Source organism: Rhodopseudomonas sp. BR0G17 (assembly GCF_010907025.1).
Classification (GTDB): domain Bacteria; phylum Pseudomonadota; class Alphaproteobacteria; order Rhizobiales; family Xanthobacteraceae; genus Rhodopseudomonas; species Rhodopseudomonas palustris_H.
The window spans coordinates 1-162,052 of record NZ_QUML01000011.1; the positions used below are offsets into that span (position 1 = coordinate 1).

General features: G+C 65.1%; 138 protein-coding genes and 3 pseudogenes. 56 read left to right on the forward strand and 85 right to left on the reverse strand.

Annotation, left to right across the window (positions count from 1 at the left end; genetic code table 11):
- From DY467_RS10730 to urtA, 13 genes are all read right to left on the reverse strand, one after another.
- On the reverse strand, positions 1-437 hold a 437-nt coding region (locus tag DY467_RS10730), incomplete at its 3' end, for an urease accessory protein UreF (protein ID WP_283811790.1).
- Positions 427-1,083 (reverse strand): urease accessory protein UreE, encoded by a 657-nt coding sequence (locus DY467_RS10735; RefSeq protein WP_164635927.1) that lies wholly within the window; start codon positions 1,081-1,083, stop codon positions 427-429. The genes DY467_RS10735 and DY467_RS10730, both read right to left, overlap by 11 nt.
- Positions 1,084-1,091: 8 nt before the next feature.
- Complete coding sequence (locus tag DY467_RS10740; RefSeq protein WP_142883169.1) at positions 1,092-1,391, reverse strand: putative quinol monooxygenase; 300 nt, start codon at positions 1,389-1,391, stop codon at positions 1,092-1,094.
- A 293-nt stretch (positions 1,392-1,684) separates the two neighbouring features.
- Entirely contained in the window at positions 1,685-3,397 is a 1,713-nt protein-coding gene (gene ureC / locus DY467_RS10745; protein WP_164635929.1) for an urease subunit alpha, read from the reverse strand.
- On the reverse strand, positions 3,394-3,930 hold the full coding sequence (locus tag DY467_RS10750; RefSeq protein ID WP_164635931.1) for an HD domain-containing protein: 537 nt from the start codon (positions 3,928-3,930) through the stop codon (positions 3,394-3,396). The genes ureC and DY467_RS10750 overlap by 4 nt, the downstream gene beginning before the upstream one ends.
- The gene (locus DY467_RS10755; RefSeq protein ID WP_164635938.1) at positions 3,930-4,235 is read right to left on the reverse strand and encodes an urease subunit beta; all 306 of its coding nucleotides are present in this window, start codon (positions 4,233-4,235) and stop codon (positions 3,930-3,932) included. The genes DY467_RS10750 and DY467_RS10755 overlap by 1 nt, the downstream gene beginning before the upstream one ends.
- A gap of 159 nt (positions 4,236-4,394) precedes the next feature.
- Positions 4,395-4,697 (reverse strand): urease subunit gamma, encoded by a 303-nt coding sequence (locus tag DY467_RS10760; protein WP_011159202.1) that lies wholly within the window; start codon positions 4,695-4,697, stop codon positions 4,395-4,397.
- Between the two features lie 46 nt (positions 4,698-4,743).
- Positions 4,744-5,583: an urease accessory protein UreD gene (locus tag DY467_RS10765; protein WP_164635940.1), complete on the reverse strand. Its 840-nt coding sequence runs from the start codon at positions 5,581-5,583 to the stop codon at positions 4,744-4,746.
- Positions 5,584-5,836: 253 nt separating this feature from the next.
- On the reverse strand, positions 5,837-6,532 hold the full coding sequence (gene urtE, locus DY467_RS10770) for an urea ABC transporter ATP-binding subunit UrtE (RefSeq protein WP_164635941.1): 696 nt from the start codon (positions 6,530-6,532) through the stop codon (positions 5,837-5,839).
- Between the two features lie 219 nt (positions 6,533-6,751).
- Positions 6,752-7,516 carry an urea ABC transporter ATP-binding protein UrtD gene (gene urtD / locus DY467_RS10775; protein WP_107356443.1) on the reverse strand — a complete coding sequence of 255 codons (765 nt, stop codon included), beginning with the start codon at positions 7,514-7,516 and terminating at the stop codon, positions 6,752-6,754.
- A gap of 4 nt (positions 7,517-7,520) precedes the next feature.
- A complete protein-coding gene (gene urtC / locus DY467_RS10780; RefSeq protein ID WP_164635943.1) occupies positions 7,521-8,687 on the reverse strand; it encodes an urea ABC transporter permease subunit UrtC in 1,167 nt (388 codons plus the stop codon).
- 364 nt (positions 8,688-9,051) lie between these two features.
- The gene (gene urtB / locus DY467_RS10785) at positions 9,052-10,665 is read right to left on the reverse strand and encodes an urea ABC transporter permease subunit UrtB (RefSeq protein ID WP_164635945.1); all 1,614 of its coding nucleotides are present in this window, start codon (positions 10,663-10,665) and stop codon (positions 9,052-9,054) included.
- Positions 10,666-10,774: 109 nt separating this feature from the next.
- On the reverse strand, positions 10,775-12,097 hold the full coding sequence (gene urtA / locus DY467_RS10790) for an urea ABC transporter substrate-binding protein (protein ID WP_164635946.1): 1,323 nt from the start codon (positions 12,095-12,097) through the stop codon (positions 10,775-10,777).
- Between the two features lie 490 nt (positions 12,098-12,587).
- Between urtA and DY467_RS10795 the strand changes: the two genes are divergently transcribed.
- The 3 genes from DY467_RS10795 to DY467_RS10805 all read left to right on the forward strand — a co-directional run bounded on the left by DY467_RS10795 (position 12,588) and on the right by DY467_RS10805 (position 14,805).
- A complete protein-coding gene (locus DY467_RS10795; protein ID WP_205502278.1) occupies positions 12,588-14,009 on the forward strand; it encodes a DEAD/DEAH box helicase in 1,422 nt (473 codons plus the stop codon).
- A 24-nt stretch (positions 14,010-14,033) separates the two neighbouring features.
- Entirely contained in the window at positions 14,034-14,312 is a 279-nt protein-coding gene (gene infA / locus DY467_RS10800) for a translation initiation factor IF-1 (RefSeq protein ID WP_011159210.1), read from the forward strand.
- 280 nt (positions 14,313-14,592) lie between these two features.
- Positions 14,593-14,805, forward strand: coding sequence for a cold-shock protein (locus DY467_RS10805; RefSeq protein ID WP_011440687.1), 213 nt, complete (start codon positions 14,593-14,595; stop codon positions 14,803-14,805).
- Positions 14,806-14,914: 109 nt separating this feature from the next.
- Here the strand turns inward: DY467_RS10805 and DY467_RS10810 are convergent, their stop codons facing one another.
- Together DY467_RS10810 and DY467_RS10815 are read right to left on the reverse strand one after the other, a co-directional pair.
- Complete coding sequence (locus DY467_RS10810) at positions 14,915-15,541, reverse strand: TadE/TadG family type IV pilus assembly protein (RefSeq protein ID WP_164635948.1); 627 nt, start codon at positions 15,539-15,541, stop codon at positions 14,915-14,917.
- Positions 15,542-15,553: 12 nt separating this feature from the next.
- Positions 15,554-16,087 (reverse strand): TadE/TadG family type IV pilus assembly protein, encoded by a 534-nt coding sequence (locus tag DY467_RS10815; protein ID WP_164635949.1) that lies wholly within the window; start codon positions 16,085-16,087, stop codon positions 15,554-15,556.
- A gap of 205 nt (positions 16,088-16,292) precedes the next feature.
- Here DY467_RS10815 and DY467_RS10820 point away from each other — a divergent pair, with 205 nt between their 5' ends.
- The 10 genes from DY467_RS10820 (at position 16,293) to DY467_RS10865 (ending at position 25,470) form a co-directional block, all read left to right on the forward strand.
- A complete protein-coding gene (locus tag DY467_RS10820) occupies positions 16,293-16,529 on the forward strand; it encodes a hypothetical protein (protein ID WP_164635950.1) in 237 nt (78 codons plus the stop codon).
- 310 nt (positions 16,530-16,839) lie between these two features.
- The gene (locus DY467_RS10825; RefSeq protein ID WP_011159214.1) at positions 16,840-17,004 is read left to right on the forward strand and encodes a Flp family type IVb pilin; all 165 of its coding nucleotides are present in this window, start codon (positions 16,840-16,842) and stop codon (positions 17,002-17,004) included.
- A gap of 328 nt (positions 17,005-17,332) precedes the next feature.
- A complete protein-coding gene (locus tag DY467_RS10830; RefSeq protein WP_164572673.1) occupies positions 17,333-17,857 on the forward strand; it encodes an A24 family peptidase in 525 nt (174 codons plus the stop codon).
- Positions 17,858-17,981: 124 nt separating this feature from the next.
- The gene (cpaB, locus tag DY467_RS10835) at positions 17,982-18,551 is read left to right on the forward strand and encodes a Flp pilus assembly protein CpaB (protein ID WP_349627628.1); all 570 of its coding nucleotides are present in this window, start codon (positions 17,982-17,984) and stop codon (positions 18,549-18,551) included.
- Positions 18,552-18,565: 14 nt separating this feature from the next.
- On the forward strand, positions 18,566-20,008 hold the full coding sequence (locus DY467_RS10840; RefSeq protein WP_164635953.1) for a type II and III secretion system protein family protein: 1,443 nt from the start codon (positions 18,566-18,568) through the stop codon (positions 20,006-20,008).
- 19 nt (positions 20,009-20,027) lie between these two features.
- Positions 20,028-20,756, forward strand: coding sequence for a CpaD family pilus assembly protein (locus DY467_RS10845; RefSeq protein ID WP_107345433.1), 729 nt, complete (start codon positions 20,028-20,030; stop codon positions 20,754-20,756).
- Positions 20,753-22,024: a CpaE/TadZ family protein gene (locus DY467_RS10850; protein WP_107345434.1), complete on the forward strand. Its 1,272-nt coding sequence runs from the start codon at positions 20,753-20,755 to the stop codon at positions 22,022-22,024. Before DY467_RS10845 ends, DY467_RS10850 begins: the two co-directional genes overlap by 4 nt.
- Before the next feature lie 21 nt (positions 22,025-22,045).
- A complete protein-coding gene (locus DY467_RS10855) occupies positions 22,046-23,500 on the forward strand; it encodes a TadA family conjugal transfer-associated ATPase (protein ID WP_164635956.1) in 1,455 nt (484 codons plus the stop codon).
- A 12-nt stretch (positions 23,501-23,512) separates the two neighbouring features.
- The gene (locus DY467_RS10860; RefSeq protein ID WP_164636107.1) at positions 23,513-24,487 is read left to right on the forward strand and encodes a type II secretion system F family protein; all 975 of its coding nucleotides are present in this window, start codon (positions 23,513-23,515) and stop codon (positions 24,485-24,487) included.
- An 8-nt stretch (positions 24,488-24,495) separates the two neighbouring features.
- A complete protein-coding gene (locus DY467_RS10865; RefSeq protein WP_164573099.1) occupies positions 24,496-25,470 on the forward strand; it encodes a type II secretion system F family protein in 975 nt (324 codons plus the stop codon).
- 23 nt (positions 25,471-25,493) lie between these two features.
- Here DY467_RS10865 and DY467_RS10870 read toward each other — a convergent pair whose 3' ends face one another.
- A complete protein-coding gene (locus tag DY467_RS10870) occupies positions 25,494-26,288 on the reverse strand; it encodes a tetratricopeptide repeat protein (RefSeq protein ID WP_164635958.1) in 795 nt (264 codons plus the stop codon).
- 116 nt (positions 26,289-26,404) lie between these two features.
- Between DY467_RS10870 and DY467_RS10875 the strand changes: the two genes are divergently transcribed.
- Positions 26,405-27,787: a leucyl aminopeptidase family protein gene (locus tag DY467_RS10875; RefSeq protein ID WP_164635960.1), complete on the forward strand. Its 1,383-nt coding sequence runs from the start codon at positions 26,405-26,407 to the stop codon at positions 27,785-27,787.
- On the forward strand, positions 27,780-28,625 hold the full coding sequence (locus DY467_RS10880; RefSeq protein WP_164635962.1) for a C40 family peptidase: 846 nt from the start codon (positions 27,780-27,782) through the stop codon (positions 28,623-28,625). Before DY467_RS10875 ends, DY467_RS10880 begins: the two co-directional genes overlap by 8 nt.
- Here DY467_RS10880 and DY467_RS10885 read toward each other — a convergent pair.
- The 9 genes from DY467_RS10885 to DY467_RS10925 form a co-directional block, all read right to left on the reverse strand.
- A complete protein-coding gene (locus DY467_RS10885; protein ID WP_164635964.1) occupies positions 28,609-29,247 on the reverse strand; it encodes an NUDIX domain-containing protein in 639 nt (212 codons plus the stop codon). The two genes, DY467_RS10880 and DY467_RS10885, sit on opposite strands and share 17 nt — an antisense overlap.
- Before the next feature lie 7 nt (positions 29,248-29,254).
- A complete protein-coding gene (locus DY467_RS10890) occupies positions 29,255-30,892 on the reverse strand; it encodes an ABC transporter ATP-binding protein (protein ID WP_164635966.1) in 1,638 nt (545 codons plus the stop codon).
- Positions 30,892-31,332: a type II toxin-antitoxin system VapC family toxin gene (locus tag DY467_RS10895; RefSeq protein WP_164635968.1), complete on the reverse strand. Its 441-nt coding sequence runs from the start codon at positions 31,330-31,332 to the stop codon at positions 30,892-30,894. The genes DY467_RS10890 and DY467_RS10895 overlap by 1 nt, the downstream gene beginning before the upstream one ends.
- Positions 31,332-31,547 (reverse strand): hypothetical protein, encoded by a 216-nt coding sequence (locus DY467_RS10900; protein ID WP_164635970.1) that lies wholly within the window; start codon positions 31,545-31,547, stop codon positions 31,332-31,334. The genes DY467_RS10895 and DY467_RS10900 overlap by 1 nt, the downstream gene beginning before the upstream one ends.
- Positions 31,548-31,581: 34 nt before the next feature.
- Entirely contained in the window at positions 31,582-32,760 is a 1,179-nt protein-coding gene (locus tag DY467_RS10905) for an ABC transporter permease (protein WP_164635971.1), read from the reverse strand.
- Positions 32,760-33,869: a microcin C ABC transporter permease YejB gene (locus DY467_RS10910; RefSeq protein ID WP_107345446.1), complete on the reverse strand. Its 1,110-nt coding sequence runs from the start codon at positions 33,867-33,869 to the stop codon at positions 32,760-32,762. The genes DY467_RS10905 and DY467_RS10910 overlap by 1 nt, the downstream gene beginning before the upstream one ends.
- A gap of 1 nt (position 33,870) precedes the next feature.
- The gene (locus tag DY467_RS10915; RefSeq protein WP_164635973.1) at positions 33,871-35,739 is read right to left on the reverse strand and encodes an extracellular solute-binding protein; all 1,869 of its coding nucleotides are present in this window, start codon (positions 35,737-35,739) and stop codon (positions 33,871-33,873) included.
- 14 nt (positions 35,740-35,753) lie between these two features.
- A complete protein-coding gene (locus DY467_RS10920) occupies positions 35,754-37,649 on the reverse strand; it encodes an extracellular solute-binding protein (RefSeq protein WP_164635975.1) in 1,896 nt (631 codons plus the stop codon).
- A 212-nt stretch (positions 37,650-37,861) separates the two neighbouring features.
- Positions 37,862-38,416 (reverse strand): c-type cytochrome, encoded by a 555-nt coding sequence (locus DY467_RS10925; RefSeq protein ID WP_107356467.1) that lies wholly within the window; start codon positions 38,414-38,416, stop codon positions 37,862-37,864.
- A 199-nt stretch (positions 38,417-38,615) separates the two neighbouring features.
- Here DY467_RS10925 and DY467_RS10930 point away from each other — a divergent pair, with 199 nt between their 5' ends.
- Together DY467_RS10930 and DY467_RS10935 are read left to right on the forward strand one after the other, a co-directional pair.
- Positions 38,616-39,353: a 3-deoxy-manno-octulosonate cytidylyltransferase gene (locus DY467_RS10930; protein WP_164635977.1), complete on the forward strand. Its 738-nt coding sequence runs from the start codon at positions 38,616-38,618 to the stop codon at positions 39,351-39,353.
- Between the two features lie 70 nt (positions 39,354-39,423).
- Positions 39,424-40,266 carry a prephenate dehydratase gene (locus DY467_RS10935; protein WP_107345451.1) on the forward strand — a complete coding sequence of 281 codons (843 nt, stop codon included), beginning with the start codon at positions 39,424-39,426 and terminating at the stop codon, positions 40,264-40,266.
- 115 nt (positions 40,267-40,381) lie between these two features.
- On the opposite strand, the gene DY467_RS10940 is transcribed toward DY467_RS10935, so the two are convergent.
- Positions 40,382-41,398 carry an LLM class flavin-dependent oxidoreductase gene (locus tag DY467_RS10940; protein WP_164572511.1) on the reverse strand — a complete coding sequence of 339 codons (1,017 nt, stop codon included), beginning with the start codon at positions 41,396-41,398 and terminating at the stop codon, positions 40,382-40,384.
- Positions 41,399-41,807: 409 nt separating this feature from the next.
- Between DY467_RS10940 and metF the strand changes: the two genes are divergently transcribed.
- Both metF and metH read left to right on the forward strand, forming a co-directional pair.
- Positions 41,808-42,695 carry a methylenetetrahydrofolate reductase [NAD(P)H] gene (gene metF, locus DY467_RS10945; RefSeq protein ID WP_164635979.1) on the forward strand — a complete coding sequence of 296 codons (888 nt, stop codon included), beginning with the start codon at positions 41,808-41,810 and terminating at the stop codon, positions 42,693-42,695.
- Between the two features lie 12 nt (positions 42,696-42,707).
- On the forward strand, positions 42,708-46,589 hold the full coding sequence (gene metH, locus DY467_RS10950; RefSeq protein WP_164635981.1) for a methionine synthase: 3,882 nt from the start codon (positions 42,708-42,710) through the stop codon (positions 46,587-46,589).
- Between the two features lie 792 nt (positions 46,590-47,381).
- On the opposite strand, the pseudogene DY467_RS10955 reads toward metH, so the two are convergent.
- The 3 genes and pseudogenes from DY467_RS10955 to glpK all read right to left on the reverse strand — a co-directional run bounded on the left by DY467_RS10955 (position 47,382) and on the right by glpK (position 51,492).
- Positions 47,382-48,013: pseudogene (locus tag DY467_RS10955) on the reverse strand (glutathione S-transferase family protein).
- A 207-nt stretch (positions 48,014-48,220) separates the two neighbouring features.
- A complete protein-coding gene (locus tag DY467_RS10960) occupies positions 48,221-49,873 on the reverse strand; it encodes an RNA-directed DNA polymerase (RefSeq protein ID WP_164635983.1) in 1,653 nt (550 codons plus the stop codon).
- A gap of 107 nt (positions 49,874-49,980) precedes the next feature.
- A complete protein-coding gene (glpK, locus tag DY467_RS10965; RefSeq protein WP_164635985.1) occupies positions 49,981-51,492 on the reverse strand; it encodes a glycerol kinase GlpK in 1,512 nt (503 codons plus the stop codon).
- Positions 51,493-51,700: 208 nt separating this feature from the next.
- On the opposite strand from glpK, the gene DY467_RS10970 reads away from it, so the two are divergent.
- From DY467_RS10970 to DY467_RS10990, 5 genes are all read left to right on the forward strand, one after another.
- Positions 51,701-52,285, forward strand: coding sequence for an ANTAR domain-containing response regulator (locus DY467_RS10970; RefSeq protein ID WP_047310094.1), 585 nt, complete (start codon positions 51,701-51,703; stop codon positions 52,283-52,285).
- Positions 52,286-52,430: 145 nt separating this feature from the next.
- Complete coding sequence (locus DY467_RS10975) at positions 52,431-53,591, forward strand: CmpA/NrtA family ABC transporter substrate-binding protein (RefSeq protein WP_164635986.1); 1,161 nt, start codon at positions 52,431-52,433, stop codon at positions 53,589-53,591.
- A gap of 492 nt (positions 53,592-54,083) precedes the next feature.
- Complete coding sequence (locus DY467_RS10980) at positions 54,084-54,506, forward strand: globin family protein (RefSeq protein ID WP_164635988.1); 423 nt, start codon at positions 54,084-54,086, stop codon at positions 54,504-54,506.
- Between the two features lie 42 nt (positions 54,507-54,548).
- A complete protein-coding gene (locus DY467_RS10985) occupies positions 54,549-56,321 on the forward strand; it encodes a NirA family protein (protein WP_164635990.1) in 1,773 nt (590 codons plus the stop codon).
- Positions 56,318-57,937, forward strand: a complete 1,620-nt coding sequence (locus DY467_RS10990) for a sulfite reductase subunit alpha (RefSeq protein WP_164635992.1) — start codon at positions 56,318-56,320, stop codon at positions 57,935-57,937. Before DY467_RS10985 ends, DY467_RS10990 begins: the two co-directional genes overlap by 4 nt.
- A 132-nt stretch (positions 57,938-58,069) precedes the next feature.
- Here DY467_RS10990 and DY467_RS10995 read toward each other — a convergent pair whose 3' ends face one another.
- The 6 genes from DY467_RS10995 to DY467_RS11020 form a co-directional block, all read right to left on the reverse strand.
- On the reverse strand, positions 58,070-58,843 hold the full coding sequence (locus DY467_RS10995; RefSeq protein ID WP_164635994.1) for an SDR family NAD(P)-dependent oxidoreductase: 774 nt from the start codon (positions 58,841-58,843) through the stop codon (positions 58,070-58,072).
- Positions 58,844-59,154: 311 nt separating this feature from the next.
- Positions 59,155-60,297, reverse strand: coding sequence for a pimeloyl-CoA dehydrogenase small subunit (pimD, locus tag DY467_RS11000; RefSeq protein WP_164635996.1), 1,143 nt, complete (start codon positions 60,295-60,297; stop codon positions 59,155-59,157).
- A 132-nt stretch (positions 60,298-60,429) separates the two neighbouring features.
- Positions 60,430-61,620: a pimeloyl-CoA dehydrogenase large subunit gene (gene pimC, locus DY467_RS11005; protein ID WP_011159252.1), complete on the reverse strand. Its 1,191-nt coding sequence runs from the start codon at positions 61,618-61,620 to the stop codon at positions 60,430-60,432.
- A 94-nt stretch (positions 61,621-61,714) separates the two neighbouring features.
- A complete protein-coding gene (locus DY467_RS11010; protein WP_164635998.1) occupies positions 61,715-62,902 on the reverse strand; it encodes an acetyl-CoA C-acyltransferase in 1,188 nt (395 codons plus the stop codon).
- A gap of 31 nt (positions 62,903-62,933) precedes the next feature.
- Complete coding sequence (gene pimA, locus DY467_RS11015; protein ID WP_164636000.1) at positions 62,934-64,592, reverse strand: dicarboxylate--CoA ligase PimA; 1,659 nt, start codon at positions 64,590-64,592, stop codon at positions 62,934-62,936.
- A gap of 180 nt (positions 64,593-64,772) precedes the next feature.
- Positions 64,773-66,872, reverse strand: coding sequence for a 3-hydroxyacyl-CoA dehydrogenase NAD-binding domain-containing protein (locus tag DY467_RS11020; RefSeq protein WP_164636002.1), 2,100 nt, complete (start codon positions 66,870-66,872; stop codon positions 64,773-64,775).
- Between the two features lie 132 nt (positions 66,873-67,004).
- Between DY467_RS11020 and DY467_RS11025 the strand changes: the two genes are divergently transcribed.
- The 8 genes from DY467_RS11025 (at position 67,005) to DY467_RS11060 (ending at position 75,747) form a co-directional block, all read left to right on the forward strand.
- Positions 67,005-67,871 (forward strand): IclR family transcriptional regulator, encoded by an 867-nt coding sequence (locus DY467_RS11025; protein WP_011159256.1) that lies wholly within the window; start codon positions 67,005-67,007, stop codon positions 67,869-67,871.
- Positions 67,872-67,901: 30 nt separating this feature from the next.
- Positions 67,902-68,702, forward strand: coding sequence for an ABC transporter ATP-binding protein (locus DY467_RS11030; RefSeq protein WP_011159257.1), 801 nt, complete (start codon positions 67,902-67,904; stop codon positions 68,700-68,702).
- Complete coding sequence (locus tag DY467_RS11035) at positions 68,699-69,412, forward strand: ABC transporter ATP-binding protein (RefSeq protein WP_012497117.1); 714 nt, start codon at positions 68,699-68,701, stop codon at positions 69,410-69,412. The genes DY467_RS11030 and DY467_RS11035 overlap by 4 nt, the downstream gene beginning before the upstream one ends.
- A gap of 10 nt (positions 69,413-69,422) precedes the next feature.
- A complete protein-coding gene (locus DY467_RS11040) occupies positions 69,423-70,301 on the forward strand; it encodes a branched-chain amino acid ABC transporter permease (RefSeq protein WP_011159259.1) in 879 nt (292 codons plus the stop codon).
- A 2-nt stretch (positions 70,302-70,303) separates the two neighbouring features.
- Entirely contained in the window at positions 70,304-71,323 is a 1,020-nt protein-coding gene (locus DY467_RS11045) for a branched-chain amino acid ABC transporter permease (RefSeq protein WP_107345466.1), read from the forward strand.
- 201 nt (positions 71,324-71,524) lie between these two features.
- Positions 71,525-72,757, forward strand: coding sequence for an ABC transporter substrate-binding protein (locus DY467_RS11050; RefSeq protein ID WP_164636004.1), 1,233 nt, complete (start codon positions 71,525-71,527; stop codon positions 72,755-72,757).
- A 180-nt stretch (positions 72,758-72,937) separates the two neighbouring features.
- Entirely contained in the window at positions 72,938-74,173 is a 1,236-nt protein-coding gene (locus tag DY467_RS11055) for an ABC transporter substrate-binding protein (protein ID WP_164636006.1), read from the forward strand.
- A 344-nt stretch (positions 74,174-74,517) separates the two neighbouring features.
- Positions 74,518-75,747, forward strand: a complete 1,230-nt coding sequence (locus tag DY467_RS11060; protein WP_164574055.1) for an ABC transporter substrate-binding protein — start codon at positions 74,518-74,520, stop codon at positions 75,745-75,747.
- Between the two features lie 93 nt (positions 75,748-75,840).
- Here the strand turns inward: DY467_RS11060 and DY467_RS11065 are convergent, their stop codons facing one another.
- On the reverse strand, positions 75,841-76,341 hold the full coding sequence (locus tag DY467_RS11065) for a YciE/YciF ferroxidase family protein (protein ID WP_107345470.1): 501 nt from the start codon (positions 76,339-76,341) through the stop codon (positions 75,841-75,843).
- Positions 76,342-76,618: 277 nt separating this feature from the next.
- Between DY467_RS11065 and DY467_RS11070 the strand changes: the two genes are divergently transcribed.
- The 3 genes from DY467_RS11070 to DY467_RS11080 all read left to right on the forward strand — a co-directional run bounded on the left by DY467_RS11070 (position 76,619) and on the right by DY467_RS11080 (position 80,097).
- Positions 76,619-77,665, forward strand: coding sequence for a transporter (locus tag DY467_RS11070; protein WP_164636008.1), 1,047 nt, complete (start codon positions 76,619-76,621; stop codon positions 77,663-77,665).
- A gap of 188 nt (positions 77,666-77,853) precedes the next feature.
- Positions 77,854-79,866, forward strand: coding sequence for a carbohydrate porin (locus tag DY467_RS11075; RefSeq protein ID WP_164636010.1), 2,013 nt, complete (start codon positions 77,854-77,856; stop codon positions 79,864-79,866).
- Between the two features lie 21 nt (positions 79,867-79,887).
- The gene (locus DY467_RS11080) at positions 79,888-80,097 is read left to right on the forward strand and encodes a hypothetical protein (RefSeq protein ID WP_164636012.1); all 210 of its coding nucleotides are present in this window, start codon (positions 79,888-79,890) and stop codon (positions 80,095-80,097) included.
- A gap of 31 nt (positions 80,098-80,128) precedes the next feature.
- On the opposite strand, the gene DY467_RS11085 is transcribed toward DY467_RS11080, so the two are convergent.
- Positions 80,129-81,301: a M20 aminoacylase family protein gene (locus DY467_RS11085; protein ID WP_164636014.1), complete on the reverse strand. Its 1,173-nt coding sequence runs from the start codon at positions 81,299-81,301 to the stop codon at positions 80,129-80,131.
- Positions 81,302-81,425: 124 nt separating this feature from the next.
- Here DY467_RS11085 and DY467_RS11090 point away from each other — a divergent pair, with 124 nt between their 5' ends.
- Entirely contained in the window at positions 81,426-83,045 is a 1,620-nt protein-coding gene (locus tag DY467_RS11090; RefSeq protein WP_164636016.1) for a GMC family oxidoreductase, read from the forward strand.
- On the forward strand, positions 83,045-83,950 hold the full coding sequence (locus tag DY467_RS11095) for an alpha/beta fold hydrolase (RefSeq protein WP_164636018.1): 906 nt from the start codon (positions 83,045-83,047) through the stop codon (positions 83,948-83,950). The genes DY467_RS11090 and DY467_RS11095 overlap by 1 nt, the downstream gene beginning before the upstream one ends.
- Positions 83,951-83,974: 24 nt before the next feature.
- Here DY467_RS11095 and hpnO read toward each other — a convergent pair whose 3' ends face one another.
- Together hpnO and hpnN are read right to left on the reverse strand one after the other, a co-directional pair.
- Positions 83,975-85,366: an aminobacteriohopanetriol synthase HpnO gene (gene hpnO / locus DY467_RS11100; protein WP_164636020.1), complete on the reverse strand. Its 1,392-nt coding sequence runs from the start codon at positions 85,364-85,366 to the stop codon at positions 83,975-83,977.
- A 332-nt stretch (positions 85,367-85,698) separates the two neighbouring features.
- Positions 85,699-88,305, reverse strand: coding sequence for a hopanoid transporter HpnN (gene hpnN / locus DY467_RS11105; RefSeq protein ID WP_164636022.1), 2,607 nt, complete (start codon positions 88,303-88,305; stop codon positions 85,699-85,701).
- Between the two features lie 312 nt (positions 88,306-88,617).
- On the opposite strand from hpnN, the gene ispH reads away from it, so the two are divergent.
- Complete coding sequence (gene ispH, locus DY467_RS11110; RefSeq protein ID WP_107345477.1) at positions 88,618-89,562, forward strand: 4-hydroxy-3-methylbut-2-enyl diphosphate reductase; 945 nt, start codon at positions 88,618-88,620, stop codon at positions 89,560-89,562.
- A gap of 40 nt (positions 89,563-89,602) precedes the next feature.
- Complete coding sequence (gene hpnH / locus DY467_RS11115; protein WP_164636024.1) at positions 89,603-90,754, forward strand: adenosyl-hopene transferase HpnH; 1,152 nt, start codon at positions 89,603-89,605, stop codon at positions 90,752-90,754.
- Positions 90,755-90,829: 75 nt separating this feature from the next.
- Here the strand turns inward: hpnH and pstS are convergent, their stop codons facing one another.
- Together pstS and phnA are read right to left on the reverse strand one after the other, a co-directional pair.
- Positions 90,830-91,834 carry a phosphate ABC transporter substrate-binding protein PstS gene (gene pstS, locus DY467_RS11120; protein ID WP_164636026.1) on the reverse strand — a complete coding sequence of 335 codons (1,005 nt, stop codon included), beginning with the start codon at positions 91,832-91,834 and terminating at the stop codon, positions 90,830-90,832.
- A 33-nt stretch (positions 91,835-91,867) separates the two neighbouring features.
- Positions 91,868-93,112, reverse strand: coding sequence for a phosphonoacetate hydrolase (gene phnA, locus DY467_RS11125; protein WP_164636028.1), 1,245 nt, complete (start codon positions 93,110-93,112; stop codon positions 91,868-91,870).
- A 19-nt stretch (positions 93,113-93,131) separates the two neighbouring features.
- On the opposite strand from phnA, the gene DY467_RS11130 reads away from it, so the two are divergent.
- Positions 93,132-94,160, forward strand: a complete 1,029-nt coding sequence (locus tag DY467_RS11130) for a LysR substrate-binding domain-containing protein (protein ID WP_246701523.1) — start codon at positions 93,132-93,134, stop codon at positions 94,158-94,160.
- Between the two features lie 90 nt (positions 94,161-94,250).
- Here the strand turns inward: DY467_RS11130 and DY467_RS11135 are convergent, their stop codons facing one another.
- The 6 genes from DY467_RS11135 to DY467_RS11160 all read right to left on the reverse strand — a co-directional run bounded on the left by DY467_RS11135 (position 94,251) and on the right by DY467_RS11160 (position 100,408).
- Positions 94,251-94,994, reverse strand: coding sequence for a phosphorylase (locus tag DY467_RS11135; RefSeq protein WP_164636030.1), 744 nt, complete (start codon positions 94,992-94,994; stop codon positions 94,251-94,253).
- Positions 94,991-96,952 carry a squalene--hopene cyclase gene (shc, locus tag DY467_RS11140; RefSeq protein WP_107345483.1) on the reverse strand — a complete coding sequence of 654 codons (1,962 nt, stop codon included), beginning with the start codon at positions 96,950-96,952 and terminating at the stop codon, positions 94,991-94,993. The genes DY467_RS11135 and shc overlap by 4 nt, the downstream gene beginning before the upstream one ends.
- Positions 96,953-96,985: 33 nt before the next feature.
- Positions 96,986-98,242 (reverse strand): hydroxysqualene dehydroxylase HpnE, encoded by a 1,257-nt coding sequence (gene hpnE, locus DY467_RS11145; protein WP_164636032.1) that lies wholly within the window; start codon positions 98,240-98,242, stop codon positions 96,986-96,988.
- Positions 98,242-99,081 carry a presqualene diphosphate synthase HpnD gene (hpnD, locus tag DY467_RS11150; RefSeq protein ID WP_164636033.1) on the reverse strand — a complete coding sequence of 280 codons (840 nt, stop codon included), beginning with the start codon at positions 99,079-99,081 and terminating at the stop codon, positions 98,242-98,244. Before hpnD ends, hpnE begins: the two co-directional genes overlap by 1 nt.
- Positions 99,078-99,956 carry a squalene synthase HpnC gene (gene hpnC, locus DY467_RS11155; RefSeq protein ID WP_164636035.1) on the reverse strand — a complete coding sequence of 293 codons (879 nt, stop codon included), beginning with the start codon at positions 99,954-99,956 and terminating at the stop codon, positions 99,078-99,080. The genes hpnD and hpnC overlap by 4 nt, the downstream gene beginning before the upstream one ends.
- A gap of 212 nt (positions 99,957-100,168) precedes the next feature.
- Complete coding sequence (locus DY467_RS11160) at positions 100,169-100,408, reverse strand: hypothetical protein (protein ID WP_011159282.1); 240 nt, start codon at positions 100,406-100,408, stop codon at positions 100,169-100,171.
- A gap of 390 nt (positions 100,409-100,798) precedes the next feature.
- On the opposite strand from DY467_RS11160, the gene DY467_RS11165 reads away from it, so the two are divergent.
- Positions 100,799-101,302 (forward strand): hypothetical protein, encoded by a 504-nt coding sequence (locus DY467_RS11165; RefSeq protein ID WP_164636038.1) that lies wholly within the window; start codon positions 100,799-100,801, stop codon positions 101,300-101,302.
- A gap of 94 nt (positions 101,303-101,396) precedes the next feature.
- Here DY467_RS11165 and DY467_RS11170 read toward each other — a convergent pair whose 3' ends face one another.
- The 12 genes from DY467_RS11170 to hpaR form a co-directional block, all read right to left on the reverse strand.
- Positions 101,397-103,766 (reverse strand): efflux RND transporter permease subunit, encoded by a 2,370-nt coding sequence (locus DY467_RS11170; RefSeq protein WP_164636040.1) that lies wholly within the window; start codon positions 103,764-103,766, stop codon positions 101,397-101,399.
- 206 nt (positions 103,767-103,972) lie between these two features.
- The gene (gene eutC, locus DY467_RS11175) at positions 103,973-104,740 is read right to left on the reverse strand and encodes an ethanolamine ammonia-lyase subunit EutC (protein ID WP_164636042.1); all 768 of its coding nucleotides are present in this window, start codon (positions 104,738-104,740) and stop codon (positions 103,973-103,975) included.
- Positions 104,741-104,748: 8 nt separating this feature from the next.
- Positions 104,749-106,332 carry a hopanoid C-2 methylase gene (gene hpnP, locus DY467_RS11180; protein ID WP_164636044.1) on the reverse strand — a complete coding sequence of 528 codons (1,584 nt, stop codon included), beginning with the start codon at positions 106,330-106,332 and terminating at the stop codon, positions 104,749-104,751.
- Positions 106,333-106,558: 226 nt separating this feature from the next.
- Positions 106,559-107,941, reverse strand: a complete 1,383-nt coding sequence (locus tag DY467_RS11185) for an ethanolamine ammonia-lyase subunit EutB (protein ID WP_164636046.1) — start codon at positions 107,939-107,941, stop codon at positions 106,559-106,561.
- A 61-nt stretch (positions 107,942-108,002) separates the two neighbouring features.
- Positions 108,003-109,706 (reverse strand): methyl-accepting chemotaxis protein, encoded by a 1,704-nt coding sequence (locus DY467_RS11190; protein ID WP_107356510.1) that lies wholly within the window; start codon positions 109,704-109,706, stop codon positions 108,003-108,005.
- 53 nt (positions 109,707-109,759) lie between these two features.
- Complete coding sequence (locus tag DY467_RS11195) at positions 109,760-110,218, reverse strand: cache domain-containing protein (protein WP_107345493.1); 459 nt, start codon at positions 110,216-110,218, stop codon at positions 109,760-109,762.
- 197 nt (positions 110,219-110,415) lie between these two features.
- Positions 110,416-111,294 (reverse strand): transglutaminase family protein, encoded by an 879-nt coding sequence (locus DY467_RS11200; RefSeq protein ID WP_164636048.1) that lies wholly within the window; start codon positions 111,292-111,294, stop codon positions 110,416-110,418.
- Positions 111,291-113,792, reverse strand: coding sequence for a circularly permuted type 2 ATP-grasp protein (locus tag DY467_RS11205; RefSeq protein WP_164636050.1), 2,502 nt, complete (start codon positions 113,790-113,792; stop codon positions 111,291-111,293). Before DY467_RS11205 ends, DY467_RS11200 begins: the two co-directional genes overlap by 4 nt.
- Positions 113,793-113,817: 25 nt before the next feature.
- The gene (locus DY467_RS11210; protein ID WP_164636052.1) at positions 113,818-117,159 is read right to left on the reverse strand and encodes a transglutaminase family protein; all 3,342 of its coding nucleotides are present in this window, start codon (positions 117,157-117,159) and stop codon (positions 113,818-113,820) included.
- Between the two features lie 240 nt (positions 117,160-117,399).
- Entirely contained in the window at positions 117,400-118,176 is a 777-nt protein-coding gene (locus DY467_RS11215; protein ID WP_164571184.1) for an HpcH/HpaI aldolase family protein, read from the reverse strand.
- A gap of 137 nt (positions 118,177-118,313) precedes the next feature.
- Positions 118,314-119,399: a malate/lactate/ureidoglycolate dehydrogenase gene (locus tag DY467_RS11220; protein ID WP_164636053.1), complete on the reverse strand. Its 1,086-nt coding sequence runs from the start codon at positions 119,397-119,399 to the stop codon at positions 118,314-118,316.
- Between the two features lie 40 nt (positions 119,400-119,439).
- Complete coding sequence (gene hpaR, locus DY467_RS11225) at positions 119,440-119,979, reverse strand: homoprotocatechuate degradation operon regulator HpaR (protein ID WP_164636111.1); 540 nt, start codon at positions 119,977-119,979, stop codon at positions 119,440-119,442.
- 247 nt (positions 119,980-120,226) lie between these two features.
- Here hpaR and hpaH point away from each other — a divergent pair, with 247 nt between their 5' ends.
- The 6 genes from hpaH to DY467_RS11255 all read left to right on the forward strand — a co-directional run bounded on the left by hpaH (position 120,227) and on the right by DY467_RS11255 (position 126,812).
- Complete coding sequence (hpaH, locus tag DY467_RS11230; protein ID WP_107356516.1) at positions 120,227-121,033, forward strand: 2-oxo-hept-4-ene-1,7-dioate hydratase; 807 nt, start codon at positions 120,227-120,229, stop codon at positions 121,031-121,033.
- 21 nt (positions 121,034-121,054) lie between these two features.
- Positions 121,055-121,453 (forward strand): 5-carboxymethyl-2-hydroxymuconate Delta-isomerase, encoded by a 399-nt coding sequence (locus tag DY467_RS11235; RefSeq protein ID WP_164571183.1) that lies wholly within the window; start codon positions 121,055-121,057, stop codon positions 121,451-121,453.
- Positions 121,446-122,987, forward strand: coding sequence for a 5-carboxymethyl-2-hydroxymuconate semialdehyde dehydrogenase (gene hpaE, locus DY467_RS11240; protein WP_164636055.1), 1,542 nt, complete (start codon positions 121,446-121,448; stop codon positions 122,985-122,987). The genes DY467_RS11235 and hpaE overlap by 8 nt, the downstream gene beginning before the upstream one ends.
- Before the next feature lie 167 nt (positions 122,988-123,154).
- Positions 123,155-124,132: a 3,4-dihydroxyphenylacetate 2,3-dioxygenase gene (hpaD, locus tag DY467_RS11245; protein ID WP_164636057.1), complete on the forward strand. Its 978-nt coding sequence runs from the start codon at positions 123,155-123,157 to the stop codon at positions 124,130-124,132.
- Positions 124,133-124,286: 154 nt separating this feature from the next.
- Positions 124,287-125,159, forward strand: a complete 873-nt coding sequence (locus DY467_RS11250) for a fumarylacetoacetate hydrolase family protein (RefSeq protein WP_164636059.1) — start codon at positions 124,287-124,289, stop codon at positions 125,157-125,159.
- Positions 125,160-125,186: 27 nt separating this feature from the next.
- Positions 125,187-126,812 carry a thiamine pyrophosphate-dependent enzyme gene (locus DY467_RS11255; RefSeq protein ID WP_164636061.1) on the forward strand — a complete coding sequence of 542 codons (1,626 nt, stop codon included), beginning with the start codon at positions 125,187-125,189 and terminating at the stop codon, positions 126,810-126,812.
- A gap of 267 nt (positions 126,813-127,079) precedes the next feature.
- Here DY467_RS11255 and paaE read toward each other — a convergent pair whose 3' ends face one another.
- The 5 genes from paaE to paaA form a co-directional block, all read right to left on the reverse strand.
- Positions 127,080-128,168, reverse strand: a complete 1,089-nt coding sequence (gene paaE / locus DY467_RS11260; protein WP_164636063.1) for a 1,2-phenylacetyl-CoA epoxidase subunit PaaE — start codon at positions 128,166-128,168, stop codon at positions 127,080-127,082.
- An 8-nt stretch (positions 128,169-128,176) separates the two neighbouring features.
- Positions 128,177-128,680, reverse strand: a complete 504-nt coding sequence (gene paaD / locus DY467_RS11265) for a 1,2-phenylacetyl-CoA epoxidase subunit PaaD (protein ID WP_164636065.1) — start codon at positions 128,678-128,680, stop codon at positions 128,177-128,179.
- Positions 128,674-129,444, reverse strand: a complete 771-nt coding sequence (paaC, locus tag DY467_RS11270; protein ID WP_164636067.1) for a 1,2-phenylacetyl-CoA epoxidase subunit PaaC — start codon at positions 129,442-129,444, stop codon at positions 128,674-128,676. The genes paaD and paaC overlap by 7 nt, the downstream gene beginning before the upstream one ends.
- Positions 129,445-129,607: 163 nt before the next feature.
- Complete coding sequence (paaB, locus tag DY467_RS11275) at positions 129,608-129,895, reverse strand: 1,2-phenylacetyl-CoA epoxidase subunit PaaB (protein WP_107356524.1); 288 nt, start codon at positions 129,893-129,895, stop codon at positions 129,608-129,610.
- Between the two features lie 33 nt (positions 129,896-129,928).
- Complete coding sequence (paaA, locus tag DY467_RS11280; protein ID WP_164636069.1) at positions 129,929-130,912, reverse strand: 1,2-phenylacetyl-CoA epoxidase subunit PaaA; 984 nt, start codon at positions 130,910-130,912, stop codon at positions 129,929-129,931.
- A 122-nt stretch (positions 130,913-131,034) separates the two neighbouring features.
- Here paaA and DY467_RS11285 point away from each other — a divergent pair, with 122 nt between their 5' ends.
- On the forward strand, positions 131,035-131,712 hold the full coding sequence (locus DY467_RS11285; RefSeq protein ID WP_164636071.1) for a TetR/AcrR family transcriptional regulator: 678 nt from the start codon (positions 131,035-131,037) through the stop codon (positions 131,710-131,712).
- Between the two features lie 233 nt (positions 131,713-131,945).
- Here the strand turns inward: DY467_RS11285 and DY467_RS11290 are convergent, their stop codons facing one another.
- From DY467_RS11290 to DY467_RS11325, 8 genes and pseudogenes are all read right to left on the reverse strand, one after another.
- Complete coding sequence (locus DY467_RS11290; RefSeq protein WP_107345509.1) at positions 131,946-132,449, reverse strand: phasin; 504 nt, start codon at positions 132,447-132,449, stop codon at positions 131,946-131,948.
- Positions 132,450-132,661: 212 nt separating this feature from the next.
- Positions 132,662-132,976, reverse strand: coding sequence for a poly(R)-hydroxyalkanoic acid synthase subunit PhaE (locus tag DY467_RS11295; RefSeq protein ID WP_164636073.1), 315 nt, complete (start codon positions 132,974-132,976; stop codon positions 132,662-132,664).
- Positions 132,977-133,023: 47 nt separating this feature from the next.
- Complete coding sequence (locus DY467_RS11300; RefSeq protein WP_164636075.1) at positions 133,024-133,815, reverse strand: esterase/lipase family protein; 792 nt, start codon at positions 133,813-133,815, stop codon at positions 133,024-133,026.
- 18 nt (positions 133,816-133,833) lie between these two features.
- A complete protein-coding gene (locus tag DY467_RS11305) occupies positions 133,834-134,088 on the reverse strand; it encodes a DUF6489 family protein (RefSeq protein ID WP_011159311.1) in 255 nt (84 codons plus the stop codon).
- 90 nt (positions 134,089-134,178) lie between these two features.
- Positions 134,179-135,432 (reverse strand): FAD-dependent oxidoreductase, encoded by a 1,254-nt coding sequence (locus DY467_RS11310; RefSeq protein WP_164636077.1) that lies wholly within the window; start codon positions 135,430-135,432, stop codon positions 134,179-134,181.
- Between the two features lie 277 nt (positions 135,433-135,709).
- The gene (locus DY467_RS11315) at positions 135,710-138,814 is read right to left on the reverse strand and encodes a MexW/MexI family multidrug efflux RND transporter permease subunit (RefSeq protein ID WP_164636079.1); all 3,105 of its coding nucleotides are present in this window, start codon (positions 138,812-138,814) and stop codon (positions 135,710-135,712) included.
- 141 nt (positions 138,815-138,955) lie between these two features.
- Positions 138,956-140,149 carry an efflux RND transporter periplasmic adaptor subunit gene (locus DY467_RS11320; RefSeq protein WP_107345514.1) on the reverse strand — a complete coding sequence of 398 codons (1,194 nt, stop codon included), beginning with the start codon at positions 140,147-140,149 and terminating at the stop codon, positions 138,956-138,958.
- A gap of 1 nt (position 140,150) precedes the next feature.
- A pseudogene (locus DY467_RS11325) lies at positions 140,151-140,853 on the reverse strand (TetR/AcrR family transcriptional regulator).
- A 228-nt stretch (positions 140,854-141,081) separates the two neighbouring features.
- Here DY467_RS11325 and DY467_RS11330 point away from each other — a divergent pair.
- Entirely contained in the window at positions 141,082-142,302 is a 1,221-nt protein-coding gene (locus DY467_RS11330; RefSeq protein ID WP_164636081.1) for a cytochrome P450, read from the forward strand.
- Between the two features lie 171 nt (positions 142,303-142,473).
- Positions 142,474-144,033 carry a L,D-transpeptidase gene (locus DY467_RS11335; protein WP_164636083.1) on the forward strand — a complete coding sequence of 520 codons (1,560 nt, stop codon included), beginning with the start codon at positions 142,474-142,476 and terminating at the stop codon, positions 144,031-144,033.
- 11 nt (positions 144,034-144,044) lie between these two features.
- Here the strand turns inward: DY467_RS11335 and DY467_RS11340 are convergent, their stop codons facing one another.
- Positions 144,045-144,914: a VOC family protein gene (locus DY467_RS11340; RefSeq protein WP_164636085.1), complete on the reverse strand. Its 870-nt coding sequence runs from the start codon at positions 144,912-144,914 to the stop codon at positions 144,045-144,047.
- 344 nt (positions 144,915-145,258) lie between these two features.
- Here DY467_RS11340 and DY467_RS11345 point away from each other — a divergent pair, with 344 nt between their 5' ends.
- Complete coding sequence (locus DY467_RS11345) at positions 145,259-146,152, forward strand: sugar kinase (RefSeq protein WP_107345519.1); 894 nt, start codon at positions 145,259-145,261, stop codon at positions 146,150-146,152.
- Positions 146,153-146,253: 101 nt separating this feature from the next.
- Here the strand turns inward: DY467_RS11345 and DY467_RS11350 are convergent, their stop codons facing one another.
- The 3 genes from DY467_RS11350 to DY467_RS11360 form a co-directional block, all read right to left on the reverse strand.
- On the reverse strand, positions 146,254-147,471 hold the full coding sequence (locus DY467_RS11350) for an NAD(P)/FAD-dependent oxidoreductase (protein ID WP_164636087.1): 1,218 nt from the start codon (positions 147,469-147,471) through the stop codon (positions 146,254-146,256).
- Between the two features lie 119 nt (positions 147,472-147,590).
- A complete protein-coding gene (locus DY467_RS11355) occupies positions 147,591-149,087 on the reverse strand; it encodes a glycosyltransferase family 39 protein (protein ID WP_164636089.1) in 1,497 nt (498 codons plus the stop codon).
- A 7-nt stretch (positions 149,088-149,094) separates the two neighbouring features.
- Positions 149,095-150,231 carry a glycosyltransferase gene (locus DY467_RS11360; protein ID WP_164636113.1) on the reverse strand — a complete coding sequence of 379 codons (1,137 nt, stop codon included), beginning with the start codon at positions 150,229-150,231 and terminating at the stop codon, positions 149,095-149,097.
- Between the two features lie 252 nt (positions 150,232-150,483).
- On the opposite strand from DY467_RS11360, the gene DY467_RS11365 reads away from it, so the two are divergent.
- From DY467_RS11365 to bcsS, 3 genes are all read left to right on the forward strand, one after another.
- Positions 150,484-151,290: a DUF72 domain-containing protein gene (locus DY467_RS11365; protein WP_164636091.1), complete on the forward strand. Its 807-nt coding sequence runs from the start codon at positions 150,484-150,486 to the stop codon at positions 151,288-151,290.
- 145 nt (positions 151,291-151,435) lie between these two features.
- Positions 151,436-151,693 (forward strand): hypothetical protein, encoded by a 258-nt coding sequence (locus DY467_RS11370; protein ID WP_164572654.1) that lies wholly within the window; start codon positions 151,436-151,438, stop codon positions 151,691-151,693.
- Between the two features lie 97 nt (positions 151,694-151,790).
- Positions 151,791-152,693, forward strand: coding sequence for a cellulose biosynthesis protein BcsS (gene bcsS, locus DY467_RS11375; protein WP_164636093.1), 903 nt, complete (start codon positions 151,791-151,793; stop codon positions 152,691-152,693).
- Positions 152,694-152,726: 33 nt separating this feature from the next.
- Here the strand turns inward: bcsS and DY467_RS11380 are convergent, their stop codons facing one another.
- The 5 genes from DY467_RS11380 to DY467_RS11400 all read right to left on the reverse strand — a co-directional run bounded on the left by DY467_RS11380 (position 152,727) and on the right by DY467_RS11400 (position 157,571).
- Positions 152,727-153,899, reverse strand: coding sequence for an ABC transporter permease (locus tag DY467_RS11380; protein WP_107345525.1), 1,173 nt, complete (start codon positions 153,897-153,899; stop codon positions 152,727-152,729).
- The gene (locus tag DY467_RS11385; RefSeq protein WP_107356542.1) at positions 153,896-154,849 is read right to left on the reverse strand and encodes an ABC transporter ATP-binding protein; all 954 of its coding nucleotides are present in this window, start codon (positions 154,847-154,849) and stop codon (positions 153,896-153,898) included. The genes DY467_RS11380 and DY467_RS11385 overlap by 4 nt, the downstream gene beginning before the upstream one ends.
- Entirely contained in the window at positions 154,846-155,649 is an 804-nt protein-coding gene (locus DY467_RS11390) for an HlyD family secretion protein (protein ID WP_164636095.1), read from the reverse strand. Before DY467_RS11390 ends, DY467_RS11385 begins: the two co-directional genes overlap by 4 nt.
- A complete protein-coding gene (locus DY467_RS11395) occupies positions 155,646-156,362 on the reverse strand; it encodes a TetR/AcrR family transcriptional regulator (RefSeq protein WP_164636097.1) in 717 nt (238 codons plus the stop codon). Before DY467_RS11395 ends, DY467_RS11390 begins: the two co-directional genes overlap by 4 nt.
- Before the next feature lie 69 nt (positions 156,363-156,431).
- Complete coding sequence (locus DY467_RS11400) at positions 156,432-157,571, reverse strand: GGDEF domain-containing protein (RefSeq protein WP_164636099.1); 1,140 nt, start codon at positions 157,569-157,571, stop codon at positions 156,432-156,434.
- A 203-nt stretch (positions 157,572-157,774) separates the two neighbouring features.
- Between DY467_RS11400 and DY467_RS26210 the strand changes: the two genes are divergently transcribed.
- Positions 157,775-157,951 carry a hypothetical protein gene (locus DY467_RS26210; protein ID WP_205502272.1) on the forward strand — a complete coding sequence of 59 codons (177 nt, stop codon included), beginning with the start codon at positions 157,775-157,777 and terminating at the stop codon, positions 157,949-157,951.
- An 8-nt stretch (positions 157,952-157,959) separates the two neighbouring features.
- Here the strand turns inward: DY467_RS26210 and DY467_RS11405 are convergent, their stop codons facing one another.
- The 3 genes from DY467_RS11405 to DY467_RS11415 all read right to left on the reverse strand — a co-directional run bounded on the left by DY467_RS11405 (position 157,960) and on the right by DY467_RS11415 (position 159,667).
- Positions 157,960-158,370 carry a DUF2000 family protein gene (locus DY467_RS11405; RefSeq protein ID WP_164636101.1) on the reverse strand — a complete coding sequence of 137 codons (411 nt, stop codon included), beginning with the start codon at positions 158,368-158,370 and terminating at the stop codon, positions 157,960-157,962.
- Positions 158,371-158,431: 61 nt separating this feature from the next.
- Positions 158,432-158,776: a DUF4189 domain-containing protein gene (locus DY467_RS11410; RefSeq protein ID WP_107346686.1), complete on the reverse strand. Its 345-nt coding sequence runs from the start codon at positions 158,774-158,776 to the stop codon at positions 158,432-158,434.
- Between the two features lie 138 nt (positions 158,777-158,914).
- Entirely contained in the window at positions 158,915-159,667 is a 753-nt protein-coding gene (locus DY467_RS11415; protein ID WP_164636103.1) for an enoyl-CoA hydratase-related protein, read from the reverse strand.
- A 99-nt stretch (positions 159,668-159,766) separates the two neighbouring features.
- Here DY467_RS11415 and DY467_RS11420 point away from each other — a divergent pair, with 99 nt between their 5' ends.
- Complete coding sequence (locus tag DY467_RS11420; RefSeq protein ID WP_164636105.1) at positions 159,767-160,597, forward strand: LysR family transcriptional regulator; 831 nt, start codon at positions 159,767-159,769, stop codon at positions 160,595-160,597.
- Positions 160,598-160,825: 228 nt separating this feature from the next.
- Here the strand turns inward: DY467_RS11420 and DY467_RS11425 are convergent.
- Positions 160,826-162,034: pseudogene (locus DY467_RS11425) on the reverse strand (NTP transferase domain-containing protein); the annotation flags it as partial.
- Positions 162,035-162,052 lie beyond the last annotated feature (18 nt).

Sequence of the window (162,052 nt, forward strand, 5' to 3'; positions counted from 1 at the left end):
GGATAGGCGATCGCCTCGCCGCATGCCGCCACCGCACGGCCGAGGCCGTCGCTGTCCCAAGCCTTGCGGGCGATCTCGATGAAGGCGCGGCCCTGCGACAATGTCTCGAGCTGGCGTTCTGCCGAGGCGACGAACGCCGCGGCGAGTTCGGCGACGGCGGACAGGCCGGCGTCATCGCCGCGCTCGGTGGCGCGGTAAGCGTGGCTGAGCAGCACCGCGTCACAGAATCCGGCGCCATGCTGCAGCATCGCGTCGAGCCAATCGCGCAGCGTCGCAGCGTCTGTGACGTCGCCCGCCTCCACCGCCCATTCGATGCCGCTGGAATACGAGAACGCGCCGACCGGGAACGCCGGCGACAGCCAGGTCATCAGCCGGAACAGCGCGGCGCTCTGCTCCGCCGGCAGCGGCTGCGCCGACGCCTCCGGCTCAGTGCTCATGCTTGTGCGAATGGCCGCAGTGCTCGTCATGGACATGATGGTCGTGGCCATGATGATCATGCCCGCAGCAGCCGCCATCAGCGTGATCGTGGTCATGATGCGCGTGACCATGATGGCCATGATCGTGATGGCCGTGACCATGGTGGTGATCGTGGTGAGCGTGATCATGCTGGCCATGATCGTGGTGCGCGTGCGCCGCCTCGCCGCTGTCGTGCGGCGGTGCGTAGGCGCCGCCTTCTGGATCGAACGGCGCTTCGATCTCCACCACCTTGCCGCCGAGGCCGCGGACCATGTCGGCGATGACGTGGTCGCGGCGGATGCGCAGCGCTTTCGCCATCAGTTGCGTCGGCAGATGGCGGTTGCCGAGATGCCAGGCGAGCCGCACCAGGTGCTGCGGATCATGGCCGCGGATCTCGAGCAGCGGCTCCGGCGCCGCAACCACTTCCACCAGCCGCCCGTCTTCCAGCACCAGCGCGTCGCCGCCGCGCAGCGCTACCGCCTGCTCCAGATCGAGCAGGAACGACAGTCCCCGCGTCCCGGTCATCGCCATGCGGCGGCGATGCCGGTCGTCGAAATCGAGCACGACGGTGTCGGCCGGGGTGTCGGTCCAGCGATGCTGGCCGCGGACGGCGGTGGCGCGGATCATGGTGTCTCCTATCTGGTCACGACGTTCGCCGGCGTGATGATCTCGATTTTGGGCGGCGCGGCGAAGCAGGTGACGGCGACGCGACCGAACGTCTTCATGTGCTCGGCCTTGCGATGCGGCTCCAGCGCTTCGGCGTTCTCCCACTGCTCGACGAACACCATCTTGGAAGGTTCGGTGACGCTCTCGTGCAGGTCGTAGGCGATGTTGCCGGGCTCCTTGCGCGTCTCGGCGATGCAGGCTTTGGCAGCGGCGATCAGTTCGGCACGCATTTCGGGCTTCACGGTCAAAGTGGCGACGACATAGATCACGAATATTCCTCCCGGCGGTTTGTGTCTGCAAGGCCGGACATGCGCCGGCGCGCGGGACATTAGGCGGATGCGTCGGGGATGCAAAGGGGATGGCACAACGCTTGAGGCGCCAGTGAGCGCGCACCTCGCCACCCACACCACCGTCATCGCCCGGCTTGACCGGGCGACCCAGTATTCCAGGGCGTTCGCCGCGGAATCCAGCGCCAAAGGCGAGCGCTCTGGGATACTGGGTCCCCCGCTTTCGCGGGGGATGACGATTGTTGGTGTGGCGGCTGCTGTGCTTCGCCCCGCCCTCAGAACATGAAGTAGCGCTGCGCCAGCGGCAGCACGTCGGCCGGGGCACAGGTCAGGAGCTCGCCGTCGGCGCGGACTTCGTAGGTCTCGGGATCGACTTCGAGCTTCGGCGTGGCATCGTTGTGGATCATGCTCTTCTTGGAGATGCCGCCGCGGACGTTGCTGATCGGGACCAGCTTCTTGGCGATGCCGAGGTCACGGGCGAGATTGCCGGCGGCGGCGGCCTGCGAGGTGAACACCACCGACGACGCCGTCAGCGCCTTGCCGAAGGCGCCGAACATCGGCTGATAGTGCACCGGCTGCGGCGTCGGGATCGAGGCGTTGGGATCGCCCATCGGCGCCGCGACGATGCTGCCGCCCTTGATGATGCAGTCCGGCTTGACGCCGAAGAACGCCGGCGACCACAGCACCAGGTCGGCCATCTTGCCGGTCTCGACCGAGCCGATCAGCTTCGACACACCATGGGCGATCGCCGGATTGATCGTGTACTTGGCAATGTAGCGCTTAACGCGAAAATTATCATTCCGCGAGGAGTCCTGCGGCAGCGCGCCGCGCTGCTTCTTCATCTTGTCCGCGGTCTGCCAGGTGCGGATGATCACTTCGCCGAGCCGGCCCATCGCCTGACTGTCCGACGACATCATCGACAGCGCGCCGAGGTCGTGCAGGATGTCTTCCGCCGCGATCGTCTCCTTGCGGATACGGCTCTCGGCGAAGGCGAGATCCTCGGCGATCGACGGATCGAGATGGTGGCACACCATCAGCATGTCGAGATGCTCGTCGATGGTGTTCTTGGTGAACGGCCGCGTCGGATTGGTCGACGACGGCAGCACGTTTTCGAGGCTCGCGACCTTGATGATGTCCGGCGCGTGGCCGCCGCCGGCGCCTTCGGTATGGAAGGCGTGAATGGTGCGGCCCTTGAATGCCTTCACGGTGTCTTCAACGAAGCCCGACTCGTTGAGCGTGTCGGTGTGGATCATCACCTGGATGTCGTAGGCGTCGGCGACGGTGAGGCAATTGTCGATCGCCGCCGGTGTCGTGCCCCAGTCCTCGTGCAGCTTGAGCGCGCACGCCCCGCCTTCGATCATCTCCTTCAGCGGGTCGGGCAGCGCGGCGTTGCCCTTGCCGGAGATGCCGAGATTGACCGGGAAGGCATCGAACGACTGAATCATCCGGCCGATATGCCACGGTCCCGGCGTGCAAGTGGTCGCAAACGTGCCGTGAGACGGGCCGGTGCCGCCGCCCAGCATCGTGGTGACGCCGCTCATCAGCGCATGTTCGATCTGCTGCGGGCAGATGAAATGGATGTGGCTGTCGAAGCCGCCGGCGGTGAGGATCTTGCCTTCGCCGGCGATCACGTCGGTGCCGGGGCCGATGATGATATCGACATTGGGCTGAATGTCCGGATTGCCGGCCTTGCCGATCGCGGTGATCAGGCCGGCCGTGATGGCAACGTCGGCTTTGACAATGCCCCAATGGTCGACGATCAGCGCGTTGGTGATCACCGTATCGGCAGCGCCGCCCTTATTGGTCACCTGCGACTGGCCCATCCCGTCGCGGATCACCTTGCCGCCGCCGAATTTCACCTCCTCGCCATAAGTGGTGAGATCCTTCTCGACCTCGATGATCAGATCGGTGTCGGCGAGCCGGACGCGGTCGCCGGTGGTCGGGCCGAACATGTCGGCATAGACGGAACGTGCAATCTTGGTGCTCACAACACGGCCCTCCCGCGCGCGGCGGTTTCGTCGAACAAACGTTCGAGGTGATCGTCGACGCCGCGGCAGCCGGCCGCGACCTTTTCGGCCCAATCGAGATAGTCGAGCAGCCGGTCGCGCTCCCAATCGTCCGGCGGCGCCAGGATCAGCGAGCGAAGATTGCTGATCTTGTCGGCGAGCTTGATCATCTTGGCGCGCGGCGCCAGATGCGGCGCGTGCTCTATCTGCAGCCGCTTGCGCTCGGCCTTCGGCAGCGTCTTGTCGTCGGTGCAGGCGACGACCAGCTCGGCGACGTCTTCGCTGAACAGCTCGGCGAGATCGTCGCGGGTGACGCCGGTGTCCTCGATGGTGTCGTGCAGCCAGCCTGCGGCCACCAGCGGCGCATCGGCGCCGTCCGTCGCGACCGTCAGCAGCAGCGCAACCTCGGCGAGGTGATTGACGTAAGGCTCCTTGTCGGCGCCCTTGCGCCGCGTCCCGGCATGTTTTCGCGCGGCGAAGTCGGCAGCGCGAGACACCAGCACGAGATCCGTCATTACAGCTTGCCCATCACGTCGCCGCGGAAGCCGTAGATGGAGCGGCTGCCGGCGAGCGCGACCAGCTGGACGTCGCGGCTCTGGCCGGGCTCGAAGCGCACGGCGGTGCCGGCCGCGATGTCCAGCCGCATGCCGCGGGCCTTGTCGCGGTCGAATTGCAGCGCCGGGTTGGTTTCGAAGAAGTGATAGTGCGAGCCGACCTGGATCGGCCGGTCGCCGGTGTTGGCCACCGTCAGCGTCACCGTGGCGCGCCCGGCGTTGAGCTCGATCTCGCCGTCTTCGATGAACAGTTCACCGGGGATCATCGACTTTCTCCTACAAGCTCATGGTTCGAGACGCCCGACTACGCTCTTCGAGCGCCGCCGGGCTCCTCACCATGAGGGCTTCGACTCGCACGGCCCTCATCCTGAGGAGCGCCCGCAGGGCGCGTCTCGAAGGATGGGCGACAGGGAAACACACCGCCACTACCGGATCGGCTGGTGCACGGTGACGAGCTTGGTGCCGTCGGGGAATGTGGCTTCGACCTGGATGTCGTGAATCATTTCAGCAATGCCGTCCATGCACTGGTCGCGGGTGATCACCTGGGCGCCGGCGTGCATCAGTTCGGCGACGCTGCGGCCGTCGCGCGCACCCTCGACGATGAAATCGGTGATCAGCGCCACGGCCTCGGGATGGTTGAGCTTGACGCCGCGCTCGAGCCGGCGGCGGGCGACCATCGCTGCCATCGAGACCAGCAGCTTGTCCTTTTCGCGGGGGGAGAGGTTCATGAAGGCACTCGATCGAATGAGCCTGAAATTCGGACGCGACGCGGGATCAACTCAGCCACAGCCGCGGCAGCGCGCGGCCGGCGGCGCGGCCGAGAACGGTCATCATGTCGGCGCGCAGCTTTGCGGCATTTTGGGCGCAGAACCGGGCCATTGCAAACCCATTCCACGCCGAAATCCCAAGCTCGGCGCCGAACGTATCGGCCGCCTCGCGCAGCCGCTCGACCAGCGCCGCATCGCCCGGCACAATCAATGCGGTGCCGATCGCGACGCCGGCTTTGGCCACTGCAGGGCGTGCCAAGAGGGCACCGATCTCGCCATCGAGCCGCACGGTTTCGGCGAACACTAGTTTGCCGCCCCGCCGCATCCGCCAGCGGTCGACGAAGCTGCCGTGCTGCATGGTCTCGCCCATCGCCGAGCGGCCGAAGATCACCATCTCGGACAGCAGCAGCGAAGCATCGCCCGCAAGCTCGATATCGATCCGGCGCTCGGCGCGGGCCCGATCGAACAGGATGGTCTCCTGCGGCAGCCACGCCAGATGGCCGCCACTCGCGACCTTGAGGGTGATATCGAGCTGCGCGGCAGGACCATGCGAGCGATACACCTTCTCGGCCGCCGCCGTGGTCAGCGTCAGCCGCGCATCGGCCTGAACGTCGAGGCTGATGCTGAAGCGATCCCCACCGGCGACGCCGCCGGCGGTGTTCACCAGCACAGCCGACAGCCCCTGCTGCTCCGGCGATGGAAAGCGCACCCGGAGCGATCCGGCTTCGTGCACCGGTCCGCGCCGTGTGACGCCGCCATCCGCCCGCACCTCGACGGCCACTTCGCCGACCGCGCGATTGGCGGCGAAGGTCTGCGAGGTGATGAGGCTGGTATCGGTCGCGATCATGCCGAGTATCCGCGGCGCTGCCACGCCGGTCGCGCGCTCCCTCGTCCCGAGCACGGCGAGCTCCCTCGCCCCGCTGTTGCGGGGAGAGGGCTGGGGTGAGGGGCGACGCGGGTCGCAGGCTCTCGGCTCTGCGGAAGCGCCCCCTCACCCGATCGGCATCGCTGCGCGACGCAGATCGACCTCTCCGCGCGCGCGGGGAGAGGTGAAGAGAGGCGCGCGTGGTGATGCCGAAGCTGATGAGTCAAAAGTCGTCCTACAGCGCCATCTGCCGGCTGATCTCGGCGGGGTCGAGGGTGGCGCGGTCGCAGGTGTACTTCACCGCGCCGCGATCCATCACCGCGAAGCTGTCGCCGAGCTCGCAGGCGAAATCGAGATATTGTTCGACCAGCACAATGGCGATGTTGCCGAGATTGCGCAAATACGAAATCGCCCGGCCGATGTCCTTGATGATCGACGGTTGAATGCCCTCGGTCGGCTCGTCGAGCAGCAGCACCTTGGGCCGCATCACCAGCGCGCGGCCGATCGCGAGCTGCTGCTGCTGGCCGCCGGACAGGTCGCCGCCGCGCCGCTTCAGCATCGAATTGAGCACCGGAAACAGCGAGAACACATCGTCGGGGATCGACTTGTCGGCGCGCTTCAGCGGCGCGTAGCCAGTCTTGAGATTCTCTTCGACCGTGAGCAGCGGAAAGATCTCGCGGCCCTGCGGCACCAGCGAGATGCCGCGTCGCGCCCGCTCATACGGCTTCAGATGCGAGATGTCGGTGCCGTCGAAGGTGATCGCGCCGGACGAGATCGGCTGCTGTCCCACCAGCGCACGCAGCAGGCTGGTCTTGCCGACGCCGTTGCGGCCGAGCACGCAGGTGACCTTGCCGGGCTCCGCCGCGATCGACACACCCCGGAGCGCCTGCGCGGCGCCGTAGTACAGATTGATATTGTCGACGGTGAGCATGGGCTCGTCCTCAATATGTAACTTCAGCAAGAGCCGGCGTACTCGGCACGGCCGTCGTCCCGTCCACGGCCGTCATCCCCCGCGGATGCGTGGGATCCAGTACGCCGCAGCGCTGCGGTGAACACGCGGCTCCCTGGGATACTGGGTCGCCCGCCTGCGCGGGCGATGACGGTGCAGCGTGGGGAGACGGCGCGAGAAACAAGCCAGCAAGAATCATCCTCACCGCCCCAGATACACTTCCACGACCCGGTCGTTGGCCGAGACGTCGTCGATCGAGCCTTCGGCCAGCACGGTGCCTTCGTGCAGGCAGGTGACCTTGACGCCGAGTTCGCGCACGAAGGTCATGTCGTGCTCGACCACCATCACGGTCTTGTCGTGGCTGTTGATCTCGCGCAGCAGCTCCGCGGTCTGCTGGGTTTCGACGTCGGTCATGCCGGCGACCGGTTCGTCGACCAGCAGCACCTTGGGGTCCTGCGCCAGCAGCATGCCGATCTCCAGCCACTGCTTCTGGCCGTGCGACAGCGAGCCGGCCAGCCGGTCGCGCGCGTCGCGCAAGCGGATGATGTCGAGCACGCGCTCGATCCGCTCGCTCTCGTCCCTGCTCCGCCGCCAGAACAGCGTGCCGCGGACGCTGTGATCGACGTTGAGGGCCAGCAGAAGATTGTCCTCGATGGTCTGGCTTTCGAACACCGTCGGCTTCTGGAATTTGCGGCCGATGCCGAGCTTGGCGATCTCGGTCTCGTCGAGTTTGGTGAGGTCGACGGTGCCGTCGAACACCACCTCGCCTTTGTCCGGCTTGGTCTTGCCGGTGATGATATCCATCATCGTGGTCTTGCCGGCGCCGTTCGGGCCGATGATCGCCCGCATCTCGCCGGGTTCCAGCGTCAGCGACAGGTTGTTGATGGCGTGGAAGCCATCGAACGAGACGTGGACGCCGTCGAGATACAGCATCGCCGAGGTCGAGCGGGTTTCGAGCATGCTCATGACGTCACTCCGCCGGCTTCGGTTGGATCACGCCGTCTTCCCGCGCCGCGCTGTCCGCGGTGTCGGTCGGCGGCAGCTTGCGCGAGGCCAGCCACGCATTGACGGTGCCGACGATGCCTTTCGGCAGCAGCAGCGTCACCGCCACGAACAGGGCGCCGAGCATGAACAGCCAATACGGCGCCAGCGGCCCGGAGGTGAACACGGTCTTGGCGTAGTTGACGACGATCGCACCCAGCGCAGCACCCACCAGCGTGCCGCGGCCGCCGACCGCGACCCAGATCACCGCCTCGATCGAATTGCCGGGGGCGAATTCGCTCGGATTGATGATGCCGACCTGCGGCACGTACAGCGCGCCCGCGACGCCGGCCATACAGGCCGACAGCGTGAACACGAACAGCTTGTAGGACTCGACACGGTAGCCGAGGAAACGGGTGCGGCTTTCGGCATCGCGGATCGCGATCAGCACCTTGCCGAGCTTGGAGGTGACGACCGCCCGGCAGATGAAGAAGCCGATCGCCAGCGCCAGACAGCTCAGCATGAACAGCGCCGCGCGGGTGCCGTCGGCCTGGACGTTGAAGCCGAGAATGTCCTTGAAATCGGTCAGGCCGTTATTGCCGCCGAAACCGAAATCGTTGCGGAAGAACGCCAGCAGCAGCGCATAGGTCATCGCTTGCGTAATGATCGACAGATACACACCGGTGACGCGGGAGCGGAATGCCAGCCAGCCGAAGCCAAACGCGAGCAGGCCCGGCACCAGCAGCACCATCACGGCCGCAAACCAGAACATGTCGAAGCCGTACCAGTACCAGGGCAGCTCCTTCCAATTCAGGAACACCATGAAGTCCGGCAGGGTCGGATTGGCATAGACGCCGCGGGTGCCGATCTGACGCATCAGATACATGCCCATCGCGTAGCCGCCGAGCGCGAAGAACGCGCCGTGGCCGAGCGAGAGGATGCCGCAATAGCCCCAGATCAGGTCGATCGACAGCGCGAGCAGCGCATAGCAGACGTATTTGCCAAACAGCGAGATCAGATAGGTCGGCACGTGCAGCGCCGAAGACTCCGGCGTCAGCAGATTGAGCAGCGGCAGCAGGATTCCAATCGCGGCGAGCAGCACCAGAAAGATCGTCGCCCCGCGATCGAGCGAGCGGGTCAGGATGTGCGGGGTCATTGGCACAGCCCCCGCACCGCAACACCACGCACGTCCCTCACGCATACACTCAAAGCGATCGCATCGAGAGTTTCGAAAGCCATCGCACCGGAGCCTTCTTCACCCTCCCCTAGAGGGGGAGGGTCGGCGGGTAGCGCGCGAAGCGCGGTGCACGCCGGGGTGGGGTGAGCCGCGGGCACGGCGGATGAACTCTTCGCCACCCCACCCCGCTCGCTGCGCGAGCGACCCTCCCCCTCCAGGGGAGGGTGAACCGCAGCAGCGAGCACTGAGCCCGTGGCAAGTGTCCTCACCCCAGCCCTCTCCCGCAGGCGGGAGAGGGAGTCAGGCTGCGGCGCGGAGCGGAGGTGGTGCATTCCGATCATCCTCATGCCTCCACCGCACGGCCCTTGAGCGCGAACAGGCCGCGGGGGCGCTTTTGGATGAACAGGATGATCAGCACCAGGATGGCGATCTTGCCCAGCACGGCGCCGGCGACCGGCTCCAGGAACTTGTTGGCGATGCCGAGCGAGAACGCGCCGACCAGCGTGCCCCACAGGTTTCCGACGCCGCCGAACACCACCACCATGAAGCTGTCGATGATGTAGCTCTGGCCGAGGTTCGGCGAGACGTTGTCGATCTGCGACAGCGCCACGCCGGCAATGCCGGCGATGCCGGAGCCGAGCCCGAAGGTCAGCGCGTCGACCCGCGACGTGGCGATGCCCATCGACGCCGCCATCCGGCGGTTCTGCGTCACCGCCCGCATCTCGAGGCCGAGCGAGGTGTAGCGCAGCATCGCCAGCAGCAGGGCGAACACCGCCAGCGTGAAGCACAGAATCCACAGCCGGTTGTAGGTGATGGTCATCTCGCCGAGTTCGAATGCGCCGCTCATCCAGCTCGGATTGCCGACCTCGCGATTGGTCGGGCCGAACAGCGTGCGCACCGCCTGCTGCAGGATCAGCGACAGGCCCCAGGTGGCGAGCAGCGTTTCCAAAGGACGGCCGTAGAGGAAGCGGATCACGGTGCGCTCGATCAGAACGCCGATCGCGCCGGCGACCAGGAAGGCGAGCGGCACCGCGATCAGCAGCGAGTAGTCGAACAGCGCCGGATAGCGGGTGCGAATCGCTTCCTGCACCACGAAGGTGGTGTAGGCGCCGAGCATCACCATCTCGCCATGGGCCATGTTGATCACGCCCATCACGCCGAAGGTGATGGCGAGCCCGATCGCGGCGAGCAGCAGCACCGAGCCGAGCGACAGCCCGTACCAGGCATTTTGCACCATCGACCAGATCGCCAGATTGCGCTCGATCGATGCCTTGGCGCCGGCGATGCCGCTGGCGACAGCGGGGCTCTGGTTCGACGGCGCGCCGGTGAGCAGCGCCATCGCTTCCTGATCGCCGCGCGCCTTGATGGTGGCGATCGCGTCCAGCTTGTCGGCATCGGAGGCGCCCTGCTTGAACAGCAGGATCGAGGCCCGCGCCTCAGTGAAGGCGCGCTTGGCGGCGGCGTTCTTTTCCGCCTTCAGCGCCGCCTCGACGGTCGGCAGCATAGTCTCGTCGTGCGACTTGAACACCGACTGCGCCGCCTGGATCCGCTTGTCGAGATCCGGCGACAGCAGAGTCAGACCGGCCATCGCGCCGGCGACGACGCGGCGCAGCTTGTTGTTGAGCCGCACCGCGCTGGCCTTGGCCGGCAGCGCACCGACCGCCTCGCCGGTCGCCGCATTGGCGATCTTGCCGTCGTAGGTCTTGATGAAGGCCGCCTTGCTGTCCGGATCGGCGTAGAGCTTGCCGTCCTGCAGCGCGGTGATGATCACCGCAGCGCGCGGATTGCCGCTGGCGACCAGCTTGCCGATCGCGTCCTCGCTGTCGGAGAAGGAATCTTGGGCGAATTGCGCGATGGCGTCCTCATAGGGACCGGCCACTGCCGGCAAGCTCCCCAATGTGGCGAACGCGATCGCGACCGCGGCAAACAGAATGCGCGTCAGATGGATGAGAGGCACTGAAGTATCCCGGCAAGGATGAAGGTGCGTCGGAGGATGGAAAGGGCGGCGCGCACCGGCGTCGCCGCCCTTTCGCTTGTCGGACGTCAGCGGATGATCAGGAGAACCGTCAGGTGCCCTGGCCGCCGCACTTCTTGGTCACGGTGTTGTAGTTGCCGCACTTCAGCGTCACCCAGTCACCGATCAGGTCCTTCGAGCCTTCCAGCTCCTTCGACCAGGCGTCGCCCGGCACCAGGCCCGGAGTCTTCCACACCACGTCGAACTGGCCGTCGGCCTTGATCTCGCCGATGAACACCGGCTTGGTGATGTGGTGGTTCGGCAGCATTTCAGAGATGCCGCCGGTCAGGTTCGGAGCCTTGGTGCCCGGCAGCGCGTCGATCACCTTGTCCGGATCGACCGAGCCGGCCTTCTCGACCGCCTTCACCCACATGTTGAAGCCGATCACGTGCGCTTCCATCGGGTCGTTGGTCACGCGCTTCGGATTCTTGGTGTAGGCCTGCCAGTCCTTGATGAACTGCTCGTTCTCGGGGGTCTTGATCGACTGGAAGTAATTCCAGGCGGCGAGATGGCCGACCAGCGGCTTGGTGTCGATACCGGCGAGCTCTTCTTCGCCGACCGAGAACGCCACCACCGGAATGTCGGTGGCCTTGATGCCCTGGTTGCCGAGCTCCTTGTAGAACGGCACGTTGGCGTCGCCGTTGATGGTGGACACCACGGCGGTCTTCTTGCCGGCCGAGCCGAACTTCTTGATGTCGGCGACGATGGTCTGCCAGTCCGAGTGGCCGAACGGGGTGTAGTTGATCATGATGTCTTCGGACTTGACGCCCTTCGACTTCAGATAGGCTTCGAGGATCTTGTTGGTGGTGCGCGGATAGACGTAGTCGGTGCCCGCCAGCACCCAGCGCTCAACCTTTTCTTCCTTGGCGAGATAGTCGACCGCCGGGATCGCCTGCTGGTTCGGCGCGGCGCCGGTGTAGAACACGTTGCGCTCGCTCTCCTCGCCTTCGTACTGCACCGGATAGAACAGGATCGAATTCAGCTCCTTGAACACCGGCAGCACCGACTTGCGCGACACCGAGGTCCAGCAGCCGAACACCACCGAAACCTTGTCCTTGGTGATCAGCTCGCGGGCCTTCTCCGCAAACAGCGGCCAGTTCGACGCCGGATCTACTACCACCGCCTCGAGCTTCTTGCCGAGCACGCCACCCTTCTTGTTCTGCTCGTCGATCAGAAACAGCACCGTGTCTTTCAGCGTGGTCTCGCTGATCGCCATGGTGCCGGACAGCGAATGCAGCACGCCCACCTTGATGGTGTCGTCCGCCGCCTTGGCCGGCCCGAACGCCGACAGGCCCAGAGCCAGGCCGGCCGCCGCGGCCAGCCAGCTCCGGCGGCTGATCGGGCTCGCTCCGAGTCGCTTGGTTTCAATACGCATGAGGTGTCATCTCCCTGACGCAGACATGATGCGCGGCCCCAACGGCCGTCTGCGGCAAGGAAGATCGCAAGAAGTATGCCATGCCCTCGGATGCGCCTAAGGCGATGATCCTGCGGGACAATTCTTATTTGAGCAAAGTTCGGCGCGAGCCCTTCAGCCCAATGAATGGGCAGAAGCAATGACCGCACATTGGCCATTCAGCACAACAAATCATCAAATGTTCGCAAGCTGATTAATTATTGCACTTTCCTGCCGATCGCGAAGGAACAGCAATTCGACCTTGAAAGCAGTGCAGCGATGTTCCATATGACTGTGAGAGACCTAGAGAATCATCAGGTCGTTGCGAGCCGCGTGTTCTGATCCCGCGTTCTGTCCTGAACAGCGGTTTCTGGTTCGCCTTTCATCCGATAATAGCCGACGTTCCGGACACGCGAGCGTCTCAGAGTTTCCAAGCGCTCCCGACGGGCTCCGTCGGGCGTTTGCTTTCATGATGGAAAGAACCAACCTTTTGACCTCATTTCAGGAATTCGGCCTCGCCGATCCGATCGCTCGCGCTCTTCAGGAAGAAAACTACCACACCCCCACGCCGATCCAGGCGCAGACTATCCCCCTCGCCCTCGCCGGCCGCGACGTCGTCGGCATCGCCCAGACCGGCACCGGCAAGACCGCCTCATTCGCGCTGCCGATCCTGCACCGCCTGCTGCAGAACCGGATCAAGCCGGCCTCCAAGACCTGCCCCGTGCTGGTGCTGAGCCCGACCCGCGAGCTCTCCGGCCAGATCCTCGACAGCTTCAATGCCTATGGCCGCCACATCCATCTCAGCGCCGCGCTGGCGATCGGCGGCGTGCCGATGGGCCGCCAGGTTCGCAGCCTGATGGGCGGCGTCGACGTGCTGGTCGCCACTCCGGGCCGGTTGCTCGACCTCGTGCAAGGCAATGCGCTCAAGCTCGCGCATGTCGAATTCCTGGTGCTGGACGAAGCCGACCGCATGCTCGACATGGGGTTCATCAACGACATCCGGAAGATCGTCGCCAAGCTGCCGATCAAGCGGCAGACGCTGTTCTTCTCGGCCACCATGCCGAAGGATATCGCCGACCTCGCCGAGCAGATGCTGCGTGACCCCGCCCGCGTGGCGGTGACGCCGGTGTCCTCGACGGTGGAGCGGATCAACCAGCGGGTGATCCAGCTCGACCATTCCGCCAAGCCGGCCGCGCTCGCCCAGATCCTCAAGGACGACAAGGTCAATCAGGCGCTGGTCTTCACCCGCACCAAGCATGGTGCCGACAAGGTGGTGAAGGGCCTCGCGCGGGCAGGTATTACCGCCGACGCGATCCACGGTAACAAGTCGCAGAACTACCGCGAGCGCGTGCTGGCGGCATTCCGTACCGGCGAATTGCGCACCCTGGTAGCGACCGATATCGCCGCGCGCGGTATCGACGTCGACGGCGTGTCGCACGTGGTCAACTTCGACCTGCCGAATATCCCCGAGACTTACGTCCACCGCATCGGCCGCACCGCGCGCGCCGGAGCGGACGGCACTGCAATCTCGCTTTGCGCCGGCGAAGAGATGGCGTATCTGCGCGACATCGAAAAACTGATCAAGGTGTCGTTGCCGAAGGAAGATCGTCGCACCCCGGGCGCCCATGCCGCTCCCACCCCGCCGCCGCATCGCGGTCCCCGTCAAGCGCCTCACGGCCATTCTCCGCGCAGCGGCGATGCACCGACGCGGGGAAAGAATCGTCGGCGCCACGGTCCCGCAGCCGGGCCCGCCCGCCAGTCGGACGCCAGCCGCCACGAGGCGGCGCCGCGCTCCCAGCACGGTGGCAACGGTGAGGGTCTGCAGGGCGTCGCGTTTTTGCAGCGCAAAAACCGCCCCGCACCGACCGCTCATCAGCACCGCCCGCACCGCTAACGAACAGCCGATCTGGAGATACCGATGGCCAAAGAAGAGCTGATCCAGTTCGAAGGACTGGTGACCGAAATTCTCCCCGACGCGCGCTACCGCGTGCAGCTCGATACCGGACACGAAATCGTCGCCTATACCGCCGGCAAGATGAAGAAGAATCGCATCAAGACGCTGGCTGGCGACCGGGTCACGGTCGAGATGTCCCCGTACGATCTGGAAAAAGGTCGGCTGATCTTCCGTCATAAGGACGAGCGTCCGGGCGGCCCGCCGCGCAGCGGTCCGCCGCGCGGTCAGTTCCGCCGTCGCTAAGGCAGACTGCCTAACAACAAGGCGCTTTGCCGACCGGCAAAGCGCCCGACAGCCCCCTACTTCCGGAACCTCCGCGGCTCAAAAAATCGCGCATGCCAGGATTGTTTTGGGGACAGGCTTCGCATAATATCTGTTAATCGATTTTCGGCCGGACGACATTAGCTATCCACCGGTACAGCCGGTTCAGAACGCTGACGACCCTTCCAAAAATTCGATCTCACCAGCCCACCGAGACAAAGTGGGCATCGACCGTGTCTATATTGAGAAGGGACTACCACCCGTGAGCATGGGAACCGTGAAGTGGTTCAACGCGACCAAGGGCTACGGCTTCATCCAGCCGGATGATGGCGGCAACGACGTGTTCGTGCACATCAGCGCTGTCGAGCGTGCCGGTCTCGGCACCCTGCGCGAGGGCCAGAAGATCAGCTACGAAATCGTCGCCGATCGCCGCTCTGGCAAGTCGTCGGCCGACAATCTGCGCGCTGCAAGCTGAGCAGATTTAGGTTCTGAACCGAATGGGGCCGCGTTAACAGCGCGGCCTCTTTCATTTTGGGGACGCCTCTTTAGCAGATGTCGGCGTGTGAGCGCTAAAGAGGAAAGACTTAGTTCGTCGGACACACCGTTGTGCCGTACAAAACGCAGAGCGATTGTCGTGGCCGCGTGTAGGACTGGTCGGTCAGGCTAATACCAGCCTGGGGAATGAAGTACGCGACCGTCGGCTGATACTGATAGCTGACTTCGCTCAAGATCAGATAGGTATTGGCGACTTTGAGGCCGTCCGGAATCGTGATGGTGTCGCCCGTCTGCCGGGTCGAGTTCGTCACCGTCGCGGTAGCCGAGCTACCACTTTGCGTAACGGTCCCCGTCTTGCTCCACTGTACCGTGGCAACCTGGTTCTTGTTGACGAAGACCTCGGTGATGGTCGCTTTGACCGGCGTCGCCGAATACGGAGTCAACACGCCGTAGCTCGCGGCAAACACGTTCTTGAGGTCATTGTCAGTAACGCTGGTCGACTGCGACACCAGATCCGACAACGTCCGCGCCACCAGCGTCACCTTGCGGTCGATGGCGATACCGGACGTGACTTCAACGGTTGCGAGAAACATCACCAGCATCACCGGAACGATGATTGCGAACTCGATCGCGGCCACGCCGCGGCGATCGCGTTGCAGCCGTCGCAGCAACACGAGCGATCGAATAAGAACAAGGCGTTGGAAACTGGACCGCATCGCGCTGCTCGCTCAAGGCTCGTTGCGGAACGCGGCGGTTGCCGACAGAAGTCGCTTACCGCCGGCAAGATTTGAGGTGTCGAAGCCGAGACCGGTGACAAACAATGGCCATTGATAGAAGGCGCGAACCACGATGATATCGCCAGCCTTACCGATGTTATACTGCATGTTGTCGACGAAATTCTTGTTGGTATCAATCGGTGTGGTGATGTTCACGGTGCTGAAGTCACTGCCATAATTCTGCACGTCGACGCGGACGCCGTTGCAATCGAAAAGCGAGATGAGACGCTTGCAGATCTCGGTCTTGAACTGATCCTGCGTCATCGAGGAATTCTGAGCCTGCCGCGTAAAGATCAGCCGCGACGAATCCTGAACCGCGGTCTCCAGCACCTGGCTGGCGAAGAAGATCATCGCCACTTCGATGATCGCGAACAACAACGCGAAGAAAATCGGGGCAACGATCGCAAACTCGACTGCCGCAGAGCCATTCCGGTTACGACGAAATTTGCGAGCCATTGCTCGCGCCGGTGAAACGATGGACGGCATCGATCCGCAACCCTCTTCCGTCAGTCGACCTCTGTTCGAGGCAACCTAATCGCAACACATTGTGGAAGTGTTTCGCTGTATTGAAACGAAATGCGACGCGCTGTTAACCTCGCGTCAACCACAACGTTCTGGCCCCAAAGGTGTCGGCTGGCCGCCACACTTAGGAAGCTGGCGAGACACATCCGCAATGAGCGGATCCAGAACCATGCAGAGACAGCCTGATCAGCTTCGCCTGATCCGCGCCGTCAGCAATTACCCCTCAGCACCGGCACTGGCAGGCGCAGAAAGCACGTCCAACAACCCGAAGGAACAGAGCGTGGTCGCCGAATGGCGCATGAAATGGATCGACGGCGCTCTCAACTGTGGAAGGTTTACGAACCGACGGACGTGGTTCTTAGCGGCATCGGTACACGACAATGAAAAGGCGCCCGCCGATTTATGAATCAAGCTGAAATCGAAACAGAACAAGTTGATACAGTTTGTCCGATTTTGAAGCAGCTTGCGTCGCGCTGGTACGGACCACGGTATCGGCGTGCCGAGAACACGGACTTCGCCACTCAATTACTTCAAATTAACAGCACATTTACCCTCCCCCGGAAGTGCCAACGAAACACCTGATGCCCCCATGTTTACGCAATCGAATTAACTGCGCTGCAATTTCCCCCCCCTAGGGTTAGCTCCATGGTCACGGTGCTGAGAACGCCGGCAAGACCAAACAGAGTTCGACAGCCACGTGTACATGGAGCTACCCGATGAAGAACATCGTTGCGCGTTTCATCAAGGACGAATCCGGCGCCACCGCGATTGAATACGGCCTGATCGCCGCCGGCATCTCGCTCGCCATCATTGCCGCGGTGCAGGGCCTCGCCGGCAAGCTGAACTCGACCTTCACCAGCGTCCAGAACGCGCTGAAGTAATCGACGGGTCGGCCGAACAATCAAGGCCCCGGCACTCCGGGGCCTTTTTTGTTCACCCTCCGTCTCACGATCAGAACTGCAATGCACCGTTCCGATCATATCCAACCGATTCCGGCGCCTGATGGCGCAGTGGCGGCCTCACGCGACACGGCCGCGCGGCAGATGGTCTGCGCAGCCCTCGCGCTCGCAGTCGCAGCGGTTATTGTCCAGATCGCTGCGACGTTCTGGTGAGGACGGACCGCATTTCCCGATCATTCACTTCTGCCGTCTAGTTTGGCTTTCGAACCCGTGCTGGTTCGATTGTCCGCAGAGTTCCGACGAGGCCAAGATGATCGCCGACCTGCTTCGCATTTCGCTGTTTCCTGCGTTGATGGCCTTCGCCGCAACCAGCGACTTGCTGACGATGACGATCTCCAACCGGATTTCGCTGTTGCTCGTCGCCGGCTTCCTGCTCTTGGCGCCGCTCACCGGACTCGGCGCATACGACATCCTGCTGCACTTCGGGGCCGGCGCGCTGGTGCTTGCGGTCGCCTTTGGCTGCTTTGCGATGGGCTGGATCGGCGGCGGCGACGCCAAGGTGGTGGCCGCCGCGGCGCTATGGTTCGGCTTCGACCACCTGTTGGACTACCTGCTGTACGCTTCGCTGTTCGGCGGCGCGCTGACGCTGTTGCTGCTCGGCTTCCGGCAGTGGCCTCTGCCCTATCGCCTGGCTTGCCAGGGCTGGGTCCTGCGGCTGCACGACCAGCAAACTGGCATTCCTTACGGCATCGCGCTGGCGATGGGCGCGCTGGTGATCTATCCGCACACCGAATGGATCAAGGCGGTCGATATCGCCCGTCTCTCTCTGGGCTGATTGCCCGGGAACCTCCCGTTAACGCGATTTAGATACGCCTCATTAACCATGCTTTGACGAATAGCTGGTCAACTCGCCTCACTGCGGCGGGTGCGCCGCCCGAGTCATGTGGAAAGTGAAGCGTATGAATCCCGCGCGCATTGTCGTGCTGACCGTCGCTGTCGGTGCCGGCGGCGTCGCCGCTTATCTGGCCAGCAGCGCCGGTCCGCAGCCGGCTGCCGCTGCTGCGCCGGCTGCCCAGCTTCAGACGATCGAAGTCCTGGTCGCCAAGAACGACATTCCGCTCGGTCAAGTCGTGACGGCTGGCAATCTGCAATGGCAGACTTGGCACGCCGCAAGTGCCAGCTCGAACTTCATCCGCCGCGACACTCAACCCAGCGCCACCACCGATGTTGGCGGCTCGATCGCCCGCGCGCCCTTCATTGCCGGTGAGCCGATCCGCAAACAGAAGCTCGTCAAAGGCGATGGTTCCGGCCTCGTGCCCGCGATCCTGCCTGCCGGCATGCGCGCCATCTCGACCGAGATCTCCGTGGAGAGCGGCGCAGGCAGCGCACGACAAAAGGAAACGCTGTCGCCGGCACCGCACCTTGCCGATGCGCGGCAGACTGCCTCGAACGACACCACCGAAGCCAAGCGTGGCTCCGTCAAGGTGGCGCGCTACGAAATTACCACTCAGACATCGTTGCAGAGATGATCGGAGGACGGGATATGACTCGCAATACCGGCCCCCGATTGACCCACTTCTGGCGCGGCACGGCGTTCGCCCTATCCGCAGCCGTGGCGCTGACGCTGATCCCGAGCTGGACCGCGGTTCACGCCAGCGACTACCGTGCGGCACCTGTCCCACCGGCATCGTCCGGCCTGAATGCCCAATCGGTTTCGCTCGGCATCGGCAAGTCGATGGTGATCGACCTGCCGCGCGACATCAAAGACGTGCTGGTTGCGGATCCGAAGATCGCCAATGCGGTGGTCCGTTCGGCACAGCGCGCCTACATCATCGGCGCCGCCGTCGGCCAGACCAACATCGTGTTCTTCGATTCCGCCGGCCGGCAGATCGCCGCCTACGACATCGCAGTCACGCGCGACCTCAACGGTCTCCGGACTGCGCTCAAGCAGACCTTGCCCAACGCCGAAATCCAGGTCGAAGGCCTTGGCGATGGCGTGATGCTGAACGGCTGGGTGACCTCCCCGATCGACGCTCAGCAGGCTTACGACCTCGCCGTGCGGTTGGTGGGTGAAGACAAGAAGGTCGTCAACAACATCGCGGTCCGCGGCCGCGATCAGGTGATGCTGAAGATCACCGTTGCCGAAGTGCAGCGGGACATCGTCAAGCAGCTCGGCGTCGACCTCAGTGCCAACATGGCCTACGGCACCGCCGTGGTGAACTTCAACAACTCCAATCCATTCACCCAGTCGGGTGGTCCGCTGGTTTCGACCAATGCACTGACCACCAAATTCGGATCGCTGCCGTCGGTCACTGCAACGCTGCGCGCGATGGAAAGCGCCGGCGTCGTGCGTACCCTCGCCGAGCCGAATCTGACGGCGATCTCCGGCGAGCCGGCCACCTTCCTGGCCGGCGGTGAATTCCCGGTGCCAAGCGGCGTGACCTGCACCAACGGCGTCTGCACCCCGTCGGTGACATTCAAGAAGTTCGGTATCCTGCTCAACTTCACGCCGGTCGTGATGACCGCAGGCCGGATCAGCCTGAAGGTGATGACCGAAGTCTCCGAGGTGTCGAGCGACAACTCTGTCATCATCAGCAACATGTCGGTGCCGTCGATCAAGACCCGCCGCGTCGAGAGCACGGTGGAAATTCCCTCGGGCGGCTCGCTCGCGATGGCCGGCTTGATTCAGGAGCAGACCAAGCAGGCCATCAATGGCATGCCCGGTGCGGCGCAACTGCCGATCCTCGGCACGCTGTTCCGCAGCCGCGACTACATCAACCGCCAGACCGAGCTGATGGTGCTGGTGACGCCCTATGTGGTGCGCGCCGTGGCGCAAAAGGATCTGTCCCGGCCCGACGACGGCTTCGCCGACGCCTCGGATCCGCAATCCGACCTGCTCGGCAGCATCAACAAGCTCTACGGCGTTCCCGGCCGGACCGAGCCCGCCCGCACCTATCGCGGCCGGTTCGGCTTCATCACCGACTAGGCGGAGCGAGGACAGCACGATGACATCTCCTACCTCCGCCAAAGTGGCACGCGGCCTCGGTCTCGGGGCCGCTTTGATCGGTTTTTCGCTGTCGCTGGGGGCCTGCACCCACACCAGCCGGGAAGTCGAAGTCACCCAGAGCATCCCGACCGACTATCGGCAGCGCCATCCGATCGCGATCCGCGAGGCCGATCGCACGGTCGAAGTCTTCGTCGGCAACGGCCGGGGCGGTCTCACCCCCGTGCAGCGCGCGGAAGTCGCCGAGCTCGGGCAGACCTGGCTGCGTGAAGGCACTGGCGCGATCATCGCCGAAGTGCCCTCCGATACGCCCAACGCCCGCGCCGCCTCCGACACCATCCGAGAGATTCAGTCGGTGCTCGCGGCCAACGGCGTGCCGCCGCGCGGCGTGACGGTGAAGCACTATCGTCCGGCCGATCCGCGCACGTTTGCGACCATCCGCCTGATCTATCCGAGGGTGACCGCCGTGGCGGGGCCATGCGGGTTGTGGCCGGAGGATCTCGGTCCGAGCATCAAGAACAAGGGCTACTACGACAATCGTCCGTACTGGAATCTCGGCTGCGCCAACCAGCGCAATCTTGCTGCGATGGTCGAAAATCCCGCCGATCTGGTCCAGCCGCGCCCTGAAACGCCGCCTTACACCGCACGTCGCGCTGTGACCTACGACACCTATCGCACGACCAAACCGGACACGAGCGACAAGAGCAAGTTGAGCGGTGTCGGACAATGATCAGTTACTCGCGGCAAAATCAGGACGAACCGGCCACGGCGGCCCCGGATGCGGGGCCGGAGGATCACATCGCGCCGGCTCCCCGCGTCTCGGTTCAAGCATTCTGCGAGACCGTCGAGACTGCCGCCGCCGTGCAGGCTGCAGGCGAAGATCGTCGTCTCGCCAAGGCGCATCTGAAGATCCAGATGGGCGGCGTGGTCGCGGCGATCGAAGCCTATCGCTCCGCCCCGACGCCGAACGTCATCGTGCTAGAAACCGACGCGCGCAGCGACGTGCTGGCCGGTCTCGACCAGCTCGCGACGGTGTGCGATCCGGGCACGCGGGTGATCGTGATCGGCAAAGTCAACGACGTGACGCTGTATCGCGAGCTCGTCCGGCGCGGCGTCAGCGACTACGCGATCGCGCCGGTGCAGCCGATCGACGTCGTGCGCTCAATTTGCAATCTGTTCTCGGCCCCTGAAGCCAAAGCCGTCGGCCGCATTATCGCAGTGGTCGGAGCAAAAGGGGGCGTTGGCGCATCCACCGTCGCCCACAACGTCGCCTGGGCGATCGCCCGTGACCTGGCGCTGGACTCGGTCGTAGCCGATCTCGATCTCGCGTTCGGCACCGCCGGCCTCGACTACAATCAGGACCCGCCGCAAGGCATCGCCGAAGCGGTGTTTGCACCCGACCGCGTCGATACCGCCTTCGTCGATCGCCTGCTGTCGAAATGCACCGACCATCTAAGCCTGCTGGCTGCGCCGGCGACGCTGGACCGCGTCTACGATTTTGGCGCCGATGCTTTCGACTCGGTCTTCGACACGCTCCGTACCACGATGCCGTGCATCGTGCTCGACGTGCCGCATCAATGGACCGGATGGGCCAAGCGTTCCCTCATCACCGCCGATGACATTCTGATCGTCGCGACGCCCGATCTCGCCAATCTGCGCAACACCAAGAACCTGATCGACCTCTTGAAGGCGGGACGGCCGAACGATCGTCCCCCGCTCTACTGTCTCAATCAGGTCGGGGTGCCGAAGCGGCCCGAGATCTCTACGAGCGAGTTCGCCAAGGCGATTGAGAGCCCACCGATCGTCTCGATCCCGTTCGAGCCGCAGATCTTCGGCGCAGCCGCCAACAACGGCCAGATGATCGCGGAAATCGCGGCGAACCATAAGACGACGGAAATGTTCCTGCAGATCGCCCAGCGGCTGACGGGACGCGGAGAGGCCAAGAAGCCGAAGGGGTCGTTCCTCGGGCCGATTCTGGAGAAGTTGCGGGCCAAGTAAGCCTGGTGTTGGAGTATCGAGGTGTTTGGTAAGCGCGGACCGGAAAACGAAGTCAGGGCCCTGAAACCGGCGAGCTTCTCGCCGGAGCCGACGATGCGCGCCGTCGAACCCAAGCCGGTCGTGTCATCACCACCGCTGGCACCAGCGCGCCCCCCTTCAGCGCCGCCGGTGGCCGTCGAGACGCGCCGTTCCGAGAACTACTACCAAGTCAAGGCGACGATCTTCGGCGCGCTGATCGAAGCGATCGATCTGGCGCAGCTTGCCAAGCTCGACGGCGAATCCGCCCGTGAAGAAATCCGCGACATCGTCAACGAGATCATCGCGATCAAGAACATCGTGATGTCGATCGCCGAGCAGGAGGAACTGCTCGACGACATCTGCAACGACGTGCTCGGCTATGGTCCGCTAGAGCCGCTGCTGTCGCGCGACGACATTTCCGACATCATGGTCAACGGCGCCGGCACGGTTTACATCGAAGTCGCAGGCCGGATTCAACGCACCGGCATTCGGTTTCGCGACAATCAGCAGCTCCTCAACATCTGCCAGCGCATCGTCAGCCAAGTCGGTCGGCGCGTCGACGAATCCTCACCGATTTGCGACGCGCGCCTCGCCGACGGCTCCCGCGTCAACGCGATTGTGCCGCCGCTGGCGATCGACGGACCAGCCCTCACCATCCGCAAATTCAAGAAGGACAAGCTGACGCTCGACCAGTTGGTCAAATTCGGCGCGATCACGCCGGAGGGCGCTCAGATTCTGCAGATCATCGGCAGGGTCCGCTGCAACGTGCTGATCTCCGGCGGTACCGGCTCGGGTAAAACGACCCTCCTGAACTGCCTGACCAACTATATCGACGACGACGAGCGCATCATCACCTGCGAAGACGCGGCCGAACTGCAACTGCAGCAGCCGCACGTGGTGCGCCTTGAAACGCGGCCCCCGAACATCGAAGGCGAAGGCCAGATCACGATGCGAGATCTGGTCCGCAACTGTCTGCGTATGCGTCCTGAGCGGATCATCGTCGGCGAAGTCCGCGGACCAGAGGCGTTCGACCTGTTGCAGGCGATGAACACTGGCCACGACGGCTCGATGGGCACGCTGCACGCCAACAATCCGCGCGAAGCCCTGTCACGTTGTGAATCGATGATCACGATGGGCGGCTTCGCCCTGCCCTCGCGCACGATCCGCGAGATGATCTGCGCCTCGATCGACGTCATCATCCAGGCGGCGCGCCTGCGTGACGGCTCCCGCCGCATCACTCACGTCACCGAGGTGGTGGGGATGGAAGGCGACACCATCATCACCCAGGATATCTTCGTCTACGACCTGTTGGGCGAGGATGCCAACGGTCACATCGTCGGCCGCCACCGCGCCACCGGCATCGGTCGCCCGCGGTTCTGGGAACGCGCCCGCTATTACGGCGAAGAGCAACGACTCGCCGCGGCGCTGGATGCCGCGGAGGTCGTGGTCAACTCATAAGAGGCCGGAGCGATAGAAATGCAAACGCTCGCACTCGGCTTCTTCGCTGCCATCGCCGTCGGCGGTGTGGCATGGGTTTTCGTCTATCCGCTGCTGTCCGGAGAGAAGACTGTCGAACAGCGGCTGACCTCCGTCGCGCGCTCCACGCCCACCGTGCGTCAAGCCGATCGCACGCAGCGGTCACGGCGCGAGCAGATCGAAGGCTCTCTCAAAGAGATCGAGACCCGCAACGAAAAGCAGAAGAACGTCCCGCTGACCGCCAAGCTGTCGCAGGCTGGCCTCGATTGGACTCCCGGCAAATTCGGCGTGGTTTCGGCTTCGCTCGGCATCTTCGTGTTCGGTATCGCGATCATCTTGGGCGCCGGACTGCCGGCCGCGGCCGGTCTTGGTTTCGCCGCCGGCTTCGGACTGCCGCGCTGGACGCTCGGCTATCTCAAGCGCCGCCGCGAGAAGAAGTTTCTGGCTGCCCTTCCCGACGCGGTTGACGTTATCGTTCGCGGTATCAAGGCCGGCCTGCCATTGTTCGACTCGATCAAGATGGTGGCCGCCGATTCACCTGAGCCGCTGCGGGGCGAGTTCAATGCCATCATCGAGACCCAGGCGATCGGCATGCCGATCGGCGAGGCCTGCGCCCGGCTGTATGAGCGGATGCCGATTCCCGAAGCGAACTTCTTCGGCATCGTGATCTCGATCCAGCAAAAATCGGGCGGCAACCTTTCCGAAGCGCTCGGAAACCTCTCCAAGGTGCTCCGCGATCGTAAGAAGATGGCCGAAAAAATCCAGGCGATGTCGATGGAAGCCAAAGCGTCTGCGGCGATCATCGGTTCGCTGCCGATCATCGTGATGCTGCTGGTCTATGTGACGACCCCGGACTACATCTCGCTGCTGTGGACGCATCCGACCGGTCGCATCCTGCTCGCGGCTTCGGCGCTGTGGATGTCGGCGGGCATCTTCGTGATGAAGAAGATGATCAACTTCGACTTCTGAGGGCGGCCATGTTGGATTTTCTGATCGAGAAGTTCCACGACGCGCGGTTCATGGCGACGCTGCTCGCGGCCATCGCGGCGAGCGCGACGGTCTACACCCTCATCATTCCGTTCTTTGCAGGCGAGACGCTTGCCAAGCGAATGAAGGCAGTCGGCAGCGAACGCGAGCGCCTGCGTCAGCGCGAACGCGATCGTCTCGCCAAAGCCGAGAAGGTGTCACTGCGCCAAGCGCCGAAGAAATTCGTGGCGCGCGTGGTGGAAGACTTCAACCTCGCCAAATGGCTGGCGCAAGAATCCGCACGCGACAAGCTGGTGATGGCCGGCTACCGCGGCCAGGCACCCTACGTCACCTTCCTGTTCTTCCGTATGGTGATGCCGATCGCGTTCGGTATAGCTTCAGCACTGTACGTGTTTGTCATCGCGAATTTCGACCAGCCGCTGACGGTCAAGATCGGTATGTGCCTCGCCGCGATCTTCTTCGGCATGCAGGCGCCGATGCTGTTTCTGAAAAACGCGATCCAGAAACGGCAACTGTCGATCAAGCGGGCGTTTCCCGACGCGCTCGACCTGCTGCTGATCTGCATCGAATCCGGCATGTCGATCGAAACCGCGTTCCGTCGGGTCTCGATCGAGATCGGATCGCAGTCGATCCCGCTCGCCGAAGAATTCACTCTGACCACCGCCGAGCTGTCCTATCTGCAGGACCGCAAGCAAGCCTACGAGAATCTGGCGCTACGCACCGGCCTCGACGGCGTGAAGTCGGTCTGCCTGGCGCTGCAGCAGTCGGAGCGATACGGCACGCCGCTCGGTCAGAGCCTGCGGGTGATGGCGCAGGAAAACCGCGACATGCGCATGAACGAGGCCGAGAAGAAGGCGGCAGCACTGCCGCCCAAGCTCACCGTGCCGATGATCGTGTTCTTCCTGCCGGTGCTGTTCGTGGTGATCCTGGGCCCGACCGGCATTCGCATCGCGGCGATGCAGTAAGGTCGACCGCTTAAAGGATCAGCTTAGCGGCCGGCGGCTAGCACGCCACGGCCCGCCGCTCGGGCGGCATCATGGCCGCTCACCATCTCCTTGAGATAGGCGACGTTGGCGGCGGCCTCGTCCGGCGGCAGGTCGGCACGGACGATCGACTCGGCTTCGGCGTAGCGGCCCTGCAGGCCGATCACCAGCGCTAGGTTCTGACGCACGCGCGAGTCCGCCCGGCCACTGGCGTAGGCACGCCGCAGCGTGTCTTCGGCTTTCGGCAGCTCTTTGGTCAGCACGTAGGACATGCCGAGGTTCGACAGCACCGAGGGCTCGTCCGGCGCGAGCCGCAGCGCGCTGGCGTAGTAACGCCGCGCTTCCTCATTGCGTCCCATCTGGTCGAGGACGGTGCCTTGCACCGACAGGATTCGCCAATCGGGATTGTCGGGGCTGTGCGCCCGCGCCAGCGTGTCGAACGCCAACTGGAAGTTGCCGTTGTCGGCGAGCGCGCGGCCATACGCGGCCCGCACCGCTTTGTTGCTCGGATTGGCAAGCGAGGCCTTCTCCAGCACCGCAACGGCCTGGGCGCGCTGGCCGATCGCGCGCAGCGCGTTGCCGTAAGCGATTGCGGCGTCGGGATCGTTGGGGCGGGATCGGTAGCGATCGCCAGCGAGCTCGACCGCGCGGTTCGGATCGGCTGCGGCCTCGTTGCGGCTGCCGAGCGAGCCGGTGACATCGGCCATGCCCATGGACTTGCAACCTGCAAGCGACACCGCCAGGCTGACGGTCAGCGCCGCGGATGCGGCAACCCGGGCAAGACAAGGCAGGTCGCGCATGGCACCATACTCACAAAGCCGACGAATTCTGGCCCAGCAATAGAGCGTTAACCCTAATGTTGGGTTAATCCTTCCGGCCATCGGCGCCGCCTTAAGATTCGAAAGAGCCGCAACGCATGCACCCGATTTTCCAAACCGAGCCCACTCCGTCCGCAACGCCAATTCTGTTCGTCACCAAATCGAGCTGGGATGCGGTGCGAGTTGATCTGCCCGAAGCAGCTCAGCGCTTTGCAACGGCGAGCGGCTATAGCGGCAAGCCGGGTCAGTACCTGGCGCTACCGACGGCGGACGGCGAGATTGGACATGTGCTGTTCGGCCTCAACGAGCCGGGCGCGAAAAGCCACGACCCGTTCCGTCCCGGCGCCCTGCCCGGGCTGCTGCCCGCCGGCGTCTATCGTTTCGCCAACACGCCTCACGATGTGCGGCTCGCCGCTCTCGCCTTCGCGCTCGGCGCCTATAAGTTTGGCCGCTATCGCAAGGCCGAGCCGCCGGCCGTGCGTCTGGTTCCGCCCGATGGCGTCGATGCCGCCGCGATCAGCCGCGCCGCAGACGCCGCGGCGCTGGCGCGCGACCTCATCAACACGCCGTCGAACGACATGGGGCCGGCTGAACTCGCCGACGCTGCGGACGCACTGGCGACGCGCTTCGGCGCGAGCATCAGCGTCATCGTCGGTGACGAGCTCGCCACCCAGAACTTCCCGCTGATCCGCGCGGTCGGCATGGCGTCGACCCGCGCACCGCGGCTGATCGATCTGACCTGGGGTGATCCTTCCCATCCGAAGGTCACGCTGGTCGGCAAGGGCGTGTGCTTCGACACCGGCGGCCTCGATCTGAAGCCGTCGAGCGCTATGCTGATCATGAAGAAGGACATGGGCGGCGCCGCCAACGTCCTGGCGCTGGCTTCGATGATCATGGACGCCGGGTTGAAGCTGCGGCTGCGCGTGCTGATCCCTGCGGTCGAGAACTCCGTCGCCGGCAACGCAATGCGGCCGCTCGATATCTTCCCGTCTCGCAAGGGGCCGACCGTCGAGATCGGCAACACCGATGCCGAAGGCCGGCTGGTGCTGGCCGATGCGCTCGCTTATGCGGACGAGGAAGCGCCGGACCTGCTGATCGATCTCGGCACGCTGACCGGCGCAGCACGCGTCGCGCTCGGCCCCGATCTGCCGCCCTACTACACCAACGATGAAGCGCTGGCGCTCGACGTCGCGCGCCACGCGAGCGCGGAGAACGATCCGCTGTGGCGGATGCCGCTATGGGGCCCGTACGACTCGTGGCTCGACTCCAAGGTCGCAAACATCAACAACGCGCCGTCCGGCGGATTCGCCGGCTCGATTACGTGCGCGCTGTTCCTGCAGCGCTTCGTCGAAGCCGCCAAGAGCTGGCTACACGTCGACATCTACGGCTGGACGCCGAAGGGCAAACCCGGTCGTCCCGAAGGCGGCGAATGCCAGGCCGCGCGCGCGATCTTCGCGCTGTTGAGCGAGCGCTATGGCTGATCGAAGGCTAACGCCGGCGCGGCCCGACCTCGCCGCGAAACATCTCGAAGGCCAAGTCACCGCGGCGCGTTTCGTCGAAGGTGAAGTGTTCGAAGTCAGCTACGGCGTGGCGCCGGTGCGGCGCGAGCCGTTTTCCGGTGCGATGCTGGAGACCGAGGCGCTGAAAGGCGAGCGCGTCACCGTCTATGACCGGACCGAAGAAGGCTGGGCCTGGGGCCAGCTGATGACCGACGGCTATGTCGGCTGGCTTCCGGACCTCGCTCTATATAGACCCGCCGCTGAGCCGACCCACAAGGTGACGGCGCTACGCACTTTCGCGTTCCACGGTCCTTCGATCAAACTGCCGCCGGCGGAGACGCTGCCACTCGGCGCGCGGCTGGCGATCGTGCGCGAGGATGCGAGTTTCGCGGTGACGCAGGAAGGCTGGCACGTGCCGCGCCGGCACGTCGCACCGCTGGCTGACGTCGAAGCCGACTTCGTCGCGGTTGCCGAACGCTTCGTCGGCACGCCGTATCTGTGGGGCGGTCGTAGCAGTCTCGGCATCGACTGTTCGGGTCTGGTGCAAACCGCGCTGGCGGCCTGCGGGATCGCTGCGCCGCGTGACAGCGATATGCAGGAAGCCGCGCTCGGCACACCGGTGTCGCTCGACCAGCAAGCCGCGCTGAAGCGCGGGGACCTGTTGTTCTGGAAAGGCCACGTCGCAATCGCACGCGACGCCGCCAGCATCGTGCACGCCAATGCTTATCACATGGCAACGGCAATCGAACCGACGCAGCAGGCGATCGCGCGGATCGCAGCGGCCGGCAGCTCGCTGACGGCGATCAAGCGGCTCGGCTGAAACACTCGCGCAGCCGCGCACGATTGAGCGCCAGCCACTGCAAGGCGGTGACAAGCAGCGCGTTGTTGAACGCGCCGCGGCTGAGCGCCGCCAGCGCCTCGTCGATCGTCACGACGAACGGCTCGGTGTCCTCGTCTTCTTCGGCCAAGCCGGCGCGTTGCAGCACGGCGCTAGAATCGACGTGACCAACAAAGAAGATGACCTGTTCATCGGTGAGGCCGGGGGTCGGTAGCACGCGATAAAGTTCGGCAAGCTGCGTCGGCGCGACGCCGATCTCCTCGATGCATTCGCGCCGCGCCGCATCCGCATCACTCTCGTGCGGATCGACCCGGCCGGCGACGATTTCGACCATGTCGCCGCGCCCAGTGGCAAGATGCGCCGGAAGGCGAAACTGCCGGATCAGGACGACCGAATCCCGCGCCAGATCGATCGGGACCACGGCCGCAACGCGGCTGGCGCGCAGCACGTCCCGCCGCTGCAACAGCGGCGGCTCGCCGTCGCGCCGGATCGACACCTCGAAACGCTGATAGGACATGAACCCCTGCCCGATCAGCTCAGGCGCCGACACGGTGACATCCGCCGCGTGGTCCGCGAGCTGATTAGTTTGGTCGCTCTCGCTCATCAAACACCTATTGGGCCGCAGCGCCGCCGGGCGCGGTCTCGAGCCGGAACGCGGCGGCAAACAGCGCCCGCGTATAGTCGGTCTTCGGAGACTTGAACAGCTCGGCCGCAGGACCTTCCTCGACCACTTTGCCTTGTTTCATGACGATCAGATGACTGGCAAGCGAGGCCACGACGCGCAGATCGTGCGAAATGAACATATAGGTCAGATCGCGCTTGCGCTGCAGTTCGCGTAGCAGATCGACCATCTGCGCCTGAAACAGCATGTCGAGCGCGCTGGTCGGCTCGTCCAGCACGACGAAGTTCGGCTCGAGCACCACCGCGCGCGCGATCGAAATCCGCTGCCGCTGACCACCGGAGAACTCGTGCGGATAGCGGAAGCGGGTCGCCGGATCGAGGCCGACCTCCTTCAGCGCCTTGATCACCCGCGCTTCGCGCTCGGCCTCGCCGAGTTGCGGCTGATGCACGCTGAGCCCCTCGGCGATGATATCGCCGACCGACATGCGCGGGCTAAGCGCGCCGAACGGGTCCTGAAACACGATCTGCATATCGCGGCGGAACGGCCGCATCTGCTTGAACTTCAAGCCCTGGATGTCGTTGCCGAGAAACACGATCGGCCCGTCGGACGAGATCAGCCGCAGCATCGCCAATCCGAGCGTGGTCTTGCCCGAGCCGGACTCGCCGACCACGCCGAGCGTCTCACCTTTACGGATCGCCAGCGTCACACCATCGACCGCCTTGATGTGCCCGACCGTCTTGCGCATCAGGCCGCGACGGATCGGAAACCAGACCTTGAGATCGTCGGTGGAGATTACCACCGGCGCATCGGGACACGGCGGCGCCGGGTCGGGCTTCGGCTCGGCCGCCAGCAGCGCCTTGGTGTAGGGATGCTGCGGATCGGTGAACACTTGTTCGACCGGCCCCTGCTCGACGATCTTGCCGGTGTGCATCACGCACACCGTGTCGGCGATGCGACGGACGATGCCGAGATCGTGGGTGATGAACAGCATGCTCATCCCGAGCCGCGCGCGGATGTCCGCGAGCAGCGCCAGGATCTGCGCCTGAACGGTGACGTCGAGCGCCGTGGTCGGCTCGTCGGCGATCAAAAGATCCGGCTCGTTGGCGAGCGCCATCGCGATCATCACGCGCTGCCGCTGCCCGCCGGACAGTTGATGCGGATAGCTGGCGAGACGCGTCTCCGGCTCGGGAATGCCGACCTGAGTCAGCAGCTCGATGATCCGCGCCCGCGCCTTGGCGCCGCGCACACCGCCGTGCAATTGCAGGATCTCGCCGATCTGCGCCTCGATCGTGTGCAGCGGATTGAGCGAGGTCATCGGCTCCTGAAACACGATCGAGATCTCGTTGCCGCGAATGCCGCGGATCTCGCGCTCGGACATCCCCAGCAGTTCGCGCCCCTTGAACCGGATCTGGCCGGACGGATGCGACGCGCTCGGATACGGCAGCAGCTTCAGGATCGACAGCGCGCTGACCGACTTGCCCGAGCCGGACTCACCCACCAGCGCAACGCATTCGCCCCGCTTGATCCGGAACGACACATGATCGACCGCCGTCGTCGTCCCGCTGGGCTGATGGAAGGCGACGGACAGGTCGCTGACATCGAGCAGAGGCTGGTTGATCGCGTCCATCAGACAAGCTCGCTGAGTTGAAGCCATGTCGGCCCGCCGGCGATCGCACGGCCCAGCCGTTGGTCTTCGGTCAAGAAGTATTCACATCCCGCCGCTCGCGCGGTCGCCACGTGGATCGCGTCCATCGGTTTGATCCCCAGTTCAGCCTGGATATGACAGGAAGCTAGGAGGATATCTCGACTGACCGGCACCGTCAGAAGCGGACTAAGAGGTGAAAAGAACAACTCGTACTTTTCCAAATAGTCGGGGTTTTTGAGCGAGATCGGCTTTGGCATGACCTCGGCCATCGTCAATTCGGAGGTGACCACCCGCACGTCATCAGCATCGATCGCGCCTAAAAATGCGCGGATCGTCTCGGCCCATTGGCTCCCTTGCTCGATCGCATAGATGATGATGTTCGAGTCCAGGTAGATCGGCCGATCTTTGAAACGCGCCCACATCAGTGATCTTCGCGCAACTCGCGGATATGCCGAACGACGTCTTCGTCGCTGCCGTGGAGATTGGGAACGGAGCCTGCGAGCGGAGCGAGCATGATCCTCGCCTTGCGATCGGCCTTGGGCCTAAATTCGATCTCGACCCAGCCGTGCTGCGGCAAACCTTCCTGAAGGTCCGACGGCAGCTTATCGACCGGATACTCTCGAACAATCTTGTTCATCGCCTCTGCTCCGGAATGAGAATTTATCACACCTTCACCTGAACGTCTTGCGCGGGTCGAAGGCGTCGCGGACGGCTTCGCCGATGAAGATCAGCAGCGACAGCATGATGGCGACGGCGAAGAACCCGGTGAAGCCGAGCCATGGTGCCTGGACGTTGGCCTTGCCCTGCGCCAGCAATTCGCCCAGCGACGGCGAGCCAGGCGGCAAGCCGAAGCCGAGGAAGTCCAGCGCCGTCAAGGTCATCACCGAGGATGACACGATGAACGGCAGGAACGTCATGGTCGCCACCATCGCGTTCGGCAGCAGGTGACGGACCATGATCTTGGCGTTGGACACGCCGAGCGCTCGGGCCGCGGTGATGTACTCGAAGTTTCTGCCGCGCAGAAACTCGGCCCGCACCAAGCCGACCAGCGACACCCAGCTGAACAGCAACAGGATGCCGAGCAGCACGAAGAAACCCGGCACCAGCACCGACGACAGAATCAGCAGCAGGTACAGCGACGGGATTGCAGTCCACACTTCGATCAGCCGTTGGAAGGTGAGATCGACCCAGCCGCCGAAATAGCCCTGGATGCCGCCGGCCGCGACGCCGATGATCGACGAGATGATCGTCAGGCTGAGGCCGAACAGAATCGAGATCCGGAAGCCGTAGATCAGCCGTGCGACCACGTCGCGGCCCTGATCGTCAGTGCCGAGCCAGTTGTATTCGAGATCACGGCAGCTCTTGACGCCCTTCTTGGCGACCACCGCGGCGCATTCCTGCTCGGTCAGCAGCCAGGTCGGCTTCGACGGTGCCGGCGTCGGCAGGTCGAGATTGTGGGTGCCGTAGGAATAGCGGATCGGCGCCCAGATCACCGTGCCGCCGTTGTCGGCGATCAGCTTCTGCAGAAACGGATCACGATAATCCGCCGCCGTTTCGAAGTCGCCGCCGAAGGTGGTCTCGGAATAGGTTACGACCGCCGGGAAATAATAATGGCCGTCGAGCTTGATCAGCAGCGGCCGGTCGTTGGCGATGAATTCGGCGAACAGCGAGATGCCGAACAGCACCAGAAAGATCCAGAACGACCAGTAGCCGCGCCGGTTGGCTTTGAAATTCTGCCAGCGCCGCTTGTTCAGCGGCGACAGCGACAGCCGGTGGCGCGTCGGCGGCACCGCCTCGCCGAGCGGCGCCTGCGTGGTGGTTTCGATCGGCTCGCGTGCGATCAGCGTCATCAGACGTCCCGCGCCTCGAAGTCGATCCGGGGATCGATCCACATATAGGTGAGATCGGAAATCAGGTTCACCACCAGGCCGACCAGGGAAAAGATGAAGAGCGTGCCAAACACCACCGGATAGTCGCGGTTGAGTACGCTTTCGAAGCCGAGCAGGCCGAGCCCGTCGAGCGAGAAAATGGTCTCGATCAACAGCGAGCCCGAGAAGAACGCGTGGATGAAGGCGCTGGGAAAGCCGGCGATCACGATCAGCATGGCATTGCGGAACACGTGTCCGTATAGCACCTGGGTCTCGCTGCAGCCCTTGGCGCGCGCAGTCATGACATATTGCTTACGGATCTCGTCCAGGAACGAGTTTTTGGTCAGCAGCGTCATGGTGGCGAACGCACCGAGCGCCATCGAGATCAACGGCAGCGTCAGGTGCCAGAAATAGTCGAGGATCTTCCAGTACCAGGGAAACTGGCTCCACCCGTCGGAGGTCAGTCCGCGCAGCGGAAACCAACTGAAGAATGAGCCGCCGGCGAACAGGATGATCAACAGGATCGCGAACAGGAAGCCCGGGATCGCGAAGCCGACGATGATCACCGCGGAAGTCCAGGTGTCGAATTTCGAGCCGTCCTGCACCGCCTTGCGAATGCCGAGCGGAATCGAGATCAGATAGGTCAGCAGCGTCATCCAGATCCCGAGTGACATCGAAACCGGCAGCTTTTCCTTGATCAGCTGCAGCACGCTGACATCGCGGAAGTAGCTCTTACCGAAATCGAACCGCGCGAAATTCCACAGCATGATCGCGAAGCGCTCGGGCGCCGGCTTGTCGAAGCCGAACTGCTTTTCGAGGCTCTTGACGAATTCCGGATCAAGCCCCTGGGCGCCGCGATATTTCGAGTTCACCGCGTCCGCCGAACCGGCGACCTGCGGCCGTGCACCGAAGTCACCACCGGACGACCCCGAGATGCGCGACGAGGCGCCGGTGTCGGCGCCGGAAATCTGCGCGATCACTCGTTCGACCGGACCGCCGGGCGCGAACTGCACGACGACAAAAGAGACGAACAGAATCCCGAGCAGGGTCGGAAACATCAGCAGGACGCGGCGAGCGATATAGGCGGCCATGCTATTTCTTCCCCCGGTCGGCCGCAGCCGCCGTATCCTTCGCCCACCACAGTTCCGGCACGCCGACGCCGGCGTATTTTGGCAGATTGGGCGGATGGCCGAACACGTCCCAATAGGCGAGCCGGTGCGAGGCCGAATACCATTGCGGCACCCAATAGCGCCCGGCGCGGATCAGACGGTCGAGCGCCCGCGCCGCCACTACCAGCTTGATGCGGGTGTCGGCGGCGATCACCTGATCGATCATCGCATCGATCACCGGATCGGAAATGCCGGCGAGGTTGTTCGAACCCTTGGTGGCGGCCGCCTGCGACGAGAAGAAATTGCGCAGCGCGTCGCCCGGTACCGTCGAGAAGCTGTAGCGCTCGATCGCGAGATCGAAATCGAAATCATCGCGACGCGCCCGCTGCTGCACGGGATCGACCAGCCGCAAGGTTGCTTCGATGCCGAGCGTGCCGAGGTTCTTGATGAACGGCATATGGTGGGGCTGGAATGCCGGCTCTTCGAGCAGGAATTCAACGCGGAACGGCTCACCGGACGGCGTCAGGCGTTTGCCGTTCTTGATCGGGAAACCCGCGTCGTTGAGCAGCTGCGCGCCGTGCCGCAGCAGCGCGCGGTCTTGCCCGGAGCCGTCGGAGGCCGGCGGCACGAACGGCGCACCGAACACCTCGTCCGGCACCTTGCCGCGAAACGGCTCGAGCAGCGCCAATTCTTCCGGCGACGGCGCGCCCACCGCCATCATGTCCGAATTCTGGAACGGCGACACCGTGCGTGCATAGGTGCCGTACATGATGGTCTTGTTGGTCCACTCGAAATCGAACGCGCAGCCGAGCGCTTCGCGTACCCGCGGATCCTTGAATTTGTCGCGGCGGGTGTTGATGAACCAGCCCTGTGCCCCCGACGGCGTGTCGTCCGGCAGCATCTCGCGCTTGACGCGGCCGTCGTGGATCGCGGGAAAATCGTAGCGGGTGTTCCAGATCCGCGAGGTGAACTCCTCGCGAAACAGGTAGCTACGCCCGGTGAAGCCTTCGAAAGCGACGTCGCGATCGCGATAGAATTCGAACCGCACGGTATCGAAATTGTACGATCCGACATTCACCGGCAGCTTGGCGCCCCACCAATCCTTGACCCGATCGAATTCGATATAGCGGCCCGATTCCATCCGGCCGACCTTGTAGGGCCCACTGCCGAGCGGCACTTCCATGGTCGATTCATCGAACGGCTGATTGGCGTAGTAAGCTTCCGAAAATAGCGGCAGCGCGGCGACGAACAGCGGCACGTCCCGCGCGCGCTTCGGCTTGAAGGTGACGATCAGAGTCGCGTCGCCGTCGGCCTTCGCCTCAATGAAGTCGCGCAGTTGCTGCGTGATCAGCGGATGGCCTTTGGCCTTCAGAATATTGAGCGAGAACGCGGCGTCACGCGCGGTTAGCTTGCTGCCGTCGTGAAATCGCGCCTCGGGCCGCATCGTGAAGCTATAGGTCAGCCCATCGGCGGAGATCGCCACCTTGGACGCGGCAAAGCCGTACATCGCATCGGGCTCATCGCCCGCGCGGGCCATGAGCGTCGCAAAGGTCAGGCCCATCCCCTGCGCCCCGTCGCCCTTGAGGATGAAGGCGTTGAGCGAATTGAAGGTCTGGAACGACTGATTGAAGGCGCGGACCGATGGAATGGTCGAGAACAGCCCGCCCTTGGGAGCCTTCGCATCGACGTAGTCGAACTGCACGAAATCGGCCGGATACTTCAGGTCACCGAACGCCGAGATGCCGTGGGAGACCGTTTCACCGTCGGCCGCGACGGCGGTGCCCCGCAGCTGCGTGGCGGCGAGCGCGCCGACGCCGAGAGCGAGCACGTTGCGACGATTGAGCTGCGCCATACGCGAAGCAATCCTCAAGAGCGCTTGCCGAGGTTAGCGGCCTTGTCGGCGTCGTACCACCACAGCGCCGGTAGACCGGAGCGGGCGTATTTCGGCAGCGGCGCGTGCCCAAACCGATCCCAGCGCGCGTAGCGCATGAAACCGTAGGTGAATTGCGGCACGACGTAGAAGTTCCACAGCAGCACGCGGTCGAGCGCCCGTGTGGCGGCAACCAGCGTGGCCCGATCCTTGGCGTAGATCACCTTTTCGATCAGCTCATCGATGGCCGGATTCTTGATGCCAATGGTGTTGTGCGAGCCCTGTTCATTGGCCGCCTGCGATCCCCAATAGTCCCGCTGCTCGTTGCCCGGCGATAGCGACTGGCCCCACAGATCGGTGATGATGTCGAAATCGAACGCGCGAATTCGGTTCTGATACTGCGCGTCGTCGACCACACGGATCGAGACGGCAACGCCTAGCCGCTCCAGCGACGGCTTGTAGAACAACGCGATCCGTTCCGACGATGGGTCCTGCACCAGGATCTCGACCGTCACCGGCTTGCCGGACGGATCGACCAGCTTGCGATCCTTGATGTCGAAGCCGGCCTCTTTCACCAGCTTGATGGCCTCGCGCAAGTTGGCGCGCACCGCCTCCGGATTGCCGCCGACTGGATTGGTGTAGGGCTGCGTGAACAGCTCGGCCGGAACCTTGTCGCGCACGGTTTCGAGGAACGCCAGCTCCTGCCCTTCAGGCAGCCCGCTGGAGGCGAGCTCGGTCCCTTCGAAGAAGCTCGCGATCCGCTTGTACTGTCCGTAGAACAGTTGCTTGTTCATTTCCTCGAAGTCGAACGCGTAGTTGAAGGCACGCCGTACCCGCGGGTCCTTGAACATCTCGCGGCGCGTGTTCAGCACGAAGGCCTGCATCCGGCCGGAGTCGTTGATCGGGAATTCTTCTTTGACGACGCGCTTGTCATTCACCGCCGGGAAGTCGTAGGCGGTCGCCCACTGCTTGGCGGAGTTCTCCATGATCCAGTCGGCCTGATCGGCCTTGAAGGCTTCCAGCGCCACCGTGTTGTCGCGGAAGTACTCGAACCGCAGTTCGTCGAAATTGTTCTGGCCGATCCGCACCGGCAGCTTCTCGCCCCAATAGTCCTTCACCCGCTCCAGCACGACCGAGCGGCCGGCGACGAATTCCTTGATCTTATAGGGGGCGGAGCCGAGCGGCGGCTCCAGCGTCGTGGCCGAGATGTCGCGCTTGCGTCCCTGCGCGTCGGTGCCTTCCCACCAATGCTTCGGCAACACCATCAATTCTCCGACGATGGTCGGCAGTTCGCGATTGCCCGGCGCATCGAAGGTGAAACGGACGTCGCGCTCGCCGACCTTCTCGGCTTTGACGACATGCCGATAATACGAAGCGTAGCGCGGGCTGTATTTCTTCAGCGCGTCGAACGAGAACACCACGTCGTCAGCGGTGACCGGCTTGCCGTCGTTCCAGCGCGCTTCCTTGCGCAGTCGATAGATCACCCAGGAAAAATCGTCGGGATGCGCGGCGCCCTCGGCGAGCAGACCGTACTCGGTGCCGACCTCATCCTGCGACGGCGTCATCAGGGTTTCGTAAAGATACCCCGCAGGACCGGCGATGTTGCCCTTCACACCGGCGACCGCGAGATTGAAATTGTCGAAGGTGCCGAGCGCAATCTGCCGCGCGATACCGCCCTTCGGCGCTTTCGGATTCACATAATCGAACTGTGCGAAGCCGGCCGGATATTTGAGGTCCCCGAACAGCGACAGTCCGTGGCGCCAGGCCGCGCCATCGACCGCGGTTTCGGCGCGCGCCGCGCTCGCTCCAAACGGACCGGGGCTGAAGCTCAAAACTGGGGTCGCTGCGGCCAACAAGCCGCCCTGCAGAAGATGTCGTCGGGTCAACGTCACGATACTGAAATCCCTGTTCGCTGCGGTCTTCGCCCAGACCGGACTGTCCGAGGATTCGTCCGATTATGGCGATTTTGGCGGAGGATAACACCCCACGCACGGCCGACTTGCGGCGAAAGGTCCCGGTTACCGATGTTTAATCCGCCCCGGTTTCGCAAAACAAAACGGCCGGGATAATCCCGGCCGTTCAACATTCCAATCTTGGAAAATCGTTACTTCTCTGCCGTCGCCGGCAGTGCTTCGGGCTTGTCCGAATTCTTGTTGAGATAGGCGATCAGGTCGGCCCGTTCCTTGTCGTTCGGAATGCCGGCGAAGCTCATCGCGGTGCCGGGGATGTAGCCCTTCGGATTGGCGAGGAACTTGTTGAGCTCGTCGAACGTCCAGGCGCCGCCCTTCGCCTTCATCGCCGCCGAGAAGTTGAAACCGTTGCGGCCTTCGCCGCGGTGGTCGCCGACGATGCCGTAGAGGTTCGGGCCGACGCGGTTCGGGCCGTCCTTTTCGAAAGTGTGGCAGGCGGCGCATTTCTTCGCGACCTTGGAGCCCTGGTCGACCGAGGCGGTCTGCAGCAGCTTCTCGATCGGCTCGTCCGCCTTCGGCGCAGCATCCTTCGCCTGGGCCGGCTCGGCTTCCTTCACGGCGATGGCGTAGCCCTGCTTTTCGGGCTTGGTCGGGGAAAAGATCGCCTGCGCGGCGAAGTTGGATAGCAACAGGATCAGCAAGGTCCCGAAGATCGCGCCGACAATTTTGTTGAGTTCGAAAGTATCCATTTTCGCTCGCGTTTCCAAACCAGCCCGCGTCCGGACTTGTTCATCGGAGGCATTCTCAACTCGACTTTAGTCGGGATGAGATATCGGTTTGCCCCTGCGCTGGCAACCCGTATAAACGCCTCACACGCGTCGCTTCGGGCAGCCTGATACCAGTTCCGGCATTCGCTGCGGTGCATCATCCGCTGCAAGCGATCCTTCCATGACATCTCCTGCCACTCTGGTTCTGATCCCCGCCCGGATGGCCGCGACGCGGCTGCCGGGCAAACCGCTGCTCGACATCGCCGGGCTGCCGATGGTGGTGCAGGTGCTGCGCCGGGCGCAGGCGGCGGAGATCGGCCGGGTGGCGGTGGCGACCGATACGCCGGAGATCGCTGCCGCGGTGACCGCCCATGGCGGCGAGGTGGTGATGACCCGGTCCGATCATCCGTCCGGATCGGACCGCATCTTCGAGGCGCTGCAGACGCTGGATCCGGAGCGCAAGATCGAGACCGTGATCAACCTGCAGGGCGATTTCCCGACCATCCGCCCCGAGCAGATCGGCGCGGTGCTGGGGCCGCTCGCCGACCCGGCCGTCGACATCGCCACGCTGGCGGCCGAGATCCATACCGAGGAAGAGGCCACCAACCCGAACGTGGTCAAGGTGATCGGCTCACCGCTGGCCACGGACCGGCTGCGGGCGCTGTACTTCACCCGCGCCACCGCTCCCTGGGGAGACGGGCCGCGCTACCACCACATCGGCCTGTACGGCTACCGCCGCGCCGCCCTGGAGCGGTTCGTGGCGCTGCCCCCTTCCCCGCTCGAGTTGCGCGAAAAGCTCGAACAGCTCCGTGCGCTGGAGGCCGGCATGCGGATCGACGTCGGCATCGTGGATACCGTGCCGCGCGGGGTCGATACGGCGGCTGATCTCGAGACCGCACGGCGCGTGCTCGGCGGCTGACCCCGCCCACTAGCGAAAACCGCTACGGCTGCTAGAACGCGCGCCAGACACAGGACGCTAAGATCAGACCATGAAAATCGCATTCCAGGGCGAACCCGGCGCCAATTCCCACATCGCGATCAGCGACGCCTATCCCACCGCCGAGGCGATGCCTTGCGCCACCTTCGAGGACGCGCTGAGCGCGATCTCCTCGGGCGAAGCCGACCTCGGCATGATCCCGATCGAGAATTCAGTCGCCGGCCGCGTCGCCGACATCCACCATCTGCTGCCGACCTCCAAGCTGTTCATCGTCGGCGAGTGGTTCCTGCCGATCCGGCATCAGCTCGTCGCAGTGCCCGGCGCCAAGCTCGAAGACATCAAGACGGTCGAGAGCCACGTCCACGCGCTCGGCCAGTGCCGCCGCATCATCCGCAAATTCGGACTGAAGCCGATCGTCGCCGGCGACACTGCCGGCTCTGCACGGATCATCGCCGAGCGCGGCGACAAGACCTGCGCGGCGATCTCGTCTCGGCTGGCGGCGAAGATCTATGGTCTCGACATCCTGGCCGAGGACATCGAAGACGAAGCGCATAACACCACCCGCTTCGTCGTGCTGGCGCGCGAGCCGCGCTGGGCGGCGCAAGGCTCCGGCAAGCTCGTCACCACGTTTGTATTCCGGGTGCGCAACCTGCCGGCCGCGCTCTACAAGGCGCTCGGCGGCTTCGCCACCAACGGCGTCAACATGACCAAGCTGGAAAGCTACATGGTCGACGGCAATTTCTTCGCGACGCAGTTTTACGCCGACGTCGAAGGCCATCCCGAAGACCGCAACCTCGCCTTCGCGCTCGACGAACTGAAGTTCTTCTCCCGCGAATTCCGCATCGTCGGCGTCTACCCGGGCCACCCGTTCCGCGACACGTTCAGCGAGCGCTAGGCGAAAGCCCTGCCACGTCATTGCGAGCGAAGCGAAGCAATCCAGCTCGGTGCACTGAGCTTCTGGATTGCTTCGTCGCTGCGCTCCTCGCAATGACGAAAGCTGTTTTCTCGCACTACGCCGCCGCGCGCTGCAGCTCGAAGGCGTCGGCCAGCAGGCTATAGCTGCGCTTGCGCGCTTCGTGATCGTACACCGCGGTAATCACCATCAGCTCGTCGGCGTGGCTTGCGGAGATCAGCGGCTGCAACGCCTGCCGCACCGTCGCCGGACTGCCGACGAACAGCCGCGAGCGATTGCGCGCGATCGAGGCGCGGTCGGCGTCGGTGTAAGAATAAGACAGAGCTTCTTCGACACTCGGCAGCGGCACGTAGCGGCCGCGATCGCGTAGCAGGCGACTGAGATCCATCGAGCTTGCGAGCCGCTCCGCTTCCTCATCGGTGTCGGCGACAACGGCGGCGACGGCCAAAATGCCATGCGGCGTCGACCGCCAACGCGTCGGACGGAAGTTGCTGCGATAATGCGTCAGCGCCTCAACCGCATCGTGCGACGCGAAATGATGTGCGAAGGCGAAGCCCATGCCGACCTGCGCGGCGAGCTCGGAACTGTAGTCGCTGGAGCCGAGCAGCCAGATCGGCGGCAGTGGCGTATCGTCGGGCATCGCGACGACGTTGTTGTAGGGATGGCCGGGGGGAAAGCCGCGCGTCTCCCACAGCGTCAGCTCCTGCAGCCGCTCCAGAAAATCATCGCCCTCGCGGCCGTCGAGCCGCCGCCGGAGCGCGTGCATCGTCGCCTGATCGGTGCCCGGCGCGCGGCCGATGCCGAGATCGATCCGGCCGGGGAACAGCGCTTCGAGCATCTTGAAGCGCTCCGCCACAACCAGCGGCGCGTGGTTGGGCAGCATCACCCCACCGGAGCCGACATGGATGCGTTCGGTCACCGCCGCAATCTGCCCAATCATGATGTCCGGCGCCGGACTCGCGACTGAAGGAAGATTGTGATGCTCGGCCAGCCAATAGCGCACATAGCCCAGCGCATCCGCATGGCGCGCAAGGTCGATCGAGTTGCGCAACGCCGCAGCCGGCGGTGTGCCGGTGGTGACGACGGACAGATCGAGGATCGAGAGTGGCAGCATTTGCCTAACCTAGTGCGCGACCGAGGCGGGCGCAAAGGTATTGGGCTAGGCAATTCGACGATCCCCTGCCCGTTTCTTTCGGAGTGGGCAGAATGACCGTCTGCTTGGGAAGGTCTGGCTATCTGGTTCTGCCAGAATCGCTGCGTTGCACACAACCATCTGACAGATCGGTTGATTTTCGAAACAGTCGCGGGATACGCCTTGCCCACCCCGGGACAGACCCCAGCTTCATCCAACGCACAAAACGGACTATTTTGGGCAACTTCCCAAACTGATATCGCCCAAAGTGGGCTGGCCGCCGAAAGCAGTTCGGCCTAATTTAACGCGGTTCGTGGAGGTTCCTGACCGTTGGGCAGCCGCACGCGCCTGTGGACACCCGAACCGCCCTTTCAAACTGGATGACCATCAGATGAGCGACCTGCCGCAGGAGCTTCCGGCGATTTCCTTCGAGTTCTTCCCACCGAAGACCGAAGAGATGGAGCGCAACTTGTGGCAGGCGATCAGCCGGCTGGCGCCGCTGCATCCGAGCTTCGTCTCGGTCACCTATGGGGCCGGGGGCTCCACCCGGGAGCGGACCCACGCCACGATCGCGCGTATTCTCAAAGAAACCGATCTGACCCCGGCGGCGCATCTGACCTGCGTCGATGCCCCCTGTGCCGACGTCGACGACGTCGTGGCACGGTATCACGACATCGGCGTCCGCCACATCGTGGCGCTCCGCGGCGATCCGACCACCGGGCTCGGCGGCACCTACACGCCGCATCCGCAGGGCTATCGCAGCTCGGCCGATCTCGTCGCCTCGATCAAGCGCCGCTATCCGGACATCGACGTCACGGTGTCGGCCTATCCGGAGAAGCATCCGGAGAGCACCGGCTTCGATGCCGACCTCGATATCCTGAAGGCCAAGGTCGATGCCGGCGCGACGCGCGCCATCACCCAGTTCTTCTTCGATAACGACCTGTACTTCCGCTACCTCGACCGCGTCCGCGCCCGCGGCATCAATATCCCGATCGTGCCGGGCATCCTGCCCGTGCAGAACTTCAAGCAGGCCGCCGGCTTCGCGGCCCGCGCCGGCGCCAGCGTGCCGGACTGGCTGGCCAAGCAGTTCGAAGGCCTCGACGACGATCCCGACACCCGCAAACTGGTGGCCGCCACCGTCGCCGCCGGCCAGGTGCACAAGCTCGCCAAGCACGGCGTCAACAACTTCCACTTCTACACCATGAACCGCGCGGACCTGGTGTTCGCCATCAGCCATCTGCTGGGCTTCCGGCCGATCGCCAAGCAGAAGGCCGCGTAAGCAGTGTCCGATATGACCAAGCCCATTTCCGCAGCCCGCACCCAACTTCTGGCCCTCGCCGCGCAGCGGATCCTCGTGCTCGACGGCGCGATGGGGACGATGATCCAGCAGCTGCAGCTCGACGAAGCTGCGTTCCGCGGCGAGCGGTTCAAGGACTTCCACCGCGACCTGCGCGGCAACAACGACCTCCTCATCCTGACCCAGCCGCAGGCGATCGAGGACATCCACGCGCAGTACCTGCGCGCCGGTGCCGATATCGTCGCGACCAACACCTTCTCCTCGACCTCGATCGCGCAGGCCGACTACGACATGTCGGACCTCGCCTACGAGATGAGCCGCGACGGCGCCCGCCTCGCCCGTAACGCCGCCGCCAAGGTCGAAGCCGAAGACGGCAAGCCGCGCTTCGTCGCCGGCGCGATCGGCCCGACCAACCGCACCGCCTCGATTTCGCCGGACGTCGCCAATCCCGGCTACCGCGCGGTGACGTTCGATGATCTGCGCATCGCCTATAGCGAACAGATCAACGGCCTGCTCGACGGCGGCACCGACATCCTGCTGCTCGAAACCATCTTCGATACGCTGAACGCCAAGGCGGCGCTGTATGCGATCGCCGAGATCACCGAGGCCCGCGGCATCGACGTGCCGGTGATGATCTCCGGCACCATCACCGACAAATCGGGCCGCCTGCTGTCGGGCCAGATGCCGGAAGCGTTCTGGAATTCGGTGCGGCATGCGCGGCCGATCACCATCGGCTTCAACTGCGCGCTCGGTGCCAAGGATCTGCGCGCCCACATCGCCGATATCAGCCGCGTCGCCGATACGCTGGTCTGCGCCTATCCCAACGCCGGCCTGCCCAACGAATTCGGCCAGTACGACGAGAGCCCAGAATACATGGCTGGTCTCGTCGGCGAGTTCGCCGAAGCCGGCCTCGTCAACATCGTCGGCGGCTGCTGCGGCACCACGCCAGCCCACATCAAGGCGATCGCCGAAGCGGTCGCGCCACATAAGCCGCGTGTGATCCCGACCATCGAACCGCGGCTGCGGCTCTCCGGCCTCGAGCCATTCGAACTGACCAAGGACATTCCGTTCGTCAACGTCGGCGAACGCACCAACGTCACCGGCTCGGCGAAATTCCGCAAGCTGATCACCGCCGGAGACTACGCCGCCGCGCTGCAGGTGGCGCGCGACCAGGTCGAGAACGGTGCCCAGATCATCGACGTCAACATGGACGAAGGGCTGCTCGATTCCGAAGCCGCGATGGTCACCTTCCTCAACCTCGTCGCCGCCGAGCCGGACATCGCCAAGGTGCCGGTGATGGTCGACTCCTCGAAGTTCAATGTGATCGAGGCCGGGCTGAAGTGCCTGCAGGGCAAGCCGGTGGTGAACTCGATCTCGCTCAAAGAGGGTGAGGACAAGTTCGTTCACGAGGCGGGCATCGCCAAGCGTCACGGCGCCGCCGTGGTGGTGATGGCGTTCGACGAGACCGGCCAGGCCGACACCTACGCGCGCAAGACCGAGATCTGCGCCCGCGCTTACGACATTCTCGTCAACCGCATCGGCTTCCCGCCCGAAGACATCATCTTCGATCCGAACATCTTCGCGATCGCCACCGGCCTCGAAGAACACAACAATTACGGCGTCGACTTCATCGAGGCGACGCGCTGGATCCGGCAAAACCTGCCGCACGCCCACGTCTCCGGCGGCGTCTCCAACCTGTCGTTCTCGTTCCGCGGCAACGAGCCGGTGCGGGAGGCGATGCACTCGGTGTTCCTGTATCATGCCATCAAGGCCGGCATGGACATGGGCATCGTCAATGCCGGCCAGATGATCGTGTATGACGACATCGATCCCGAGCTGCGCCAGGTGTGCGAGGACGTCATCCTCAACCGTGATCCCGGCGCCTCCGAACGCCTGCTGGCGCTCGCCGACAAATATCGCGGCCAGGGCAAGCAGCAGAAGGAACAGGACCTCGCCTGGCGCTCCTGGCCGGTCGAGCAGCGGCTCAGCCACGCGCTGGTGCACGGCATCACCGAGTTCATCGAAGCCGACACCGAGGAAGCACGTGCCAAGGCCGAGCGGCCGCTGCACGTGATCGAAGGCCCGCTGATGGCCGGCATGAACGTGGTCGGCGACCTGTTCGGCGACGGCAAGATGTTCCTGCCGCAGGTGGTGAAGTCGGCCCGCGTGATGAAGCAGGCGGTCGCCTATCTGATGCCGTTCATGGAAGCCGAGAAGGCGGCCAACCTCGCCGCGGGCAAGGACTCCGGAGAGCGCTCCTCCGCCGGCAAGATCGTGCTCGCCACCGTCAAGGGCGACGTCCACGATATCGGCAAGAACATCGTCGGCATCGTGCTCCAGTGCAACAACTTCGAGGTGATCGACCTCGGCGTGATGGTGCCGGCCGCCAAGATCATCGAGACCGCGAAGGCCGAGAACGCCGATATTATCGGCCTGTCCGGGCTGATCACGCCGTCGCTCGACGAGATGAGCTTCCTCGCCGGCGAGCTGCAGCGGAGCGGCTTCGACGTTCCGCTGCTGATCGGCGGCGCGACGACGAGCCGTGTCCACACCGCGGTGAAGATCGACCCCGCCTACCCTGCCGGCAGCGTGGTGCACGTCAACGACGCCAGCCGTGCGGTCGGCGTCGCCTCTTCGCTGCTGTCGAAGGACAAGGGCGCCGCCTATGCGGCGGAGATTCGCGCCGACTACGCCAAGATCTCGGCGGCGCATCACCGCGCCCAGGCCGACAAGAAGCGGCTGACGCTCGCTGCCGCCCGCGCCAACGCCACCAAGATCGATTGGGCCGCGACCAAGCCGGTCAAGCCCTCCTTCATCGGCACGCGGAGCTTCAGCAGCTATTCGCTCGCCGAACTGGTCGACTACATCGACTGGACGCCGTTCTTCCAGGCCTGGGAACTCGCCGGACGCTTCCCCGCGATCCTCGACGATGGCGTGGTCGGCGAAGCGGCGCGGTCGCTGTATGTCGACGCCCGCAAGATGCTGGACCGCATCGTCACCGAGAACTGGTTCACCGCCAACGCGACGATCGGCTTCTGGCCGGCGAATGCGCAAGGCGACGACATCCTGGTCTATGCGGATGAAGCGCGCACCACGCCGATCGCCACGCTGCACAGCCTGCGCCAGCAGCTCGACAAGCGCGAAGGCCGCGCCAACGCCGCGCTCAGCGACTTCATCGCACCGGTTGCGAGCGGCGTCGCCGACTATATCGGCGGCTTCGTCGTCACCGCCGGCATCGGCGAGGACGTGATCGCCGACAAGTTCAAGGCCGAGCGCGACGACTACTCGTCGATCATGGTCAAGGCGCTGGCCGATCGTCTCGCCGAAGCCTTCGCCGAGCGGATGCACGCCCGCGTCCGCCGCGTGTTCTGGGGCTATGCGCCGGATGAGACCCTGTCGGCCGACGATCTGATCCTGGAGAAGTATCAGGGCATCCGCCCCGCGCCCGGCTATCCGGCCCAGCCCGACCACACCGAGAAGGCGACGCTGTTCGAGCTGCTCGACGCCGAAGCCTCCGCCAGCGTGACGCTGACCGAGAGCTTTGCGATGTGGCCGGGCTCGTCGGTGTCGGGACTGTATTTCAGCCATCCGCAGAGCGCCTATTTCGGCGTCGGCAAGATCGAACGCGACCAGGTCGAAGATTATGCCGCGCGCAAGGGCTGGGACGTCGCCACCGCCGAACGCTGGCTGGCACCGGTGCTGAATTACATCCCGTCGCGCAGCACGGGCGCCACGGATGAAACCGGTATGCCGCCGCTGGCGCCGCAAGCCGATGCTCCGCTATCGGCCGACGACGCCGCGCTGGCCTCGCACCCGCAGGGTTGCACCTGCGCGCTGCACCTCGCCTGGCGCAAGCAGAAGGTCGCGGCGAAATAGCTCGCCTTCCTATTCAGCGGGCGTGTACCACAATCGGCGCCCCCCGCGCAGGCGGGGGCCCCAGTATTGCAGAGCGTTGTTCGTAAGCGGACCGCAGAGCAAGCTGCGCTCTGGAATACTGGGTCGTCCGGTCAAGCCGGACGATGACAGCGGAAGGTGAAACGACCGCTCTGCTCGACCGCGCCCATCGCTTTCAAAATGTCAAACAGCCACGGCGTCGCGATCTCGCGGCTCTGCCGAGCCCGAGCTTTGCACCCGTCGTCATCACGACGAGGGGCGGGGGCGCGCCGCTTGGCGCAAAGTTGGTGGTTGGTCGCGATGGCTTGCGATCCATCGCGCGACGCCGTCACGGCGCGCCCACCAGCGGTGATCTTTTGGCATCGGGACCGTTCTTCCGGGCGCGGGAAGTACGGGGATTTCTCCCGTCTCGTTCCGTCCCGTCCAGCCGCGCAACGGGCAGCCGCTCATAGTAGCGGCGGACGGCGACCTTCTGCCTCCCGGACGAAGTGGGTGCGAACCACCGCGCGCAGGACGCCGCGTCAGGCTCGGCGCCGCTGCACCCTGCAGCTTCGCCAAACCCTCACCGGCCGGTCTCCCGGCCGACGATCTGTCCCGCTCAACGACGCCTCGCGAAGCGCCCCTCACGGACAGGACGATACGGACTATAATCCTTATAGGAATATTGTCAATACACGGTGCGAGTTCGCGTCGCCGAGGCTGATCCGACGATCAGCCTCATTGCCCCCGCGCGCGATCAGGCAAATGGACGTGCTATCGCCCTCCTCCCCCCGCCTATGCCGGCGTCGGCGGGATCAGCGGCTGTACGATCTCGCGAAACGCCGGCAGGGCTTCGCAGCGCGCCGCATGGGCCGCGAGCGCGGGATGGCGCGCGGCATCGAACAGATGCGGATGCGCCTCGCCGGTGAAGCGCAGCACGCAGGCGACCGCGATATCGGCGTGGCCGATGGTGTCGCCGAACCAAAACGGCGTCGCGATCGCGGCGCGTTGCGCCTCCAGCACGTCGAGCACACTGCCGATCTGCGCCTCGCAGCGCGCGACCCAGACGTCGGATTGCTGCTGGCGCAGCACCCGCTCGTAGACCAGGCTGACCGCCTTGTCGCCAAGCCCGGTCGCCAGCGCGCAGACTTTCAGCGCCTGCCGTCGCGCCGATCCGCTCTCCGCGATCATCGCCTTGGCAGGTCCGACCAGTTCGTCGAGTTAATCCAGGATCGCCGTGCTCTCAATCAGCACCTCACTATCGTCCAGCACCAGCGTCGGCACCCGGCGCAGCGGATTGTAAGGCGCAATGTTGTCGGCATCGCCGAACGTCGACCACGGCCAATGCTCGAACGGCAACTCATACAGCCGCAGCGCGAGCGCGACGCGGCGCACGAAGGGGAGTCGTATTGGCCGATCAGGATCATCGCGGGCACCGTGGGATCGAAAGCTTGGCAGCAATTGTCGCGTCGCGACATTTACGGCCAAGCGGAATGATCAGCCTTGTCCAGCGTGGATATCATGGCTCGCTCCCAGTGGGATCGCCAAATCAGCCGCCAGCCAAATGCGCGCGGTAACTCGTTGTTCGTTGCCAAAACGGCGGATCACACCCCTACCATCCGCACTACGCGTTACTAACTTCTATCATTCGCCATCGCTCTTTCAAACTGAGCGTCTAAATCATCCTCATCAAAATCCCAATCATCTTCATCAGAACCTTCGTCGTACCGGTTGTACCGGTCAGGAATTGCTCTAGAGGAGACCTCCAAATCGAAGTCATCCATAAAATCGTTTTTAATGAAGGAAATATTCTTTCCAACTACTTGATTGCGACGCTGCGAAATTCGAGCCCGCACTGAACTCGTTGACCAACCATTGGCCACGATCTCATTTGACAAAAGCCAATTTGAATTAACCTCAGAGTCAGGCACAACCTCTTCCAGGAAGCTACTCACTTCGAACGCAAGCCGACCCGAATCTAAACTCTGCAAGAGCAAGGTATTCACTATTTGCCGATTTGGATCAGGAACAAACGCAATCTTACCAAGATCAATTTCGGCACCAAGCACAGCCACGAGCAACCACGAAACCTCGTGATCATGAGAGAGAGCTAGATGCCGCCTCAGTTCCTGATCGATTACCCTCTTCCAAAGCTTCGAATTATCTCTTCCAAGTTTCTGCTGCTTCAAGAAAAGCAAAATGCAATAATCCAAACAATGCGGATAACTCACCATCGACCGCACAACGTTATGCTCAACCTCCCAGAACTCGATAACTCCTTCAGACGTCAGACGATCGACCGCCCTGATCAAATATTTCAAAGAGCTGTCGGAGGCTGACAACTCTGCCAACTTGAAAGCTCGATCGAAAGCCCTGTCAATTAACCTCGTCTTAATCGAACCGTATCCATCGAGGATATTGTCAACCTCATGAATCCACGTTTCATCGATTAGAGTACTCGATTCAGAGATACCTGTCTTTTCGTCATTGAGCTCAAGCTCGTAGGAGTGAAGCGCCTCTTGAAGAGCATGAAGAATCGCTTCCGCAGACGCAAGATCACTCGCCCCGACGCAAAAGTCGTCTATATTGCGTAAGTAACCGACATATCTTCCATCGATCTTCTCCAAAATCTCCCGATCTATGGCGGAACCAATCACTTCCCCAACTACACGGCTGAAATCTGGACCAATTGGAATCCCCTTCGTCTGATTTCCTTGCCCTAAGCGAATAGCCCAATCGAGATCATTCGCGAATATTTTGGCGGACGCAGTTTTTCTGTCGGCCTTGGCTAACTTCTTGGTGTGCAATGCCCATGGAATCGCATGGGTGTAGATCGAAGAATAGAATTTCGCGATATCCGCTCTTACGACATATCTGGCTCCGGCTAAGCGCCTTTTTGTCTCGTGCAAAACACGATCAAAAGAGCAAGTAGCAACAGCTCGATTATCTTCTTGTTGCAGAAGCGACAATTTGATTGGAGCAGCCTCTTTCTCATTGCAATAAGAGAGAATCTCACTCCAATGACGCGACATCCAAGCTGCCGTAGCGACGGCAGTCGCAGGATGTACAACATCGAAATAACGTCGGCCATAGCCGCGCTTAGTACAGCTGTAAGGAATTCGATTTAGGTCAGCATCAGGAAGAACCAACTCAATATTGGTCGGATCTACGCCCTCAGCCCAAGCCTTCGTCTGAAAGACTGGCGGCAAAACCTCGGGAAAGAACCCTCGATTTAGAAACGCCTCAAAGACAGCATTGTCTGAGACCTTTGGCTTAAATGAAGCCATTAATTCAACTCCAAGATCAAATCTTGTGCACCATCAACTTCTACTATGTCCATTTTGCAGAGCGCAACATCAACGGCTGATTTGAGCAACTGCAGAAAGCTACGACGTTACCTGCCCCCTTCCCCCTCATCCGTCGCCAGCAGCCCCTTCACGGCCCTTGCCCAGCCCGCCAGTTTGCGTTCGCGCGTCGATGCGCTCATTGCGGGGCGGAAGCGGTGGTCGAGGCGCCAGTTGTCGGCGAATTTTTGCGGTTCGGGGAACACGCCTGCACTGAGGCCAGCCAAGTACGCGGCGCCGAGCGCGGTGGTTTCCTGGATCACCGGGCGGTCGACCGGGGCGTCGAGCAGATCGGCGAGGCGCTGCATGGTCCAGTCCGACGCGGTCATGCCGCCGTCGACGCGGAGCACGGTGGTGGCAGCGTCGGCGTCCGGCCAATCGGCACGCATCGCCGCCCACAGGTCGAAGGTCTGGTAGCACACGCTCTCCAGCGCGGCGTGGGCGAGTTCGGCCGGGCCGGTGTTGCGCGTCAGGCCGAACAGCGCGCCGCGGACGCGCGGATTCCAATACGGCGCGCCCATGCCGACGAACGCCGGGACCAGATACACGCTCTGCGCCGAATCCGACTTGTCGGCGAGCGGCCCGGTCTCGGAGGCATGCTTGATCACGCCGAGGCCGTCGCGCAGCCACTGCACCGCGCTGCCGGCGACGAAGATCGAGCCTTCGAGCGCGTAGGTGCGCTTGCCGTCGAGCTGATAGGCGACGGTGGTGAGCAGCTTGTTGTTCGACTTCACCGGCGTCGCACCGGTGTTGAGCAGCGCGAAGCAGCCGGTGCCGTAGGTCGACTTGATCATGCCCGGGGTGAAGCAAGCCTGGCCGATGGTCGCCGCCTGCTGGTCGCCGGCGATGCCGCGGATGGTGATCGAACCGCCGAACAGCTCCGGCACGCTGTCGCCGAAATGCGCCGAGGAATCCCTCACCTCCGGCAGCATCGAGCGCGGCACGCCGAGCAGCTTGAGCAGTTCGTCGTCCCAGGCGCCGTCGTGGATGTTGAAAAGCAGCGTGCGCGACGCATTGGTAGCGTCGGTGGCGTGAACCTTGCCGCCGGTCAGCCGCCACAGCAGATAGCAGTCGACCGTGCCGAACTTCAGCTCACCGCGTTCGGCGCGAGCCCGCGCGCCGGGCACGTTGTCGAGCAGCCAGGCAACCTTGGTGCCGGAGAAATACGGATCGATGATCAGCCCGGTCTTGGCGGTGACCATCGGCTCCAGCCCCTCGGCCTTCAGCCGGGTGCAGAACTCCGCGGTGCGGCGGTCCTGCCAGACGATGGCGCGGTGGATCGCATGGCCTGAGACGGCATCCCACACCACCACGGTTTCGCGCTGGTTGGTGATGCCGATCGCGGCGATATCGGCGGCGGTGGCGCCGGCCTTGTCCATCGCAGCGCGGCAGGTGGCGATGGTCGTCGCCCAGATATCCTCGGGCTCGTGCTCGACCCAGCCGGACGCCGGGAAATGCTGCGGGAATTCCTGCTGCGCGGAGGCCGCGATCGAAATGTCGGAGCGGAACAGAATCGCCCGCGACGAGGTGGTGCCCTGATCGATGGCCATGACGAAAGGCATCAGCGTTCTTCCCGAAGATGATGACGGAACGGTTTTGCCCACCCCACCCGATCGCGGTTTCGCCGTCAATATCGGCTGAAAAGCCAGCCCGCGGCCGCTGCCGGGTTTGAACCTGGGAGCGCCGGCGGTGCACAATCAATCTGCTTCAATTGCCGACCGGGATGTGGTTTGTGCTGCCATCAACCCTCCATAGGTACCGCCTCGACTGATGGACCATTCGCTCAACATCGTCATCGTCGATGAGAACCCGGTGCGCGCCGCGATTCTCACCGAGGGCCTGCGCGAGGCCGGGATGACAGAAATCACCCATCTCGAAGGCACCACCAACCTGTTGGCACGGATCTACCAGATCGATCCGGACGTGATCCTGATCGACCTCGAGAACCCCAGCCGCGACATGCTGGAGCAGATGTTCCAGGTCTCGAGGATCGTGAAGCGGCCGATCGCGATGTTCGTCGACCAGAGCGACACCGCCTCGATCCAGGCCTCGGTCGATGCCGGCGTGTCCGCCTACATCGTCGACGGGCTGAAGAAGGAGCGGATGAAGCACATCCTCGATCTGTGCATCTCGCGCTTCAATGCCTTCGCCAAGCTCGAGACCGAGCTGAGCAACGCCCGCTCGGCGCTCGAAGACCGCAAGGTGATCGACCGCGCCAAGGGCATCCTGATGAAGGCCAAGGGCCTGACCGAGGAGCAGGCCTACGTGCTGCTGCGGACCACCGCGATGAACGAGAAGAAGAAGATCGCCGAGATCGCCCAGTCGGTGATCACGGCTTCGGAGATGCTGAAATGATGCGTCGCGCCATCAACACCATCCTCTCCGCGCGTCATGGCCGGGCTCGTCCCGGCCATCCACGCCTTTCTCGCGTTGCCGTCAGCAAGGCGTGGATGCCCGGCACAAGGCCGGGCATGACGAGTGGAAAGCTGGAGCGCGTGAAATGAGCGAGCGGCTGCGCATCGGATTCATCCCGCTGGTCGACGCCGCCGCGCTGATCGTCGCCGCCGACAAGGGCTTCTGCGCCGCCGAAGGGCTCGACGTCGAGCTGGTGCGTGAGATCTCCTGGGCCAACGTCCGCGACAAGTTCAACATCGGCCTGTTCGACGCCGCGCATCTGCTGGCGCCGCTGGCGGTCGCCTCCAGCCTGGGCATCGGCCACGTCAAGGTGCCGGTGATTTCTGGTTTCGGACTGGGCGTCAACGGCAACGCCATCACGGTGTCGCCGGACCTGCACGCCGCAATCGTCGCGATGGCCGACGGTGACGTTGCCGATCCGGTCGTATCGGCACGCGCGCTGGCTCGCGTCGTTGCCGAGCGCCGCGCCAAGGGCCAGGAGCCGCTGACCTTCGGCATGACCTTCCCGTTCTCAAGCCACAATTACGATCTGCGATTCTGGATGGGCGCCGGCGGCGTCGATCCGGACGAGGATGTGCGGCTGGTGGTGCTGCCGCCGCCATTCATGGTGGAGAGTCTCGCCAGCAAGCATCTCGACGGCTTCTGCGTCGGCGCGCCGTGGAATTCGGTGGCGATTGATCTCGGCATCGGCACCATCCTGCATTTCACCAGCGAGCTGTTTCAGCGCGCCGCCGAGAAGATGCTGACGGTGCGGGCGAACTGGGCCGCGCAGCACCCCGAGGTGCTGCAGGCGCTGATCCGCGCCCATGTCCGCGCCGCGGACTACATCGAGGACGTCGCCAACCGCGACGAGGTTTGCGCCCTGCTCGCGGCGCCGGGCCGAATCGAGGTGACGCCGGAGCTGATCCGGCGCACGCTCGACGGCCGGCTGAAGGTTGCGGCCGACGGCACGCTGCGCACCAGCGACCGCTATCTGTTGGTCGGGCGCGAGGCCGCGGCGCGGCCCGATCCGGTGCAAGGCGCGTGGAACTACGCCCAGATGGTGCGCTGGGGGCAGGCGCCGCTGTCGGCCGATCTGCTCGCCGCAGCCAAGGCGGTGTTCCGGCCGGACCTGTATGACGCAGCGGTCGGCACAGCTCCGGCTTTGCCGACGGCACCCGCCGACGGCATCGGCGAGTGCACCGGCGCGCCGTTCGATCCCGACGACATCGCCGGCTATCTGCAGAAGCTGCAGATCAAACGCTGATCAGGGACCAAGTTGGTCATTCCGGGGGCGCGCGCCAGTGCGGACCCGGAATCTTGCCGGTACATGACAATCTCTGGATTCCGGACTCGCTCGCTGCCGCGAGCGCTCCGGAATCACGACGCCCGGGAACGGTGTCTCACGTTGCGCTGCACATTTCATCGCCACGCTGCTCAGCCGGGCAGCGGCGGACGGCGGCTTCGAACACGCTCTGGCATTTGCTGCGAAAGTCTCTAACCGCCTGACAATCCAGCCAAATCCACCTCCTGCCAGCAACTGGCACGAAATTCGCTGAACTGTCTTTGCGGGATGCCGGTGGGGCGTCCTGGCGTCATCGAAACTCCGACAGCAACGCCGCTGTCCTGGCCTCGCTCCGCGAGCACCCAGGCAGCGGCTTTTTTTCGTCGGTTCGAGGCGCCCCGTGCAAAGGGGATTGGTCGATGCAGCGCTTCGTGTACGGATGTCGGCGAAACCACATCGCAAGCAAGGATCGTGATGACGCCGCAGGCGATCGCATTGGTGCAACAGAGCTTCGCGCAGTTGACGCCGATCTCGGACGAGACCGCGACGCTGTTCTACGAGCGGCTGTTCACGACCGCGCCGGAGCTGCGGGCACTGTTTCACGGCGACATGCGCCGGCAGGGCAAGAAGCTGATGAGCACGCTGAACGTGGTGGTGACCGGGCTGACCGCGCTCGACACCATCCTGCCGGCCACGGGGCGGCTGGCGCGGCTGCACATCGCCTACGGCGTCAGCGCTGCGCACTACACGCCGTTCGGCGCAGCACTGCTATGGACGCTGGAGCGCGAGCTCGGCGCCGACTGGACACCGGAGCTGGCCGCAGCCTGGCGGGACGCCTACGCGCTGCTGTCCGAGACGATGCTGGCGGCGGCTTACGACGACACCACGCCGAGCTGATCCGCGCCCTGCCCCTCCCCGTGCAAGCGGCGTGAGGCGGTGATGGGCAGCGAATTCTCGATCGATCAGAAGCGCTATCTCGAAGGCTTCGCCACCGGCGTCACCGCAGCGCGCGCCGCGCGTGGCAGCCTGCCGGCCGGCGGTGCCGCGGCGCCGAGCGGCCCGGACGCAATCCACCTCCAGGCGCAAGACCGTGTCACCGCGTCGGGCAAGAAGCTCAACGATCCGGAGAAATGGAAGCGCGAACAGCATCCGTTCGATGCCTTTGCCCGGCTGAAGCAGCAGGCGAAGGACAACGCCGCGCCGAAGCCGGCGGACAATTTCCGCTGGCGCTACTACGGGCTATTCTACGTCGCCCCGGCGCAGACCTCGTATATGTGCCGCCTGCGTATTCCCAATGGCATCCTGACATCGTGGCAGATGGCTGGCCTCGCCGATCTCGCCGATACCCTCGCCGGCGGCTACGCGCATGTCACGACGCGCGCCAATTTGCAGATGCGCGAGATCGCGCCGAAAAACGCCGTGCTGCTCCTGCAGGGCATCGAAAGCCTCGGGCTGTGGGCGCGCGGCTCCGGCGCCGACAACATCCGCAACGTCACCGGCTCGGCAACCGCCGGGATCGATCCGCAGGAGCTGATCGATACGCGGCCCTACGCCCGCGACTGGCACTTCCACATCCTCAATGAACGCGCGCTGTTCGGGTTGCCGCGCAAGTTCAACGTCGCATTCGACGGCGGCGGGCTGATCCCGACGCTGGAGGACACCAACGACATCGCATTCCAGGCGGTGCAGATCGCGAATGGTCACGGCGTCGCGCCCGGCGTGTGGTTTCGCCTCGCGCTCGGCGGCATCACCGGCCACAAGGACTTCGCCCGCGACACCGGCGTGATCTTGGCGCCGGACGAAGCGACCGAGGTCGCGGATGCGATCGTGCGGGTATTCATCGAGCACGGCGACCGCACCGACCGCAACAAGGCGCGGCTGAAATACGTGCTCGATGCGTTCGGCTTCGATAAGTACTTGGAGCTGGTCGAGGAGAAACTCGGCCGCACGCTGATCCGCGTGCCGGCCGAAGCTGCATCCCCGCGCCCGGCGCAAGATCGCGCCGCGCATCTCGGCGTGCACCCGCAACAGCAGGAAGGACTGAACTGGATCGGCGTCCGGCTCGCCACCGGTCATCTCACGTCCGCACAGATGCGCGGGCTCGCCGAGGTCGCACGCAGCTTCGGCGACGGCGATCTGCGGCTGACGGTGTGGCAGAACCTCTTGATCTCCGGCGTGGCGGACGCACGCGTGGCTGAGGCCACGGCAGCGATCGAGGCGCTGGGACTGGCGATAACCGCCTCGCCGCTACGAGCCGGACTGATCGCCTGCACCGGTGCCAGCGGCTGCCGCTTTGCCGCCGCGCATACCAAGGAAACCGCGGAAGCGATCGCGCAATATTGCGAGCCCCGCGTGCCGCTCAACACGCCGATCAGCATCCATCTCACCGGCTGTCATAACTCCTGCGCGCAGCACTTCATCAGCGACATCGGCCTGATCGGCGCCAAGGTCGCGATCTCGGACGAGGACAGCGTCGAGGGCTTTCACGTCCATGTCGGCGGCGGCTTTGGCCCGGACGCGGCGATCGGCACCGAGGTGCTGCGCGACGTCAAGCAGGACGATGCCCCACGCGTGATCGCGCGGATGCTGCAGACGTATCTCGCGCGCCGCACTTCACCTGCCGAAACCTTCCTCGCCTTCGCCCGCCGCCACGATGCGGCGACGCTGCGCCAACTGTTCGCCTATGAGCCATCACCGGAGACCGTGGCATGAGCCAGAACCTGCCGCCCCCGATCCCGCTCCTGGTGCCGGAGACCGCGCCGTTCTCCGAGGAGCAACGCGCTTGGCTCAACGGCTTCTTCGCCGGCCTGGTGTCGCTCGATGGGCAAGGCGTCACCGCGCTGTCGCCCGATCAAGCCGCAGCATTGCTCGCCGGCGGCCCGGCGCCTGCAGCCGAAGACGACGACGGCGGCGCGCCGTGGCACGATCAGAGCCTGCCGATCGGCGAACGGATGCAGCTTGCGGAGGGCAAGCCGCTGCGCTGGAAGCTGATGGCCGCGATGGCGCAGCAGGATTGCGGCCAATGCGGCTACGACTGCCGCAACTACTCGGGCGCGATCTTCGACGGCAAGGAGACGCGGCTGAACCTGTGCGCCCCCGGCGGCAAGGACACCGCACGGATGGTGAAGACGCTGGCCGAACAGATCGGCACCGCGCCGACGCTGGATAGCGCCCCCTCCCTTGCCGCCGATGCTGCCCCGGTCGCGGCGCTGCCGCCGCGCGGCACCTCGCGCGACAATCCGGCGACTGCCAAGGTGCTGTCACGGCGCCGGCTCAACAAGCCGGGCTCGGAGAAGGAGACCTGGCACGTCGAGTTCGAGCTGGAGGATTGCTTGAACTACGAGGCCGGCGATTCCTTCGGTCTGTTTCCGACCAATGATCCGGCGCTGGTCGACGCCGTGCTGCACGCGCTCGGCGCGCCGGCGGAGTTTCCGATTGCGCAATCGACGCTGCGGCAGACGCTGCTCGACAGCGTGTCGCTGTCCCCCGCGCCCGACATGCTGTTCCAGCTGATCAGCTACATCACCGGCGGCGACAAGCGGAAGAAGGCGCGCGCGCTCGCCAGCGGCGAGGATCCCGATGGCGACGCCGCGACGCTCGACGTGCTCGCCGCGCTGGAGAAATTCCCCGTCCTCCGTCCCGATCCGGAAGCCTTTATCGAAGCGCTCGATCCGCTGCAGCCGCGGCTGTACTCGATCTCGTCGTCGCCGAAGACCACGCCCGGCCGGCTGTCGCTGACGGTCGATTGCGTGCGCTACAAGATCGGCAAGCGGCAGCGGCTCGGTGTCTGCTCCACCGGCCTCGCCGAGCGGGTGCAGCCCGGCGACACGCTCCGTGCCTACATACAGAAGGCGCACAATTTCGCGCTGCCGCCCGATTCCAGCCAGCCGATCATCATGATCGGCCCCGGCACCGGCGTCGCGCCGTTCCGCGCCTTCCTGCACGAGCGCCAGGCGATCCAGGCGCCGGGCAAGAACTGGCTGTTCTTCGGCCATCAGCGCTCGGCCTCGGACTTCTTCTACGAGGACGAATTGAAGGCGATGAAAAATGCCGGCCTGCTGACGCGGCTGACGCTGGCGTGGTCGCGCGATAGCGGAGAGAAGATCTATGTCCAGGACCGGATGCGCGAAGTCGGCCGCGACCTGTGGAGCTGGCTCACCGAAGGCGCCAACCTCTACGTCTGCGGCGACGCCAAGCGCATGGCCAAGGACGTCGAACGCGCACTGGTCGACATCGTCGCCCAGCACGGCGCCCGTTCGGCGGCGGAGGCGACGGCGTTCGTGTCGGAGTTGAAGAAACAGGGACGCTATCAGCAGGATGTGTATTAGGCGTCCCGCCATCGTCCGTCATTCCGGGGCGCGCGCCTTGCGCGCGAACCCGGAATCCCGAGGTTGCTTCCAAGGAAGAGAGATTCCGGGCTCGCTCACTTCGTGAGCGCCCCGGAATGACGATGGAGAGGCCTACACCGACGCCGTCGTGACGCCGCCGTCGATCACGATGGTCTGGCCGGTCATGAAGGTCGAGGCGTCTGAGCCCAGATAGGCGACGGCGCCGGCGATTTCGTGCGGCTCGCCGATCCGGCGCAGCGGGGTGCCGGCGGTGCGGCGCTTCAGATTGGCTTCGTCTTCCCACAGCGCGCGGGCGAAGTCGGTCTTGACCAGGCCCGGCGCGATGGCGTTGACGCGGATGCCCTTCGGGCCCCATTCACCGGCGAGGCTCCGGCACAGCGCGAAGTCGGCGGCTTTCGAAATGCCGTAGGCGCCGATCACGGTGGAGCCGCGCAAGCCGCCGATCGACGAGATGATCACCACCGAGCCAGAGCCGCGCTCGGCCATCTGCGGAATCGCGCGGGCGCACAGCCAGATGTTGCTCTTGACGTTCGAGGCCATGATCTTGTCGAACGCTTCGTCGGCGATATCGAGCAGCGGGCCGTAATACGGGTTGACCGCGGCGTTGCAGACCAGAATGTCGACCTTGCCGTATTTGGCGTTGGCGCCGTCGATCAGACCCTCGACCTCGGCCTTGCGCGAGATGTTGCAGGCGATGACGTGCGCATCGCCGCCCTCCTTGCGGATGCCTTCGGCGACTTCCTCGCAGGCGTCCGCCTTGCGGCTCGAGATCACCACCTTGGCGCCGAGCTTAGCCAGCAGCTCCGCCGACGCCCGCCCGATCCCGCGCGACGAGCCGGTGACGACGGCAACCTTGCCGGTGAGATCGAACGGATTGGCGGTCATGGCGAGGCTCCCTGGGATTCGTTGTTGATTGTTACTTATGGCGGAACGCGGTAGCCCCCGCGTGACCACGTCATGCGCGGGCTTGACCCGCGCATCCATCGTCTTGGGATGGATTGCCGGGTCGAGCCCGGCAATGACGAGGATGCTGTCGTCATTCCGGGGCGCGAGCGGAAGCTCGCGAACCCGGAATCCAGAGGGTGTTTGTGCGGCCGAGATTCCGGGTTCGCGCTGCGCGCGCCCCGGAATGACGGAGGTGAGAAATTCCGGGTTCGCTCACTGTCGTGAGCGCCCCGGAATGACTCGTGGAGAGATCAGATCAACCCACCACCGGCGCTGACGCGGGCGAGGTGGTGATCGGTGTCGCCGAAGGTCTGCTCGATCATGGTCAGCCGCTTGAAGTAGTGGCCGATCTTCGCTTCCATCGTCATGCCGATGCCGCCATGCAGCTGGATCGACTGCTGGCCGACGAACTTGCCAGACTTGCCGATCTGCACCTTCGCGGCCGCGATCGCGCCGGCGCGTTCCTTGGCGTCGTCGAACTCGGCCGCCATGGTGGCGAACATCGCCATCGAGCGGGCCTGTTCGGTGGCGACGAACATGTCGGCGGCGCGATGCTGCAGCACCTGGAAAGAACCGATCGGCACGCCGAACTGCTTGCGGGTCTTGATATACTCGACCGTGGTGGTGAGCGATTCATCCATCAGGCCGACCGCTTCGGCGCACAGCGCGGTGCGGGCATCGTCGACCACCGCCTCGATCAATTCGAGCGCGTTCTCCGGATCGCCGATCGCCGCATCGGAGCCGACCTGGACGCCGGTGAAGGTGATGTCCGCGGCGTGCAGCCCGTCCTGGGTCGGATAGCCCTTGCGGGTGATGCCCTTGGCATCGGCCGGCACCAGGAACACGCCGACGCCGGCGCGGTCACGCTGGCCGCCCTTGGTGCGGGCGGTGACGATCAGGGTGTCGGCGGCTTCGCCATTCAGCACCACGAACTTTTCGCCGTCGATCACCCAGCCGTCGCCGGTCTTCTTGGCGGTGGTGGAGACGTCGCCGAGATCCCAGCGCGAGTTCTTCTCGAGCTGGGCGAACGCGAAGGTCTTGGAGCCGTCGATGATGCCGGGCAGATGCGCCGCCTTCTGCGCGGCCGAACCGGCGCGGCGCAGGAAGCCGCCGCCGATCACCACGGTCGGCAGATAGGGTTCGAGCACCAGCGCATGGCCGAGCGCTTCCATGACGATCATGGTCTCGACCGCGCCGGCGCCGAAGCCGCCGTCTTCCTCGGCGAACGGCAGGCCGAGCAGGCCCTGCTCGGCGAACTTGCCCCACACCCCGCGGCTCCAGCCGCCCTTCTCCTTGGCGTACTTCTTGCGGCTGTCGAAATCGTAAGAGCCCTTCAGCAGGCCTTCGACGCTTTCCTTGAGGAGGCGCTGCTCCTCCGACAAATCAAAATCCATCGTGATGCTTCCTTGAATAGCAAAATCGACCGGGCGTCATTGCGAGGAGCGAAGCGACGAAGCAATCCAGCTTCGAGCACGTGGCTCAGGATTGCTTCGCTTCGCTCGCAATGACGGAGAGAACTTCGCGCCTTACAGCCCGAGCACCGCCTTGCAGATGATGTTGCGCTGGATCTCGTTGGAGCCGCCGTAGATCGAGACCTTGCGGTTGTTGAAGTAACCGGGGGCGATCTGGGCGGTCCAATCCATCGTCTCGTTCGAATCGTCGTCGCCATGGACGTCGTAAGGCGCGGCGAACGGGCCGATGACTTCCATCAGGAGTTCGGTGGTCGCCTGCTGAATCTCGGAACCCTTGATCTTCAGCACTGAGGACGCTGGATTCGGCTTGCCCTTGCCGTGCTTGCCTTCATCGGCGACGACGCGGAGCTGGGTGAGCTCGAGCGCCTTCAGCTCGATCTCGACCGCGGCCAGCTTGTCGCGGAACTTCGGATCCTCGATCACCGGCTTGCCGCCGGACTCGACCTGCGCGGCGAGCTGCTTGATGCGGCGGATGCGTTCCTTCGACATGCCGACCCGGGCGATGCCGGTGCGCTCGTTGCCGAGCAGGAACTTGGCGTAGTCCCAGCCCTTGTTCTCCTGGCCGACCAGGTTCTCCAGCGGCACTTCGACGTCATCGAAGAACACTTCGTTGACTTCGTGGCCGCCGTCGATGGTCTGGATCGGACGGACGGTGATGCCCTTGGTCTTCATGTCGACCAAGATGAAGGAGATGCCTTCCTGCTTCTTGGCGGCCGGATCGGTGCGGCACAGGCAGAAGATCCAGTCGGCGTGCTGCGCCAGCGTGGTCCAGGTCTTCTGGCCGTTGATGATCCACTTGTCGCCCTTCTTCTCCGCCTTCGTCTTCAGCGAAGCGAGGTCGGAGCCCGAGCCCGGCTCGGAGAAGCCCTGGCACCACCAATCATCGACATTGGCGATGCGCGGCAGGAAGCGCTTCTTCTGCTCCTCGCTGCCGAAGGTGTAGATCACCGGGCCGACCATCGAAACACCGAAGGCGAGCGGCTGCGGCGCGGGCGCGGCCTGCAGCTCCTCATTGAAGATGTAGTGCTGCACGCTGCTCCAGCCGGTGCCACCGTATTCCTTCGGCCAGTGCGTCACCGCCCAGCCCTTCTTGTTGAGGATGCGGTACCACTCGACCATTTCTTCCTTGGTGTTGTGGCGGCCTTCGATCAGTTTCTGCCGCGTCTTAGCCGGCACATTGTCCTTGAAGAACTGCCGCACCTCGTCGCGGAACGCGATCTCTTCTTTGCTGAAATTCAGATCCATCGGATCCTCCTTGGGTCGAATTCGTCTACGAAACTATCTTCGTCATTCCGGGTTCGCGAGCTGCGCTCGCGCCCCGGAATGACTCCCGTGAGGCTTACTGCACGATCTCGAACAGGCCGGCGGAGCCCATGCCGCCGCCGACGCACATCGTCACCACCGCATACTTCACCTTGCGGCGGCGGCCTTCAATCAGCGCGTGGCCCGCGAGGCGCGCGCCCGACATACCGTAGGGATGGCCGACCGAGATCGCGCCGCCGTTGACGTTCAGCTTCTCCGGATCGATGCCGAGCTTGTCGCGGCAATACAGCACCTGCACCGCGAACGCTTCGTTCAGCTCCCACAGGCCGATGTCGTCGACGCTGAGGCCGTGGCGCTTCAGCAGGCGCGGCACCGCGAACACCGGGCCGATGCCCATCTCGTCCGGCTCGCAGCCGTAGGAGACCATGCCGCGGAAGATGCCGAGCGGCTTGAGGCCCTTCGCGGCCGCGGTCTTGTCGCTCATGATCACCGTGGCCGAGGCGCCGTCCGACAGCTGGCTGGCATTGCCGGCGGTGATGGTGAAGCCTTCGCCGCGCACGGCCTTCAATCCAGCCAGACCCTCAGCGGTAGTCTCCGGCCGCGGGCCCTCGTCCTGCGACAGGGTGATGTCCTTGAACGACACCTCGCCAGTCGCCTTGTCGACAACGCCCATCTTGGTCGCGATCGGCGCGATTTCGTCGTTGAACTTGCCGCCCTGCTGCGCCGCCGCGGTGCGACGCTGGCTCTCGAGCGAGTACTCGTCCTGGCGCTCGCGCGAGATGCCGTAGCGCTTCGCCACGGTTTCGGCGGTGTCGAGCATCGCCATGTAGACGTCGCCCTTGATCGCCTGCAGCGCCGGATCGACGGCATGGAAGCTGTTCATCTTGTCGTTCTGTACCAGCGAGATCGACTCGCCGCCGCCGCCGACCGCGATCTCGACGCCGTCGAACAGCACCGAGCGGGCGGCGAGCGCGATCGCCTGCAGGCCGGAGGCGCACTGGCGGTCGATGGTGGTGCCGGCGGTGGTCACCGGGAGGCCGGCGCGCAGCAGCGCCTTACGCGCGATGTTGCCGCCGGTGGCGCCCTGCTGCATCGCCGCGCCCATCACCACGTCCTCGACCTCCTTCGGGTCGATGCCGGCGCGCTTCACCGCGTGCTCGATGGCGTGGCCGAGCAGCGTGGCGCCCTCGGTGGCGTTGAGGGCGCCGCGATACGCCTTGCCGATCGGCGTGCGCGCGGTTGAAACGATAACGGCCTCGGTCATATGCAGGCTCCTGCGGGGTTGCTGTTACGAATTACTTGGTCTGTGTCTTGTTGGTGGTCTGCTGGCTGCGCAGTTCGTGGCGGGACAGTTTGCCCACCGTGGTGCGCGGCAGTTCGTCGAGAAACTCCACGGCGGTCGGCAGCTCGTGCTTGCCGAGCTTGCCGGTGAGGAAGGCACGCAGCTCGTCGATGCTGAACGGCTGCGCCCCGTCGCGCAGCTTGACGAAGGCCTTTGCCGCCTCGCCGCGGTAATCGTCCGGCACGCCGATCACGATCCCCTCCTGCACCGCGGGGTGTTCGTAGATCGCCTGTTCGATCATCTGCGGATAGACGTTGAAGCCGCCGGAGATGATCATGTCCTTCTTGCGGTCGACCAGGAAGAAGTAGCCATCCTGGTCCATATAGCCGATGTCGCCGGTGAGAAAACGGTCGCCGACGAAACTGTGAGCGGACTCCTCCGGCCGGTTCCAATAGCCCTTGGTGACGTTCGGGCCGCGGACGCGGAGCTCGCCGACTTCGCCCGGCGGCAGCACGCGCTTCGGATCGTCGAGCGCGACGACATCGAGTTCGATGCCCGGCAGCATCAGGCCGATCGAGCCCGGTTTGTCCGGCCCTTCGGGCGGGTGGCCGGTGCCGGGCGAGCAGGTCTCGGTCATGCCCCAGCCGCTCTTCAGCTTCAGATTGGTCTTGCGCTCGAACAGCCGCGCGACCTCGACCGGCAGCGGCGCGCCGCCGGAGCCGGCCATCGTCAGCGACGACAGATCGCGCTTCTCCAGTGACGGATCGTTGGCGAGCGCGATCCACATTGTCGGCACGCCCGGGAACACGGTGGCGCGCTTCTCCTCGATGTCGCGGAAAACCGCGGCAACGTCGAACCGCTGATGCAGCGAGATCAAATCGCCCTGCTTCAGGCAGCGCAACAGGATCACGGTGAGGGCGTAGATGTGGAACAGCGGCAGCACGCAGATCACGCGATGAATGCCGCCGCTATTGGCGCGCACCAGACCCCAGACGTCGTAGATCGACACCGCCGAGGTCAGGTTGGAATGGGTGAGCATCGCGCCCTTCGGCAGGCCGGTGGTGCCGCCGGTGTACTGCAACAGCGCGATATCGTCCGGCACAATCGCCGGCCAGGCCATGGGCTTGGAGGCGCCCTTGATGAAGTCGGCGTAAGTAATCACTCGCGGATCGCTGGGCAGCGGCGCCAGCGGCGTGGCGGACTCGCCCCAGCTCGCATCGCTGCACACGATCAGGCGGTCGAGCAGCCCCTTGGCGAGAAACCTCTCGGCCATCGGCAGCAGCGCGGCGGAATCGGTGGTGATCAGCACCCGTGCGCCGGAGTCGCTGAGCTTGTGCGACAGCGCCCGCTCGCCATCGAGCGGCGACAGATGCACCACGCGGGCGCCGGCCTTCAGCGCGCCGAAGAAATTGATCGGATGGTCCGGGGTGTTGCCGATATACAGCGCGACCGAGGAGTCGCGGCCATAGCCTGCGGCGAGCAGCGCGGCCGCCGCGGTCTCGGCCATCGCTTCGAGCTTGGTGTAGGTGATCTGCCGATCCCGAAACTCCAGCGCCGGCCGCGACGCATAGTCCTTCGCGGCCTGCGCCAGCAGATCCGGCAACGTCCCCCTCGCGATTGGCGCATCCCAGCGAACGCCAGGCGGATAGTACTGCTCACCGGGATGGGACATGCGGGGCCACTTCGCGATTTGAGGGTGAACTAACGGCTCTTCGTCTCTGGCAGGAATAGCATTACGTCATGGTCTCCCCTCCCCCTTGCGGGGAGGGGTCGGGGGTGGGGGCCCCAGGCACTGTGCCCGCGTCGCCCTCACCCCGGCCCTCTCCCGCAAGCGGGAGAGGGAGAAGAGCGATCACGCCGCGGCCTTGGACGGCTGCGTGAGCGAGGCGAAGGTCTTGCCTTCGGCGGCGAGGCGGGCGAGCAGCGGCGCGGGCTCCAGCGACGGATCGTTGGTGGCCTTGGCGTAGGCCGACAGCCGCTCGGCGATGTGCTTGAGGCCGACGCTGTCGGCGTAGTGCATCGGGCCGCCGCGATAGATCGGCCAGCCATAGCCGTACAGCCAGACCACGTCGATGTCGCTCGGACGCGCCGCGATCTTCTCTTCGAGGATGCGGGCACCCTCGTTGATCATCGGGTACACCATCCGCTCGAGGATCTCCTCGTCAGTGATGTCGCGGCGCTTGAGGCCGAGCTTGGCGAGCGTGTCGTTGATCAGCGTCTCGACTTCCGGATCGGGCATCGGGGCGCGCGAGCCGGCTTCGTACTTGTAGTAGCCCTTGCCGGTCTTCTGGCCGAAGCGGCCGGCTTCGCACAGCGCGTCGGCGATCTCCGACTTGATGCCGCGATCCTTGCGCGAGCGCCAGCCGATATCGAGGCCGGCGAGATCGCCCATCGCGAACGGGCCCATCGGCATGCCGAACTTGGTGACGACGGCGTCGACCTGCTGCGGCAGCGCGCCTTCGAACAACAGCTTCTCGGACTGCTTGGAGCGGGCGGCGAGCATGCGGTTGCCGACGAAGCCGTCGCAGACGCCGACCACGACCGGCACCTTGGCGATCTTCTTGGCGATCGACACCGCGGTGAGCAGCGCGTCCGGGGCGGTCTTGGCGCCGCGCACGATTTCGCACAGCTTCATCACGTTGGCCGGCGAGAAGAAGTGCATGCCGAGCACGTCCTGCGGACGCTTGGTGGTGGCGGCGATCTCGTCGATCGACAGATAGGAGGTGTTCGACGCCAGCACCGCGCCCGGCTTGGCGTGGGCGTCGATCGCGGTGAACACTTCCTTCTTCACCGCCATGGTTTCGAACACCGCCTCGATGATCAGGTCGGCATCCTTGACGTTCTCGAGGCCAACCACGCCGGTGATCAGGCCCATCCGCTTGGCGGGCGCGTCCGCCGGGATGCCGCCGCGCGCTGCGGTGGCTTCGTAGTTCTTCTGCATGATGCCCATGCCGCGCTTGAGCTGCTCCTCGCCGGTCTCGATCAGCGTCACCGGGATGCCGGCGTTGGCGAACGACATCGCGATGCCGCCACCCATGGTGCCGGCGCCGATGATCGCGACGCGCGACACCGGGCGCGGCTTGGTGCCGTCCGGCACGCCGTCGACCTTGGCGGCTTCACGCTCGGCGAAGAATGCATAGCGCTGCGCCTTCGACTGATCGGACACGACGAGCTTCATGAAGCCCTCGCGCTCCTTCTTCAGCCCCTCCTCGAACGGCAGATCGATCGCAGCACCGATCGCGTCGGCGCAGGCGAACGGCGCTTCGAGGCCGCGCGCCTTCTTGGTCATCGCCGCAACCGCATTGGTGAAGATCGAGCGATCGGCCTTGGCGGCGGCGAGCTTGGAATCATCGTCACGCAGCCGGCGCAGCGGGCGCTTCTCGGCCACCACCTTCTTGGCGAACGCCACCGCGCCCGCGACCAGATTCTCGACGATCTCTTCGACCAGACCATGCTTGAGCGCTTCAGCGGCGCCGATCGGGCTGCCGCCGACGATCATCTGCACGGCGAGCTCAGGACCGACAGCGCGCGGCAGGCGCTGCGTACCGCCGGCGCCCGGCAGCAGGCCGAGCTTAACTTCCGGCAGACCGAGCTTGGCTTCCTTGACGGCGACGCGGAAATGGCAGCCGAGCGCGACTTCGAGGCCACCGCCGAGCGCGGTGCCGTGGATCGCAGCGATCGTCGGCTTCGGCGAATTCTCCAGCGCGGCGATGACGTCGTTGAGCGCCGGCGGCTGCGCCGGCTTGCCGAATTCGGTGATGTCGGCGCCGGCAATGAAGGTGCGGCCCGCGCACACCAGCACGATCGCCTGCACGGCGGGATCGGCAACGGCGGCGTTGACGTTTTCCAGAATGCCGCGGCGAACAGCCGCACTGAGCGCATTGACCGGCGGACTGTCGACCGTGACGATCGCGACCTGATCCTGCGTTGCGCGTGTGACTACTTCGCTCATGCCGTTCTCCTTGGGTTTGCGTTTCTTAGTTTGTTTCGCACTGCGAAAATTAATTCCACATCTTGACAGCGAGGGTTATTTTGAAGAGCGTCGATTGTCAACGACGTCCATAAAACCAAAAGCCGTGCAGGGATGAAGCGTCCACCGAAGAAACCCGCAACCGACCGCAGTTTCGTGGTGGCTCTGTCCCGCGGCCTGGAAGTGCTTCGCGCATTCGGCCCCAATGACGGGCTGCTCGGCAACCAGGAATTGGCGGCGCGCACCAAATTGCCCAAGCCGACGATTTCGCGGCTGACCTATACCCTCACCAAGCTCGGCTATCTCACGCAGGTTCCGCGCTTCGAAAAGTATCAACTCGCGCCGGCCGCGATGTCGCTTGGCTATGCGGCGCTCGCCAATCTCGGCGTCCGGCATTTGTCACAGCCCTACCGCGACGAATTGATGCAGCAGACCGGCGGCGCAGTCGCGGTTGGCGCGCGCGACCGGATCAGCATGATCTATGTCGGCCAGGCGCGATCGAGCCTCACCGTCGGCGTGCAACTCGACGTCGGCTCGCGAATCCCGATCGCCACCACCGCGATGGGCCGCGCTTACTTGTGTGCGCTGCAAAGCGAAGAACGCGCGGTTTTAATGAAGGAAATGCGCGAATACTACGGCAGCCGCTGGCCGCGCATCAAAGAAGGCATCGAACGCTCCGAGGAGATGGTCGCCAAGCACGGCTTTGCGATCTCGGTCGGCGAGTGGCAGGACGATGTGCACGCCGCGGGCGTTGCACTCACACTCAACGATGGTACCGGCCCCTACGCGTTCAACTGTGGCGCGCCGGCTTTCCGTTTCACGGAAGAGCGGCTGATCAACGACATTGGACCTCGCCTTGTCGCGATGGTAAGGAAAATCGAAGCGGCGCTCGGGGGAGTAGCTGCGCCGCAACCAAGAAAATCCGATAACAAAAGAACAAAAGGAGGGAAAGTTGCGCGTGTCGTCGAGGGGATCAGGTAGCAAAACGCTGCCTCGACCGGGCCACTGCAAATGATGCAGGCTCAGTCTTCTTCTTCCGCGTCGCCGCTTCTCGCGGTGCGCGACGTCAGCGTCGTGTTCGGTGGCATCGTCGCCCTGAACGGCATTTCTTTCAACATGCAAAAGGGCCAGATCCTCGGACTGATCGGCCCGAACGGCGCCGGCAAGACCACGTTGTTCAACTGCCTGTCGCGGCTGTATCAGCCGAGCAAAGGCGACATCCTGCTCGAAGGTGAGAGCATTCTGACGCGGCCGCCGCACCGCATCGCGGAGATCGGCATCGGCCGCACCTTCCAGAACGTCGCGCTGTTCCCGAACATGTCGGTGATCGACAACGTGCGCGTCGGCGCGCATTGCCGCACCAACAGCGACATCGTTTCGGATTCGCTGCGCATGCCGTGGATCCGCAGCACCGAGAAAGCGCTCAACAAGAAGGTCGACGATATCCTCGGCTATCTCGACCTGCGCAGCGTCGGCCACACCACGGTGTCGGGCCTGCCGTTCGGCACTCAGAAGCGCGTCGAGCTGGCGCGTGCGCTCGCCGCAGAACCGAAGATCCTGCTGCTCGACGAACCAGCCGGCGGCCTCAATCACGAGGAAGTCTACATCCTCGGCGACCTGATCCGCCGCATTCGCGACGACCGCGGCATCACCGTGCTGCTGGTCGAACACCACATGGGCATGGTGATGTCCACAGCCGACTACGTGGTCGCGCTCAATTTCGGACGCAAGCTCGCAGAGGGGACGCCGACCCAGGTGCAGAACGACCCGGATGTGATCAAAGCCTATCTGGGGAGCAAAGACGAACAATGACCGCGATGCTCAACGTTCGCGACCTGCGCGCCTATTACGGCCAGGTCCAAGCGCTGCACGGGCTCGAATTCGACCTGCACGAAGGCAGCCTCACCACCCTGCTCGGCGCCAACGGCGCGGGCAAGACCACCACGCTGCGGGCGATCTGCAACATGGTGCGTTCGACCGGCACGATCGAGTTCGAAGGCAAGGCCATCAACCGAAGCTCGACGGAATCCATCGTCAAGCTCGGCATCGCCCATGTGCCTCAGGGCCGCGGCACCTTCACCACGATGACCGTGGAGGAGAACCTGCAGCTCGGCGCGATGACCCGCAAGGATACCAAGGCGATCGCCTCGGACATCGAGCGGATGTACGCGCACTTCCCGGTGCTCAAGCAGCGCCACACCCAGCAGGCCGGCACGTTGTCCGGCGGTGAGCAGCAGATGCTCGCGGTCGCCCGCGCGCTGATGCTGCGGCCGCGGCTGATGCTGCTGGACGAGCCCTCGTTCGGCCTCGCGCCGCTGATCGTCCGGGATCTGTTCAAGATCCTCGGCAAGATCAACCGCGAGGACAAGGTCACCATCCTGGTGGTCGAACAGAACGCCCAGCTCGCGCTCGAACTCGCCGACAAGGCGTATGTGATCGAGACCGGGCGGATCGTGATGTCTGGCAATGCGGCGGAAATCGCCAGCAACGAAGACGTCCGCAAATCTTATCTGGGCTACTGAGGAGACGGCCATGGATCTGTTTCTGAACCAAATCCTGGCTGGCATCGCCACCGGTGCGATCTATGCCTGTATGGCGCTCGCCGTGGTGATGATCTACCAGGCGATCGACCACCTCAACTTCGCCCAGGGCGAAATGGCGATGTTCTCGACCTTCGTCGCCTGGCAGCTGATGCAGTGGGGCGTGCCGTATTGGGGCGCGTTCGTGCTGACGCTGGCGTTCTCGTTCGCGGGCGGCGTGATCATCGAGCGGGCGCTGTTCAAGCCGCTCGGCAACGCGCCGGTGCTGACCCACGTCGCGGGCTTCATCGCCCTGTTCGCGATCATCAACTCGGTCGCGGGCCTGACCTGGGACTTCACCATCAAGCAGTTCCCGTCGCCGTTCGGCTCCTCGCCGTTCCTCGGCAGCCAGCTGATCTCGACCCACCAGGCCGGGATGATCGGCGTCACCATCGTGCTGCTGATCCTGCTGTTCCTGTTCTTCCAGTACACTAGGATCGGTCTGGCGATGCGGGCAGCGGCGTCGCAGCCTGAATCGGCGCGGCTGGTCGGCATCAACACCTCGTGGATGATCGCGCTCGGTTGGGGCATGGCGGCCGCGATCGGTTCGATCGCCGGCATGCTGATCGCTCCGGTGGTATTCCTCGAGCCCAACATGATGGGCGGCGTGCTGATCTACGGGTTTGCTGCAGCGGTGCTCGGCGGTCTGTCCAGTCCGTTCGGTGCAGTGGTCGGCGGCTTCCTGGTCGGCGTGTTCGAGAACCTCGCGGGCACCTACATCCCGGGTGTCGGCAACGAACTCAAACTGCCGATCGCCCTGGCGCTGATCGTCACCGTGCTCGTCGTGAAACCCACTGGCCTGTTCGGCCGCACCATCGTCAAGCGAGTCTGAACATGAGCGCACTCCAGGAAATCGTCAACGATACCCAACCGGTCGAGACCACGCCGAAGAAGTACATGGCGCTCGGCAACACCGCCTCGGTCGTGGTGGTGCTGCTGCTGTGTCTCGCCCCGCTGGTCGCCAAGAACTTCATCATCTTCCAGATGACGATGGTTCTGATCTACGCCATCGCCGTGTTGGCGCTGAACATCCTGACCGGCGGCTCCGGCCAGTTCTCGCTCGGCCAGAGCGCGTTCTACGCGGTCGGCGCCTACACCTCGGCCATCCTGATGGAGAACTTCGGCGTCAACTACGCGTTGACGCTGCCGATCTCCGGAGCGATCTGCTTCATCTGCGGCTATCTGTTCGGCCTGCCGGCTCTGCGATTGAGCGGCATCTATCTGGCGCTCGCGACCTTTGCGCTCGCCACCGCGATGCCGCAGCTGCTCAAGCTACACTACTTCGAGCACTGGACCGGTGGCGTCCAGGGCCTGGTCATCACCAAGCCCGACGCGCCGTTCGGCCTGCCGATGTCGCAAGACATGTGGCTGTACTACTTCGTGCTGGTGGTCTCGATGGCGATCTACGTCGCCTCGGTCAACCTGCTGAAGTCGCGCTCCGGCCGGGCCATGATGGCGATCCGCGACAACGAAATCGCGGCTTCGGCGATGGGCGTGGACGTGGCGCGCTACAAGACGCTGGCGTTCGGCATCAGCGCCGGCATCACCGGCGTCGCCGGCGGCCTCGGCGCCATCGCGGTGCAGTTCGTCGCGCCAGACAGCTACACCATCCAGCTCGCGATCGCGCTGTTCCTCGGCATGGTGGTCGGCGGCGTCGGCTGGCTGCCGGGCTCGATCGTCGGTGCGGCGTTCATCGTGTTCGTGCCGAACATCGCGGAAGGCTTCTCCAAGGGTCTGTCCGGCGCGGTGTTCGGCGTGATCCTCGTCCTGATCATCTTCCTGCTGCCGCACGGCTCGCGGCAGATCGCCTACACGGTGCAGAACTGGGTGCACAAACTCGGCCGGCGGGCATAACCCGCCCGCACCGACCACTGCCAGCCCCTCGCGACCCGTTCGCGAGGGGCTTTTTCTTTGCCCGCTCTATGGTCGTTGCGGGCCCTGCACCGTCAGCGGAGCTGTTGCCCGATCGGAGGGTGTCCCGAAGGGCATGGCGGGCGTATGCAGGACGCCAGCGAAGCGCGCCGCTGTCCGCGCGCGCCACGATCCGATCGAGCCATGTCGCCCTTGAGCTTTTGCCGTGCGCGCCGAGGCGCGCTGCTGGCGCTGTCCGCCGCCGTTCTCGCCCTCGCCTCTCCGGCCCGCGCCGAGAACCCTGCGGCGACAGGCGCCGCCGCGATCCGCATCGGCAATCTGATGCCGTACTCGGGACCGGCATCTGCCTATTCGATCGTCGGTCGGATCGAGCAAGCCTATTTCAAGATGATCAACGATCAGGGCGGCATCAACGGCCGGCAGATCGAGTTCATCTCGTATGATGACGGCTACAATCCCGCCAAGGCGGTCGAGCAGGTGCGCAAGCTGGTCGAACGCGACGAGGTGCTGCTGGTGTTCAGCGCAATGGGCACGCCGTCCAACGCCGCGATCCAAAAATATCTCAACCTCAAGCAAGTGCCGCAATTGTTCGCCGCCAGCGGCGCCACCCGGTTCGGCGATCCCAAGGCGTTTCCCTGGACGATGGGTTGGCAGCCGCCGTACCAGACCGAAGGCAGGGTCTATGCCAAGTACATCCTGGCCACCAAGCCGACCGCACGGATCGCGGTGCTGTACCAGAACGACGATCTCGGCCGCGATCTGCTCAAGGGACTCAAGGATGGGCTCGGCGATCGGGCGACGCCGATGATCGCCGCAGAAGAGAGCTACGAGGTCACCGAGCCGTCGGTCGATAACCATGTGGCGCGGATGAAGGCCTCGGGCGCCGACGTGTTCGTGTCGATCACCACGCCGAAGTTCGCCGCCCAGAGCATCCGCGCCGCCGCCACGCTGGAGTGGCACCCGCTGTATGTGCAGGCACTGGTGTCGGCCTCGATCGCCGCGGTGATCCGGCCCGCCGGCGTCGACGCCGCCCAGGGGCTGGTGTCGGCCGCCTACAACAAGGACGCGGCCGATCCGCAGTGGCGCGACGATCCGGGCATGAAGCGGTTCCACGCCTTCCTCGACGCCTATGCACCGGACGTCGACCGCGGCGACAATTCGGTGGCCTACGGCTATGGCGCGGCGCAGTGCCTCGTCGAAGTGCTCCGCCGCGCCGGCGACGATCTCAGCCGTGCCAACATCATGAAGCAGGCCGCCAGCCTTCAGGGCTACGCGCCCGACACCCTGCTGCCAGGCATCACGGTGACCACCGCCGCGGACGACTTCCATCCGATCGAGCAGCTTCGGATGATGCGGTTCTCCGGCGATCATTGGGAACTGTTCGGCCCGGTGATCGGCGGCGAACTTCGCAACTAAGCCGCGCCGCCGCCCCTCCCACGCAGCCTCTATATTTATCGCCCTGCGGCATTTGGCGGCCTGCCGCAGTGCGGTTGTAATTCCGCTTTTGGTTGCTGCATACGCGAGAAGCGTGTTCAATCGGCTCCGGACCTCGACGTCCACACAAGAAGAATCGAAAATCCCAAGGAGCCTGTATTGATGCCCACCTTCCGTTCGCGCGCGCTTGCCGCCTCGGCAGCCGTCGCCGTCAGTTTTGCCGCATTCACCGGCACCGCTTTCGCCCAGAAGAAATACGACACCGGCGCGTCCGACACCGAGATCAAGATCGGCAACATCATGCCCTATTCGGGCCCGGCGTCGGCTTACGGCACCATCGGCAAGACCGAGGAAGCCTACTTCCGGATGATCAACGAACAGGGCGGCATCAACGGCCGCAAGATCAACTTCATCAGCTACGACGACGCCTACTCGCCCCCGAAGGCGGTGGAGCAGGTGCGCAAGCTGGTCGAGGGCGATGAAGTGCTGGCGTTGTTCAATCCGCTCGGCACGCCCTCCAATACGGCGATCCAGAAGTATCTCAACGCCAAGAAGGTGCCGCAGCTGTTCGTCGCCACCGGCGCCAGCAAGTGGAACGATCCGAAGGCGTTCCCGTGGACGATCGGCTGGCAGCCGTCGTACCAGAGCGAGGCGCAGATCTACGTCAAGTACATCATGAAGGAGAAGCCGAACGCCAAGGTGGCGATCCTTTATCAGAACGACGATTTCGGCAAAGACTACCTGAAGGGCACCAAGGACGGTTTCGGCGAGAAAGGCGCCTCGATGATCATCGCCGAGGAAGCCTATGAAATCTCCGAGCCGACCATCGACAGCCACATCGTCAAGCTGAAGTCGCTCAATCCCGACGTGCTGCTGATCTACACCACGCCGAAGTTCGGCGCGCAGACCATCCGCAAGACCGCCGAGCTCGGCTGGAAGCCGATGCAGATCCTCACCAACGTGTCGGCCTCGGTCGGGAGCGTGATGCAGCCCGCCGGCTTCGACAACGCCCAGGGCGTGTTGTCGGCCAACTACGCCAAGGATCCGACCGACCCGCAGTGGGACAACGATCCGAGCTTCAAGAAGTGGCACGCCTTCGTCGACAAATACATGCCGGGCGCCAACAAGGCCGACGGCAATCTGGTGTACGGCTACGGCGCCGCCCAGACGCTGCACAAGGTGATCGAGATGTGCGGCGACAACCTGACCCGCGAAAACCTGATGAAGCAGGCCGCCAGCCTGAAGAACTTCGAGCCGGACACGCTGCTGCCGGGCGTCAAGATCAACACCTCGCCGACCGACTTCGCTCCGATCAGCCAGCTGCAGATGATGCGGTTCAAGGGCGACAAGTGGGAGCTGTTCGGCGACATCATCTCGGCGGAAGCGCCGACGAACTGATCGCCTCCCGATCACGACCTGATTCTCAATCGTCCCCCGGCAAGCGATTGCCGGGGGATTTTCTTTGCGCCGAAGCCACGCGGCACACAACGATTGGGCGGCTCCGCACAACCCGCGCGAGCGGGTGCAACGCACCAACGCCGAACCGGATCGATAATCTGGTAGTTATACTGACATATTAGTGCGCTTTCGGTTACTTCGCATCGCAACAATACGTAGTGCGACGACATAGCTATCGACGATGCTTGCTGGCCCATTCCGGAAGGTGTTGAATGTTTGTCGAAGGGCCACCAAGAGCCCGTACCCGACACAACAATCACACATCCAAGAAAAGGGAGTCAGAAATGCCTTCACTCCGTTCGCACGCGGCTGCGCTTTCCGCGGCAGTTCTCCTCAGTTTCGCAGCCTCGAACGGCGCGCTCGCGCAAAAGAAATACGATCCGGGCGCAAGCGATACCGAAATCAAGATCGGCAACATCATGCCTTACAGCGGCCCCGCTTCCGCCTATGGCGTGATCGGCCGCACCGAGGCCGCCTATTTCAAGATGATCAACGACAAGGGCGGCATCAACGGGCGCAAGATCAACTTCGTCAGCTATGACGATGCCTATTCGCCACCGAAGACCGTGGAACAGGCGCGCAAGCTGGTCGAGAGCGACGAGGTTCTGCTGATCTTTAACTCGCTCGGCACGCCGCCGAATTCGGCGATCCACAAATACATGAACAGCAAGAAGGTCCCGCAGCTGTTCGTCGCCACCGGCGCCAGCAAGTGGAACGACCCGAAGAATTATCCGTGGACGATGGGCTGGCAGCCGAACTACCAGAGCGAGACCCAGATCTACGCCAAGTACATTCTGAAGGAGATGCCGAACGCCAAGATCGCCGTGCTGTATCAGAACGACGACTACGGCAAGGACTATCTGAAGGGCTTCGAAGACGGTCTCGGCGCCAAGGGCCAGTCGATGATCGTGATGAAGGAGAGCTATGAGGTCTCCGAGCCGACGATCGACAACCACATCGTCAAGCTGAAATCCACCGGCGCCGACGTCTTCATCAACATCACCACGCCGAAATTCGCCGCCCAGGCGATCAAGAAGCTGGCCGAAGTCGGCTGGAAGCCGACCCACTTCCTCAACAACGTCTCGGCCTCGGTCGGCAGCGTGATCAAGCCGGCCGGCTATGAGAACGCCCAGGGCGTGATCTCTGCGGCCTATCTGAAGGACGTCTCCGACGACCAGTGGAAGGATGACGCCGGCATGAAGGAGTTCCTCGCCTTCATGGACAAGGAGTTCCCGGAAGGCAACAAGCTCGATGGCGGCACCGTGGTCGGCTATGGCGTGGCGCAGACCCTAGTCGAAGTGCTGAAGAAGTGCGGCGACAATCTCACCCGCGAGAACGTCATGAAGCAGGCCGCCAGCCTGAAGGACTATCGCACCGAAGTGCTGCTGCCGGGGATCAAGATCAACACCTCGGCGACCGACTTTGCGCCCGTTAGCCAGCTGCAGCTGATGCGCTTCAAGGGCGAGAAGTGGGAGCTGTTCGGCGACGTCATCAGCGCCGACGTCGGCGGCTGAGACGGACTAACAGGCGATCAAGCAAAAGCCCCGGGCGGCAACGCCCGGGGCTTCGTCGTTTCGATCCGCCGATAGCCTGCGAGACGCGGCCGCTTACGCCGCGGCCTCGTAATTGACTTCGCTCTCGGCCAGCTTGGAGAGGGTCATATCGGTGGTCTTCTCCTGCTGTAGCGTCTGGTCGATCAGCTTGACCGCATCCTTCATGCCAAGCAGCCCGGCCCAGGTCTTCAGCGTGCCGTAGCGGGAGATCTCGTAGTGCTCGACCGCCTGCGCGGCCGCGAGCAGGCCGGCATCGAGCGCCTCGGTGCCCTTGTACTCGTCCATGATCTCCTTGCCCTCGTCGAGGATGCCGAGGATGGCGTCGCAGGTCTTGCCGCGGGCCGGCTTCTCGAGCAGTTCGAACACCTGCTCCAGCCGCTCGATCTGGCCCTCGGTCTCAGCGAGATGCTTCTCGAACGCGGCGCGCAGCTTGTCCGAGGTGGCGGCCTTGGCCATCTTCGGCAGTGCCTTCAGGATCTGCTTCTCGGCGAAATAGATGTCCTTCAAGGTGTCGAGGAACAGGTCGTTGAGGTCCTTGTCTTTGGTGGCGGCCATACTGTGAACTCCGTCGTGAATGGGTGTGGCGCTGTCAGTCCACCCGCCCAACGCGACCTTCCGAGGATTGTTCCTGGTATTCGCTGCCGGCGCGGCGCTGTCATCCCACCGTCAAATCGCCGAGGCAAAATCGTCATTCGTTCGTACAGAGTGACGAGAATGATCCGCGACAGCCGCCCCACCTCTTCGGTCGCCATAGCTTGCGTCGCCAGATCTCGCGTGGCCACTGTGCTGGTCCGGCGCAGCGTCGCGCTGCGTTCGGTCTGATCGCATCCCGATGCCCACCGTGCTGCCGCTCGCGGGTGACATCCGCTTCAGCATCCCCGGGGCGGAAGCCGCCGGCGGCGAAGCTGCGCGTCCGCCGGTGCCGGGCCTGATCTGGGCGTTCCGGATCGGCCCCGACGGCGCGGCGCATAGCGGACCGGACGGCACCTTTACGCCTGAGCTGCATGACGGCTGGACCTGGCTGCACCTCGATCTCACCGACAGCCGCGCGCTGCAGTGGATCGGCGGCACCGCGTTGCCGCCGCCGGCCAAGACGCTGCTGCAGGCCGCGGACGTCTATCAGCAGATCCACAGCCTCGACGGCTGCGTATACGGCGCGATCGCCGACCTCGGACGCGACATCGACGAGATCACCGAGGACATCGGCCTTCTGCGCTTCGTCATGACCGAGCATCTGGTGATCACCGGTCGCCACCAGCCGCTCGGCGCGGTCGACGCCGCCCGGCGGGCGCTGGAAAGCGGCCACCGGGTCGAGAGCTGCGCCGGCCTGTTCGACCTGATCGTCCACAACGTCGCCGAGGCGATCGAAGCGATCGCCGACGACATGGTGCAGGCGCTCGACCAACTCGAGGAAAAGCTGCTCACCGACGATACCGACGAGCTGCGCCAGGGCCTCGGCCGGCTGCGCCGAAGCTGCGTCCGGCTGCACCGGCATCTGTCCGGCCTGCGGGTGCTGCTGCACCGGTTCGACCGTGACGGCACCGAGCTGGCGCCGCGGCTGCGGCCCTGCGCCGGCAAGCTGGCGCAGCGGCTCGACGGGCTCGACCATTCGGTGGTGGAGATGCGCGAGCGCAGCCGGCTGCTGCAGGAAGAGCTGCACCTGCAGATCGAGGAGCAGGGCAACAACAGCCTGCGGGTGCTCTCGGTGCTGACCGCGCTGCTGCTGCCCCCGACCCTCGTTACCGGCATGTTCGGCATGAACCTGCACGGCCTGCCGTTCTCCGAGGATGGCGGCGGCTTCCGCTGGGCGCTGGTGATCATGCTGCTGTCGTCGATCGTCGCCTATGTGGTGATGAAGCGTTTCGGCCTCATCAGGTAACCCAATCCCGTGTGCCCGCCGTTCCGACCCCAGCCGCCCGTCGCGGCACCCCACCGGCCTGCCCCGGTCCACGTTGTGGCCCGGCGGCTACGCCATTGTGAAATCTGTGGGCGTGGCCGATCGATGGCCGCGCCCCGCCGATCGCTGTGATACGGGACGCAGCATCGAATACCAGGACGATCCAGCGCGTGCGAAACACTCTGCTCTTTCCGATCCTCGCTGCCGCCACGGTCTGCGCCGCGCCCGCCGGCGCGGCCGATCTTGCGCGCAAGGCGCCGGAAGCCCCGCGCGCGGTGTTCGACTGGAGCGGGTTCTATATCGGCTCGCATTTCAGCGCGGTCGCCGGTCACTCCAACTGGAGCTCCACCCCCGCCGGCGGCAGCGGCTCGATCGACCTGTTCGACGCCTTTCAGCTGTTCAAAGGCACCGGCAGCTACGTGATCGGGCTGCAGGCCGGCTACAACTGGATGCTGCCGTCGCGCTGGCTGATCGGCATCGAGGCCGACCTCAATTCACCGAACACTCTCGGCGGCAATACCGGCAACACCCTGCCGTCGGGCACGGTCGGCGGCCACGACCATCAGGCGCTGCTCGGCGGCACCGTGCGCGGCCGGGTCGGCTACGCGTTTGGCGGCTGGCTGCCTTACGTCACCGCCGGCTTTGCCTGGAGCTACGATCGGCTACGCTGGCCGCCAGATCCCGCGCTCGCGCAGCAGGAGACCGCGCTGCTGTGGCGGCTCGGTTGGGCCGCCGGTGCCGGCGTGGACGTGCCGCTGTCACCGGCCTGGAGCGCGCGCGCCGAATATCTGACGACCGGGTTCGGCTCCGGCACCGTCTCCTTTCCGATCGCCGGCCAGAGCGTGTCGTCCGACGTGCTGACCCATGCGGTCCGGCTCGGCCTGAACTATCGGCTCGGCGAGGACCTGACCAAGTCCGACGTGTTCACCAAGGGCATCGATGCGCTGGAGCTGGAGCGCTTCGCGGTGCATGGCCAGAGCACCTTCACCTGGCAATACGCGCCCGGCTTCCGCTCGCCGTATAGCGGCGCCAACAGCCTCGCCCCCAACCAGGCGCGCGAGACCTTCGACGCCACACTCTACATCGGCGCCAAGCTGTGGGACGGCGCCGAGTTCTGGATCAATCCGGAGATCAATCAGGGCTTCGGCCTCAGCGGCACCTTCGGCATCGCGTCGTTCCCGAGCGCGGAGTCCTACAAGGTCGGCGCCAACTATCCGTATGCACGGGTGCCGCGCTATTTCGTCCGCCAGACGCTCGATCTCGGCGGCGCGGTCGAGACCGTGCAGGGCGGGCCGAACCAGTTCGCCGGCAAGCAATCCGCCGAGCGGATCGTGATCACCGCCGGCAAGTTCTCGGTCGGTGACATCTTCGACGTCAACAAATACGCCCATGACCCGCGGGTCGACTTCCTCAATTGGGGCCTCGCCGACGCGCTGACCTTCGACTATGCGGCCGATGCCTGGGCGTTCACCTACGGCACCGCGGTCGAGTGGTACACCGGCGCCTGGACGGTGCGCGGCGGCGTGTTCGATCTGCCGCAGACGCCGAACAGTACCGATCTCGATTCCAGCTTCGGCCAGTTCCAGCTGATCGGCGAACTCGAGCATCGCCACGAGCTGTGGGGCCTTGCCGGCAAGGTGCTGGTCACCGGCTTCCTCAACCGCGCCCGGCTCGGCAACTTCACCGATGCGGTCCGCGCCGCGCAGGCGAGCGGCACGACGCCGAGCATCGCCGACGTGCGCCGCTACACCTCCAAGACCGGTCTGTCCGCCAGCCTGGAGCAGCAGCTCACCGCCGACATCGGCATGTTCGCGCGCGCCGGCTTCAGCAGCCCGAACCTCGAGACCAACGCCTTCACCGATTCCGACCGCACCGTTTCGGCCGGCCTGTCGCTGTCAGGACGAATGTGGGGCCGCGCCGACGACACCATCGGCATCGGCGGCCTACTCAACCACATCTCGGCGTCGCGGATCGCGTATCTCGACGCCGGCGGCCTGACCGCGATCATCGGCGATGGCCGCCTGCCCAACCCGGGCGACGAGAAGGTGTTCGAAGCCTATTACAGCCTGCCGGTGTATTCGTGGCGGTTGACCGCGGACTATCAGTTCGTCGCCAACCCGGCCTTCAACCGCGACCGCGGCCCAGTCCACCTGATCGCCACACGACTGCGTACGCAGTTCTAGCTACAGGGATGAGATTCCGTCATGGCCGGGCTCGTCCCGGCCATCCACGTCTTTCATGCGGTGATGTCTCTCAAAGACGTGGATGCCCGGCACAAGGCCGGGCATGACGGAGGTTTTGCACAAAGGTCCACGAACGTTCTCTCCGCGTCATTGCGAGCCGAAGGCGAAGCAGTCCAGAAGCCCAATGCATGGGGTTCCTGGATTGCTTCGTCGCTGCGCTCCTCGCAATGACGATGCGGAAGGTGCGATGCAACGCTTAGCGTCACGCCGCCAGTTGAGTCTCCACCAGACGCACCCAGTACGAGGTGCCGTACACGATCGCCTCGTCGTTGAAGTCGTAGGCCGGGTGATGCAGCCCGGCGCTGTCGCCGTTGCCGATGAACACGAACGCACCCGGGCGCTTCTCCAGCATGTAGGCGAAGTCCTCGGCGCCCATCAGCGGCGGCAGCGGCACCACATTGGACTCGCCGGCAATGTCGCGCGCGACCTGGATCGCCACGTCGGTCTCCGCCATGTGATTGACCAGCACCGGATAGCCGCGATCGTAGGTGAGCTCGATCCTGGTGCCGGTCACCTGGGCGACACCAGCGACGACGTCGCGCACCCGCTGCTCGACCATGTCGCGCACCTCGGCCGTCATCGTCCGCACCGTGCCCTTCAGCTCGGCGTATTGCGGGATCACGTTGCGGGCGTTGCCAGCGTGGAATTCGCACATCGACAACACCGCGGCTTCGAACGGATCGACGTTGCGCGAGACGATGCCCTGCAGCGCGGTGATCAGTTGCGCGCCCGCCAGCACCGGATCGACGCATAGATGCGGCCGCGCGGCGTGGCCGCCATGGCCTTCGATGCGGATGTCGATCGCGTCGGTCGCCGCCATCACCGGCCCAGGGCTGATCGCGAAGGCGCCGACCGGAATGCCGGGACCGTTGTGCATGCCATAAACCTGATCGATGCCGAACCGCTCCATCAGGCCGTCGTCGATCATCGCCGCTGCGCCGGCACCGCCCTCCTCGGCCGGCTGGAAGATCATCACCGCATCGCCAGCGAAGTTGCGCGTCTCGGCAAGATAACGCGCGGCGCCAAGCAGCATCGCGGTGTGGCCGTCGTGGCCGCAGGCGTGCATCTTGCCGGGCACCTTGGAGGCATAGGGCAATCCGGTCGCCTCGACGATCGGCAGCGCATCCATGTCGGCGCGGAGCCCGATCGCCTTGAGATCGCCTGTGCCGGCCTGCCGGGCACCGCGGATCACGCCGACCACGCCGGTGCGGCCGAGCCCGGTGACGACTTCGTCGCAGCCGAATTCGCGCAACCGCTCGGCGACGAACGCCGCGGTGCCTTCGACATCGTACATCAGCTCCGGCTGCTGATGCAGCGTGCGGCGCCAGGCCGCGATGTCGGGCTGCAGATCGGCGACGCGGTTGATCACGGGCATGAGACGATGCGGCTCCAGTTATCGAAGCCTGCAGGCTAACCGCCCCGTCCCGCTCCGGCAACTGTACAGCGCCGGCCCGCGGCGCTAAGCCTCTGCGCAACGACAAAATGCACGGGCGGACTCGATGACGGCACGGATCGAAGGCGAATTCGACACCATCGTGGTGGGCGCGGGCACCGCAGGTTGCATCGTCGCCAACCGCCTATCCGCCGATCCGAGCCGGAAGGTGCTGCTGCTCGAAGCCGGCGGCCGCGACAACTGGATCTGGTTTCACATTCCGGTCGGCTATCTGTTCGCGATCGGCAATCCGCGCTCCGACTGGATGTTCAAGACCGAGCCCGAGCCGGGCCTGAATGGTCGGTCACTGGCCTATCCGCGCGGCAAGGTGATCGGCGGCTCGTCGGCGATCAACGCGATGATCTCGATGCGCGGCCAGGCCGCCGATTACGACCATTGGCGCCAGCTCGGCCTCACCGGCTGGGGCTGGGACGATGTCCGCAAGGTGTTCCGCCGGCTCGAAGACCACTTCCTCGGCGACAGCGAGCATCACGGCGCCGGCGGCGGTTGGCGGATCGAGGCGGCGCGGCTGTCGTGGCCGATCCTCGACGCGGTCGCGAACGCGGCCTGCGAGATGGGAATCCCGCGCAGCGCCGACTTCAACACCGGCGACAACGAGGGCGTCGGCTACTTCCACGTCAATCAGAAGCGCGGCCGGCGCTGGTCGTCGGCGCGCGGCTTTCTCAAGCCGGCGCTGCATCGCTCCAACCTGCGGCTCGAAACCAATGTCGTGGTCGACCGCGTGCTGGTCGAGAGCGGCCGCGCGGTCGGCGTCCGCTTCCTGCAGAACGGCGTGCCGATCGAAGCCCGCGTCCGCCGCGAGGTGGTGCTGTGCGCCGGCGCGATCGGTTCGATCCAGGTGCTGCATCGCTCCGGCATCGGTCCGGCCGAATGGCTGAAGCCGCTCGGCATCGAGCCGGTGCTCGATCGTCCCGGTGTCGGCCGCAACCTGCAGGACCATCTGCAGCAACGCGCGATCTACAAGGTCAGCGGCGGTCGCACGCTGAACGAGATCTATCACTCGCTGCCGCGCCGCGCCTGGATGGGACTCGACTACGCGCTGCGCCGGCGCGGCCCGCTGACCATGGCGCCATCTCAACTCGGCATCTTCACCCGCTCCGATCCGCATCAGGAGCGCGCCAACATTCAGTTCCACGTGCAGCCGCTGTCGCTCGACAAGTTCGGCGATCCGCTGCATCGCTTCCCGGCGATCACCGTCAGCGCCTGCAACCTGCGACCGACCTCGCGCGGCGAGATCAAGCTGAAATCCACCGCGCTCGACGCCGCGCCGTCGATCGCGCCGCACTATCTGTCGACCGCCGAAGACTGCCGCGTCGCAGCCGATGCGATCCGCGTGACGCGGCGACTGATGAAGCAGCAGGCGCTCGCGACGTATCACCCCGAGGAGTATCTGCCCGGCCCGTCGGTCGGCGACGACGACGCCTCGCTCGCGAAGGCGGCCGGCGACATCGGCACCACGATCTTCCATCCCGTCGGCACCGCCAAGATGGGCCGCGCCGACGATCCGCTCGCCGTTGTCGACGAACGCCTGCGCTTCCACGGCCTCGATGGCCTGCGCATCGTCGACGCCTCGATCATGCCGACGATCACCTCCGGCAACACCAATACCCCCACCGCGATGATCGCCGAGAAGGGCGCGACGATGATCCTGGAGGATGGGAAGTAATGCATCTGATCCATCGGCATCGCCTCTGGATCGATAACGCCGGCGTGCGGATCGCACTGGTGCGTTGGGACGACGCCGATCCGGGCAAGCCAGTCGCGCTGCTGTTGCATGGCACCGGCTTCCTCGGTGAGATCTGGGACGAGATCGCGAACGGCCTTGCCGCCCGCTACACGGTCTATGCCCTCGACCGCCGCGGTCACGGCGCAAGCGACAAGCCCGGCCGGTATCACTTCGCGGATTTCGCATCCGACCTCGCCGCCGCGATCGACACGCTGGGACTGTCCAACATCTACGGCATCGGCCACAGCGCCGGGGCGACCGACCTGCTGCTCGCCGCCAAGCTGCTGCCCGACCGCTTTGCCCGTCTGTTCGTGATGGAGCCGACGGTGATGGATCCGAGCGTCGTTCCCGGCAGTGATGCGCGGCTAAGCGATCAGGGCGAGGCCGCGGTCAGCGGCGCGCGGCGCCGGCAGGCCGAATTCGCCAGCGCCGCTGCGGCCTTCGAACGCTACCGCAACGCGCCGGCGTTCGCCCCATGGTCGGAATACGCGCTGCGCGCCTATATCACCCACGGCTTCGCGCACCTGCCTGATGGCCGAGTGCGGCTGCTGTGCAGTCCGGATGTTGAAACCGAGATCCTGCGGCCGATCTTCGAGGCGATGGAGCAAGTCTATCGCGGCGACGACCGCGGCAATCCGTTCGGATGGCTGCGCGAGCTGAATAACTGCCCGGTGCGCATTGCCACCGCCGAACACTCCTGGCCGATCTACAAGGAGATGGCGGCGCGGGCCAGCGCGTTGATACCTGGCGCAAGCCGGATCGCGTTCGATCGCGTCGGCCACTGCGTCGCGCAGGAAGCGCCGGCGCGGCTACTCACCGCGCTGCAGGAGTTTGCAGACGCCTGATTGCGTAGGCGCGTTTCCGAGAAACTACGCCGACTTGCGCACCGCGTTGTCGACCAGGGTCTTGCCGAGTGACCAGATCGCGCCCGGGACCTTGTGGCTGGCGGCGATGGTGTCGTCGAAGGCGCGCTCGATCCAGGCGCAGTCGTCTTCGGTAATGGTCAGCGGCGGCAGCAGCTTGATGGTGTGCAGGCCGTGGCCCGCGACCTGGGTCAGGATCTTGTGATCCTTGAACAGCGGCACGGTGATCAGCTGGACGAACAGGCCCTTGTTGGCGGTTTCCAGCATCGTCCACGACGCCTTCAGCCGCAGCGATTGCGGCGGGCCGAATTCGACGCCGATCATCAGGCCCTTGCCGCGCACTTCCTTGAGCAGCTCGTAGCCAGGGACCATGCGCGTGAGTGCCAGCCGCAGTTCGGCGCCACGCTTGGCGGCGGCTTCGACCAGCTTCTCGGCCTTGAGAACTTCGAGCGTCGCAATGCCGGCCGCCATCGCCAGATCGTTCTTGGCGAAGGTCGAGCCGTGCACCACGGCGCGGTCCATGCGGTTGAAGATCTTGTCGAAGATCGACTTGCGCGTCAGCACCGCACCGACCGGAACGTGGCCGCCCGACAGCGCCTTCGATAGCAGCACCATGTCGGGTTCGACGTTCCAGTGCTCGACGGCGAGGAAGCGGCCGGTGCGGCCCATGCCGGTCTGGATCTCGTCGGCCACGAACAGCGTGCCGTAGCGTTTGCACAGCGCCGCGGCGCCCGGCAGGAACTCGTCGGTGGGCATGTTGACGCCCTTGCCCTGGATCGGCTCGACGATGAAAGCGGCGACCTCGCGGGTCGACAGCACCTTCTCCAGCGCTTCGAGATCGTTGAACGGGATGGTGGTGACGCCCGGCAGCAACGGCCCGAAGCCACCCTGGAAATTCTGGTCGTCGGTCAGCGACAGCGCGCCGTAGGTCAGGCCATGGTAGCTGTGGTCGCAATTGACGATGCCGTTACGCGCCGTCGCGCCGCGCGCGAACTTGATCGCGGCCTCGACGCTCTCGGCGCCGGAATTGGCGAAGAACACCTTGTCGAGATACGGCACATGCTCGAGCAGCCGCTCCGCCAGGATACCGGCCAGCGTCGAGACATCGAGCTGCACCAGGTTAGGCAGGTCGGCGTCGAGCACACTCTGCAGCGCCTTGCGCACCACCGGATGGTTGCGGCCGAGCGCGAATACGCCAAAGCCGCTGAGCAAATCGAGATAGCGGGCGCCGTCACGGTCGTAGAGGTACTGACCGGTGCCCTTCTGGAAGCCGACGTCGTAGCCGATGGTTTTGAGGACGCGGACGAGCTGCTCGTTGAGATGCCGGGCGTGCATCGAACTGCGCTGCGCTTCGCGCGCCGCGAACATCTCGGCGAGATCTAAATTCGGCTGGTGCATGGGATACTTACGTCGCTTGTTGGACCCGCCGTCAACACAAAAGGCTGGCGGTGCGTCGCACTCGAGCTTTCTTTTCAGAGTTGTGATGCGCGGGTGACATGCCGATTTCACGGCGACTCCCGCATGGCGTACGACCCCTACCCCCGGACGTGGGTATAGTCCGATCGCGGGGGGTGACGCCAGCCCTGTGACGCCACCTGCGGCAATCGCGCCTTGCTTCCCGGTCTCAGCGGCAGTTCATGCTCTGGAACACAGCGCCGGGGAGAAAACCCGCCCCCGGCCAAACCCGCGGCGGGGGCATCGGCACGCGCCGACGCCCCGGCCGGCGCGACTCACAGATCGGTATCGCCGGACTCGTCGATGTGCCGCGGCTTGCCCATCAGGGCCGGTTGGAACAGCAGCACGGCGCCCAGCGTGGTCAGCAGCGACAACGCCAGCAGCTTGCCCATGCTGGCCGTTCCCGGATGGCTCGACAGCCACAGGCTGCCGAACGCGGTGGCGGTGGTCAGGGCGCTGAAGAAGATCGCCCGGGTCAGCGCCGACTGCAGCAGGTTGGTGCGGCCGGAGCGCCAGGCGGTCACGTAGTAGATCTTGAACGCGACGCCGACGCCGAGCAGCAGCGGCAAGGCAACGATGTTGGCGAAGTTCAGCGGCAGATCGATCAGCACGCAGATCTCCAGCGTCACCGCACCGGCCACCAGCAGCGGTACCAAGGTGAGTGCGACGTCGGTAATCCGGCGCAGCGTGATCCACAGCAGGATCGAGATCGACAGCAGCGCCCACAGACCGGCCTGGATGAACGAGGCGACGATGGTGTCGCCCGACTTCAGGATCGACACCGGACCGCCGGTCGCCAGCGGCTCCGCCTGCAGCACGGCGGCGGCGAACTTGCGCAGCGTGTCGTTGTCGTTGGGATCGCCGCTCGGCAGCACCTCGACGCGGATCTGACCGTCCTTGGTCTTCCACGACGACACGATGTCGGCCGGCAGATTGTCGAGCGTCACCGGCTGCGCTTTCAGCATGTTGCGCAGCAGCTCGAAGTCGAGCAGCAGCGGCCGCACGAACACGTCCTGCGCCTTCTCGCGCAGCGCCTGATCGGCGCCCGCAAGCTTGGTCAGCGCAGCGGCGAGCCGGCGCGAGGCGTCGGCGCCGGGTCCGGTGGTCTCGCCGGCAGCGCGGCGCAGCGCTTCGGCCGAGCTCTTCAGCGACGCGATGTTGTCCTGATCGGACGGCGGCGGATCGACCTGTTCGGGATTGAGCGCGGGCTCCAGCACCTTGGCCCCTGCCTGGATCAGCTTCAGCTTCTCCGGCTGGTCCGGCGGAACGAAAGTGTCGAGCGAGATGGTGCGCGACACCTCCGGCAGCTTCGAGAGCTTGGCTTCGATCTCGCGGGCCGCCTGCTCGGACGGTGCCATCACGTTGACGGCGTTGGCACCGGTATTCGGATCCTTGCGCAGGTCGAGGAACGTCGCGATCGACTCGACCTTCGGGCTGCGCAGATTGATCGGGTTGAAGTCGAAATGCATGAAGTACAGCAGCGGCAGGCCGGCCAGCGCGACGCCGATCGTACCGACGATGATGCCGATGCGGTGCTTCTCCAGGAAGTGATCGACCGGCGCCAGGAAGGCATAGCCGAGCGGCTCCTTCTCGCCCGCCGGGTTCAGCAGCTTCAGCAGCCCCGGCAGCACGGTGATGCTGGTAAAGAACGCGATCGCCATGCCGGCGCCGGCGATCTCACCGAGTTCGGAGATGCCCTTGTAGGAGGTCGGCAGGAACGACAGGAAGCCCGCCGTGGTCGACATCGCCGCCAGTGACAGCGGCACCGCCGAGTATTCGGCGGCCTGCACCAGCGCCTTATCGAGGTCGCCGGTCTTGTGGCGCTCCGACCGATAGCGGACGCTGAACTGGATGCCGAAATCGACGCCGAGGCCGACGAACAGCACCGCGAAGGCGATCGACAGCAGGTTGAGCGAATCCACCAGCATCAGGCCGACCGCGGTGGTGATCGACAGGCCGATCACCAGATTGGCGGCCACCGCAAAGATGATCTTGGAGGAATGCAGCGCCATCCAGAGGATCAGCAGCACCACCACGACGGTGCCGATGCCGTTGACCACGGCGCCGTCCTTGACGGTGGCGAATTCCTCGTTGGCGATCGGCACCGGACCGGTCAGCCGCACCCGGGCGCCGAAATCCTGCTCGATCTTGAGGTCCACGGCGGCCTGACGGATCGCGTCGGTGGCGGCCTTGCCGGGTTCCAGCGCCTTGAAGTCGAGGATCGGCTTGACCTCGATGAAGGCGCGCTTGTCGCCATCGGTGAGCGGTTCCGGATTGACCAGACCGCGCCAGGAGAAGAACGCCTGCTGCTTGCCGAGCACGTCCTCGACGGTTGCAGCGACGGCATTGAAAGGTTTCGCAGTCGAATCGAGCGTCAGTTCCCCGCGCTTCAGGCCCACCAGACCGGTCTCAAGCGCCGCCGTCAGGCCGCGGATCGACGGATCACCGGCCATGATTTCGATCAGCGGAACCGCCTGCTGGAACTGGCCGGTCGCCTTGGCAACTTCGTCCTTGGGCAGGAACAACAGCCCGCTGCGGTCGAAAAACGGCCCGCCGCCGAGCCGCTTCACCGAGTCGAAGTTGATGTTATTCTTGGACAATTCGGCCGTGAGCTTAGCCGCCGCGGCATTCGCGAATTCCGGCGTCGGGGCCTCGACGACCGCCAGGATCAGCCGTTCCTGGTCGAAGGCCTTCTCGAACGCGATATCACGTTTGCGCCAGTCGAGATCAGACGAGATCAAATGATTGATGTCTGTGTTGATCCCGAAATGTTGGTAAGTATAGAAACCTGCTGCAACTGCGAGAAATACGCCGATCAGCACAGTAAAAGCCGCAAAACGGGTGCTGGCTCTGACAATGGAGACGATGGCACTTTTCAGCACATTCACTCTTTCTATTGCTACCGGCTGGCCTAAAATACGGCCACCCCGCCGGGTTCCGAGTCGATCGAACTAGTTTTGATGGTTCTGCGACCAAGGACTGGACAAAATGGCCGAAAACAAGCCGGCGGAGGTGTGTGCGCGGAAGTAATCTCACCAGGCCAGATTGCCAAGGGCGTTTTGCATTGCGTGCTGCACTGCGCCAATAAGTCCCCTGCGTCCCTTGCGGTTGCGGGTGCCCCCATACCAGCTAGATCATGCTACGGGAATGCGACGTGCTGCCAGGAGACCGAACAATCATGAGCGTGGTGCCCCTTGTCTGAAGTCCGCCCCCTCGAAGTGTTCCTTGCCCAACCCCGTGGTTTCTGCGCTGGCGTGGTGCGTGCGATCGAGATCGTCGAGCGCGCGCTGGAGAAGTACGGTCCGCCGGTCTACGTGCGGCATGAGATCGTGCATAACAAATACGTGGTCGAGAGCCTGAAGGCCAAAGGCGCGATCTTCGTCGAGGAGCTGTCGGAAGTTCCGCCGAAGGCCGTGACCGTCTTCAGCGCCCACGGCGTCGCCCGCAGCATCGAGGAAGAGGCCGCGGCGCGTGACCTGCCGGTGCTCAACGCCACCTGCCCGCTGGTGACCAAAGTGCATAACCAGGGCAAGCGCTATACGTCGAAGGGCCGCACCCTGATCCTGATCGGCCATGCCGGCCATCCGGAAGTCGAAGGCACAATGGGCCAGGTTCCCGGCCCGGTGCTGCTGGTGCAGAACCTCGAGGACGTCGCGGCGCTGACGCTGCCGCCGGAAACCCCGGTGGCGTACATCACCCAGACCACGCTGAGCGTCGACGACACCAAAGACATCATCGTGGCGCTTTCAAAGAAATTCCACGATATCGAAGGCCCGGACACCCGCGACATCTGCTATGCCACGCAAAACCGGCAATCGGCGGTGCGGCAGATGAGCAAGCTGGTCGACCTGATCCTGGTGGTCGGAGCCAACAACAGTTCGAACTCCAACCGGCTGCGGGAAATCGGCACCGAAGCCGGCATCCCGAGCTACCTGATCGCCGACGGCAGCGAACTCGACCCGGCCTGGCTCGACGGCAAGAAAGCGGTCGGAATCACCGCCGGCGCGTCCGCGCCGGAAGTGTTGGTCGACGACGTGATCGAAGCGCTGCGCCGGATCGTCCCGGTCACCGTCTCGGTGCTGCCGGGCCGCGAAGAAAACATCGAATTCGTTCTGCCTGCGGAGCTGGCGACCGCCTGATCCGCCCCAACCGACATGCCGTGAAAGAGAAGATTTCGTAATGGCTATTCCGTTTCACAAGGAACTGGTGATCGGCGGTTATCTGCTGAAGCAGAAGCTGCTCGGGCGGAAGCGTTATCCGCTGGTACTGATGCTGGAGCCGCTGTTCCGCTGCAATCTCGCCTGCGCCGGCTGCGGCAAGATCGACTATCCTGACGCGATCCTGAACCGCCGGATGACCGCGCAGGAGTGCTGGGACGCTGCCGAGGAATGCGGTGCGCCGATGGTCGCGATCCCGGGCGGCGAGCCGCTGATCCACAAGGAGATCGGCGAGATCGTGCGCGGTCTGGTAGCGCGCAAGAAGTTCGTGTCGCTGTGCACCAACGCGCTGCTGCTCGAGAAGAAGCTGCATTTGTTCGAGCCGTCGCCCTATCTGTTCTTCTCGGTGCATCTCGACGGCCTGAAGGAACACCACGACAAGGCGGTGTCGCAGGAGGGCGTGTTCGACCGCGCGGTCGCGGCGATCAAGGCCGCCAAAGCCAAGGGCTTCACCGTCAACGTCAACTGCACGGTGTTCGACGGCTACGCCGCCGAAGACATCGCCAAGTTCATGGACTTCACCGAAGAGCTCGGCGTCGGCGTCTCGATCTCGCCGGGTTACGCCTATGAGCGCGCTCCGGACCAGGAGCACTTCCTCAACCGCACCAAGACCAAGACCCTGTTCCGCGAAGTGTTCGCGCGCGGCAAGGGCAAGAAGTGGAGCTTCATGCACTCCAGCATGTTCCTCGACTTCCTGGCCGGCAACCAGGAGTTCGAGTGCACCCCGTGGGGCATGCCGGCGCGCAACATCTTCGGCTGGCAGAAGCCGTGCTACCTGCTCGGCGAAGGCTATGCCAAGACCTTCAAGGAGCTGATGGAAACCACCGATTGGGATTCCTACGGCACCGGCAAGTACGAGAAGTGCGCCGACTGCATGGCGCATTGCGGCTACGAGCCGACCGCGGCGATGGCCTCGCTCAACAATCCGCTGAAGGCCGCCTGGGTGGCGCTCCGCGGCATCAAAACCTCGGGCCCGATGGCGCCGGAGATCGACATGTCGAAGCAGCGGCCGGCGCAGTACGTGTTCTCCGAACAGGTCGAGAAGAAGCTGTCCGAGATCCGCCGCGACGAAGCCACCGAGGCCAAGGACAAGCGCCAGTCGACGGCGGCCTGATCGCTCCGACAACGGCTTCAATCATCAAAAGCGCGGCCTGCGGGCCGCGCTTTTTTGTTGCTCATCTCGGTCCGTTCAATTCATCAGATGCTTGACGATGTCGGCTTTGACCTTGCCCGGCAGAGGGACGAACTGCAGCGACCGCGCGATGCCGTCGCCCTGCGCATAGGCCCATCGGAAGAAGTCCAGCACGGCGGCCGACGTCGTCCGCTTGGCAGGGCTTCGCGGCACCAGCGCAAAGGTCGCGGTGACGATCGGCCAGGCCTGCTCGCCGGGCATGTCAGTGAGATCGACCGCATAGTTTGGCACCGACCAATCGCCACTCTCGGCAGCGGCCGCGAAACTGCTTCCGTTCGGCAGCACGAACCGGCCTGCCTTGTTCTGCAATTGCACGGTCGCAAGGTTATTGGCGGTGACGTAGGACAGCTCGGCATAGCCGATCCCGCCGGGCGTCATCGGCACCGTCGAGGCCGCGCCGTAGCTGCCTTTGACGCCGGCGCCGACCGGCCAGCTCAGCGTCATGCCGATTCCCATCTTGTCGCGCCATGCTGCGCTGTTCTTCGACAGATAGCGGGAGATCGCGTAGGTGCCGCCCGAGCCGCCCGCATGATACAGCAGCGAAATCGGCAAGTTTGGCAGCGCCAGACCGGGATTGAGCTGCACGATCTGCGGGTCATCCCACGATTTGATGCCGCCCATGAAGATGTCAGCCAGCACGGGCGCGGTGAGCCGTAGCTTGCCCGGCAGGACTCCGGGAATGTTCGCCACGACAGCGTAGCCGCCGACGACGGTGGGGAACTGCATGATGTCCCCTTCCTTCAGTTTGCTGTCCTCCATCGGCACATCCGACGCGCCGAAATCCGTCAGGCCCTTCAGCACCTGGAGTTGTCCGACCGACGATCCCGAAGGTTGATAGTTGATCGCGACACCCTTGGCCGCTTTCAGTTGTTCGGCCCATTTGATGTAGATCGGCGCGGCGAAGGCTGAACCGGTTCCCATCACCGGCGTCTCGGCATGACCGGCCGTCACGCCGGCCGTGCCGATGGCGAGCGCCATCACAGCGGTGCGAAGTGCACGCATCTCGATTTCCTCTTTGGCTGCAATCGTGCGGGATTAGTCGACGCCGTTCAGGGCGAAGTCGAAGATGTCGTAGTTGCGCAACACGCCTGTAGTCGCGCGCTCGCGGTAGTCCCGCTTGAGCGGGCGCGACAGCACAAACGGCACGCGCTGCTCGCCGAGCCCGCCGTGCGAGCGCAAGCGATGGTCGCCCAGCGCCGACAAATCGTGATCTTCCCGCCGCGCGCCTACCACCGTGCCGCGATCGGTGAACACCGCGAAGTCGCCCTCCCGATCCGGCGGCAACTGGTAGCGTTCGCACACCGTGGCACGATCGAGCACCAGCTCGACGCCGGGCAGCGACCGCGCAAAGGTCATCATCGCCGCGATCTCGCAAGGCTTGAGGAGGTGGACCCGCACGAAGCCGCCGAGCGCGCCGTGATGGCGGACGAACGGATCGGCGATCGGACAGATCACCCGCGCGACGCCGGCACCGAACTTCTGGTTCAGCGCGTCCTCGAGATAGACGACGTTGGGCCGGCCATCCGCATCGGACTTGTCGGCCATGCCATGATCGGCAGTCAGAGCGACGGTCGCACCGAGTTCGATCAGCCGCGCGATGCGGCGGTCCACCGCTGCGTGGAAGTCGTTCGATTCCGCCTCGCCCGGCTGGTATTTGTGCTGCACATAGTCCGAGGTCGACAGATACATCAGCTCGGGCTTGGTGGTCTCCATCAGCCTGACGCCGGCATCCAGCGCGAACAGCGACAAGTCGGCAGAGTATTGATCCGGCCGGCCGCGGCCGACCAGCTCCTCGCCGCTGTTGAAGCCGAGCGCGGTGAGGTCAGCGACATTCGGATGTTCGGACGAGAAGGCGATCCCGTCCATCTCATAGGCGAGCACCTTCAGGAGCTTGTCCTTGGCGGTGACCACCGCGGTCCGCACGCCCGCTTTGCTCATCGCACCGAGAATGGTGCCGCAGCGCAGGCGCCGCGCATCCGTCACCATGATCTCTTCGCCGGTGTCGGCATCGAGATAGTAATTGCCGTTGATGCCGTGGATGGCGGGAGAGACGCCGGTGACGATCGAGGTGTTGTTGGTGTTGGTGGTGGTCGGCACCGTCGCCAGCGCCGTGCCGACATAGCCCCCCGCCCGGAGCGCGCCGATCGTCGGCAGCACGCCGTCGGCAATACCGCGCTCCAGATATTCGGGGTCGAAACCGTCGAGGCAGATCACGACGACGGGTCGTGGCGGCCTGGCGTAGCTGCGGCCGTTGGCTTCGATCAAAGGCTGGGTCGTCATGGGGCATCCGGGTTTTTGAATGCCGCCTGGTGGGGCGGCTGACGTCCCGGGTGGTAGGCCGTTCACATGTGAGAATCGATCGAATAAAATCGACAAACACGTGAGTATAAGTCGTAAATCCGATAGCCCTTTCGGCCGCCATCGTCACACGGAGGTCATGGTGAAAGAACGAGAACTGCCGCTGAGCGCGCTGCGGGCGTTTGCAGTGGCGGCGCGCAGCGACAGCCTGAGTGCGGCCGCCGAGGAGCTGGGCGTCACCCATGGCGCCGTCAGCAAGCAGGTGCGCCTGCTGGAGGACTGGCTCGGGCAGCAGGTCTTCACCCGCGAGGGCCGCAGCGTGGCGCTGACGCCCTATGGCAGCGTGCTGGCGGAGCAGCTGAGCCAGTCGTTCCGCAATATCGAAGCCGCCTGCCAGTACGTCCGGCGCCGGCGCAGCAAGGCGGTGCTGGCAGTCGAGGCGCCGTCGACATTCGCGATGTATTTCCTAATGCCGCGACTGAAGCGGTTCGAGAAAGCCAATCCCGATCTGGCGGTATGGATTTCGACCCGGATGACGGGACAAACGCCGGACGTGGCCTCCCACGATCTCCTGATCACCCGGGGCAGCAGCGACAAGACCGGCGGACCTTCGAAGACATCGACGCCGTTGTGCGAAGAGCACCTGACGCCGGTCTGCAGCCTGGATCTGGTTGAGGAGAGGACCATCGAGAAGCCGGAGGATCTTCTCGCATTTCCGTTGATCACCTCAGCCACCCGGCCGGGGCATTGGGAAGCTTGGCTGCAGAAAGCGGGAATGCGCGACCATCTGTTCGAAGGCGGCCACCGCTTCGACCACATGTTCGTCGCGATGCATGCGGTGCGCGAGGGTTTCGGCTCGATCGTCGCGCCGAAGGAGTTCTTCCCGGGTAAGCCGGAGTGGCGGCTCGCCTGCCCGTTTCCTGATGTGGTCGTGAAGGGTGAGAAGTATTTCGCTCAACCGACCTCGCGAGCGGACCCGCGCTATCTCGGCCGGTTCCTGGATTGGCTGAAAGACGAAATCAGGACGTGAGGTTCGACGAGCCTCACGATGCGCGCTGGATCAGCGCGTCATCGGCGGAAGCCACGTCCGCGCCGCCCTCACCGGCGGCGCGCGGTCCGCTCAGATCTCGGCGACGAGACCGCCGCGGCCGAGCACGGCGTCCTGCACGAAGTTCCGACAGCCCCGCAAGGACCGCAGCGCGCGGTTGAAGTCGATGCCGGTCGACACCAGCGAGCGGATCGAGGTCGGGTGGCGGGCGATGCCGCGCAGCACCTTGCGCAGATCGATCTCGCCGTTCGGCTTGATCGCGGTGGAGACGACTTGCGGCAGGCTGCGGCCCGCCGGGTCACTGATCACCCGCAGCGCCGCGAACGGCAGGTTGGCCGCAGCGGCGAAATCGGCGGCGATGTGGCTTTCCATATCGACCGCCGCCGCACCGGTCTCCGAGCGCAGCGCCGCCTTGGCGGCGCGCGCTGCGATCACCTGCTCGGCTCCGACCAGACCGCCGCGCACGACGCGCTGACGGCCGAGCCCGGCGCTTCGCAATAATTCGTCGGTCAGTGCAACTTCCGAGGCCCAGCGGCGTTCACCCGCCACAACCTCGGTGGCGATGACGATGTCACCCGCCTCGAGAGCGGGATCCAGCCCGCCGGCGACGCCGAAGCTGATCACGCCGCGGATCGACGATGGGTCGAAATCGGCCATGATCGCGCGTAATTGTTTCGGATCGCTGCTGCTGCAGATAACGGTGAGGCCCGGCCCCGCCGCGATACGTGCTTCCTGAATCAGGCCCGTCACAATAAGTACCGGCCGCGGATCTTGGCGATGCGCCGCGGCCTGGTCGTCCACTGCCCCCAGAATCACATTCCGACCCCTACCAACTTGCTGTTCGTGGCCTGCAAGTTCCGGTACCGCGCTAGCGCCCAGAGCGGGAAGAACTTCGAATAGCCATGATACCGCAGATAAAACACCCGCGGGAAGCCTGTCGCCGTGTAACGCTGCTCGTCCCACAGTCCTTTTTCGGTCTGTGTGCTTTTCAGGTACTCGATGCCCCGTGCCACGGCGGGATGATCGACCTCACCCGCGGCCATCAGGGCAAGCAAGGCCCATGCCGTCTGTGAGGCGGTCGAGGGGGCACTTTCGTAGCCGCGGTAATCCAGTCGGTAGCTGACGGCGTCCTCGCCCCAGCCGCCGTCGCGGTTCTGCACCGACTCCAGCCACGCGACCGCCTTGCGGATCATCGGATCGGCATGCGGGACGCCGGCGGCGTTCAAGGCGCACAGCACCGACCAGGTGCCGTAGATGTAATTCATGCCCCAGCGGCCGTACCACGAGCCCTCGGCGAGCTGGGTGTCGCGCAGATAGCCGACCGCGCGGGCCAGCGCCGGGCTGCTGTCGATCGTCTCGCCGAGCTGGGCGAGCATCGAGACGCAGCGCGCGGTGACGTCCTCGGTCGGCGGATCGAGCATCGCGCCGTGGTCCGAGAACGGGATATTGTTCAAATAGTACTCAGTGTTATTGATGTCGAAGGCACCCCAGCCGCCGTCATCGCTCTGCATCCCCTCGATCCACTCGCGGGCGCGGGCGATCGCGGCGTCATAGGCGGGGTTGGGCTGATCCTTGCGGGCGCGGTCGAGCGCCATCACCACCACGGCGGTGTCGTCGAGATCCGGATAGTGGGCGTTGTTGTACTGGAACGCCCAGCCGCCGGGGCGGACGTTCGGGGCCTTCACGGCCCAGTCGCCCTTGACGTCGAGCACCTGGCGCGGAAGCAGCCAGTCGAGCGCCGGCCGCACCGACTTGGCGCCCTCGTGGCCGTCCGCCTCCAGCACCGCGTGGCTGGCGAGCGCCGTATCCCACACCGGCGAGACGCAGGGCTGGCAGTAGGCTTCGTCGCCGCGATCGACCAGCAGCAGATCGATGCCGCGGCGCTGGCTGGCGCGCGGCGGATAGTCCTCGGGATAGCCGAGCGCCTCGTACATCATCACGGCGTTGGCCATCGGCGGGAAGATCGCGCCGATGCCGTCCTCGCCGTTGAGCCGCTCCTCGATGAACGCGAGCGCCTTGTCGATCGCCCGCTTGCGGATGCCCTTCGGCATCACCGGCTCGATCGCGCGCAGCACGGCATCGATCGATCCGAACAGCTTGAACAGTGCCCAGTTCTGATGCGGCGCCTTGGCCGGCATCCCGATCGTCTTCGGGTCCTGCAGGAACAGCTCGTCGATGCCGACGCCCTTGGGGTTCTTGGCGCGCGGCTTCAGCGCGCACAGCACGAGCAACGGCACCATCGTGGTGCGCGCCCAATACGAGACCTTGGTCAGCGTGAACGGCGACCAGCTCGGCAGCAGCATGATCTCGACCGGCAGCACCGGAACCGCGCGCCAGGTGGTCACGCCGTACAGCGACAGCAGGAACCGGGTGAAGACGTTGGAATGGATCGCGCCGCCCCGCGAGCGGATCGCCTCGCGCGCCCGCACCATGTGCGGGGCATCGATGCTGTCGCCGATCATCTTCAGCGCGAAGTAACCCTTCACGCTGGCGCTCATATCGAAGTCGCCGTCGTGGACCAGCGGCCAGCCGCCATGGGCGCCCTGGATGCGGCGCAGATACACCGCGATCTTGGCTTCGAGCGCGGCGTCGACCGGCTCGCCGAGGTAGTGCCGCAGCAGCACGTATTCGGCAGGAATGGTGCAATCGGCCTCGAGTTCGAACACCCAATGGCCGTCATCGCGACGATAGTTCAGCAGCGCGCTGCGCGCCGCATCGATCGAAGCTTCGAGCGCGTTGCGCCCGACACCAGTCGTGTAGCTGCCGGAATCCATTTTATCTGCTGAGTCTCCGTGTTGAGGGCCGGATCAGGTGCGCCCGGCGGCCAATACCAGGTCCGCGGCACGGTTGCCGGACCGGACCGATCCTTCGATGGTCGCCGGTAACCCCGTATCAGTCCAATCGCCTGCGAGATATAGGTTTCTCCACTGGGTGACCGGCCCGGGGCGCAGGGCGTTCTGCGCCGGTGTAGCCGCGAACGTCGCCCGGCGCTCGCGGACAATTTGCCACGGCGGCAGATTGGCCGAGATCCCCGCGATCTTGCAGATTTCGCCCCAAACTTCGGTCGCCAGCTGCTCGCGCGGGGCATCGACCAGCCGGTCGCCGTTGCTGATGGTGACGGACAGCCGGTTCGGGAACGCGAACAGCCACTCCACCACCCCGCCGATCACCCCGGTCAGGGCCGGCATGCCGGGCGGCGGCGCATAGTTGAAATGCGCATTCACGATGGCGCGGTATTCCTGCGGCGTCTTCAGGCCGGGCAGCAGCGAGGCGGCCGGGCGCGGCGGCACCGCCAGCACCACCACATCATCCGGGCCGAGGGTGACGACATCCTCGCCGCCGAACTGCAGCGCGCCGACGCGGTCGCCCGACATCGTCAGCGCCCGCAACTCGTGGCCGAACCGCACCCCGGGACCGGTGGCGGCGAGCTGCGCCACCGCCGGCTCGACCAGCACGGCCGACAGGCCGTCGCGGGCGATCAGCGGCCGGCAGGCCTTGCCGCCGGCCAGCAGCGTCTCGCGCACCACCGCGCCGGCGAGACCGGCCGAGCCTTCCGGCGGATCGACATTGAGCGCGGCGAGCAACAGCGGCGCCACCAGGCGATCGTATAGCGGGCCCGAGCAGTTGATGGTGTCGCCGATCAGCTTGGTGGTCGGCGCCCACAATAGCGGCATCAGGCCGAGGTAATCGCCGATCGAGGTATCCGGCACGCGGCTCTTGGCATCGAACAGCCACAGCGGCAGCTTGCCGCTGCCGAGCTTCAGCCGCCAGCGCGCATTGGCCGGCAGATCGATGAAGTCGAACTCGGCACTCGCGGGACCGACAAGGCCGGCCTCGGTGCCGATCGTGCGCGCGTAGTCGCACGCGGCCTGGTTGCCGGACAGCAGCAGGTGATTGCCGTTGTCGATGACGAGCCCGGTCTGGGCATCGAAATACGAGCGGCAGCGGCCGCCGGCCTGCTGCATCGCTTCGTGAACCTGGACGGTGAGACCGGCGCGGGCAAGCCGGATCGCGGCCGCAAGACCGGAGATTCCCGCACCAATGACGTGAACTGTTTTCGACATCACACGATCGCGTATTGCAGCAGGATGGCGATCTTCGAAGCCTTGCCGAGCTTCACCGGGGCGCGCGGCGCTGCGAAACCGCGCGCGATCAGAAGCTGCAAGATCGAGTAGTAGTACTTGCCCATGATGCGGGGAGCCTTCACCACCCGGCGGGGATTGCGGTTCATCACCTTGTCGGCGGCGGCGAAATGCGCAAGCGCGCGCTGGACCAGCGGCGCGCAGACGCTCGGCAGCGCCGGATGCGCCGCGACCACGCGCGGATCGGTGGCGGTGATACCAGCCTTGTGCAGCAGCTCGCTCGGCAGATACAGCCGGCCGATGCCGGCATCCTCGTCGATGTCGCGCAGGATGTTGGTGAGCTGCAGCGCGCGGCCGAGATGATGCGACAGCTCGATGCCGTCGCCCTCCGGCAGACCGAAAATGCGCACCGACAGCCGCCCCACCGCGCTGGCGACGCGATCGCAGTACAGATCGAGCGTCGCTTCATCGGGCGCGCGGATGTCGGCGTCGACATCCATTTCCATGCCGTCGATGATCGCTTCGAAATCCTCGCGCTTCAGCCCGAAGGTGCGCAGCGACTCCTGATAGTCGGCAAGCCGCGGCGGCGGTGCGCCGCGATACAGCGCCGCGATGTCGTCGCGCCATTGCTGCAGCTCGGCGACCCGCTGCTCGCGCGGCCGATCGGAATCGGCGATGTCGTCGACGAAGCGGCAGAAGCTGTAGACCTGGAACATCGCCTCGCGCTGCGGGCGCGGCAGGATGCGCATCGCGGCGTAGAACGAACTGCCGAGCGCGACGCCTTGATGCGCGGCCGGCTCTGGCGTGGCGTGAACGGTCATGCGCGCGGCGCCGGATGCGACACCGGCCCCTTTCCGAAGCTGCGACGGACGATCTCCGAGCTCATCGCGCCGAAGCTGGCGATGACGAATTCGATCGGCTTCAGATGCACGCGCTCGCTGAGCGGATCGCGGGTCTGCAGCATCCGCACGATGCGATCGGCGTAGGCCTGGATCACCGAAACTTCGAGGCCGAGCCGATAGTCCTTGATCTCTGCGGCGAGCGGCCGGCCATCGCCGAGCAGCGATGCGGTGCGGACCGCGAGACCCTGCAGACACTTCAGCAGCGCCGGCGACGACTTCTGCAAGCCGAGGTCTTCGACCTTGGCGCCGGCGGCGTCGAGCACGTCGCGCGGCAGATACACGCGATTGAGGGTGCGATAGTCCTTGCCGCAGTCCTGCAGGTGATTGTTGATCTGAAGCCCCGCGCACAGCGCGTCGGACGCCTGCCACGTCGCGGTGCTTTCACCGTGGACGTCGAGCATGAAGCGGCCGACCGGCATCGCCGAGTAGCGGCAGTAGTGGATGACCTCGTCCCAATCCTCATAGCGCAGCTTGGTGACGTCCATCCGGAATGCGGTCAGCAGATCGAGGGCGTGGCGCGGCGGCATGCCGCGTTCGGCCAGCGCCCGGCGCAGATGCACCGCCTCGGGCTGGGTCTCGCCGCGGCCGAGCAGCTCGGCTTCGAGCAGATCGAGATATTCGAGCTTGGTGTCGGCATCGAGCATCTCGTGATCGGCGATGTCGTCCGCGGTCCGGACGAAATTGTAGAACGCCAGAATCAGGTCGCGGTGCCGCGGATGGATGATCCACGACGCGACCGGGAAATTCTCGTCCCGGTGGGTCTTGCCCGATCGAAGCTCGCTCGCAGACGTCATCGGCACTGGCTAAACACTTGGTTTGAACACGAAAAAAAGCGAACGGCCGCACCCGGCCGGGCCGGGCGCACCGTTCGCGACGCCATATAAGGGAAATCGCCGGCTAAACCAACGATCTTGACGGACGATGTCCGGGCCGCAGTTTCGCCCGGATCGCCGCCGCGGCCGCCAGACCGGGCCGAAACAGGCCCGGCGGATGCCGACTCACCGCCTCACTGGCCGTGGCTGACCAACACCTGGTTGCAGGCTTTGCTGATCTTCTCCCGATTCTGCTGCAGGCAGGACAGGATCACCAGATCGCTCTGCTCCATCACGGAGCGGCAGAAACGCGACACGTCCCGCGAGCAGGCCTTCTGCTCGGCTTCGGTGCCGCTGCGCTGCTGTTGCTGGGCATTGGCGCCGGAGGACATCGAAACGAGCAGCAACGCGAGCGCAACCAAGGTCTTTTGCATTGTCTTCCTTCGATATGTGGCTGGGGGTCGAAACCCGTTCTCGATCACATCTACGGCGCCGCTTGGAAGGGGTCGCGGTGCACACGATCGGCACAACGGTATGATGCGTCGATCAAGGTGACAAATACGGCCAAATTAGTGCCGACGCACGCGCCTTCGCGGACGAGTGGCGCAAAGCCGCGGAATACCTGTCGCTTTTTCACGAAACGTTGCCGATTTGATGCAAATATTATAGTTCCGCGAGCAGCGCGGATGGAACACCACGCGCCGCGCGCCCTGGTGTGCATGCGCAGCGTTACTATGTGATTTGAACCCGCCGCGAGGCGAAGACACTAACCAGCGACGTGACGCCACCGTCGTCACCCCCGCGATCTCCCAAGGATGGCCAGAATGAGCCTGCTTCGTTCCACCACTTCCTCCATCCATGCGTTGAAGGCGGCCGGGATCGGCGCCGCGATGCTGTTCTCGGCATCGGCGGCGCTGGCAGATTCCGGACCGTTCGCCGGGTTCGAAGGAGCATGGTCGGGGACCGGCACCGTGGCACTGTCCGACGGCACCAAGGAGCGGATCCGCTGCAAGGCGACCTACCGGGTCGGTGGCGGCGGCAACGAACTGGTGCAGACCCTGCGCTGCGCCAGCGACAGCTACAAGTTCGACCTCTCCAGCAACGTCACCAGCAGCGGCGACCGCATCTCCGGCAACTGGAGCGAAGCCAGCCGCAACGTCAACGGCAGCCTGCAGGGCAAGGCCGGCGGTGGCCATATCGAAGTATTCGTCGAAGCAGCCGGCTTCGCCGCCAGCATTTCGCTGACCACGCACGGCAACAAGCAGTCGGTGGCGATCAGCTCGAAGGGTGAAATCCGCGGCGTCAACATCTCGATGACCCGCGGCTGATCACCGCCCTGTTCGGCTCCATCAACAAAAAGCCCTCCGGATCGGCCGATCCGGAGGGCTTTTACTTTTCGACAAGCCGATCGTTTGTCGTGCGCTACACCACCGAGCCGGCGTTACCTTTGCCGCGCAGGCGGTGCGCGACGCTGATCAGCCACATCGCGGTCGGGCGCAGGATGAACAGGTCGGCGATCAGTGCCGCCACCATCGCGAAGGCGCTGAGCCAGCCGAACAGTCGCAGCGACGGCAGGTCCGAGAACACCGTGACGCCGAGGCCGCAGGCCAGCACCACGGTGGTGAGGATCAGGGCCGGACCGACCAGCACGGTGGCGCGTTCGACGGCGAGCCCGGCGCTGACGCCGGGTGGGCTCTCCAGCCGCAGCCGGTTGAGGAAGTGGATGGTGGCGGACAGGCCGAGGCCGAACGACACCGTCAGCGCGACCACGCTGGCGAATTGCAGCCCCTCTCCCATCAGCCACAACAGCGTGCCCGACAGCACCACCGGGAAGATGCCCGGCAGGATGCAGGCCAGCATCACCACCACCGACCGGAAGGCCAGCCCGATGAAGATCGCCACCAGCGCGAACTCGATGGTGAGGCCGTGGTTGAGCTTGGAGATCATGTCGGCGCTGTTACGCGCCGCGATTGCCGACAGACCGGTGACCGCGACCTCGTAGCCCGGATGCTTCTGCCGCACGCTGTCGAGGGCGTGATCGAGCTTCTGCACCACCGGCAGGATTTCGCTGGAGTCGAGATCAGGCACGCGTCCCGACACCACCACTGCAGTCTGATCCTCGGCGATGAAGCGCCGCACCAGATTGGCGGGCAGCAGGTCGACATATTCCTTCAGCGTGTCGACGCTAGTGGTATGCGCCTTCTCGGCGAGCCAGCGGCGCAGCGTTTCCACAGACCAGACGTTGCCGACGCCGGCCTGCTTCTCGACCGTGGAATGAACCTCGGAGATGATCTGCAGGCTCTCGGGCGAATACAGCGACTGCCCCTTGGGGAATTCGATCAGCACGTCGATCGGATTGGCACCGGTGAGCTTGGCGTCGAGCCGGTCGCTCGCTTGCACCGCCTGCTCCTTGTCCGGCACCTGATCGGCCAGCCGATAGCGCGGCTCGAGGTTGGCGTAGATCACCGCCAAGCCGCCGACCACCAGCACCGCCAGCAGGCTGAACAGGCCGGGCCGGCCGACCATCCGCACCGCGATGAAGGCGCAGAACCGGCGCAGCGCGTTGACGCCGAGATCGGCGCTCTGGAATTTCGCCGCGAAGGCTTCCTCGTGACGCACCAGCAGCACGCCGAACACCGGCACCAGCGTCAGCACCGCGACCAGCGCCAGTACGGTGGCGAGCAGGCCCGCCTCGCCGAATGCGCGGATCAGATCAGAATTGGAGAACTGCAGCGCGATGAACGAAATGCCGGCGGTGGCGTGGGTCAGCACGCAGGCCGGCCCGACCACCAGCACGGCGTTCTTGAAAGCAGTGTATTTGTCCTCGCCAGCGATCAACCGGTCTCGTGCCGCGAAGGTCAGCTGCATCGAGTCCGAGAAGCTGATCACCATGATCAGCGGCGTCATGACGTTGAGGAACATGTTGAGGCTGAAGCCGGCCCAGCCGAGCACGCCGAGCGCCAGCAGGATCGCGAGCAGCGGCGGGAACGCCGCCACCACCATGAACGAGATCTTGCGGAAGAACAGAATGGCGATGACGCAGCCGGCCAGGATGCCGGCGAGGTTGTAGATCAGCCCGTCGCGCTCGACCGCGTTGCGGATTTCGAGCTGCATCACCGGCACGCCGGACAGTTGTCGGCTGAGGCCAGAGCCCTCGAGATCGTCGGCCATCACCTTGCGCATTTCACCGATCGTGGCGCGCAGCCGCGTGTTGTCGGCCACCACCTTCGGATCGAGCGACAGCACGACCAAGGCCAGCGTGCCGTCCTCCGACAGCAGCTTGCCGCGAATGATCTCGTTGGACTTCACCGTCTGGACGAACTGATCGTAGGCCTCGCCTTCCGGCAAGTCCGACGGGAAAAGCGCCGCCGGCAGCTTGCCCGGCTCGGGCGCCTGCCGCGCCGAGAACAGCGAGATTAGGCCGCGGACGCCATCGATCAGCTGCAGATCGGTGACGGTGTCGCGCAGCTTCTCCAGATTCTCGCGCGCCAGCAGCTCCTTGCCCTCGACCACCATCAGCACGTCGAACTCGGTCGACGGAAACCGCTTGGTGACCTCCTCGTACTGCTTGAACTCCTTGGTGTCGGAGCGAAACAGTTGGCTCAGGGAGTCGTCGATCTTGATCCGTTCGATGCCGAACACGGCGCCGACGATGAGGGCCAGCAGGATGATGCATGACACCACCGGCGCGCGCAGCGGGATCAGACCCAGCCGCTCCAGACCAAAAGCGATGCTAACCCGCCGTCGCTTCAATTCCGCGACTTCGGTGTCGCTCACGTTTCTATCCAGCATGCGCTGTTCCGTCCTGTCGATCGCTCGTCCTAGCCAAACTTCCCGGCACGAATGCGACAGCGTCGCATCGCCCGGGATCCTGGTGTTGGGACATGCAGCAATTCACCACGTGCGCAGGCTCGGACCGACCGCCCTTCGGAATCGAGACTGGGAACCGGAATCCACCAGATTCGCGGTCCGGTTGCGAGTTTTCCGGCAGCTTGGGATCACGGTGGAGGCAGTTCCGGCATCAGGCTGCCGCTCTCGTCCTTCAGCGCCACCCCGGTCACCTGCCGCACCAAGCCTTCGCGGATCAACCAGGCGATCTTGTGAGCAGCCTCGTCCGCCGAAATCCCGGAAGCGTGGATATTCGAGACGCAATTACGGTCGGCATCGGTGAGGCCGGAGCACGGTCCGAACGTCAGATAAGCGCCGAGACTGGCCGGCGCCGACAGGCCCGGCCGCTCGCCGATCAGCACAACCACCATCCGGGCACCGAGCGCCGCGCCGATCTCGTCCCCGAGCGCGACCCGGGCGCCGGTCGCCACCACCGCGGCCCCGACCCCGATCCGGGCCGCAGCGAGCCGCGGTAACAGATGCCGCACCACCGCGGTCGCCTGGGCCGCCACCGCGACCGGGGACAAGCCGTCGCCGATTACCAAGGCAACGTCGCCCGCCGGCGGGGCTCCCGCCAGGACATCGCGCGCGGCCGGGTCGAGCTGCCGGCCGAGATCCGGCCGGGCCAGATAGTCCCGCCGGTCGGCGGCGCGGCTCGACACCTGCAGGGTCGGCAAGCGCAGCGCCTGCAGCTCGGCGGCGATCGCCGCGGCATCGAAGCCGGCATGGACCGCGTCGCGAGCGCGGGCATGGGCCAGGGTGAAATCCAGCAGCGCCTCGGTCGGCAGGCTGGCGCCGGCGCGGCCGAGCGCGACGCGGGCCGGGGTCAAACGGCGCAGCTCGGCCAGCGAACGCGGCGGGGTGGCGGGTGAGTTCATCGTTGTCCTTATTCCGCCGGCACCGCCGCTTCGCGCAGGCGCAGCGAGTAGTTGGAGGCGTTGGCGTGACCGCGCGAGGCTTCGCGCGCGTAGATGATCAGATGATGCGCCACCACCATCACCAGCAGCAGGTTTTCGATGTCGCCGCGGATCAAGCGTCGTAGCGCGAATTTCCAGAACGCCAGCTTGTAATCGCCGCGAATGCCGATCTGCCAGATGATGTTGCGCAGCATGATCATGCCGCGTTTGATATTGGCCTTCGACGCCCGCTGCGGCGTCGACGGATGCAGCCGCGTCGCGTAAGCGTGCGCAATCTGGTACTCGTAGCGTTTCAGCAGCGCCTCGGGCTCGTAAGCCCGCGCCATGCAATCCTTCCACATCGCCACCACCTGATCGTGCGGCAGCAGGAAGTCGACGTTGGATTCGCGGTTGTCGTCGTGGACCAGCCGGCCTTCGCGCTCCAAGCGATCCCACAGCGGCGTCTTCGGCAGCGCCTGCAGCAGGTTGATGGTGAGCAGCGGGATCTGCGACTGCTCGATGAACTGCATCAGAAACTCGCCGGTCTCCGGCGTGTCGGTGTCGAGGCCGAGAATGATGCCCGACACCACCTCGATGCCATAGCTTGAGATCGTGCGCACGCCTTCGAGGATAGGGACCATCATGTTGTGGTCCTTGTGCATCGCCTTCAGCGCGGTCGGGTCCGGCGTCTCGATGCCGCAGAATATCGTGCAGAAATATGCCTCCCGCATCAGCTCGAGAATCTCGGGCCGCTTGGCAATATTCAGCGTCGCCTCGCAGGCGAGCTGCAGCTGAAAGCCGGTGCGCTTCTGCCACTCGACCAGATGCGGCAGCAGATCGAGCGCCGCCTTGCGGTTGCCGATGAAATTGTCGTCGACGAAATACACCGAGCCGCGGATGCCGCATTCGATCATGCGGTCGAGCTCGGTGATGATCTGCTCCGGCGTTTTCAGCCGCGGGTTGCGGCCGTACAGGCCGGGGATGTCGCAAAATTCGCACTGGTACGGACAGCCGGATGAGTACTGGATGCTGCCGAGCAGGTATTTGTTGCATTCCGCCAGTTCGTACGCCGGAATCGGAAACAGCGTCATGTCGAGGCGGTCTTCGGTGGTGAACACGACCTGCCGCTTCGGCCGCGTCACGTCGTGGGCCAGTCTGGCGATCAATTGATCGGTCGCGTCGCCGAGTTCGCCGACGTGCAGATAGTCGAAATTCGGATAGTAGTCGGGGCAGGCGCTGACGGAGGGACCGCCGAGCGCGACCGGCAGGTCGAAATCATGCGCGCGCCGGCAGATGTCGTTCATCTGCTGTCGCTGGATATGCATGCCGCTGACGAACACCGCGTCGGCCCAGGCGAAATCGTCTGCTGTCGCGGGGCGGATGTTCTCGTCGATGAAGCGAACCGACCATTCGTCCGGCAGATAGGCGGCGATCACCAGCAGCCCCTGCGGCGGCATGAAGGCCGCGACATTGTCCATCAATGGATAGGAGTGCTGAAACGTACCGAAGGACTTGGTGTAGCGCGGGAAGACACACAGAATACGACGACTGGTCTGCCCGGATTCGGCCTTCATCGAACTTTCCCCGCGAACGTCACGCTGTCCGAGTTGGTTGCGGTGACCGCACGCACGGTTCGACCACCGGCCCAAAAACGGCAAGTTCAATACAACTGCGCGACTCGCGACCGGTTCCCCACGGCTGCAAAAATCCCGCCCGATCGCGGCCGTGATGCGCGATCTAATCACGGTCGCAGCGAAGCGGCCAGCGTTTCTTTGGCGGGTTCTGGACGACGGCGCGCGATCAGGCGATCAGCCGCGCTGCGATCTCCGGCAGCAGGGCACCATCCGTCAGCGGGCGGTGATCAGGGCCGGCAAAACCGGCGCGGACCAGCCAGTCGTCGAATTCCGGCGCGCGCTTCAGGCCGAACAAATCGCGGACGTACAGCGCATCGTGAAACGAGGTCGACTGGTAGTTCAGCATCACGTCGTCCGCGCCGGGCACGCCCATGATGAAATTGACGCCGGCCGCTGCGAGCAGCGTAAGCAGCGTGTCCATGTCGTCCTGATCGGCTTCGGCATGGTTGGTGTAGCAGATGTCGACCCCGAGCGGCAGGCCGAGCAGCTTGCCGCAGAAATGGTCCTCCAGGCCCGCGCGCACGATCTGCTTGCCGTCGTACAGATATTCCGGGCCGATGAAGCCGACCACGCTGTTGACCAGCAGCGGCGAGAATGCCCGCGCCACCGCATAGGCGCGTGCCTCGCAGGTCTGCTGATCGACGCCATGATGCGCATTCGCCGACAGCGCCGAGCCCTGCCCGGTCTCGAAATACATCACGTTGTCGCCGACCGTACCCCGCTTCTGCGCCAGCGTCGCCTGATGGGCTTCGGCGAGCAATGCCAGATCAATGCCGAAGCTTCGATTGGCGGCTTCCGTGCCGGCGATCGACTGGAACGTCAGGTCGACCGGCGCGCCCTGCTCGATCAGGCGCAGCGTCGTGGTGACATGCGTGAGCACGCAGCCCTGGGTCGGAATCGCCAGGTGCGTAATGACGTCGTCGAGCAGCCGCACCAGCTGGCCGAGCACTGCCGGATCGTCGCTCGCCGGATTGATGCCGATGCAGGCGTCGCCGGCGCCGAGCAGCAGGCCGTCCAGAATGGACGCAGTGATGCCGCGGGCATCGTCGAACGGATGGTTGGGCTGCAGCCGCACACTCATCCGTCCCGGCAGCCCGATGGTGTTGCGGAAGCGAGTGACCACGCTGCACTTCTTCGCCACCAGGATCAGGTCCTGATTGCGCATCAGCTTCGACACCGCGGCGACCATTTCGGGTGTCAGGCCCGGCGCCAGCGCGGCCAGCACCGCCGGGGTTGCGGCATCCGACAGCAGCCAGTCACGAAAGCCGCCGACGGTGAGTGAGGCCACAGGTGCGAACGCCGCGGCGTCGTGACGGTCGGCGATCAGCCGTGTCACCTCGTCGGCCTCGTATGGGATCACCATCTCGGACAGGAATTGCCGCAGCGGCAGGTCCGCCAGCGCCATCCGCGCCGCCACCATCTGCTCGGCGCTATCGGCGGCGATGCCGGCGAGGCGATCGCCGGAGCGCGGCGGGCTCGCCTTGGCGAGCAGGTCGCGCAAATCTTCGAACACGAACGAGACGTTGCCGATGCTGTGGCGATAGATCATGGCGTCCCCGGCACGGTGCTGCGAGCGCAGCTCGGGCCGGAGGGTAGCAAAGGCGTCCGCGTCAGGCGACCCGCACGGTTGCGAGAAATTTAGCCACCTCGGCGCGCAGCCGGTTGTTTTCGTGGGACAGCAACTGCGCCGAGGTCAGCACCTCGTCCGAGGCCGCACCGGTGTCGGCGGCGCCGCGATTGACGTTGCCGATACTGGCCGCAACCTGATTGGTGCCGATCGCCGCCTGCTGCACGCTGCGGGCGATCTCCTGGGTGGCGCTGCCCTGCTCGCCCACCGACGCGGCGATGGTCGAGGAGATATGCGCGATCTTGCCGATGGTGCCGCCGATCTCCTTGATGGCGTCCACCGACTCTCGGGTCGCGGCCTGCATCTCGGCAATCTGCGCGCTGATTTCGTCGGTAGCTTTTGCGGTCTGCTCCGCTAGCGCCTTGACCTCCTGCGCCACCACCGCGAAGCCACGCCCCGCCTCGCCCGCACGGGCCGACTCGATGGTGGCGTTGAGCGCCAGTAGATTGGTCTGCCCGGCGATGGTGGTGATCAGCTGGGTGACGTCACCGATGCGGTTGGCGGCCTGCGCCAGCTTGGCGATCCGCGCGTCGGTCTGTTCGGCCTGCTGCACCGCTTCGTCCGCGATCTTGCGCGACTCGCTGACCTGGCGGCCGATCTCTTCGACCGAAGCCGACATCTGCTCGGTGGCCGACGCCACTGACTGCACATTGGTGGAGGTCTGCGATGAGGCTGCCGCCACCATGGTGGCGAGCTGCTGGGTCTCGGCGCTGCCCTTGGCGAGGGCGCCGGCGGACACCTCCAGCGCCTGCGAGGCGACGCCGACCTGCTCGACGATCTGCCCGACCGCAGCTTCGAAACCATCGGCGAGCTGATGCAGTTCGGCGCGGCGGGCTTCGGCAGCGATCTGCTCCTGGCGCTGGCGCTCGGCCTGCTCACGCTCGGCCTTGGCCACCGCCTGCACTTTGAAATCCTCGACGGCGCGCGCCATCTGGCCGACCTCGTCGCCGCGGTCCAGCCCCGGCAACTGCACCTCGAAATTGCCGGCCGCGAGATCGTGCATTGCGCCGGACATCGCCACCACCGGGCGGGCGATACCGCGGCCGATTAGGAACGAGAACGCGATGCCGACCAGCGCGGCGGCTGCCACGATGCCGCCGAGCATCCATTGCTCGCGTTCGAGCGCGATGCCGGTGTGGGCGATCTCGCGATCCCGGCTGTCGTTGGTCGACAGGATCAGGTCGCTGACCAGCGAATCGATATCGGTAAAACTCTTCTCGGCGCTCTTGATGAACAGCAAGGCCGAGCCGGCGTCGCCATCGGCCATCTCGACCGCGTTCTTGGCCTGCTTCTGATAGCCGGCGACCGCAGCCTTGAGTTTCTGGAACGGCGGCTTGGCCGCGTCGGCGCCGAGCGCCTTCTCGACTTCGCCGAGCGAGGTCGGGATCTGCGCCAACGCCGCGGTGGTTTCCTTCATCACCTTGGTGAGCTTGGCCGCATCGCTCTCATTGGCGGCGGTAGCCGCCATCCGGTACAGCTTGGCGTGCGCAGTCCAGGCGGCGTTGTTGAGGTCGGAGGCAAGCTCGGAGAGCCGCACCGGACCCGACACCAGCTTGTCGACGTTCTGCTGATTATCGCGTAGCGACACCAGCGCGAACGCGCCGACGCCGATCATCACCAGAACGAGGAATGCGGGAGCGAGCTGGACCTTCCACGACAGTCCGAGGTGTTTGATCCAGCTTCCCATCAGCAACGTCCTGATTTCAGTTCAGCAGCGAGCGGGGGCGATACGTGCCGCCGTCACAGTTTGTAGACGCCGGCGCAGACCGCGGTGTTGTCGAGCCGTTCGCAGTACATTTCCTTGGGCTCGACTTTTTTGCTGACCGGATTGACGAATTTGTAGTCCTGCCAGAATGACGGCTGCTTGGCGGCCATCTCGACGCGCTCTTTGACGTAGAGCTTGCCGTCGACGTCCTGCGCGTCGATCATGTCCTTGCCGATAAACTTGGCATTGGCGCCGTGCGCCAGGACCTTGCCGTCGAGCTGATAGACCACGACGTAGAGGTCGTCCTTCACGAACGGGCCGGCCTTGTCGCTGATCACCACATAGGCCTTCTCGGCGCCGTCGGCCTTGATCGCCTCGACGGCCTTTTTAACCATCGCAACGGCATCGTCCTTGCTGGCGCCGGCCAGCGCCGGAGCGGCAGCGAACGCCAGCGCGGCGGCGGCCGCCGCCACGGCGATCATCTTATGGCTCATGGAAAACTCCTCCTGGGAAAATGCGAAAGCTCAGGCGCGGCCACGTTGACGAGCAAACGCGAACGTTGAGTTAAGCACCACCCTGGGGTTGCTACCAGGCATCGGACTGGTGAACTGATAACTAACTGGCGGGAACTAATTCTCGGCTTGCGCAGGGCCGCGAGCAGCTAGCGGGCGCTCTGCGGCTGTCCGGTGCGTTACTCGACCGGAATGACGTCGACCGCCACCGAGAGTTTCTGTCGGCGGGAACCGACGATGACGCCGTCGACCGGGGAGACATCCGAGAAGTCCCGGCCGACCGCCAGGACGATGTGATCGGTTGCAACCAACAGGTCATTGGTCGGGTCGAAGCCGATCCAGCCGAGTTCGTTACCGCACCACACCGACACCCAGGCGTGGGTCGCATCGGCGCCCTGTAGCCGCTCCTGCCCCTCGGGCGGATAGGTCCGCAAATAACCGCTGACATAGGCGGCCGGCAGCCCGAGGCCGCGCAAGCCGGCGATCATCACATGGGCGAAATCCTGGCAGACACCGTGGCGCTTCTCGAACACTTCCGCCAGCGGAGTCGAAATCACCGTCGCCTTGGGGTCGTAGCGGAATTCGGTGCGGATCCGCCGCATCAGCTCGGCGGTGCCGGCGAGCACGCCGCGGCCGTGCGGGAAGCTCTGCGCCGCGTAGCGGGTCACCGCCGGCAGGATCGGCACCAGCGGGCTGGCAAACACGTAGCCGACCGGTGAGGACGCGCCGAGGCTCGGGCTGGTGAGCGCGGCATCGCGGACCGGCTCCCAGGGCTGGCTGCCGGAGTCGCGCGGCGGCGGCAGCCGCGTCACCTCGACGCGCGACCGGCTGTCGATCCGCAGCACCTTATGCGGCGCCTCGATCACGATGCTCTCGGTCACCGTGCCGAAGAAGTCGGTGCGGGCGGTGCGGGCCGCCGGCCGCGGCTTGATTTCAATCGCATGCGACAGCAGCGACTGGCCGGGCTCCGAGATCGGCTTCAGCCGCAGCGAGCAGCGGGCGAAACTCACCTGGCTGCCGTAGGAATAAGTCGTGACGTGGCGAATGTCGTAGATCACGCCAGCCCCGTCAGCTTTTCCGGCCGCATCGCGCTGGCGCCGTGCGGGAAGTAGTGCGCCCCGACCGCCTCGGCGAGGCTGAGCAAATCCTGCTCCAGCGCAAACAGCCACGACGCGTCGATGGTCTCGGCTTCGGCGGCGGTCAGTTTCGCCAGCGTCGAGACCGCCAGCCGCTGCGGCCGCTCGATCAGTCCGCCTTCGTGCAGCGCCGGCAGGCTGGCGATGTGGTCATTGAGCTCTTCGACCTGGAACGCCACCGAGCGCGGATTGTAGGGATCGAGCACCGCGAGATCACGCACCGGGGCGAGCAGCGGCGCCAGCAGATAGCGCGACCGATAGGTGATCTGCGAATCCACCAACGTCAGCAGCACGTCGAGATCTTCGGCGGTGGCGCCGTCGCAGGAGAACTGCCGGGCGAACCGCGCGGTGTTGACCGCGCGCTCGACGCGGCGGCCGATCCGCAGGAAGCGCCAGCCGGCGGCGCGGTTCATGTTTTCGTTCGACAGGCCGGAGAAACTCGCGAGCTCCTGCAGCGCGATGTCCGCGGCCTGAACCACCGCCTCTTCGCCCTCGACCGGCACGGCGAGGCGCGCTTCCATCTGGGTGATGACGTGCCAGGCATCCGGCGACAGCCGCTCGCGCAGCGACGAGGCGTTGCGCTGGGCGGCGCGGATCAGCGACAGCGCCGAGCCGAAGTCATCCGGACTCTGCAGCGCATCCGCGGCAATTTTCGCGGTCTGCGCGCGGGGGCTGAGCGAAGTAGCGCCCCAGGCAATCAGCAGCCGCTGGATTTTCTCGATCGCATGGTGCAGCGGGCCCTTGCCGGGATCGCGCTGCGGTGCGCTGAGCGCGCGCAGCAGCCGCAGCGTCGCCTCGGCGCGTTCGAGATAGCGGCCGAGCCAGAACAGATTGTCGGCAGCGCGGCTCGGCAGCACGCCGGTGATGCGCCGGATGCGGACGCTGTCGACCGCGGGCAATAGCGACGACGGCGCCACCGCATGATCGGCCACCACCCAAACGTCGGCGGCGCGGGCGCCCTCGCCCATCGACACGGCACGCGAGTCGAGCCGGTCGGCGATCCGGCAGAACCCGCCGGGCATCACCGCCCAACCGTTCTCAGTGGCGGCGGCGAACACGCGCAGCACGAACGGCCGCGGCGCCAGCTTGCCGTCGTCCCACACCGGAGTGGTCGACAGCCGGACCTGCTCCTGCGCCACGTAGTCGAGGCCGCGCGCCGCAATGGCGTCGCGCAGATGATCGCGTACCACCGGCGGCAATTCGCCGGGCAGCACCGGGCCATGATGGGAGAAGCCCGGCACGCTCTGGCCGTAAGCGCCTTCGATCACGAATTCGTCGAGCCGGTCGAGCACTTCCTCGCGCGCGGCCGTCTGGCCGCACCACCAGGTGGCGATGTGCGGCATCTTGAGGTCTTGGCCGAGCAGCCGGCGCGCCAGCGGCGGCAGGAAGCCGAGCAGCGAGCGCGCTTCGAGCACGCCGGAGCCCGGCATGTTGGCGACCACGACGCCGCTCTTGCGGATAACGTCGATCAGGCCGGCGACGCCGAGCTGCGAGGAAGCGTCGAGCTCCAGTGGATCGAGCGAGTTGGCATCGACCCGGCGCAGCAGCACGTCGATCCGCTTCAGGCCGGCGACGGTGCGGATGTGCAGACGATCGTCGGCGACCGCGAGGTCATCACCTTCGACCAGCAGGAAGCCGAGATAGCGCGCCAGCGTGGCATGCTCGAAGTAAGTCTCGCTGAACCGGCCCGGTGTCAGCAGCCCGATGCGCGGCTCGTCGCGATCGGCGGTCGCGCGCAGGCTGTCGCGGAACGCCTCGAAGAACGAGGCGACGCGCTCGACGTTCATCGATTTGTAGAGATCGTTGAAGGCGCGCGACAGCACCAGGCGATTTTCCAGCGCATAGCCGGCGCCCGACGGCGCCTGAGTGCGATCGCCCAGGACCCACCATTGCCCGTCCGGGCCGCGGCCGATGTCGGCGGCGTAGAAATGCAGATAGCGGCCACCCGGCGGTTTGACGCCGACCATCGGCCGCAAGTAATCGGCACTGCCAGCAATCGCGGCGGCCGGCAGAGCGCCGTCGGCGATCAGCGAGCCTTGGCCGTAGATGTCCTGCAGCACGCCTTCGAGCAGCGTCGCGCGCTGGGCGATGCCGGCAGCGATCTGCTGCCACTCGCTCTCACCGATCAGCAGCGGCACATGGCTGAGCGGCCAGGCCCGATCCGCGGCGTCGCCCGGCGCCCGATAAGTGACACCGGCATCGCGCAAGTGCCGGTCGGCGGCGGCGAAGCGGCGCTCGATCTCGTCGGCGGAGAGAGCTGCGAACGCGTCGAAATAACGACTCCACACCGCGCGCGGCTGGCCGTCCGCGCCAATGAATTCGTCGGGGATGCCGGGCAGGCGCACGTAGTCGCGGCTCCACTGCGCAACCTTGCGGTCGCGCGGTCGAGCCTTCCGGGCCGGGCCGCCTTGCTGCGCCATTGTCTCATCCCCCATACGGAATGATTCAATGCAGCAGCGGCGTGCGCAAGTCGAGGGTCAGCGGGAATTCAAGTGTGCGTTCTTCCTGCGGCGGATCGATCCGCCCCGGGGTGTGGCCGTGATCCTGGAACCGCGCCAGCCGCCGCGCCTCGGCTTCGTACGAGTTCACCGGCTTGGTCTCGTAGGCCCGTCCGCCCGGATGGGCGACGTGATAGACGCAGCCGCCGAGCGAGCGGCCATTCCAGGTGTCGACGATGTCGAACACCAGCGGCGCGTGCACCGGAATGGTCGGATGCAGCCCGGAGGCCGGCTGCCACGCCTTGAACCGCACCGCCGCCACCGCCTCGCCGGCCCGCGCGGTCGGCGTCATCGGCAGCCGGCGGCCGTTGCAGGTGATGACGTGGCGGCCTTCGACGAAGCCTTCGGCCTTGACCTGCAATCGCTCCACCGACGAGTCCACGAACCGCACCGTGCCGCCGGCGGTGCCCTCCTCGCCGAGCACGTGCCACGGCTCCAGCGCCTGCCGCAGCTCCAATGTGACACCGCCATGATACACGCTGCCGAACACCGGAAAGCGAAATTCGAGCTGGGCGGTGAACCACTCCGGCTCGAACGCATAGCCGGCGCGCGCCAGCTCGCCGAGAACGTCGCGGAAATCCTCCCACAGATAATGCGGCAGCATGAAGCGGTCGTGCAGAGCCGTGCCCCAACGCACGAACTTGCCGTCCAGTGGCTCGCGCCACAGCATCGCGATCAGCGCGCGGATCAGAAGCTGCTGCGCGAGACTCATCCTCGGATCGGGCGGCATCTCCAGCGCGCGGAATTCGACCAGGCCCAGCCGGCCGGTCGGACTATCCGGCGAGTACATCTTGTCGATGCAGATCTCGGCGCGATGGGTGTTGCCGGTGATGTCGACCAGGATGTTGCGGAACAGCCGGTCGGCGAGCCACAGCGGGCCCTTCACGCCCGGCGGCGGCACCTGCGCCAGCGCGATCTCGAGTTCATACAGCGAATCGTGCCGCGCCTCGTCGATCCGCGGCGCCTGGCTGGTCGGGCCGATGAACATGCCCGAGAACAGATAAGACAACGACGGATGCCGCTGCCAGAACAGCACCAGACTCTTGAGCAGATCCGGCCGGCGCAGGAACGGCGAATCCGCAGGGCTGGCGCCGCCGACCACGACGTGGTTGCCGCCGCCGGTGCCGGTGTGGCGGCCGTCGATCAGGAAGCGGTTGGCGCCGAGCCGCACTTGCGCGGCGTCTTCGTAAAGGCCGAAGGTGGTGCGCACCGCCTCGCGCCAATTCTGCGCCGGCTGGATGTTGACTTCGATCACGCCCGGATCTGGCGTCACCTTGATGACGTCGATGCGCGGATCGTAAGGCGGCGGATAGCCCTCGATATGGACGCGGATCTGCATCTCTTCGGCGGTGGCTTCGACCGCGGCGATCAGTTCGAGATAATCTTCGATGGTCTCGGTCGGCGGCATGAAGGCGCACAGCACGCCCTCGCGCAGCTCGATCGACATCGCGGTGCGCACGCCGCCTTTGCGCAGCTTCTGCTCCTCGACGGGCTGGCTTGTGGTCGCTTCGCCAGCCGACTGTTCAAACACCGCCATCTGCTCGCGCTCGGGCTCGGCGTCGTTCGCCGGCGGAGGCGCGAATAGCGGCAGTGCGCCGCGCGGCTCGAGCGGATCGCGCGGCACGATGTACGGATAGTCGTCTTCCGGAATATGCGGCAGCGATGAGATCGGCAGCCGGAAGCCGAGCGGCGAGTCGCCGGGCAGCAGAAACAGATTGCCGCGCCGCAGCTTCCAGCGCTCGCTGCGCCAGCGCTTCTTCTGTGCCGACGCGGCGTCCGCATTCCACGCCTGGATCGGCAGCACGAAACCGCGCGGCGTGTTCAGCCCGGTGTCGAACACCCGCGCCATGCGGGCACGCTCTTCCGGATCGGCGAGCTTGTTGTCGTGCGGATCGACGTTCGGCGGCAGCGTCGCTTCCTTCTGCAGCCAATGGGTTGGATCCTCATAGGCTGGCAGCACGTAGTCGGTGTCGATGCCGAGACGTTTGGCCGTGCCGATCGCGAACTGCTCGGCCTCCTCGACCTTGGCCGGACGTTGGCCGACCACCGGCGCGATCAGCTCGCCATTCTTCCAGATCGGCACGCCGTCCTTGCGCCAATACAGGCCGAACGCCCAACGCGGCAGGCTTTCGCCCGGGTACCATTTGCCCTGGCCGAAATGGAGGAGGCCACCCGGCGCGAACCGGCTGCGCAGGCGCCGGATCAGATCGTCGGCCAGCATCCGCTTGGCACCGCCGACCGCAGCGACGTTCCACTCCGGCGATTCCATATCGTCGATCGACACAAAGGTCGGCTCGCCGCCCATCGTCAGCCGCACATCGTGCGCGGTCAGATCAGCATCGACCTTTTCGCCGAGCGCATCGAGCCGCGCCCAGGATTCGTCGGAGAACGGCTTGGTGATCCGCGGCGCTTCGCGGATGCGCTCGACCCGCATGTCGAACTTGAAATCGACATTGGCGAAGCCGACCACGCCGGAGATCGGCGCGGCCGTGCGATAATGCGGCGTGGCAGCGACCGGGATATGGCCCTCGCCGGCAAGCAATCCCGACGTGACGTCGAAGCCGACCCAGCCGGCGCCGGGCAGATAGACTTCGGCCCAGGCGTGCAGATCCGTGAAATCGTGCGCCGCGCCCTTTGGGCCGTCGAGCGACTCGATGTCGGGGCGAAGCTGGATCAAGTAACCGGACACGAACCGCGCCGCGAGTCCAAGATGCCGCAGCGTCTGGATCAGCAGCCACGCCGAGTCGCGGCACGAGCCGGCCCCCTTGGCGAGCGTCTCTTCCGGGGTCTGCACCCCCGGCTCCATCCGGATGATGTAGTTGATGCGCTCGCGCAGTTTGGCGTTGAGATCGACCAGGAAGTTGACCGTGCTCTCGGCCTCGCGCGGAATCGAATCGAGATAGGCTTTGAACAGCGGCCCCGGCTCGGTCGTCGCCAGATACGGCGCCAGTTCGTGCTGCAGGTCGGCGGTATATGAGAACGGGAAGCTCTCGGCGTAACTCTCGACGAAGAAGTCGAACGGGTTGATCACCGTCATCGCCGCGGTGAAATCGACCTCGATCTTGAGCTCGTCGGCCTTCTCCGGAAACACGAACCGCGCCAGCCAATTGCCCTGCGGGTCCTGCTGCCAATTGATGAAGTGGTTGGCCGGCGTGACCTTCAGCGAATACGACAGAATCGGCGTCCGCGTATGCGGCGCCGGACGCAGCCGGATGGTCTGGGGGCCGATGTCGACCGGGCGGTCGTATTTGTAATGCGTGACGTGATGAAGGGCGACATAGATCGACACGAGGGCAGCTCCAGCATTGAATTTAAGCAGAACACCGGAACTCGGAGCGATCAAGCGCTAACAAAGGGCAAGGCGTGCACAAGCGGAAGGCGTCTGGCCCCTCACACACTGCTGTCATCGCCCGCGAAGGCGGGCGCCCAATATCCCAGAGCGTTTGCGACCGAACACCAATGCGCTGGAATACTGGATCCTCCGCTTACGCGGAGGATGACGGTGAGTGGGGATTGAGGGTGGCGGCCCTTACGCCTTCCCGCCCGAATTCTTCCGCGTCTCGGCGACCCAGCTCCGCGCGCCGATCGCCATGATGCCGCTGTCGTTGAGCAGCGTCACCAGCTTGAAGCCGAGCGCGATGTTGCGCGCGGCGCCTTCGGGGCCGGAGCAGTGGATGCCCGGATAGATGCCGCGCTTGTCGCATTCCTTCAGCAGCTTGTCGTAGATCTTCAGGATCTCCGGCTCGTCACGGTCGAGCTTCGGCACCAGACCATAAGAGAAGCCAAGATCGGACGGGCCGATATAGACGCCGGCGATGCCCTCGACATCGAGGATCGCCTCCATGTTCTCGACAGCGGTGCGGGTCTCGATCATCGGGATGCACAGCGTCTCGTCGTTCGCGGTCGTCTGATAGTTACCGGACGAGCCGTACAGGCCGGCACGGATCGGACCGTTGCTGCGGGTGCCGCGCGGCGGGTACTTGCAATACTGGACGAAGTTTTCGGCTTCTTCCTTGGTGTTGACCATCGGGCAGATCACACCATAAGCGCCACCGTCCAGCACCTTGCCGATGATGCCCGGCTCGTTCCACGGCACCCGCACCATCGGCGTCACCGGATGCGCCTGCATGCCCTGGAAGCAGGTGACCATCGACTGATAATCCTGCACGCCGTGCTGAATATCGACGGTGATGCTGTCGAACCCGCACTGCGCCATCACCTCGGCCGAGAATCCCGACGGAATCGCCAGCCAGCCATTGACCACGACTTTGCCGTCGGCCCAGAGTTGTTTGACTTTGTTTGCCATGTCGTTCTTTCCTGCCCCAGCGGTTGTTACTTACCGAAATCCTCGCCCCGTCATTGCGAGGAGCGAAGCGACGAAGCAATCCAGCGCTGCGTTCATGGCCTCTGGATTGCTTCGCTTCGCTCGCAATGACGGAAATCTCACGCTGTCGCCGCCTGGATCGCCTGCTCGGACACGCCGACTTCGCGAGCGGTCGCGACGATGGCGGCCCAGGTGTCGTCGGGGAGCGGGACGCCGTTTTTGGTGCGCTCGGCGCGGGTGGCGGTTTCGGGATCTCCGGGGATTAACACCTGATCGACGCCCGCGACGGTCTTTGAGCTCTTGAAGAAGTCGATGTAGCGGGTCACTTCGGCATCGAAGACATGCGCCGGATCGATCCGCTTGGGATCGACGTAGATCGAGAACATGCCGTTGGCGAATGGCCGGTTCGGACCGGTCGCACCGTTGCCGGTCAGCGCGCCGCCCAGCAGCTCGCAGATCAGCGCCAGCCCCGAGCCCTTGTGCTCGCCGAAGGCGCGGATCGCCCCTGTGCCATTGGCGTGGTTGATCGGGCCGTCCTTCTCGTGCGGGCCATACAGCGTCGCCGGATCTTCGCTCAAAGAACCGTCGGCATTGATCAGCGCGCCTTGCGGCAGCTTCTTGCCGCCGCGCGCCGCGACCAGCACTTTGCCTTCGGCGACGATCGAGGTGGCGAGATCGAGCACCACCGGCGACGCGTCGGGGCGCGGGATGCCGACGCAATACGGCGCAGTGGACAATCTGCGTTCGACGCCACCGAACGGCGCAACCAGGATCGAGCCTGCCGCAGTGACGAAGTGGATCGACACTAAACCTTCGGCCGCCGCCATCTCGGCCCAATCGCCGATCCGGCCGATATGGCCGGCGTTCTTCAGCGCAACCGCCGACAGCCCTTGCGTCTTGCACTTGTCGATGCCGATCCGCACCGCCTGCGGGCCGACCGTCTGGCCATAGCCGAACTTGCCGTCGACCACCGCCAGCGACGGGAGATCGACCGGGACGTCGACGGTCTGGTCAGGATGCACCGCGCCGGCGTTGCGCCAGCGGATATACACCGGCACGCGGATGACGCCGTGACTGTCGTGGCCGGTGAGATTGGCGGTGGTGAGATAACAGCCGATCCGCCGCGCCTCTTCCTTCGACGAGCCGGCGCGTTCGAACACCTGGGCGACGAAATCGATCAACCGATCGACCTGCACCGTCACCATGTCGGCGCACTCCTGCGGCCAGCGGTCATGGGTTGCTGCGTCATTCCTCGTCTCCTCCCGGCGCCGCGGCCTTCGCCTGCGGTCGAACTTTAGGCGCGCGAGTTGAGCGAAATTCCGGATCGCTGTCCACCGCGCTCCCGGCATAGCGCACCGGCATCGCCATCAGGCTCGCCTCCAGCTCGCGCAGCAATTCCTGCAGCTCGGCGAGCCTGGTGCCGCCGGTCCGCCGCGTGATCTCGGCGTAGATGGCTTCCGAAAACGGCGCCACCGTCTCGATCAGCTTCAACCCCTTGGCGGTGATCGACACCATGTTGCGGCGCTGATCGTCCTTCGCGAGCTTGCGCGCCACCAGCTTGCGCGTTTCGAGATCGCGCAGCATCCGCGACAGACTGGGACCAAGCAGGAAGGCGTTGTGCGCCAGCTCGGTGACTTCGATCGCATCGACCGCCGTGAGCGCACGCAGGATACGCCATTGCTGCTCGCTGAGCCCGTGAGCGCGCAGCAGCGGCCGGAAGTGCCGCATCACCGCCTCGCGGCTCCGCAGCAGCAGCATCGGCAGCGAGCGCGAGAATTCGCGCATCGGCGGTTCTTTGGTCTGGGCTTTCCCATCCCCGTCATTGCGAGGCGCTTCGCGCCGAAGCAATCCAGCTTCGGAATGCGCGGCTGAATTGCCTCGCTTCGCTCGCAATGACGGTGGGGGAGATTTTTGCATCGCAACAGAAGCGGTTTCGGTTTGAGCGCGATCATTTAACATGTTAATCATCTGCCGCGCGACGGTTTTGTTGAATGGACCGCGCGGGGATGAAACGGTTTTCGCTGGAGCGACGATGGCGCTTTCGAACGACGACATCCGCGCCGCAGCCGAGCGGCTGGACCAGGCCGAGAAGACCAAGGTGCAGATCCGCCAGCTATCGCTGGATCATCCGGCGATTACGATTCCCGACGCCTACGCGATCCAGGCTGCCTGGATCGAGATCAAGCAGGCTGCGGGCCGCCGCGTGCGCGGCCACAAGATCGGCCTGACCTCGAAGGCGATGCAGAGCCAACTCGGCATCGGCGAGCCCGACAGCGGCATCCTGCTCGACGACATGTTCTTCGACGACGGCGGCATTGTCCCCACCGACCGCTTCATCGCAACGCGCGTCGAGTCCGAACTGGCCTTCGTTATCAAGCACCGCCTCGCCGGGCCGCATTGCACGATCTTCGACGTGCTGAACGCCACCGATTTCGTGGTGCCGGCGCTGGAGATCCTCGACACCCGGGTGCAGCGCGTCGATCCCGAGACCAAGGCGACGCGCAAGATCTACGACACCATCGCCGACAACGCGGCGAATGCCGGCATCGTGCTCGGCGGCCGGCCGATCCGCCCCCTCGACACCGACCTGCGCTGGATCGGCGCGCTGACCTACAAAAACGGCCAGCTCGAAGAAACCGGCCTCGCCGCGGGCGTGCTCAATCATCCAGCGACCGCGGTGGCGTGGCTCGCCAACAAGATCGCACCGCAGGGCCTGGCACTGGAGCCCGGCCAGATCGTGCTGGCCGGCTCGTTCATCCGCGCCATCGAGACGGCGAAGGGTGATACGATCCAGGCCGACTACGGTCCTTACGGCACCGTGAGTTGTTACTTCGGCTGAAGCGACCGAAGCGAGGGATCCATGCCGCATTTCACCATCGAATATTCCGCCAATCTCGACGACAAACTCGACATCGCCGAAGTCGTCGAGCTGGTTCGCAGCACCGCGATCGAAACCGGGATCTTCCCGGTCGGCGGGGTGCGGGTCCGCGCGATCCGCTGCGAGCACTACGCGATTGCCGACGGCCGGCCCGGCTTTGGCTTCCTGGCGATGCTGCTGCGGCTCGGCGAAGGCCGCGACCTCGCCGCCCGCAAGCGCGCCGGCGACCACATCTTCGCCCAGCTCTCGCACTATCTCGATCCGCTGTTCGGCGACGAGGGCTTCGCGCTGTCGTTCGACATGGTGGTCAACGACAAGGAGACGAGCTGGAAGCGCAACTCGATCCACGACCTCTTGATCGCCGAGGCCCGCCATGGCTGATGCCGCCACGAACTCTTCCGGATTTCAGGCCAATCTCGACCGCGCCGCGCCGCTGCTGAAACAGCTCAAGGCCGATGGCATCGGCCATCTGATCGACGGCGAGATCGTTGCGGCCTCATCCGGCGAAGTATTCGAGACGGCCTCCCCGATCGACAACACGGTGCTGGCGCAAGTGGCGCGCGGCACGGCGGCGGACATCGACCGCGCCGCCAAAGCCGCCAAGGCAGCGTTTCCGGCGTGGCGCGACATGGCACCGGCCAAGCGGCGCAAGTCGTTGCACGCGATCGCCGATGCGATCGAGGCGCGCGCCGACGACATCGCCGTGCTGGAATGCATCGACACCGGCCAGGCGCATCGCTTCATGGCCAAGGCCGCGATCCGCGCCGCCGAGAACCTCCGGTTCTTCGCCGACAAATGCGCCGAGGCGCGCGACGGCCTGAACACGCCGAGCGAGGAGCATTGGAACGTCTCGACCCGGGTGCCGATCGGACCGGTGGGCGTGATCACTCCGTGGAATACGCCGTTCATGCTGTCGACCTGGAAGGTCGCCCCTGCGCTCGCGGCCGGCTGCACCGTGGTGCATAAGCCGGCCGAGTGGTCGCCGGTGACGGCCGACATGCTGGCGCGGATCTGCAAGGACGCCGGCCTGCCCGACGGCGTGCTCAACACCGTGCACGGCTTCGGCGAAGAAGCCGGCAAGGCGCTGACCGAACATCCGGCGATCAAGGCAATCGCTTTCGTCGGCGAAACCGCGACCGGCGCCGCGATTATGGCGCAGGGCGCACCGACGCTGAAGCGCGTGCATTTCGAACTCGGCGGCAAGAACCCGGTGATCGTGTTCGACGATGCCGATCTCGACCGCGCGCTCGATGCCGTGGTGTTCATGATCTACTCGCTCAACGGCGAGCGCTGCACGTCGTCGAGCCGGCTGCTGGTGCAGGCTTCGATGGCCGACAGATTTATCGAGAAGCTGGCCGCTCGGGTGCGCGCGCTCAAGGTCGGCCACCCGCTCGATCCGGCCACCGAAGTCGGGCCGCTGATCCATCAGCGCCATCTCGACAAGGTCTGCTCCTATGTCGACGTCGCCCGGAAAGATGGCGCCACCATCGCGGTCGGCGGCGCGCCCTACGACGGCCCCGGCGGCGGCCACTACGTGCAGCCGACGCTGGTAACCAACGCACGCAACGACATGCAGGTGGCGCAGGACGAGGTGTTCGGCCCGTTCCTGACCGTGATCCCGTTTAAGGATGAAGCCGAGGCGGTCCAAATCGCCAACGACGTCCGCTATGGCCTCACCGGCTATGTCTGGACCTGCGACATGGGCCGCGCCTTGCGCGTGGCCGATGCGCTCGAAGCCGGCATGATCTGGCTGAACTCGGAAAACGTCCGGCATCTGCCGACCCCGTTCGGCGGCATGAAGCAATCCGGCATCGGCCGCGACGGCGGCGACTACTCGTTCGAGTTCTACATGGAGACCAAGCACGTCTCGCTGGCCCGCGGCACGCACAAGATCCAGAAGCTGGGGGCGGTGTAGTGCGAAGCCTCTCCACTTGTCGTTCCGGGGCGCTCGCGCCAGCGAGCGAACCCGGAATCTCGCCGCGAGCACAGTTCATGTCCACGATCTCGGGATTCCGGGTTCGCGCCTGACGGCGCGCCCCGGAATGACGTTGCAACTAACATCCAGTACTGGGGACCTCGCCAATGCCGGTGCCGCAACACGTGTTTGATCCGCCGTTCAACATCGTCCGCGCCAGCCATGTGGTGCTCGACGTCGTCGATCTGAACAAAAGCGTCGAGTTCTACGACAAGATCATTGGCCTGCATGTCGAAGACCGCGACGACGCTACCGCTTACCTGCGCGGCTGTGAGGAGCATCAGCATCATTCGCTGGTGCTGCGCAAGGCGGATGCGCCCGCTGCGGCCCGGCTCGGCTTCAAGGTCGGCAACGAAGACGATCTCGACAAGGCCGGCAGCTTTTTTGCCGAGAACGGGCTGATCTACAGCTTCGTCGACCGGCCCTATCAGGGCCGCACCCTGCACGTCACCGATCCGTTCGGTTATCGGCTCGAACTCTATGCGACGATGGACAAGCGGCCGCATCTGCTGCGCCGCTACGAGCGCTATAAGGGCTGCCATCCGCAGCGGCTCGACCATTTCAACGTGTTCGCGGCCGAGACCCAGGACACCATTGAATTCTACGCAAGGCTCGGCTTTCGCCTTACCGAATACGCCGAAGAAGACGGCGACGGCGGCCGCATCGCCGCGGCATGGATGCACCGCAAGGGCAACGTCCATGATTTCGCGCTGACCAACGGCCGCGGCCCGCGGCTGCACCATTTCGCCTATTGGGTGCCCGGGCCGCTCAACATCATCCACCTCTGCGACGTGATGGCGTCGAGCGGATTCGCTCTCGAACGCGGCCCCGGCCGGCACGGCATCTCGAATGCGTTCTTCCTCTACGTCCGCGATCCGGACGGCCACCGCATCGAACTGTATTGCAGCGACTACCAGACCATGGACCAGGACCACGAGCCGCTCCGCTGGTCGCTGCGCGACCCGCGCCGCCAGACGCTGTGGGGGGCGCCTGCGCCGCGCTCATGGTTCGAACAGGGCTCGCCGTTCCTCGGCCAGGAAGTCCGCGAGCCGGCCTTCGTAGCCGATGTGGTGATTGCGGATTGAACCTCGGATGCGCACACTCGAACCATGAAACTCGTCATTCCGGGGCGCTCGCGAAAGCGAGCGAACCCGGAATCCAGAAGTTCAGAGCACCTCGGGATTCCGGGTTCGCGCCTGACGGCGCGCCCCGGAATGACGGCATCAAAGGCTGATCACCATGCCCACCCCTCGCCTCGCCACCTTTACCGTCAACGGCCTCACCCGCTACGGCGCGGTGTGTGATCATGGGGTGGTCGATCTATCGGCCCGCCATGCCAACGACTATCCGACCCTGCGCGAGGTGATCGCGGCCGGCGCGCTGCAACGGATCGTCGACGAGGCCGACCACACAGCGCCGGACTTCGCCCGCGACGCGGTGAAGCTTCAGCCACCGATCCCGCAGCCGGAAAAGATCATCTGCGTCGGCGTCAACTATCCGGACCGCAACGCCGAATACAAAGACGGCAGCGAGGCGCCGAAATTTCCGTCGATGTTCATGCGCACGCCGCGCTCCTTCGTCGGCCACGGCGCGCCGCTGGTGCGACCGAGGGCGTCGAAGCTGCTCGACTACGAGGGCGAGCTGACGCTGGTGATCGGCCAGGGCGGCCGCCACATCAAGGAAGCCGACGCGCTGAACCATATCGCCGCGATCACGCTGTGCAACGAGGGCACGATCCGTGACTGGGTACGCCACGCCAAGTTCAACGTCACCCAGGGCAAGAACTTCGACCATACCGGCAGCCTAGGTCCATGGCTGGTGCCCTACACCGATGAATCGCAGATCGCCGACATCCGGCTGACGACGCGCGTCAACGGCGAGACGAGGCAGGACGACCGCACCTCGCGGATGATCTTCAGCTTCCGCTATTTGATCGCTTATATCTCGACCTTTACCACGCTGGTGCCGGGCGATCTGATTGTCACCGGCACACCAGCCGGCGCCGGCGCGCGCGCCGAGCCGCCGGTGTATCTGAAGCCCGGCGATATCATCGAGGTCGAGGCCGACGGCATCGGGACCTTGCGCAACGGTGTGATCGACGAAGCCGAGTAATTCTTCCAGCAAGCAGTGGATATCCAGATGAGCATCATGACCGGCGGCGAAGCCATCGTGCAGGGCCTCGTCGCGCACGGCGTCGACACCGTGTTCGGCCTGCCCGGAGCGCAGATCTACGGCCTGTTCGACGGCTTCGCCAAAGCGCAGCTGAAGGTGATCGGCGCGCGGCACGAGCAGGCCTGCGGCTACATGGCGTTCGGCTACGCCCGCGCGTCCGGCAAGCCCGGCGTGTTCAGCGTCGTACCCGGCCCCGGCGTGCTGAATGCCTCCGCGGCGCTGCTCACAGCGTTCGGCTGCAACGAGCCGGTAATGTGCCTCACCGGCCAGGTGCCGAGCGCGTATCTCGGCAAGGGCCGCGGTCATCTGCACGAGATGCCGGATCAGCTGGCGACGCTGCGCAGCTTCATCAAATGGGCCGAGCGCATCGAATATCCGGGCAACGCGCCGGCGCTGGTGGCGCGCGCATTTCAGGAGATGATGAGCGGACGCCGCGGTCCGGTGGCGCTGGAGATGCCGTGGGACGTGTTCACGCAGGCGACTGAAACCGGCGCCGCGCAGAAGCTCGATCTGATCGCACCGCCTGCGCCTGATCCGGACCGGGTCGCCGCTGCGGCGAAGCTGATCGCAGCGAGCAAGCGGCCGATGATCTTCGTCGGCGCCGGCGCGCTGGAGGCCGGTGATGAGATTCTCGAACTCGCCGAGATGATCGACGCGCCGGTGGTGGCGTTCCGCTCCGGCCGCGGCATCGTCAGCAACCGGCACGAACTTGGCCTCACCTTCGCGGCCGCCTATCAGCTCTGGCCGCAGACCGACCTGATCATCGGCATCGGCACCCGGATGGAGCTGCCGACCACCTTCCGCTGGCCGTTCCGCCCCGAGGGGTTGAAGTCGGTGCGCATCGACATCGATCCGGCCGAGATGCGACGGTTCGCGCCCGACGCGGCGATCGTGTCGGATTCGAAGGCCGGCGCCCGCGCACTGGCCGAAGCGGTGAGCAAGGCCGGCATCAGCAAGACCAAGGGCCGCCGCGACGAGATCCGCGCCGCCACCGCGAAGACCATCGAGGCGATCCAGGCAATCCAGCCGCAGATGTCTTACTTGAAGATTCTGCGCGAGGTGCTGCCGGACGATGCGATCGTCACCGACGAGCTGTCGCAGGTCGGCTTCGCCTCCTGGTACGGCTTCCCGATCTATCGACCGCGCACCTTCCTCACCTCCGGCTATCAGGGCACGCTCGGATCGGGCTTCCCGACCGCGCTCGGCGCCAAGGTCGCCTGCCCGGACAAACCGGTGGTGGCGATCACCGGCGACGGCGGCTTCATGTTCGGCGTGCAGGAACTCGCCACGGCCGTGCAGTACAACATCGGCGTGGTAACGCTGGTGTTCGACAATTCCGCCTACGGCAATGTCCGCCGCGACCAGGTCAATCTGTTCGACGGCCGCGTGGTGGCATCCGATCTGGTCAATCCGGATTTCGTCAAGCTGGCGGAATCGTTCGGCGTCGGTGCAGCACGCGTCACCTCGTCCGACCATTTCCGCCCCGCGCTGGAAAAAGCGCTCGCCGCCGGCGGCCCGCAACTGATCGCCATCGACGTGCCGCGCGACAGCGAAGCCAGCCCGTGGCCGTTCATCCATCCGGCGAAGCCGTAAGCCCGCCCCGTCGTCATTCCGGGGCGCTCACGGAATGAGCGAACCCGGAATCTCGAGCTGTTCAGCCTTATCGTTCCACAACCTCTGGATTCCGGGTTCGCGCTTCGCGCGCCCCGGAATGACCGGTATCATCAACGTCATTGCGAGGAGCGAAGCGACGAAGCAATCCAGATTCACGCAGCGTGGCGCTGGATTGCTTCGCCTTCGGCTCGCAATGACGATACGTGCGCCTCGGGATGCAGATAGGCCGAGCTTTGCTGCCTCCGCTCACAAATGATCGTAGTCCACCACCACCCGATCGGTGGTCGGCTTGGCCTGGCAGGTCAGCACGAAGCCGGCGGCGAGCTCCCAGGGCTCCAGCGAATAGTTGAGGTCCATCGTGGCTTCGCCCTCGACCAGCTTGGCGCGGCAGGTCGAGCACATGCCGCCTTTGCAGGCGAATGGCAGGTCGACGCCGGCGCGCAGCGCGGCATCGAGGATCGCTTCGCCCTCGGCCACCGGCACCTCGCGGCGCTTGCCGTCGATGATCAGCGACGCCATCGCTTTCGGCGGCGCGCCCGGCTCGACCACCGCCTTCGGCCGCGGTTTGCCACCGAGCCCTGAAACGAAGCGCTCGACATGGATCCGTTCGGCGGCGATGCCGAGGTCGCGGCAGGTGAGCTCGATGTCGTCGCTCATTCCGGTCGGACCGCAGATGAAGACATGATCGACTGACGCGGCCGGAACCATCGCCGTGAGCAGCAGCCGCACCTTGTCGCGGTCGAGCCGGCCCTGCATCACCGGCACGTCCTGCTCTTCCTGCGACAGCACATGAAACACCGCGAGCCGGTCGAGGTAGCGGTCCTTCAGCGTCTCCAGTGTCTCGCGAAACAGAATCTGATCGGTGGTGCGGTTGCCGTAGAACAGGAAGAACCGGCTGCCCGGCTCGCGCGCCAGCACGCCCTTGATCAGCGACAGGATCGGCGTGATGCCGCTGCCGGCGGCGAAGCCCACATAGGTGCGGGTTTCTTCCGCGGCGTGCAGCGCGCCGAACCGGCCGGTCGGCGTCATCACCTCGATCGTATCGCCGGCCTTCAGCTCCTCGGTCGCCCACACCGAGAATGCGCCGCCGTCGACCTTCTTCACCGCGATCCTGAGCTCGCCGTCATCCGGGCCGGAGCAGATCGAATAGGACCGCCGCACTTCCTCGCCATCCATCGTGGTGCGCAGCGTCAGATACTGGCCGGGCACGAACTGATAGGCGCTCGCCAGCTCCGGCGGGACCGTAAAGCTCAGCGAGATCGCATCCCGCCCTTCGCGGCGCAGGTCGGCGATGGTCAGCGGATGAAATCGCGGAATGCTAGCGGAGATGTTCATGGTGACGCTCAATGGCACTTGAAGTAATCGAATGGTTCGCGGCAGCTCTTGCAGCGCCACAGCGCCTTGCACGAGGTCGAGCCGAATTCGGACAGCTGCTCGGTGTCGACCGAACCGCATTGCGGACAGGCGATCTCGAGCGCGCCGAACAGCGCGCGGCGCGAGCCGGTCGCCTGCGGCGGCGCGATGCCGTACTCCTTGAGCTTGGCGCGACCGGCCTCGCTCATCCAGTCGGTCGTCCAGGCCGGCGCCAGCACGGTCGTCACCCGCGCTCGTTCGATGCCGGCGCGCGCCAGCGCGGTCTCGATCTCCAGCGCGATCATGTTCATCGCCGGACACCCCGAATAGGTCGGGGTGATCGCCACTTCGACGCGGCCCTGTTCGACCCGCACCTCTCGCAGCACGCCGAGATCGGCGATGCTCAGCACCGGAATTTCCGGATCGCACACCGTCGCAGCGGCATCCCAGGCTCGCTGGCGCAGCTCGGCGTCGCTGCCCGTCAGCGTCACCATGTCAGCCCCGGATAGGTCCGCTGCATGTGCTGCAGCTCGGCGAGCAGCCGGCCGAGATGCTCGGTGTGGCGGCCGCTGCGGCCGCCCTGCTGCATCCACGGATTGCTCGGCACCGTCAGCGTCGCTTCGCGCAGCACCGTCTCGATCGTTCTCTGCCAGGTGCCGCGCACGCTCTCTGGATCAATCGCAACGCCGCTTTCGATCAGCCGGCGCTCGGCATCGTCGGTCTCGAACAGCTCGCCGGTGAACGCCCACAACGCGTCGATGGCATCCTGTGCGCGGCTGTGGCTTTCATCGGTGCCGTCGCCGAGCCGGATCATCCACTCGGCCGCGTGGCGGAGGTGATAGGCGCTCTCCTTTTCCGACTTGGCGGCGATCGCCGCCAGAGTTGCGTCGGACGATTGCATCATCGCTCGCCAATACGGATCGGCGAACGCCGAATAAAATAGTTGCCGCGCGATGGTGCGGGCGAAGTCGCCGTTTGGCTGCTCGACCAGCAGCAGGTTCTGATAGTGCCGCTCCTCGCGCAAATAAGCGAGCTGATCCTCATCGCGCCCCTGCCCCTCAACCCGGCCGGCATAGCTGTAGAGTTCGCGCGCCTGCCCGATCAAGTCGAGCGCGATGTTCGACAGCGCCATGTCCTCTTCCAGCATCGGCGCATGCCCGCACCATTCCGACAGGCGATGCCCGAGCACAAGCGCATCATCGGCACGGCGCAGCGTGTAGGTGAACAGCGGGGTGGCGGTAATGGTGGTGGAGGACATCGATCTTACCTTATGAGCTATCCACCGGTGGACCTCATGGTGAGGAGCATCGCGTCAGCGATGCGTCTCGAACCATGCAGCCCCGTGTGGCCCATCCTTCGAGACGGCGCTACGCGCCTCCTCAGGATGAGGGAGGCGGATCAGGCAACCTCATCGCGCGGTTTCACATATGCCCGACTTCGTCGGGCACGTCGTAGAACGTCGGATGGCGATAGATCTTGCTCTCCGCCGGTTCGAACAGCATGCCGGCCTCGGCCGGGTCGCTGGCGGTGATCGCGTTCGATGGCACCACCCAGATCGACAGGCCTTCGCCACGGCGAGTGTAGATGTCGCGCGCGGCCTGCAGCGCCAGCGTGGCGTCGGCGGCGTGTAGCGAGCCGACGTGCTTGTGCGCCAACCCGTTGCGGCTGCGGATGAACACCTCCCACAGCTGCGTGTTCGGCGTGGTCATCGTAATGTCCTCCCCGAAGGATCGTCGCGGCGATTACGCCGCCAGTTTCTTCTTGCGTTTCTCCGCGTAGGCGGCGGCCGCTTCGCGCACCCAGACGCCGTCGTCGTGGGCCTTGCGCCGCGCCGCCAGCCGATCGCGGTTGCACGGCCCGTTGCCGGCGAGCACCTGCTTGAACTCGTCCCAAGGAATCTCGCCGTATTCCCAATGCCCGGTCGCGTCGTTCTTCTTCAGGACCGGATCGGGCAGCGTCAGGCCGAGATAGTGCGCCTGCGGCACCGTGGCATCGACGAATTTCTGGCGCAGCTCGTCGTTGGAGAACCGCTTGATCTTCCACTTGGTCGAGGTGTCGCTGTGCTGGCTGGCTTGATCCGGCGGGCCGAACATCATCAGGCACGGCCACCACCAGCGGTTCAGCGCGTCCTGCGCCAGCGCCTTCTGCTCGGCCGAGCCTTTCGCCAGCGTCAGCATGATCTCGTAGCCCTGGCGCTGGTGGAACGACTCTTCCTTGCAGACGCGGATCATCGCGCGCGCATACGGTCCGTAGGAGCAGCGGCACAGCGGGATCTGGTTCATGATCGCGGCGCCATCGACCAGCCAGCCGATCGCGCCGATGTCGGCCCAGGTCAGGGTCGGGTAGTTGAAGATCGACGAGTACTTCGCCTTGCCGCTGAGCAGCTGGTCGACCAGTTCCTCACGCGAGGCGCCGAGGGTTTCGGCGGCAGCGTAGAGATACAGGCCATGGCCGCACTCGTCCTGGACCTTGGCGAGCAGCGCCGCCTTGCGCCGCAGCGTCGGCGCGCGGGTGATCCAATTGCCTTCGGGCAACATGCCGACGATTTCGGAATGCGCGTGTTGGGAGATCTGGCGCACCAGAGTCTTGCGGTACGCAGCCGGCATCCAGTCGTTCGGCTCGATCCGCTCCTCGGCATCGATCCGCGCCTGGAACCGCGCGGCGCGGTCGGCGTCCTCGATATTCCGCTCGTCACCGTCGGACACGTTGAGTGCCTGGGTGTACATGGCGATCTCCTCCGGCGTTGTTGGAAATATAATTGACCAATTGGACGGTCAATGCAAGTGTCGGAACCAGACACTCGTGGTGCGTCGCAACGCAGCCTCGGGGAATAGGATCTGAACGCACCATGGCGCGCACGCGAGCCACCGACTACGACGATAAACGCCGCGGCATTCTCAGCCGTTCCGCACGGCTATTCGCCGAACACGGCTACACCGGCACGTCGATCACCATGATCGCCGACGCCTGCGGCGTCTCGAAGGCGCTGATGTATCACTACTACCCGTCGAAGGATGCGGTGCTGTTTGATTTGCTGGAGGATCACCTGCAGCATCTGGTGACGGTGGTCGACGCCGCTGCGCAGGGCGAAAGCGATCCGAGCGATCGTCTATTTGCGATTTCGGCGGCGCTGCTCGAAGCCTATCGCGGCGCCGATGCTGAACATCAGGTGCAAATCTCCAGCCTGAAGCTGTTGCCGCCGGAGCAGCAGGAAATCCTCAAGGCGTTGGAGCGCAAGCTGGTGGTATCGATGTCGGACGCGATCGCCGCCGCGATCCCGGCCGCGGCTGCCAAGCCTGAGCTGCTGAAGCCGCTGACGATGTCGCTGTTCGGCATGCTGAACTGGCACTATCTCTGGTTCCGCGAAGGCAAGGGCCTGTCGCGCGAAACCTATGCACAGATGGTCACGACGCTGATGATCGCCGGCGCCGAACAGGCGATCGACGCGATCACGGAGCCGGCCAAGGCCGAGCGCGCAGCGCCGCGGAAGAAAAGCGAGCGCGTGCCCGTGGCGCGGCGCGCGTAGGTCGTACGGACTCGCCAATTGTCATTCCGGCGCGCGCGCAAACGCGAACCTGGAATCTCTCTCATTACTAACAACCTCGGGATTCCGGGTTCGCTCGCTGTGCGAGCGCCCCGGAATGACGGAGGCGAGGCCGGACGCAGCCCCCCAAAAAGAAAGGCCCGCGCGAGCGGGCCGAGGTCGGGAGGAACGTCGAGCCTCGATCGTCAGAGGCCCCGGGTCGTCAGCAGCGGCGGTTAGGCCGACTTGCTGAAGGTCTTGGCGAAGTTGTCCTGCACCGACTTGGCGCTGTCGCTGACCAGCTTGCCGAAGTACTCGGTGGCGGACCTGGCGCGCGACACCAGCACCTCGCCCTGCGAACGCGCAAGGTCGGTCTGGATCTGGAACGCCTCTTGGACCGACTTCGCCGACGCCAGCTTATCGATGCCGGAGAAGAACGTTTCGGTGTCCTGATAGATCGCCTGCTGGATGTTGCGGGTGATCTTGGCAGCTTCGCTCACCGAATTGGCGACGGTTTCCTCAATCGCCGAGGTTACCTTCTCCGAACCGGCGTGGAAGTCCGCGACCTTCTCCTTGGCAGTGCCAGCGGCACGCTTGACGAAGTCGCGGGCGGCTTCCGGAACCTCGAGGGTCTGGAAGTTCTTGAACGCGTCGGTCACCGGCTGAAACGCCTGCTTGACGCTGTCGGCGACGGTTTCGGCCGCCTGAGTGTAGCTCTCGTGATTGGCAGTATCGGTCATCTGAAATCTCCATCCTCGTCTGAGCCATGGTCTTCCCGTCCGACCTGCGGCCCGGGCAGGTAAAATATGACATACACCATGTTGCGTTGCAACATTAATGTTGCAACGCAACAGAAATTGCCTCTTAAGTCTCTGAAATTTCGTACATTTTCGAAAGGGGCGACACAATCAAAACGTGTTGATCGTAATCCTTACGTCGATTTGGAACTTGGCTAGCCTTTCGGCTTCCCTGCCTTTGCCGGCTGGACCGCAGCAGCCAGCTCGTCGAGCCGCCGCTCGACCTCGGCGAGCCGGGTATTGAATTCCTGCATCTGCGCGCGCGACGGCAGATTCATACCGGCGAGGTATTTGTCCATCATGTCGGCGAACTGCTTGTGCGCCTCGGCGGAAGCACCGCCGACCTGCTGCGCGACCTTGCCGAGCTCCGGCGACGCCAGCGCCTGATTGGCGAAGGCCGCAAAACCCTTGCTCATCTCGCCGAACATCGTCTGCCACGCCGCTGCCGGATCGTTGTCCTTGTCGGCCATTGCCGTCTCCCCTCTTGGTTTTGCGCGGCGCGCCGCGCGAGAACCTTTTAGCGGGTTGGCGGGGCGTAGGCGAAGCCAAACGGACCGGAGCGATCGAACGGCGTGAACGTCCCCTCCGGCAGCGCCAGCCGGTCGGCGATCGCCCACAGCACCGCGGCGTTGACGATCAGGCCGATATGGCTGGCGAGCACCACCTCGATGTTCTCGGCGCGCGGCGACGGCGCCAGATGCGAGGTGCGCCAGTTCACGATGCCGTCGGTGCGCGAGTAGATTGACGTGGTCGGCACAGGCATCTCGCCGCCGAGCGGTTCGAGGTCTTCGAGCTGCACCTCGGTCAGCTCTTCACCAGACAGCTTCTCGTAGATCCGCTTGGCATTTGTGGCGGTGACGTCGCCGGTGAATGGGCTGCCGAGCGTGATGATATCGCGCACCATCTCGGGCGCATGCAGCGCCAGATCGCGCGCATAGACGCCGCCGAGACTCCACCCGACCAGACTGACCTTGCGGCCCGTCGCTTCATGAACCGCAGTGAGCCGGTCGCGCAGGCGGGCACGCATCCGGTAGATCCCGCCGAGATTGCGGCCGAGCTCCCAGGCGAACACCTCATAGCCGAGCTGCCGCAGATAGCGCCGCATCGGCGCGGTCGACAGGTCGCTGGCGAGCAGACCGGGCAGCACCAGCACCGGATGGCCGTCGCCGCGCGGTGCCTGCAGCAGCAGCGGCGACAACAGCAGGCTGGCGTTGAATTCGAAGAAGCTGCGCGCCTCGGCGAGCAGCAGCGCGACGCTCGGCGGCTTCAGCCGCTCGCGATTCGGACTGGCGCCGCGGTCGGCGGGCATCGCGTCTCCAATGATCGGTTACTTCTTATCCTTGGTCAGCGCACTGCCGAGGCCGGTCATCGAAATGAACATCTCGCCGAATCGTTCAGCGAGCTTCGGATCGAAGGTGAACCAGGTCTTCATCAACGCCTCGGGCGAGACCTTTTCGATGTTCGACAGCATCTGCTCCTGCAGCTTGTCCATCACCGCGGTCTGCATGGGCTGCACGTCGGGAAGTCCGAAGAACTGCCGCGCTTCCTCCGGCGTGCAATCGATCTCGACGTTGACTTTCATGGCCGCTCCACAGTCCTGCATTGACGCGTCAACCAGTATCGCCGCGACTGGTGCCGCGATGCAAGCGATCCGACGCGCGGACGCGGCGCTTCAACCGAAGCGTTCGGCGGAGAACGGCCGTGGATCGGTGAGCGGCTGTTCACCGGTCATCATCTCGGCGAGCAGCCGTCCGGTAACCGGACCGAGCGTCAGCCCGTGATGCTGATGGCCGAAATCGAACCACAGGCCGGGATGGCGCGGCGCGCGGCCGATCAGCGGCAGCATGTCCGGCAAGCACGGCCGCGCGCCCATCCATGGCTGCGGCTCGATGGTGTCGCCGAGCGGGAACAGCGCGCGCGCCACCGGCAGCGTCTGCGCGATCTGAACCGGAGACGGCGGCGCATCGCGGCGCGCGAACTCGGCGCCGGTGGTCAGGCGAATGCCGCGGTTCATCGGTGCCAGCAGATAGCCGCGATCGGCGTCGAGCACCGCGTGCTGCAGACGGGCATTGCCGCGCGGCGTGAGATGGACATGGTAGCCGCGCTTGACGCCGAGCGGGAAGCGATAGCCGAGCGGCTTGAACACCAGGTCCGACCACGGCCCCATCGCCACCACCACTTCGCGCGCGGTGACGAGTCCGAGCTCGGTCGCGACCCGCCAGCCGCCCTCTTCCTGCTGCAGCGTGCGCGCATCGCCTTTGACGAATCGGCCGCCGCGCCGGGAGAACAGCGCCGCATAGGCTTTGACCAGACCGCCCGGATCAGGGATCGAGCCCGGCTCCAGCCAGTGGATCGCGCCCGCAAAATCGCCGGTGAGGTTCGGTTCGCGTTCGGCGATGCCGGCACGATCGAGCACGTCGGCGATGACGCCGAACTGCCGCGCCCGCTCAAGATCGCCGAGCGCCTTGGCAAAGCTCTTCGGCGATCGAAACAGCTTGATCCAGCCGGTCTTGCGCAGCAGCTCGGGCACGCCGGCGTCCGCGATCAGCGCCTCGTGCTCGGCGAGGCTGCGCCGGATCAGCGGCAATGCCGCCTGCGCAGTCTGCGCCGCGCGGCGCGGCGACGACGCGAGGAAATACCGCACCAGCCATGGCAGGAATTCGGGAATGCCGGACAGCTGATAGTGTGCGTCGGCCGAGCCATTCAGCGCGTAACGCAGCAGATGGCCAGGATCGCGCGGAAACATGTAGGGAAACACCGAGGCGCATTCGATCAGCCCGGCATTGCCGTAGCTGGTCTCGTCACCCGCCGTGCCGTTGCGGTCGACCAGCACCACATCTCGGCCGCGGCGCTGCAGGTGCAAGGCTGCGCAGACACCGACGATGCCCGCGCCGAGCACCACGACATCGGTCTCGTTCCGCTTCATGGTTCCGAGTTAAGCGCATCAGTGCGATTTCGCAAACGCCAAACCGCATTTGCAATGGTGCCATAACGGCGCATCACGACTGACGCCGCGTGGTGCAAACGGTGTCGCCACCGGTCGCTCAAACGCCGGGCAACGCGCTCTCTTTCGCATCATTGCGACAAGCAGATTTACGAGGGTGCGACAGCAGATGTCGGCGCGATGACGAATCGCGTGCGTGGAAAAGAAAATGGCGGGCCGATCGGCCCGCCATTTTTGGTCGGATTGTCGCAAGCTCGGCTCAGCTCGGCTTCAGCGCCGGAGAGCCGTGCTCCATCTCATAGTCTTCGATCTGCTTGGCACGATCGGACTCCAGCGCGGCGCGGTGATCGGTGCCGATCGCCACATACACCGCCGGCAGCACAAACAGCGTGAACAGCGTGCCGATCATCATGCCCGCCACCACGACGAGGCCGATCGAGAACCGGCTCGCGGCGCCGGCGCCCGAGGCGGTGAGCAGCGGCAGCAGGCCGGTGACCATCGCGGCCGTGGTCATTAGGATCGGCCGGAGCCGCACCCGCGCCGCCTGTTCGATCGCGGTGCGCTTGTCGAGCGCCTCCTTGATCTGCAGTTCGCGCGCAAACTCCACCATCAGGATGCCGTGCTTGCTGATCAGGCCGACCAGGGTCAGCAGGCCGACCTGAGTGTAGATGTTGATCGTCGCCACGCCGAAGAACAGCGGGATCAGCGCGCCGCAGATCGCCATCGGCACCGTGATCATGATCACCAGCGGGTCACGCAAGCTTTCGAACTGCGCGGCGAGCACCAGGAAGATGATGATCAGAGCAAAGCCGAAGGTGATGGCGAGCTGGTTGCCTTCCTGGACGTACTGCCGCGCATCGGCGAGGTAGTCGTGGCTGAAGCCGGACGGCAGGTTCTTGGCCTGCTGTTCGAGGAAATCGACCGCCTGGCCGACGGTGACGCCCGGCATCGGCACCGCCTGGAAGGTGGCGGAGTTGAGCTGGTTGAAGTGCGTCAGCGCGTTCGGATCGGTGGCGGTCTCGATCGTCACCAGTGTCGACAACGGCACCTGCTGCCCGCTGGCGCTCGGCACATAGAAGCCGTCGAGCGATTGCGGGGTCAGACGGTCGGCACGCGGCACCTGCGGGATCACCTGGTACGACCGGCCTTCCAGATTGAAGCGGTTGACGTAGTTGCCGCCCAGCAGCGTCGCCAGCGTGGTGCCGAGGCGCTGCATATTGATGCCGAGGTCGCTCGCCTTGGTGCGGTCGATCGTCACCCGCACCACCGGCTGGTTGAAGTCGAGATCGCTGTCGGCGACGATGAACAGGCCGCTCTTGCGCGCCGCGTCCTTCAGCTTGACCATCTCCTCATAGACGGCGCGGAAGCCGGCGGTGGAGTTGATCACCATCTGGATCGGCAGGCCGCCCGGACCGCCGGGCAGCGGCGGCAGGTTGAAGGCGAAGGCGTTGACGCCCTCGATCTTGCTGAGCTCCTTCTGCACCAGCGGCTTGAGCTGCATGGCGCTGCGCTTGCGCTCGTCCCACGGCTTCAGCAGCATGCCGGCGATACCGTTGTTCGGACCCGACGTGCCGTTCAGGATGAAGCGCAGGTCGGTTTCGGGGAAGCTGGCATAGGCCTTGTCGAGCTTCTCGCCGTAGTAATTGGCGTAGTCGATGTTGGCGTATTTCGGCGCCTTGGTCACCGCGAACACGATGCCCTGGTCTTCTTCCGGCGCCAGCTCCTTGGACGTGTTCATGTACATGAAGCCGACGAGGCCGAGGATCACGACAGCGAACATGCCGGTGATCGGGCGATAGTCGAGCGAGCGGTCGAGCTGCCGGCCGTACCAGCGGGTGATCGAGCTGAACACCTGGTCGACCTTGCGGGCGAACCAGCCCTGGCTCTCCTGGTGCTTGAGCAGCACCGAGCACATCATCGGCGACAGCGTCAGCGCGATGATGCCGGACACGATCACCGAGCCGGCGAGCGTGAAGGCGAACTCGCGGAACAGCGCGCCGGTGAGACCGCCCAGGAAGCCGATCGGCGCGTACACCGCCGCCAGCGTGATGGTCATCGAGATCACCGGGCCGACGATTTCGCGGGCGCCGATCAACGCCGCCTGGACCGGACTCTTCCCCTCCTCCAGATGGCGGTGGATGTTCTCCACCACCACGATGGCGTCGTCGACCACGAGACCGATCGCCAGCACCATCGCCAGCAGGGTCAGCAGGTTGATCGAGAAGCCCATCGCCAGCATCGCGGTGCAGACGCCGATCAGCGACAGCGGAATCGTCACCACCGGGATGATCACCGACCGCAGCGAAGCCAGGAACAGGAAGATCACCACGATGACGATGCCGACCGCTTCGATCAGCGTCTTCTCCACCTCGTCGATCGACGAGCGGATGAACTTGGTCGAGTCGTAGGCTACCTTCATGCTCATCGACGGCGGCAGGTTGCGCTCGATCTCGGGGAACAGCGCGCGCACGCCGGTGACGATGTTGAGCGGGTTGCCCTGCGGGGTCGCCTGCACGCCGATGAAGATCGCGCGTTCGCCTGAGAACGCCACGCTGCTGTCGGTGCTCTGCGCCGCAAGTTCGACGGTGGCGACGTCCTCCATCCGCACGAAACCGCCGCTCTGCGCCTTGACGATCATTCGTTTGAATTGATCGACGTTTTGCAGGTCGGTGTTGGTGGTGATGTTGGAGACCGTCAGATAGCCCTTGGTCTGACCGGCCGCCGCCTGGAAGTTATTGGCCTGGATCGCCGCCGTGATGTCGTTCGGCGATACGCCGCGGCCGGCCATCCGTATCGGATCGAGCCAGATCCGCATCGCGAAGGTCTGGCCGCCGAGAATGTCGGCGGATGCGACGCCGTCGACGGTCGACAGAACGGGCTGCACCACGCGCGTCAGATAGTCGGAGATCGCCGACCCCGACAGCTCGTTGCTGGCGAAGCCGATATACATCACCGCCGTGGTCTGGCCGGTGGATTTGACGATCACCGGGTCGTTGGCTTCCTTCGGGATCAGGTATTTGACCGAATTCACCTTCGCCAGCACTTCGGTGAGCGCCTGGTTGGGATCGAAGTTGAGCTTGACGTAAACCGTGATCAGGCTCTGGCCCTGGGTCGACGACGACGTGATGTAGTCGACGCCTTCGGCCGAGGCCACCGCCTGTTCGAGCGGGGTGGTGATGAAGCCCTGCATCAGATCCGGTGACGCGCCCGGATAGGTCGTGGTGATGGTCACCACGGTATTGGACAGCTTCGGATATTGCCGGATCGGCAGCGTCATCGCGGCGCGAAAGCCGACCAGCAGGATCAGCATGCTGACCACCAGCGACAGCACCGGACGCTTGATGAAGATGTCTGTGAGGACCATACGGACGCTCCGTGGCGCACACCCGGCGCGCCTTGCGCGACCGAGCTGCGGTTGAGTTGTCCCCGGACGGCGACGATCGCCGGCCGGACCTGTTCGATGACGAGCGGGCCGCGCCACTGGGCGCAGCCGGCGCTCCTTGTGTTAGTAGCGCGGCGGCGTCTTCGGCTGCGGCGGAGGCGGATCGGTCGAGATCGCGACCGCGGCACCCGACTGCAGCTTGAGCTGGCCGACCGCGACGACGCGATCACCCGGTTTCACTCCGGTCAGGATCACGGTGCGGCCGTCGATGCGGTCGCCGGTGCGCACGAAGGTCCGGACGGCCGACAGCTTGGCCTGGCCGTCCTCGCCCTTCTCTTCCTTGATGAGGAAAACCGAGTCGCCATACAGCGTGTAGTCGACCGCCGTCTCCGGCACGGTGACCACCGCGGGCTTGTCCGGCAGCACAACGGTGGTGGTGGCGAACATGCCCGGCCGCAGCACGTGGCCGGGATTGTCGAGGGTCGCCTGCACCCGGATGTTGCGGGTGTCGGACGCGATCTGCGGCTCGATCGTGGTGATCTTGCCTTCGAACACGCGGCCCGGATAGGCGTCGACCTTCAGCCGCACGAGCTGCCCGACCGCCAGCGTGCCGGAATCCTTTTCCGTCACGGTGATGTTGGCATAGACCCGCGACAGGTCGGTGAGCGTCACGATCTGAGTGCCGGCGCTGAGATACTGGCCGACTTCGACGTGACGAACGCCGAGGATACCGTCGAACGGCGCGCGGACCGTCTTCTGCGAAATCAGCGCCTCGGTCTTAGCGATGCCGGCATTGGCCTGATCGAACGCCGCCTGTGCCGAGTCCACCGTCGCCTGCGGGCCGAACTGCCGGGCCGCAAGCTGCTTGGCGCGGTCGAGCGACAGCTCGGCGACCTTGGCCTGGGCGCGGTAGTTCGCGAGGTCGGCGAGTTCAGTTTCCTCGAACAGCTTCACCAGCGGCGTACCCTGCTTCACCTCCGAGCCAGCCTGAAACAGGATGTCGGTGATGCGGCCGGAGACGTCCGAAGTGACGTTGACCTGATGCACGGCCGCCAGATCGCCGACCGCGGTGAGCAGATTGGGCAGCACTTCGGTCTTCGCCTCGGCGACCGTCACCGTGATCGGCGGCGGTTTGTTGTTGGCGAAGAACTTCGCGATCATGTGGTTGCGGAAGGCGTTGAAGCCGACCAGACCGCCGACCAGCAGAGCCAGCAGCAATCCGACGATGATGAACCAGCGCACCGTCCGCACCGGACGCGGGCGGGGCTTCTCGCTGGAGCTCCGCGCCGACGGCGGAGTTTCTGTCGCAAGCGTCATGTCATGCACTTTCTGTCGTTTCCGCCCCGGATCCAGCCCGGCGACAATTCGCGGTCGAGATGGGCGGCAATTACGGCTTCGTTCAGACCAATTCCACGTAGGATGAATTCACACATCTGGCGCTCGTGGCTCGCGGCGTTGCCGTAGCTCAGGCAAGGCACCGACGGCAGCCGCGCCAGCGCCGCCATCAGCAAAGTGTGGTGGGCAAACCAGAACAGGTTCATCGGCTCATCGCCGACCTTGACTGCATCCCCCGCCTCGACCGCCCGCTCCAGCGACGTCACGAAGGTCCGGCCGATCAATCCCGAGACTTTCTCGTACACCAGACGGGCAAACTCGCCGTCATCGAGCTGACTCGACACCAGCAGCCGAAGCCGCTGATCCTCCTCCAGCTCCGGCTGATCGGAGGCGTGGAGGAAGTGCTGCACCATCCCCCGCACCAGCACCACCAGCGTCTGGGTCGAGGGCTCGGCACCCAGCAAGTCCATCAAGGCCGGATCGGCCTCGCGCTCGCACGCCAAAATCTCGGCATACAGCGCCGCCTTGCTCGGGAAATGCTTGAACAGCAACCCTTCCGAGATCGACGCGGCGGCGGCGACGCTCTTGGTGGTGGTCCCTGCAAAGCCATTCCGGGCAAAGCAACGCTTGGCTGCGCTCAGGATCAATTCCCGGCGCAAGTCGCTCGTCATGCGCAGTGAAGTCATCTTGTGAGTAGGCACTCACCTTTGCACTTGTCAATCAGGATCGCTGCGACGCACTAAATCGTGAGTGTTGAGATTGGCTGAAACCGCCCGCTCCCGGCCGGCGCCAGCCCTCGAACCGGCCGCATGACATGCGTCTCCCGGGTTCCCGCCGCAAGACCCGACCTGCGGATTTCCTTAGCGTTTCGGCAACGTCGTAAATCGCCTATAGACGTAAAAAACGGGAATGACATGGAAACGGCCCCAGCAGAGCTCGCGGAAGCGTTCGATCTCGCACGTCTGACGCCCGACTTTTATGACAACCCTTACCCCACCTATCAGGCGCTCAGGGCGCACCAGCCGGTCAAGCGCTTGGCGGGCGGCGGCTATTTCCTGACCCGCTACGACGATCTGGTCGCGGTGTACAAGAACACCACGTTGTTCTCGTCCGACAAGAAACGCGAATTCGCGCCGAAATACGGCGATTCGCTGCTGTTCGAGCATCACACCACCAGCCTGGTGTTCAACGATCCGCCATCGCACACCCGCGTCCGCCGCCTGATCATGGGGGCGCTGACGCCGCGGGCGATCGCCGGCATGGAGCCGGACCTGATCGCGCTGGTCGACCGGCTGCTGGATGCGATGGCCGCCAAGGGCCGCGTCGATCTGATCGAGGACTTTGCCGCCGCGATTCCGATCGAGGTGATCGGCAACCTGCTCGGCGTGCCGCACGACGAACGCGCGCCGCTGCGCGGCTGGTCGCTGGCGATCCTCGGGGCGCTGGAGCCGGTGATCGGGCCGGAGGCATTTACGCTCGGCAATGAGGCGGTGGCCGAGTTTCTCGACTATCTCGACACCCTGATCGCCCGCCGCACCGCCCAGCCCGGCGATCCGGAGCGCGACGTGCTGACGAGGCTGATCCAGGGCGAGACCGGCGGCGAGAAGCTGACCGCCAAGGAGCTGCTGCACAACTGCATCTTCCTGCTCAACGCCGGCCACGAAACCACCACCAACCTGATCGGCAACGGCCTGGTGACGCTGGCGGCCAATCCCGATCAGAAGCAGCGGCTGATCGCCGAGCCCGCGCTGATCAAGACCGCGGTCGAAGAAATCCTGCGCTACGAGAGCTCCAACCAGCTCGGCAACCGTATCACCACCGCGGAGGTCGAGATCGGCGGCATCGCCATGCCGGCCAACACGTCGCTGACGCTGTGCATCGGCGCCGCCAATCGCGATCCGGCGCAGTTTGCCGATCCCGACCGGTTCGACGTGTCGCGCAGCCCGAACCGGCATCTCGCCTTCGCGTCGGGTCCGCATCAATGCGCCGGCATGGCGCTAGCGCGGCTCGAAGGCGCGATCGCGCTGTCGCGGTTTCTCGCGCGCTTCCCAGACTACGTCCTCGACGGTCCGCCGCAGCGTGGTGGCCGGGTCCGGTTCCGCGGTTACCTCAGCGTCCCCTGCCGGCTCGGTTAGCGCCAGCCGCTCCATCGCGCCGCCGCATTGTGCTGCGACGTCTCACCCCAACAGCCTTCGTTGCTTCGCCTCGGCGTGCAACCGGTGGCGGTGCGCTGTGATTTCGATGATCATGGTGTGCAGAGATTCGTCCGGTCCGTGGGGGCCCAGAACGATCACGAGCGAGGCGTAGTGAACCGACCGACGATCAAGCATGGCGCCTCGCGGCGCTTCAGGACGCCTGCCCTCCTCACCCTGGCAACGCTGCTCGCCGTCGCAGCCCCGGCGCCTGATGCCGACGCCAAGCGGGCGCGCCCGGCAGCCACCACCGAGGCGACCGCGCCGCGCGAGGCCGGCGAGCCGATCATGGCGATCGTCTCGATCAAGGGCCAGCGGGTGACGCTGTACGACTCCGAAGGCTGGATCTATCGCGCACCGGTCTCGACCGGCACCACCGGTCGCGAAACACCGGCCGGCGTGTTTGCCGTAGTCGAGAAGGACAAGGACCACCGCTCGACGATGTACGACGACGCCTGGATGCCGAATATGCAGCGCATCACCTGGAACGGCGTCGCGCTGCACGGCGGTCCGCTGCCGGGCTATCCGGCATCGCATGGCTGCGTCCGGATGCCGTACGAGTTCGCCGAGAAGCTGTTCGACAAGACCCGGATCGGGATGCGGGTGATCGTGTCGCCGGAGGACGTCGAGCCGGCCGATATAAGCCATCCGGTACTGTTCTCGCCGAATGCTGAGGCGCTGGCCGCCGCGCCGACGCGCGCCGAGACCGCGGTGCGCGAGGCCGAGCAGGCCGCCCAGGCGGCCGATGAAGCCAAGGCCGCCGCGACTGCAGCCGCCCGCGCGGTGAAACCGCTCAAGGACACCTTACGCAAACTGGAGCGCGCCAAGGCGCGGGCCGAGGCGGCGCTGAAGGCCGCCGACAAGGTGCTGGTCGCCGCCAGCACCGATGAAGCCAAGGCTAAGGCGGAAGAGCGTCAGCGGCAGGCCGCGCAGCAGCTCGGCGAAGCCACGACCCAGCTCGAGACGGCCAAAGCCGACGCAGACGCCAAACACGCCGCCGCAACCGCCACCAAGGAGGCTGCGAAAACTGCCGCGGCGAAGAAAGCCGAGACGGCGAAGCTGGCGACCGACGCCAAGCTCGCGCAGGAGCCGGTGTCGATCTACATCAGCCGCTCGACGCAGAAACTCTACGTCCGCCGCAACACCCGCAAGCCGCTCCCCGACGGCGGCGAGCTGTTCGACTTCTCGATCGAAGTGCCGGTGACGATCCGCGATCCGGAGCGCCCGATCGGCACGCACATCTTCACCGCGATGGCCCGCAACGACGCCGGTCTGCGCTGGAGCGCGGTGACGATCGAGAGCGCCGACGATGCCAAGAGCGCGCTCGACCGCGTCACGATCCCGCCGGAGGTGCTGGAGCGGATCGGCCCGACCGCGCTGCCGCGCTCCTCGATCATCATTTCCGACGAGCCGCTGAGCGCGGAGACCAACTACCGGACCGAGTTCGTCGCGGTGCTGAGCGATCAGCCGCAGGGCGGCTTCATAACCCGCAAGCCCACCAGCAGCGACGTTCCGGTGGCCAGCAGCGATGACTGGAACGATGGCGGCTTCGGGTTCTTCTTCCAGCCCAGGGAGCAACGCGTCCCCGAGCAATCCCGTCGCGGCCGTTATGGCGAGGGCTATTACCGCCAGCCGCAAGACTACTACCGTCAGGAGCAGCCGGGCTGGTGGTAGCGCCTGCCGCGCTACGCGCCTCCGGCGGCCTCGTCGAGAACCTGGGGTGGCGTCCGCTGCACCAGCAGGGTCGGAATCCGGCGGGTGCCGCTGCGCACCGTGACGACGCGGGTGTCGGCGTGGCGCCCGGCCCGTGATGCGGTGACGGTCAGGCCGGCGGCAAGCAGCCGCTCGCGTGCCGCCTCGACATCGTCGACCCGCCAGCCGACGCCCCATAGCTTGTCGTTCTTGGCGTCCGAGCCCGCCACGGGCCGGTGCACCACCTCGATCCTGAGATCGCCGCAGTGGAACGACATCAACCGCCCCCAGTCCTGCTGCGAGCGGTCCAGCGCCATATCGAGCCCAAGCCTGGCGCCGTACAGCGCCGCCGCGCGATCGGGATCGGAGGTCGAGATTACCAGATGATCCAGCCCCACCACCGGGGCCGGCCCAATCACCTGCGAGTGCGGCCGCTCGGAGCCGAGCTCAAGGAAGAACATCCGCACCCCGCGGGTGGTCTCGGTCGCCGTCCGGGTGCGTTTCCAGGTCAGCGTCGCGCCGGTGATGCGGTCGCGGCCTTCGACATCGGCGACCGGCGTCGGCTGCAGCGCCACCCGATCGAGCCGATAGCGTGCAGCCTTCGCGTCGGCGACCCGGAAGCACAGGCTGGCGATCCCCTCGCCCTGCAGCTTGATCAGGGTGCGTAGCCGCTCCGCGCTCTGCGACGTGCCGGACGGCGCCATGAATTCCAGCGACATGTTGTCGAAGGTAAACAGAACGTTGTCGGAGCCCTCGTCGCCCCCGCGCCAGGCCGGCGCACGGGCCAGCAGCGTCTCATAGGTCGCGACCGCCTCGTCCAGGTCGCTGACCAGGACGACGAGATGATCGATGGCGGTGATCATGGACGTTCCCCCGCAAGCACGCCGCCCCACGCAGTGATTTGCTGCGCGATGCTATCGGGTTTGCCGCGCCGGTTCATCGGCGCGCAATCCCCGGGCGATGCCGAGGTGCCGCCCGCGGCGCTGCCACCGGACGTGCCATAAGCCGTTCGCTCGCACGCGACTGCCACCCTCGCCTCCCTGATCGCGCCTGCCCGGAACAAGGCAGCACGCGCGCCGTTATGACTGGATTTTCGGCGAAACCGCTGTCGTATCAGTTGTGACCCTGCGGAAAATTTTAGCGAATGCGCCGCGAACGGCAATGCTATGCTGAACGCGCCGGAACAGGTCGCAGCCTCGGGACTCTCATGCACGCACTCTTCATCGGACAGACCTATATCGACGTCACCTTCATCACCGACCATCTTCCGACCGGCGACGAAAAGCACGTGGCGTCCGACTACGCGGTGTCGTTCGGCGGCAACGCGGTGACCGCGGCATTCTGCTGCGCCAAGCTCGGGATCGTGCCCGACCTGATCGCCACCATCGCCAACGACTGGCTGGGGCGGATGTTCATGGACATGAGCGCGAAGTACGGCATCTCGGTGCACCCGCGCAAAGTGAACACCTCGTCGCTGTCCTTCATCATGCCGAAGGACGGCAAACGTGCCATCGTCCGCTGCCGCGACGACGAGCATATCCACCCGTTCCCGCTGCTCAACCTCGGCCAGTGCCGCGCCCTGCATGTCGACGGCCATCAGCCGGACGCAGCGATCCACTACGCAAAACTCTGCCGCGAGGCCGGCATCCTGACCTCGCTCGACGGCGGCGGCCTGCGCACCAACACCCACGAGCTGTTGGAATTCATCGACGTCGCGATCGTCGCCGAGCGACTGTGCGAGCAGATGGACATGACGCCGGAGAAGATGCTCGAGTATCTGAAGTCGCGTGGCTGCCGGGTCGGCGGCATCACCCTCGGCGAGCGTGGCCTGTATTGGTACGACGAGGCCGGCACGGTGCGCACCCTGCCGGCGCTGCCGATCCCGCGCGAGCGGGTGATCGACACTAACGGCGCCGGCGACGTGTTCCACGGCGCCTATGTGTTCTCGTACCTGAACAACCCGGCGCAGAGCTGGCAGCACCACTTCGAATTCGCCCGCGCCGCTTCGACCTTCAAGATCCAGAAGCTCGGCAACGAAGCCGGGCTGCCGACGGTCGCGGATATCGAGGCCGTCAAGCGTGAGTTCGTGGCGGCGGCGTAAAGCCCAAGAACGTCATTGCGAGCGAAGCGAAGCAATCCACCTCCGCACGAGGGCTCTGGATTGCTTCGTCGCTTCGCTCCTCGCAATGACGGCGATAAGTCTTACGCCGCCGCCTTCTTCAGGTCGAAGCTGAGATCGGCAGCCTGTTCAGGCGTCACCGACTTGTCGAGCGGAAGAATTTTGCGGCCGAACACGTGGTCGGCGGCACGATTGACGGACTCGATGCCGATCAGCTTGCCGGCTTTGTAGCAGAACGCCGAGAACGAACGCTCGGCGACGCTGCCTCGGATCACCACCTGATCGAAGCCCGCGGTGAGCCCGACGATCTGCAGCTTGTCGTCGCCCTGATCGGACCAGAACCACGGATAGCCGTCATAGGGCTTGGCCTCGCCGGTCAGCCGCGCGGCAACGCATCGTGCCTGGTCGGTGGCGTTCTGCACCGACTCCACCCGCAGCGTCTCGCCGAACCGGACGCTCTCGAACAGCGCGCAGTCGCCGATCGCCGAGATGTTCGGATCACTGGTAAGCAGCTGCTGATTGACGATGATGCCGGCGGCGGTCGACAGGCCCGCTGCAGCGGCGATTTCGACATTCGGGATCACGCCGACACCGACCACCACCAGATCGCAGGGCAGCGTCTGACCGTTGCTGAGCGCAACGCCGGTGACGCGATCGCCGTCGGCTTCGATTTCGGTGGCGCGGACGCCGTAATGCATGCGGATGCCCGCCGCGGTGTGGCGATCATGGAAGTAACTGGAGATCTCCGGCGTCACCGCACGCGCCATCACCCGCGGTGCCAGTTCGACGACGTCGACCTCGAGGCCCTTGCCGCGCGCAGTGGCGGCGAATTCGAGACCAATGAAGCCGGCACCGATCACCACCACGTGCTTCTTGTCGGGCATCCGCTGACGCAGCACTTCGCTCTCGTCGAGCGTGCGCAAGTACAGCACGTCCGGCAGCGAGGCGTTGGGCACGTCGAGCATGCGGTTGCGCGCGCCGGTAGCGAGCACGAGGTGGCCGTAATCGATCGCGGTGCCAGAAGCGAGCAGCAGCTTGCGGCCGTCACGATCGATCGACACCATCCGGTCAGAAATCAGCTCGATTGCCTGATCCTGGAAGAACTTCTCCGGGCGAAACATCAGCGAGTTCGGATCGCCGCCACTCTTGAGATACGCCTTCGACAATGGCGGGCGCTGATACGGCAGGTGCTTTTCATCGTTGATCAGCGCGATACGCCCGGCGTACTTCGCCTGCCGCAGCGATACGGCGACCTGAAATCCGGCATGTCCGGCTCCAGCAATCAAGACCGTGTCGTTCATTGTTGAGCTCGTTGAGTTGGGATCGGCGCGGCGGACGCGCGGGAAGTGGGGATCAGCCCAGGCTGTAGCACAGTCCGCCACGGGCGGTCAGCACGTTTGCCGACCGGCTCCCCATCGCCTCAATAGATCGGCGGCCGGAAATCGAGGATCGGCCCCTTCGGCTCCGACAGCGCGTCCAGCGCCACCGCATCGACCAATAGCGGCCCGCGCGAGCGGGTAACCGCGCCGACCCGCTCGATCTTGCCGAACGCCGCCTGAATATCCGGCCGCGCCGCGGCGTTGTCGACGCCGACCAGCAGCAGCGGCCCCGCGAGTTGCTGGGCCGTCGGCGCCGGCGCCGCGAGCCAGCGAAATCGTTCGCCGCGCTGAACCACGCAGATGCCGGGCGGCAGATAGAACTCCAGCCAGCCCGTGGTGCCGTAATCGTCGGTCAGCACGCAGCTCGCGCCGATCCGCCGCCGCACCTGATCGATCTCCGCCACCATCTGCGGCACGCCAACGCCGACCGACCGTACCGTGGCGTCGCGTCGATAGCCGGTCAGCGCGCCGGTGTTGACCTGCACCACCACCAGCGCGAACAGCACCGCGCCCGTCGACACCGCCCAGCGCCGGCACACGGTGACGAGGCGCGCGATGCCGGGCGTCCAGTGCCGGTAGGCCGCACCGACCGCGGCGGCGAGCGCGAACGCCGGATACAGCGGGCTGAGCCAATTCGCCTCGACGCGGTCGTGCAGCGCCTGCCAGGTGAAATACAGCGCGATCGTCCACACCGTGGCGGCAACCAGAACGCGCGACGCTGCCGGCCCCGTGCTGCGCTTGCCGAGCGCGATCAGGCCCATCACGCCAAGGATGAACACGAACGGCGTCGCCAGCACGAACTGGGTCGGGATCAGCTCGGCGACGTAATGCGGCTCGAACCCGCCGAGCTTGGCGCGGCCGAACTGCTTGACGAAGGAAATCCACTCGTGCTGCGCGTTCCAGATCACCACCGGCGAGAACAACGCGAACGCGACCACGCCGCCGAGATAGGGCCACGGCGACAGCAGCCAGCGCCGCAGCGGCGGCACCCAGAGCAGCCAGATCAGGATCGCCGGGCCGAAGAACAGCGCGGTGTATTTCGACAGCAGCGCGAGCCCGACCGCGACGCCGACCGCGAGCCACCACACGCCCCTGCCCGTCGCAGCAACCTGCGCCAGAGCGAGCAGAACGAAGCTGGACGCCACCAACAGCGGCGCGTCCGGCGTGACGATGGTGGTGCCGGCCGACACCATCATGGTGGCGTTGAGCAGCACGGTTGCGGTGGCGGCGATGCTTTCGTCGTCGAACAGCAGAACCGCGGCACGCCACACCGCCCAGCTCATCGGCAGCGCCAGCAGGATCGACACCAGCCGGACGCCGAATTCGGTGTCGCCGGCGATCAGCGTGCCGAGCTTGATCACCACCGCCACCATCGGCGGGTGATCGAAATAGCTGAGGGCGAGATTCTTCGACCAGGTCCAGTAATACGCCTCGTCGAAGGTCAGCGGCGTGACCGCCGCGGCGAGCAGCCGGAGTGCAACCAATCCGACCACGACCAGAATCGTGGCGATGGCGGGACGCCGCATCGCGTCGCTCATCGGCCGATCATCGCTTGCGCCAGACGAACAGGCCGGACATCGCGTAGTTCCACACCACGCCCATCAGCGCACCGGCCGCGCCTGCCAACCACCAGGTGATGTGCTCGTTGTACACGGCGAAGGCGACGCCGACATTGGCGAGCAGACCGACGCCGCACACCAGATAGAACAGCAGCAGACCGCGGACGATCGCGAAGCCTTTGAGCCGCTGGTCGCGATAGGTCAGGAAATTGTTGAGGATGAAGTTGCTGGTCATCGCCACCAGCGCGGCGACACCCTGCGCCTCGGCGAACGGCTGCTCGAATACCTTCAGCACCACGAACAGCGTGACGAAGTGCACCACCACGCCGGTCGAACCGACCAGCGCGAACAGGATGAAGCGCAGCGACAACACGTCGTGGCTGAACTTCGCCAACACCAGGCCGAGGAAATCCAGCGCCACCATCGAGTCGAGCTTGCTCTCGCCGTGCAGCCGCGACCCGAAGGTGAACGGCACCTCGACAATGCGCAGGCTGCCGCGTGCGGTCGCGATCACGTCGAGCAGGATCTTGAAGCCCTGGGTCGAAAGCTCGGGTGCAAGCTGTTCGAAACGGTCGCGGCGGATCATGAAGAAGCCGCTCATCGGATCGGCGACCTCGATCTTCAGCGCCTTCTGGGCGACCTGGGTGGCGATCGAGCTGATCCCGGCGCGCTGGCGATTGAAGCTGTCGGCGCTGCCGCCTTCGATATAGCGGCTGCCGATCACGAGATCGGCGGCGTTGCTCTCCAGCAGCGACAGCATTTTGGCGAGCTGGGTTTCGTCGTGCTGCAGGTCGGCGTCCATCACCGCGGCATAGGGGGCGCCGGACGCCAGGATGCCCTCGATGCAGGCGCCGGAGAGGCCGCGCCGGCCGATCCGGCGGATGCAGCGCGCGCGCGGATCGCGGCGCGCCATCTCGCGGACCACCTGCCAAGTGCCGTCGGGAGAATTGTCGTCGACGAAAATGACCTCCCAGGCCACGCCGACGAGCGCTGCTTCCAGCTTTCGGAACAGCAGCTCGACATTGTCGCGTTCATTGAAGGTCGGGACGACCACCGAGAGCTGCAGCGGAACCGCCGCGGGCTGGGCACGGGTCGCGACCGCGGCTGGGCTGGCATCGATCATCGCGCCATGCGTATAGCGGCGCACACGAGCTCTGCCAAGGCGAGCCCCGGGCGATTTGGATCAGAAATGTTTTGAAATCGGGTGGCTAGGGCACCCCAAAAAGGTCAACGACCACGAACAACAGGTGCGCGTACATCCGGCGCTCCCTACTATTCAGTGGTCGTCTCGGCGTCGCACGCTCCGTATCGAAGCATCGACGTCGCCGTTGCAACCAAGATAGGAACGGGGTGCAACTTTCGCAAGGGGTCAGACATGAAGAAAGCTCAGGCAGGCGACATCCGGATCGGGATCGGCGGCTGGACCTACGAGCCGTGGCGCGGCGTGTTCTATCCGGACAAACTGCCGCAGCGGCGAGAGCTGGAATATGCCGCCTCTAAGCTGACCTCGATCGAGATCAACGGCACCTTTTACGGCTCGCAGAAGCCGGAGAGTTTCCGCAAATGGGCCAGCGAGGTGCCGGAGAGCTTCGTGTTCTCGCTGAAGGGACCGCGGTACGCCACCAACCGCAAGGTCCTGGCGGAAGCCGGCGACAGTGTCGAACGGTTCTACCATTCAGGCGTACTCGAACTCGGCGACCGGCTCGGCCCGGTGCTTTGGCAGTTTGCGCCGACCAAGAAGTTCGACGAAGCCGATTTCGGCAAATTCCTCGAATTGCTGCCGCGCGAGATCGACGGCCGCAAACTACGGCATGTCGTCGAGGTTCGTCATGACAGTTTCAAGACGCCGGCGTTCATCGCGCTGCTGCGCGAGCACAAGATTCCGGTCGTGTACTCCGAGCACGCGACCTATCCTGAGATCGCCGACATCACAGGTGATTTCGTCTACGCACGGCTGCAGAAGGGTAAGGACGAGATCGCCACCGGTTATCCGGCGAAAGCGCTTGCCGCATGGGCAAAGCGGCTGCAGCTCTGGGCCGATGGCGGCGAACCCGACGATCTGCCGAAGGTCGATGCGGCAGCCGCGAAGCCGCACAAGCGCGACGTGTTCGCCTATGTGATCCATGAAGGCAAGGTACGCGCACCCGCCGCAGCGATGGAATTGATCAAACTCGTCGGCTAAGTTGCGGCGGTACACGCCCAACTGAGCGGACGTGACGCGCGACATTGCGTCACCGCAAGGCCTTGCGACCGATCAATGGGATAGTCAGGGGCGGCGGGCTAGGCTCGCGCTCATGTACTACATCAACAAAAGGATCCGATTTCGGATGGACAAGATCGACTTCATGAACGGCCAGATCAAGGCGCTGGTGAACTTCGCCAACGCACTGATCAAGTCACATCCGTCGCCGACCATCCTGCGTCACCACTTCGAGACGGCAGCACGCGCCGCGCCGAATTCGCCCGAAGGCCTGTCGCTCTCGGAGGCGTATATCGACGGCATGGCCGACATCGATCGTCAGCTCGCAGTGGCGCTCGAACATGCGATCGCACGCCGCGACCAGCACGAGCCGCAACCGGACTAATCCCTCGACAACCCTACAACGTACTAGACAGTCGTCACAACCAGGACTTTAATACGTAAATATTGTCACGTATTAGTTGCTTACCTGAGTAGTGGCGATGCGTTTCGGCTGGGTGGTGAGCGCGTTCGGGCTCGTCGCGGTCTTGATCGCGCAAGCCGGCTGCGCCACCGCCCAGACCTTCGATCCCTCGCTCGACGAGCCCGAGCTCGACCTTCCGGCGCCGCCCTCGTTCGATTTCGGCGCGGTGACCCCGCCGGACATCGGGAGCGTCGATACCGATGACGACGAGGGACTAACCGGCGACCTCCCGGCCGGTCGAAGCAACTTCTCTCCTTTGGCCGACTTGGCTGCCGACCGGTTCAGTGGCGGACAAGGACATGCGTCGCTGCTGTTCGGCGGCTACGATCTGTGGCGCAACGGCGCCTCGCTCTACGGCGGGTTCGAATGGTTCGGCGGCGGCACCGCCGAGAATGGCCCGGTGGTCCGGCTGATGGCGTCGGAAGCTTTGGAGCGTTACCAAGCCGGGCGCTTCACTTATATCAACGACATTTCCCGCGCCTCGGTGCTGGCGGGCTGGCGTTTCAAATCCGGCGCGTTCGAACTGAAGATCCTCGCCGGCCCCGATCTCGAGAACCGGGCCTCGATGCCCGACTACCGCGAGCAGCGCTGGCGTGGCACCCATGGCGGCGTGCGCATCGCGGTGGAGAGCTGGGCCGAGCCGACGCCAGAGACCATGCTGTCGTCATCGTTCTACGCCACCACGATCGCAGGCAGCTATGGCGCGCGGCTCGCCGCGGGCTGGCGCATGTTCGACGCGTTCTGGGTTGGGCCGGAGATGTCCGGCTCCTCGGATGAATTCAGCCGGCAGACCCGGATCGGCATCCATCTCACCGGCTTCGAGGTGGCGGCGATGGAATGGTCGGCCGCCGCCGGCTACGTCCGCGACAGCTATGGCCGCAGCGGCATCTACAGCCGCCTCGGCGCATCGCTGAGGCGGTAGCCGGTCCAAGCCGATTACGAACGCCGGGGGCGATCAGTCGAGCGTGCGGCGGAATCGGGTGACGGCGATGGTCATCGCGATCAGCATCAGCGTCAGCAGCGCGAGGGCGTCGTACTGAAGGTTCTCCAGCGTCGAGCCCTTCAGCATGATCGCGCGGACGATGCGCAGGTAATGGGTCAGCGGCAGGCACTCGCCGATGTATTGCGCCCAGATCGGCATGCCGGCGAACGGGAACATGAAGCCGGACAGCAGAATCGACGGCAGAAAGAACATCATCGACGCCTGCATCGCCTGCAGCTGGTTCTGCACCAGCGTCGAGAAGGTGTAGCCGATCGCGAGGTTCGTGGTGATGAACAGCGTCGACAACAGCGCCAGCATCGCGAGACTGCCGCGTAGCGGCACGCCGAACAGCAGCACTCCGATGCCGAGGATCAGCGACGCCTGGATGAAGCCGACGCCGACGTAAGGCAGGATCTTGCCGAGCATCACCTCGACCGGCGTGATCGGCATCGACAGCAGGTTCTCCATGGTGCCGCGCTCGATCTCGCGGGTCACCGACAGTGCGGTGAAGATCAGCATCGTCATGGTCAGGATGGTGCCGACCAGACCGGGCACGATGTTGAGCCGCGACGAGGCGGCCGGGTTGTAGCGGGCGTGGGCGCGGATCTCGAACGGCGGATTGGCGGGATCGCCGCCGACGCGGTCGTGCATCAGCGCGGTCTGCACGATCTGCCCAAGCGCCGACAGCGCCGAGCCGGCAGCGACCGGATCGGTGGCATCGGCCGCGACCAGGATCGCCGGCTTGTCGCCGCGCCGCACTGCGCGTTCGAACCCGCGCGGGATTTCGACTCCGAACAGCACCCGCCCGGACAGCAGCAGATCATCGAATTCGGCGACGCTGTGCACCTCGCGGGTGAACTTGAAGTACGCGGTGTTCTCCAGCGCCTTCAGGATCGAGCGGCCGAGATCGGAATCCTCCTGCAGCAGCACAGCGGTCGGCAGATGCCGCGGCGTGGTGTTGATGGCGTAGCCGAACAGCAGCAGCTGCATCACCGGGATCACGATGATCATCGCGAAAGTGAGACGGTCGCGCTTGAGCTGGATCAGCTCCTTGACCAGCATCGCGTAAGTCCGGCGCAGGAAGCCGAACCGCGGCTCTTTGATCGGCGCGCCTGGCGTCGGCGCATCGGCCCCGGCCGCGGTCATTGGAAGTTGTCCTTCGACCGGCTCATCAGCTCGATGAACACGTCCTCGAGCGACGGCGCGCCGTGCTGCCAGCTCTGCCGCGGGTTGTTGCGATACGGCGCCAGCGTCTGGTCGAGCGCGGCCTGATCGCGGCCGGAGACGTGCAGACTGGTGCCAAACGGCGCCACCATGTCGACGCCCGGCTTGTCGGCAAGCTCGTGCGCCAGCGGGCCGAGGCCTTCGCCGGTGGCGACCCAGGTGGTGAGTTGCGAGCCGGCGATCACCTGATCGACCGTGCCGTGCGCAAGCAGATGGCCGTAAGCGATGTAGGCGATCTCGTGACAGCGTTCGGCCTCGTCCATGTAGTGGGTCGAGACCAGCACGGTGAGACCTTCGGCGGCGAGCGCGTGGATCTCGTTCCAGAAGTCGCGGCGGGCTTTCGGATCGACGCCTGCAGTCGGCTCGTCGAGTAGCAGCAATTGCGGGTTCGGCAGCGTACAGGCGCCGAGTGCAAGCCGCTGCTTCCAGCCGCCCGACAGTTCGCCGGCAAGCTGCTCCTCGCGGCCTGACAGGCCGAGCCGCTTGATCATCTCGCGCGCCGCGCCGCGGGCATCGGGCACGCCATACAGCCGGGCGACGAATTCGAGATTCTCACGCACCGACAGGTCCTGATACAGGCTGAAGCGCTGCGTCATGTAGCCGACCCGGCGCTTGATCTTGGCCGCATCGGTGCGGATGTCGAAGCCGAGACAGCTGCCCTCGCCGCGATCCGGCGTCAGCAGCCCGCACAACATCCGGATCGTCGTGGTCTTGCCGGAGCCATTGGGACCGAGGAAGCCGTAGATCGAGCCGCGCTTCACCTGCATCGAGAGGTCGTGGACCACCTCGCGGCCGTTGAACGACTTGGTGAGGCCGCGGACATCGATCGCGATGTCGCGGGCATCGGCCGCGATGGTCGGCGCGGCGGTCATGGCTTGCTGGCCGCGACCGGCGAAGGCGCCGCGGTGGCCGATGGCAAATACACGCTGACCGGCTGGCCGACCCGCAGACTCACCGGCTTGTTCGGCCGCGCCTGGATCAGATAGACGAGCTTGTTGCGCTCATCGAGGCTGTAGATCACCGGCGGGGTGTACTCCGCCGTGGTCGAGATGAAATAGATATCCGCCGACAGATCGGCCGCGCAATTATCGCACGTCACCCGCACCTTCTCGCCGATCGCGAGCTTCGGCAGCTCCGGCTCCGGCACGTAGAACCGGATCTTCATATTGCCCGGCGGCAGGATCGACAGCACCGGCTTTTGCGCCGCCACCATTTCGCCTTCGCGGAAATAGATCTGCTGCACCGTGCCCGTCACCGGCGCGCGGATTTCGCGGCGCGCCAGCCGTGTCTTCGAGGTCTCGACGCGCGCTTCGGCGACCCGCAGCGTCGAGACCGCGGCGTCGAGATTGGCCTGGGTGCCGGAGCCGGTCTTCGACAGCGATTGGGCGCGGTCGAAGGTCTGCTTGGCGTTGGCGAGCGTCGCCATATTCTGGTTGAGGTCGGCCTGCTGCAGGTCGTCGTCGAGCGTGTAGATCAGTTCGCCGGTCTTCGCCTCGTCGCCTTCGCGCACCTTGAGCTTGGTGATGCGGCCGGATTCGTCCGGGCTGACGAAGATCAGATCGGCCTCGACCCAGCCTTGATAACCGGGATCGTTGCCCTTGCCGCAGCTTGCGAGCGCCAGCGCGAGCAGCGCCGCAGCGCAGCCGCGTAAAACAAGCGAGGGTCGCGTCATGGCGCCGTCCTTTCGCCGAAAATCAGATCGAGATGCGCGCGCAGCATCGCCTGGACGTCGAGCGGCGCGAACCGGCCGAACAGCCCCTGCCAGATGACCGACAGCACCACCGGCGCGACCGCGAGCTGCGGAAACTGAGCCAGCGCCGCAGAGCTGATTTCGCCGCGGGCGACGCCGAGCTCCAGGATGCGGCGAATGCCGGCGACGCCCGGCTCGACCACGTTGCGGTAGTGAAATTCCGCCAGCGACGGAAACCGGGTGCCCTCCGCCAGCACCAGCCGCAGGATGTCGCCGCGCCGTGTCTGCGCGACATCGTTCACGAAAGCGTCCGCGAACGTCTCGAGCATCTGCCGCGCCGAGACGCCGGGGGGCGGCGGCGACGTCAGCCGCTGCATGGTCGGCACCAGCGCGGTGCGCACCAGCTCCTGAAACATCGCCTCTTTGTCGGTGAAGTGCAGATAGATCGTGCCCTTGGCCACGCCAGCGCGCTTGGCGACGTCATCGATCCGGGTCGCCGCGAAGCCGCGCGCAGTGAATTCATCCAGCGCCGCCTCGATAATTGCGGCGCGCCGTTCCGCCGCCTTGGCGGCGCGGGTCGACAGCGCCTCCGCTTCCGAAGCTGACTTGGTCCCTGACGCAGAACTGCGGGCCGCAGCAGCTCGCTTCGCCGCGACTGGAGTAGAAACCGACGGATTGAGTGAGGCGCGCTTCATTCCGAAATTATGACTGACCAGTCAGTCATAATCAAGATCTCTGCGTTCCACCCTTTGGTGGACGATCGTTCAGGCGCTGACGCGGTTCCGGCCGGCGCGTTTGGCGCGATACAGGGATTGGTCGGCACGCTGGATCGCATCGGCCAGGGTTTCGGCCGGAATGGCGGGCGCGATGCCGACGCTGATGGTGACGACGCGGCCGCCCCCGAGACCGGGGTGCGGGATCTTCAGGTCGCTGACTGCAAGACACAGCCGCTCGGCCGTGTCGTGCAGCTCGGCTTCCTCGAGCCCGGGCAGCACCACGGCGAATTCCTCGCCGCCATAGCGCACCACGACATCGCAGGAGCGCAGGTTGCGGCGGACCGCGGTGACGATCTGCTGCAGGCAGCGGTCGCCCGCGGCGTGGCCGCCGTGGTCGTTGAACAGCTTGAAATGATCGACGTCGATCATCAGCACGCTCTGCCCAAGCGACGGCACGATCGAAGCCGCCTCCTGCTCGATCAGTTCGTCGAGATAGCGGCGGTTGAACACGCCGGTCAGCGCGTCGGTGGCGGACAGCCGCTCCAGCGCAGCATTGGCCTGGCGCAGATCGCTCTTCAGCCGCGCATCGCTGCGGCGGATCGCCTCCAGTTCTGCGATCTGCGCATCCTTGCGCTGACGGGCGCGCAGCGCGATCACGCAGGTGACGATGCACAGCCCGACCAGATCGATATTGGTCCAGGCCGGCGGCCAGCGCAGGCCGGTGACAGTGATCAAGATGTACAGCACCGTGCCGCTAACGGTCATGATCTTGGTAGCCGGCCAGGACAGCGCTGATACCAGCGCGCCGGCGAAGATCACGAACAGCGCCGCCATCATGTAGCGCCCGGCGAACGGCTCCGGCGCGAACTGGCCGATCGCCGTCACCGACAGAGCGAACGCCACCACGGCGGTGGCCTGCACGGCCGATTGCATCGCCCGATCGTCGGGCCGCCGGTTGAGCACCAGCGCGAGCAGCACCAGCGGCGTGACCAACAGCAGCCGCAGCCCCAGCGCAAACGCCAGATGCGGTGCATCGAGCACGGCGAAGTCGATCGAGAGCGCAGCAAGGTTGACCAGCAGCGTTCCGATCAGAAACCGCCGCCGAGCGCCGGCACCGCGCATCGGATGGGCGGTATCAGACGCGTCGGATGTCCGGCGGTCATGGGGAATGGGCAACTGGTCGGTCACGCTCGCGTCCGTGGAATCGGCGGTGTCGCCGTGTTCCCTCATTGCGCCCTTGGCCGCTTAAGATGCGTTGATGCAGCTCTGCCACCCACGGTTTCCGGCTGCGATGCCTAACGAGCCGCTAAGCCGCACCCGACGAGACGAACGATTGGGAACGCCCGACAGCACTTGGGATTGTCCCGACAGAGCATCGAGGGAGAGAACGCATGTCCACCGAATGGCTGTGGGGTATCGGAATCATCGTGCTGGGGATCGCGATCGCCTACGCACTGATGCGCAACCGGACGCGCAGTGCCGCCGAAAAGCAGCTGACCGAGACGGTCGCCAAGGAAAACTATCGCGCCGAGGATCTCCAGGAGCGGCGGCGGCCGATGCCGGAATAGCACTCGTCTCAGGTGTGGAACTTGAGGCCGTCGAGGATCTTGTCGACCACCTTGCGGTCGGCCCGAACGGCGAGGCCGACCAGCGGCAGATCCGCCCGCGCCACCGCCTTCACCGCCTCGCGGTTGGCGGCATCGTGCGTGGTCTTGAACATCGCCTCGGTGTAGATCGCCGGCTTGACGTTGCGGGCCAGCGCCCGCTCCAGCGCGCGCGACAGACCAGGGCCATCGGCGCCGTACACCAGGATCGGCTGACCGATCAGCGGGTGATACGGCGTTCCACTGCCGTCTTCATAAGGCTCGCCGATGCACTCCGGGAATGCCGCAGCGATGCCGGACGTGACGAACGCCGCAACGTTCAGCTTCTGCCAGGCTTCGAGATCGGTGCGGATCACCAGCGCGATCTTGGTATCGAACTGCATGCCGTGCTGATAGCGCGGCCATCCCGGCCTGTCAGTTCACGATCGTTTCAGATCAGAACACTCAGCCCTTGGCGTCACACGCCCAGGCCCGGATCACACATTCCTTGCCGCCATATTCGTAGCAGCGCCGGGTCGCGGCGTTGAGCGAAGAGGAAATCTTCGATTCCACCGCGTAGCCGTGCGCGCCGCAGGGATTGCTCATGTCGACGGCCAGCGCCGCACAGGCCCGGCGCATCGTCAGCATGGTGCACTCGCCCTTGCAGCGCTGCCGCGCCGCCGCGATCGCGGCCGCCTCCGCCGGATAGTCAAAGGCTTGGCCATAAGCGCCGCATTTGCCGACCGCCAGAGCACCGGCCGCATGTGCCGGCGCAACGAGATGCAAACACGCGATCCAAACAACAGCCATCAGCGCGGCTTTGCGCCACGCGGCAATCAACAATCGCAACGTCCCCTCCCCCGAGGTTCAACCCGGGTTCCAAATTATCCGGCCGGCCGTTTCAACTTGGTGAACGAAGCGCAAATCGCCCGCAATGAGGTCGGCCGATCAGCGGTGCGGACTTCGCCGCGCCAGAAAACGATCGAGCTGCGGCTGCAATTCACCGGTCGCGAAGCTGAAGTGAAACAGCCGCCGCTCCAGCGCCAGCCCGTCGGCAAGCCCGACCGAGACCGCGCGGTCGACCGCCTGTTTGGCGAATCGCACCGCTTGTACAGGATGCGCCGCGATCAGTTTGGCTGCCTCGCAGGCAGCCTGGTACGCCGTGCCGTCGTCGACCACGCGGCTGATCAGACCGATCCGCTCGGCCTCGGCCGCGGAGATCAGCCGGCCGGTCAGGATCAGATCCATCGCGCGGGCGCGCCCCACCGCCCGTGCCAGCCGCTGGGTGCCACCACCGCCCGATAGCGTACCGAACGCTATCTCCGGGTGACCAAACCTCGCGCCGGCCCCGGCGATCACCAGGTCGCACATCTCGATCAGTTCGCAGCCGCCACCGATCGCATAACCCTCGACCGCCGCGATCAGCGGCTTGGTGCAGGTGGCCAGCCGGTCGCAGCAGCCGGAAAAATCCTCGGCCAGCGCCGTCGCAAGATCGATACCGCGCATCTCGGCGATGTCGGCGCCGGCGCAGAACACCTCGCGGCCGGTCAGCACGATCGCGGCGATCGCAGCATCGCGTTCCAGCTCATCGAGCGCCGCGGCCAGCGCCCTGATCACTTCCCGCGACAGCGCGTTGCGGGCCTGAGGCCGATCCAGTGTGACGATGCCGATGGCGGCCTGACGATCGATTTTCACCACCATGCCGGCTTCTCCCTGACTGCCGCGACGCCAGCGCCGATCTAGCCGCCCAGAATGGATCTGGTAAAATCGATCATTCAGAAAGATCGGTTGGATTTTCCAATGAATGTGCAGCACCTGCGCTACTTTCTCGCCGTGATGCAGGCCGGCTCGGTGTCACGCGCCGCCGAACAACTCGGCATCACCCAGCCGACGCTGTCGCAGGCCCTGAAGGGACTGGAGCGAGACTTCGGCACGGCGCTGTTCGCGCCGGACGGACGCGGCATCCGCGCCTTGCCGAGCGCCAAGCGGCTCGAAGCCAAAGTGCGCATGGCGCTGCAGACGCTGGCGGAGGCAAAGCGCGAACTCAGCGGACCGGCACCGGCACGGCTCAGGCTCGGCGTGCTGCCGAGCCTCGCGACCCATTGGCTGCCACGATTGCTGCCGGCCGATGGCGAAGCAATCGAACTGATCGAAGCGCCGGCCGACGAACTCGAAAAGCTGGTCGCGAGCGGCGGGCTCGATCTGGCGCTGTCGATCGCGCCGCATCGTAATCTGCACCGCAAGCTGCTGCTGAGCGAGCCGTTCCGGCTGTTCGTCGGACCTGATCATCCGTGGTCAGGCCGCCGCACCGTGGCGCTAGCCGACCTCGACGGCCACCCCTTCGTGTTGCGCCAGGGCTGCGAACTCGTCGGCACCGGCCGCCGGCTGCTCAGCACGGCGGGCGTGCGGTTTCGGATCGTCGCCAAGACGCGGCAGGAATCCACCGCCGCCGCGCTGGTCGCTGCGGGTCTCGGCTGCACGCTGGCGCCGGCAAGCTGGGGCGACGCAAACTTGCGGGCGCTCGACGTCGGCGGACTGACGCTGCAGCGCGACGTCACGCTGATCTGGAAACAGGCCGCCGGCGCCAAGGCCGCGGCGAAGCTCGCGACACGGCTGCAGGCGCGAGCCTGACTGGCGACTTGCTAGAGCGCTCATTGATTGAAGCGGACTTGGCCCTCGCCAAGGGTCCTAGAGTCCTCATCCTGAGGAGCCCGGCAAAGCCGGGCGTCTCGAAGGATGAGGAGCCGCATGGCTTGCGGCGCATGGTTCGAGACGGCGCTTCGCGCCTCCTCACCATGAGGTTGTGATTGTTGTAAGCGCCCCGAACTGCGCTCCGATTATATCTACCGCGTAACTGCTCTAGCCGCGCCGCGCCTGATCGAGCGCTTGGGGGGTGTCGATGTCGAGGAACGCCGCCTCGCCTTCGACCGGCACTTCGGTCACCGCTTCGCCGTGCTTGGCGATCAGATGCCGCGCACCGACATCGCCGCCAAGCGTCATCAGCTCGGCAAAGAACCGCCGCGACCACAGCACCGGATTGCCGCGGCGTCCCTCGGCGACCGGGACCACGATCAGCGCGCCGCGATCCGGATCGAACGCGGTGATCATCCGGTCGATCAAGGCCGCGTCGATCAGCGGCATGTCGCCGAGGCAGACGATCGCGCCGTCGGCATCCTCGCTCAGCGCCGTGATACCTGCCTTCACCGACGACGCGATGCCTTGGGTAAAGTCGGGATTGTGCACGAAGGTGAGATCGAGCCCATGCAGCGCCGCTTCGACTTCGCCGGCCTGATGGCCGGTGACAACGATGGTGCGCGCAGCCCGCGAGGCCAGCGCCTGCTCGGCGACGATGCGCACCAGCGGCTTGCCGTTGAGATCGGCGAGCAGCTTGTTCGGCCCGCCCATCCGCGTGCCGCGCCCGGCGGCCAGCACGATCGCCGCGACATTGCGGCCACTTTCGGCGACCGGCACGCGCGGCTGCGGCCGCGTCACGATTTCCATCAGCAGACCACCGACACCCATCGCGGTGATATCAGCGCGCGTGACGGTGAGCCCGGCGAGCAGCCGCATCAGCACCCAATCGAACCCATTTTCGACCGGCGAGCGCGCACAACCCGGTGCGCCGAGCAGCGGCACACCCGAGACCGCGCCGACCAGCAGCAGATTGCCCGGGTCGACCGGCATGCCGAAATGCGAAATCGTGCCGCCGATCGCGCCGATCGCCGCCGGGATCACATCGCGGCGGTCGGCGATCGCTGAGGCGCCGAATACGATCACCATCTCGGCGCCGAGCCCAACAAGCTCTTGGATCGCAGCCGACAGCGCAGCCTCTTCATGCGCGACGCGGCGCTCGGCAATGATCTCTGCGCCGGCCGGCGCGAGCCGCTCGGCCGTGACGCGCAGCGTCTTGTCGATCACCTTCGGGGCAAGGCCGGGAAGCAGCGTCGACACCACGCCGACGCGCTTGATCACGTAAGGCGCGATCCGCAGCGCGCCGCCCAGCGCCGCCGCCACCGCGGCGTCGCGCAGGCGGCCTTCGACACCGAACGGGATCAGTTTGAAGGGTGCTGTCTCTTATACACCTCT

What these genes read in the sequence shown, in the direction of transcription:
- DY467_RS10735 (WP_164635927.1), bottom strand. Translation starts at nt 1,083, where the DNA reads ATGATCCGCGCCACCGCCGTCCGCGGCCAGCATCGCTGGACCGACACC.
- DY467_RS10750 (WP_164635931.1), bottom strand. Translation starts at nt 3,930, where the DNA reads ATGACGGATCTCGTGCTGGTGTCTCGCGCTGCCGACTTCGCCGCGCGA.
- DY467_RS10755 (WP_164635938.1), bottom strand. Translation starts at nt 4,235, where the DNA reads ATGATCCCCGGTGAACTGTTCATCGAAGACGGCGAGATCGAGCTCAAC.
- DY467_RS10760 (WP_011159202.1), bottom strand. Translation starts at nt 4,697, where the DNA reads ATGAACCTCTCCCCCCGCGAAAAGGACAAGCTGCTGGTCTCGATGGCA.
- DY467_RS10765 (WP_164635940.1), bottom strand. Translation starts at nt 5,583, where the DNA reads ATGATCGCGACCGATACCAGCCTCATCACCTCGCAGACCTTCGCCGCC.
- urtE (WP_164635941.1), bottom strand. Translation starts at nt 6,532, where the DNA reads ATGCTCACCGTCGACAATATCAATCTGTACTACGGCGCCGCGCAGGCG.
- urtD (WP_107356443.1), bottom strand. Translation starts at nt 7,516, where the DNA reads ATGAGCATGCTCGAAACCCGCTCGACCTCGGCGATGCTGTATCTCGAC.
- urtC (WP_164635943.1), bottom strand. Translation starts at nt 8,687, where the DNA reads ATGACCCCGCACATCCTGACCCGCTCGCTCGATCGCGGGGCGACGATC.
- urtA (WP_164635946.1), bottom strand. Translation starts at nt 12,097, where the DNA reads ATGCGTATTGAAACCAAGCGACTCGGAGCGAGCCCGATCAGCCGCCGG.
- DY467_RS10795 (WP_205502278.1), top strand. Translation starts at nt 12,588, where the DNA reads ATGGAAAGAACCAACCTTTTGACCTCATTTCAGGAATTCGGCCTCGCC.
- infA (WP_011159210.1), top strand. Translation starts at nt 14,034, where the DNA reads ATGGCCAAAGAAGAGCTGATCCAGTTCGAAGGACTGGTGACCGAAATT.
- DY467_RS10810 (WP_164635948.1), bottom strand. Translation starts at nt 15,541, where the DNA reads ATGCGGTCCAGTTTCCAACGCCTTGTTCTTATTCGATCGCTCGTGTTG.
- DY467_RS10815 (WP_164635949.1), bottom strand. Translation starts at nt 16,087, where the DNA reads ATGCCGTCCATCGTTTCACCGGCGCGAGCAATGGCTCGCAAATTTCGT.
- DY467_RS10820 (WP_164635950.1), top strand. Translation starts at nt 16,293, where the DNA reads ATGCAGAGACAGCCTGATCAGCTTCGCCTGATCCGCGCCGTCAGCAAT.
- DY467_RS10825 (WP_011159214.1), top strand. Translation starts at nt 16,840, where the DNA reads ATGAAGAACATCGTTGCGCGTTTCATCAAGGACGAATCCGGCGCCACC.
- DY467_RS10830 (WP_164572673.1), top strand. Translation starts at nt 17,333, where the DNA reads ATGATCGCCGACCTGCTTCGCATTTCGCTGTTTCCTGCGTTGATGGCC.
- cpaB (WP_349627628.1), top strand. Translation starts at nt 17,982, where the DNA reads ATGAATCCCGCGCGCATTGTCGTGCTGACCGTCGCTGTCGGTGCCGGC.
- DY467_RS10840 (WP_164635953.1), top strand. Translation starts at nt 18,566, where the DNA reads ATGACTCGCAATACCGGCCCCCGATTGACCCACTTCTGGCGCGGCACG.
- DY467_RS10845 (WP_107345433.1), top strand. Translation starts at nt 20,028, where the DNA reads ATGACATCTCCTACCTCCGCCAAAGTGGCACGCGGCCTCGGTCTCGGG.
- DY467_RS10850 (WP_107345434.1), top strand. Translation starts at nt 20,753, where the DNA reads ATGATCAGTTACTCGCGGCAAAATCAGGACGAACCGGCCACGGCGGCC.
- DY467_RS10865 (WP_164573099.1), top strand. Translation starts at nt 24,496, where the DNA reads ATGTTGGATTTTCTGATCGAGAAGTTCCACGACGCGCGGTTCATGGCG.
- DY467_RS10870 (WP_164635958.1), bottom strand. Translation starts at nt 26,288, where the DNA reads ATGCGCGACCTGCCTTGTCTTGCCCGGGTTGCCGCATCCGCGGCGCTG.
- DY467_RS10875 (WP_164635960.1), top strand. Translation starts at nt 26,405, where the DNA reads ATGCACCCGATTTTCCAAACCGAGCCCACTCCGTCCGCAACGCCAATT.
- DY467_RS10880 (WP_164635962.1), top strand. Translation starts at nt 27,780, where the DNA reads ATGGCTGATCGAAGGCTAACGCCGGCGCGGCCCGACCTCGCCGCGAAA.
- DY467_RS10885 (WP_164635964.1), bottom strand. Translation starts at nt 29,247, where the DNA reads ATGAGCGAGAGCGACCAAACTAATCAGCTCGCGGACCACGCGGCGGAT.
- DY467_RS10890 (WP_164635966.1), bottom strand. Translation starts at nt 30,892, where the DNA reads ATGGACGCGATCAACCAGCCTCTGCTCGATGTCAGCGACCTGTCCGTC.
- DY467_RS10895 (WP_164635968.1), bottom strand. Translation starts at nt 31,332, where the DNA reads ATGTGGGCGCGTTTCAAAGATCGGCCGATCTACCTGGACTCGAACATC.
- DY467_RS10900 (WP_164635970.1), bottom strand. Translation starts at nt 31,547, where the DNA reads ATGAACAAGATTGTTCGAGAGTATCCGGTCGATAAGCTGCCGTCGGAC.
- DY467_RS10905 (WP_164635971.1), bottom strand. Translation starts at nt 32,760, where the DNA reads ATGACGCTGATCGCACGCGAGCCGATCGAAACCACCACGCAGGCGCCG.
- DY467_RS10910 (WP_107345446.1), bottom strand. Translation starts at nt 33,869, where the DNA reads ATGGCCGCCTATATCGCTCGCCGCGTCCTGCTGATGTTTCCGACCCTG.
- DY467_RS10915 (WP_164635973.1), bottom strand. Translation starts at nt 35,739, where the DNA reads ATGGCGCAGCTCAATCGTCGCAACGTGCTCGCTCTCGGCGTCGGCGCG.
- DY467_RS10925 (WP_107356467.1), bottom strand. Translation starts at nt 38,416, where the DNA reads ATGGATACTTTCGAACTCAACAAAATTGTCGGCGCGATCTTCGGGACC.
- DY467_RS10930 (WP_164635977.1), top strand. Translation starts at nt 38,616, where the DNA reads ATGACATCTCCTGCCACTCTGGTTCTGATCCCCGCCCGGATGGCCGCG.
- DY467_RS10935 (WP_107345451.1), top strand. Translation starts at nt 39,424, where the DNA reads ATGAAAATCGCATTCCAGGGCGAACCCGGCGCCAATTCCCACATCGCG.
- DY467_RS10940 (WP_164572511.1), bottom strand. Translation starts at nt 41,398, where the DNA reads ATGCTGCCACTCTCGATCCTCGATCTGTCCGTCGTCACCACCGGCACA.
- metF (WP_164635979.1), top strand. Translation starts at nt 41,808, where the DNA reads ATGAGCGACCTGCCGCAGGAGCTTCCGGCGATTTCCTTCGAGTTCTTC.
- metH (WP_164635981.1), top strand. Translation starts at nt 42,708, where the DNA reads ATGACCAAGCCCATTTCCGCAGCCCGCACCCAACTTCTGGCCCTCGCC.
- DY467_RS10960 (WP_164635983.1), bottom strand. Translation starts at nt 49,873, where the DNA reads ATGGCTTCATTTAAGCCAAAGGTCTCAGACAATGCTGTCTTTGAGGCG.
- glpK (WP_164635985.1), bottom strand. Translation starts at nt 51,492, where the DNA reads ATGCCTTTCGTCATGGCCATCGATCAGGGCACCACCTCGTCGCGGGCG.
- DY467_RS10970 (WP_047310094.1), top strand. Translation starts at nt 51,701, where the DNA reads ATGGACCATTCGCTCAACATCGTCATCGTCGATGAGAACCCGGTGCGC.
- DY467_RS10975 (WP_164635986.1), top strand. Translation starts at nt 52,431, where the DNA reads ATGAGCGAGCGGCTGCGCATCGGATTCATCCCGCTGGTCGACGCCGCC.
- DY467_RS10980 (WP_164635988.1), top strand. Translation starts at nt 54,084, where the DNA reads ATGACGCCGCAGGCGATCGCATTGGTGCAACAGAGCTTCGCGCAGTTG.
- DY467_RS10985 (WP_164635990.1), top strand. Translation starts at nt 54,549, where the DNA reads ATGGGCAGCGAATTCTCGATCGATCAGAAGCGCTATCTCGAAGGCTTC.
- DY467_RS10990 (WP_164635992.1), top strand. Translation starts at nt 56,318, where the DNA reads ATGAGCCAGAACCTGCCGCCCCCGATCCCGCTCCTGGTGCCGGAGACC.
- DY467_RS10995 (WP_164635994.1), bottom strand. Translation starts at nt 58,843, where the DNA reads ATGACCGCCAATCCGTTCGATCTCACCGGCAAGGTTGCCGTCGTCACC.
- pimD (WP_164635996.1), bottom strand. Translation starts at nt 60,297, where the DNA reads ATGGATTTTGATTTGTCGGAGGAGCAGCGCCTCCTCAAGGAAAGCGTC.
- pimC (WP_011159252.1), bottom strand. Translation starts at nt 61,620, where the DNA reads ATGGATCTGAATTTCAGCAAAGAAGAGATCGCGTTCCGCGACGAGGTG.
- DY467_RS11010 (WP_164635998.1), bottom strand. Translation starts at nt 62,902, where the DNA reads ATGACCGAGGCCGTTATCGTTTCAACCGCGCGCACGCCGATCGGCAAG.
- pimA (WP_164636000.1), bottom strand. Translation starts at nt 64,592, where the DNA reads ATGTCCCATCCCGGTGAGCAGTACTATCCGCCTGGCGTTCGCTGGGAT.
- DY467_RS11020 (WP_164636002.1), bottom strand. Translation starts at nt 66,872, where the DNA reads ATGAGCGAAGTAGTCACACGCGCAACGCAGGATCAGGTCGCGATCGTC.
- DY467_RS11025 (WP_011159256.1), top strand. Translation starts at nt 67,005, where the DNA reads ATGAAGCGTCCACCGAAGAAACCCGCAACCGACCGCAGTTTCGTGGTG.
- DY467_RS11030 (WP_011159257.1), top strand. Translation starts at nt 67,902, where the DNA reads ATGATGCAGGCTCAGTCTTCTTCTTCCGCGTCGCCGCTTCTCGCGGTG.
- DY467_RS11035 (WP_012497117.1), top strand. Translation starts at nt 68,699, where the DNA reads ATGACCGCGATGCTCAACGTTCGCGACCTGCGCGCCTATTACGGCCAG.
- DY467_RS11040 (WP_011159259.1), top strand. Translation starts at nt 69,423, where the DNA reads ATGGATCTGTTTCTGAACCAAATCCTGGCTGGCATCGCCACCGGTGCG.
- DY467_RS11045 (WP_107345466.1), top strand. Translation starts at nt 70,304, where the DNA reads ATGAGCGCACTCCAGGAAATCGTCAACGATACCCAACCGGTCGAGACC.
- DY467_RS11050 (WP_164636004.1), top strand. Translation starts at nt 71,525, where the DNA reads ATGTCGCCCTTGAGCTTTTGCCGTGCGCGCCGAGGCGCGCTGCTGGCG.
- DY467_RS11055 (WP_164636006.1), top strand. Translation starts at nt 72,938, where the DNA reads ATGCCCACCTTCCGTTCGCGCGCGCTTGCCGCCTCGGCAGCCGTCGCC.
- DY467_RS11060 (WP_164574055.1), top strand. Translation starts at nt 74,518, where the DNA reads ATGCCTTCACTCCGTTCGCACGCGGCTGCGCTTTCCGCGGCAGTTCTC.
- DY467_RS11065 (WP_107345470.1), bottom strand. Translation starts at nt 76,341, where the DNA reads ATGGCCGCCACCAAAGACAAGGACCTCAACGACCTGTTCCTCGACACC.
- DY467_RS11070 (WP_164636008.1), top strand. Translation starts at nt 76,619, where the DNA reads ATGCCCACCGTGCTGCCGCTCGCGGGTGACATCCGCTTCAGCATCCCC.
- DY467_RS11080 (WP_164636012.1), top strand. Translation starts at nt 79,888, where the DNA reads ATGGCCGGGCTCGTCCCGGCCATCCACGTCTTTCATGCGGTGATGTCT.
- DY467_RS11085 (WP_164636014.1), bottom strand. Translation starts at nt 81,301, where the DNA reads ATGCCCGTGATCAACCGCGTCGCCGATCTGCAGCCCGACATCGCGGCC.
- DY467_RS11090 (WP_164636016.1), top strand. Translation starts at nt 81,426, where the DNA reads ATGACGGCACGGATCGAAGGCGAATTCGACACCATCGTGGTGGGCGCG.
- DY467_RS11095 (WP_164636018.1), top strand. Translation starts at nt 83,045, where the DNA reads ATGCATCTGATCCATCGGCATCGCCTCTGGATCGATAACGCCGGCGTG.
- hpnO (WP_164636020.1), bottom strand. Translation starts at nt 85,366, where the DNA reads ATGCACCAGCCGAATTTAGATCTCGCCGAGATGTTCGCGGCGCGCGAA.
- hpnH (WP_164636024.1), top strand. Translation starts at nt 89,603, where the DNA reads ATGGCTATTCCGTTTCACAAGGAACTGGTGATCGGCGGTTATCTGCTG.
- pstS (WP_164636026.1), bottom strand. Translation starts at nt 91,834, where the DNA reads ATGCGTGCACTTCGCACCGCTGTGATGGCGCTCGCCATCGGCACGGCC.
- phnA (WP_164636028.1), bottom strand. Translation starts at nt 93,112, where the DNA reads ATGACGACCCAGCCTTTGATCGAAGCCAACGGCCGCAGCTACGCCAGG.
- DY467_RS11130 (WP_246701523.1), top strand. Translation starts at nt 93,132, where the DNA reads ATGCCGCCTGGTGGGGCGGCTGACGTCCCGGGTGGTAGGCCGTTCACA.
- shc (WP_107345483.1), bottom strand. Translation starts at nt 96,952, where the DNA reads ATGGATTCCGGCAGCTACACGACTGGTGTCGGGCGCAACGCGCTCGAA.
- hpnE (WP_164636032.1), bottom strand. Translation starts at nt 98,242, where the DNA reads ATGTCGAAAACAGTTCACGTCATTGGTGCGGGAATCTCCGGTCTTGCG.
- hpnD (WP_164636033.1), bottom strand. Translation starts at nt 99,081, where the DNA reads ATGACCGTTCACGCCACGCCAGAGCCGGCCGCGCATCAAGGCGTCGCG.
- hpnC (WP_164636035.1), bottom strand. Translation starts at nt 99,956, where the DNA reads ATGACGTCTGCGAGCGAGCTTCGATCGGGCAAGACCCACCGGGACGAG.
- DY467_RS11160 (WP_011159282.1), bottom strand. Translation starts at nt 100,408, where the DNA reads ATGCAAAAGACCTTGGTTGCGCTCGCGTTGCTGCTCGTTTCGATGTCC.
- DY467_RS11165 (WP_164636038.1), top strand. Translation starts at nt 100,799, where the DNA reads ATGAGCCTGCTTCGTTCCACCACTTCCTCCATCCATGCGTTGAAGGCG.
- DY467_RS11170 (WP_164636040.1), bottom strand. Translation starts at nt 103,766, where the DNA reads ATGCTGGATAGAAACGTGAGCGACACCGAAGTCGCGGAATTGAAGCGA.
- eutC (WP_164636042.1), bottom strand. Translation starts at nt 104,740, where the DNA reads ATGAACTCACCCGCCACCCCGCCGCGTTCGCTGGCCGAGCTGCGCCGT.
- hpnP (WP_164636044.1), bottom strand. Translation starts at nt 106,332, where the DNA reads ATGAAGGCCGAATCCGGGCAGACCAGTCGTCGTATTCTGTGTGTCTTC.
- DY467_RS11185 (WP_164636046.1), bottom strand. Translation starts at nt 107,941, where the DNA reads ATGATCTATCGCCACAGCATCGGCAACGTCTCGTTCGTGTTCGAAGAT.
- DY467_RS11190 (WP_107356510.1), bottom strand. Translation starts at nt 109,706, where the DNA reads ATGGGAAGCTGGATCAAACACCTCGGACTGTCGTGGAAGGTCCAGCTC.
- DY467_RS11195 (WP_107345493.1), bottom strand. Translation starts at nt 110,218, where the DNA reads ATGAGCCATAAGATGATCGCCGTGGCGGCGGCCGCCGCCGCGCTGGCG.
- DY467_RS11205 (WP_164636050.1), bottom strand. Translation starts at nt 113,792, where the DNA reads ATGGCGCAGCAAGGCGGCCCGGCCCGGAAGGCTCGACCGCGCGACCGC.
- DY467_RS11215 (WP_164571184.1), bottom strand. Translation starts at nt 118,176, where the DNA reads ATGGCAAACAAAGTCAAACAACTCTGGGCCGACGGCAAAGTCGTGGTC.
- DY467_RS11220 (WP_164636053.1), bottom strand. Translation starts at nt 119,399, where the DNA reads ATGGTGACGGTGCAGGTCGATCGGTTGATCGATTTCGTCGCCCAGGTG.
- hpaR (WP_164636111.1), bottom strand. Translation starts at nt 119,979, where the DNA reads ATGCGCGAATTCTCGCGCTCGCTGCCGATGCTGCTGCTGCGGAGCCGC.
- hpaH (WP_107356516.1), top strand. Translation starts at nt 120,227, where the DNA reads ATGGCGCTTTCGAACGACGACATCCGCGCCGCAGCCGAGCGGCTGGAC.
- DY467_RS11235 (WP_164571183.1), top strand. Translation starts at nt 121,055, where the DNA reads ATGCCGCATTTCACCATCGAATATTCCGCCAATCTCGACGACAAACTC.
- hpaE (WP_164636055.1), top strand. Translation starts at nt 121,446, where the DNA reads ATGGCTGATGCCGCCACGAACTCTTCCGGATTTCAGGCCAATCTCGAC.
- hpaD (WP_164636057.1), top strand. Translation starts at nt 123,155, where the DNA reads ATGCCGGTGCCGCAACACGTGTTTGATCCGCCGTTCAACATCGTCCGC.
- DY467_RS11250 (WP_164636059.1), top strand. Translation starts at nt 124,287, where the DNA reads ATGCCCACCCCTCGCCTCGCCACCTTTACCGTCAACGGCCTCACCCGC.
- DY467_RS11255 (WP_164636061.1), top strand. Translation starts at nt 125,187, where the DNA reads ATGAGCATCATGACCGGCGGCGAAGCCATCGTGCAGGGCCTCGTCGCG.
- paaE (WP_164636063.1), bottom strand. Translation starts at nt 128,168, where the DNA reads ATGAACATCTCCGCTAGCATTCCGCGATTTCATCCGCTGACCATCGCC.
- paaD (WP_164636065.1), bottom strand. Translation starts at nt 128,680, where the DNA reads ATGGTGACGCTGACGGGCAGCGACGCCGAGCTGCGCCAGCGAGCCTGG.
- paaC (WP_164636067.1), bottom strand. Translation starts at nt 129,444, where the DNA reads ATGTCCTCCACCACCATTACCGCCACCCCGCTGTTCACCTACACGCTG.
- paaB (WP_107356524.1), bottom strand. Translation starts at nt 129,895, where the DNA reads ATGACCACGCCGAACACGCAGCTGTGGGAGGTGTTCATCCGCAGCCGC.
- paaA (WP_164636069.1), bottom strand. Translation starts at nt 130,912, where the DNA reads ATGTACACCCAGGCACTCAACGTGTCCGACGGTGACGAGCGGAATATC.
- DY467_RS11285 (WP_164636071.1), top strand. Translation starts at nt 131,035, where the DNA reads ATGGCGCGCACGCGAGCCACCGACTACGACGATAAACGCCGCGGCATT.
- DY467_RS11290 (WP_107345509.1), bottom strand. Translation starts at nt 132,449, where the DNA reads ATGACCGATACTGCCAATCACGAGAGCTACACTCAGGCGGCCGAAACC.
- DY467_RS11295 (WP_164636073.1), bottom strand. Translation starts at nt 132,976, where the DNA reads ATGGCCGACAAGGACAACGATCCGGCAGCGGCGTGGCAGACGATGTTC.
- DY467_RS11300 (WP_164636075.1), bottom strand. Translation starts at nt 133,815, where the DNA reads ATGCCCGCCGACCGCGGCGCCAGTCCGAATCGCGAGCGGCTGAAGCCG.
- DY467_RS11305 (WP_011159311.1), bottom strand. Translation starts at nt 134,088, where the DNA reads ATGAAAGTCAACGTCGAGATCGATTGCACGCCGGAGGAAGCGCGGCAG.
- DY467_RS11310 (WP_164636077.1), bottom strand. Translation starts at nt 135,432, where the DNA reads ATGAAGCGGAACGAGACCGATGTCGTGGTGCTCGGCGCGGGCATCGTC.
- DY467_RS11315 (WP_164636079.1), bottom strand. Translation starts at nt 138,814, where the DNA reads ATGGTCCTCACAGACATCTTCATCAAGCGTCCGGTGCTGTCGCTGGTG.
- DY467_RS11320 (WP_107345514.1), bottom strand. Translation starts at nt 140,149, where the DNA reads ATGACGCTTGCGACAGAAACTCCGCCGTCGGCGCGGAGCTCCAGCGAG.
- DY467_RS11330 (WP_164636081.1), top strand. Translation starts at nt 141,082, where the DNA reads ATGGAAACGGCCCCAGCAGAGCTCGCGGAAGCGTTCGATCTCGCACGT.
- DY467_RS11340 (WP_164636085.1), bottom strand. Translation starts at nt 144,914, where the DNA reads ATGATCACCGCCATCGATCATCTCGTCGTCCTGGTCAGCGACCTGGAC.
- DY467_RS11345 (WP_107345519.1), top strand. Translation starts at nt 145,259, where the DNA reads ATGCACGCACTCTTCATCGGACAGACCTATATCGACGTCACCTTCATC.
- DY467_RS11350 (WP_164636087.1), bottom strand. Translation starts at nt 147,471, where the DNA reads ATGAACGACACGGTCTTGATTGCTGGAGCCGGACATGCCGGATTTCAG.
- DY467_RS11355 (WP_164636089.1), bottom strand. Translation starts at nt 149,087, where the DNA reads ATGAGCGACGCGATGCGGCGTCCCGCCATCGCCACGATTCTGGTCGTG.
- DY467_RS11360 (WP_164636113.1), bottom strand. Translation starts at nt 150,231, where the DNA reads ATGATCGATGCCAGCCCAGCCGCGGTCGCGACCCGTGCCCAGCCCGCG.
- DY467_RS11365 (WP_164636091.1), top strand. Translation starts at nt 150,484, where the DNA reads ATGAAGAAAGCTCAGGCAGGCGACATCCGGATCGGGATCGGCGGCTGG.
- DY467_RS11370 (WP_164572654.1), top strand. Translation starts at nt 151,436, where the DNA reads ATGGACAAGATCGACTTCATGAACGGCCAGATCAAGGCGCTGGTGAAC.
- bcsS (WP_164636093.1), top strand. Translation starts at nt 151,791, where the DNA reads ATGCGTTTCGGCTGGGTGGTGAGCGCGTTCGGGCTCGTCGCGGTCTTG.
- DY467_RS11380 (WP_107345525.1), bottom strand. Translation starts at nt 153,899, where the DNA reads ATGACCGCGGCCGGGGCCGATGCGCCGACGCCAGGCGCGCCGATCAAA.
- DY467_RS11385 (WP_107356542.1), bottom strand. Translation starts at nt 154,849, where the DNA reads ATGACCGCCGCGCCGACCATCGCGGCCGATGCCCGCGACATCGCGATC.
- DY467_RS11390 (WP_164636095.1), bottom strand. Translation starts at nt 155,649, where the DNA reads ATGACGCGACCCTCGCTTGTTTTACGCGGCTGCGCTGCGGCGCTGCTC.
- DY467_RS11395 (WP_164636097.1), bottom strand. Translation starts at nt 156,362, where the DNA reads ATGAAGCGCGCCTCACTCAATCCGTCGGTTTCTACTCCAGTCGCGGCG.
- DY467_RS26210 (WP_205502272.1), top strand. Translation starts at nt 157,775, where the DNA reads ATGTCCACCGAATGGCTGTGGGGTATCGGAATCATCGTGCTGGGGATC.
- DY467_RS11405 (WP_164636101.1), bottom strand. Translation starts at nt 158,370, where the DNA reads ATGCAGTTCGATACCAAGATCGCGCTGGTGATCCGCACCGATCTCGAA.
- DY467_RS11410 (WP_107346686.1), bottom strand. Translation starts at nt 158,776, where the DNA reads ATGGCTGTTGTTTGGATCGCGTGTTTGCATCTCGTTGCGCCGGCACAT.
- DY467_RS11415 (WP_164636103.1), bottom strand. Translation starts at nt 159,667, where the DNA reads ATGGTGGTGAAAATCGATCGTCAGGCCGCCATCGGCATCGTCACACTG.
- DY467_RS11420 (WP_164636105.1), top strand. Translation starts at nt 159,767, where the DNA reads ATGAATGTGCAGCACCTGCGCTACTTTCTCGCCGTGATGCAGGCCGGC.